Origin of the sequence: Algicola sagamiensis DSM 14643, from assembly GCF_000374485.1 — a bacterium.
Classification (GTDB): Bacteria; Pseudomonadota; Gammaproteobacteria; order Enterobacterales; family Alteromonadaceae; genus Algicola; species Algicola sagamiensis.
The window spans coordinates 22,508-253,193 of record NZ_KB894492.1 but is presented as its reverse complement, the minus strand read 5'-3'; the positions used below and the strand labels follow the sequence as shown (position 1 = coordinate 253,193).

Below are 230,686 nucleotides of genomic sequence, written 5' to 3'. Positions count from 1 at the left end.
TATTGATCACACCATAAATAGCGCCCGTTGGTTCACCTTTCGAATTACTGAGGTGTGGTGGGGAGTGATATGCACGAAAAAGATAGGAAGAGCCATCAACTAAAATCAGTGGATTTTCAGGGATCATGAGCTTGTAATTCTGTCATTGAAAAATTTTGCTATAGAATGCCATAACTCCCCGCAACTGAATAGAACTCAAGACTTGACCATTTTAGGACAAGCTGTGGATAACTCTGTTCATAAAGAATAGACAGATCGAACAGTTCTTTTCAGACGGAAACAACAAAAACAAAAAAACCTTATTTTTTAAATAATTAAGATCAGGATTTATTGAGTCGTCGAAAATTTGTCGGGAAAGGCAAATGTGGAAATTTTATTTTTATACATTTTTTCTGGATGAACATTTTTCATTGGATGGAATTTAATCTATCACAAAGTTAGACATTCCACCGAGTTTTTATAAAAATATTTTTCAATGATTTTCGGTCTTATTGATTCATATTTGATATAAGCCTTGATATACCTGATTCAGAAACGACCTTTTAAACAGATAGGAAATGAAAATGAAAAAAGTAGCCGTCATTCTCAGCGGGTGTGGTGTATTTGATGGATCCGAGATCCATGAATCGATCCTCACCTTACTTGCGATCGAAAAATCGGGTGCTCAATATCAATGTTTTGCGCCAGATGTTCCGCAAATGCATGTGATCAACCATCTCTCTGGAGAAGAAATGTCTGAAAACAGAAATGTGATGGTTGAAGCGGCCAGGATCAGCCGTGGTAATATTCAACCTGTCACCGAGCTATCTGCCAGTGATTTCGACGCACTTATCGTTCCTGGAGGTTTCGGGGCCGCAAAAAACCTATGTGACTTTGCTGTTGCTGGCGCAGATTGCACTGTGAATAAAGATGTTCAACGTGCTTGTCTTGAATTTGCCAGTCAGAAAAAACCTGCCGGTTACATTTGTATCGCCCCGGCAATGATCCCACTGATCTATGAGAAAGGAATTAAAGCAACGATTGGTACGGATGCAGATACGGCTGCAGCGCTAACGCAAATGGGAGCACTCCATATCAATTGCCCAGTGGACGATATCGTCATTGATGAGGAGAACAAAGTGATCAGCACACCCGCATATATGCTCGCTGGTTCTATTTTGGAAGCTTCAAAGGGCATTGATAAGCTAGTCAACAGCGTTCTAGATTTAACGAAATAGATTATGAAAAACCTTCTCTGATTTCGCGTCAACGCAGCGAGAGATGGTTTTGGATGATTTTTAGGCTGAGGCTTGCACCTTACGCCTTTCAATCTCAATACAAATAGCTTTTTATATTCCAGCGGGTTAAATAGCCCTAAAATAAGCATTTTAAGCTGCCTAGAGAGTTCGTAGCGGCGATATTTTTTTGGAAGGAACAAGAGTCTCAATCAAGGCCCGTATAAAGGGCCTCATCAACTGGAACGATGAAAGGTGAGAACTGAAACATCGTTTGGTCGTTAGGAAGGAATGAGGCTTGTCTCCTCCATCACCTTGATGCTTAGCTCTTGTTTATCATTTTTCAAAAGTAGAAGTTGCACAATATCCTTCTTCGCTTCATCTGAATAGCCACCAACAACAATGGGTGCCATTGACTCGACGAAGACTCGCGTTGCTAACTGACGCTTTGGATGACCGGATTGGTCCAGTCTTTCATAACGAATTTTGACGAGGTAGCCTCCTTCTGATGGTTCAACAATACCAGACACATCAACGGTTGCCCCATTCGAGTTCTTTGTCTGCTGAAACTCACCATTTGGTTGTACAGCAACCTCAATCGTGAACTTCGTCGAAGATGTTGATTGAGAATGAGCAACATGCTCCCCCTGTTCGCATCCAGAAAGAAGAATCAGAAAAAAAGATAAGAAAGAAATCGTCAGTGTTTTATTGATCATAATGTACCTAATGGCTTGTTTAACGTTGCTGTATTGCGCACCATCTTATAGAACTTCGTCTTGTAAGATATAGCGTGGAAGGGTTCACTGAGTTAACCCTTAAGTTGGAAGGTCGATATCCAGTCCATTGAAACAATAGACGCTTTGATAGCAAAGGAGTTCAATGCATTTGTAGGTTGAACAATAGGGAAAGATACCAATATTCACGGAGCTTTGACAATGCCCTCAAAGAAAACAGGCCTCACATCATTTTCAACACACGTTATTTTGTGGATAATAATGCCATGATGAAAGGTGCAAGCGTTGATCGCATATTACATATCCTCAAGACCCAAGGCCCACAGACAGCACAGCAAATAGCCAAACAGCTGTCGATGACCTCTATGGGTGCAAGGCAACATCTCCAGGCATTGGAGCAGGACGGCATGATCTCAACATTTGATCGTGCTGAAAAAAGAGGTCGCCCAAGTCGGTTTTGGCAACTCACACAACAAGGTCATGCTCGATTCCCTGACCGCCATAGCGATTTATCAATTCAATTAATCCAGAATATCAAGGCAACCTTTGGAGAATCCGGTTTAAGCCAAGTGATCCAAAATAGAGAGAAGCAACAACTCAGCCAGTATCAAGCAGCACTGGAGAATTGTCAGAGCATTGATGAAAAAGTCCAATGTCTTGCTAAAATGCGTGCTGATGAAGGTTATATGGCAGAAGTCTTATCGGATGAGAGTGGTTTGTTACTTGTCGAACATCATTGTCCAATCTGTGATGCTGCAACAGCATGTCAAAACTTTTGTCGCTCCGAACTCTCTGTTTTTCAGGCTTGTTTACCTGAGGCAAATGTATCTAGAGTCGATCATATCATCAACGAAGACCATCGCTGTAGTTACCGTATAACGAAGAAGTGACAGCTTCTGCTGCCACTTCTCCTGCCTCGCTTAGAGTAATTCCTGCAATATAGAGACCTCTGTCAGTTCACCATATTGCTTGGTTTTCTCACGCAAGTCGTCCGCTTTTCCGATTAAAACAATCTGTAATCCCTGATTTGGAAAATACGTTTGAATCAAGCGATCAACTTCTTTTTTATTCAGTGATTGAACGCGCTTTTCAAATCCATTGATGTAGCTTTTATCAAAGCCATAGACAAACATGTTTCCGATAAGGGCCGCAAGTTGTGTCGATGTCTCATATTTTGGAGGAAACTGTCCTTGAATATACGCCTTCGCTGAGTCCAAAGTTTTTTGATCAATCCCCTCTTTAAAAAGACGATTGTATGTTTTGAGCATCAGATCCAATGCTTCAAAGGTTGTCGCCGTCTTCGTAAAAGTGGTCATGGCGAAAGAACCACCTAAGTCATATTTTGACCACCGACTGCGAGCACCATAGGTTAACCCAGAGTTCACCCGAAGTTCATCATTCAGCCACGAAGTAAATCGGCCCCCAAGGATGGTATTAATCACCGCAATACCTGTTGCATCTGGGTGGTCAAATGCAATTCCCGGCCCTCCGACTAAGATTTGAGTCTCATGTGCATCTTCTTTATTTACTAATAATACTTTTTGCTTATCTTGAGTGGATTGAAAATGGTTTCTCACCATCAACTTTTGCTTTTGTGCTTCCCAGGATGAAAAGTATTGGTGAATCAACTTCTTCACCTGTGCTATATCAAAATCACCCGAGACAATGACCGCAGAACGATTGGGTTGGTACCACTGTTGATGAAATGCTTTCACTTTCTCAAGATCCAACTGCTCAAGCGACTTCAAGGTGCCATTTAATGGCTTCCCATAAGGATGCTCACCAAAGAGTGATTGTTCAAAATACCCATGCAAGACACGACCTGGATATTGTCGAGCCTGCTTTAGCTTTTCCTTTGTCTTTTCTACAAAATGTTGAAAATCTGGCTTTGCAAAACGAGGTTCACGTATTTGTGTTTTCAATAAGGATAAGACTTCCATGGTGTTTTGCTTCATCGCGGAAATTTGTATCTGAGTACTGTCTTTTGACGCCGAACCCTTTAAATCAGCACCAATGAAGTCCATTCGCTCATCCAAAGTCGCTTTGGTCATCGCTTGTGTACCAAATAGCATTGTTTTGGCAGTCACATTCGCCAGTCCATAGTTCTCACCATCAAGCGCAGAGCCCGCCCGCGTCACAAATAACACATCAATAAGAGGCACTTCCTTTTGCGGCATTAAATAGACTGACAAACCATTTTGAAGCTGGTAATACTCATATTCAGGCAACTCAAATGCGTTGACAGTTTGGCCAAGAAACAGACTTACCGTCACGAAAGTCATGAGTTTTTGAAGAAGCATTTTACTGCGCATATATATCCTCCTTTGGCCCAAGGATCCCAACGGTTTGATTCGACTTTTTGAAATACTGCTTCGCGACGCGTAAGACATCATCAACCGTCACTGCGTTATCAATCTCTGGCTGACGATATAGCGTCCGGTAGTCGCCAACATAGACTTCATAAGTCCCAATCAAATTGGCTTTGCCATTAATCGTTGCCATTTGACGATAATAATCAGCCAGGCGTTGATTTTTCACTTTTTGTAATTCCTGCTCCGTGATCCCTTCTTTTAGAATGAGTTGAATTTCTTCAAGGATCACAGATTCCATTTTCTTCGCTGAAATATCCCCATTGGCCACTGCACTGATAAAAAAGAGATGGGGATCGAGTGATTCATTACGAAATGCATACACAGATGAAGCGATTTTATCTTGCTCAATAAGGCGCTGATATAGTCTGGAACTTTTCCCCTTTCCTAAAATATCTGCCAGTACATTCAAGGCAGGTGTATCCGTATGATTTTCTTCTGGGATGTGGTAAGCCATCATCAAGTTTTCTGATGAAGCAGATGCTTTATGGACATAAAATCGACGCTCACCTTTTTGTTCTGGTTCAATCGTGCGAACAGCTTTAGGCGCGGACTGTGCTGGGATCGGTTCAAAGTATTTCTTGGCTAGTTTTTTCACTTGTTCCAGGGTCACATCACCTGCGATTACAACCACTGCATTATTGGGAGCATAATAAGTTTTGTAATAACTTTTGAGATCATCCATATCCCAGGCTGCGATATCTGAAGCATGCCCAATCACAGGCCAACTGTAAGGATGCGCTCGAAATGCAACCCCCAACATTTCAGTATATAGAAGGCTAAAATTAGAATTTTCCAGTCGTGTTGAGCGCTCAGAAGCAACAACGCCCCGTTCACTCTCGACCATTTTAGGGCCGATACTCAAATGCGCTATCCGATCAGCTTCCAAATCAAAAATTGTTTCCAGTGCCTGCGCAGGAAACCAGTTGGTGTATACCGTGATATCTGCAGTCGTATAGGCGTTATTGCTGCCGCCATTCGCTTCCATCGTTCGGTCAAACATCTTTGGCCCATACTTTTTTGAGCCGTTAAACATCATATGTTCGAAAAAGTGCGACAGCCCTGTTGTCCCTGGCGCTTCATTTCTGGAGCCTACTTTCCAAAAGGTATACATATTGGCATTCGGAATGGAGCCATCCTCAACAACCAAGATTTTCATTCCATTGTTTAATGTAAAGGTCTGCACTTCTTTTTCTGTAAGAACCGCCATCGAATTGAAGGATCGGAACACGAGGAAAAAGAATACACAGGCAAAACCCAACTTGCGCATATTGTACTTCTCTCTATTCGTTAGTTTGCGTTGCATTCTGCCATAACAATACTGCTTGGGAAATGAGCGCCAACCTAGTTTTTCACCCTTTGGTCTGTATTCACCCTTATTCGGTTTGATCCAATACTGGAAAAATGAATTAATTCGAAGAGGATGCGCATTTTCTAAGCGATTAGTCTTCCTTTTCATACCTGCAAACCGCTATAATCCCCAATTATCACTGAGGGCTTCAACCCGATTGCATTTCGACGAGATAGAGTGAGTGCGAAAATTATGATCAAGAAGGTATCTGCGGCACTAGCCATGCTGTGCGTAATCACGTCAGCAAACGCCGTTTCAACGTCTAATGACATGTCTGATGAAGCAATTGCCAAGCGACTTAAGCCAATTGGTTCTGTTCACGTTGCTGGTGCTGCTGCATCGACAGCCAGCGCAAGTGCTGGTGGCACAAGAAGTGGTGAGGAAGTCTACTCCAAAGCATGTATTGCTTGTCACGCAACCGCGGGGATTGGTGCTCCTGTTAAAGGTAATGCTGCGGACTGGGGTCCAAGAAAAGAGAAAGGTTTTGATAGCCTTCTCACGAATGCAATCAATGGTATCAATGCAATGCCACCAAAAGGTACATGTATGGATTGCTCTGATGACGAGATCAAAGCAGCAATCGAGTTCATGCTACAAGGGACTTAATTGCTTCCAAAGCAAAGCCAGCTGTTTTATGGCGTGAGCCGTTATGGTTTCACGCCTTACTTCTTCCTAGAATAGCTTTTCTCGATATGTCACGTAGTCAACGACTCTTCGACCTGCTTCAATTATTACGATGTCATAAATATCCTGTTCCAGCAGAATCACTAGCACAATCTCTTAACGTGAGCACTCGCACCATCTATAGAGATATAGCAACATTGCAGGCACAAGGCGCAGAAATTGAAGGTGCAACCGGGCTTGGATACATCATGAAGCCAACCTTTACGCTTCCTCCGCTGACGCTAACAACAGCAGAGTTGGAAGTCTTAGTGTTAGGTGCAAATTGGATGGCGAAACAAGCAGAAGGGCGGTTTTCTGATGCTGCACAAAATGCGATTGCAAAAATTTCTGCCGTTTTACCAGAATACCACAATATAAAACATCAAGAACAGGTCATGCATATCCCTTCTATCTTGGAAGTGCCGGAATGTCCTCATTTATCTGAGATAACTCAATCCATTCAATCTCAACATAAAGCGAAAATCACCTACCTTGATAAGAAAGATCAGCACACAACGAGAATCATTTGGCCAATACTCATCGGGCTATTTCAACAATGTTATGTTCTCACAGCATGGTGTGAAAATAGGAATGCATTCCGACATTTTCGGCTAGACCGGATACAGCAATACAGCCTAACGCATCAGAAATATCCCTGCCATCGACGTGAACTGCTCAAAGATTGGCGCTCGCAGCAAGGGATCAAAGCAGAAGAGCTCCGCTACTGACAAAAACTGTCATTCATGCAGGCTATTGTAGCCTCCACATTCAAGAAATAAATTGAAGGAGTTATGATGCTTAAGGTTGATTCACTTGTACTTTATGTCAAAGATATTGATGAAAGTTACACGTTCTACAGCCGTGTCTTTGAGGAAGAAGGTCGATACCTTTCACCAACATTCGTTGCTTTTCCTTTGGACATACCAGTCGCTTTAAAGCAAATTGATACAGCCTCTTCTAAACCAGACACATCGGGTGGTGGTACGGAGCTTTCATTTAAGGTGAATGAAACAAGCGCGTTGATGCGAATTTATGAACAATGGAAATCAAAAGGGGTATCATTTCTGCAAGAACCTACGGAGCTCTGTTTCGGCGATACATTTGTTGCGATTGACCCAGACTTTCATCGCATCCGTGTTTCAAAGTTAAATATTGAGTAGTTTGACAATTGGACCTCTAATAGAGGTCCCTCATCAGGGCCTAAACAAACTGTCTATAAAACTTGGCTATCCATTGACCAATAAGCTGTCCATCTGTTTTCATGTCGAGGGAATCTAACCCGGCCCGGTATACATGCTCTGGGATCACCCCCTCTCGCGTTTGGACCAAATCATGTAAATAGGACTTCGTAAACTCGGGATGCCCTTGAATTCCAAGAAAGTGATCACTGATTTGCATCATCGCATTTGGACAGAAAGCATTTCCCATCAAAATGTGACCTTCAGGTGGAAGCTGTGTGACTTGATCTTGGTGGGTGACCATCAAATTGAGTTCTTCCTTCATGGGTGTCATCCAAGGCAACTCTCGTTGAACCATACCGCGTGAAACGCCGATCCCCCAACCTTTGTGGCTTTTTTCGGCATTTCCTCCCAACGCCATTGCAATCACCTGGTGTCCAAAACAGATCCCGACAAAAGGCTTCTTGTTGGTATATAGATCACGAACAAATAGTGTTAACTGATCGATCCAGGCGTGATTTTCATAAGCACTATACTGACTTCCAGTTGCCATATAAGCATCACATTCATCAATATATGCAGGGAGATCACCTTCGGTTACATCATACAAATTGATGGTAAATGACTCATCCATCTCCTTGATAAACCGTGTAAACATCTGTGGGTAATCTCCGTGCTCAGCTTGAAGCTTTTCTTGAATATGATCGCAGACCAGCACGCCAATCTTCATGATTCCAATTCCACCATTATTTAAGCCCCATGGAGGGCATTCAGAAATAGCTTAGTATACTCGGCTTCAGAAAATTGAATAGGGTTCCCACCTGCTGATGGGTCCTGATATGCTTTTTGACCCACTAAGTTAGCTAGCTGATCGTCAAGACCAATGTCAGCGAATGTGTGTGGTATCTCAAGTTGCTGGCGTAATTCAATCACCCACGCATAAAAGCCATCAAAATCTGACGAACTCAGTTGTAAATAGTTGGCTAAGCGCGCAATTGGTTTTTCGATTGCGACTCGATTCGCTTTGAGGACATAAGGCATCAGGACGGCATTCAGCAAACCATGGTGCTTATCATACATCGCACCCAATGCATGCGCTAAAGCATGCATTGCCCCAAGCCCACGCTGGAATGCTGTTGCGCCCATCGAAGAAGCAACGAGCATATTCATTCGTGCCTCTAGGTGATCACCCTGCGCGACAGCAAGCGGTAAGTTTTCCTTCACTAAGCGGATCGCCTCAATGGCAATCCCTTCCGCCATTGGGTGGTAAAAAGGTGCGCACAATGCTTCAAGTGCATGAGACAATGCATCCATCCCTGTTGCAGCGGTGATATGAGGTGGAAGACCAACCGTTAGATTCGGATCGAGGATCACGACATTTGGTAACATGTCAGGATGAAAGATAATGCGTTTGACCTGAGATTTTTCGTCAGTGATCACTGATGCTCTACCAACCTCCGAGCCAGTGCCTGCTGTTGTGGGGACCGCAATTGTTGGTGCGATCCCCTGTGCGTTTACACGAAGCCAGTTATCTCCAACATCTTCAAAGTCCCAAAGCGCTCTATCTTGACCAACCATCAAAGCAATCGCCTTCGCTGCATCCAGCGCAGATCCACCCCCAAAAGCAATCACACCATCATGCCTACCAGCACGAAAAGCTTGGACACCCGCAATCACATTTTCACCGTTCGGATTTGATTTAATATTGGAAAACAAGGAAACACGATGACCCTGCCTTTCACAACGTTGAATCAGCGCTGAAGTCATGGGTAGCTCGGCCAAGCCTGGGTCAGTCACAAAGAGTGGTGCTTGGATCCCAACCATTCGGCAGATATCAGGTAAATCTTTGCTCCGTTCAACACCAACTTTCATCTGTGTTGGATAATTCCAGTTTGCAGTAAATGCGTCCATTATTTCACCTCAGGTTGCTTGACATGAAACGACTTTAGGCGCGTCAAGGCGTCGTAACCATGCTTGGATAAAGTGCACCCTTTTCCAGAGTTCTTCACTCCCGTCCAAGCCAATTCAGGATCAAGATAGTCACACCGATTGATAAAGAAAGTGCCTGTCTGGACTTTCTCCCCTAACTGGATGCCATGCTCAATGTCCCGTGTAAATATACTGGCCGTCAGCCCAAATTCAGAATCATTCATCAATGCAACAGCTTCTTCGTCATTTGCCACTTTCATCACACCAACAACAGGTCCAAAGCTTTCTTCTGTCATCACACGCATTTGATGATCGACATGACTGAGTAGCTGAGGTGCCATATAGGGTGTCCCTGATTCGTCGAAAGGGAATCGCGATGGATCAATGTGTGTGACGGCTCCTTGTGCAACAGCCTCTTTAATTTGTTTCCTGACAAAGTCCGCAGCACTAGCGCGTACCATAGGCCCAAGCGTGACTTCAGGATCATCTGAACGTCCAAGACGATATTCATAAATCAATGCCGTCGCTTTTTCTAAAAACGCCTCATATTGCTTTTCATGAACATAGATCCGCTCAATACCACAGCAAGATTGTCCTGAATTAAAGAAAGCACCGTCAATCACCGTTTCAACCGCTGCATCCAAGTCAGCGTCTTCTCGAATATACGCAGGATCTTTACCACCCAGTTCTAAACCAAGTCCGATAAAACGGCCTGCTGCTGCTTCCTCAACCATTTGACCACCAGGAACCGATCCGGTAAAAGCAACATAATCAACCCTGTAATCCTGGATCATTCGCTGCGTGTTTTCGTGGGAGAGATGCAGATATTGAAAAACGCCTTCCGGCAAGCCCGCCACCTCAAAAGCAGCAGCAAAGCGCTCTGCAACCAATGGGGTCTGTGCTGAGTGTTTAAGGATCACTGAATTTCCAGCCATGATGGCAGGTACAATCGCATTGACTGCCGTCAAATATGGATAGTTCCAAGGTGCGATGATAAAACATGTCCCGATGGGGTCGCGCTTAATATATCGGATAAATCCTGGTTTTTCTTGAAGCTGTATCGGCGCAAGTGCAGACTCGGCCATTTCAATCATGGCATGTGCTCGTTCAGCTAAGCCTGCAACTTCTCCTCGAGCATAGCGGATGGGACGTCCCATCATATGAGCTATTTCTAAGCCAATCTCTTGCGCATGATCTTCCATGTACTTAACCATCTGGCGGCAGATTCTTTTACGCTCTGAAATTTCTGTTTTACCCCAAGAAGATTGGGCTTCGACTGATGTATCAAGTGTGGTGTCAATTTGCTGTTGAGTCGCAAGTGTTCGTTCAACATATACTTGTTGATCAATAGGCGAGATTGTTTTTATTGTCTCTTGCATCACTTCTTTCTCTAAGACTAAGGAGGAACAACGAAACCTCAGTTGTTCCATCAATGCGTTAAATTATTTCGAAGTAGCGATCTAATTCCCAGTCGGAAATATGCTTTCGGTATTCTCGCTCTTCCCACTCTCTCGACGCTGAAAAGTGCTGTACAAATGACTCTCCTAGGTATTCAAGTGCGACTTCAGACTTTTTCAGATTTTGTGCGGCCTCAAAAAGCGTTTTCGGGAGTGATAAATGATCCGCATGAGATTGATCGTAAGCATTGCCCCGGACCTGAGACTCAGGCTCCAGTTGATGTTCAATGCCATATAGCCCTGATGCCAGGGCCGCAGCTAATGCTAAAAACGGATTCGCATCAGCGGCCCCAACACGATACTCCACGCGTTGTGATTTCGGTGAGCCAGGGATCACCCTCAAGGCTGTCGTCCGGTTCTCAACACCCCATGTTGCATGCGTGGGCGCCCAAAACCCAGGAATCAATCGGCTATAACTATTCACAGTTGGGGCGATCATCGACATGAGCTCCGGCATAAACCTCTGTTGCCCAGCAACAAAGTGTCGTTGCAAATCACTCATTTGGTAGGGTTGTTCTTCCTCAAAAAATGCAGAACCGCCATTGTGATGATTAAGGGAAATATGAATATGACCACTTTGCCCCGGCCAATCCGGCGACCACTTCGCCATAAAGGTTGCCATCATGTCATGCTTTTGCGCCCACACTTTGATAAAGGTTTTAAACAATGCCGCCTTATCTGCGGCATTTTGTGCCTTATCAACGGCGATCGCGGCTTCTAATACACCAGGCCCTGTTTCGGTATGGATCCCTTCAATTGGAAAGTCCATGGATTCACCGAGAGCCAATATTTGATGGTATAAATCAGAGTAAACAGAGTTTCGTAGAATGGAATAACCGAAGTAGTCAGGCGTGATTGGACTCAAATCACGAAACCCTTTATCACGCGCACTTTGTGGCGTTTCACGAAAAAGAAAGAACTCATATTCAAAGGCTGCATTGACATCAAAGCCCATGTCTTTTGCACGTTGTATGACGCTGTTTAACACACCACGTGGGCAGAGCGCCGCTGCCTGATCATCGAGCTCAGCCATGAATAACAGCATATCGTTTTCAAATGGCAATGGGCGACAACTGGAAGGAATAATACGAACAGGGGCATCCGGATACCCCGTATGCCAACCTGTATATTTGACGTTGTCATAGAGTTGGTCTTTCACATCCCATCCCAGGATCACATCACAAAAAGCAAACCCTTTTTCTAAAGAAGAAAAGAATTTATCTTTGCTCATATATTTCCCGAGCATCACCCCATCCATATCAAACAATCCAACTTTAACGTGACTTAAGCCCCGTTCATCTACAATTTGTTTCGCGTCAGCGATCGTTTTTACGTCTCTTGGATCCAACATAACTTACCTTCACTTCTCTTGCTCAAGATCAAGCGCATCAGTCGCACGCTGGATCGTATCGAATTCTTCTTCAGGGGCTTGGGCAACGAGGTGATGCCGACTATAAAAAGCAAAATATCCAACCAGAATTGCGTAGAAAACCGCAGACCAAATCGCAGCCTCCAGGCTCACGACAAACGTACTGGCAAAAGCAATAATCGCGAGTATGAACGCCAGCCCTGTTGTCTTCACACCGCCTGGAGTTTTATAGGGCCTGTGCATCTCAGGCTCTTTAACACGGAGAATCATGTGAGAGAGCATCATCAGTGCATAGGAAATGGTCGCCCCAAACACAGCCATCGTGATCATCAAATCCCCCTCCCCTGTCAGCGACAACATGAAGCCAATCGCACCTGGCACCACTAAAGCCATCGTAGGCACCTTTTTCTTTCCAGTAACAGAAAGAAAACGCGGCAAGTAACCCGCTCTAGACAGCGCGAATATTTGACGAGAATAGGCAAAGATGATTGAGAAGAAACTTGCGATCAGGCCGAATAGCCCAATGACATTCACGAAGTTGGCTATATTGGAATTGACACCATATATGGATTCCAACGCACCAACCAAAGGCGCGGGATGATCTTTCATCGCATCCGCTCCAGCAACACCTGGTACGAGAACAAGCACAGATACAGCAAAAAGTATTAGTACAATCATCGCAACGATGATCCCAATCGGCATATCTCGGCTTGGGTTCTCGCTTTCCTCAGCGGCTAATGGAACACCTTCTACAGCCAGAAACAGCCACATCGCAAAAGGTAAAGCTCCCCAAACACCAATCCAACCCTCTGGTAAAAATGTATTCGCACCTGCGGCCTGTGGATTCACCGCGACGGTCAAGAGATTATCAACATCAAAAAATGGGATCATCCCTGTTGCAAATACAACCAGCGCCAACACTGCTACGCAGGTAATCACCATCATAATCTTCAGAGCCTGCCCGACACCAAGCAGATGTAACCCTATGAATAAGGCATAAAAGCTTGCATAAACGATTGGTCCATCCAATCCAATGAGTGAATTGAGGTAGCCCCCGATAAAAATCGCAATCGCAGCTGGTGCAATCGCATACTCGAGAAGAATTGCGGTTCCAGTCAGGAATCCTCCCCAAGGTCCCATCGCTCTTCTTGCAAAACTATATCCACCGCCAGCGGTCGGAATGGATGATGAAAGTTCAGCCAATCCAAACACCATACATAAATACATGCAAGCCATCAGCAAAGTCGCTATGACCATGCCTCCAAAGCCACCTTGTGCGATCCCAAAATTCCATCCTGCAAAGTCACCAGAGATCACATAAGAGACTCCTAAACTTGCTAACAGGACCCAACCAACTGCCCCTTTTTTTAATTGTCGCTGGTTAAAATATTCTGAGGATACGGATTCGTATCCAATCGATGAATTCGATGATGATGAGTCTAATGGCATGGTCTGTCTCCAATGCTTATATCATCACGCACAACGGCAGGAACCAGGACTTCATCCTATGGCGTGTTTCTCAGGAACGTTGAACTGTCGACTATAAAACTTCTTGAATAAGGATTGAATGGGAAGGATAATAATTGAGCAAAAAGTAGTGTGGCTCAATGATTATCCTTCATTAGGATGAGATTTTGTAATAAAGCCGTGAATAGCATAATTTATCTGATGGGTTGTGATACCAGATATACAAGATTGTGCCAGCATATACATCCCCATTGAGACAAGACATAATCCAGCCCACATCAGAAACAATATGTGGCCAGTCAAATATTCAATGAAAAATCCACCAACGACTGGTGCTGACGCCCAGCCAAGTGAATTGAATGAACTTGCTCCAAAATAAGTCCCAAGTAAATGACGTGGAGCAATTTCATCAATCTGTACATTCATCGCAGGAAATAGGATCGACTCCCCTAAGCTAAATATCCAAATAATCATCAGCCAGCCCCAAAATGCTTCAACTGGGTTCAATGCCATCAAGCACATCGCGATAAATAGTCATGCTATACCGAGATAGATCCGTTGTTGCGTGTTCCAAGATTGAGTCACGGACTGAAGTGGAAATTGAAATAGAGCTACCGTCAGAGAATTAAACCCAACCATACAACTAATCAAGAGCGTTAAATCTGAGACATCCGCCTTCGTTAAATATTGAATAAGTGAGCTATCTGATTGAGAGTAAACAAAACTGACGATTACACTACCAAGAATAATCAACAATAAACGACTATCCTGCTTTAAAGCGTGCAGAATATCTAAAAAATAAACTGGGGTTTCTTGTTCGCTTCCAATCGACCTGATTATTCCTTTCATGCTGTAAAAAGTCCAGCATAGTCCGAGGAATAACAAGACGTAGCTTGCCGCAGTAACCAGAAACGTTTCCTGTTTTGCAGAAAGGCCGATTGCAACACCAATGGTCCAACTGCTGCGCCAACATTTGTAAGAAAATATAAAACTTGAAACGCCATACCTCTTGCTTCTGCTAGGGAAACCTCCTGACTTAAAAGTGCTTTGCTAGGCCCACTATAAAGTGCAGTACCAACCGAGCATAGCACAATTGCAACGATATAAGTCATATATGACTCAAAAAATGCAAAGGTGATAAATCCGAAAATACTAAAAACCAGCCCTAAAAGTACCATGAATCGGCACCCGTATTTATCGGCAAGAATTCCAGAAATAAAACCAAGGATGGCTGAAATGAATGTGCCCCCACCCAGAGCTATGCCAATATCCGTGGCTGGAAGTTGATATTCTTTGAGCAAAATAACGGTTAAGAATGGCTAAGCCATATAGTAAGTACCGCGATTAAAAAAGTTACCAGTAAAAATGCCCCATACAAGCGGTGAGTATTGGTAGGCAAGTACCTGTCGGATTGGAAACATCGTTATTTCCTCATATCAGAAGTCCATGATTTCCGATTATATAAAGAAAAAATTTTATGTAAATTGTATGGTTTATTTAAATGTTCGATTGTTGAAATGAATGTCATTAACACACCTTGTTCCTCGAGATAACAAGGTGAATTCATTCTAAGTCATTGGAAGTTGTGACGGATTTAGCTGAGTTAAGCTTTTGCGGTATTGACGTGAAATGGCACACTCGTCGATTGTGATTCATCCACTGTTGATTGAGAGAAGTCCGACTGATGATGCCGATATTCTTCCAGATGGTGTTGTGCTGACATATGGACAAGGCGTTTAAACAAGACTTGATTCTCGGGTTTATCGAGGCTCGTATCAACACCTTCAGGAAACTTCGTCCGAGCGATACAACGAAAAGCCGTATCCAATGCTTGAGCATAAATTTCTATAAATTCACGCTGGTGAATATCAGCTTCATGCTCAAGATCTTGATGTTGAGTTGTTTTCTGTTGAGCAATTTGGGGTCGGCCGAATTCGTCAAACCCTTCAGGACTGAGTAACAAGTGATACTGCCGAACATCTAATTCCAAACCGACAGCCAGTTTATATAACGTGGATGTTGTTGCCTCACTTGAACAACGCAGAAGACGACTGATTTGCGCTTTACTCAAGTCGAACCCATAATCCCGAATAATTTCGCTCAGCTTGGTCGCACTGCGAATACCTTTCGCTCTCATTAAAGCATCGATGTTACGTGCAAGCACAGCAGAAATCGTGGTATCTTCCTGATCGATTTTACATTTCATTGAAATATCCAAAAGATTGATTCCATTTAATTTCTTTTGCTAGTTTTCCCATCATAGAGTCATTTCATATCTGTGACAAACTTTTTTTTCGAATCATAAAAGATTCATGAATTTGTCTGATATCTTCAACCGATTCATATGTGTATTCTTGATAATTGAGACACCGTTTTGAATGGTAGTAAATGCCTGCAGTAATGGAGGGACGATGAATATCGAAGAGATAGCGAGGATGGCTCATGAGATGGACAGAGCTTACCGCAAATCAATGCTCGACTTCTCTTTGCCTCTCTGGGAGTGTACCTCCGAGTCGTATAAAACATCAGCGATTGATCAAGTTGAGTTTCATCTGCAAAACCCAAGTATCGGGCCTGAGACCAAGCATAATCAGTGGCTAAAAAGAAGAGCGCTCGAAGGCTGGTGCTGGGGTCCAGTCAAGGACGAACATAAGAAACAAGATCCAAGAATTATCAGCTTTGCAAAATTACCACCCCATGACCGCGCTCGAGAACATTTATATTATCAGGTCGTTAATTTGACACGGCAAATGACCAAAAATCAAAATTAAATTTAGATTACTTCCATCAATCAACAAAAAGGGGCTTTGCAGCTCCTTTTTTATTGGATCAATTTCAAAAACCTTTCTGATAAATTAATTCTTTATTCTTAAATAATTGAATCAGCTTGCTCTCACTTGTCCTTGTACGTTGATTGTTTCCAATTGTTTCTCTTCTTGATCTTGTTTAAACCACTGGAGGGACTGTTGTAAAGCAACCACCTCTCCAACAATAATCAGCCCAGGAGACCCGACTTCATTGGATTGGATCAGTTGTGACAATTCATTCAAGGTGCCAGATATCACACGTTGGTTATCCCGAGTACCATTTTCCACAATTGCAACAGGTGTCTCCTTCGCACGCCCATGAGTAATGAGCTGTTGCTGGATCACTTCGGCATGTAGCAACCCCATATAAATCACCAAGGTCTGGTTTGATTGAGCAAGGGCTTGCCAATCTGTTGCTTCGCTATCATACTTGCGGTGCCCTGTTACAATATGTACATGCTGTGCATGATCTCGATGTGTCAGTGGGATCCCAGCATAGGCACTACAGCCAGATGCAGCGGTGATCCCAGGCACAATTGAAAAAGCGACACCTTGTTGATGAAGGATCTCCGCTTCTTCACCACCTCGTCCAAAAATAAAGGGATCTCCACCTTTTAAACGGCAAACCACTTTACCTTCTTTTGCTAAATCAACCAGGATCTGATTAATTTCTTTTTGGGGTACACAGTGATGACCAGCTGTTTTCCCAACTGAAATATAATCAGCATCTTTTCTCGCATAAGCTAATACGGCATCAGAAACCAATCGGTCATGCACAATCACATCCGCAGATTGCATCACTTGTAAGGCCTTCAGTGTTAGAAGTTCAGGATCACCCGGCCCAGCACCAACTAATGCGACATGACCTTTTTTTGGCGCTGGATTTTGCAACTCTGACTCAAGATAAACACGAACATCAGCTTCACGATGATGTTGAAAAGGTGAAAAACGCTGAAAAAAATCTTCCCAAAACCAGCGTCTTGCAGAAAAATGATGAAGTCTCTCTTTTACCTTCACGCGATATTCGCCAGCCAATGTTCCCAGCTGCCCCAAACTCTGAGGTAACCAAGTTTCCAGCTGCTGTTTTATTTTTCGCACCAACACTGGTGCTTTTCCTGCACTGGAAATGGCAATCATGATTGGCGAACGATCAACAACAGCTGGAAAAATCGCACTACTTCGTTTGAGGTCATCCACCGTCGTCACAAAAATTCGTCGCTGTGTCGCCGCTTGATACACTGCCGTATTGACTTGTGGATCATCCGTTGCAGATACGACAAGGTACTGATGGTCAAGGTAATACGGGTGAAATTCATTTTCTATGTATCGAATCGAATCATTCGTTGACAATTCCCCAAATAAGGAATGGAAAGATGGTGAAACGACTGTGAGTTGTGCACCTGCCTTTTTCAAAGCTGTGACTTTACGATAAGCGACTTCACCACCACCAACAACCAGCACTGGCTTTCTTTTTAAGTTGAGAAATATCGGAAAAAATTCCATCGGCTTATATCCCATCCCCGTCGGTATGTAATCCACATTCACGCTGTAGTCCAAAGAACCGCGTCTCTTCCTCCGACATACCCGCTTCCAGTTTTCGGGTTGTATGCACATCGCCGACAGAAACATATCCCTGATCCCAAAGCGGATGGTAAGGCAAATCATTGTCTTCTAGGTAGTAATGCACATCGCGATTATCCCAATCAAGAATTGGATAAACTTTGATAGCACCATGACTGATTTCAACAAATGGTTTGTCTTGTCGTGTGGAAGACTGGCTACGACGAAGCCCAGAGAACCAAGTTTGCGCTTCAAGCTCAGATAAAGCGCGGCGCATTGGTTCCACCTTATTTTGCTGGTTGTATGCTTTAATACCGGCTTCACCCTGAAGCCAGCGCTGTCCATGGACAGCTTCTTGCCAGGCTGGCGACTGAACTGCACGATATGTATGAAGATTCAACGCCAGACGCTCAGTCAAACTTTCAATAAATTGGTATGTTTCTGGAAACAAATAGCCTGTATCTGTCAAAACAACAGGGATCTCTTGATTGGTTTGTGTCATCAAATGCAACATCACTGCGGCCTGGATCCCGAAACTGGATGACACAATGGGGTTCGCTGGCAAATGTGCTAGCGACCATACGATCCGTTCTTGCGCAGAAAGTGGACTGAATAATTCATTGATCTGTAAAAGAGCTTGCTGTTGCTCGGTCGCATCAAACGATAAAATAGCATGATAATCACCCATGAAATTCCCTCCCATCGATCACCGCTTTCACAACGCCTGTACGAACCAAGAAATCTCCGAACGCTTCATCCCGTTGCTTTTGTTTGGCAAAATCCGCAACAAGTGGTTCAAGTGCTGCTAGGATCTCCTGTTCACCGATATTTTCACGGTAGAGTTGGTTCAAGCGAGAGCCCAAGTGACTGCCACCTAAATAAAAATTGTATTTTCCAGGCCCTTTGCCCACAAAACCGATCTCTGCCAAATAAGGGCGGGCACATCCATTTGGGCACCCCGTCATTCGGGTGACGACTGGTTGCTGTGCAAGCCCATTTGCCGCAAAGATAGACTCGATTTTATCAATGAGACTTGGCAAGTACCTTTCTGATTCCGCCATGGCCAGTGCACATGTTGGAAATGCGACACAAGCCATTGCATTTTGTCGGATGGGAGTGAGATCTTCACGCCAAAGCCCATATTCACGGGCCATTGCCGCAATCTTGTCTTTTTCTGACTCTGGTACATTGGCAATAATAATGTTTTGTGTTGCCGTCATCCGAAAATCCCCTTGGTGGACCTTCGCAATTTCTCTTAAGCCAGTTTTTAGTTGCCGTTTTGGCGTATCAACCAGTCGGCCATTTTCAATATAAAGCGTCAGATGCCAGCGACTATCAATTCCCTTCACCCATCCATAACGATCTGAGTTTTGTGTGAATGTATAGTCCCGTTCTTTGCCGAAGATCACCCCGCTTCGCTTTTCTACTTCTTGCTTCAATGCGTCTAGTCCAACGCGATCAACCGTATATTTTAATCGTGCATGTTTCCGGCTTTCTCGATTTCCCCAATCCCGTTGGGTTGTCACGACGGCTTCAGCGACTTTTAACGTTTCTTCTGGAGAAATAAAACCAAGCGTTTTTGCCAACTGAGGATAAGTTGTGACATCGCCATGCGTCATCCCCATACCACCACCGACCGTAACGTTAAATCCAATCAGTTTTCCGTTTTCCGCAATCGCGATAAACCCGAGATCGTTTGCAAATACATCCACGTCATTATGTGGTGGGATCGCAACTGCGGTTTTGAACTTTCGAGGTAGATAGTGCTTGCCATAAACAGGTTCCTGCTCATCCTGGTTACCTGCAACAACTTCACCATCGAGCCATATTTCATAGTAGGCTTTGGTTTGTGGGAGCAAGTGCTCAGAAATCTTCACGGCCCAGTCATACGCATCAGCATGAAGCTCACTTTCCACTGGATTGGTATTACACAACACATTTCGATTTACATCACCACAGGCTGCCAGTGAGTCAAGCATGACCGCATTGATCCCTTGGATGAGAGGCTTTACATCACTTTTTAATATGCCGTGATATTGGAAAGTTTGCCGGGTTGTGAGTCGTAACGAGCCATAAACCGTATGCTCATCTGCAATCTTATCAATCGCCAACCATTGCTTCGGTGTTGCAACACCACCCGGCACGCGCGCTCGGAGCATAAAGCTATAAAGTGGCTCGAGTTTTTGATCTTTGCGCTCCTTGCGTAAGTCCCGATCATCCTGTTGGTAGAATCCATGAAATTTCGTCAGTTGGGTATCGTCTTCAGGTAATGCTCCCGTAATAGGATCTTTGAGTCCCTCAACAATGGTGCCTCGTAAATAATTACTTCTATCTTTGATCCCTTCATTGGCTGCTTTCTGGCTCATTAGTAGACATCTCTCAAATAACGTTGTTCTTCACGAAGCGTTTCCAGAAACCCTTCCGCCTGTTCTACATTCATTTGCCCTTCTTGCACGATAATCTCGATAAGTGCTTGGTGGACATCTTTTGCCATTCTGCTCGCATCACCACACACATAAACCGCAGCGCCAGATTGGAGCCAGGCATATACATCTGCTGCTTGAGATTTGAGTCTGTGTTGCACATAGATTTTTTCTTGTTGATCACGCGAGAATGCCAAGTCAATGCGATTCAGGATCCCACGGTTGAGATAATCCTGAATTTCTACCTGATACAAAAAATCCTGAGTAAAATGCGGATTGCCAAAGAACAACCACATATCACCAGAAAATTCGCCCGCATCCTTTTCCTGCAAAAACGCTCGAAATGGCGCAATCCCCGTACCAGGTCCAATCATGATCACTTTTCTTTCAGGATCTTGCGGCAGTCGAAAATGACTGTTTGGCTCAATATAAATTGGAAGTTGATCACCCGATTCGACTCGTTTACCCAAAAACCCTGATGCCCCACCGAAATGCGCAGAGCCAAAGGCTTCATAAGAAACAAGCGCAAGCGTCAAATGAACTTCGTCATCCGCTTCCTTTTGGCTGGAGGCAATCGAGTACAAACGAGGTGTTAAAGGACGCAGGCAATCCACGAATGCTTGTGCCGATATTTTTCCTGGATAGGCTTGGACAATATCAATAATTTGTCGCTCTGCGAGAAATGCGCGTAAAGCGGTTTTATCTTCAGCGAGTTGCGCCAAAACTTCACTCTCAATCGCTGCGGCATAAGCTGCAACAAATTGCGGATAACTTTGCGTAAGCTCTAGCTTTTCCTGAAGCAACTTCGCAATTGTGTATGTGTCTTCTTTCCACTGAACCAATGTCTCCTTGGATATCTCCAGAATATTCAGGAGCGCTGAAATCAGTGTTGGATCATTTTGAAAATAAACCCCGAGTGCATCGCCAACTTGGTATTGGATGTCCTGGGGATCAATCGATAGCTCTATATGATGAATTTCTTTGACACTATCCCGGCCCGTGATCCGTTGCACCTGGAGTACCTCAGCCAAATAAGGGGATTGTTTGGAATAGTTTGATGTAAATGCTTCGACTTGATCTTTAGGTTGCAACTGAACGACGTTAGAAGTACTGGAAGCATGCTCAAAGATTGGCTGTAGTTTTTCCTGTATTTGTGTTTCCCACTTCGTAGCTTCACTTTCATAGTCAACATCTAAATCAACGCGATGAAATAAACGGGTCGCCCCTAGATTGGCAAGCTGGTTATCAAAATCCTCGCCAGCCTTACAGAAAAATTCATAACTACTATCGCCCAACGCAAGGACTGCATAATTCAAGTGACTTAAATCTGGTGCTTTTTTACTAAAAATAAATCGATGTAGCGTTAGCGCATCCTCTGGCGGTTCCCCTTCTCCATGGGTGCTCATAATCAACACCAAATGCGTGATTTTTTTTAGCTGATTTGGTTTCACATCCGCAATGCTTTTCAAGTGTACCTGCCACCCCAAACTTTGCATCTTGGATACAACTGATTGAGCAATCGCTTTACCGTTACCCGTTTGCGAACCATAGAGTACAATCAGCTCTGTACTCGAAGTAGGTTGATTGATTTGCTGGCCAACAGTGGTTGGATTGTCTTGTTGGCTGCTCGCAGCTAGGTATCCACTGACCCAAGCTTGCTGTAGCGGAGATAACTCTTTTACAAACTGTTGTAATTTATCCACTTGTTCATTTGAAAGTGGTAGCGCTTGTGCCGCGCCTGATTGAAGAAACATAACGCAATTTGATCCCATCCATCCTGACATGTGTGACAAGATTAGGGGTAATTTTTAATTTCATGAAAGAATAGATATATATTTTTTATTCCATTCTGTTATTAAAGACGATTTCTTGATGTGTCTTAGTGATTGGTTTTGTTCTTTATTCTGCTACACTTAGCCGAGTTGGGCGCCTTTGCCTGAGCAATATGATGAAGCCAGTCTGTGTATTTCATCAAAGGACATGGGGTAAACAATCAACCCCAAAGAAATAATAAGAACAATACGGCTAGAGACGATTCTGATGGGTGGCAAGTATTTTGACTGTCCTCAAACCAAAAAAATTCATAAGTTACAGAAACTGGTAAAAAACTATCGCCATTTGAAGGTTGTCCAAACAGCCCTCCTTCAAATTTCAGAACTTGCCAGTTCAGTCACGGATTTATCCAAACTCTACATTGAGCTACATCAAGTTCTCAAAAAGCTTCTGCACGCCGATAATTTCTATATTGCGCTTTATGACCCAGATCGATACCGTCTTTCGATTCGTTATATGGAAGATGAATATGACAGTTTTACAGCACAAGAACTTGATGCCATTGAACTCAATAACAGTATCACCGAGTTTATCTATAAAAATAACCGCCCACTGCTTTGCGCGAAAAACGAATATAAGGCAATGGCCGAGCAAGGACTTTTCATCAATCGCGGTGCCTTATGTGAACAATGGATGGGAGTACCTCTGCATCGGGATTCTGTGGTCATTGGCGTTGTTGCCATTCAAACCTACGATGAAAATCGAATATACAGCCTCCAAGAATTAAGACTTTTTACTCATTTATCGCTCCATTTATCCAATGCAATTGCGCGGGTGAGTCGTCGAGAGTGGCTTGAGCGCGAAATCTTAAAAAGAACCTCTCAATTACAGCAAAGTTATGACGAGTTAGCCGATCGGATCCAAGAAGCCGAGCAATCCCGTCAAGTGCAACAAGCTTTATTCGAAATTTCAGAACTGACAGCATCCGGTATGGATATGTATTCTTTCTACCAAAGCCTGCATCATATCCTCAAAACCCTCATCGTAGCAGACAACTTCTACATCGCTTTAATGACTGATAGTAAAAATGCGCTGACTTTTCCTTATTATGTCGATCAATACACCTCTAAAGGTGAGAAACGTTCGCTCGGATTAGGGTTCACCGAATATGTGATCCGAACAAAAGAAGCACAGCTCATTGATGAGGAACGTGCAAAACAGCTGATTCATCAGGGAGAAATTGTTCGCCAAACCAAATACCGGAAACAACACACAACATCTTGGTTAGGCGCACCATTATTCTCTGATAATGAAGTGATTGGTGTGATCACGATCCAGAGTTACACGGTACACCGTTACACACAAGATGATCTCAAGCTACTGACTTATGTCTCACACCATATCGCTGTCGCAATCGCCAGACTTTTGTCGCAAAAAGCGCTGAGAGAAAGTTATGATTTACTTGAGGATAAAGTGCGCAAAAGAACCTTTGACCTGCGCAAAGCGAATCAGTCCCTCCTAAACGAAATTGAACAACGAAAGGAAGTTGAGGAAAAGCTGTACTTTGAAGCTAATCATGATCCGCTGACAGGCCTGCCAAATCGAGCGTGTTTGATCCAACGGATTGAGTCCGCAATGCGTTATTATGCCAACGAAACCGAATTAAGTTTTGCACTGCTATTTATTGATTTGGACCGATTTAAGTGTATCAATGATCAACTTGGTCATCAGGCTGGCGATGTTTTTTTGATTCAGGCAGCCAAACGCATTAGCCACTGTATTCGAGGAAAGGATATCGTTGCGCGATTTGGCGGAGATGAGTTTGTGCTATTACTTAATGATATTGCACATATCTCCCAAGCCGAAGAAATTGCACAACGGATCATCGACCAGGTGTCTAAACCATTCTTTATTGACAACGAACAGGCTCACTCCGGTGCAAGTATTGGCATCGCGTGCTATCAGACACAACACACCAGTTATGATGATGTGATGCGAGATGCGGATGAGGCGATGTATCAAGCCAAAAGACAAGGCCGTTCAAGGTACGTCATTTTTGATCAAAACAATACCCATCAGGCGCGTTCCAAGTCCTTGAAGACCAAGTTCCGAGAGCGAATTGCTGAGCTGAAAACTTCTAATATTCTAGACCCAACGATTCGTCAAGTCTTTGGTAAAATGATCGAAAACACTTGGGATGAGCATATCGAACCTGCTGATCTGGCTATGATCCAACGCCATCATTTAGATATGAAGTTCGATAAACTCCTACTCAGTAAAATTCGAGGAGAATGGATAGCCCAAAGCGATGCATTGTACTTTGTCACTGTCAGCGTGAAGCATTTAATTCAGGAAAAATCTCTTTATCGGCTATGTAAACAACTGCGGCGCTTTCCAAAACACCGTTTATGTCTTTGTTTTAATGAACCAGAGCTTATGGGTATTGACGTCAAGATACTGACAAAAGCGATGCACCGCTTTCATTCGAATGGCGTTTTTTGTGCCATCTCTGATTTTGGACATTCAGGTGGCAACCTACTTTATGCGCTTCAGTCCCCGATTGACTTTGTACTCATTGACCCCAAACTCGCGATAGATAAAGTGTATGCCCTCACGAATGCACTTTTTGCAATCTCAGGACAGTTCCACTTTTCGGTCGTGACACACCCAGAAATTGCGGATTCTGCGCCGAGCGATCATGATTGGTTATATTATCAGCAAAAAATACCACCAACAGATAAAACCAATTTTGAGCTCGACCCTTTGGGCGTAGAACAGTCTCAACCGGAAGAAACTGTTTAGCCCTTCAACATCGCTCTTAAGTTTGCAATCTGCGCTTGCCCCTTTTGCATGCGCTGTTGTGGTGTATCGGGCTTTCGCTTTTGTTCCCAGTCCAAATCTTCTTGGGGTAACTCATAGAGGAATCGGCTTGGTTCTGGCTTCATAACCTCACCAAATTGACGCCTTTCCTTTGTATGGACAAAAGCTAATTCACGCTGTGCCCGCGTGATCCCCACATAAGCAAGTCGACGTTCTTCTTCCACATTATCTTCATCAATGCTGGATTGGTGTGGTAACAAACCTTCTTCCATCCCAATAATGTAAACATAAGGAAACTCCAGGCCCTTACTCGCATGGAGCGTCATCAGTTGTACCTGATCGCCTTCTTCTTCATCTTCCTGACGTTCCATCATATCCCTCAACATTAACTTATTCACCGTATCAGCAAGACTCAGCGCTGCTCTCTCTTCATCTCCGCGAAGCATATCTGTGACCCAACTCAAAAGTTCTGATACATTTTTAAGACGCATTTCTGCGGCTTTAGGGCTTGGGCTTGTCTCATATATCCAAGATTCATACTGGATCGTGTTGAGTAAACCGCGCACAGCTTCTACAGGTTCTGCACGTTTTGCTTCATCAGAAATATCAACCATCCAATGGGTAAATTCCTGAATCGACCCAAGTGTCTTGGCATTTACTTGATTCGCAAGTTCATGAGAAAAGCAGGCGTCAAACAAACTACAATCACGTGCCTTTGCAATGGCCCCAATTTTTTGGAGCGTTGTCATGCCAATTGCTCGTTTTGGCACATTAATGATACGCAAGAAGGCATTATCATCATCTTGATTCACAATAAGCCTTAAGTAAGCCATGATATCTTTGACTTCTGCGCGGTCAAAGAAAGAAAGTCCCCCATTGATGGCGTAGGGGATCCGGTTGGTCATGAGGGACTTTTCGATGAGTCGAGACTGGTGGTTACTTCGATATAAAATCGCATAATCGCCATAACAACTGCCATTCATAAACTTGTGACTCATCAGCTCTGCGACGACTTTTTCAGCTTCATATTCTTCATTTTTTGCAGTCAACACGCGGAGCGGCACACCAAATGGCAGTTCACTAAAAAGTTTTTTATCAAACAAGTGTGGATTGTTGGCGATCAGAATATTCGCAGCGTTGAGAATTCGACCCGCAGAACGGTAATTTTGCTCAAGCTTGATTAAGCGTAACTGAGGAAAATCCTGTTGAAGCAAATGCAGGTTTTGAGGTTGTGCCCCACGCCAGGAATAAATCGACTGGTCATCATCGCCAACCACTGTAAATTTCGCACGATCGCCGACAAGTAATTTTACCAGTGCATATTGGCTGGTATTGGTATCTTGGTATTCATCCACCAACAAATAACGGATCTTGACCTGCCACTTTTCACGGACGGCTTCATTTTTCTGTAATAGTTCTGTCGGCAGGCGGATCAAGTCATCAAAATCCAGCGCATTATATGCCAATAATTGCTGGGCATAACGCTGATAACACTGGGCTGCAATCTGCTCGAACTCACTGGTCACTTCGAATACCGCTTGCTGAGGCTGGATCATCTCATTTTTCCAATTGGAAATCCGATGCTGAACTTGACGGATCAAGTCTTTATCCTCTTTCAACAAATCTGACGTGAGATCTTTCATCAAATTAAAACAATCTTGATCGTCAAACAGCGTAAAGTTCGCCTTCATACCTAATGCAGCATACTCTTTCTTAATGATATTCAGCCCAAGAGTATGGAAAGTCGACACCATCAATCCACGACATTCTTTTCTTCCTAGCGTCGCTCGAACACGTTCACGCATTTCCTTTGCAGCTTTATTGGTGAACGTCACCGCTGCTATCCGATTGGCTTTAATACCACATTGCTGAACAAGATACGCAATCTTGTTGGTGATCACCCGTGTCTTTCCACTTCCCGCACCAGCCAATACAAGACACGGGCCTTGAACATAAGTCACAGCTTCATTTTGGCGGGGGTTGAGTTTCATAACGACCTTCTGATGAATTGATGATGCAGCGCAATAGTGTAACGAATTCTCGCGCTCGTGAACACGACCAAATCTTTTTCTCTTTGGAAAGCCTGTTCTGCCTATTAAAAAATCACGTACAATAGAAGAAGAACAGACCTTTTAACGGGTTCATTTTGACTGAAGGATAGTGATCCATGCTCAACCCCAAAAAACTGGAAGAAATTGCCAAACAAGTTTCTGACTCTTTACCTTCTGGCCTCAAACAAGCTGCGAATGATGTGGAGACAAAAACAAAGCAAGTCTTGCAACAAAAGCTGGCACAGCTTGATTTTGTATCCCGTGAAGAATTTGACATTCAACTCAAAGTCCTTCAACGCACACGTGAACATTTACATGCACTGGAACAAAAAGTCGAAGCGTTAGAGCAGCAGCTCCTTGATAAAAAAGAAAAGTCTGACGACCAAGATGAATAACTGATCCGATGCCTCTCTGATCAAGTCACAGAGGCATCATTTTGCCAACCTAAAACAAGGATAAAAATATCCCATCTTCAAACACAACTCCAGGGATCCTGCGGATGGTGATCACATCCCCAATCTTGAAATCTCCTACATACAAACCGCCGTTATAATTTCGACCATCTCGAGTCATCTTGAGACAAGCCATAGGGTACGTGCAAATATCAAAATGTGTTTTGTTCAATTCTTGTCGTTGATTCATTCGATACACAGTTTCGCCCGTGCGAATCGATACGGCGTCGTCCTGAGAACCATTTTGGAATAACCAGAACGTACTTGATTTTGCCCCTTTTAATGTTGAAGTCAGAGCAATCCGTGTATCCATCGTTGTACTTTGTTGCGGTAATTGGCTATTCAGTGCTTTGTCAACCAAGCTATATTGGATTTTGTAATCACTATCCATGGTTAGCTGTCCATCCAGCCTTATGTCATCAAAGCGAAATTCTCTAGCGTCTGTCTGGCCGCGTGTCAATCCAAAGAGCTTCATTTGACCATCAAAGCCATCGATTTGGTTTTCCAATTTGATGCCGCTTGTAAGCCAGAACTTTAAGTTATTTGCATCAACGATAGGATCCGAAATCGGAGAATAATTGAAATGAACCAGCATTTCCTGCGTATCGAGTGTGATTTTGCTGCCATTTTCTTCAAATGTACCCTCAATCACAAAATTGAGAAAAGAGGTTGAAGATGCAGACAGTTTAAAAGATGCCATTCGCATATAGAGATCAACAATTGTGCCGGAATGCGACCCTGTGACAAGCCAAGTGGATTGATCCGCATTAAAAGAAATACGCAACTGATCTTGGGTATAAACACCAGAATCCGTTGTAAAAGGCGGGTAATCCTTCGCGATAATGGATAGAACATTTCCCAAAACCCTCGCCAGCGATACCATATTCTCATCCAGTAGTTTTTTGGTCCGCTCAACCCGCTGATCCACATCTGTTGTCAGCGCATTCAACTGCGTCACACCAATAATATCTCTCATACCAGATAAGATATCTTTACCAAATGGTGTTGTTTTTTGCTCGGTGAGGTTCATCTCCAGTTTGACAGGGTGCGTTGAAGTTTGTAGCCAGTTTCTGGCACGAGACAACCCCGATAACTGTGGCTCTTTCATATGCTTTGTGAGATTTTCATATCGGTTATAGAGTGCCAGATAATCCAATGCTATTTGCTGAATCGATTGTAGCCCTTCAACTTGATTGTCCATGATTGCCGCGCGGACAGCGTCGCTCAGTTTTTCCAAGCCAATTGCGGAGTCATCACCACGCGCAAGGAACACAGCCGTGGCAAACGCACGATGAAGCCATAATTCTGCAGCACGTCTTGTCGGATCCATAGATAAACGCATCAGCCCTTGATCAAACCCCCACATGGAGCCAAACCGATAATCCAAATCATCCAGTGATGGAAATGCCTCACCTTTCTCTTCGGATTCTAACTTGAGCGATTCATACACCTGTGTCAGTGCTTCGGTCAAAATCGATAACGTTCCGTGGTTTTCGCCTGTTACTATCTTCAAAGAGCCGCGTGTCTTCAGTTTAAATTTCACCACTTCAAACTGGTCAATTCTGCTGTTGTTATTCACATCAATGACATCGAACTGATCGACAGTACCACAACCTTCTTCCCAAGGACAAAATAAGGAGTATACAGCTTCATCGAGTGACAGTTCTGCTCGCGAATAAAGTGGTGCGTCGACCTGCAAGTCGGCTTGACTGAGCAAGATAGATTGCCCTGACGAAGACTTGAGCGTCACTGCTTCTGTCGCTTCACTCAGCTCCGGGATAAGAGACACCTGGACACTTGGGACTTGCCGAGATGTCTGCACTGACGATTCACCTGATCCATTGTCATCCCCCTGACACCCAGCAAGGCAAAAAGAGATGAAGTAAAAGATGATGGTTTTAAACTTATCCATAATAGTCACCATGCGATTTTCCAGCCCAATGAAAGTCCTGTATGAAAAGAATTCCCAGTATCAAAGTCATCCGTCATGTAACGCAAATAAATCACAGGATGCTCAATGCCAATGTGGAGGGTTTTGGACTTGGTCTGATAGCCAAACATCAGTTCAAATTCCTGCCAGAACTTCCAATAGCCCAACCCACGGAAAAATACATCTTTCTCGTAGCCCAGTGTAAAGAACTGTCCACGAAGTGACTTTGAGTGAACATATTCCACCCCTGCGTCATATCGCATGGGTAACTTCAACGTATGATCTTTTTCGTTGCCATTGAGATGAGTAAATAAGGTGATTGTTGGAAATGTCTCAATGCCACCTGTCTCAGTTTCTCTGACGGTCGATTTTGCGGTCTGCCCTTGCGCAAAAGGAGAAGATTTAAATTTCACCCGATGGATCAAATCTTTTAAATGAAGTGATACTTTCCAGGATGAATCTATCCACCACTCCCCAAGCAAGTCAATTGCATAGCCACGCCCGGTTGGCCGTTGTTGGATCGGGAGCGCTTTAAATAAAATATCCCAGGAGAAGAAGTAATCGACATTCAGCTGCCCAGTTCGGTTTTGATTATTAATGGTGCCATCTACATTCCCATCCTGATAATGCTTTGAGCCAAGCAGTTGAAGGGTTGGCGTCAACGTCAGTCCATCCATGATGGTATATCGATAGCGGTAATACATGCCATGGGAAGTCGAATTACGAGCGCGTAAGCGATAGCGATAATCTCGATCTTCAAACGGGCGGTTATTTTTTTCTGTATGGGTAAATAAAGCCGTATCCGAATCAAAGTCCAGTGTATAGTCATAGCGAGAGATCGTGCCAATTTCGTGCTCATTCCACCCTACTCCAAATTCAAATCGGTTGTGGGTAAATGCACTGTCTCCTGGCTCATATGGCTTATCCCAGTCATCCAAAAATGCCTCGAAGGGTTGAGACTCAGTGTATATTTCAGCTGTGAGCGATGAGCGAACATGATAGGTGTGCGCCTGAGTAAAAAAAGAAGCGCAGCATGTACTGCATAAAACAGACCAAATAATGTGCCGCATCCTTGAGTTCCCTAAAGAGTCTGATGGTGCCCGAACGACCTCGGTTCGAGATACTTTTTATGAAATAACGACGAGTTTTAGGCAAAAAAAGAGGCGACATACGCCGCCTCTTTTTCTAACCCGATTGTTTAGCGAGTGGTGAATACATCCATCGCCATCACAAGCGTCTGACTGATTGAAGAGAATGAAATTTCAAGATTACCAGACGTCGTACTTTCAGCAAACGTGCCCACACTCGTGTCACGATATTTCACTGTACCTGTCACTGTTCTTGAAGTACCTTCTTCCATCATATAGTCTGCGACAAAGGTTTGATCACCTTCGGTTGTTGAATCAACATCCATAATGGTAATCGTGCCTTTATCAATATCACCTTCTGCACCTGAAGAAAGCGTCACGTCTTTCTTATACCAACCATCCATCATCAGCGTCGCGCTCATCTCATTTGATGAGTCACTCTTATCTGTGATTTTACCCATCGCGCTGACATACGCTTCTGAGTTGTTTTGACCAAGGTGCTGAACCACAGCGTCATCAACCATCTTCGTCGCAGTTATACTAGAATCATCACCACGGTCGGCATAGTCAAAGCGTGTGAAGTTCGCGCTCTTGACTTGGGCAGATTGGCCGATGCCACTTGCATTGGTGATGGTGCCATCATAAATGACGACCGCACAAGAACCCTTCGGCTTCGCTGTATCTGCAATCATCTTGGTTGGATCCGCAATCACCGCGTCCATCGCAGTCTTACATTCTGCAAGCGCTGCTGTGACACCAGCGGCAGTTGTTAGGTCATTTTCATTTTTGACCATAAACTTCACGCCGTCAGCCACTGGAGGATTTAAGGTTGCTGAGAAAGCAAAGTTCACTTGTGTTGTTGCAAGTCCAGCGCGTGATGTAGTACCAGAGATTTCACCAACCATATGCAACTTACGAATTGTTGCATTGGCTTTATCACGCATTTCCATATTGAATGCGCCATCGTACTTGTACTCCCAACCAGAAACTGTCGTTGAGTCTGCATATGCACCATTGGTGGAACCAGCATTAGCAGCCTCACGGAAGACATCGACCATCTGATCCGTAACGCTCTTCGACTCAAGCAACGCACCTTGTGATAAGAGCTTGGTGTTATTCAGAATCTTCGTCTGCTCTTCACTCACTTCCGCACGTGCTTTGGTGAGTAGGGCGTCAAGCTTCGTTTGGTTCTCTTTCGCAGTTGAATCTGCTGAGTTTGCTGCTGTAACGGCTGCGTCAGCATCAGCAACAAGTGTCGTTGCTGCTTCATTTCCTGGATTAGCAGCGAGTAAAGCATCCGCAGCCTCTTTCGCCGCATTTGCTGCTGTCACAGCATCTGAAGCATCTGAAACGGCACTATCTACTTCTGTTTTAACAGCTGTAGCCTTCTGATCAAATGTCAAAGCTGCCGCGATAGTCGTAATACCTGAGCTGAGCGTCTCTGTTTCAGTCACAGCTGTTGATGCTGCTGTATTCTTCGTATCAAGCGCTTTATTTAATGATTCAGAGCTATCTATTAAGGTAATTGTATTATCTAATTGATCACCATCACCAATACCAACTGATGCACCTTTAAATTCATCCAATGTTGTCTTGTAACCAGCAACTTTTTCCATGGTTGCTTTCACCGCAGTTTGGAGAGTGTTTAAGCTCGACTCGAGAGTAGTTAACGTTGAGTTACCAGTAACAGATACTTTTAGAATATTCACCTGCATAATCATTGTTTCGACTTTCTTGTTTAAGTCTTCAACAATTTTTGTAAGATTAATAGGTGTTCTAGAGTCCGTTTCATCTACGCCATCTGCCTGCTCGAAGGCTCCTGTATCAGAATTTACCGTTACGATACTCTTCTGAACAGCTACTGGTGTTAAGGGATTGTCAGCTTCATTACTGAAATAATCCCCAAGAATTCTTATTGCTTCTTGTCTCTTCTCGAGTTCTGCTGCGTCTGATGGGATATCACTGATAACCTGACCTAATCTAAACACATAAGAAAGTGGATGAGCATTAGTAGCTGCAGCTAAATTCGTATGAGCACCATCGACAACTACTTTCCGTGCATTCAAAGCATTAATTAATGGCTCAAAGAGGTTATTAATACCATCTGTATTTGCAGAACAGCTATCTGCATCAGAGCAACCTACTGTTGTAGAAACATCATTATTCTGAGTAGCCAAGTCAGCTGGCGTGAAATTTTCAATCTCTGCAAGTACTTGTTCAAGTAGCGCTTTAATGTCTGCTAAGAACCCCGCTGGGGAACTACCCAACGCATTGCCTAAGTTAGTTTTAGATGTAGCAACCGCAGTATTTAGCTGCTCGAGAAGTGTTTCCCCACTTGCACCATTGATACTACCATCAACAACCAGCGTATTAAGGTCTGTAATCAATTGACCTAGCGTCTTATTATTCGCTGAATCTGCAGCAATTGCCTGTAGTGAAGCAGACATCATTGCTACGGATAGGAATACACTCGAAATCTCAACATCAACTTTATCCATCGCAGCAAGATCCATCACTGCTGCTGAACCTATATTATCAAGCATCGCAAGCAATACTGGATCATCTAGGTTATCAACATCGGTAAGAAGTCCACTAAAGAGTTGTTGAACGATAGTAGTTCCAACTTTCTTTATTGCATCAGCACTTATTGAAACTGCTCCATCATCTTTCTGAGCATCTTTAAGTAGCTTATCGGTAGCCATTTCTGTGTAGATTGAGCAGTTCGCTCGATAAGGGCCAGCCTGAGCCACTCGTGATGCGAAAGATGAATCATCAGTTGAATCGTCAGTTGAATCGTCATCTGCGGCTTCAGGAAGAATGGTGACTGATCTGAGCATAGCCGTGTCGTAGTACCATTCGCCAAACTCAATCACACCATCTGGATCAGGGTTGATATCTTTACCATCCTTATCTTTTATTTCATCCAGTTTTTCTGTATCAGATGAACTACCACCACAACCTTTTTCATCAAGAGAGTCACAACGAATAAGTCCCATTTTCTTTTCTTTATCCGTTGATATTTCAACAACAATCGCGCCTTCAGTGCCCTTAGGTAGCAAGATTGAATAAGCACCATCCACATCTGTTTTAATTGCCTCAGATGCAGTAATTAATTCTTCCATGTGAGTAGACTCAACGGTTGACTCTTTTCCTTTGTCAACTTGCATCGTTTTTACAGATTTCAATTTATCATCAGCAGTTCCTACGGCGACGAAAGGAATTCTCTTTTCTTCTCCCTTATCACTAATTGTCTTAACGACAATCATCCCATCTCGAATTGAACCTTTTACGACTGAACCTAATAGATTGAGTTCTTTGTCAAATTCTACCGTGGATGTTGCGGAAACCTTATCATCGTCGTCAGAACCACAGCCGACAAGGGTTCCAAGAGATAGCGCAACAGCGATAGACAGCGCTTTATACTTAAGTTTTTTCATTGTTTGCTCCGTGGCTTACATGGCCCTACCGCTTAAAAGGGAGTGATTTAGAAAGACATGTGGTTTTAAGAATAGACAAAATTTAGCAATGCGCAGAAATTCTCCAAATTTTTTTTACAGTAAATTCAGTTGATTCCTCGATGAAATAAAAAAACTGGATCCGGCAGAAAATTTTCTTCATTTTTTACTTGCAAATGATAACAATTATCATTACCATTCATCTTGCCCATCCACTTTCGCAGGTAGAAATTTTCTCCTGCGAGACATGCCATCACAAAGCGGCAAGGTGACCAAAGACGTGAACCAAGCCGCTTTATTTTTCCAAGTGCAAACATACCAATGATTAGGGTCTATTGATCTTTCGGACATCCACCCTGTTACAACTGAAGAAGCATCAATCACAGCGTATTGGCTTGTTCAAATGATTGGAAACAGGTAAATAAGATAGGAACTCAGCCTTTCTGAGCTCGGATAAGAATATTTCTAGGAGTGACTTCTGGCGCACAAAATTGCGTGATTTGTGCCTCATAACCTTGATCGGTTAAATACATCGCTCGGTCTAAGATCAGCCAGTACTCCAGCACTTGGCGGAAGGCATGACGTACCAAATCAATTCGCGCACTCACCTGACGGCGTTGTTTGCCTTGCTCAAGATATTGCGCAAAATTGATTTGCTCCGGTATTTGAATAGACTTTTGTTCCGCTGCCCACAGGCAAAAAGCTTCGAATGTATCACTCAACATACTTTTTGGAATCGAAGGAACTGGCAGGTATTGCGTATTTCCTGTTATCTCTCGCTGAAGGACATCAAACCCGAGACGCCACTCAATTTCCTGATGACGCAATCTCTGGATACGCTGCCCGCTGGTCATGGTTTCTTGAAGGGGTAATTTAAGATCATGCTTACGCAACACCAACTTGGAGAAACGACCTTCGATCGACAAAGGTTGGTACTTCTCCATCACCGTTAGATGATAACAACAAGGTGATAAAGAAATCTTGTCTGTATTGGCTAACGCAGCGCTTTGCATAAAACGTATATGCAAGTCACCACAAGCGTGAAGCGCCACTGCATGGTGCTTTTGGGTAAATTCATGAGATTGGCAGGAGTTGAGTACATCTGCACAGACATAGCGCATTGGCAAGTCATACTTGGATGCAAAGCCCTTCCCTTGCTCACACAAGTCCGCATTCCGCTCGATGACGGTAACAGGATTTTCATAATACCAAGAGAGCAAACGTCCTAAATGTCCCTTGCCACCACACCAATCCAGATAAGCTTCACTCTCACCCAATGTCGCAGCCAATTGTGCTATTTGTTGCCACTTTCTGCCTTTGATATGCTGCTTGAAGTGCTCTGGCACTTCCGGTGCTTCATTGGATTGCTGGGGAATGTTTTCGATCAGCTGAAGAACCGTTGGTAAATCTGGAAAGAAAGGTGAAAGGTACGTGTATAATAACGCACGCTCACCATCGATACGGAAGAGTTCCTCGTTAGAAATTGACTTCAGCCATTTGCACAGCGCTGGGTACGCATGCTCCCATGGCAAGCATTGATGCTCAAAAGGCACCAACTGCCAAAATGCGCGATGTGCATATAAGAATTGATCCAGGGCTTGAAACGTCGTTTTCAATGAATACTCTCGAATATTGGATACGAATTAAGTCCGATATTTTAACCAATTTTACGGAGAAGTACGATGACAAATCCATCGTATCAGAAAATCTGGCACGTGATCTCCTTGATCCCAGCAGGTCATGTCGCAAGTTATGGGCAAGTCGCTGACCTCGCTGGCCTGCCTGGGCGTGCAAGATTGGTCGCGAAAGCGCTCCGTGCTGTCCCCAGCGAGATACAATTACCTTGGCATCGTGTGCTGAGAAGCTCTGGCGAAATTGCATTCCCCACAGAATCGAAACATTTTCATCTTCAAAAAGGGCGTTTACAAGAAGAAGGAGTTTGCGTAAACCGTCGCCGAGTCTCCATCCGTGAATTTGGCTGGAAACCCGACCTAGCGACATTGTTGTTTGAGTTGGAAGGTTAATTCTGAGAGCCTTCCTCCACGACAGCCCCAACTTGATGATAAACACTCGGACGTTGATATATCCTCAAATCATAATCTGGCAGCTTCGCAATCAGGTATTCGATGATCTCCGCTTGGATTGCTTCATATTTAATCCATGCTTTCTCTTTACTAAAGCAGTAAATCTCGATGGGTATGCCATAAGCTGTCGGTTGTAATTGGCGGATCATATGTGTCAGTTGCGTGTTCACATTGGTGTTTTCTCTCAAATATGCCTCTGCGAAACGTCGGTATCGCCCGATATTGGTTCCACCATTGGGATCAAGTCGAATGCTATCTGCGTCAATCAGGATATTGCGTTTGATCCGGCGGCCACCAGATTGCTCCATTCCGCGCCAGTTTTTGAATGGCTCACTGGAGAGTGCATAAGTTGGGATAGTGGTGATCGTATTATCCCAGTTTCTTACTTTTACCGTATTCAGATTAATTTCCGTCACTTCGCCATCTGCCCCAAACTTGGTCATCTCTATCCAGTCTCCCTGCTTCACCATCTTCTGGGCAGCAATTTGAATGCTCGCCACAAAACCAAGGATCGTATCTTTGAATACGAGTAACAAAACCGCAGTTAAAGCACCAATACCACTTAACAAGTACGTCGGCGATTTATCAACGATGGCGCTGAGTACCAGAATGCTCGTGACCAGAAAGATCATCAGCTTGACGACCTGAGTCACGCTTTTAATCGGAACGTCCCGTGCAAAACCAAGCCGAGAGTAGCGGATCGCACCAAGATTAATAATGGCGCTCACCATATAGCCCGAGGATATATACAGATACACGAACGAGAACTTTTCGAAGACACCAAAAAAGTTTGGCCAGTCGGAAAACAGTAACTTGCCTGCTGCCAGAACAAATGCAGCCGTTATAAGATGAGAAAAACGCCTCGCAGCCTTCGCAGCAACTCTGTGCCAGCCATGAGATGGTTGTTTCCACCAATGCTGATTGACCAAGTTAACGACTAATGTACTCTGCCAGCGGACGATGAAAAAAACGACCGCGGCAAATACGAGTGTTAAAGCGATGAGGATCAGTAAGGTGTAGGTGCCTGTTTCGCCCTTATGAATGCCCAGCTGGGCTAAGAGGTTGATGATCAGGTCGTTCATGATCTTGTAACTCTTGCTCCAATTTTTGAGTGATATACGCGTCTTTTGCTTCCCAGACAGTATTTAGCCATTGCTGAAACTGCGCTTTGAAAGCTTCATCTTCGAAGTAATCACCAACGATACGATCTGTGACGGGTAGTGTTTCTACCTTCACGATAACTTTCTTTAACTTCCCTTGTAGCAAATCAAAAGTGACGTTCTTTTGATTATGTGGATAGATCAAAGTTACATTGAGTATGGCATCAAACTGCTCTCCCATTGCTGCCAAAGTAAATGCAATACCCCCGGCTTTGGGTTGAAGTAAATGTTTGAATACCGATTTTTGCTTCGTGTGTTTCTCTTCCGTGAATCGTGTTCCTTCAACAAAATTAAGCATGGTCGTCGGGCGATCTTTAAACTTCTGGCATGATGCACGGGTAGTCTCGATATCTTTGCCTTTCAAGTGAGGGTTCTTCTCAAGATATGCTTTGCTATAACGCTTCATAAAGGGCATATCCAAGGCCATACACGCCATCCCGACAAACGGCATGTAGCGAAGTTGCTCTTTCAAGAAGAATTTCGGCTCAGGAATACGATTAACCGCAATATGAGCTGTGACAAAAATATCCAGCCAACTGATATGATTCGAGATCATTAAATACCAGTTTTCACGGCTTAAATTATCATCAATCTCGATTTCCCACTCTAAATCGTTGGTGAGATTCATGATGAGGTAATTTCCAATCGCCCAATAGCGATAAAACTGATGTGCGCGACGACCTAGCATAGCTTTGGCTGTCTTACTTGGGGCCACTACTTGTAATAATGCACATGTCGCTATCAACGTACCATTGACAGCGACATTACCCGCATATAGGCAGAATGAGAGAATAATTAATAACCCAGAGGGTAATATGGACAACATCTTATAATCTCCGCTCTTGAGAAAGCTCTGCGAGCTGTTGATCCTTCCGAGTCCACAGCTCATTGACCCAATCCTGGAATTCTTGTTGATAGGCTTCATCTTCCATGTAATCTCCAATCAACTTTTGCTCAACAGGCATGACACTGACTCGGATTTTTACTTCTTGAACCTTTCCGCATAGATAGTCCCAGAAACTCGGGATCCCTTTCGGGTAGTAAATCGTGACATCCAAAATCTTATTGAGATGTTCACCCATTGCTGACAACACAAAAGCGATGCCACCAGCCCTCGGCTTTAAGAGATACTTAAATTCACTTTTTTGCTGCTCGTGTTTTGCAAGTGTGAATCGCGTACCTTCTAGAAAGTTCATCACAGAGACGGGTTTGCGTTTGTATTTTTCACAAGCACGACGCGTCGTCTCAATGTCCTTTCCTTTCAACTCAGGTTTTTTTTCAATTTGTTGGCGTGAGTATCTTTTCATAAATGGAAAGTCCAACGCCCACCATGCAAGTCCCATCAAAGGAACGAAAATTAATTCCTTCTTCAAAAAGAATTTCAAGAATGGAACACGGTTATTCAGTACTTTTTGTAAAACAAGAATATCAACCCAAGATTGATGGTTCGCAATGACTAAGTACCACTCTTTTGGAGAAAGTTTTTCCAGACCCGTAATATCCCAGTGGATCTTGCTCGTCAACCAAGTGGTGACACCATTCATCGTGATCCAGGCTTTTGCACATGCATCAAGCAAATATGACATCACAGTCTGCCAGCTTTGGATCGGCAAAACTTTAAAAATCGCTAACGCCATCACAGGCATAAACCAAAATATCGTATTTAAAGCATACAACAGCAGACTAATGAAGCCCCGCATGGGAGCCGGTAAAAATCCAAGCATGCACTCATTCCTCAATCAATCGAGTCGTTTTCCCTCACTAACACTAGAGCCTTCAAAATAGGTATAACCTGATAATCCTGCGGAAAGCTCCTTCAAATACAAATCTTTCTTTTCCTGAACAATCGCCAATTTGGCGAGTTGCGTCTGATAAGAACGCATGAGTTCATCCGCATCAAAATGGACGTATCGTAACACATCTTTAACCAAATCGCCCTTTAGACTTTGATCCAAGACATATCCAGTCTCCGTCATGGTTACATGTACCGAGTCCGTATCCCCAAACAGATTATGCATATCGCCCAGGATCTCCTGATAAGCACCCAACATAAAGATACCCAGTAAGTAATTGTCTCCCTGCCGATAAGCAGGTAATGGTAAACTGGCCTCTATCCCGGCGCCATCCACATAACGTTTGATTTGTCCATCAGAGTCGCAGGTAATATCTTGTAGTATTGCCCGCTGGGATAAGCTTTCGTTCATATGATGGAGTGGCATCACAGGAAATAACTGGTCAATTCCCCAGGCATCTGGAAGACTTTGAAAAAGACTAAAATTTGCAAAGAGTTTATCAGCTAGTTTTTCATGGATATCATCCAAAATTTCCCGGTGTGAACGAGAACTTGGGTCTAAAACATTGCTGATTTTACGTAAACACGAAAAATACAAATGTTCGACCTCAGATAACTGCGACAAAGACATCAGTCCGTGAACATATTCACTTTGTGCTTCCGAAAAATAATGCACGGCATCGTGATGTGCCTCCACCGCACGGCGCTTAGATACCTCGGAATAGACCTGCCATAAGTGGCAAACAATCATCGGCGCATCGAGCCCTGGCTTTTTGACATTGTTTGCAGGCGCTTGTTCAATATCAATGACATCTGTGATCAAAAGCGCATGGTGGGCAGTCATCGCTCTACCAGACTCAGTAATGATATTTGGATGCTTGATCCCTTCTTGATCACAAATATCGACTAACGCATGCACAACGTTTCGCGCATATTCATCAATAGTGTAATTCATCGAACAGGCGCTTCTTGATCCGGAACCTTCGTAATCCACACCAAGCCCACCACCCACATCAACAGTTTCAATTGGCGCACCGAGCTGGGTGAGCGCCACAAAATGACGGGAACATTCTCTCAATGCACGCTGAATATCACGAATATTCGCAACTTGTGAGCCAATATGGAAGTGAACCAGTCGTAATCGATCGAGTTGCCCAACTTCCTGAAGTTGCTTCACCAATTGAAGGACTTGCAAAGCCGTAAGACCAAACTTACCCTTTTCCCCACCTGTATTCTGCCATTTGCCTTTGCCAACAGAGTGAAGCCGGATCCGCACACCAATTTTTGGTGCATGCGCAAAGTCTTGAATTGTCTCTAGATAGGTGTTCAATTCACTTAGTTTTTCAATCACTAAATGAACATCATGTCCCATCGTCTGACCAATACAGGCAAGGCGAATAAATTCTGCATCCTTGTATCCATTACATACGATCCGAATCGGGTGTTCGGTCACACCCATAATCGCCATCAGTTCTGGTTTACTGCCAGCTTCCAAACCAACATGCCCGCTCTTATGCTCTATCAGCTTTTTAACCACACTCTGTTGCTGATTGACCTTAATCGGGTAAACGGCTGTATATTCACCTTGATAACCAAAATCTTGCTTTGCTTTAGAGAACGCTTGAACCAATCGATCCACGCGATGTTGAAGAATATCTGTAAATCGAACGAGAACAGGAAGCGTGAGTCCTTCGTCCTTTAGGCGTTTCGCAATTTCTGGGAGGGGGATGCCTGAACGTGTCTGATCAGCATCAGGATACGCAACCAGTTCACCAGCTTCATTAATACCAAAATATCCTTCACTCCATTGATCGACGTTATAAACAGCTTTCGCATCATTGCGAGGTTCAAATGTATTTTGTAAGTCTGGGGCTGTGGTGTGGCTCATCAGCGCATCTCCGGCAAAAGCAATCTCAGCATAACAAGGAGCGTATTTTATACCATGAGGTCACAATATTGAATGAAAGAAAATTGAATGAATTTCCATGAATTAATGGAGACTCAGTATAATTTCGTTTGAGCGAAGTACTATCGCTGATTAAAATAAGCGAAAAGTATCAATGAATTTGAATTATGGCTGGACAATCCCTCGACCCAAAGCACTGGGTCACAGAAAGAAACGATGATACAGGAAATGCTTTTTCCCTGGAAATCAAACAAAAAGTACAAGAAGTCACTTCCCCTTTCCAACACATTGAAGTTTATGAAACGACGAAGTTTGGTTATCTGATGTTGATAGATGGCTTCACGATGGTGAGCACACGGGAAAACTTTATCTATCATGAAATGATGAGCCACCCGGCATTATTCACCCACCCAAACCCAAAGAATGTTGTGATCATTGGTGGGGGTGATTGTGGCACTTTAAAAGAAGTGCTCAAGCATCCAGGTATTGAGCAAGCAACTCAGATCGATATTGATGAACAAGTCACGCGACTCTCCGAGGAATACTTTCCGGAGCTTTGTGAATCAAATAACGACCCACGTGCGTCGATTTTATTTGATGATGGCATCAAGTTTATGGCGGAAGCACTGCCAGAGTCCATTGATGTGATCATCGTCGATTCCACGGATCCGGTTGGGCCGGGTGAAGGGCTGTTCAACCATGCCTTCTATCAAAGCTGTGTCAAAGCACTCCGCCAAGGAGGCCTACTGGTCCAGCAAAGCGAATCCCCACTCATTCATATGCCGCTGCTCAAAGACATGCGCCAAGCGATGTTGGACTCAGGATTTGCCGATCTACAAACTTTACTCTTCCCGCAAATGATTTATCCATCTGGGTGGTGGAGCTGTACGATAGCTTCCAAAGGTCAGTCTGTGCCAATCATGCGAGAAGCTGATGCAAAAGATCGCCCATTTGAAACTTTATATTACAGTGAACAGGTTCATGCAGGTGCACAAGCTTTGCCACCGTTTATGAAAAAAGCTTTTGAAGCATAAAAAAATCCCGGCGAGTTGCCGGGATTTTTTATTTCTGAAGCGGTAAAATTACTCGCTTGCTTTGACTTTTTTGTCTTTGTTTGCAAGATCAGCTTTCTTGTCGTGCTTGTGCGCATGACCATGGTCATCTTTCTGCTCAGCTTTTTCGATCGCAAGTAATTCTACTTCGAAAATCAGCGTTGAGTTCGCAGGAATTTTGCCCGTTGCTCGCTCACCATACGCAAGCTCATGTGGGATATAGAACTTGAACTTAGAGCCAACAGGCATCAACTGAAGACCTTCAGTCCAACCTTTGATCACGCGATCAAGACGGAATTTTGCTGGCTCGCCACGAGAGACAGAGCTATCAAACTCAGTGCCATCGATCAATGTACCGGTGTAATGTACTTTTACAGTGTCAGAAGACACAGGCTTTTTACCTTCCGCAGTTGAAACAACTTCGTATTGAAGGCCAGACTCCGTCGTCTTCACTTCTTTACGCTTTTTGTTCTCGTCAAGGAACGTCTTGCCTTTTGTTAGCTGCTCTTCAGCATCTTTCTTCGCTTTTGCATCACGCTTTTCACGAAGGCGCTGATCAAGTGCCATCAAATTCTTTCTGATTTCTTCGTCTTTGAAAGCCGCTTTGTTATCTAAAGCTTCGATGAAGCCTTTCACCAGCATTTCTTTGCTGATTTCTGTGCCTTCTTCTTTTGTGCGCTCAAGATTTAAACGCAAGTGGTTTCCTGCAGAAGCACCAATGCTGTATGCTTGTTTGTCTTCTTCAGATTTAAATGCTGACTGAGCTGCATCAACTTTTTTCTCTTCAGCTTTAGCTTCTGCTGCTGGTTTTGCGTCTGCAGCAGGTTGTTTTGCCTGCTCTTTATTACAAGCTGTTAGTGTCAACAAAGATGCCGCAATCAAGCTCAGTGCGAACTTAGTTTTCATATGGTTCTCCACTTCAAAGATACAATGTATTTGATATACCGAGAATTTGTCTTAATACTATTCACATAATCGTCGATCGCTACATTCTACACGAACAGCGGTACGATAGAATACATCAGACCGTCATCATACGTAAATGTTTCAAAAACGTTAAGGAAAAACCGTTTTCATGACTGAGTTTCCCTATAACCGCTTTATATTATTCGCTTTATTTTTTCTTCTAATTGGCTGTCAGGATCCCACAGCAAAGCCTGAGTCATCCTATGAGCATGCAGTAGAAGGCTCTTATGCTGCCACAATTTCCGATGATGGAAAATACTCACTTGTGTCTTCCATCCATCATGGCGTCTCTCTCTGGGATTTAGAGAAAAATGCTCTGAAATATCAGTGGAGCCATCAAGGCGCTGAGCATAATATCACGTTTCTTACCGCAATTGCCCCTGATAATAGCTATGCCATGACCGCTGATAAGGAAAAATTTGGCATTTGGAATATTGAAACAGGTCAATCTGAAGGCTTTATTAAAATCCGTGAATCTACAATTCGAGATATTGCCATTTCCAACCAAGGACGCTATCTGCTGATTGGTAAAACAAATGGTAAAGTCGTTCATGTCGATCGTGACACAGGAAGGCGAATTGAATTTGTTGGCCATCAGGAAAAAATTAACAGCGTCGCGCTGTCACCAAATGGCTTTTATGCTTTATCTGGTTCAAATGATTATGTCGCTTTTCTCTGGGATACACGTTCGGGACAGGTCGTTTATCGATTTAATCACCCCAGTCGGGTCTCAAAGGTGGCATTTGATCCGAAAGGGCGATTCGCATTTACCGCAGATAGCCAAAAACAAGCTCGAGTTTGGGATTTAAAGACGGGAGAATCGGTGAGCAGATTAATCTATACAAGCCGTCAACAAATATACAGCGCGATTCGGTTCAACAAAGACGCAACCCTATTGGCGACAGGGTCCCCTTCTCGAAAATTAGCGATTTGGGATATTCAAACAGGAAAACAAATCAAAAAATGGTTTGTCACACCGAGAAAAGATAGCCGACCGAAATCAGCTGTGGTATATAGCATCGCATTTAGTCAAAATGACACGAAACTGATCACGGAAAGCTCCAGTGGTCTCGTCGAAACTTGGCAAATTAAAGCGAAGTGAAATTAAAGAAAAGCAGTGGAGTAAACCCAGATGTCACATGTGTTGGAAGCTAGAATTGTTGAATTAGAATCCAAAGTTGCATTTCAAGAAGATACAATCAATCGACTCAATGAAGCTTTACAAGCACAGCAGGAACAACTATTAAAAATGCAAAGGCAAGTAAAACTATTAGCTGAGAGACAGACGAATGCGCACACGCCCGCAGTGGCAGCATTATCAGAAGAAACCCCGCCACCCCACTATTAATCAATCGTTTGGCGCTTATCCGGTATGACGGACAAAAAGATCGTCTCACCGGAAGGGGATGTCATCACCACCACTTCCGAAGCAAAAACCAAGCGTGTTGAAGAACGTGCTGAAGAAGATCGCCAGTTTCAACCCGTTATCATCAAACGAACGGATGAATCATTCCGCCACCCTGATGATATTCTTGAAATTGCGATTCAAGAGGGGCTGGAGCAACTATCCAGGCCCGCGCTGTCGCTGTTTCTTTCAGCTTGTGCTGCTGGACTCATTCTCTGCTTTACGGTGATGGCTGTCGCCGTTATGACTCTTGCCACAGAATCTCTGCCAAACCTTTGGTTACAACGCATTGCTGTCGCGCTCTTTTACCCACTTGGCTTCGTTTTGTGTATCATGAGTCGAACACAGCTCTTCACTGAACACACAGCGACCGCAGTCTATCCAGTCTTAGATACCAAAGTTCGTTCGAGTGCATTGATTCGCTTATGGGTCATCGTTATTTTCGGCAATTTAGTCGGTGGCATGATTGGTGCAATTCTGCTCAAACTTGTCGACCCAATATCTCATCTGAGCCAGGGTTATATTCGACTTGCAGATCACCTCACTGCATACCCACCCCTCCTTCTGCTTATCAGTGCCATTCTTGCTGGATGGTTGATGGCCTTAGGTGCTTGGATCGTTTTAGCGACCCATTCAACACTCAGTCAGATTGTCAGTATTTATTTAGTTACTTTTTTGATTGGACTCGGTGGATTCCATCACTCTATCGCCGGATCGATTGAGTTGTTTGTCTCTGCTCTGGTTTCAGATAACCCGGATATACAAACGCTTGCCTATACAATTTGTATCGCGTTGCTTGGAAATCTGATTGGTGGCAGTGTCTTTGTCGCTGTATTGAACTACGGCCACATTCGACATTCGCAAAGACGATGAATATACCTATCCATCAACCTTCATTATGCATCGGGTTTAAAGATGCCAATGACTTGCTCAAATTGTCGGGTCGCTGCCTGAGTAGCGTCATCGGGCTGCTGTTTTTTATAATGACATTGAACACAGTGAATCGTCTCTACATTATTTTCTAAATAAAGTTCGATCGTATCCATTGCCTGACAAGATGGGCAGGTTGCACCTGCAATAAAACGTTTTTTTTGACGACTCATAAACTTATCTTCAGGGATTGAATTGTTCGAATAAAAAACGGCCGATATTCAACCGTACTTTCTCGTATTATATCGCGAATTTTACCGAAAGTACTTGGCTCTCAAGATGAGGTACGATTTAATAGCACTTTTTTGCTTAACCATGGGTGTCGTTGCATGTTACAGCTGCAAAAAATGAGTTTGATCAGAGGCCATCATCATCTCTTACGTCAGGTTGATCTGACGGTTTTTCCTGGCCATAAAGTCGGTGTTGTTGGGCCAAATGGATGCGGTAAATCAAGCTTATTTGCACTGATCCGCAACGAGCTTCAAGCCGATGAAGGTGAAGTAAGCTTCCCCACGCATTGGCAAATCGCTTCTGTCCGACAGGAAACACCAGCATTAAACAAGCCCGCGATTGAGTATGTCATAGATGGTGATGAAGAATATCGATCTCTTCAAAATCAGCTTGTCCAAGCAGAATCTGATAACGCGGGTGAAAAGATTGCTTCGCTGCATCATCAACTCGATACGATCCAAGGCTATAGTATCCATGCAAGAGCGGGAGCACTCCTGCATGGTTTAGGCTTTAGTACAGCTCAACTGCAACAGCCCGTCAGTGACTTTTCTGGTGGGTGGAGAATGCGACTGAACTTAGCACAGGCGCTGATTTGTCGTTCTGATTTACTCTTACTGGACGAGCCGACAAACCACTTGGACTTAGACGCCGTGATCTGGCTGGAACAATGGCTCAAGCAATACCAAGGGACACTTTTGCTGATTTCACACGATCGTGATTTTTTGGATTCAATCTGCGGCGAGATCATGCATTTTCACCAGAATAGCATTGATTTATATTCAGGAAATTATTCCAGCTTTGAACGCCAAAGAGGTGAAAAACTGGCGCAGCAGCAAGCCGCATATGAAAAACAGCAAGTCCAAAAAGCCCACTTGCAAAGCTTCGTCGATCGTTTCCGCGCCAAAGCGAGTAAAGCAAAACAAGCACAAAGCCGTTTGAAAGCACTTGCGAAGATGGAAGAGATCATGCCCGCACATGTGACGTCTGAGTTTAATTTCTCATTCCAACCACCAGAGCGACTCCCAAACCCACTCGTTCATATGGAAAATGTGAGCGCTGGTTATGGCGAAAAAGTCATCTTACAATCCATTAAAATGAACCTCGTTCCAGGTAGTCGTATTGGCTTATTAGGTCGAAACGGTGCTGGTAAATCAACTTTCATCAAGTTACTTTCCGGTGAATTAGCCCCAATGAATGGTATATATGAACCAAATGCAGGGTTACACATTGGTTATTTTGCTCAGCACCAATTGGAAACACTTCGTCCAGATGAATCACCGCTGGCACACATGACGCGCTTGGATCCATCGGTCACAGAGCAAGAACATCGAAACTTTCTGGGTGGCTTCGCTTTCTCTGGTGATAAAGCGCTGACTCCTGTTGGTACATTCTCCGGGGGAGAAAAAGCACGACTCGTCCTTGCAATATTGGTCTACCAAAAGCCAAACTTACTCCTGCTGGATGAACCGACGAACCACCTTGACTTGGAAATGCGTCAAGCATTGACAATCGCCCTGCAATCTTTCGAAGGCGCATTGATTGTTGTCAGCCATGACAGACACTTATTAAGTGCCACCACGGATGAATTTTACCTCGTTGATCAAGGGTTGATTGCACCTTTCCAGGGCGACCTGTCGGATTACCAGAAATGGTTAATGCAATCAAACAGCTCCGCATCTGAGACACAAGACACAGCACAAGCTTCTCCTTCTGCAAACCGCAAAGAGATCAAGCGACTGGAAGCGGAGCACCGCAAAAAGTTATCTCCATTTAAAAAGTCACTTGAGAAAGTGGAAAAACAAATAGAAAAAGGTACTGAACAACTCAATAAGCTGGAAGAACAACTAGCAGACAACAGTTTGTACACGGAAGAGAACAAAACTCAGTTAAAAGATCTGCTAAAACAACAATCTGATTTGAAAAATGAGTTAGGCAATTTAGAGGAAGAGTGGCTAGGATTACAGGAGTCCATTGAAGCACTACAACAAGAATTTGATGCCTGTCGAGGTGACGCTTAGGCAGCAACAAATAAAAACTTCGCACCTCGTACTGTGATTGAAGCTCTTGCAATCACAATAACTGCGAGGATTTCCGAAAGGTCGACACGCCCTCCAGGAGAAGCGTATGCTTTCAACTGTGCAATTCTGGCAAGCATCGGTTTCTATATATAGTCACACCGGTGTGCAGTCATTGATGTTGCATTGGCAGGATTCTTACAACGTCAATGTTAATTTATGCCTTTTGATGTGTGTTCTTGATAAGAAAAAACTCAAAGTATCCACCGATCAATTACAAACCCTAGAAGATGCCATTCAGGCCATTCATCAGGAATTAACAGGCCCACAAAGGGCAATTCGTAGAGCCGTCAACACATCTTTAGTTGATCGCATGCATCAGACATCATTAAAGCAACAATGCCTGAATCTTGAACTGGCTTTCGAAAAGCTGGAACAGCATGCACTTGTTGCAAGGCTGCAGTCCATCCACCTTCAACCCAGTGAAGCACCATTTGAAAACCTGCACCTTTATCTCGACATGAAAAACGTGACAACAACAGAGGAAGAACGACAAACGGTCACAGAGGCTACGATTGAAATCAGCCTGTTTTAGGACCATTTATTGATCTGCATCATCCCAAGATGCGGCAAAACTCTCTATGCTAACCCTACATTTGGGGAGACGATTTGCCATCAACCACGTCAGCATTCCCGAACCCCAGATGTTAAGTGTGATGCAAAACAACAATATGGAATCAAGGGATGTTGTGATGTCCATTCTGAAATTGCACTTGCCCATTACCTCATCGAGTTTCCAATCGTTCGATAGGTAAACCACTAAGCACGACGACGCGCAGGCTGGATCCGATGTACAACTTCCGATCCAGCCTGTTTTTCTCGTCAATTAACCAGCCAATAAACGCGCCACATTCCGATACACCAACCCATAAATCGATAATTGAGGATTCGCGCCGAGACTTGTGGGGAAAACAGAACCATCAAAAACGTACAGATTTTCAATTTGATGGTGTTGACCATAACTATTCACGACACTGTTTGCTGGATCTTCACCCATATTACAACCGCCCATGACATGTGCTGAACAAATCACGGTTCGATAAGCTTCCAGTAATAAGTCTTCAATCATCGATTGAGCCGCGGACCATGTTTTGACTTGTTTGGCATCATCATGCGCTGGAAATACGGCTTTCGCTCCCGATGCAAACTGTAATTCAGCCATAGTTAAAAATGCGCGCCGTATTCCGTTCCACAAATAATCATTCAGGGGATAATCCAGTATTGGTTCCCCATAGTCATTCAACCTTACTGTTCCACCCTGAGAGTCGGGATGGAAGCCATCTCTTAGCAGTGCCAGCATGATTTGAAGATCATTAAATCGATGCATAATGTCCGCATGGGGCTGCCCATAACCACTCAATTTACTCCCAATCAGGACAGGATGAATTGGTGGGACTTCCAGTTTATAGCCTATCGGACCATCCGCCCCATGCTTCCAAACAAATTCATCTGAGTAAATGGACTGTGGTGCACCAGAGTGACCATGTATATCCTTCATGAACCCACCTGAAATCACAACAGGATGTAGATAGGTATGTTTTCCTAAGCGGCCTGATGGGTCGGGTAAATTTGAGCGCAGCATTATCGCAGGTGTACCGATCGAACCCGCAGCGAAGATAAACTGCTTCGCATGGATCTTCAATGGGATGTCTGACTGAGGCTGATGATTCTGATCCATCGCATAACACGTAAGGGATGTAATTTTTCCATGTTGATGGACCGCTTTTTCTACGTATACACTCGATAAGAGGGTCGCTCCCAAATTTAAAGCTTCAGGGATGGTTGTCACAAGCATGGATTGTTTTGCATTCATCGGGCACCCCATCCCGCAGTAGCCCAAATTTGCACACCCTTTGACATTGCGAGCAATCACCGTATATTCCCATCCCAGTTTGATACAGCCATCTCGAAGTGCTGCATTATTTGGATTTGGGGGGACGTGCCAGGGTGAGATATTTAGGCGTTTTTCTGCTTTTTGAAAATAAGGGGTTAAATCATCTTTTCCTTCTAATTTAACAGCAAACCGTTCTGCCCAAAACTGCTGAGTTGGCTTCGGTGTACGAATTGACGTTGTCCAGTTCACTGTTGTTGAGCCACCGACACAACGCCCCTGAAATATCGATATTGCTTTATCTTTAGTCTTTCTTGCAGCGGCTTCCTGATACAAATCCGGATAAGCAGTTCGCTCCTCCATCGTAAAGTCCTTCGCTGTTTTGAATGGCCCCATCTCGACAAGAAGTACTGACAGTCCCGCTTTGCATAGCTCCTCAGCCGCGACACCACCACCCGCACCTGTTCCAATAATGACAATATCTGCTTCAAAGGTTTGAGGACTGAACACAAGGCGTCCATCAATATGTTCCCAATCGGGGTGAATATTGATTGGGCCTTGAATCATTCCTGGATCCCAAGTTGTGGTTTTTGGTACTGCAAAGCGGACCAATGCTCTGGATGTACGTAATAGGCTGCGATTATCATTTCTCGCAGCCCTTCATAAGCTTGCCTGAGTAGTGTGATCCCATGATGCCGCAGTGCCTCAACCCATTTAGCGCGATAAGAAAGTGGTAAATGCGTCAGGTATTGCCATTGTCCAAGTGTTGCAAAGATAATGAGTTGGCCAGAAAGCTGTTCGAATAATTGATCAAGTTCAAGCTGTGTTCCTTTGGGAAGGTCGTTGATAAATGCGATACACCCTTGAACAGTTCGCCGAATCGCTTTTTGCTTTTGTGCTGCATTGCCCTTTAATGCACCATCAAGGAAAATAGGAACACATGCGGCGAGAACCGCTTCTTTTTGTGCAATTGTCACATCAGGAAACGCCTGATGTTGATCATAGACACATCGACCCAGTATCAGTGAAAACCCCGTTGCAATGCCAATCCCCAAAAAGTGTCTTCGCTCCATTGAATGCGCCATCCTCATCGTTCTTTTTACCCATCCCTACTTTCCATCATAAGCAGGTCCGACCAAAAATCAACCTTATCTCCTCTCCATTGCTTGCATTCTCATCAAGTGAAACGTATATTTTCACGCTCGCAAATTCAATGAAGTAGAGCAAACGCGATGATCATTCCACATCAAAGCATTCACCCAGATACACTCAAAAACCTGATCGAATCTTTTATTCTGAGGGAAGGCACAGACTATGGTGAATCAGAAGCAGATATGGACACAAAAATTCAGGACGTATACCGGCAATTAGAACGAGGAACAGCCGTGATTGTCTATTCTGAGCTCCATGATTCTGTCAATATCCTGCCTGCCGATCAATTCAGGAGTGAGGATATCTCGTGATCATCAGCAAGCCCGGATCACTTATACGGAATCGCAGGATGAGGCTGGATCATTTCTTTCCAAGAAATTTCTTTCGAGCCTAACACCATAAAATCTGGGTTGGATAAAGATTCTCGTTGATTATACGTGAGGGGGTTAAATTCACTATCACAAATGAAACCACCAGCTTCACCGACGACAACTTCTGCTGCGCCCGTATCCCATTCTCCTGTTGGACCAACCCTCAAATAACAATCAGCACCACCTTCTGCAATCAAACAGGCTTTTAATGAGCAACTGCCAAGTGGGATAAACTCTAACTGTGCCTCTTGAGAAATATACTGAGTCACGAGTGATTTTTCTTGCCTTCGAGAAACAGCCACTCTTAATTGAGGTGATGGGCTGGCACAAACTTTTATCTGTTCTTTTTGCCCATTTGCTTCTTTAAACGCACCTTCTCCTTTTATCCCATAATAATAGATATCCTTCTCAGGCCAATAGATGAGGCCAAAAATAGGCTCATGTCCTTCAATGAGTGCAATATTGACAGCAAAATCACCACTGCGATAAATGAACTCCTGAGTCCCATCAAGTGGATCAATAAGCCAATAACGCGGCCAGTTTTCGCGATCAGAAAGCGCAATATGCTGACTCTCTTCAGATATCATGGGAATGTCCGGTGTTAAACGCTGCAAATGCTCAATCACGATTTGGTTTGCAGCTAAATCCGCACTGGTCACTGGAGATTCGTCTGATTTTTCAGACTGGGTAAAGTCTCCGGAATGATATTGCTTTAATATTGCCTCTCCTGCTTGGCGGGCTGCAAGTTGAACCCCTTCCAATAACGTCGTCCTGTCAATCACGTATGCCTTGCTCCAAATGCTCTTTTGCAAGCATTAATGCAGCCACAGACCGGGCTTCAGAGAACTCCGGATGTGCTAATAATGCCTGCCAGTTTCGAATATCCCAGGGGACAATTTCCAGTGGCTCCGGTTCATCCCCTTCTAATGACTCCTCATACAGAGAATAGCCTAAAAGTATGTCCATGCGGGCATTAAAATATCCCGGCGCGGTGGTGACTTCTTTTAAATGAAAGAGTTGATCCGCACCATAACCGATTTCTTCTTTTAACTCTCGATTTGCGGCTTCCTCTGGGGTTTCTCCTTGATCTTTGAGACCTTTTGGAAAACCCAACTCATAGCTATGTGTTCCCGCGGCATATTCTCTGACAAGCAACATGGTGTACTCATCCCGCATGGGAACAACCATCACGGCACCACGACCAGAGCCACGCATCCGCTCATAATAACGTTCTTCACCATTTGAAAATGTTAACTGGAGGCCTTCTACGCGAAAGAAACGACTTTTCGCAACGATTTCAGCTTTGTGGATCTGAGGGAGTTCCTGCTTTTTGTCCATAACTTGCACCTTGCACGAGAAGAGATGGCATTAATATACCTTGAAATGACGCAGATAAATACGGGGGATTTAGCTGATAAGACCATTTTTAGTGGTATGGAGAGCAAGCGCTCTCCATGAGAATTAAAGGTTAATTGCGTAACGTCCCTGGCTGTCTGGTTTACCAAAGAACATCAACCCTTGATGGAGTGCTTGCGGCATATCGGAAGCGGGCTTCATGAAGAGCTTTGCTTGATATTTTTTGCGATCCTGAACAACCACATCGCCTTCAAGTCCTAATTTATTTTTACCATCAAAACTCGCAACGACCGCACCTTTATCACATTTAAGCTTTGTTTCAATCTTTTCAAGATTTAAGTTCATGTCAGGAACAGCAACGGTTGCATTGTCCCAACGCGCCTGTCCAATCAGGGTTTCGCAAAGAGGCTTCGCAAATTGATATTCTTTCACTTTCAACGTGACTGAACCTGTCGCACTCACTTTCATTGGAAATGGTAAGTGACGTCCAACAAATGGGGCCATCTTTTTCGCCGGATAACGAACTGTCAAACCATCTGCTCCAGGGCCACCAAACCCATAATAAACGAGTCCAGATGCGTAAAGTCCTGAAGGCTTGCGTTGACTACCAATCTGGACTTTCGCTGCCGCCTTACCTGTCAACAAACGCGAAAGTTGAACCTCCCAGCGAATGTTCTCAAATGTGTACTGACGATATTGAAATGCTGAAATTTTCCCGTGCCAAATCGTACCTGAGACAACACCTAAGCGAACACCCTTCGGTGCAGCCCAGCTGAGCACTGTTTCAGCTGGAATACGTGAAATCAAGAAAATCAAAAAAATCAAAATAATGAGCGATGCTCGTTTCAACCAATTCATCCTAGGCTTTCTCTAAAGTTAATCCACGAACTCTAACCATGCCGCTTTCATCCTCAGCGACGACATCAAATGTCACAACACGTAGGCCTCGATTGTTTTCCAGTTCTGCAACCCACTGCATGAGTTGATCGAATCCTGTATTTTCTACCCAAACAGCCAATTGCTCACCTTTTGGCTGAATACGGCTGACTTGAATGTTATACCGACGCACACTCGAGTTGACAATATTCTGCATGGAAGTACCACTGCCAGTCTGACTTTGACTTGCGCGGATTTTTCCAATCGCAGACGTTGCCCATTGCTGAAGTTCTCTTTGCTTCAAGAGTTTGACACGTTTTTCAACAACTGTATTCGAGACAGGCGCCCAGATCATGGCATAAAACAAAATCAGACTCAGCAATACACCTGCAATCGTGACTAGTTGTTTTTCTTGTGCATTCAGTTGTGCCCATTTTTCCTTCATGCCTTATTCCTCAAGTTGATCGTTCCAATTACCGCATCACCATCATTGTTGAGGGCACCCTGCTTCACCTGATATCCTTTCTCTTCCATCGTGGCTTTAAACTGTTCAAAATCATTAAAGCTCTTGCCGCTCGCTTGCACACGCATTGATTGCTTCCTCACATCAAAACGAAGGCTCAGTGGCTTTATCCCATCATGTTTCTCCATTCCGGACGAGAGGTGATCCATCATGGTTAAAAAGCTTGCCGAATCAGAGGCATTAGCCTGGCCAAGCTGCTTTGAGAGTGTCCTCTTCAGTAAAGACATTCGCAATTTTTTACCTGGGAAGGCTTTTTTGTATTCAGATTTTATCTCTGAGTTCACTTGCGCAATCTTCTGATTTAGGGAGTAAATCTCTGTCCCTTTCGAAATGAGGCTCGATACAACTGTGATGCCTGCCAAAACAATCGCAACACGCCAAGTTTTCCAGTATTTCGACGTTTCTTTTTTCGGTTTAAAGGAACCCTGCAACAAATTAAATCCAGTCGCAGCGTCCCAATTTTTTACAAGCAATGCCAACGGCAATTCCGGAACTTCAGGGATTAATGCAACATCGGGAAATGCATAAGGCCAAGGAGAATAGCAGTGGAGAGTCGGACTTTCATCTTCATCCTTCTCGCTATACCAAGTGAGATAATCCTCTAACCACTCTTCTTCCAGAATCGCACCAGCCCAAGCGCCTTGACGCATCAACCAGTGATCACCCATGGATAACAGTGAAGGTCCATCCTCGTGATGTGGCATGCAAAGTACATCAGGCACAATCCACTTGGTTCGAATCTCGACTTCCGCCAACCAACCAAGCCACAGCTCTAGTTTATCGTGTCCAACGATCGCGACATCCGCAGAATGTACGCCATCGGTTTCTCTTTTTTCATGCACGGCAAAGAATAATGACTCAACGTCTGTCGCCAAGTCATCTTCTAACATGAACGGCAAAGCATTCGCCATTTGACGATTCCATTTTCCAGGTAATTTTACCTGCTGTAAAGACACGTCTATACAAGGTACAAAGACGCGTGCTTCCCGTCCGCCTGCACGTTCACTCAATGTTGATAAGTGTTCTGGGTGAGCACTCGGCAAAACACCAGATGATACTTCTTCTTGCGCATCATCTGACCAGACAAGCCAATGCACTTCGTCTTCACGCCGGCTTCCCAACCTGATATATAACACTTCGCTCACAAAGGGCCTCCAACTCGCCGTGCGATTATATTCGCTTTCTTCTCATCAGTTATTTGAATATATGACGTGAGATAGAATTGTCCGTCATCAAATTCTGTTTTGATATCCACTTTAAAATGCTTACTGGTAACATCAAAATAAGCTTTATATTTTTCTTTATCTTGTCCACTTACCGCAGATGGGTTATTGGACCAAATAGAACCAAAATCTTTATAGCCTTCTTCACCACGATTCGAGATGATGTTACTGGCTTCGTCTTTATCAATATCAAGTATTGCAGCAATCAGCTCTGGCCTGTCTTCTGGAACCGTATTCACGTTAATCAACAAAGACGGTTCCTCAGGGATCACACAGATATAAGGACGTAACTTTTGATATATTGCCGGATGAAAACCTGAGACTGCTCTTAATTCACTCTCCGAAGACATTAAGGTATTCGAAGGTAAGTAAGGATAAACTAAAGCGGCGTAATCGTCTTCATCTTCACTGCCATTTCTTGGAATACCATCAGCATCCATCCAATCATAAATTCGCGTTGCAAGATCTTCGGCTGTATATTCCGTCTCAATTTCCAATAATTCGATTAAGCGTTTAAACATTTTGATCGATTCTGGGTTACGAGTACTCTTCTGACTCTCATTTTCTTTTGCAGAAGACTCACGCTGACGCTCACTCTCGGAGGTCTTATTCGAAGAGTTACTACTACTTCCCGATTGCTTTTTCTTTGCTTTTTTCACAGGGTCCGGCTTGCTCAATGCATTTAAATTAAAGCAAGCCTGTAAATCTGTCACTTCAGCGGTAAGGGTACCTTCATCAACAGGCATTTTTTCAAGCTTAGTCGCCCATTGCTGCTTTAAATGAACCACGTCTTTCTTCATAAAGTTATCCATCAGATAACGCTTTGCCGTTTCCTCAGCTGCGATGGCATACCACATCGCCTGCTGGTTGTTATTGAGGATCTGCGTGCGTGTCAAACCAAAAAATAATCGGCTCGACATTTCTGATGCAATAATGATCGCAACAGCAAGAATGAGTAAAACCGTAACAAGTGCAGCCCCTGACTGGCGGTGGATCCGATTCATCATTCTCCCTCTTTCTCTTGTGAAGAACGATCTGTCTGGACAGGATCAGGCATGAGAACCAACTTTTTCAGTTCTCCTAAATGCTCATTTTTGATGTTGATGGAAACGGCCAGAGGGAATCCGCGTTGGCCAACCCATGATTCTTGCCATTTACCAGAATGGTAATATTTGAAAGTCAGATCTTCTACTCCATCCAGCATCACCTGAATGCGTGGTTCTTCTCCTGTCACTGGATCAACATATGGGTAGAATAAACGCTCCAACTTTCCTTCTTTGAGTCGATATGCAACAGGTTGTAACTCACTTCTTGGCATTTGCATGGCCGGATTGCGCCAACCATCATGGACGAAAGCAATACCGTCAGCGTCACTTTCCATGAGTTGCTTTTCGCCCATCATCACTTCTTTACGCGCTTTTTCACCATTGATCCGAGCATGGCGATAACTGGCCTGGAAAAAGTCTTGCTCCATAATGATCATAAGGCGTTGCAAGCCTTGAATTTGAGCGTTCTTCTCTTTGGATAATCGGTCTGACTCTGTGACCGTATTCAGAATTGACATGGACGCCACACTGATCATACCGAAGATCACTGCTGCGACGAGAACCTCAAGTAGTGTAAAACCTTGTGATGTTGTTATGCGCTTCACGATCAAAACCTTACTTGGGGTTCGAAAAATAAGTTGTTAAGCGATAAATTTCATGTTCATTCGCTTCATCTTCAAACACCTTGACTGTGACTTTCACAATCCCCTTGTGCTCAACCTTTTCTTTTTGCTGATACCAGTACCATTTCAGGTCAGCTAATTCAGTATCTCCACGCTTGTTGGAAATGGGCCATTTTTTTTCAAGGCGAATTTCAACCAAGCGATTGGAAGCAACCCAGGAAGCCAATGTTTTTTTTTCGATTAACGACATTGCATGCAGATGCTCATTTGCGACCTTCATGACCGCAATACCAGCAAAGGCAAAGATGGAAATCGCCACCATCATTTCAAGCAATGTAAAACCAACAACACGCTTCATGAGTTATTCCTCAAGCTCAATCTCTTCCAAAGGTCCTGCGAGCTCGACAGGTGCGACAAACTTTCCAGTGACGGCATAAATGCGATCATCATCCGATGCATCATCATCCAACTCAAATTTCACCCGGAAAGGAGAGACTTCACCCGAGGAAAGAATATAGATCTGGGGGATCTTCTTCTTTTCTTCTTCTTTTTCAGAAAGTGTGATCTCATCCAATAAATTATCATCATCCTGCATCCAGGATGACAGCAAATTATCTTGAGACCAAGACAGTCCCTCAAGTTGTAATGTCATCATGACATTTTCTGGCATTTTTCTCGATTTAAATACTTTTTCTTTATCTAGTGGCACCCATTTGGATTCACTAAAAACCAAAAACTCGTACTTATTTTTTTCGATAAAGACGCCGATTTCGTATCGATTTAACAATGCATATTCTGATGCGAAATTAAATGCAGCATGAAAGCGCTGTGCTTCTTTTTCCAGATCTTTCTCTGGAGAACGTCCAAATCCGCCACTCAAGACAACAACGGACGTTAACATTCCTATGAGAAAGATGACAACCAGCACCTCGATGATGGTAAATCCACTTTGGCTGGTTCTCTGTATATCCGGATACTTCACAAGCGCTCACAAAATTTAGTTATTGTTCTTCTTCGTTATCTTCGCTCATCCAGTTACCGATATCATCATCGGTCCCTGCTTCGCTATCTGGTCCGACAGAGAAAATATCGATCTTGCCGAATTCACCAGGGCTGACCAATACGTAATCATTCTGCCATGGATCCTTTGGTAACTTACTGACGTAACCACCTTCAGGAAACTTACGTGGGCGCGGATCAATTTCTGTTTTTTCTACAAGAGCTTCCAGGCCTTGCTCTGTTGATGGATAACGGCCATTTTCGAACTTATACATACCCAGGGCATTTTCCAGCTGCTGAATGTCCAGCTTTACTTTTTTGAGTTTTGCTGCCTCACCCTGTCCCAAGATATTTGGTGCAACAACACCAAGAATAAGGCCAATAATGACCAATACAACCATGACTTCAAGCAATGAAAAACCTTGATTTCTTTGCATTTTATAACTCTCTACTCAATTACAGTCCGACTAGATTATTCATTTCGATGATTGGCAATAGGATCGCCATCACGATGGTCAGTACCACGCCTGCCATCATCACAATCAATAATGGTTCGAACAATTTTAATGATACATTGACCAGGGTCTCAAACTCCCGGTCCTGGTTATTGGCAGCACGATCCAGCATCTGCTCGAGTTCACCGGATTTTTCACCCGATGCAATCATGTGCAACATCATTGGTGGAAATATTTTCGTCTGCTCTAAACTTGCCTTTAAAGACGCACCTTCGCGAACTTTTGACGCTGCTTCTCCGACAACACCTTTGATGTATTCGTTCGATAAAACTTGTCCAGCGATCCGCATTCCTTCCAACAATGGCACCGAGCTGGCCGTTAAGATGCTGAGTGTTCGCGCAAAACGCGCCGTATTTAATCCTCGAGCAACTTTTCCAATCATTGGCATTGTGATCAAACGGTGATCATACCAGAGCCGCACTTTTGGCTTCTTCAGAACCTGTTTCCAACTCGCAAATAACACAACAAAACCAACCAACACCACAACACCATAGTTGCTCGCAAAGTTACTGGCATTGATCACAAATTCGGTTAAACCTGGTAATTTCTGCCCCGACTGAACAAACTGCGTCACAATTTTTGGAACGACTGTCACCAATAGGGCGTAAGTCACAGCACACGCGATCACAATCAAAACGATCGGATAAATCATCGCCTGCATCATTTGACTTCGCATATGCGCACGTTGTTCCGTATAGTCTGCCAATCGGTTGAGAACCGCTTCTAAGTGACCCGATTTTTCACCTGCCGCTACCATTGAGCGATACAAGTGGTCAAAGACATGTGGAAACTCAGCAAGGCCATCTGCAAAGGAAAAACCCTCAACAACTTTGCTTCGCACCGTCATCATCATTTTCTTGAGGCGCGGATTTTCGCACTGTTCCGCAACGGCAAGGAGTGAAGCTTCAATCGGAAGACCGGATTCAATCAAAGTCGCCACCTGACGCGTGATCAAAGCCTTGTCTGACACAGGAATATCACGGGCAAAACTAAATGAGAAGCCCCCGACCTCAGCCGTTGTCGCTTTTTCATTCGCGACTTCGACTTCAAGCGGCATGAGTCCTTGCTCACGTAACTGAGTTCTCACCTGACGCGCTGTATCTGCCTCGATGATCCCTTTTTTCTGTTTGCCTTTCGCGTTGAGCGCTTTATATTCAAATGCAGCCACTTAGCTTTCCTCTCGCGTGACTCTCAAAACTTCTTCTAAAGTTGTTTGACCTGCCAGCACCTTATAACAACCATCCTGACGAATGCTTGGTGTGTGTTCTCGGATATAGCGCTCAACAGACTGCTCGCCCTGACCATCATGAATGAGTTCACGCACCGTATCATCAACGATCAATAATTCGTGAATACCGGTTCGACCGCGATAACCTCGTTGGTTACAATGCTCACAACCAACTGCACGATAAATGATACTACTGTCGTTTTCCGAAATGCCCAGAATACGTCGCTCTTCTGCATCTGGAGTATGTGGCGTTTTACACTCTTCACATAATGTTCGGATCAGTCGCTGAGCAAGCACACCGAGAAGACTTGAGGATAATAAGAAAGGCTCAACGCCCATATCTTCCATCCGGGTGATCGCACCCGCAGCCGTATTCGTGTGAAGCGTGGATAAAACTAAGTGACCTGTCAAACTGGCCTGAACAGCCATTTGAGAAGTCTCTAAATCCCGGATCTCACCAACCATGACCACATCAGGATCCTGACGGAGAATGGCTCGCAGACCACGAGCGAAGGTCATATCGACTTTTGGGTTTACCTGGGTCTGTCCAATGCCTTCTAATTCATATTCAATCGGGTCTTCAACGGTGAGGATATTTCGGTCTTTGGTATTAATGTCGGTCAAACCAGCATACAGGGTCGTACTCTTACCTGAACCCGTTGGACCGGTCACCAAAATGATCCCATGTGGTTTACGGACTAACGCAGCGACCTTTTCTTCAATATGCTTGGTCATCCCAAGATCAATCAAATTCAGTCGTGCAGTATTCTTATCCAGGAGACGGAGTACAACTCGCTCACCATGCTTACTTGGCATCGTTGAAACCCGGACATCAACAGCACGCCCTGCGATACGCAAAGAAATACGACCATCCTGTGGTACACGTTTTTCCGCAATATCCAATTCGGACATGACTTTGATACGCGACACAAGTAATGAAGCAAGTTTACGATTTGGTTTTAAGACTTCTCGTAGAACACCATCGACACGGAATCGGATCACCAATGCATTTTCGAAGGTTTCAATATGAATATCTGATGCACCTTCTTTGATTGCTTCACTGAGCATTGCATTAATCAATTTGATGATCGGCGCGTCATCTTCACTTTCTAAAAGGTCTTCTGATTGAGGTAATTCTTCAGCAAGAGAGGCCAAATCCATCTCATTACCTAAATCTTCCATGATTTGACGCGTCTCAGAGGAGTCTTTTTGATAGCTTGCTTCAAGCAAACTATCAAATTCCCCTTCGGAGAGCTTTTTAATCTTAAAGCTTTCGCTCAAATGACGACGGACTTCAACCACTGCGGATAAATCGCTACCCGGTTTCGTCACGACATACAGGCCATCTTCTTCCCGGCTGATCAGGACACCGTGGCGTTTGGCGAAGCCGAACGGCAATCGGGTCGTCACGGGTTGCTCAACCACTTCCGGTTGAGCTTCTACGTTAGACTCTTCTACCATTACTGCGGCTCCTGCTCTTGGGCATCCTCTTCTGTTGCCGATTCAGCTTCTGGCGCCAACTCAACTTCTGGCGCTACCTCTTCCATTTGAGCGTCTTCTTCAACATGTTCATTATCATCTGTTTGAGCTGGAGCAACCTCTTGTGGTGCTACCTGAACGTCATCTTTGAAAACACCGTCGCCTTCCATGTACTGTTCAAAATGAGGCGGCACTTCTAACGGGGATTCCCATTCAGGAAGCATTGGCCCTTTGGTGAATGGCATTAAATCAATCCCGTCTTCATCATGCATCAACTCTTTCGCACGCATGAAATTATACTTGCGGTAACTGATTTCATTCATCTTCGTACTGTCTTTGACAATCGTTGGACGAATAAAGACCATCAAATTACGCTTACGTTTTGTCGTACTCGTTGATTTAAACAGGTGCCCAAGGATTGGAATATCACCGAGTAATGGGACTTTCGAGACACTTTCTTGCACATCATCATCGATGAGTCCACCTAAGGAGATTACGGCACCATCTTCAACCATCACGGTTGTTTTGATCTCACGCTTTGCAATCGTGATATCTACCGCTGTTGCCCCTTCAACCTTTGAAACTTCCTGTTCAATCTTCATCTGAATGCCAGAACCTTCGTTGATCTGTGGTGTGACTTTCAGTTTGATACCAACTTCTTTACGTTCAACCGACTGTAGTGGGTTCGTGTTGGTCCCGGTTGTTTGTGATTGAGAAATAATTGGCACTTCAGAACCAACGATGAAGTATGCCTCTTCGTTGTCCATCGTCATAATACTTGGTGTGGAAAGTAGATTTGACTTGGTATTGGTTGATACAAAGTTCACCAGAGCACCCCAGTCATCTTTCACGACACCAGTAAGGACACCATTAAAGCCACCTAGCAATGAAGCAAGACCACTATAGTCACCACGTTCTGTTGTCTCTACTTGAACAGGTTGATCAGTGCCATTTACACGTCTTGTTTCTGTTGTCTTATTTGTGGTGTCTTTCGCCTGAATACCAGCAACAGCCAATGATCCGATTGGGACTGTCTTCCCATTATTAAACTGCATCAAACCGAAGTCTCGACTTGCCCACTGGACACCTAAATCAACACCATCACTATCGAAGACTTCAACAATAATCGCTTCAACAAGAACTTGCAGACGTTTAACATCTAGCTGTCGGATCACATCTTGCAAAGAGCGCATCATGTCTGGTTGAGCTGTGATCACAAGGGCATTGTTTTCCTTGTGTGCTTCGATGCTGATATTACGACCACCAGATGCTTTAGACCCCTTCTTCCCTTTATCTTGTTCTTTGGAAATCGAGTCACTGACGCCTTTGAGAACCTTAACCAAATCTTCTGCTTTGGCGTATTTGAGATAGAAAACACGCGTGTTACCACTGGTTTTCAACTCACTATCGAGTTGTTGGACAAGCTCTTTCACACGCTTTCTTGCTTGTGGTTCACCGCTGACTATCACGCTGTTGGTCCGCTCATCGGCGACAACTTTTGGAATAAGGAAAGTTGGTTGTGATCGTTTTCCGCCTGATTCCTTCGTGATTTTTTCAACAACACGAACAATCTCAGACGCTGAAGCATGTTTGAGTGGAATAATATCAACAGAACGGTCGCCAGCATGGTCAACACGGCGAATAATTTCAACAAGGCGATTCACGACTGCGGCATTACCCGTCATCATGATGACATTCGAAGGGTCGTAGTGAACGACATGGCCGCCCTGAGTCTGGTTACTGAACTGACGAAGTAGTGGAGAAAGCTCTCTTACAGAAACGTTTTTCACTTCAACAACTCGGGTGACCATTTCATCACCCTGGCCTGGATTGCGCTCGCTAACAACCGGAATTGCAGAATGCTTCCCATCCTTGTTACGGACGATTTTGATAATACCGTTGTCCATTTCGACAACTGCATAACCATAAACCTGTAGAACATTCAGGAAAAATTGATAGTACTGTTTTTCCGTGAGCATCTCATAGCTACGGACATTAATCTTCCCTCTGACATTCGGGTCGATTATGATGGTTTTCTTTAGGTTCTTTCCAACGATGTTGATAAATTCATTAATGTCCGTCCCTTTAAAGTTCGGGGAATATTCAACAGCCCTGGCACCTGCGCCAAATGTCAAGGCAACGGATAAACACGCTACCGATAGTGGCTTAATCACACGACTCATTCCTGGGCGCAACTTGCTTCTCATTAGCCCTAACTCCGACTTATTATTATTCCAAACCAAATAAAACTTCGACCTGCTGATCACCACGCTCCACAACGATACTTGCTTCTGTCATTTGACGTAATTCTCGAAGCACTGTCATCGCCTGTTGCATATCTTTCAGGTCATAACCATTAATTTCGACAGCCATATCACCGGACTTCAAACCTGTTTTCTTGAACAAAGAAGGATCCTTGCCTGGTCTGAGGCGATATCCTGCCAATGAACCATCACGCCGAACCGGTGAAATTCGAATATAATCAAAAATCTTTTTCGGTTCCTTCATGAAGGCTTCACGTTGCGCTTTTAATTCTTTAATCAACGCCTTGTCATGCCGCTTGTCCACCTTCGCCTTTCCACTTTTCTTTTTCGGCTTAGGCTTTGAAGCTGTTTTTTTTACCTGCTGTTGGCGATTTCGTTTTGCTTCGTGATAATCAATCCCATCCAACATCAGGGTTTCAAAACGACCTCGGTATTGCAAAATGACGCGATCAGAAAAAATCTTCTTTAAGACGGCTTGTGTGCCTGCAATCGTATCATTAACGACATAGGTCGCCTGTTTACTCATGCTTTCGATAATGGCAGCGCCTTGTGTGGCTTTCTCTCCAATAGCAACCACACCAGTTAGACGAACATTGAGTGATGTTTCTGGTACATCGTTTGCTATCGGTTGCTCAATTTCGATCACCTTTTCTGGTTTCTTTTCAAACTTGCCAAAAAGGTGTCTCGACACGATGGTTGTCACATCAACAGAAGATGATGCATCTGCCCCGCCCTTATCAGTGTAGATAAGATTTAGCGGTTGTATCCTGTTCCCTTGGGGAATTATCCGCCAAGTTAAATCCGCAGCCATGGAAATCAGCATCAATGACAAGATGACCACAGCGCATTTGCTGAGGAAAATCTGATTGAACCATGGATATTTAGCGAATTGTTCTGTAATGCGCCCGTACCAGTCCATTTTCCAATAATTTTTAACCAAAATTAGCCCCGATCATACCCTTATTACAGTATTTTAGCCAATCCCAAAATATGAATGGCTGTACTTCACCACGCTTAAGTAGCTTTCAGCTTAGGTTTATGTTAAGTTTCGCCCACTTTTTCATCGCTAAGTTTTTCTTATGAAAAAAGCAAATCAGCAAAATGAGTCAACAGATGTAGCCGTCCGATTGGACAAATGGCTCTGGGCTGCCCGCTTCTATAAAAACCGTGCCCTAGCTAGAGACATGGTCCAAAGCAGAAAAGTTCAATATAACCATCAACGATCGAAACCGAGTAAAATTGTTGAGGTTGGTGCTGTCATCACATTAAGACAAGGATCGGATGAAAAAGAGGTAATTGTCAAAGCTTTATCAGACCAGCGTCGTGGTGCACCTGAAGCACAGACTCTTTATACGGAAACTGAAGAAAGTATCGAAAAACGCGAAAAAAATGCGTTAGCACGTAAAAATAATACTTTATTCGCACCACACCCTGATTCAAAGCCAGACAAAAAGCAGCGCAGACAGATTTTGAAAGTTAAATTAGGTGAGTAGTCGTCATGCAGTCATTCGATCAATTATCGCGATACGTTTTTGAAGATCATCATGTCCGTGGTGAGTTGGTTCAATTAAGAGAAAGTTACCAGCAAATTATTGAAAATCACGACTACCCAGCACCAATTAAGAAGGTCTTGGGTGAACTCATGGCAGCTACTTCGCTCCTCACCGCCACCTTAAAATTCGAAGGTGAAATTACGGTACAGCTCCAAGGCAATGGCCCGGTCAAAGTGGCTGTTATTAATGCGAATCACCAGCAAGAGCTGCGTGGTATTGCACGCTATGATCAAGTAATTCAAGATGATATATACTCATTACAAGAATTATTTGGTCAAGGTGCATTGGTGATCACAGTCACACCAAATCAAGGTGAACGTTATCAAGGTGTTGTTCCCCTCTCTGAGCCGACAGTCGCCAAATGTCTTGAGAGCTACTTCCAGCAATCAGAACAGCTCAAAACGCGTCTGTGGTTTGCGATTGATGACGAATTTAAAAGCGTATCAGGCATGCTGCTACAGGTCCTTCCTGTCGATAAAGATAAAGCTGTCACAGACTTCGATCATCTTGAAATCCTCACAGATACTGTTAAATCTGAAGAAATGCTTCAGCTGCCAGCAGAAGAGTTATTGATCAGACTTTATCATCAGGAAAATCCGCAAATGTTTGCACCCCAGCCTGTCCGTTTTGTTTGTGGGTGTTCCAAAGAAAGATGTGAAAGCGCATTAATCAGCCTTGGTGCTGAAGAACTCGAACACATTATTGACGAGCAAGAACAGGTTGACATGCATTGCGAATATTGCAATTCATCATATCGATTCGAAAAAGAAGCACTTGAGAGCCTGCTTCAACAGCTCCGTCAACCAAATTAAAAAATCTCGGGCGCTATCCTTCTGATGACGCCCATTACTCAACCAGACAAATCTTCAAGCAAAGCCTCTTCTTGTTGAAGATAATCACTGACCACTTCCATTTCGAAGCGGGTGTTCGAACGAACCAAACATGCTCGCATTGCATCTCCAGCACTTTGGTATTCTTCGCCCAATTCGATATTTTTTGCCTCGTTCCAAGTCATACGATCTGGCCACTGGGCATAACCAACATAGAAATGCTCACTCACTTGATGTAAACGAGAGCCTAAACTTCCACATTGCCGATATATACCTTTGGTAAACTCCAGCCAGTATTTTTGAAAGTCAGATTCAAATCCCGGTTTCACTTCAAATTCATAAACAGCAACAAACATGGCATCGATCTCCATATTCTTATGTTCAAAATAATTAAAGATTGTTCTTAAAAAGAAAACAAGCGTATTGCGAGAAGGAAAAGAAACGAAAAACAAAGAAAATGCTGATAGAACACAAGGTACAAAACAATGATGAAATACAACAACACAACAAATCACCCCGCCAACCCAATGCCCCCGCTTCATTGACATTACGTCAATCGGGTTGTCATTGCGTTTGTGTGAAACCATCTCGCAACTAGCTATGTCGTGATAGTTGCAATCTGGCTGTGCACGACAAGATTGATTTGAACCTTATGTTCATATCAAACAGGTTACGAATTAAAACATTCTATTAACCTTTTTGCAAGCGTCAATGTGGTAATTTAATACAATTAGTTCAAAAATAGAGCAAAATAATATCCCAAGACTGAATATCAGGCCAGAAACTCTCAAAGCAACCGTACAACATCCCATCATCTTTACACTAAAGAGAAAACAATTACTGTGAATCCAATTGTCAATGTAAAAGGGGCTGGTAAATAAGACCGCGTGGCGAGGGTAAAAAGTGGGCCGCCGTCTTGATCATCTCAACTTCTTTTTTTGATATATGCTTAAGGAACGCAAGGTCAATGAAATCATACGTCGAATAACCCGACTAAATATATAGAAAGTTTTCCGTGGCTTGTTAGTTTTTCTGCGTTGTATGTTGCTTACTTTTGGAGCTCGCTTACATGTACACCTATGGAATCATTGCCTTTTTCTCATTTTTATCATTGTTTTTTTGGTATAGAAGCCAAAATCTTAATAAAGAGCTCATGCGATATCGAAGAGAGCTCAATGGTGCAAAGTCAGAATCTGATTATCTCGGCGAGATCATCATTACTCTTGCTTCTGAGCAAGAGCTTCTCTTCCGTGAGCGATTTGATAGCTTGCGACAATATGGAGCAATTCCACCGGATACCGAACCCATGTTGGAATCTCTCATCAAGGGTTGCGGTACTGTCATCAGTGATGCGGCACTTGGCCACAAATCAGTCCATGAAGCTTATAAGGAATATCTTAAGAAATCGACGTCGATTTCATGGGATAGTTTTGCTAAGTTTCTTGAACAGCAAGATGGGCAAGTCCTCCGGCACTGGCAAAAGAATTCTGTTTCCGAATACTTCTTTACATGTAAAATACTGCTCGATATCCAAGAAAAAAGAGTTAGAGGAAGTTAAAAGGAACACATGAATATTCTTCGGAAATTCCTGCTGGCGATGCGATTGCATCTCAATCAGGTGACTTGGCCTGCGCTGATCATGATTGTACTCTTTCATGCACTGTCCACCTGGGGATTACTCTTCAGTGCTCAAGAAACTGCAATACTTGAACCCATCACATTTTTGTATTACTACATTGTGACAACAAGTACGGTTGGATTTGGTGACTTCAGCCCACAGTCCCCAGAAGGACGATTGGTGGTTTCGCTTTGGCAGATTCCATTAGGCCTTGCCATTTTTGGTGCTTTTTTAGGGAAAACAGGACAAGCAATAACACATTTATTAAGGCGAAATATGACTGGCGAAAAAGACTATCAACATTACGAAGATCACATTCTTATTTTTGGTTGGCATAATGTGAGAACAAGGCGGATCATCGAGCATATTCTTGGCGATAGTAAACGGGAACAACGTCGGATCCTCCTTTGTGTGACTGATGATATGACCCACCCGCTCATTGACCAACCCAGTGTCAGCTTTGCGAAATTAGAAACATTTACCGATCAGAAGTGCCTCGACCGCATTGCTGTAACAAAAGCTGCGCGAATCATTATTGATGGTCGTGATGATGATCAAACGTTTACAACCGCCTTACGTGTCTCCACTTTAGTGGCTGATGAATGCCATATCAGTGCACACTTTCAAGACGAAACAAAAGTTGAGATGCTAAAACAGCACTGCCGAAATGTAGAATGCACTTCTTCCAAGACCGCAGAAATACTCGTTCGATCAATGCAAGACCCAGGTTCCAGCCTTGTTCATGAGCAACTCTTATCAACATTACATGGACATACACAGTTTAGCCTTGTTGTACCGGAAGAAGTTCCAAACGAAGGGCTTAAGTTTTCAAGTGTATTTTACCATTTAAAAGATAGGCACAATATGACCATTTTAGCTGTTGCTAAGAATCGATTTGGAGAAGGAATACACTTAAATCCACCAGGAGATCATCTGATACAGCACGGCATGACGCTCCACTATATATGTAAAGAGCGCATATTCAGCCATGAAATTGACTGGCTGGCAATTACCGCATAAAAAAACCGCTGGTCTTCCAGCGGTCTAAGACGCTTTTGCTAAATCCTGGTCTTGATACCGGGATGCATATCGATTTCTCCATCATTTGAAATCGTTGCGACTTTTTGATCACAAAGCGCAACAGCGAGAACACCTTCATTTGTTTTTCTCGTGAAGACAAGCTGATAGCCATAGTGATTCAACTCCGACATCGCCACTTTCTGCATCATATTCAAACTTTCCCAGGAATGTTCATAATCTGCGGAATCGTGGCGCCGCTCAACAACACTACTTTCTTCGGCCATAGAACCTCCTTCAAGATGTTCCATTGAATGGTAAGAATATTGCTCAAAAAGCACTCGCTATTTACTTAATTCTACACCAGATCACGAAAACATGAGTAGTTGTCTAAAAATGTTTAGTTCAAGATCAATATTATTTAATAAATTCCAAGATAGTCTGGTACTCACTCGGTGAGACTGGGATAATCGACAATCTGTTACCTTTTTTTACCAACGGAAAACCTTGTAACGCTTCGCTGTTCTTTAAAACAGTGAGTGGAATGATTTGATCCAGTTTCTCTTTGAATTCGATTTCAACAGTGATCCAACGAGGAGACGCTTTTTCTGATTTCGCATCAAAGTAAGGGCTACTGTTATCAAACTGAGAAGGATCTACAATTGGCCCTCTCGTAACCTCTGCCAGCCCAACAATACCTGGTACCTTACAGCTTGAGTGATAATATAAAATCGTGTCTCCAACTTTCACGTCATCCCGAAGAAAGTTTCTGGCTTGATAGTTTCTAACCCCATCCCAAATTGTTTTTTGTTCTGGACTCTTTGCTAAATCATCAATGCTAAATGCATCTGGTTCAGACTTAAATAACCACACTGCCATTTTCGAAACTCCATACTTAAGACTTGTTTTTATGAGAAATGCCTACATCATTCTAAAGAGAATAGAACAAGACGAACAGACAATATGAGCCAGGTTTTACAGGATTTACTTTCTCTCTTAGAGCTAGAGACCATCGAGCAAGGCATTTATCGAGGACAGAGTCAGGACTTGGGATTTGGTGCAGTCTTTGGTGGCCAAGTTCTTGGACAAGCTCTTTCAGCAGCAAAAGAAACTGTGGATGAAGCTCGCAAGCTCCATTCTTTTCATTCATATTTTCTCAGGCCAGGAGACGCATCCAAGCCAATTGTTTACGATGTTGAGAATATTCGTGATGGTAAAAGTATCAGTACTCGCCGCGTGAAGGCTGTTCAATTCGGCAAGCCTATTTTTTATCTCACCGGCTCATTCCAATTATTAGAAACGGGCTTTGAGCATCAAGCTCAAATGCCCAATGTCCCAGGCCCTGAAAATCTCGTGTCAGAGAATGAGATCTATCAACGCCACGCAGACTTAATACCTGAAAAAATTCGTAGTAAATTTATATGTGAAAAGCCCATCGAAATCCGTCCAGTGGGTGATATTAACCCTTTCAAGCCCATCATCTCTGAACCAACCCGTTACATCTGGTTCAAAGCCAATGGTGAAATGCCGACTGACCAAAGGATCCACAATTACCTGTTAGCCTACGCTTCAGACTTTTCTTTTTTACCCACTGCATTGCAGCCTCACAGGGCTTCATTCATGTCACCAGACATGCAAGTTGCAACCATTGATCATGCGATGTGGTTCCATCACTCTTTCCAAATGGATGATTGGTTACTCTATGCAGTAGATAGCCCAAGTGCTTCACATGGGCGTGGGCTTGTCAGAGGACAGTTTTTTGATAGAAAAGGACGACTCGTTGCCTCCACCATTCAAGAAGGCGTCATGCGTCAACGCAAGAAATAGTAGAAAGTAGGTAAGAGGAAGAAAGGGGAAAAGACATTTCCCCTTTAAAACAATTAGGTTAAAGAATGAATACTCTGTATCACTTCGCTACGTAACAAGAATGTGATCTCTTGACCTAGCGCTTTGACTTCTGATGTTGTCTCGAGGCTACTTGAATCATCCAACGTTACCAAGCCTTCCTCACGTAATGCAGCGATAAAGCTAGCCAATACTTTCTTATCAAAGAACTCAGGAGAATTGATACCATTCAGCTCAGACAATCGTTGTGCTGCTTGCTGGCTTTTCTTCTCAAGCTCACTACGACTCATCGAATCCTGCTTTTCAAGGAGACGTAAGACAATTGCAAAGCGCTGTAGCGTATCGTTACTGAGACGCTCAAGAAGCTGTAATTGGAAAAAGCCAGCTGTTTCGTGCCCAAGCGCTTTCACCGATTCACCTTCAATATTCACCGCCCCTTGTGTCTCGAGTGCTTGCAGAATAGCCTCGACATAAGCTTCAATATCTAGCTCTCTTAAGAACAGTTCATTTTTGATTAACGGGTAAAACATCTTGATCTTCTTGATCAATGATTGCTTATCTAGTACCTCATGAGAAATTAAAATAGAAGCGACTAAACTTGGCAGAATATACAAATGGAGAATGTTATTCCGATAATAAGTCATCAGAATCGCATCTTTTTGTTCGAGTGAGATGATCTCACCAAATGTATCTGTATGGCTCTTCACTTTATTTAATTGAACCAAGTGATCAACCATCTCTTTCCCCGTCATCTTTAGGATCACTTTTTCTGCTGAATACGGCGCCTCACGTTGTAGGGCAACATAAAAATCCATTTGTACTTCCAGTTCTTGTCGCGTCATCGCATATTTGTCAGCATTAAGCAAACACATGCCTGCGAGTGAAACACTGTTTAGTGCAGCAGCAGAGTTAATCCGAACCATCACTTCATCAGCCAGTTTATTGACTGTTGGCGTAAGCCACTGTGGTTTTGGACCTTCTTCTTGCGAAACAGAATTCCGCCAGTCTGGCACGTGTGATGTTAAAAATTGCCCAAGTAGAATCGGCTCACCAAAGTTCACATACCCATGACCATAATCTCGAAGATTTCGGATTGCTTTAAAAACACTACCTACAGATTCTTTTTTCTTAGTATTTCCTTTTAGCTCAGTTGTGTAAGTACTTACTTCCATTACATGCTCATAACCAAGATAGACAGGTACTAGTGCTATTGGCCGTTCACAACCTCGAAGAGCCGTTTGCACTGTCATAGCGAGCATGCCCGTTTTTGGTGGTAGAAGTCGCCCTGTTCGACTCCGTCCCCCTTCAGTGAAAAACTTCACCGAGTAACCACGGTTAAAGAGAAGAGAAAGGTACTCACGAAAAACGGAGGAATAAAGCTTATTTCCCTTAAAGCTGCGACGCATGAAGAATGCTCCGCCTTTTCTGAAAATAGAACCAACCGGCCAAAAGTTGAGGTTGATTCCTGCTGCAATATGCGGCGGAACCATTCCTTGATGGTATATCGCATACGACAACAAAAGATAATCCATATGGCTGCGATGGCAAGGAAGGTAAACGATCTCATACCCTTGATCAGACAACTCACGTACCGCTTGACCGTTCGTGACTTCCAATCCGTTGTATAGTTTATTCCAAAGCCAACTGAGGAAGTTGTCACTCATTTTGATGAGCACATTGGAATAATCCGCAGCAATTTCATGCATCAATTTACGTGCATTCTGCTTGGCTTCCACTAAAGAAATTTTCTTAGTTCGTGCTTCATCATCGATTGCTTTGCGAAGCCCTGGCGAGGCCATCAAAGAGGTAAACATTTGAGCTCGATTTGGTAAACGAGGCCCCGTTGCAGAGAGACGCTGACGCTGGAAGTGGATCCGTGCAACTCGGATCAGTTTATGGGCTGTTGTCTGATCCACACCATGCTCATTCGCCATATAGCGGATTGAAACCGGTCGGCTGACCCGAACAAGATTATCTCGCCCTGACAGAAAGACCGAGAGTATCTTGCGAAACATACTTGGCGTTTCCGTATTGCTGATCAAGTCACGTATTCTGGCGCTTTCATGTCCCGGATCACGGCCCCAACAAATGGTGATCGGAACAAGCTGAACATCGATGGTAGACTTTTTTTGATGCAGTGAAAGTAGGCGTAAGCCTGCTTGAATCGCATCCGAGGTTAGATCTTTCGAACTACCAAATACTCGGGCACGCTGTAATGCAATGAATCTTGGCAATTGCTCACCATCAACATAAAGTGGCTCAAATGGCGAAGGAAGCCCCATCATTTCTGAAAGTGCAGCAACAACCTGAAGATCGGTTGAAGACTCAGTTTTGAGTACATAAACCACGGGCTGCTTTGTATTGATGGAAAGAGATTCAACGGGGTTTTCAGGCAAAAGTTTGGTTTTTACGAGAAACCGGATCGGCCACTTTAAAATTTTCGCTAAAGGTAGTGTTAGTCTCGACATATTCTGTGGATACCTGGACTCGGTTACGACTTGTACAATTTATCAACAAACCTATTGTTTCACAAACATATTTTTTTGTTGCTATCCTGGGCCTGCTGTATATACTGACAGTAATTTGGCACTGTATAGAAAGACAGGTTATGAAACCACTTACACCGCGGCAAGCAGAAATTCTACAACTTATCAAAGATAACATTAGCGCGACGGGAATGCCACCAACACGCGCAGAGATAGCTCGTATTTTGGGCTTTAAGTCACCTAATGCTGCTGAAGAGCATCTCAAAGCCCTCGCTAAAAAAGGCGCAATTGAAATGCTCCCTGGAACTTCGAGAGGGATCCGACTCACTCAGCCTGTCGAGGAAGCAGCTGGATTACCGCTCATTGGTCGTGTCGCAGCAGGGGAGCCAATTCTTGCCCAAGAGCACATCGAGCATCACTACCAAGTTGATCCTGCTCTCTTCCGCCCGCATGCCGACTTCTTGCTTCGTGTCAATGGCAGCAGTATGCAGGATATCGGAATTATGGACGGTGACCTGCTTGCTGTTCATAAAACGAATACTGCGGAAAATGGACAAGTGGTTGTTGCTCGAGTGGACGATGATGTCACCGTGAAGCGATTCGAAAAGAAAGACCATCAAATTTTTCTTCACGCAGAAAACGAAGAATTTGACACCATTACAGTCGACCTTGAACATCAATCGTTCTGTATCGAAGGTCGGGCAGTTGGCATCGTTAGAAATACTGAATGGATGTAAATCAATCAACTAAATGGATGGAAATGAAAATAAAAAAAAGGCTTTTCTTTGATTTTCATCCTTTTTTTGAGTAGACGAAAATTCAAATTTATACAATCCTAATAGCGGCTTGATTTTTCAGAAAGTCATGACCAAGCATTCCATAAAAAATTATGGATGTAAAAACAACCCAAGTGGATGGCAAAATTGGATTGGACACACAGTTGATTTGAATGGCAACGTCACAAAAAGTTCCCGTTCATTTAGCAATGGACAATACAATCCATCAACACTGGGAATAACAACAACATCATAACCAGTAACTTGACTAGAGCTAAGTTGTACTGAGGTGTCATCAAGCTGGAAGTTGCAGTAAGTAGCAATTGACAGAGGAGATGTCACGTGTATCGAACAGCGTGTATCCTGTTTGCCTGGGGACTTGGCATAGGTTCGGCAAGTGCCAAAGATCTGCCGCTCAATATGCCCCGAGGAGTAACAGACATTAGTGAGCAGGTCTATGACCTGCATATGACAATCTTTTATATCTGCTGCATCATCGGTGCCCTCGTATTTGGTGCGATGTTTGCTGCAATGATCCTGCACCGCAAATCTCGCGGTCATAAGCCAGCCCAGTTTCATGAAAGTACGAAGGTGGAAATCATTTGGACCACCATCCCCTTTTTGATTCTCATCGGTATGGCAATCCCTGCCACAAAAACTTTGATTGCGATGGAAGACACCACTGAAGCCGATCTCACCGTCCAGATCACAGGCTCTCAGTGGAAATGGCACTACAAATACTTTGATTACAACCTTGAGTATTTCAGCCTGTTGGCAACGCCAATGTCCCAAATCAATAATCGCTTCAAAAAAGAGGAAAACTACCTCTTGGAAGTTGATCGTCCTCTCGTGATCCCAACAGGTAAAAAGGTTCGCTTCCTCATTACCTCAGATGATGTGATTCACTCTTGGTGGGTTCCTGAATTTGCGGTCAAAAAAGATGCTAATCCGGGTTTTATTAATGAAGCATGGACGAAAGTCAATGAGCCAGGTATCTATCGTGGGCAATGTGCTGAACTATGCGGGAAAGATCATGGTTTTATGCCCGTTGTCGTGATTGCAAAAGCACCTGATGAGTTTGACACTTGGATGGCCGAGCAAGAAGCCGAGCAACGTCAAGCAAAAGAAAAGGAAAAAGAACTGCTTGGAATGAATATGGAAATGGATGAATTGATGACACTCGGTGAAAAAGTTTACCTTGCCAGATGTGCAGCCTGTCACCAGCCAAATGGCCAAGGCATCCCAGGAGTATTCCCCGGACTTCAAGGTAACCATATGGTGACCCAAGATCAAGAAGCGCACATTGATGTCGTTATCAATGGCGTCAATGGAACAGCAATGCAGGCATTTGGGAAACAAATCGGTTTAAAAGAAATGGCTGCTGTCATCACCTACGAGCGAAATGCTTGGGGGAATAACACCGGAGATATTGTTCAGCCGAAAGAAGTCTATGAAGTGATGCAGAAATAGGAGCATGAAGATGAGTAAAGTAATCGAACAAGACCATCATGAGCATCACGATCACCACCATCCTTCTGGTGGTATTAAACGCTGGCTCTATACAACAAACCATAAAGATATTGGCACACTTTATCTCTGGTTTGCTTTTATTATGTTCCTTATTGGCGGCTGCATGGCACTGGTTATCCGTGCAGAACTGTTTCAGCCAGGATTACAAATCGTTGACCCTGACTTCTTTAACCAAATGACTACCGTGCATGGCCTCATCATGGTTTTTGGTGCGGTCATGCCTGCATTTACCGGACTCGCAAACTGGATGGTACCCATGATGATTGGCGCACCAGACATGGCACTTCCTCGGATGAATAACTGGAGCTTCTGGATCCTACCCTTTGCATTTTTCATCCTACTGATGTCATTATTCATGGAAGGTGGTGGCCCAAACTTTGGGTGGACATTCTATGCACCGCTATCAACGACTTACAGTAATGACAGTACGGCTTTGTTTGTCTTCTCAGTGCATATCATGGGTATGTCTTCCATCATGGGTGCCATCAACGTCATCGTCACGATTTTCAACCTCCGTGCACCAGGTATGACTCTCATGAAAATGCCGTTGTTCGTCTGGACTTGGTTGATTACCGCTTTTCTCCTTATTGCTGTTATGCCTGTGCTTGCCGGTGCAGTCACAATGGTATTGACGGATAAATATTTCGGTACCAGCTTCTTCAATGCTGCAGGTGGCGGCGACCCTGTGATGTTCCAGCATATTTTCTGGTTCTTCGGTCACCCTGAGGTTTACATCATGATCCTCCCGGCATTTGGTATTGTGTCCACGATAGTCCCAACATTCTCCAGAAAGCGACTATTTGGCTATAGCTCGATGGTCTATGCGACTGCATCCATCGCATTGTTATCGTTTGTTGTTTGGGCGCACCATATGTTTACAACAGGAATGCCGCTCTTCGGAGAGTTGTTCTTCATGTATTGCACCATGTTGATCTCGGTTCCGACGGGGGTCAAAGTATTTAACTGGGTCGCGACGATGTGGCGGGGTGCCATGACATTTGAAATACCGATGATGTTCTCTATTGCCTTTATCATATTGTTTACTATCGGTGGGTTCTCAGGGTTGATGTTGGCCATTACTCCTGCTGATTTTCAATACCACGATACTTACTTTGTTGTCGCACACTTCCATTATGTGTTAGTCACTGGCGCTATATTTTCCATCATTGCGGCGGTGTATTACTGGTTACCGAAGTGGACAGGAAATATGTACGATGAAGGGTTAGCAAAGCTTCACTTCTGGTGTTCTCTGATTTCCGTCAATGTCTTATTCTTCCCAATGCACTTTGTAGGACTCGCAGGAATGCCTCGCCGGATACCAGATTATGCCATTCAGTTTGCTGACTTTAATGCACTGATTAGTGTTGGCGCATTTGCATTCGGGTTTTCTCAATTGATTTTCTTGTACTTACTCATCAAGTGTATTCGGGAGAATCATCAGGTTCCTGCAAAAGTATGGGAAGGCGCAGATGGCTTAGAGTGGGAAGTACCATCACCAGCACCATATCATACGTTTGAAAAACCACCTTTAATTCGATAGTGACGAGGTGAAGGATGGATAGTCAACGCTTAGATAATACTGCTCTAGTCAAACGTCTCGTTTTAATTACATTAGCGATGTTTGGCTTTGGGTTTATGTTGGTCCCTTTATATGACGTATTTTGTGATGTCACGGGTCTCAATGGAAAAACCTCAGATACAGCCGCACAAGCGCCAACCAGCCTGATAGACGAATCGCGCGAAGTAACGGTGGAGTTTTGGTCTAGAACCCAAGGTGCCATGCCTTGGGAGTTCCAGCCAACACTGAAGAAGATCAAAGTCCACCCTGGCAAAGTGACAAAGGTTTTTTTTCGTGCATCAAACCGATCCAATGATGATATGGTTGGTCAAGCGATTCCATCTGTATCCCCGGGTCTTGCTGCAAACTATTTCCATAAGATTGAGTGCTTTTGTTTCAACCAACAGCCTGTTAAAGCAGGTGAAACCGTTGATATGCCACTTATTTTTTATGTCGATCCAGCTTTACCCGCAAAGTTCACCACACTCACGCTTTCATACACAATGTTTGATATCAGCAATCAAATTGCTGCGACTTCTCTAACAAATGGAGAATCATCATGACACAGGAATACCAAAAATATTATGTTCCGGAACAAAGCCCTTGGCCAATCGTCGGCGCAGTTGGGATGTTCCTCATCGCCTTTGGCGCAGGCAGTTTTGTCAAAGAACTTTCTTCAGGCGGTGGCTATGGCGGTTACTTACTTCTTGCTGGAATGAGCGTGATTATTTTCATGCTCGTTGGGTGGTTTAATAATGTCATCAATGAGTCCATGTCTGGGTTATATAGTCCACAAATGGATCGCTCTTTTCGCCAGGGAATGAGCTGGTTTATCTTTTCCGAAGTGATGTTTTTTGGTGCATTTTTCGGTGCCCTCTTTTACGCTAGAATGTTCTCCGTACCCTGGCTCGGTGGTGCTGACAATAATGTCATGACGAATGCAGTGCTATGGCCTGATTTTCAAGCCATTTGGCCTTTGGTAAAAACACCCGGAGGCGGTGAAACAACAGCGATGGGTTGGCAAGGACTCCCCTTGTATAACACCCTGATCCTCTTGACATCTTCTGTCACAATACACTTCGCTCATACTGGATTGGAACAGAACAAAAGAAAACAGCTGATTGGCTTTCTCGGCGTGACCATCTTACTCGGTTGTATTTTCTTGTTCTTACAAGCAGAGGAATATATTCATGCTTACACCGAAATGGATCTTCGCCTCGACTCAGGAATATATGGGAATACATTTTTCTTATTAACAGGGTTCCATGGACTGCATGTCACACTTGGAACACTGATCCTGTTTATTGTCTTTCTTCGAGTCTTGAAAGGCCATTTCCAACCGGATAATCACTTTGCATTTCAAGCCGCTAGCTGGTATTGGCACTTTGTTGATGTGGTTTGGTTATGTCTGTTTGTCTTCGTTTATATCTTTTAGATGTTGGCCCGTTAGGGCCTTAAAACGGAGATGGGTTGGGTGTGATCAAACCACTTGCAACCGAGAGAAGCAAGATCACAATCACCAGTGCAGAAAATAAAACACGCTTTCCGAGAAATTGCGACATGGATGTTTTTGTTTCATTACGGGTAAACACCAAAAGCGCTTTAAAAAGATTCACGATGATCATGAGCAGTAAAGCAATAAGGACAAGTTTTATGATGTTCATGGATACTCCAAAATTCAGGGGGTAACGCCATGCATGAACGTTTTGTGACTAAGTTTAACTCTAGCCCATTCATGCTGTTTTTCACTTTGGCAGTGGTCGCCACAACATTTTCTCTGGCTCGTTGGCAATGGCTAAGAGCGGAGCAGAAGTCCATCATACTGAAATCACAAGCAAAAGATATCCATCCCTTAGTGGATATTCGAGACGGATTTTTACCTGGTGAACGGATACAAATATCAAATGTCATCGTATTGGGAGAAGGTGCATGGCTCCTCGACAATCGTATCGTTGATGGTCAAGCAGGATATGATGTACTCTCTGCCATTCATGCGCCAGTTCTCAAACAACCAATACTCGTCAATTTTGGCTGGGTAAAAGCTGGGAAAGATCGCAACAGACTTCCTGAAGTTAATTTATCATCACCCATTCATTCCATCAGTATTACAATTGCGAATTGGTTTCATGAACCAATCATTTCTGGCAAAAATGAACAATCCAATCATTGGCCTAAAAGAGTATTTCATCTTACCGAAAATGAAGTCAGCCAAACACTCCAAACACCAATCATGCCCGTGATTGGGTATGTAGAGAACGCATCAGACTTCAGCTTTGTATTCCATTATCAACCCAGTGTTATGCCACCGGAAAAGCACCACGCCTACAGCATCCAGTGGCTGCTTATCGGGATAGCGGCAATTGTTATTTATGTTGCTGCGGCATATAAAAGGAGTCCTATTCCTCATGCAAAATAATCAAAAAACCATGCTACGACTAGGGGCCGTTTTTATCGGGCCTTTTTTACTTGCGGCAATCCTTTTAAAAATGGATTGGTATGATGCGGGTTCAACCAATCAAGGGGAATGGCTGAGTGAAGAGTTCATCATCCCCATAAAACATTCATCAGAAGCACCATGGCGGATTGTTTATATCGCCCAAGATGATTGTGATGCCCACTGCGAGCAAGCACTTTATGTCGCAAACCAAAGTGTTTCAGCTCTCGGTAAAGAGCAGCATAAAGTCACACCTACAGTACTTTTTTCACAAGAGAGAATGCCTTGGTCTTTTTCTCATGATGATTACCAAGAAAGATTCGAGACCCTCGCAATGTCTGCACCAATCAACCCTCTAGATTCAGACCACCTCTATCTTGCAGACCCTCATGGCAGCATTCTCATGCGCTACCCCATTCCTTATGAGCGCGATGCTATTTTGCAAACCAGTAAGGATTTGTTGAAAGACATGAAGAAATTACTCAAATTTTCCAGGAGACTTTAACCATGCGCAAATATGTTCTTCTTGCCTGGCTCATGTCATTGGTTGTGATTGGGCTCGGTGCATATACCCGGTTGACGGATGCAGGGCTCGGTTGTCCTGACTGGCCAGGCTGTTACGGAAAACTCGTCGTTCCAAGTTCCGAATTAGCACAGCAAGTCGCGAATGAAGCTTTTCCAGAGCGCCCTTTGGAACCACATAAAGCCTGGAATGAAATGCTCCACCGATATGTTGCCGGCACGCTAGGATTATTCATATTTGGACTGTTTGTCCATTCTTGGCGATCCCAGGAATATCGTGCCCAACGTCCTTTAACAACATTCTTGTGCGCACTTGTGATATTCCAAGCTGCACTTGGGATGTGGACGGTCACCATGAATCTCATGCCACTGGTTGTCATGGGACACTTATTAGGTGGGTTTACCATTATGGTGCTGCTCTGTGTACTTTGGTATCAGTTGAGAGAAAGACACATACCACCACAAACAAAATCGTATTCAACGGTGACTTTTAACCGAAAACTTGGTTGGGCGGCATTCAGTATCCTGGTCTTACAAATTGCATTGGGAGGCTGGACTGCCGCAAACTATGCAGCTGTCGCATGTACAAAGCTGCCAATATGTGAAGGAAACTGGCAGGAAAGGCTTGATTTTCCACATGCTTTCTCAATACCAACTGGACATGAAAATTATGAATTTGGTGTGAAGCCCTACGAAGCAAGAATGACGATTCATGTCACGCATCGATTCGGAGCAATCATGACCACGTTGCTATTGCTTGCATTTTCTTTTGCTGTTTACCGCCAATGCCATTCACTAAAGAAGCCAGCGCTAGGGATAGTGACCTTGCTCACATGTCAGATCACCCTGGGGATTGGAAACATCTACTGGTTGATCCCACTTCCCATTGCCGTCGCCCATAACCTTGTCGCGGCACTGCTTTTAGCCAGCGTAACATACACACTTTATCGATTATACCGTACAGCTTCCACCCCATTTCAAGGAGTGCTCAGATGAATCAGACAAAATCAATCCCCAGCACATTGACAGTCTCACAGGTAAGTATGTTACGGCTGAAAGACTTCCTTGCGCTTACGAAGCCAAAGGTGGTTCTGTTACTCATTCTCACAGCTGTTGCGGGGATGGCGCTTGCGCCAACAGCATTTGATCAAGCTGGGTTAATCCTTATTGCATCCATTGGTATCGGAATGCTTTCTGGTGCGGCAGCAGCCATCAATCATCTTCTAGAAGACGAAATTGATGCAAAAATGGCAAGAACAAAGCATCGCCCAATCGCCTCAGGCCGATTAACAAGAAGACAGGCGCTTGCGTTTGCGATGATTGTCGCGACGAGCGGCTTTTTCCTCCTCGCAACATTTGTCAACTGGCTCACCGCTTGGCTGACTTTGGCATGCTTATTCGGTTACGCCATCGTTTATACAGTTTTTCTGAAGCGAGCAACCCCTCAGAATATTGTCATTGGCGGGCTTGCAGGTGCGATGCCCCCTTTATTGGGTTGGACAGCAATGACAAACACAATCGATCCACACGCCTTGCTCCTTGTCATGATTATCTTTACTTGGACACCTCCACATTTTTGGGCACTCGCAATTCATCGAAAATCAGATTATGAGAAAGCGAAAATTCCTATGCTTCCTGTAACCCATGGGATCGAATTTACGAAAACCCTCGTGCTACTTTATACCGTTTTACTCCTGATTGTCTGTTTACTTCCATATCTTGTTGGGATGAGTCATGAACTGTATCTGGTGTTCAGTCTGGCTTTCAATCTCGGTTTCATTTACTATGCCTTGCGATTAAAATACAACCCGGCTGAAAAAACAGCCTGGGATACATTCAAGTTCTCTATTCTGCATCTCACGGTGTTATTTATTGTATTGATCATCGACCATAGCTTGTACACATAAAATAAGGGGTAAGGAATGAGTAAATACTTACTTTTAATCATTAGTCTTCTCGCTTTTGGCTCTGGTGTTTTTGCTTGGAAATATCAATCTCCTTCTCGTCATGATGTGAAAGCACTCTGGTATGAAGCACCGCGAGTGATGCAACCCTTCTTACTTGAGCAATCTGGTGGCGGTACCTTCACTGAAAAAAGCCTTGAAGGAAAATGGAGCCTGATCTTTCTTGGATTTACCTCTTGCCCGGATGTTTGCCCAACAACCATGTCCAAGCTAGCTGGTATTTATCCCGCAATCACAGAAGCAACATCGATTGAGTCCCAGATAGTTATGGTCTCTGTCGACCCTAGGCGAGATAGCGTTGAAAAGTTGTCACAATACGTCCAATACTTTAATCCGAAGTTTATTGGCGCAACTGGCAAACATAAAACACTATACCCTTTTACTCGACAACTGGGTCTCATGTACGTCATGGTAGATGATGAACATGCTGAAGGCTCATATTCCGTTGATCACAGTGCCTCAATCGTACTAATTAATCCAAAAGCTGAGGTTGAGGCTATCTTCAAACCTGCTTTTATCAAAGGCAAAATACCAACCGTTGATGAGCAACAGCTCGTCAAGGATTTCACGATTATCAGCCAAGCTTGGTCAGCATAATAATCAAAGCGCTTTACATTGGTAAAGCGCTATCCCTCCTAAAATACGTCCCCTGAAAATGGACAATCTGCCATCTCGGTCTATGCTTTTTCAATATGAGGAATAAAGGTCGCCATAACAAGGATTTATTCCAATGTTGGAACTTCCTGAAAAGCTTATAATTCAAGAGATTGAAGACATATATCAGTCCCTACTTGAAGCACAAGAAAGTACAGATGAACTCTGCCTAGATGGGCACGCTGTAACCAAAGCAGATACAGCAGCTATACAGTTACTATGCAGTTTGAAACAGCATCTTGAAAGTCAGAATAAAACATTGAAATGGCAGGCACCATCAGAAATGCTCATCGAGTCAGCAACACTGCTGGGAATGTCAGATTATCTTGAGCTAACCGTCCAAGAGGAATAATTCATGAAAAAAATTCTCGCGGTTGATGACTCTGCATCAATGCGTCAAATGGTAAGTTTCACCTTAAAGAAAGCCGGGTTTGATGTAACGGAAGCAAAAGATGGAAACGAAGCTCTGACCATTGCGAAGTCGAACCAGTTTGATGCCGTGATTTCTGATGTGAATATGCCCGGCATGGATGGGATCACGCTGATTAGGGAATTGAGAGGTTTACCCGATTATAAATTCACACCGATGCTGATGCTCACCACCGAAAGTGGCATGGATAAAAAAACTGAGGGTAAAGAGGCAGGCGCAACAGGTTGGATTGTGAAACCTTTTAATCCAGAACAACTCTTAGCTGTGATGAATAAAGTCATTCGCTAGCGAGGCGATTATGAGCATCGATCTGAGTCAATTCTTCGAAGTTTTCTTTGAGGAAAGCTTTGAAGGTCTTGACATCATGGAAGCCGAGTTGTTAGCACTGACACCTGGTACCCATGATCTTGAGACGATTAATACGATATTTCGTGCGGCTCACTCAATCAAAGGCGGTAGTGGAACGTTTGGATTCACCGTTGTTTCAAACTTTACCCATGTTCTCGAAACCCTCCTTGATCAGATCAGAGATGGGCGCCGGGCGCTGGAACAACAGCATATTGATCTCCTTTTACTGTCTGTCGACTGTTTACGTGATTTATTGTCCGCTTTAAAAGCTGAAGAAGTACCCGATGAAGCAGTCGCTAATAAGCTTAAAGCTGATTTTGAATCTATCTTGGCAGATGGTGTTTGTGGTGAATATGCTGCCAATGAATCAGAAGATAAGCCATCATCAACACAATCCTCTGGTTGGGCAATCAAGTTTTTTCCATTTCCTTATTTATTCAAAACAGGTAACGAGCCGCTTTATATGCTGCATGAATTGGAAGCACTCGGCAAGTTAACCATTACCGCAGACCTTTCTCATATTCCTGAATTTTCGAAGCTTGTACCTGATGAATGTCATGTTGGTTGGGACATTGAACTCCATGGCAATATTGAGAAAGAACAAATTGAAGAAATCTTCGAGTGGGTATTAGATGATTGCGACTTCAGCCTGAACCCAATTGGAGAAGTGACTCCCTCTGCTGAAGTTGAGGATACAAAAGAAGAGTCAGAGCCATCTATAGAGCCTCCAGCTCAAGTCAGTGAAGAGAAAAAAGAGACAAAACCCACACCCACTCAAGCAGCAAAAGCACCTTCGGCTGTAAAAAAAGGTGAAACAAACTCCATTCGAGTTGCAATAGATAAAGTGGACTCGTTGATCAACATGGTTGGAGAACTCGTGATCACCCAAGCGATGCTTTGTCAGCTGGCTGAACGGGAATTTGATGAAAACAATGTCAATATGCTCCAGGAAGGACTCGCACAACTTTCTCATAACACTCGTGATTTACAAGAAAGTGTGATGCGGATCAGAATGCTGCCGATTAGTTTTGTCTTTAGCCGCTTTCCACGCCTTGTTCGGGATATTTCCCAAAAACTTAATAAGAAAGTTGAGCTAAAGCTCATCGGCGAACAAACGGAACTCGATAAGACGGTCATGGAAAAGCTAAGTGACCCGATGGTGCACTTGGTTCGGAACTCGTTGGATCATGGCCTTGAATCTCCAGAAGCGCGTGTTGCGGCTGGTAAAGATGAAACGGGTTCAGTCACACTGAATGCCTTTCACCAAGGTGGTAATATTGTCATCGAAATCATTGATGATGGTGCAGGGCTCAACTCGGAGAAAATCCGTGCGAAAGCAATCGAGAATCACATCATCTCAGAAAATGAAGAATTAAGTGAGTCTGAAGTACATGATTTGATTTTCCGCCCTGGTTTCTCCACAGCAGATGAAGTGAGTGACATTTCGGGGCGTGGCGTCGGAATGGATGTTGTCAGAAGAAATATTCAGGAGCTGAATGGGTCGATTGAGGTCAATTCAGTCGCCGGAGAAGGTTCAACATTCCGTATCCGACTGCCATTAACCCTAGCGATTCTGGATGGTCAACTTGTCCGGGTTGCTGATCATACCTATATCATTCCACTGATCAGTATCATTGAATCATTGCAGGTCGACATTGAGAAAGTTAACAACGTCGGTGGTAGTGTTGAAGTGCTCAGGCTACGCGATGAATACATTCCAATTCTCAGACTTTACCAGCTTTTCAAACATGAGAATGCAATCACTGAGTTGGAGCATGGTTTACTTGTTGTCGTTGAAACAGACAATGAAAAAGTTGGCCTACTCGTTGATGATCTCCTTGCCCAACAGCAAGTCGTTATAAAGAGTCTAGAAAATAATTACCAACGTATTGAAGGCATCTCTGGCGCGACCATTCTCGGAGATGGCAGAGTCTCGCTTATTGTTGATATTGCAGGCCTGATTAAACTCGCAGGTTTGAAAAAACCAGGCAAGCAAGGCTTATCCATTGATTCTCTAATTCAGGAAATGGCATGACTGATATCGCAACAACCGAAGAAGACATCAAGGAACAGAGCGTTGAATACGATCATGAAGAACATGAACTTGAAGCAACTGGAGAAAGCCGCCAGTTCCTCACGTTTATGATGGACGATGAAGAATACGGTGTTGATATTCTGAGTGTGCAAGAAATCCGGGGCTGGGAGCCAGCAACCGTGTTACCAAATGCGCCAGATTATGTGAAAGGCGTTATCAACCTTCGTGGAACCATTGTGCCCGTTGTTGATCTTCGGCAACGATTTGGTCTGGATTCCATGGAATACGGTGCTATTACGGTTGTTGTTGTTGTGAAAGTCTCTTTAGAAAACAATGATGAGAAAATCATCGGTTTGGTTGTCGATGCGATTTCTGATGTGTACACCGTCAAAGCGGAAAATATGCGGCCAGCACCTGATATTACTGAACATGCGAATGCAGAATTTATCGAAAATCTTATGAATGTTGAGAAGAACATGGTCGTATTGCTCAATTTGCCAAGGTTAATGGAGTTTTCACAAAGCTCAGCGGTACAGGCCACCAGCTAGTTTCCCAAGCTGACCAACGATAACTATGAAATATCAAAGAAGAATAGAGGAACGACTGAGGCGATGGAATCCATGACACAAAAAGATCCCAGTCAATTTTGTGACAAAGAGTTTCCGATGACCGATAAGGATTTCGAGTTCATCTGCGAATTGGTTTATAACACTTGTGGCATCGTTCTCGGTGATCACAAACGTGAAATGGTTTACTCCAGACTTGCTAGGCGCATTCGCAGCATCGGATTAAGAGATTTCAAAGAGTACTGCGAACTCATCAATCAAAAGAACAGTCCTGAGTTGAGCGAATGCATTAACTCAATCACGACCAATCTGACGTCGTTCTTTCGAGAAAATCATCACTTTGAGTTCCTAGAAAATAAAGCACTCGCAGAAATGAAAAGTCGTCATTCAGTTGATAAACGTGTCCGCATTTGGTCAGCTGGCTGCTCATCTGGAGAAGAGCCATACAGTATTGCAATCACACTCGCAAAACACTTTCCAACACCTTGGGACTTTAAAGTCCTCGCTACAGATTTAGACTCCAATATGCTCTATAAAGCAAAAAATGGTATTTATGCCGAGGATTCTGTCGATGGATTACCGAGCGAGAAAATGGAGCGAGGCTTTGTCCGCTCAAAAGCAAATCGGCAGGTCAAGGTTAAACCCGGTATTCAAGAACATATTCAGTTTAAACGGCTCAATCTACTTCAGCAATGGCCAATGAAAGGACCATTCGACGTCATTTTTTGCAGAAATGTTGTGATTTACTTTGACCAACCAACCAAAGTGAGATTATTTGAGCGCTATTGGGATATGTTGGCGGATGGAGGTTATTTATTTCTTGGTCATTCAGAAAGTCTCAGCAAAGATAGTCCAAATTTTAAGTCTGTTGGACGTACTATTTATCAGAAGATTTAGAAAGAGCATACCATGCAACCAACACTTAATGGCTTCCACAACATCAAACGATATATCGACAAACACCGTCGAATGGTGGTTGCAAAAATTTTGCCTGGTGAATTTTACGTTACAAAAGAAAATGAACTCGTCACAACCGTACTTGGGTCTTGTATTTCTGCCTGTATCTGGGATGACATTATGGGTATTGGCGGGATGAATCATTTTATGCTGCCCTGTCAAAACAAACATTCACCAGATGCAGGAATTGACACAAGCTATGCATGCCGTTATGGCGATTGGGCCATGGAATATCTCATCAATGAAATATTAAAAAATGGCGGCTCAAGGAGCAATCTACGAGTGAAGATTTTCGGTGGTGGGAAAATCCTAAACGCGATGACAGATATTGGCAACGGAAATATCCAATTTGCGAAGGAATTTTTAAGTAAGGAACAACTGAGTATTGTTGCCGAAGACATCGGTGGACCTTGGCCTCGGAAAGTTTTTTTTCATCCGAACTCTGGGAAAGCGCAGGTGAAGAAACTCAAATCACTTCATAACGATACAATAGAACGCCGCGAAAAAGAATATATGCAAAATATCGAAGTTGAAGAGAAATCTTCGGGCGATATTGAATTGTTCTAACCACGATCTTCAGAGGAAAAATGATGCAAAAAAAAATTAGAGTCCTCGTGATCGATGATTCGCACTTTGTCAGAACAATGCTGACGGAAATCCTGACTTGTGATGATATCGAAGTCATCGACACTGCGAATGACCCCTACGAAGCCAGAGAAAAAATTAAAGAGCTGAATCCCGACGTTCTCACACTGGACGTTGAGATGCCAAAAATGAATGGCGTTACTTTCTTGAAAAACTTGATGCGACTTCGTCCAATGCCTGTTGTGATGGTTTCGACACTCACGGAAGAAGGTGCACCGACCACACTGGAGTCACTCGAACTTGGTGCCGTGGATTATTTTGCAAAGCCAAAACAAAACTTGATGGAAAACTTACCGCTATATACAGATCAATTAAGAGAAAAAGTGAGAGTCGCATCCAAAGCAAATATTGTCGCAACTTCTGTGAAAAAACACTCTGTCGGAAAAAATATCGGCAAGAAAGACATTCAGTATCGACCAAACATTCTTGTGGCTATTGGCGCATCAACTGGTGGGACGGAAGCTCTGAAAGAAGTCATTTCAAATCTTCCCGCGGATTTCCCTCCCGTCGTCATCACACAGCATATTCCGCCTGTATTTAGCAGCTCATTCGCAAAACGGGTTGATCAATGCAGCCAGATGCGTGTCTTTGAGGCACACGACGGGATGAAGATCAAACAGGGATGCGTCTATATCGCACCCGGCGATCAGCATTTGGTGTTAAAAAAAGTCAATTACGACTTATTCTGCCAACTGCTAGACACACCGCCAGTCAATCGTCACCGCCCTGCTGTCGATGTTCTTTTTGACTCAGTCGCCGAACTCAAAGGCCGACATGCTATCGGGTGTATTTTAACTGGGATGGGAAACGATGGTGCCAAGGGGTTACTCAAAATGAAGGAGGCAGGTGCGATTACCTTGGTTCAAGACGAAAAGACATCCGTTGTCTGGGGTATGCCTCGCGTCGCCTATGAAATGGGAGCCGCAGATAAAGTGCTCCCTCTCAATAAAATCGCAGATCAAATCATCCATTTCTCTGCATTACCGAAAAAAGCTTAACGCTATCGCCGTTCATCATTCTGTTTTACTTGGTTCTCTCATCACAAGCCATGGCTGTGAGAACCAGTAAAATCGACCAGGTTGGCTCATGGAAGGTGCCGTACAATTATAGCGAGAGCGCCCCATCGGTAATGCTGACTTTGCCTGGATCGTCAAACGAACTTGGTTTTTACCCATCTTTTCAATCGTAGGCTGCACAGCTCCTTGTCCAGATACAAAGCACATGAGCTGTTTTGTTTTAAAGTCCTGAACTTGAAATACTATTGATAGTTTTGGCTTTTTTTCGTAAACCATGGGTTCTGGTAATTTCGATTTAAGATGAAAGGCTAAACTCTTTAACTTGGTTTTCAACGCATTCAAATCCGCATAAATGCCTGAAGCTGGAAAACGCGGGATCCGCGTGAAATCAGTAGACGGGCCAACAGCACCTGAGTGTTGCCCTATCCCAATAAAGTGATGTTGACTTAAAAATTGCTGAAGCTTTGGTGAAAATTCACCATATGGGTATGCAAATATACGATATGAAGTCCCCAGATGCTTTCTGAGTGCTTCTTCTGCGACGAGGATTTCTTTCGAGAAATATTGAGTACTGTCCTGTCTTTCCTGACGAACCATGTAGTCATGATGTTGACTGTGGTTTGCAATCGTTACTCCCTCGTCCTGAAGCGTCTTTAACTGCCCCCAGGTCATTGCGCTGCCATGTTTGTTTTCAACCATGAGTGGATTGACAAAGACAGTGTAAGGAAATTGATATTCATTGAGAATCGGACGTGCATTTTCAAAAACGTTCTTATACCCATCATCAAATGTAATCGCGACCGCTTTACTTGGCAGTGGTTTGTTTTTTTTCAATGCATCGAGCATCTCAGGTAAAGCTATCACCTGAAACTTTTCATATTTCAGGTACGCCATATGTTCACGGAATTTTTTCGGCGAAATAGACGTGATTTGTGGGGTGTGATCACTGACATGATGATACTGTAGAATAACGGCTGCATTCCCGAGCAGGGGAAAGTGTAACAATAAGGCAAGCCAATACTTCATTTTGTTCTCCGGGGTTCTAATGTCGCAACGCATCTCACATCGCCAGTTTTTATCTATTGCCTTTCCAATGATATTGTCGAATATCACTGTCCCACTTCTTGGCCTTGTTGATACAGCCGTTGTTGGTCACCTTCCAGATGCAGCCTTTTTAGGCGGTATTGCCGTTGGTAATATGTTGATGACTTTCTTAATCTGGCTGTTTGGCTTCATGAGAATGTCAACGACAGGGCTTGTGGCGCAGGCTTTTGGACAATCTGATTTCAAAAAAGTGCAACGTCATCTGATGCAAAGCGGACTCATGGCGCTTATTTTGGCAGGTTTTATCATCTTATTTCAATACCCGATTGCACAGATCACCTGGGTGCTCACAGGTGCAAGTGAAATTGTCACAACTCATGCAGAGACCTATTTTTCCATTCGTGTTTGGGGATTACCCGCTGCAACCTTAAATCTTGTTTTTCTCGGCGTATTAATTGGACTGCAAAAAGGAAAAGGCCCCATGGCCTTATTGATCATTTCAAACCTAGTCAATATGTCCCTTGATGTCCTATTTGTTTTTGGCTTCAATTGGGAGATTGCTGGTGTCGCCTGGGCTTCTGTCATTGCTGAATATACAGGTCTATTTATCGCACTCTATCTCTTAAGGGATCACATTTCACAAATTGTGCTGCAAATAAAAACAAAGACCTTTCGTCTATTTTCAAAACAAACAAGTTTTAAGCACCTGATACTGGTGAACCGCGATATCCTGATCCGCTCACTTACCCTACAACTCTGCTTTGTTTTTATGACGATGCAGGGTGCAAAGCTTGGCGATGAAATCATCGCCGCGAATACCGTGTTACTGAACTTTTTTATGTTGATTTCATTTGTATTAGACGGAGTCGCTTACGCGGCTGAAGCACAAATTGGCCAAGCAGCAGGTAGAAAAGATCACAATATAATGAAGCAATCCTTAAGCATTGCCACCTTATGGACTGGCTGTTTTACTTTGGTTTTTACACTGCTTTTTTTCCTTGGAGGAAAAACACTGGTTTCACTCCTCACTGACCTGGACTCTGTTCGCCAAACCGCCCAACCCTACCTGATCTGGCTAGCTGTTCTGCCCTTGGTTGCAACATGGTGCTTTTTATTAGATGGGGTTTTTGTCGGATTGATGGATACAAAGTCTATGCGAAATATGATGTTGATATCTGCAATGTGTGGTTTTCTGCTCCCTTGGTCACTCACACAACATTGGGGAAATCACGGCCTATGGTTTGCCATGAATTGCTTTATGCTGACACGCTCGTTATCTTTGGGGGGAGTGTTCTTTAAGCGTCATTGGCGCGACGTGGCGGCACCCGCTTCATAACTTGTGCAAAGCGATTGGCAAAAATCCCAAGATAACCAATTGCTGCCAAACCAATTGCCGGGACAAGTAAAATCAACCCGAGCAATTGCCAGTAGGCTTCGTGAAAATAACCGTAGACAATCGCCCCAGCACCAACAGCAAAAAGCAAAAGCCCAATCAAAAAAACCTTGAGGCTGCGTTTTGGGTTTGCGCCGAGGCGATAAATCAGCGGTTTTAGCATTTGCTATCTCACATTCAACAATCGAATGATCAACATTATTTTATTCAATGATCTGTCTTCTTATATTAATAATAAGAATGTTCACCGTGCTGATGCTCTGTGACGTCTTTGACGCCTGATAGCTCACCTTCGAAACGGGCAAGCAGTTCTTTTTCAATGCCTTCTTTCAGCGTCACGTCAACCATCGAACACCCATTACAACCCCCACCAAATTGCAGGATTGCATACCCTTCTTCTGTGATCTCCATGACCATGACTTTACCGCCATGATTTGCAAGCTGCGGATTAATTTCTGACTCAATCACATACTGCACTCGTTCCATCAAGGGCGCGTCATCAGAGACCTTTCTCATTTTCGCATTGGGTGCTTTGAGTGTCAGTTGAGAGCCCATTGCATCTGTTACAAAGTCAATTTCAGCTTCATCTAGAAAAGGAGAGCTTTCCTCGTCAATCACCGCATCGAAGCCTTCAAAAGACAATCGAATATCCGTCGGTTCTACGGATTCTGGTGGGCAATAAGAAACACCGCACTCCGCTTGTGGTGTGCCTGGGTTTACAACAAAAACACGGATGTTCGTGCCTTCGCCTTGGCTGGAAAGAAGCTTTGCAAAATGTGTTTGTGCTTCTGTAGAAATCGAAATCATTGCGGCCATCCAAATTACTTGACTAAAGTACTCAGTTTCTCAATATGATACTCCCCTTTATACTTAGGATCTAGCGGAAGGATCGCATGATGTTGGGCGAAGAAATAGGAAAGTCGCCAGACACAGGTTAATATATAACTTATGTATCCATTAATAACTTAAAGCAAATGAAGCAGTTATTTGGTTGTTTTCTTATATTTTTCAGTGCAATTATTCACGCCTTGCCAACTCACCAATTCTTTCCTGAAGGACATCCATTTGATCCCAATATTCCAACACCAGAATCTGTTATTGGTGTCGAGATTGGTCAATGGCACCTTCGACATGATCAGCTGATTCGATATATTTCTTTGGTTGCTGAACGAAGTGAGCGCCTACAACTCGAAAAAATAGGTGAAACACACCAAAAGCGCTCACTTTATCTGCTTAAAGTTTCCTCGGCTGGGAATCTAGCAAAATTATCCCATATTCAGGCACAACACCGTCAGGCATTAATGTCCCCATCGTTCCGAACAACAGAAGACAAAGCGATAGTTTGGATGGGCTATAGCGTCCATGGTGATGAGGCCAGTGGCTCGAATGCGGTCGCCCCGCTCGTCTACTATCTTGCCGCTTCTCAAAGTGAAACTGTCTCTCAGTGGCTGGATAAAATGGTGATCTTGATCGATCCGAGTTTAAACCCTGATGGCATGGATCGATTCGCAAACTGGGTGAATATGCATCGCAGTACTGTCCCAAACCCAGATCCTGTGAACCGAGAGCATGTCCAAGGCTGGATCCGCGGACGTGTGAATCATTACTGGTTTGACTTAAATCGAGACTGGTTATTATTACAACACCCAGAGTCTCGCGCACGTGTCGCTCAATTTCACCAATGGAAGCCAACCGTATTAACAGACTCCCACGAAATGGGTTCAAACAGTTCTTTCTTTTTCCAACCAGGGATCCCATCTCGCAAGAACCCCCTTACACCACAAAAAAATGTTGAGTTGACCAAAAAGCTTGCGACCTATCATGCAAAAGCACTTGATGAGAAAAAGCAGCTTTATTTTACAGAAGAGAGCTTTGACGACTTCTATTTTGGCAAAGGTTCAACATATCCAGATATCAATGGCAGTGTTGGTATTCTATTTGAACAAGGCTCTAGCAGAGGACACGCAAAACAAGTTGAACATGGTGTTTTGACCTTTACCCAAGCCATTCAAAATCAAATCACCACGAGCTTATCTACCCTAAAAGGGAGTTTTGAAAACCGACTCGTACTGCTCAACTACCAGAGCAAGTTTTATGAAGAAAGCCGTGAACAGGCCGAACAAGATAAAATGGCTGGCTACCTTGTTGACACAGAAGGCGATCTTTATCGAACACAAGCATTCTTGAGTATACTTGCGCAGCATCAGATTCAAGCTTACCCGCTCACAAAAGATTATGAAGGAAAGCAGAAAACATACCATCAAGAAAACACTTATTTCATTCCATTGAAACAAGCGCAGTACCGTTTGATCAAAGCGTTGTTTATGACGCAAACAAATTTCAAAGATAATTCTTTTTATGACGTTTCAGCCTGGACGCTCCCGTATGCTTTTGATTTTCCATTTGAGGTTGTCAAAAGGAGAGCTTCTGTCTCATTTGCAGCACACCCTTGGGAAGCGCAAAGCAAGAACACATTTCCTGAGTTCAATAGTGAGCATGCTGCCTACGGGATCCGCTGGAACAACTCCGCAGCAGCTAAAGCCGTTCACTCACTACTTTCCCAGAGGCTTTATCTCAAAGTGGCTAGCCAAGAATTTACAGCAACCACACCAACTGGAGAGCAAACCTTTGCTGCTGGAACTGTATTTTTGCCTGCTGGTTTACAGAAAATACCAACCAATCAACTCCATGTTATTTTAATAAAAACGATGGAAACATATGGTGTTGCTATCGAGCCTATCTCTTCAGCATTAACCTCAAAGGGCATTGATTTAGGCAGCTCTTCGGCCTATGCCCTCAAGCAGCCCAAAGTACTCATTGTCGGTGGTAAACAAACGAACCCTTATGAAGCTGGTGAGGTCTGGCATTATCTGGATATCCACCTCGGCATTTCCCCAACGATTGTTGAGCTGGATCGACTCCACAAAATTCAACTCTCTCACTATACACATGTGGTCATGGTCGATGGCAACTATCAAGGGATCTCTGAAGCCTTAACCGAAAAGGTGATGCGTTGGGTCAAACAAGGTGGTGTCCTTTGGGGCCAAAGGAAAGCTGCAAAGTGGCTAGCACAACAAGGGCTGCTCAAAATGAGCTTTAAAGGACAGCCGGAGCTGAATAAATTGTTCCCTGGAAATACGGTTCGATATGCGCAACAAGATGATCATGCTTCGAAAAAGCGTATTGCCGGTGCAATCTTTGCGACACAAATCGACACATCCAATCCTCTTGGATTCGGTTTACAAGAGGAGGCGCTACCTGTATTCAAGCGGGGAACTTTTTCCTTTAAACCACATGCATTCGGTGCCGTCAATGTAGCCACTTATCAAGAAAAACCACTACTGAGTGGGTTTACAGCCAAGCCATATCAAAAAGCCTTATCTGGACAAACCGTCCTTGCGGCACACAAACTAGGCCGTGGGCAAGTGATCGCCTTTGCGGATAACCCTGTTTTCCGAGGCTTTTGGTATGGATCAAGTCGGTTACTTGGTAATGCAATCTTCTTTGGTCATATCTTAGATACGCCAGGAGATTAAAAACCGAAACAGCTAAATCCGGAAACAATAGTCATGAATGCGGTCATTTGCACAAGCGAAGACCCATAAACAAACCCGACCTGCACCTGCTTTTTTGAGGGTGCGGGCTGCTTCGTTTGCCGTGTGCCCAGTCGTGATCACATCATCAATCAAAATAATCGTCTCTCCATTGAGCCTCCGTGAAGCAAATGAATGCCGCATCCGAAAACGTGATTGACGCTTCGCTTGTGCTTGCGGACTTGTGTAACGACATTTTGATAAAATATTCTCTCCAATAGGGTAACCTCTTTGGGCTGCAACTTCTTTTGCTATCAGCTGACTTTGGTTATAACCACGACGCATAAAGCGAAGGAAATGGATTGGCATGGGGACTAAGATACCAGAAGGCTCAGTCACTTGATTTGCGTCCAGCCAATCCACCAACATGTTTCCCATCAGACGCCCTAATAAAAGCTGGCGGCCAAATTTCAATGTTTGAATAAAGTCGGTATATGGCGGCACATAGGGTACGACTGCAAACACTTGATCCACATAATTACAATGGGTATTTGCCTCAATTGTTGGTATATGTATCAGGGAAGGAAGTGAGCCAGGGTAATAGATCCGCAGTTGATCGTGTTTACAATGGATACACACTAACTGTGTATCACCCGAGAGTGGTTGCCGACAGATCACGCAGTTGGCGAGTTTATCTTTGAAAAAACGGTTCATGCATTCCTGTTCCTTCAGGTATGATCCATAAAACCATCCTACTGAAATGAGTCACTGATGACAAAACAAACTTTGGTCCTGCTTCATGGTTGGGGTATGAATCAAGGCGTATGGCAAGGCGTTATTCCTGCTCTGTCCGAACACTTTCACGTGCTTCCACTGGATTTGCCGGGATTTGGTGCTTTACATGATCTCACCGATCATCAATCACTGGAAGCCATGACAAATATCATCGCAAAAGATATTCCTGATCAAAGCCTCCTCCTTGGCTGGTCACTTGGTGGCCTTGTAGCAATTCACCTTGCTGCTACATATCCAGAAAAGGTTTGTCAATTACTCCTGGTCGCCAGCTCCCCCAAATTTGTCCACTGTGAATCATGGCCTGGGATCAAACCTGAAATCTTACAAAACTTCGGCCTACAATTGAGTCAGGATATCCCCAAAACGATCGAACGTTTTTTAAAAATTCAGGCGATGGGCAGCCCAACGCTACGCAATGATATTCGTGAACTGAAAGCCGATATCGAACAATACCCCTACCCAACCCAAGAGACGTTGGCTGCAACACTGACACTGTTGTCAAACACTGACTTACGTCAAACACTCGCTGGACTCAACGCACCGATCCAATTATTTTTGGGTAAATTGGATACTCTCGTTCCGGTGACAAATTTAGAGAATATTCAAGCTCTCAATCCTCACCTTCGCGCTCACGTCTTCGAAAAAGCATCTCATGCGCCGTTTATCTCACATCCTATTGAATTTGTGGAAGCTTTAGCTCAACTCGCTTAAACGCTCCTTTTATGGGTATAACAAAAAGCACTGAATACTCAAACTTTAGTGCTTATTCTCTCTAATCATGGGCTTCCTATTTACTCTGAAAAGGTTAATAATTAGACGTATGGTGGTGTATCTCCAGAGGGAGCGAAGCATATGACAGAAATCAACGGCGCACTATCAGCCGGATTACAAGGTTTTCAGCGAGCCTCTTTGGGTGTGTCTGAAGCATCCAATGATATCGCACGTCAACCCGTTGTGGAGCAGCAACAAAGGGAACAACAGCAGCAAGTCCAGCAGGCTGACCAAGCAATTCGAAATGAGCAACCGCTCGAAACAGCAGCGCCACCCAATGTGACAAACAGTCTGACACAGCTTGTCACCGAACAGACAAACGCAGCTGCCAATGCGAGAACGATTGAGACTGCCGACGAAGTCCTTGGCACAATAATCGACGTCACGGTATAGTCAAGCTCGTGAACATTGTAACGACGTATCCGACCATCAACCTTGTTACCGCGAACCCTTCGACGGAGTTGGCGCGCAACGATAATGTCCAGCGCGAACTCATCCAGCAAACGACCGAACTCGATGAATATTCCCCCGAGAAAGGTGTGGGTGAACGTGAACGTTCGGGCTCTTCTCAAAACCAACAGGCAGAGGGCAAGCAAGCTCAGCGTCAAGATGTTGATGAAGATGGGCGTAATGGTAATCAGCAAGAACGCCAGCAGAAAGAAGATCAACGCGAACAAAAACAGGAACAACAAGACCAGCAAAGGCTAGAAAAGTTAAAAGCAAGAGATCGAGAAGTCCGCGCACACGAGCAAGCACATGCAGCGGTCGGCGGTCAATACGCAGGTTCGCCAAGTTACACATTTGAAAAAGGCCCTGACGGTAACAATTATGCAGTCGGTGGAGAAGTTCAAATTGACGTCTCCCCTGTTCCAAATGACCCGCAAGCAACGATTCAAAAAATGCAAGTTGTCAAAGCCGCAGCACTTGCACCAGCTGAGCCTTCGGGTGCTGATCGACGCGTTGCGGCAAAAGCCACACAAGAAATCGCCAATGCACAGGTTGAACTGACCAAAGTTCAAGCAGAAGAAGTTCGCGCCAGATTGGAAACAGACGACAACAGTGAAGAAGCAACGTCCATCGCTGTTCGTTCTAAGGAAGACTCGGAAAATTTTGTAGGACCACAACAACCACAACGCGATCCATCAATTGATGAACGCGCTGGCCGTATCGCAAATTTCTACCAACGTTCAACGGCACCGGCCGATCAGAGTTTCTTCCAAGTCGCTTAAGCACAGAACCTCATCCTTCAATGCAACTTTTTCGATCCATGGTACTCAGGCTCAGCACTCAACTCTCATAATTTCATTGGGACAAAGCTTTCTACCAACAGCATGAGCGATAGCTACATTCCTTGAGCCGTGATAACGAGCCCCTTATCGAAAAATCCAATGGGTCAATCGGATCTTTCATTTTTCATCCGTGAATTTTCCGTATGTAATCATGGAACTGATCCAATGGAGCACAACAACTGATGATGACCACTTCCAGAAGTACGAGTGTCTTATTATGTATCATCTTTATTTTGATAGGACTGAACTTACGCCCCTCAATGGCTGCTATTGGCCCACTGCTCAATGCAATCCGTGACACAATACCGCTCAGTTATACTGTGATTTCATTACTCACAATGCTTCCCGTTCTCGCGATGGGCATTGCCATGTTTATCGGATTACGTATGACACAGGCTGCTGGGGAACACCGTGTTGTGAGTTTATCTTTGTTACTGATCGCAGTAGCAAGTTTATTCCGGTTTATCGCGGAAGATGAAATAAACCTCCTCATGACTGCGATGATTGCCGGCATTGGGATTGCGATGATCCAATCGATCATCCCTCAAATCATTAAATCACGTTTCCCAAAACACATTGAGCTATTCATGGGTGTCTATGTGACAGCCATTATGGGAGGCGCTGCCTTATCTGCTTCTACTGCACCATTTCTCGCAGAATTCTTTGATAGCTGGCAGGTGGCTTTGTCGATTTGGGCTGGGTTGGCTGTGTTCGCATTGCTCATTTGGCACACCATGAAAGAGCGTTTACAGAATAGCGATCATTTCACCCCAAGATCATCAAATAGACATTCATCCACATTTCAATTCACGCGTCATCCTCGTGCATGGCTATTAGGCATGTTCTTTGGTCTAGGTACATCCGCATATACCTGTGTCTTGGCTTGGCTACCACCTTATTATTTTGATTTGGGCTGGCAGGATAAAGAGTCTGGGTTGATTTTAGCTTTTTTGACATCCATGGAGGTATTGGCTGGTTTACTTATCCCCGCCATGGCGAGCCAAAGTGTTGATCGCCGCTGGATACTCAGTTGCTTATTAGGTAGTATCATTGCTGGTTTTATTGGGCTGATTATCGCTCCAACAGCATATGCACTGTTATGGGCCAGCCTTTTAGGGATCGGTATCGGTGGACTCTTCCCCATGAGTTTGATTGTGACCATGGACCATGTGGATGATCCAACACAAACGGGCAAGTTGACCACATTTGTTCAAGGAATTGGCTATATCATTGCCGCGATGTCGCCACTCGTTGCAGGATTCATCAAAGATACTTATTCGAGCTTTTCTGTTGCATGGCTAATACTCGCAATCATTGCCACGATGATGCTTTTCATCGGATGGCGATTTAAGCCTGTTGACTACCCGCTTCACTTTGCAAATGCGAATTGAGTGTTGTACACGCCTTTAAAATCTGTTTTCTTAACCAGAGATTTGCAGGTTGGCGAGTGTGTGAGGTATGCCATACCATCGCCACCTCAAATCCAGGTAAATCTTCTGGCGCTGGACGTGCATAAAGAAACGGGTACTTCTTCGAAACTTTTTGATAGATCTTTTCCGGTAGCATCATCATTATTTCAGGTGAACTCAGCATGTTTAAACCGGCGTAATAACCATTTGCTCGAATCGCAACTGGCCGAATGATGCCTTTTTGTTTGAGCCAGGACTCAACCATACAGTGACCACTTAACCAAGGTGTTGGAAAAACCTGTTTTTGAGTCAGCATCTCATCAATAGTTAAGGTCGAATCGCTCAGGGGCTTGCCCTCAAATACAGCGATTAATTTATCCGTCAGGATTGTTTCATGCTCAAGAGAGGATGGCAGATTTTCAAATCGATTAAGAGGCATGATGCCTAAGTCAATACGCTTACTCAATATCTCCTCGAATGGCACTTTGACATCTGGCCTGATCATTTCAATATGAATTTTTAACTCATGTTTGATAATGTCTTTCATGAGCATTGGCAAAATCAGGATCTCGAAGTATTCAGGGGCAAATATGATAAAACTGACTTTTTCATCTTTTGGGGAGAAAATAACCTTTTCATCCACACAGTCAGAAATTTTTTCTAAAATTACTTTAACGGAATCCGCAATACTTTTTGCCTTTTGAGTCGGCATCATACCACTTCTCGTTGGGATAAATAGCTCATCCTCAAAAACATTTCTCAGACGATTTAAACTATAACTTACCGTCGATTGGCTAAGAGATAAAAGCTCCGAGGTGGCCGTCACATTATGTAAAGCATAAAGCGTGTGAAATATTTCTAACGCTTGAAAATCCAGTTTTCTGACTTTTTGTCTTAACATTACCTTATTTTCCATCCTTCTATTCCTATCCATTTTCTGTACATGACTGCCTACTCATCGCGCTCGCTCTGACTTTACCACCTAAGCATAAAGTCATAAATAGGGTAAATGCTTGATATTATTTTAAATCGGAATGAGAATAAAAATTATTTTCTTTTATAGGCACAGCATGCTGGGTAGAATAATGCTTCATGTACCTTAGCTGGATCAATTCTATGAACCTACAAGTCATCCTCATCTACATCATCACCGGACTTTTATTGCAATTTCTTGCCAGTAAATTTCCATTTCGCAAATTAGAGCAACCGCGAGAATACAAATGGGATATCGCAAGTGTCCTTGGCGCTACACTTTTTTCAGCGTTGTTTTGGATGCTTCTTGGTACACCATTGATTATATTTTTTCTGGATTTGCCTTGGATCAGTAGCTTACAACCGGATATTTCAGCGATTCCACCGATTCTCATTGGACTGATACAACTCCTGTTTACAGACTTTTTGTTTTACTGGGCACATCGACTATTACACACCCAATTATTTTGGCATGCGCATGCATGGCATCATGCGCCGAAACACCTATGGTGGTTAGCTGGTTTGAGAGCTTCGCCATTGCATGTGGTTTTGATGGGTTTACCGCTTGTGATTTCATACTTAGCATTTCCAACTGCACAAGGGGGCACCATGATCGTCATTTTGATCATCATTCGTGTCCTCAACCAACATTGGATCCATTCAAACGTTCGTTTTCCGTTTGAGCGCCAGTTAGAATGGATCATCGTGACGCCAAGAGTGCACTTTGTCCATCACCATGTTGAACGACGCTTTTCTGACAAAAACTTTGGGTTTATTTTTTCATTCTGGGATCGATTATTTGGGACTTTTGTTCACCCAGATGTCGTTCAAGGCGAAAAGCTCGGCCTGAACTATAAAAATACAAACTTACGATTGTTGCTTGGGGTTCCACCAAAGAATAAAAAAATACAGGAAAAATCCGATAGCGCTTTCAAAGACGCTCAATCATAGTCAGGATAGGTGATCTAGTTTTATTGATTCATGAGCAGCTTCAAACGATTAAGGTTGAAGCTGTTCGGATGATAAGTAAAATCACTTTTCTAGATATGGTGAAACCACGAGGTAAACCTTTCCTTCTTCAGTCTGGATCGTCACCAACTTCCCTGGTTCTGCGCTAATTTTTGGTGCTAATTGAAAGTCATTTGCTCTGACATCCAATGATACCGCTAATGTGTCATCCTTATTCTCATTCACCAAAACTGACGCTTCGAAGTCTTCACCTGTTATCATCGTTGCAGTCTCGTTTAATCGAACAATAAAACTTGGAGAAAAAACATTTTTATTATCCACTGTGACGTTGATATCAACCATATAATTCGCACTCAGGAGAGAGAAGGATGAGAAAAGCAGTGATGAAAGAAAGAACGTTTTCATTTGTTGTACACCTTATCGTTTTTATGCGCATGTAGAATTTTAAGAATATTTCTTCATTCACACAACAACCGATTAAAAAAGAAAGGATTTCTCTTTTGTTTTCACAACAGGTTGCTCGATTTTCTGCGCTTTTGGTATTTCACACATAAAAGCAACACCACGGATCACATAGGCAAAACTTGAACAATGTGCATCCTGACCAGGAAACTGGTGTGCATCCATCCGAACATAATTGGCTTGTAATGATTTCGCCTGTGATTTGAGGATGCGATATGCCCCAACATATGTTCCTGTCTGAAAGCCGACACAACCAGAACCATGCTGCGCCTCGACTGGACCAAGCTCTTTACAATAGTTTGGTGGATCTTCTTTCGAGATCACGATATGTGCCGTCCCTTCCGGCTCTGCAGGGAGCTTCGCTGCACACCCAAAAAGCAAAAGCAGAGTGATCAAGAAAGCGACATTTAAGATTCGATTCATATTCACGATAATAAACAAGCCTGATAACAAATAAAAACACCTCCGCGATGGAGGTGTATCACAGTGTATTGTCACTGAACAATCAGCACAATACGCGTAAACGAAGGTATTTTGACCTATTTCTTCGCTTTTGCAAAGGCTTCTGCAAATGCGCTGCTCATAGCACTATTCATCGCATTGTCTTTCCTAGACTTTTGCTGTGATGAACGTTGTTTCTGTTTGGGCTGTGACGAACGTCCTTCCTTTGGCGAGCTTTGCTGTGACGCTTCATCCATACGCATGGTGAAGCTGATCCGCTTGCGCCCTAGGTCAACATCAAGGACCTTCACTTTCACAATATCACCTGCCTTGACCACTTCATGCGGATCAGAAACAAATTTATCTGTTAATGAAGAAATATGGACTAAGCCATCCTGATGGACCCCAACATCAACAAAAGCACCAAAGTTTGTGACGTTCGAGACGACACCTTCCAAGATCAAGCCTGGCTTTAAATCCTGAATTGTCGATACCGCTTCATCAAAGCGAGCCGTTTTAAACTCAGGTCGCGGATCACGTCCAGGCTTATCTAATTCAGAGATAATATCCGTCACTGTTGGTAAACCAACATCATTGGTGACATAGCTCTTTGGATCCAGTTTTCTTAAGAATTCGGAATTCCCAATCACTTGGTCAACCTGAATATCATGATCACCGACAATTTGCTTCACAACATTATAAGACTCGGGGTGAACAGCAGAAGCATCTAACGGGTTATCGCCATTTGAGATTTTTAAGAAACCTGCCGCCTGCTCGAATGCTTTCGGCCCAAGACGCGTTACTTTCTTGAAAAGCTGTCGATTCTGAAAACGCCCATGCTCATCTCGGTAAGCAACAATGTTATTCGCAAGCGTCTTATTGAGACCAGAAACTCTTGCGAGTAGTGGTGCAGAAGCCATATTCACATCAACACCGACTGCATTCACACAGTCCTCTACAATCGCATCAAGACTTTTCGCCAAATCACTTTGGTTGACGTCATGCTGGTATTGGCCGACACCAATAGACTTTGGTTCGATTTTAACTAATTCTGCCAATGGGTCCTGTAATCTTCTTGCAATAGACACCGCACCACGTAACGAAACATCGAGATCCGGGAATTCGTTTGCTGCAAACTCAGAAGCTGAATAAACCGATGCGCCTGCTTCACTCACCATCACCTTGGTCAATTGTAAGTCCGGGTTATCTTTCATCAGTTCACCAACAAGCTTGTCGGTCTCTCTGGAAGCCGTTCCATTCCCAATCGCAACCAGTTCTATCTTGTACTGTTTGCAGAGATTTGCCAAAACACGAATCGACTTGTCCCAGTGGTTTTGTGGTGCATGTGGGAAAATTGTCGATGTCGCTTGAAGTTTACCTGTGTCATCAACAACTGCGACTTTCACGCCTGTTCTCAATCCTGGATCCAATCCAAGTGTCGGTCTTGCACCTGCTGGTGCAGACATAAGTAGGTCTTTTAAATTCTTAGAGAAGACGTTGATTGCCTCAAGCTCAGATTTTTCTTTCATTTCGCCCAAGATTTCTGTTTCCAGATGCAGTGCGACTTTCACCTTCCATGTCCATTGAACAACAGACTTAAGCCAAGTATCAGCTTTCGCACCATCAAAAGACAAACCAACATGGTCAGCGATCATCTTCTCACAAACGGAGGACTTTGAAGTCTCTTCTTGCTCTGGCGCAGGATCGATATTGAGTTGCAACACGCCTTCGTTTCTACCACGAAACATCGCTAAAGCACGGTGTGAAGGAATACTGCGAACGGGTTCACTATGTTCAAAATAGTCTCGATATTTTGCCCCGGATTCCGCTTCACCTTTGACGAGCGTACTGGTGAGATGAGCCTCTCTTTTGAGGTGCTTTCTTACTTTTTCCAATAGCTTTGCGTCTTCAGCAAAACGCTCCATGAGAATATATTTCGCGCCTTCCAGAACAGCTTTGGTATCTGAAAAATTCTTTTCTGGATTGAGAAAATCTTGCGCTGCAACTTCCGGATCGGTATTCGGTTGTGAGAAAAGCAGATCTGCCAGCGGTTCGATGCCTGCTTCAATCGCGATTTGGCCTTTTGTTCTTCGTTTTGGTCGGTATGGGAGGTAGAGGTCTTCAAGCAGGGTTTTGTTATCTGCATCGAGGATATCTTTTTGTAACTCAGCAGTTAGTTTTCCCTGGTCTTCTATCGACTTTAAAATGACCCGACGGCGATCTTCCATATCTCGTAAATAGGAAAGCCGCTGTTCAAGTGTTCTCAATTGTGTATCATCCAGCCCGCCAGTTGCTTCTTTTCGATAGCGTGCAATAAATGGAACAGTCGATCCGTCATCTAACAACTTGACCGCTGAATCAATTTGCGAGACTTGGGCATTCAACTCTTTTGAGAGTTGCTGAGAAATACTAGGCATGAGACATACAATCCTTAATTATTGAGAACCTCCGTTGCTGCTCATTCATCGAAGATACAAGCAACAGATACAAATTTAACGTGTCACGGCAGTTTGTTTTCGCCAAAAATAAAGTTGAGATTACGCGAAATTATCAAACCTCATGAAGAAGTCCAATTATATAACACGAGAAGGCTGGGATGCACTGGAAAAAGAACTGAAAACATTTCAGCCCTGTAGGTTAGTTCTTCTCATAAAAAATAGAATGGATCACCCATTCCTTTTCCCCATCAGGGGTTTTCACATACACCGTATCATCTACTTCTTTTTTTAAGAGTGCACGAGCCATCGGTGAGTCGATTGAAATGTAATCTTTTTCATCGCCGTAGATTTCTTCAGGTCCAACAATCCGAAATTTCAGGACTTCACCATTGATATTCTCGACTTCAATCCAAGCCCCAAAAAATACTTTTCCTTCTTGCTGAGGAGAGTAATCAACAATTGTTAATTCTGGAAGAAGTTTTCGAATAAAATGGATACGACGATCGATTTGCCTTAACAAACGCTTGTTAAATGTGTAGTCAGCATTTTCTGAACGATCACCAAGGCTCGCAGCCCAAGACACAATCTTAGTGACTTCTGGCCTTTTTTTTCTCCAAAGATAGTCGTGCTCTTCCTTTAATTTGTTATAGCCCGCTCTGGTTATTAGTTTCGTTTTCACAATTGTTTTTGAATCGCTTTTACTAAGTTTGAGTTTCTAGATTCCATGGAACCCACGCAGGGAGTTCTGATTGATAACTATGTTGTTTGCCTAATTTCAAACTCGATGAGTCATCGAGAGAGCTCATTGTGATTGAAATTTTATCGTATCCCTCATCAATCGCACAAATTGAGCTACCACACCTTGGGCAGTGCCCTTTTTTCGTATGCTCAGAAGATGCAAAAAAATCAGGTTTATCCGAAGAAGTTACCCATGAAAATGTCTCTAAAGGGAACTCTACCCAAGCGACTGTTGGAGCGCCAGCCCATCGTTGGCAAATCTGACACGAACATAAATGTGGAAATGAAGGCTTTCCTTTAGCAACATACTGAACATGCCCGCATAGACAGGATCCAGAGTAAGATTTCATCGAAATTTCCTTTTGACTTTAAGATCTTGAACCGTTGAACTTTTTTGAAAGATATTGATGCCTCATTCAACCCACTGAAAAATGTATACTTAACACCCTCAGCACAATATGAATTTATCATCGCTAATCATACAAACGGAGTTGTTGATGTTCAATACAGCAATTTACCCTGAACAAATGAATAAATCGAAACACACATATGTTAACATTTATTTAACCACAAATGATACCAACCAAGCCACTGATATTTAAATCAAAAATAACGCTTACACCACTTTAAAAACAACATATATCCCAACGACCAATTAAAATAATTGTTAATTAAATTTGACTATTTTTTAATCAACATGTACATTACACACAACTTAATATTTCATTAACAGGTTTTTAAACTAAGGTTGGGGATTGCTCATGATACTTAAGCCGTACCGAAGTATCGCTGTTGTTGCACTTGCTGGATATCTGGCTGCTTGCTTGCCAGCAACTTCAAACGAGTCCGATCATGAGATCCAAACTGAACAACGTGTTGCCGTCGCACTTCCAATTGCGGTGGGTGATATGTCACAAAGCTTTTCTTTCCCGCTGCTTGCTCGAAAGCTAGGCCTGAAGGACCAAATCCGCACTTTAACGCTTCTAAAAGAAGGTGAAAAAGGGAAATGGGAAATCTCTACAACTTCTGCAACATATTATCCATCACAAAACCAATTTGGTCGTGATACAGGACGTTTTATGTTAACTACGCGTTCAGGTCAGTTGTTACAACTCACGATTGCTGTTGATGGCATTAATACCCTCGAAGAAAACCACCCTTTCGCTGATCATTTTGAATTTCCAGTGACCGTCGGGAATTATTCCCGCAGTGTCAATTGGCAAAGCGCTTCTCGCGTTCAGAATTTTCATTCTGAAACGCTCGATGCATTTGTCACCCAGCAAGGCATGAAAGGTGAATTCGTCGTTGATGGTGCACTACTGATTTACCACCCGTATCCAAACCAGAGTGGCAGTGATCTGGCTCACTTACAAATTAAGGACAGCTATGGTCACCAGCGAATGATTTCCGTTCAAGTGAACGAGATTGATACAACACATAAACCTTGTGGTCGAAATACATCGCCATTTGCGAAAAACTTTCAGCTGAATCTGGCTCAATCAAAAGTGCCCTCAAGTATCCAAGTCAATTGGCTACTGCAAAGTCAGGCAAAAGACCCTGACAATGACGGCCTTTCTGCAGTTGTGATCCAGCAAGGAAAGCAAGGTCGGTTTTCAACATTAGGACAGCAACTGACCTACAAGCCAAATCAAAAAATGCCAATTGATCAGGATCAAGGAATGTTCGTCATCACAGATGGGAAAGGTGGTCTGGTCACTGTGAAAGTCACCATCAATGGCAATGAAATCTCGGCGACAAAATCGTAACTTTTGGTACAAACCTATCGATTCGTCCACTTTTGATCTGTAGAGAAATCAGTGGCTTTCCCAAAATCGATTTGCAATACGCAAATTAAGCTTTGGTTTATTGCAATCATCGTAACTTATTCGGTCCAGATTTATGTTTTCATAAATATTTATTCATACTTGCTTGATAAAAAAAGAGTTTAAAAATTTACTTTCTCAGCATGATTTTACACATACCTCTTATATTCATTAGAAATTCTAATGTTTAATCTGGAATTTTTTTCAATTGTACCGATGGATTTTTCACCTACAATCCTCCGTGACTCTCGTAAGTCAAGTAACTTAGGTCTACTCATTCAGGCGATATCGCCGTACTGGTAATACAGTTACGTTGCCAGATTATCATTGTCGGATTGAAATAAATAATAGAAGGACTTAGAAATGAATATTTTCAAAACAACACTGGCTACTGCTTTTGCTTGTATCGCTTTCCAATCTGCTGCAAGTGATGATGTCCTGCTGAATGTCTTCCCTGCACCAAATGACGTTTTTGAGCAAGGTCAAGATCTCCAATTTACATTCAATGAACTTGAAGCCGCAGGATTTATCCAGCAAGAATGTATTCTCAATACAATCAACTATGTGATGGAACCAGACTCTGATAGCTATCTGTCACACCAAGCGCGTTGCACGTTTACAAGACCACACGGAAACTGGTCTCTTATTACCGACTACGCTCGGGTCACAGGTGATGTCCTTTATTTAAGAAATATGAATATGTACAGCGGCGGTCGCACAATCGTCGAGTACTCAACTGTTTACTAATACTCACGCTCTATCCTCCCACAGAAAATGCTTTCCTTCATACTCGACAAGGCGTGCGAAAGTACGCCTTCTTTGTTCTTACTGCTGAGTGGAAGAACGCAGATACGATAAAAGTGGATATGACAAAAGTAGACAATCCATTGGATAACCGTAAAAAAGGATGAAATCATTCTCTTTTTTCTTTTATTTTCATACAAAAACCGTGTTCCAGAAAAGTAGTATCCCACGTACGATGAACGCCAAAAATTCATGAGGAATTCGCATGCGCTTATTGATGACATTATTATTGTTGACCCACTTTTCCCTATCAGCCCAAACACCCGCTGCACACTGTCAACTTGCGCAAAAGTCAGACTTTGCGCAACCTGTTCATCAGCAACAAATTGCCGGTTTTATGCTGAAACAGCCATTATCAGATGATTGGTTTTATGATACACCGTTAGAATACCTCAATGTAACCTATGAAGGTGCTTTTGGTCATCGTCCCTCTGACCGCCAGGCAGCACTACTCATGTGTACGTACCTAGCCCAATCATCGATTAAACTCGTCCATGACCGATGCCAAGCTGGACTCTGTGGCCTGCCAGCCAGTACCAGTCTCTATCACCTCAAATTAAACATGGCCCCAGACTTTGGTATCGCACATGCATGGATCACAATTGACCAACAGGAACATATCACGCTAGAAGCATTGGATGATTAAGGTTTCACCTTGATCAGGAAGTTGACACAGGATGAGCGATCACGACATATCTCTGGTCAGCATTTTGTGTCAATCCATGAAATGGATAACAGGTCACGAGCGTTAATTGGTCAGCAAATCGACCTGCTAATAAGCTGCTGTCATCTTCACTAACAATGCGAATTTCTGAAACGCGGTATGTTTTTGATGATGAATCCGTCTGCTTTTCCAACTCGAATTGATCACCAACAATGACATGCTCTAAAAATGCAAAGTGCGTATCTCGATGCCCTGCAATAATGATGTGCTTTTGTTCACCCGCTAAACTCGACAAACCGGAGTGTAACCCTGGACCAAATGCCAAACTTCGACCAGATGCACCTTCAAGGATAAACAAAGACGAATCTTTATGCTTCAATCTCGCAACAGGAAACGTATCTGCCCACTCCCAAGGCTTTACGGGCTGGCCTGTCTCGAGGCTTTTTTCCCAGCTGAGTTGAATTAAATATTGAGCAAGCCTTGCTTTCGCCACAATGTAAAAGCTCGAACCAAGATGCCAGCCAGCGAACAGTAACGTGGCGATGAGAATGACTTGCTGACTCTTGGTTCGAGACATACTTACACCTCCTGTATTTTGATTGATTTTTGGTTGGAACGCGGTTGGGTGAACCACCAAATACAAACTGAAACTAACAGCATCAAAAGTCCAATCAGGAGATGAAACTGACTTTGCGTTGCAGTCTTTGGCATCTGTAAATGGCTACTTGCAGGTTTCATGTTTGCAAATCGTTTATCTTGCGCCATTTCATCAAGTGGACGAGATGGTGTTTGCTCAACCGCTAACAGACTGGTAAATGGCGTCACAATATGGTGATTTAAACCAAGCTCAATTATCTGTTCTTTCGCTTGTTCCATCTCCAATTGTCCCAGCTGCGCTTGTTGATGAATATGTTTCACCTTGTCCTGCGCCCAAAGCACATGTAGTCCACTCTCTTTTTTGACGGCCGATACAGGAATTGTTTCTTTCCATATAGACTGTCCTAGATTTCCCGAAACAACGAAGGATTTCAATGGAGAGTTCCCTTGAAATGTCGCGATAACTGGCTCCCCTAGATAAAGATCTTTCATTGGGTTTGGGAACCACTGTGTATCCAGATCACTGACGAGCTGAATATCCTGCATGACGGGGTGCTTTAACTTTTGCAACATTGAAGACATTTTTTCTTTGACTTCATGGACATTACCGATATAGGTAAATGTCCCTCGTCCTTTCGTTGCAGCTTCCTGCATAAAATAGCGATTCGGTGCTGAGCCAATCCCGATGGTATAAAGCCGTGATTGCCCCAAACCATTGTGGATCATGCTCAGAAGCATGGCTTCATTCCCAACACTACCATCTGTGAGAAAGATCACTTGACGCAGCTTCTCTGTTTTTCGTGCTTGATTGAAGACATAATGCAGCGCCTTCGCAATCTCTGTGCCACCATCTGCTTTGAGTTGATGGGTAAACTGTTTCGCCTTCGCAATATTCGTAGGATTTACATCCAATACTTCATTGGATAAGGTCGAATAGTCAGAGTTAAATTCAACAATGTTAAAGCTATCCTTTGGCGACAACTGGTCCAAAGCATAATTCACAGCGGACTTTGCTTGCCGAATTGATTCACCATACATCGAGCCAGAGGTATCTAGTACAAAGATGACTTCTCTTGGTAAAATCCGCTTGAGAGACAGAGATTCTTGCGGCGGTAAGACCATCAGCATACCATAATGTTCATCTTGCCATTTTTGCTGAAAGGCGACGACGCGCGGTTTTGTTGCAGCTGTGGGTGTCCAGGTCAATTCAAAGTCCTTATCTGCCATCGTCTTGCCACCAAGCAGACGGATCCGTTGATGCCCCTGCCCTAATGTTTTTACAGTCACTTCATGGTAAGGACTGCGCAGTTTTGATAAGTCAAAACCAGTATGAAGATCGAGAGTAAGTGATACCGGGTTTTTGACGGTATTGTTGATTGGCGGCCTGATCCGACTGACATCGGTCACCACTTTTGGGTCATTCAAGCCCTCTTCAGAGGGAGTATTAAAGAAGAATGTGGAACCTGGGATATATCGTGGTGTTAGCGTCATAGGAAAATGAATTGAAAAATCACCTTGATCATAAGCCACCATTTGTTGGTACTCTATCACGACCGTGATCGCTTCTTGTGGACCAATATTTGCCAGTTCAGTAGTATATAAGTTGGGTCGCTCCTGAGAAACTAAACTCGCTTTTTGTCCGTTTGCTTTGGCCCGCTCAAATCGCTTTTTCGCTTCTTCCTTTTCATGGATCTCCCCTTCAATAATCCGCTCTCCGATGAGCATATCAAGATGATCAACAACAGAATTGGTTGGCAATGGAAAAACATAAGTACCATTTATCCAATGATTATGGGGGTTTTGAAAGGATTGCTTGAGGCGAACACGCGCAACCATCCCTGTCACTTGAATATGCACATCTGTATGGAGTGCTGGTGCTTCGATAGTGTCACCATCCAGTTCAAAAAATAAAGTTCCTTGTTGTGCCTGATGAAAAGCAGGGCTTGCGTGACATGAAGGCGCTAGGCCAATCGTGGCTGCGATACAAAGGCAAGACGCCCAAAGTTTTAAGAAAGGGGCCTGGGCAAAGCCCAGGATCCCTTGGTGACGATTCATGAGAACCATGATGAAAACCCTTTTGTATCGTGTTATTCAACGATTTCTGTTGATGCAACTTGTTCGTTGCTTTGGGACGATTGCAGTGTCAGCGTGACCCGACGGTCAAAAAAGTTGGTTTCGAACGACTCATGCGACTCCATAGGCTTTGCATCACCAAAGGCATTGATGACAATCCGCTCATCTGGGACACCCAGCGAAACGAGGTAGTTTTTCACATTTTCTGCGCGCTCTTGGGACAGTTGCAAATTGAAGTCTGCTTCACCCCGTCGATCGGAAAAGCCAGATAAGTCCAATTGCGTTTCCTTTGCCTGCATCATGGCTTCTGCTATCGCTTCGAGCTGCCCTTGATAAAGCGGCTCTATTGCAGAAGAGCCCGTTCTAAATTGAATATTCATTTCCAATGTTTGCTCATTTCCAGATTCAGGTTGCTGGACCTGAGCGAGCCGGTAACTATCTTGTAATTGCTGTTTGGCAATCGTCAATTGATGCTCATAAGATGATTCCATTGCCACAAGCTGCTGCGCTTTATGATCTAACTGCGTATTCAGTGAAGCAACCTCGTCTTTAGCGCCCACACTATTTCCAATCAACCCCCCCGTGATCCCGGCAATTACCGCACCTGCAGGCCCTGCAATGAGCGCGCCAATCACAACACCAGCGCCAACGCCGACACCTTCTTCTGGATAAGGCTGGCGGTCTTTACCTTCAGCAGCTTGTGAAATTGGGCTTAATAGTGTTGCCATGAGGGCCAGTGAGATTGCTTGCTTTTTCATGAGAGTACCTTTTTAAAATTTTGAATCGTTATACGTTGGCGTTGTTACCCCGTTTCTTGTGACTCATTAAAGCAAGCAGTTCTGGCAACCCGATGGATAAAAAAGGACAAATTCTCGATAAAAAATGATCAATTATGGCAATCCGACATCAAATGTAACGATTTAGCCACATTTGGGGTATTATCCACCGGGTTGAGATGTTTGAGGAAGAACCCATGCAGCGCCATATTGCTATCGTTGAAGATGAAGCCGCTATCCGTGAAAACTATGCCGATGTCCTACGTAAACAAGGATATCAAGTATCGACTTATGCCAATCGTCCAGATGCGATGAATGCTTTTTCTGCCCAGCTTCCGGACCTTGCGATTATTGATATTGGTCTTGAAGATGAAATTGATGGTGGTTTCCATCTTTGTCAGGACTTGCGCAATCGCTCAGCCACTCTCCCAATAATATTCCTCACTGCTCGGGACTCTGATCTGGATACGGTCTGTGGCTTACGGATGGGGGCCGATGACTATCTGACGAAAGATATCAGTTTCGCCCATTTAACTGCACGTATTGCTGCGCTCTTTCGTCGCGTGTCTATGCTCGATGTCCCAACCCAATCTGACCAACTCCTCCAACGAGGTGATCTTAAAATCGACACCAATCGTATGACGATGAGCTGGAATGACAGTCATGTTGATCTCACAATCACTGAATTCTGGATGGTTTACGCGCTCGCGAAGCGGATCGGTCATGTCAAAAGTCGTGATGACTTGATGCAAGAAGCGCAAATATTTGTCGATGACAGTACCATCACATCTCACGTCAAACGGATCAGACGAAAATTTCAGCAAATTGATCCAAGTTTTGATGCCATTAATACCGTTTACGGCATGGGCTATCGCTGGCAACAAGAACAATAAATGAAGCGGGTTTGGTCATGTTGAAATTTCCTTTTGGGCTACGCACAAAATTCATCATTCTATCTAGCTTCTTGTTTAGCTTACCTTGGTTAGGGTATCAATATGTCTGGGAAGTTGAAAAGTACTTAAGGAAAGGTCAGGAGAAAACGCTACTTGGCACCGTACGTGCTGTTGCAACCGCATTACATGAACGCCCGAAGCTCTTCGATCACCAAGCAAGCTTTCTCAAACAGGTGAAGAGAGGGCGTGACCTATACGCTTACGCCTTACCCACACCCATCCAACTCGATGGGGATCACACCGATTGGCCTAATTTCACAAGCCGCAGCTATGCCTACGGTGGGGACCATATCATTCGAAATATCCCCCCTTATCAGGAGTCTTCTCTCAGCTTTCGGCATACGATGGGAAAATATGGCGAATATCTATATGCCTTCTTTGAGGTCACGGATGATCGAGTGATTTATCGGCAAAAAAACAGCCTGCGCGTTGATAGAAATGACTTTTTGCAAATCGCAATGATGACCCCTGAGCAAAAATTTCAAAGATATATTATTGCCACCCCCAAAGCGGGTTGGGTGAATGCTTTTGAACTTCCAGAGGATAGCTTTAGCCTCCGCGCAAGTTCGCTGGAAAAACGGATCCAAGGACAATGGAAACAAACCGAACATGGCTACAACATCGAGCTACGGATCCCGCTCAATTTGGTCGGTGAACAAATGGGGTTTGCCATTTCAGATGTCGATGATCCAAAACGTCGTCAGATCTCAGCCGTGATCGGCACATCGAATCCACAATATGCCACTTTATTAGGATCCGTACTCGTCCCTTCACCAGAAATCGAGCGGATCATCAAAGGAATGGGCCACACCAGTTCCCGAATATGGGTCGTTGATAAACATCAGCGTGTCCTTGCGAGAAGCGGTGATATCCGCGTCTCAAATGGTGTTTGGGGAAATGCGCTCGATGAAGCAAACAGCCCTGACTGGTGGCGATGGATAGAAACGAATCTCCTGCATCCTGTCTATTACAAAATCCTCACCAAACCGCCAAGTGACTTTGTTGATCAGTTATACGATTCCGCACGCTTGGAAGGCTCTCACATTCATACAGCATTAAAAGGACAGTCTAAATCGACCTGGCGTCTCTCTTCTGATCACCGTGCCGTGATCTTATCCGCCGCTTATCCAATCTGGATCGATAATCAGGTAATGGGGGCTGTGATTGCTGAAGAAACAACAAACGGGATCCGGACGCTACGTAATAAAGCATTGGAAAAACTTTTTAACGTGATTCTCGCCATCATGCTGGTCGGGACATTTATCCTTTTCTTATTTGCTTCCAGGATCTCTCATCGAATTTTGAAATTAAGAGACGAAGCAGAAAGCATTATCGACGAAAATGGACGATTGACCCGCCAAATGGAACAGACGAAAGCGAAAGATGAAATTGGTGATTTATCCCGTAGTTTTAGCAATATGGTGCAGCGTTTGTGGCAATACACCCATTACTTGGAAAACATGTCTTCTCGCCTGTCTCATGAATTAAGAACGCCAGTGACTGTGGTTCGTTCTTCACTAGAAAACTTGGCGATGCAACCACTAGATGATGAATCAAAAATTTATATGGAGCGCGCCAAAGAAGGCGTCAGCCGATTAAGCACCATTTTGACGAATATGAGTGAAGCAACCCGATTGGAGCAATCATTAAGAGATGAAGAAAAAATCAAGTTTGCTTTGGATGAAGTCGTTACAGGGTGCGTACAAGGGTACCAATTTGCCTATCCCGATCACAAAATCATTTTGGATTGTAAAGTTGAAGGGCTCATGATGCAGGGTGTCCCAGATGCAATAGCGCAGTTACTTGATAAGGTGGTTGCAAACGCGATGGAGTTCTCAATTACCGAGTGTCCTATCCGTATTGGGCTATCGCAGTCACAACAAGAAGCCAAAATCCGAATCAGTAACGAAGGGCCTTATTTGCCAGATGAAATGAAAGATCGGATCTTCGAGCCCATGGTCTCTGTTCGTAAAAAACAAACGGATAAGCAACCACACCTGGGCATTGGTCTGTATATTGCGCAATTGATCACAACATTTCACAAAGGAAAAATCTGTGCTGAAAACAGAACGGATTGTGAAGGTGTGACAGTCATCGTCAGCCTGCCACTCGATTGAACATACTCACCACCCCATGAAGAGGTGGCACAAACATGAACAATAAAAGGCGATCTCTCGCCTTTTATTTTTTCAGGAGATAGGAAACCAATTCGATAAACTGCTCTTTCGATTTGATGTCTTTCATGAGCAATTGATACTGATTATCCACGATAATCGCCGGTACACTTGATAAATTCAGCGCCATAAACTGTGCATCATAGCTACCGAACAACCCTTCAAGTAAAAAGCTATTTTCCAGAGCTTTTCTTTCTGCTTCAGTTACACCAGCTTGGGTAAACCATTGCTCTATTTCAGCAGGTCCAGCAGGCTCCCTTTTTCCTTGATGGATCACAGCAAAAGCTTTTTGACTCACCGAAGATTCCATACCCAACAACCAAGCCAATGCAAAAGCACGTTGCAGCTCTCTTGCCATCGTCCCACCAGGAGAATTGACCGGCACTTTCGTCAATGAAAGACCTTGCTTGTGTAAATCCGTATCCAGTTGTTTCATCAGTGGTTCAAATCGGTAACAATGTGGACAGTAGAAAGAAAAGTACTCAACAACCCGTGGTCCAACAAAAGGGCTTTGTATTTTTTTATAATGCTTCCCTTCTTGGAAGTCTACAGTCATACCGGATGCACTCACGAATGCGATGCATAACATGAGAAGATATTTCTTCATTGAGTTCACTTCTTAAATTTGTGACAAATGTGAACAGAACCCTAACAAACAGATACCTTTTGCGCAATTGCAATGTAGAGAAAGTTCAGGAGAGCGTATTTTCCTCTCGTCGAAACACGTTTTCTTATTGCTGAAAAACAAAGTCGAAAGAGCGGAACACTTTCTATTTTTTTGTGAGAACAAGTAAGATGAGAATAGTTTGAACTTTACAAAGATACGACATCATGTCGTAACATGAAGTTCAAGGATGAATTTTCGAGAGGCTAAAAAATTAGTGATATCATGCTTAGAAGAAGGAAACTTCGATCATGAAGCGAGAGATAACATTGATGTTAAAAATTTACTCCCTACAGGGTAAATCTCACCTTCAGACTTAGCTGAAATAATTTTGAGCTGTAGAGGGAATAAGCATCCAAGATCCCCTCACCATGATGACCAAAACATTGAAGTGCATAATATTACGACAACATATCAAAGTAAAAATTTGTACATTAAGTATGGGGTCTGTTTCTCTTTCGAAAATCCACGCTGTTACCGCTGAAAAGCATTAAGTACAGTGTAAAGAGAGAGGTTTGGTCAAAATGGGTGGAATCAATCCACCCATTTGAAACACGCAAAGCGGATGCTTTTTAGTGAACAATTGAGTACTCAACGTTGACATGACCGCCTAGGTATACATCCCATTTTTGATGGTAACGGATGTCCGCAGATACTTGTGCGTAGTGACGAACCAAAGAGTTATTCATTGGTGCCTGGATAAATGTACAACGGACTTCGTGACTTTTGTAAACAGTCGAAGTGGGTGGTGCAAAATAATTGATTGTATTCAGGCTACACTCTTTTTCTTCATAACCCTTCTCTTCCAGCATCTCTTTGACACGGGATAAATTCTCATGAAAACGCATCGCTTCTTCTGGCGTTTCGTAAGTCTCAAGTGGTGGAACGTGAATTGGTCCACGGTCTGCTGCCATCACATTTACAGATAATGCCATTAGTCCAGCTAAAGCGATTGTTTTAAGTGCTCTCATTGTCGATACTCCATTCAAATATAGTTATAAAGTACTAATTCCAAACTATTTTTGATGCAAAAGTTTGCATCGAGAGCTAGTTTATATGAACCACCATAAGGAACAACTGAGAGTTTTTAGCTATTTCGAATGAATAATTATCCTGCAAAATAAGCAAATAGAATTATTGAATATAAAAATAACCACCTCCTTGTAAATAAATTATTGATGTATCGATCGAATTTATTAAATTTACCTTTTTTATTTCACGCTATTGCCTGATCTTTGTCACTCATCTTGCTCAAGAAATCATCGTTATCACAATCGTTGTAATCAATTTCTTAAAACCAATAAAAAAGGAGCAGTCTTCAACAATCGCAAATCCGTACCTATTTTTTAATTTTGTCTAGACTGAAATGTACGACAGCTAAAAATATAATGGAAATCCAATGACTAAAACAAATTGGATCCTGCTGTTTTTCCTCCTGTTTTTCTGGAGTATACACACCAAAGCTGAACAAAGTTTTTGGGAGGAAGCATCAAGTTACAGACTTAAGTTTGAACATTCATCAATACTCCAGCCGGAATCGCAAATCCATATTCGTCATCTGAATACGGAAAAAGCGCTCAACATGTTGGACATGAATGTCGTGGGCGCTCAAACAATACAACTCCCCATGCCAAACGGCACTTTTCAAACATTTACCGTCAAGCCAGACCCAATTTTGCCAAAATCACTTGCTGCAAAATATCCACAAATCAGAACATTTTCAGGATTTGCCTCGCAAGAACATAGTCGTACACTCAAACTTACCTTTTCATCACAAGGGTTGGTTGCTGATATCTATCAAGGAAATACACGCATCTACATTCGTCCCATCCATCATTTGACTCAGACTCGACTTCCTCGCGGTGTGAACTCTACAACGCATGGTAGTATATTTCGGCATGCACTAAAGCGACCAATGATACATTTTCAAGAGTCGATTCCCCTTTTCCCATTCTATCGTGGGGAACATCGACCGGATGAACCACGTCGTTCATTTTCCGACGATCAGTTAAGAATATTCAGGATAGCCATATCAACATCAGGTGAATATGCTCAGTTTCATGGCGGCACAAAATCAGCGGTCCTCGGGGCCATTTCATCAACTGTTCAACGGATCAATCAGATTTTTGAACGAGATACCGGGATCAAATTACAAATCGCCAACGGCAGTGACAAAGTCATTTTTCTGGATCCTGGCAACGATCCATTCCATAACAATGTTGATGATATGGGCCGGAATATAGGGGTACAAAAAAGTCACCTCGATAGTGATGATTATGATCTCGGTCATGTCTTCAATACATCCGGTGGCGGTATCGCAAATTTAAGCTCTGTTTGCCAAAGTGATAAGGCGGGTGCGTTGACCGGAATTGGTGAACCCATTGGCGATATTTTTAACATTGATTACGTTGCGCATGAAATCGGTCATCAATTTGGCGCACATCACTCATTTAATGGCACACAGGGTGCCTGCAACGGAAATCGACATCCAAGCAGTGCTGTTGAGCCCGGTAGTGGCACAACTATCATGGGTTACCCAGGGCTATGTGGTCCGTTGAATCTGCAAGGGCAAGCAGATGCCTACTTTCATGCCAATTCGATTCAAGAAATCCGTTCGTTCGTCAGAAGCATTGCCGGATCAGGGTGTGGTATCCCCATAGACAGCGATAATATTGCGCCAGTTGTATCCACTGGAAATGAGCAAACAATCCCTGTAAATACCCCTTTTCACTTAAAAGGACACGCACAGGACGAAAATATAGGCGATATTTTGAGCTATACATGGGAGCAGACCGATTTAGGTGATCCATTAAATGATTTATCCCGCTTAAACCAATCGATAAGCGGTCCACTCTTTCGCTCCAGGGCACCTAATGCAACACCGACACGCTACTTCCCTTCAATGACAGACCTGTTATCAGAACAAGTCTCTTTTGGGGAGTTGTTACCCTTGCAAAGCAGAACACTCCAGTTCAAATTCACAGCACGGGATGGTCAGGGTGGTATTAGTATTGATAGCCTGAATATTCATGTGACTGATAAAGCAGGGCCATTTCAAATCCGTGCGCCAGGGCACAAAGAACTATGGCAGCGCGATCAGCAGCTCATCAAATGGGATGTCGCAAGAACCGATCACCCCCCCATCAACTGTAAACGAGTCGATATTCTTTGGGCAAAAAACGGTGATATCAACAATGCAACTATACTTGCCGACAATTTACCCAATACAGGTGTTGCAACAATCCCGATTCCAAGAGACACAACCTTTTCAGCGCGACTCATGATCCAGTGTTCAGATGGTATCTTCTATGCGGTGAACCCCGGCCCTTTCGTGGTCGCATCATCCCAGGACCAATCCCGTCAACAGCTATCCATTCAGACCATTCGCCCAATCCAGATCAATGAGGACACATCCTATACTTTCTCATTGTCTGACTTTCAATTTACTTCCCGGGCACGTGGTGAGCAGAACATCGAAATCCTTCTTGGTGTCCAAGGAGACTACCATGTGAATGGTCATACCTTTATTCCCGATCCAGATCAGTATGGAGAAATGATGGTTCCTGTGACCTTATCCAATGGTGAGATTTTCAGCCCCCCTTATATGACGAAAATCATCGTGCATAATGTAAATGACATACCTGTCGCCAATGATGATGAGTTTCGGATTGAAAAGGACTCAAAAGACAACATGCTGGATGTACTGGACAATGACACTGGATTAGAAAGCGGCACTTCCGTTAAAATTATCGATGTCACGACCACAGGCCAAGGTCAGGTGAAAATTTCTGGGAAACAACTTGTCTATACTCCACCCAGCGGATTTGTCGGGGAAGAAAATATGACATATCAAATTCGGGATGAAGACGGGGAAATGGATGATGCAAAAATCCGAATTATTGTATCAAACGGTGCCCAGGTCCACGTCAATAGCAGCAGTCTGTTCTGGCTACATAGCGCGCTGGCTTTCCTTTGTTGGCATCGTCGCAGGGAGTGTCGCTTCTACGAAGCTACGACACCCATCGCTCGGTCGTGCTGATGTGATCACACGATCAATCGACCATGCGCCTTGCATCACGGTTGGGAAAGTATGATCGAGCTTAAGTATCCCTTCAGCTACCAATAGCGGATGCCCTACCGTTTGCAATCGCAAACATTTTTTTGTTCGCTTCAATCGACGATGTTCCTGTTGTATAGCCAATTGAGCTAAATCTTCATTTTCATAGGACTGAGGGAGTCGCTTGAAGGGCGCACTCCCCTGTTGCAACTCAGAGAGACAACCTGTTTCACCCTGCCAAAACATGGCAGCAACGCCGTTAAACTGCGTTCTTCCTGTATCCGTTACTTCTGCATTGAGTATCTTCAACTGACTATGCTCCAGCTTTAAGCTCGCATACAAAATAGGCAGCTCTTCTCCAGAAAAACATCGTACTTGGCCACGAGGTGCAAGCACATAATAGGTATCAACAGGTTTGGCGATTGCATCATATATACTTGCCAGACGCGACAGGAAACTCATATCCGTTTCTGCGTTTTGATCAATATGGATCAGATAAACCGCATCAAATTGGTCAGCAACACGTGGCGTAAAACCATGCGCAGTGACCACCTGACGAAATAGATCACCAAACGTGATCTGACTAAAACTCCGTGAACGCTTTTCCTTTAAGACATTCTTTTGAGTTGTTTGAAAAGGCGCAGCACTGGCAACTACAGTGACGACAGGCGGCGTCAACCTCCATTGCACTCGGTTAATGATGAAATGTCCACGGTGAACAGGTCGATACGCAGGGGGCATACAGGTTTCAAAAATCAGTACTTCTCCCTGTTTTGGCACCCAAGTCAGGTGCATACGACTGAAGGTGAGCGTCAGCTGATCTGCTTGAAGCCCACTAACATCAATCAACTCCCACCGGAGCAGTGATGTATCCAATGAATTATCTTTTGGTCCACGGATCGTACACGTTGTTCGATTCATTCGTCCCATATCCTCATGACTTTTGTTGCAACCAAGAAGGGCTCATCCGGTATTTTGAGCCTAAGACCATCCGGAAGGATCGGCCCATAAGAAGGCATATCAGGATTGAGGTGATATAAGGCAGATTCAAATGCATCATCGTCTGATCCCAACGCCCGATACAGGATCTTGTTGGGTGTTTCTCCGGCGATTGTGGTGATGTATTTCATCGGGGTATTCTTCCAAGGTTATTGAAAATTGGATCATCAACGGTGTTCCATCATCAATGATGTTCTGATGTGTCTCTCGAAGGCACAGGATCTTCCAGCGACCCAAATTATGCCCTAAACTGTCCGATAGAACCTTTGGCATACCTTCTTGTTGAAAATGCCGCAGTATTTGCATCGCTTCTAGACCCTTTTCACCAAAGAGCTGTCCACGTAAGGTCATCACTTCCAAGGGGTGGCCTGCATAAAATGAGACCGGCCGTTGCTGAAGTGTTTCCAATTGTCGCCACCCGCTTTCCCTTTGACGTTCCAACTGTTCATAAGCACTATTTTCAGCAAGGCCAAATGTAAATCCACCGTAGTTCAACTGCTTATTCATCGTGTCTCCATTCGATCATATAGTGAGGCATCTAACCGGACAGCAAGTTGTTCGTTTGCAAAAGCTGGGAATAACTCCTGTTGCATGCGATGAAGGAGTAAATCAACAAACTTGTCTGGCACCTGATCGTAAGATGCTTCAGATTGGATTGTGATTTGCGGGCTAAACACCCACTGAGACTGAGCGTGAATTCGTGATAACTGTGCTGCATCAAGTTTAGGTATTGTTCTATCGCGTTGCGTTGAATGACGCAAAGGTGGACGATTCAAACCAGACGCCTCATTTTTATGATCAATAATGTCCTTGTTTTCAACCTGCTTTCTTTTTTCAAATAGCGTTGAAATATAGTTTGGAAAAATACGCCATTGACGATCACGCCTGACTGATTGCCATTGCTGGCTGGCTTGTTCACTCATCCATTCACCCAACTGGCTCCCCACTCTAGCACCTGCAATAGCCATCATTGGGCCGTTGCGTACACCATGGATCCCTCCAACAAATAAACCAGCCAAACTACCCGCCAGCTTCGTCACTTTCGCAAACTCACGATGAGCAAATTTGTCTTTCAATTTCACGATTTTTTTCCCAATTTCCAAGGATTGAAAAGAAGCATTGAAAGCCTGAGCTGCTCGTGCTGTCTCTTCCCTACCAATGGATAGCACTTGAGTGATGCGGTGTGATTCTTTATGACTCATGTGATGTTTCAATGCTAATTGCATTGATGGATATTGCACCTGTTCTCTTTCACATATAGAGATAAAGCTTGGCTCTGGCTGGACAGTAAATCCAGCTTGATGTTGAACAGGTTGAGGCACCAAACGACCTATCATTTCTCCTATTTGACCACCCAGTGCAGCACCACCAGCGGAAGCCAACACTTGCAAATGGCCAGCTCGACCTCTCGTTAAAAACTGGACGAATGATCCACCTACCAAATCACCGAATACTCGCCCCGTTGTTGGGTAGTCTTTCGTTTCAAATGCCTTTATCAAAGCACCGATTTTCATGAGATACTCCATCGGTTTACTCACACGACCAACTTTTTTCAAACGGGATTGCGTAGGTAAAATATCAAGCCCTGCGTTGAACAACCCAAGATAGCCTGATGATTGATAAAGTATTTCCGCACCTTTTTCTGCCTTGAATGACAGCCTGGATTTCAGATTTGAGCCAGACCAATTACGATCCTGTTGATGCGTATATCTCTGGCTCCATGGAGACGAATATTCATTCCGAGCAAGCAAAGTACGTGTAATAAGTAAACTTTTCGTATCTTCATTACGCGATATCCACCCTTTCAATATGTGCCGAATATGTACGAGCTCATCCAGCTGCTTGTTCAACGTTCGATTGAGTTGATAGGGTTTCCAAACGCCTTGTCTCTGATGAGATAATGCCAGATCCATCGGCTTTAACAGTGAAGCAGTTGATCCATGCCAATGCGGAGACTGTAAATGAAAAGGGGGGTATGTATATTGAAATACCACCATCACTTTGTTCCTTGTGTTAACCAACGCATAGCTATTTCATAACGCCGCAACGCTTTATCCATACGCCAAGAAAGAATTTCTTGCTCTGTCACATGATAAACCAGTGGGATCACATCGGTGAGTTGCTCAATATCTGTGGGCGAAAATAATCCGCCGTTTTGTGCAAAAAATCATGGATCCGTCCCTGAAGTGCATTCCAGTCTGGTGCGCTTAACCTATCCAGTTCACTGGGACTGAGACCAGAGCAACTCGCAGTAATGAATCGACTTTTCTGCTCATCATCCGTTTGAGCTAGCATCACATCTGTGGTTGCGACCGTTGGCATCGTCAGTTGGATTGACGAGATTGTCTGGCCATTATCTCCTAAAATCGGTAATAACAATTGGGGAATGTCTGGCTCATAAGCGGTATCAAGTTTCGCAAAGAAATAGGCACTCTCTTTTGTCACCATTGAAGAGAGTTGTTGGCACAGATAATTCCAATCCGGTACTTTCAGCTGCTGTACTTCTTTCTCATTGAGTCCACATGACAGTTGCGCGAAACGAGCAAATGCAGTCCGCTCATCGGGCTCATCAGCCACTGCTTTAGCATGCTCTCCATGGGAGATTAAGTGCAGGGTAACCGCTGATTTTTTCTGACCATCTTCCCCTGTAATTGGCCAGTGGAGTTGATAAACTTCCGGTGTATACATTCGATTTTTCCTTAAAAAAAAAGCCGTCGATGACGGCTTGCTTGATTTGAAAATTAAGCGAGTCCAACATTGCGCCGATGCGCAGCCATAAGGTCCCCCTGACCTAAATCTATTTTCTGCGTTTTTGTGTTGATATCATAAATGACACTGCCATTTTCTGTTTTGAGATAAGCCATCAAAGAACCCGCCAAGGTGAGCGCAGGTTGATTTCCCATCTTGACGACATCTTCCTTCATGCTGGTGATCTCACCTGATAAGCTGTAATGGATCGCATAAATCTGACCATCTTTGTCTTGCTCAGACGTTTTTATATCCACCTGGCACACTTCCCCTTGTTGCAAACCATATGCAGCGAGCAACCCAGCAGTGGCACCTTTCACCTTGAGTGAATAAGTCAGTTTTTCCATTCCAACCATGACTTCATCAGGAATAAATTTTCCTCCTCTTGCCACAGCCATTGTTTTTTTCACTTCCGGTGGGGTGAACTCTTCAACCTCAGCCATCAGAGGATATTGATTCACTGTTGCGGTGAGTAACTTTCGTTGACGCTGTCCAGCCATTACAAAACCTCCTCCATGAGATCATCAATTTGTTTGTCCGATGCATTGATATGGAAAACCATGTGCTCATTGGGTGAATAGCGACCATAATCAATGACGATATACCACGAGCCATTTTTATACCTTTCTGATGTGTTTAAAGTTGGGTGAAGATAAACTTCACCATCAGGAATGACTTCAGCAGCAACAAGATCTTGTAAAAACAGGTTAATCTTTCGGATTTCCTGTTCCATAAATCGTTTCGTGAGTTGCTGGGACATCACCTGCTGGCTGACCCACTCCAACTTTCTGGCAATGGCATCCTCTAAGCCAACAAAAGAGATAAACTTCCCAGACATGCTTCGGTTCCCAATGAGGCGAAATCCTCCCATATTTGTCTTGGCAAAATAACTGACACCATGCTGGTTGAACTGATGCCCTTCTGTATTCTTGTCGAGAATATTGTATTCAACAACTCGGGAAACACCTTGGATCGGGACACTTTGATTCCCTGGAGAAACCCAAGGGGACACGCTCGCAACAGTACCCGTGGCAATTGTGGATGGATAAACATCAGCTTGTTCTTCCGAATTGGATGAAAGGTAAGGCTTTGGTGCAACAAGATATACACGGTCATAGCCTGGATCCGACACATCAAACTGAGTTGTATAGTGAATTGGATCCTCATCCGGTGCATCCGCAATGACCCGACAACGAAGACGCTTCGCTATGCTGACCAACTTATCCAGCACTTCTTTGTGATGGCTATATCCTGGCACTGCAATTAATGTAGGTGTTTGTGCACATTCAACAATGGCTTCAATCCCTGTTCTTTTCCCTGTGCTATCCACTTTGCCGATAATATTGTCTAATGTTGTATTTGCAGACTGATCTGTGCCTGCTCCATCATCTGTATCGCCACTGCTGGTTGTATTTTCATTTGTAGTGCCACCCCCTTCATCAACAACAATAAAGTACTGCGGTATCTGAGTTTGCTTCAAAGTTTGTAGTGCTGCAGGGTATCCAGTACCTGATGTACTTCCTGTTTTAAACAACAGCGCAGCATCAGCCATATTACGAACCAGAAATGGTGTATTCAATACAATACTTGCGTCTTTTCCTGGTGCGGTCACGACCCAAGCAATCACATGCTCGCCTGGAGGTCCTAAGGGTGTCGGACCTTCCTCTGTTGTTATCGTGATCCCATTGTGTTCAAATTGGGCAATGTCTGACATACCTTATTCCTTTTTTGCTGTGTCGTTTCCTTCATTGATACGATGGATCCGTATCAACTCGTGTTGGCCAGGCAAATCCTTCTGGGTCTTCCTGATAACATTGGGGAACTTGCCTGAGTTGTTGTCGGTAAGTGATGACTTGCGACTTTTGTGCTTCAGATAAAGGTGAATCCGGCAACAGTTGCCAATCTGTCATTGCAATCAGTTGATCTCGCTTTGCCCTAATCTCTCGAAGCTGCTTGGCTTGAATCGCTTGTTGAATGACTGTATCTGGCAATCCACATTCTTTTAGATAACTGATGGAGCAGTTTTGATAAATACGTCCATTGTATGTAAGTTGTTCAATCATATGGTCTTTCTTCCTTGTTTATACAACTAGAATCATGCGATCTTCTGAAGCAGGTGTTGCAAGTAATGTAGACGTTAAATCTTTCCCGCTATTGAATGCCTCGATAAAATGGCACACTTTTTCAGTGTCACTGCTTTTATCAAATGAATTATCATTCCCAACAAAGCTCATGATGGCGCCTTGATCTGACCATGACCGCAACCCAATCAAGCCAGCGCTTTTCGATGATTGAAACCATTGCTGATTATCCACAAGATTGAAATCACACTTCTGTGCTTGAATATTGACCATCCCCAAACGATTACCTTGGAAATAGACCAAACAGTCATAAATATCAGCTTTGCATTCTCTCAACTTTATCGCAGTCGACCCCGGCTCATCCGAGTTTTCATCAATCAAAAATATCCCATGCCCATAAGGTGCAGCAAAGCCGCCTAAGGGCTTTTGCTTCAGTTGAACGGAGTTACAAACAATACTTGAGCCAGCACGAATATAGAATGTATTGATCATGACACCCCGATCGCCATCTTGGTAATTCGTCTTACGCTTTGCTTCAAAGACTGAGCTTTGTATATCAGCACCTTGTATCATAAGGCCACAGCCAGCGGGAATGGAGACTACTTTGTTTAAATAACAGGTGGTATTTTCGGGGATCTCCAGTTGTACAAATTGATGACCGGAACGATAAGCCTCCACCAGCTTGTCATATACATCTTCCTGATCATGTGCAGTGACCACCTTATCCGGCTTTGATAATGTACCAAGATACTTTCGATTTGCTTGTGTTTGGAAGTTTTGAAATTCTGTTTCTGCCAACAAAACTCGAGCGTTGATTTTATCAATGGTCTGCTCAACAGTCGCAGTGAGGCTTTCACAGCTTTGGATCACTTCCGCAAGTCGTTGCTCTATCGTCATTGTTTCTCCTTGAATACGATATTTTCCAATTGTTGAAGACGCTGAAACATGACAAGCTGGCGATGCATTTGTGCAATATGCGTTTGTGCTAATGTCGCCAATTCATGGGTCAGCATCAGGTTGAGATTTTCAGTTCCAAGCGTGATAGTCACGCTATCAGTGGGAAGGGCAGATATATCTAATGTCAGTTTTTGTATCCAGCTACTGTGCGCTGATTTATAGGTAAACAGTGTATCTGGCGCAGAGTAAACCGCGACTAAAATACCGGAATCAAGATAGATTCCGATCTCTCGAACTTCATACGCCTGATCGCCTGAGAACTTCGCACCCAATCGGATTTGTGTTGCACTCAGCTGCTCATAATCCACAATCGCAACCCGTTGTTGTTCATCTCGTAACCGCGTTTGGTCAGCATGGGGAAGGTAACTTTGACATCCAGCACCAATATGGGTGAATGCAGCCTTGAACCCTGCGTTTTTAGCACTGAGTACAGCCGCCAGGCCCGCATGGGTCCAGATCATGGTTGGTTCTGTCATCCTTGAGTCTCCTATGGAAGGTCATGAATTGAAATACAATGTGCCGCAGCAGTGACAAGCGCTGAACAATCGAAGTTCGGTGTTGGGAAACACACGCTTAAACGCAACTCACTTTCCACAACGGCTGGATGGCAGCTCCCTGCGACATGCAATACAGAAGAAGCACCCAATGCGAAATTGAGTTCAAATACATCTCGCTCACTTTTGATTTCTTGAATGTGCTGAAAAAGTTGCTGATGGATATGTTTCGCAGCTTCAGCGCTTTGTAAAGGTTCATTTTGCTTTGACCAGGCAATGAGTTCACAATGAAAGGGGCGCCCTTCTGGCTTCATCTCATACCAAGGTATCATGTGAACAAAATAACCAAATGCATCAAAGATCCAGCGAATGCTCCTTTTTGTACCAGCAATCCGGGGAAGTGCCCATGCGATTGCAATTCGCTCGCGCATTACTTCCTCATTTAAACCGTCTTCCCATAACAACCCTCCGCGATCCTGGGCAAGGTAGGGCAATAATCGCGTGGCAGTTTGTTGCGGTGAAAGCAATCTGGGGTAAGGATGTTTATCATCTTGAAGCATGTCGTAAAATGCCAGTTCGATAGCACGTTCAAGTGGGCTGTGGTTATCAGGCAAAACGCTATATTTATGGATCATCTCGAACCTCCAATTGAATGGAGTCACACCATAGTGCTTGTTGATGTGTCGCCTTAAGCCCGTTCGCAGGTGAGATCAGTATGACACGCTTCGCCCCTGACTCATGCAAGACGTGATATAGCATACCCAGTTCGATACAGCCACCGAGTTGATGTTGCGCTGCTGCATAAGCTTTTAATTTCTTAATTGCCCGCTCGTAAAGGATCGATTTATCCGGTCCTTTTACAACATACATGACGGCTTGGATTTGATACGAAATAATCTCAGGTTCGCGAATGATCACTTTATCGGTGAGTGGCCCGATATCTTCCTGTGAAAAATACATCTGCGCTTGATTCAGTAGTGTTGGATCGGGTATACCGTTACCCGAATTAGCCAAAAGCGTAATCGCGACTTCACCCGGTCCTGATTGCATGACTGCTGCATCTTTGATTTTCGCTGCCATACTCTTCTCAGGAAACGAGTGGGTGATCACGACTGTGTTTGCGTCAGGTGAAGTCACTGAAATATCCGGTCGTACACCCAGAGTCAGCGCATGATAACGATAACTTTGTGCAGGTCCTGCCTGACTCATTTGATACGGGGCCAGAAAATAACGCTCCCTGAGCTGATCATCTGATTCCATCACTGGCTCAATCGGGGGTGTTACATCGGGATCACCAGACTGAACCACCTGCCTTTCCAAACCAAACTCGGCTGCTTTCATATCCAGAAATGGGCCGTTCGCCCAATTCGCAAACATTTGCGCTGCATTTCTGTTCACTTCCCTTTGATGGGATTGCATCAACACAACACAAGTTTCGATAAGCTTGGTCAGTACTTCAGCTTCATTCTCAAGAGTTTCTTGAACAGCCTGGGCAATGGATGGCTCAGTCTCAGCAATATGACCAATTAATGTTTCTTTAAAGTGATTGAGTTGAGATTCGAATGGGAGAATGGAAATAGCCTCTGGGGGTGGTAATTGGTTCATCTTTGCATTCATAGATCCACCTCCAGAGAATAGATTCTTGCGTGCCACTTCCCTTCAATACGCAGATGGAAACCATGCATATGCCTTGTTGCCTGACAACGCAGTGGAAAAAAGTCCAGTAGGCCATTTTGTGGTTCATAAAATGCGGCGATGATCGACGATTGTATATCGATACATTGCTGTGCATTCTGGTTTTTCCCTAACGATGCAGGTAAATTGCTCCCGAAGCAGCGTCGTTTTTCCCGACTCCCTCGTGTTGTTGTCAGTACTTGCTGGATCCTTGATACGAGCTGAGTCAGCCCATCAATTGTGTGTCCCGTTTGACGATCAATCCCTATCATCCTGTTTCTTCCTATTGGCTCATGGGTGGTGGTGTTGTCGCTGTGCCCGGATAAACACCGCCATGTTGATGTGACTCAAAAATTGTTCTATCCATCGCCATTGAACGTTTTTGATCAAATACGTCTTTTTCAGCTTGAATTGTGCCGGAGCAAGTTATCTTTGGCGCATCTAAATGAATGTGCTTTGCACCAGACATGACAATTTCACCTTGTGGAACATGAAGCTGTAGCCGATGCTGTTGATGATCATAAGTGACTGTCGATCCATCTGGATAGATCCGCCGATGTAAATGCTGACCGATTTGCTCCGGTGGATAAGTCTCGCTGAAGATCCCGAATAGTGCGACTGACTGACAACTGTTATCTCCTCCTGCAAAATTCAGGATCAGGCAGCGTTCTCCCTGACTCGGACAACGAAACTCTCTGATTTCCCCTGCACTTGGCGCAAACCAGTGGATCCAAGGCGTCCGATTGGCGCCATGCTGAACTCGTACTTTCGCTTGAGTAACATCAACTGCATGGCAGTAGCCTGCTCGAATGAGGCTTCGCTGACAGCGTTGAATGGCTTCGATTTGCTCAGTGAGTTGGGTGATCAAATCTTGATAAGGTAAGAGCGCTTCCTGAAGATAACGCTGAAAAAATTCATCCATGTCTAAGCCTCCGATAAAGGCTAGCATCATCTGGATCTGATGGTCGAATTGCAAGCCAAACATCGTCTAGATTGTCTTCTTGATCGAGCATTGGTGGGCCAATATGGAACGACTGTTCAAATCGTAAAAGCATCCCTTCAAATCCGGGCAACACTTCGTGACGTCCATAATTGATGCACTCTGGGAGACAGCAAAGATCCTGTGATAACCCCCAGTCTTGATGAATCAATTCACCAGAAATCTGTTGAATGAGCCGTCGCAGGTTTTGTGCTGCTCTCGGCACCTCACGATTTTGGATCAGCGCTAGCTGGAACCCGAAAGCCCAGCGCTCACGGCCATCCCAATTCACTCCCGCTCGATAGCTGGTTTGGTGCACAATCGACAACATGGGCTTGCGGCTATTGAAATCAAATAATGCTGGAGAAATAATAACCGAACATTCTTCTTCCAGCTTTTCCTGAAGATACTGTTGCATCAAGGAAAGTATTTCGTGGGGTGATCCAATATCCATTGATACGTTCTCCTTTGTTGTTCGTTATGATGGGATGTCTTTCGTGTGTTGTTGGTTTAACAACTGAAAGATTTGTGTATTTTGTGTCTCAAGCCTTTCAAGCATTCTCTCTAATGGTGCAATGGTTTGCTCCAACCTACGATCCATTTCTTGTTTCGTGAGATATTTTTCCGCTGCAACAACCCGCTCATCTGCAACCTGAGCGGTAAGAGAATGAACTTTATTCCATAACATGGACAGGATACCTCCTACAACAATGACTATGAGGGTCAGTAATGCGATCAGTGTATTGAGATCCATAGCTTTTAACCCATACGTTTTTGACGACAATATCGAGTCGTCTACAAGAAAAAGTAATTGATGATTCAAATGCTGAGTGATTGGTTTAATGCAAGCGTGGTTATCGAGAGGACAACTCAAGAAATAGTTGTCGTATGATGCAGAAACCATAACAAACCCCGGGTCAGGAAGTCAATTAAAAATCTGCATATAGTAAGAATGCTTATTTGAGCAACCTCCGTAAACAGCTAGTTAACCAACCGTATAACATGATCATTTTACCAACACCTTGAATTATTTCTTGCATCTAAATCTTATTATATGCAGAATTTGCCTATCTATTTGTCTATTAAGTTCGGTACAGATAGGTAATGGGTAATTCACGTGGAAAGTTTTCAACTTGTCACACGGGACTTTAGGTTTCTACATGAAATGGATTGCATATGAAAACTGAAAGTTATCACGAACATCAATTAGAGTGGGTACGAGAGCGGGTACTACAAGCTTTTCGTATTTCTTCAACTTATCGAACATGGTTGTCTGATCCAAGCTCGAGGCTCAATGTATGTTACTCACCATCATCCAAAATAAACGGCACACATCGCCAGTTACATATAAAAGAAAAACACTTTCAAAGGAGTACACTGCCAATTTCTCTTCAGGCTTTTGAGGATAAGAAGGTTTCACAATGGGTCTACCATCTCCCTTGTGAACAACAATGCTGGATCCGTTATGCGTATACAAGCGACTTCACCTGGGAAGATGAAGTCAGCATTGTGCGATCACTTTGGAAAATCTATTCATCAAAAAAGCAACGGATACAGCAGAAAACAAGAGAAAAACTGAAGGGCCTCGCCTATCTCTGTGTACAGGACTATAAATATCTCAAAAACCGCGGCAAACCAAAATATAAGCCAGCCAAAATTAGAGAGCTGCTCTCTGTCAAAGAAAGTAACTGGCGTCGAGACTGGTTACCTCGGTGGCAACGTATGCAGAGTATTCTCGCTGCCATTGATACCCAAGCACTGAGTACACTGCTTGGGAATTTTGAGAATATGCAGAAACACTAGCGGGCTGTTATTTTACGAAACAGTTGATTTTTCAAAGCAGCTCCTTCTTCTAGCTGCAGCATTGGGCTACACCTTCTCGATACGTGCATTGCAAGAATCCAACGTTCGAAGGACAAGTCCAATGCGCTTGAGACTGATGTTCACAGGGAAAACGTTGGCTTCTCTTTCATCAATACGTTGCTCAAGAAGCAACCTCTGTGTGCTGCGATACAAATAATCGTCGTCCAAGTTGACGAATATCATCCAATAGCAAATACAGACATGGGATCAATACCAGCGTGATCACCGTGGAAAATAGAATACCGAATGCCAATGAAACTGCCATTGGGATCACAAATTTCGCCTGAAGACTTGTTTCCATCATGATAGGGGCTAATCCGATAAACGTTGTCAAAGATGTCAATATAATTGCCCTGAATCGGGCGCCGCCCGCTTCAATCACAGCATCACGGATCGCAAGTCCTTCTGCACGACGTTGATTCACATAATCCACCAATACCAAGGAATCATTCACAACAACGCCAATCGCAGCGATGATCCCAAAAATCGAGAACATACTCAGATCCATCCCAAGAATTAGGTGTCCCAAGATTGCACCTACAACACCAAACGGAATCGCAGACATCACGATCAACGGTTGACTATACGACTTCAATGGGATGGCAAGTAACGCATAAATAGCGAGAAAGACCATCAACATATTACGCAGGCTACGCAGCAACTCTTCCTGTTCGTCTTTCAATTTTCCATCTACTTTTGTTGCAACATCAGGAAACTGCTTGAGCAGTTTCGGGATCACCTGAGAGCGAATATCCTGAGCGAGTTTAAATGGTTCCTGCTGCGTTTTATCCACAGATGCAGAAATATAAACGGTTCGCTTGCCGGCTTCTCGACGGATCCGACCGATACCCGGTTTTAGCGTCAGCTCAGCTAGCTCGGAGAGTGGGACTTGCTCGCCATTAGGTACTCGGATCACCATATCATCCAGCTTGCTGATGGCATCACGCTCCTGCTTTGGATAGCGAAGCATGACTTTAACTTCCTCTCCGTCACGTAATATCCGCTGTGCTTCCATCCCATAAAAACTGGCACTCATTTGTCGCGCAATGTCTCGCTCTGTGAGTCCAACACTATTCGCAAAAGGCTTTAAATCAATTTGCACTTCTTGTGTATTGCGACTAAGACTGTCTTCCAAATCACCAACCCCCTGATATTCACCAAGTGCTTGCTTTAAGAGCACCGTTGCCTGGGCAAGCTGCAACTCATTATCACTCACAAGCCGGAATCCAATATCTTTTCGTCTTCCCTCTCCCCCCATCACGCTATCAATCACTTGAATCGACTGCATACCCGGGATTACTGGCATCTCATCCCGCCACCGGCTCGCGATGACAAAGGTATCAATGGGGTATGTATTGATGTTATTGAGTTGGATCCTAAATTTTGCACCATTGCGCCCACGTTTATAATAGAAATAAGACTTGATTGGACTATAGCCAAACTCCTCAACCAGATCTTTTTCAACCTTGAGGATCACATTTTCTATTGCAAGAATGGCGTCTATTGTTGCTTCATCGGTTGCCTCCTCCTTCATGCTCAGCACGATGCTTGGAAAGTCATGTGGAATCTTCGGCATGCCAACAAATCGCAATAAGCCACCAAAATATAAGGCCATACATAGCATGATCATCACCCCAAAAAATGAGAAAACAGCATATCGATACTCAATTGCAAGGGCTAAAAAAGGCTGATAGCGTTTTTGGATCAAGTTTTTTAAATGTTGATCAAATTTACTGCGCATACGAACAAGCGGATGATTGGGGTCCTCTTTACGTGCTTTCATTTGTGCCAAATGTGCAGGAAGGATCAGCTTAGACTCAACCAATGAAAACAATAGGCAGAGGACAACGACCACAGAAATCGAATATTGCATGCTAGAGTCAGGGCCATCCCCAAAAAGCATCGGGAAAAAAGCCACAACAGTCGTTAATATCCCAAATACGGTCGGTACAGCAACCCGCTTCACCCCTCTGATCACTGGTTGTGTACCGTAACCTGACTTTTCGATTTCTGATGCTGCACTTTCCCCAATCACAATAGCATCATCAACGACGATCCCAAGCACCAAAATAAAACCAAATAAGCTGGTGAGATTCACCGTCACACTGATCCAACTGGTTGGCATCAACATGAGTGTCCCGAAAAAGCAAATCGGAAGTCCCATCATCACCCAAAAGGCAAGTCGCACACGAAGAAAGAGAGCCAAGATAAGAAAAACCAGAACCGCACCAGAAAGCAGGTTCTCCATCATCATATCCAGACGACCTTTGAGGTAATACGTGATATCTAACCATTGTGTGGCTTTTACCCCTTCAGGCAGTTCATGCTGATGCGTTTCAAGGTATTGCTTTACCTGATCAGCGATTTTGACAGAATCTTGATCTTCATAACCATTGACAGAAATGCTGACCGCATTTTCTCCATCAAACCGAACAAAATGCTTCCAGTCTTCGAAGCCATCCACAACGGTCGCAACATCACTGAGCAGGATCTGACTCCCATCTTCTCGGCTAAGAGCCGGGATCATCTCAAAGGTCTGCTGATCCATGGCTAAGTTTTCTATGCGAACATTGACATAACCATTGTCAGTTTTCACATTTCCCGCGGATGCATTCGTTGAAAAGTTTCGAATCGCTTGTGCAACTTGGGAGAAGGTTAAACCATACTCACGAAGCTTATCCTTTTGGATCTCAATACTTATCTCATAATCCGGCCCACTCCAGTAGGAAATAGGCGCTCCAGTTAATTGCCTCAAATCATCAACAATTTTTTGGCCTGTTTTCTTCAACGTACGAAAATCGGCATTTCCATGCACAGCAATATCGATGACATCTTCCATATGCTTAATTTGAGTAATTTCAGGCTTTTCCATCCCATCAGGCAGGTTTGAAATCGCATCAATTTGTGCTTTCACTTCATTCGTTACTTCCGTAAGATCTTGGTCTTGCTCCACAGTAATGTTGAACCACACCCAACCACGACGCGTAAAAGCCACCACACGTTCCAAGCCTTTGACACTCTCCAAAGCACTTTCAAACTTCTTGATAATTCCTTCTTCGATCTCTTGTGGTGAAGCCCCCGGATAATTTACCTCAATTTCAATCTTCTTTTCCGTTGCGGGCGGAAACGACCTTTTTTGAATTGTGAAGGAGGTTGCAAGACCAGAGACGATAATAAATATCATCAATAAGTTCGCTGCGACAGGATTACGTGCAAACCAGGCGATGATTCCTTTCGATGTATCTTGCATCAAGGCTTCCTCAGAGTGAATTAGACAAATAAAATTAATCCAAAACAAACATAAAGAAAAGGGCGCTTAACGCGCCCTTTCTGAAATTTAACTTAAACATTGAGGACTTGCCCTGTCCCTTCATGTCGTTCCTTTCTAGCAAAAAGTCCCTTTATGTCTGCCAATATCATGTATAAACAGGGTATGAGTATCAATGTCACAAAAGTTGAAAACAAGATACCAAATGCAAGAGAAACAGCCATAGGAATGACCATCTGTGCTTGCACACTCGTCTCAAAAATAATTGGTACTAAACCTAAGAAAGTCGTCAACGATGTCAAAATAATCGCTCTAAATCTCGCTCCACCAGCTTCGATCACTGCAAATTTCATCGTTTTGCCTTCTTTCAATGATTGATTCACATAATCAACCAATACCAAAGAGTCATTGACAACAACCCCCACAGCAGCAACAACGCCAAACAATGAGAATAGGCTCATATCCATCCCTAAGAATAAATGCCCCATCATGGCACCAACAACACCAAAAGGTATCGCGGACATAACAATAAATGGCTGTGAATATGACTTTAACGGGATTGCTAAAAGTGCATAGATCATCAAAATCACCATCAGGAGTTGCTTTAATGTTTTCATGAGCTCCTTTTGCTCATCTTGTATTTTCCCTTTGAGTGATGTTTTGACTTCCGGAAATTGCGCCAGTAGTTGAGGTATATAATCCGTTTGAACTTCATCGATTAGCTTAAACGCATCAGCCTGGGTTTTATCTATTGAGGCTTGAATAGATACAATGCGATGGTTTTGTTCACGATGAATGGACCCAATACCAGACTGAGAATGTAGCTCAACAAGATCAGAAAGAGGCACTAATCCAGAGGATGGGGTGTTAATCACAATGTCGTCGATTTGACTGAGCGACTCTCGCTGTGACTTTGGATAGCGAAGCATCACTTTGATCTCATCACCCGCTCTCAAGATGCGTTGCACTTCGATACCATAAAAGCTACCACCCATTTGTGCAGCAATACTTTCATTGGTCATTCCCATACTCTCTGCTAATGGCTTTAACTCAACCATCACTTCGTCTGCAGCCGAAGTTAAACTGTCTTTGATATCTCCAATTCCTTTATATGAAGCAAGCTGTTTCTTAAAGACATTCGTCGCATCCATGAGCTGCTGCTCGTTATCACTCATAAGCATAAAGTACAAGTCACTTCCACCTTGGCCATTACCACCAAACATCGTGTCATGCACCTCGATAGATTTGACGCCGGGGATGCTAGGAAATGCATCTCTCCATCTTGACGTTACTGCAAAGACATCGATTGGATAGGTATCATGTGGCTTTAATTTTACAGTGATTTGTGCACTTGTCCTGCCTTGCAAATAGGTCATTTTCGATGCGATCACACCATCCCCAAATTCTTTTTGAAGACCTATATCCACCTGTTCAATCGCTTTCTCAACCCGTTTAATTGCTTTAATCGTATCTTCTTCAGAGGATTTTTCTTGCATCGTGACAACGATATTTGGGAAATCTTCTGGTATCTTAGGCATACCCACAAAACGCATTGTATCCCCTAAGAAAATCCCTGCTGCACACATTAAAATAACCACAAATGATGCCATGACAGAATAACGTGCATAGATTAATCTTTCCAAAAATGGCTGATAGATATTCGCAATAAATTGCTTCAAGCCATTATCAATAAAGGTTCGGATCTTAAATAGAAAATTCTGCGGGTTTTCAGGCCTGACTTTCATGTGCGCTAAATGGGCAGGAAGAATAAATTTTGATTCAACCAAAGAGAACAGCAAACATAAGACAACAACAGATGCCACTGACTTTCCAAATGCACTCATTTGGCCATCCGAAAACATCATGGGTAAAAATGCAACGACGGTTGTTAAAACCCCAAAAATGGTCGGTACAGCAACCCTTTTGACACCCTGGATCACTCGATCGACACCTTGCCCATGTTTCTCTATTTCTGATGCGGCGCTCTCACCGATAACAATCGCATCATCGACAACAATACCCAGCACGAGAATGAAACCAAACAAGCTCAGCATATTTAAAGAAATACTGACCCATTCTGTTGGTAACAGCATCATGGTTCCTAGAAAACTAATCGGAAGTCCCATGATGACCCAAAAAGCAAGCCGTACTCTCAAGAATAAAGAGAGGATAACAAACACAAGTAACGCACCACTCACCATATTCTCAAGCATGAGATCAAGCCGTCCTTGAAGATAAAAAGTCGTATCAACAACAGGTGATATTGAAATACCATCTGGTAATTTATCTTCATTTTCGGCTAAATATTTTTTTACCTGATCCGCAATAGTGACTGAGTTTTGATCATTGTAAGCGCGGACAGCCATACCTACACTATTATGATTATCATAATTAAAGAAATGTAAATGTTCTTCAAAGCCATCCGAAATAGATGCAATATCTTTGAGCTGGATTTGACTCCCATCTTCTGCAGTTAATACAGGCAAAGCACCGTAATCGGCACCTTCTTTTGCCATGTTCTCCATTCTTACATTGACATAACCATTATCTGTCTTGATGGACCCCGCTGAAGTATTTGTAGAAAATCGACGAATTTTGTCAGCTATATCAGATAAGGATAAGTTGTATTCTCGTAATTTTTCTTTATCTATTTCGATAGAAATTTCGTAAGCAGGCCCCCCCCAAAACTGGACACTTGCACCTGTCATTTGGCGGATGTCATCAGATACTTGTTTGCCTGTATCTTTCAGTAGCTTAAAGTCTACATCTCCAGAAACCGTCAGCATCATCACCATTTCATGAAACTCAACACGCGTGACTGTTGGTTTTTCCATCCCTTTGGGGAAGTTGGTAATTGCATCAACTTTCGCCTTGATTTCATTCGTCATTTCAACCAAGTCCTGATTGTGCTCAAGCTCAACAGTTGCTGAAAGAGAACCACGACTTGAAGTCGTTCTGATGTTTTTGATCCCTTTGACATTTTCTAAGGCATTCTCGATTGGCTTCGCAATACCTTCTTCAACTTCTTTAGACGCTGCCCCTGGATAATTTGCTGAAATAGATACCATTTTTAATTCAAAAGGTGGTAGGAGGCGTTTTTGAATACTCAATGCACTAAATAGGCCTGCCACGATAATAAACAACATGAGTAAATTCGCAGCAATAGGATTGTGGGCAAACCATGCGATCACCCCTTTTTGAGACGACTGCATGGACTACTCTCCTTGTAATGCGAGTTGTGTGTCGCTTTTATCAATATTTGGAGATTTCTTCGGCTTCACTTTCATAAGCGATAATTGCTCACCTTCAGCTCGATTTGCCAAAGCAGAAACAATGATTCTATCTCCTTGATGTAAACCAGATGAAATAATGGCATCTTTGTCCTCATAGCGAAGGACTGTGACTGTTTTTAATGTGAGCTTTTCCTGTGAGTCTAAAACCGCTACGTTCTGATTTTCTACTAGCTTCCGAGGAATTCGAATTGCATTTTGCACGCTGATGCCAGAGATACTCGCTGTCACATAAGTGCCATATTTCAGCGGTGCTTTTTCAGTGCTTAATCCATATGGATCTGTAATTTCCGCGACAAGGTATGTCATTCGATTTTTCTTATCAACTACACCTTCTGTCCGCATGATTTTCGCTGGCCACGTATGCGGCTGACCGGCCCTATCCGCTGTCAACTCGACTAATGCAAACTCACCATCTCTATGTAAGTATTGAAGTTTACTATTGGCGACAGGTAATCTCACTTTTGCAACTTCAGTATTTTGTAATACAGCAATGGGCTTACCACCACTGCTAACAAAACCTCCTAGACCAACACCACGCTCAACGATAATGGCATTATAAGGCGCAACAATTCTTGTTCTTTCTAAGCTTCTTTGTGCTTTTTGTACTTCAGCACCCATAGCTTTGACACGCGCTTTTGCTTTTGCAAGCTGAGGTTTGCGTAAAGCAAGCTGAGTTGGAGAATTTGATAATTCAGACCATTGCTGTTTTGCAACTTTGGCTTGTGCGATTTCATTCTCAAGAGATGCCTGTGCGTCCGCAAGATTTGCCTCCGCCAATAACAGTGCTGCTTCGTAGTCACTGCTATCAATTTGTGCCAGTAGTTCTCCCTTTTGAACAAACCCGCCAATAACAAACTTTTTAGAAAGGTAAGAAACCTCACCAGAAACTTGTGGAACAATACTTGTCTCATACTTTGGTTCAACAACCCCGTAAGAACCAACTTGAAGTTGAACAGGTTTTAATTGCACTGTTTGAACATTCACAACAGGAACTTCTGTTTTCTCATCCTTTTTCTCGGGCGGCTTTTTTAAGTTTGACAGGAAAAAAGCCCCTCCTGCCCCCAAGATAATAATAATGATTGGTAGAAAAATCTGACGTTTTCTTCCTGACATGATTGCTTCCTAATATCTCTCTGTTAGCTTCGGTAAATGATAATTGGTTTGATAACCATAAAGTTCCAGATTTTACGCCGTTAGAACTGAACTCATGATGAACATTAACAAATTAATTGTTGAACATATTTGTCAATTTGTAACGAGATTTTTCATACCGTCCAATACATTGATTTATTGGAATAAGTAAATCATAAAGTCAACACATTCGTTGCGGAATGATCCGATGAACAGACTCCCGATGATTCGGTACTATCATTTCAGTCGCTTTCAAATGTAACCATCAGAATACAACTAAATCATTAATATTCGTTCACTCGTATTTTTGAGCTTATTTCGTTGTTTCAATTGATGCTCTTTTTTGGATCTTACCTTTTCTAATTTCCCAAAAACCTGTACCTGATTTTACGAAGAGTGGCCCATGACGTAAGCTCAAAATGACATGTGCTTCTCCTGGTTCCTTACTTGCGTAATGCGATAAATAGGTTGATCTCGTCTTATCCAGCAACAAACACCCTTTTGAGAAACGCTCTTTGCTGATCATGTCTCGAGAGTTTAAATCATAGGTAAAACGGTAATGACCTCCAGCAACAATCCGGTTTCTTTTCTGGCTGGACGCCATCGCAATGGCAATCAGCTTATCTCCCTCTTTCAGGACAGCTATTTCATAGTCTGGTGTGCAAGGCTCATCAATAGACCACATGGCGGTCATGCGAGCATCGTACATAGCAGCGAGCTTTTCTGGCGCACTTTGATCGGTTTTTTGAATTTGAGGCACACCTTTTGGTGGAATATACACGGTATATACGATGGTCGGTGAGCGGCCACTGCCCTTCATGAAGTAAACCAGTGCGCCTTTAGTCGGTGAAATATCTGTCACCCAGCCTTTGATCCCGGCTTCTTGCATATTGACCTTCGCCTTGTACAAGACATTTTGCGCCTGCTCAGCTGCATGAATTTTTTGCAGCGCGAGTAATCCGCGGAATTCCGCACGCTTAGGCTCAATATCTTTGAGTGAGGCCAACGGTATATCCTCTTGGAATGCAGAACGAGTTGCTGTTGATTGGCAGGCACTTAAAACAGATAAACTGATTAGAATTATAAGAATGTGCTTCATTCTTCCTTTGCTCACTTTGATTTTCGTTTGCTATAGACTGCAATATTGTAACAAAGTTCTTTACTGGCGCGCATTGGCTGTTTCCTTTCTATCACAACTGAAAAAGGCCACCTGCAAACAAGTGGCCTCATCAATGATTAATCAATCATTCTTGGATGAAATTACTCTGAGCTACGCCCATCCTCATAGGAGCCTTTTAACTTCAGATCACGATAACTGTAGTAACCGCGAACCATGACATGGTAGCGTCCTTCCTGCACATTCGAGATAGAGCATGCCTCTTTATTGCCCCAACGGTATGGACGGCAGTCATAGCTGACTCTGCTTGGCTTATCACCAAACTTCACGTAGATATCCGCATCACCAGAGCCATCATAGATTTCAAACTTCAGATTCGTCGCACCTGCGGGCACATCCATGTAATAGAAGCTTTCGCTGCTGCGCTCACCTTTCAGTCCAGTTTTCTCCTTACCATTTTCTAGTTTTGGACCTGGATCCGGATCTCCTGGATCACCCGGATCGTCACCACAAGAAGCATTTACACCAACAATTTCAAATGCAGCAACGACATCCGCTTCGCTATACCCAAGTGATTTAGCTGCTTTTTTCACCCCACAGCCACCTTCATCAAATTTCGTTTCAACACCCCAATGTAATTTATTGGCTGTTGCAAAAGCGATGAAGGCCATTTTCACATCCCAGTCCTGCTCACCTGACTGTGACGTGGTTGTCGCAAGGTTATAAAACGCTCGGTTAAATACACCGGAGCTATAATGGACATTCATACTGTCATTATAATCACTCGCATGACCGATACTACGACCGTCTTTTGTTGGGTCTTCAAAATAACGCAACGCCTTTCCATCTGCGCCTTTAAAAATGGTACCACCAACGAGGAAGTCGTTTGTTCCGAGCATATGATATTCGGCAGCTTCACCTGAGATATCAGAGAATGACTCGTTGATACCACCGGGTTGATTCCTGTATTTCAGGTTTGAATTTTGCTGGGTATAGCCATGACTCACCTCATGGGCAACAACATCGAGGCTCACCAAAGGATAAAATCGAGATGCACCATCACCAAATGTCATTTGGCTTCCGTCCCAAAATGCATTTTCATAGCTGTTCCCATAATGAACACGAAGTGTGAGCTGGAATGTCAGAGGACTCGCATTCATATAACTCTTAAACATTCGGAACACTTCACCGCCATAGTAATGTGCATCATTCAGCGGCGAATAGGCACCATTAATTTCTTTATGTGTATTTCTTGGATAACCTTCATCGGCATCACCACAATCAAACTGATGGACAGAACCACCAGAACGAGAGTGGTTTAGGTTGATGGTTTTCACGTTCTCATTTTCCATCTTACAGTCATCTGTGACTTCAAACCCTGGGTAATCCTGATCCGTATTCACAGGGTTGTACTCATACTTGCCAGCTTTTTCATTCCCGCCTGGGCCACCAGCCATTTTGAATTGTATATTATCCCACGTATCCAATATCTTGCCGCTGTTGGCATCAATATAATAAGTCGGACGCGAGGGGCCTTCATCAGAGTGTGTGACGAAAGAGTAGTAGTAAGCTAGGTGCGCTTTCGCGTCCTTATCAATGAAAATCAAAAGCTGCTGCTCTTCATTTTCAATCGCTTTTTGAGCTTGAATCCCAGCAGCTTGCAATGCTGACTTTAAGCTCAGATTTGGTGTGATCGATTGAAGATCATTTTCAATCTGATTCACAAAGGAGCCATCAAAATCATTGAAAACGCCCATTTCACTTTGGGCGGCAGTGACTGTATGCCCAAAAACTTCTAGGCCTTGATAATACTGTTGGAAACGTTTTTTAGTGATACCGCTGTTAAAAGTCATTGCTTGTTTTTCAACAAACTGATGTGCTTGGTTCAAGTTGAGTGCTTCATTTAAATTAGCTGCTGCAGAGATAGATTCCGTCGATTGAGGATCCGACATTTGATCATGGTTGAGCTTCACAATATTTGCTGCGTGAGCAGAAGCTCCTAAAAGTCCCATGATGGAACAAGCGACAAGTGAATATCGAGTTTTCATATCACTTCATCCTTCCTTTCAATTGTTTTTTAGAGGTGTGCTAAAAAGCAGGGGGCTTCAGCCTTTGTCCTTCAAGCAAATGAAAAACAAAAACGAAATCCTGCAAAAGCGAACCAGCTCAAAACAAGAGTCTTTGCATGTGAACATCCGATCTGAAAACAAAACACCTTCCATCATTTTTTCAATCACTTTCCCTATGTTTCTACGGGTTTTCAGGCTTTACATCACACACGCTGAGATAACAAATGACTGGGTCATTTCAAAGACTCTTCAAACGGTAAACTGATATCGCCATTAAGTGTTGTCGCTCGGCCAAGCTCCTTCTAAGGTTGCAGAGCATGTGGTAAAGTCTTAATAAAAAAGTGATATTGATATGATATTGTTAATAATGTTAACAGAAAGTCTAGAGATTGCGGGAGCTGGAGAGGAATTGTAAATTTTTTTGACAGTTATTCGTCATGCAAGAATTGGTTCTATTCCTAGCGAACTCGCATGGAGCAGAACCAAACCAGCAGTGCAACACCCATACTCGTTGCTGAAAGATAATAATCCTGCCCAATATAGAGAACGGCGCCACAGATAGCGAAACTGGACCCCAGGATCATGAAATTTTGCTGTTTACTTCGCTTATTTTGCTGAACAAGCAGCTGCTTTAAGGCCTCATTTTCCTTTTGCGCACGCTTTGTCAGCTTCAGGTTATCGTATATCAGATCTGGCAATTCAGGTAATTTCTCGCCCCAAAACGGTAAGTTATCCTTAATATGGCGGATCACGGCTTTTGGACCAATTTGTTGCTTGAGCCATGCTTCCAAAAATGGTTTCGCCGTTTTCCAAAGGTCCAGCTGCGGATATAGCTGCCTCCCCAAACCTTCGATATACAAAAGCGTCTTTTGTAACAACACAAGTTGAGGTTGAACTTCCATATTAAATCGGCGTGCTGTATTGAAAAGGTTTAACAAGACATGGCCAAAAGAAATTTCTGCGAGAGGTTTTTGAAAAATAGGCTCGCATACCGTTCTGATCGCAAACTCAAATTCTTCCACATTTGTATCTGCGGGTACCCAACCCGAATCCAAGTGTAACTCTGCAACTTTACGATAATCACGGTTGAAAAACGCAATAAAGTTTTCCGCCAGATAGCGCTTATCTTCTTTGTTTAACGTCCCAACAATTCCACAATCAATTCCAATGTATTTTGGATTGGAAGGTGTTTCTCTAGAGACAAAAATATTCCCAGGATGCATATCTGCATGGAAAAAACTATCCCGAAAGACCTGCGTAAAAAACACCTCAACACCGCGTTCTGCAAGCTTTTCTAAGTCAGTATTCTGTTCTTGCAAAGCGTCCATATCATTCACAGGGATACCATCAATTCGCTCCATCACCAGAACACTTTCCGCACAAAAGTCACTATAAACTTCCGGAATATACAGCGAGTCAGAATCAATAAAGTTTCTTCTCAGCTGGATGGCATTCGCGGCTTCGCGCTGCAGATCTAGCTCATCAATGAGGGTTTTCTCATATTCTCGAACCACTTCAACTGGACGTAATCGCCGCCCTTGTGGGATAAAACGATAAATCACATCAGCCAATGCAGACATTAAAGTGACATCAGCCATGATTGTTTTGCGAATATTCGGACGGATCACCTTAATCACAACATCCGCATGGTCAAACGCTTTTAATCGTGCGCCATGGACTTGAGCAATTGATGCAGATGCAATTGGTGTCTTATCAAATGAGTCAAACACATCCGAGATATGCTCAAGTCCCAGAGCCTTCTCAATCATCTTTTGTGCGTGTTCACCATCAAATGGCGACACCTTGTCTTGAAGTAAAGCCAGTTCTTGCGCAATCTCAATGGGGAGTAGATCACGACGCGTTGACAGCATTTGACCAAATTTAACCCACACCGGACCTAAATCTTGTAGTGCAAGTCGGATCCGAGCTTCTACGGGCTTATCAGGATGCTTATTCTTGATCCAGAATATACTTTTTCGCGTCCATTGTGCATACCATGGTTGCCAACGCTCTGGAATTAAGTCATCCAAGCCATACTGCAACAAGGTTTTCATGATTTTATAAAGGCGAGAAATATGCACGTGATCCCCTGTAATTACCGCTGTTGTTCAAGTTTTGAAATTTTACGGGATAATTTTTCGAGATCATCAGACAAAGTTGTCAATTGTCCTTCAAAGTGCTGGATCTCATGGGTTGATGCTAAAAGCTGTAATTCATCCTGAATGAGCGTATCGCCCATATGAAACAAGCTTTGCGTCGTCTGCTGTAAAAATTGCTGTAGTTGCGCAAATTTCATCCCAATACGCGCAGCCATGCCGTCACCAACATAATGAGAAAGGTGTTCTTCCCAATCGATATTCACTTGTTTCAGCGTTTCACTAAATGACTGAGCAACACTTAAATCGCCTTGAAGAATGATTTTCTCATCCTTCAGTAACTGCGTAAATTGACTTGCGTCTTCGAGGGACTTTAAGACTGGGATCCGGGTTTGAATTGCAGCGCTTGCTTCTTTTTCTTTAAACGCCACAATCAGCCGGCCATGCTCAACACTGAGGTATAATGGGCTGGGCAGCTCTTCAAGAACAACACACAATGATTGGCCTTCCAAGCGAGTTAATGCGGATTGATAACCCGGATCAAGACCTGCTACCTTATCTGCTATTTTCTGCCCAATCTGATTGAGCAACGGCGTCAAAAAGAAAGTATTCACTACAATTTATATCCTCGGTGTAATGCAACAATGCCACCTGAGAGATTGTAGTAGTTCGTTTGCTCAAACCCAGCTTCGATCATCATACCTTTCAAGGTTTCTTGATCAGGATGCATACGAATCGACTCAGCGAGATACTGATAACTCTCACTGTCATTGGCAATGACTTTTCCAATCTTTGGTAGAACAGAGAATGAATAAGTATCGTAGATTTTACCTAGCACTTCGGATGTTGGTTTCGAAAATTCTAATACAAGCAAGCGTCCACCGGGCTTTAATACTCGGTACATTTCTCGAAGCGCTTTATCTTTATCAGTCACATTACGTAGGCCAAACCCAATGGAAACGACATCGAAAGTATGATCAGGGAAAGGTAATACTTCTGCGTTTGCTTGGACGAAGTCAATATTTCCAACATAGCCATCATTCCGCAGCTTTTCTCGTCCAACTTGCATCATGGAAGCATTAATATCCGCGAGGATCACTTTACCACTTGGGCCGACTTTCTTTGAGAATTTCGCGGTAAGATCCCCGGTGCCTCCAGCTAGGTCGAGTACTTTCTGCCCAGCACGAACACCTGAGCAATCGATCGTGAACATCTTCCAAAATCGGTGGATGCCAAGGGATAAAAGGTCATTCATGATGTCGTACTTTGACGCGACAGAATGAAACACATCTGCAACAAGATGAACTTTCTCGTCAGATGACACCTTCTTGTAGCCGAAATCAACCGTCTCTTTTTCTTGACTCATTATGGGATCCCCAAAAATTAACGGTTTATTCTAACGAAACCTTAGTGCGAGGTATAGCTCATCTGCAATCGTTTTTCGCTGATTCTCTCACGATTCGCGCGTTGCACAAATTGGTAAAGGTTTTCTTCCTGTTGATAAACCGAAAACCCTATCGTCACTTGAACACGCGGTAAATGCTTTCGAGTTTTGGAACTGATAAAGCGAAGCTTTCCAACACCTCTTTGAATCAAATCCGCAATTTCCAGACCCGATTCAACAGAAACATCAGGAAGGAGTATAATGAATTCTTTACCACCCATTCTCACAGGAAAGCCACTATCTTTCACGTAGTCCCTGATTTTATTTGCGATACTATTGAGGATCACCTCACCCACAGAAGTACCATAGCGTTTTGAGAATGAATACAAGTCTTGAATATCCAAGCTGATCGCGCAAATTTGACGATGAGGATCTTCCTCAAGCCATTCTTTGACATAGATTTCCATGGCATTCGAATTATAAAGCCCAGTGAGGGGATCCATCAATTCTTTCTGCTTGATGGCGTCAATCTGAGAAAGAAAGTCCTGATAAAACAGGCCTGATTGAGACAAGCGATCACGGTACATTCTCTGGCTTTCTTTCACAACAAGTGTTTCATCAATGAGGTGTGAAATCACTTCTCGACTGGTTTCCATATGATTTTCATCAAGACCGATAAGCCCTTTGTCCAGCGCATCTAAATAATGTGCCAGCTCTTCCTTTCGAAGTTCAACTTCTGTTCCCAACCCACTCGTATCATCGTAGATCTCTTCAAAAAACGATGTTTCTGCCTTTTGCGGTGATTGGCAAAATCGATGGTATAACTCCTGAATAAAGTAATAATCAATGGGTAGATCATATTCAAGACGCTGCTGTATCAAGTTTTGTAGTTCAACGTTATCACCACTGATGTAGCGGTATGCAACGGTATAATGCACCGGATCGGTCGGAAGTTGATGCTCATGTAGGAAAGCAATCGTTGCTTTTGAGATTTCGTGCGACTTTTCCAAGGAACTATTGAATTTCATATTCAAACCCTACTTCTGAACAGGGAAGTTAAATTTTTTCCTTACTCCATAAGGACTCTGACAACCGTTTTACCCTTCCCACCACGGCCGAGAATTTATCTAAGTGAGCTATTTTACTGACTGATTTTTTCAGTACAAACTAAATTATCAAACTTTTATATTATATAACATTGATTTATATAGATTTTATTCAGACCTCTCCGTACAATGGCAACAAGTTAAAATATACAGCAAGTCTTTAATCAAAAGAAAAAATGATGTGCTATGTTTAAACTTCTAAGATCTGGTATGTTTCATAGTTCTTTCGAAACTAAATATAATGACACTATCTGCGTGAAAATCTGAATGAATACTGGAGACTGTCGTGCTAAGCGGGCTCGTGCCCCAAAAGAAAAAGAAGCAAGAAGAAATCATATCCTACATGTTGCTTCTCAACTGTTCAGTGCCGATGCGCCGCAATTGCCAACTGCGGACAAAATTGCCAAAACAGCTGGTATCGCAAAAGGGACAGTTTACCTTTATTTCAAAAGTAAGGAAGAGATTTTTTTGTGCCTGCTTGAGCAGCATCAAACAAAATGGTTGGAACGAGTCCGTTCTCATTTAGAACAAAACCCCGGCTTAAGTATTGAAATTGTCGTCGAGTCCCTTTGTAGCTATATTGAGCAAGAACCACAATTCTTTCACTTGGCCAGTATGAGCGGTACAGTAATTGAGCAAAATATTGATAAAGCCGACCTGATCGCTTATAAATCCCATTGTCTGACCCGATTTAAAAAGCTTGGAGAGTTTTTGCAACAACACCTCAGCCAAATTGCTGAAGAAAGAACAGCCGATGAGTGGGTCACTTATCTCGTTCGTTCCTACGCTATTCTATTAGGGATCTGGCAACAATCGAATCCCCATCCCTCTATTCGTGCAGTCTTGCTGCAACCCAGCTTGTCTATACTGATGCCTGATTTTTCTCATGAAGCCAGAGATGCATTACGCCATTTATGGCAAAGCGCGTTGGAAGAAAAAGAGAAGAAAAAAACAACGCTTTGGAGTCTAAAAAGTCTACTTTCTTGAATTCTTTGTGCTGTGAAACAACATTTTCGCTATGATGTTCTCCCCATTAAATTTTCATGGAGATCATGAGTGAATATGAAACGTGCGCTGTATCACCAAATGACCGTCTGCATTGTATCTATTTTCATGCTTGCTGGCTGTGCTTCTACAGAAAAACAATCGTCACTGGATTTAGAGTTCCAACAACTCGCCAATCAAATCTGGCATTATGAACTAAAACATGACCCCATGATTGCGAACCCCAGTGACAACACGCGCTTGGATCAACTGACCGATTTATCTCAACGAGCATACGAAATTAGACATGATGCATACACTCAGTTTGCCAAACAGCTCAATCAAATCTCGGTCAAAAAGCTTTCTCATGAACACCAGATTAACTATTCAGTGATCCAGCATCGCCTGCAAAACAATATTGATTTGTTCCAATATATGCTTTATTTACTCCCGATGAATGCCAGTGCGGATCGCATTGGCTCTCTCGCCTTTTTACCGAACCAACATACATTCAAAACGAAGCAAGACTATCTCGACTATCAAACTCGCTTAGCTGCAATCCCTAAGTTATTACAACAACAACAAGCTCTCTTTGAGCATGGTCTTTCGATTGGAATGACCCAACCACGCATTACGATTAAGGATTATGTAACGCGACTACGTTCAACGTTTATTAAGCCTGTAAAAGATAATCCCCTTTATCAACCTTTTGTGTCACTTCCACCATCTTGGTCATCCTCAGAAGTAAAAGCAGCCAAGGAAAAGGCGGAGTCAATGCTTCAAACACAAGTACAGCCAGCCTTTAAGTGCTTCATTCATTTTATGGAAAAAACATATCAGCCAAAGACAAGAACGATGATTGGCGCACATGCATTACCCCAAGGCCGCGAATTGTACGCAAACAGAATTTCTCATTACTCAACTCTCAATCATACCGCAGATGATATTCATCATATTGGTTTATCTGAGGTGAAACGGATCCGGGAGGAAATGCACGAAATCATCAGAATGTCTGACTTTCAGGGAAATTTCAAATCATTTCTCAAGCACTTGAGAACACATCCAAAGTTTTATGCTCGTACGAAACTGGATCTCATCAAACAAGCTTCCTATCTTGCGAAAAAAATGGACGCATCACTTCCGAAGTTCTTTAAAAATCTGCCAAGAAGGCCATACGGTGTAGCACCTGTGCCTGATGAAATTGCACCAAGCTACACAACGGGGAGATATATTCCTCCAAGTCGGAACGACCAACCGGGCTACTATTGGGTTAACACATCCAAGCTGAAAGAGCGTCCACTCTATGTTCTTGAAGCATTGACACTTCACGAAGCTGTACCTGGTCATCACTTACAGATCTCACTCGCAGCGGAGTTGGAACATGTTCCGGAATACCGCCGCCGTACTTATCTTTCGGCATTTGGAGAAGGCTGGGGACTTTATAGCGAGTGGCTGGGCAAAGAAGCTGGCTTCTATCAGGATCCTTATAGTGAATTTGGCAGACTCAGTTATGAAATGTGGCGAGCATGTCGACTAGTTGTCGATACCGGGATCCATGCCAAAGGTTGGTCTAGACAACAAGCCATTGACTTCATTGCAGAAAACAGTGCGCTTTCGATGCACAATATTCGTATCGAAGTTGATCGCTATATCGTCTGGCCAGGACAAGCTGTCAGCTATAAATTAGGTGAAATGACAATTAAGTCTTTGCGAGAAAAAGCGCAGCAACAGCTGGGTTTACGCTTTGACATTCGAGAGTTTCACGATGTGATCTTAAGAAACGGCTCCGTCCCTTTGCCTGTACTGGAACAGGAAGTGACGCGCTATATTCAGCAAAATACGATTTAAGCCTCGTCATGAATTGCTCGCTTTGAGTCACCAACTTGCTGACTGTTTTTTTCGACTGACTTTTTGCGACCGCTTTTTAACGACTGTTTTTTAACGTCTCAGTAGCAAGCACTGAGCTTGGCTTGCTACATCTCGTTCAGTTGTATATTCCAATTTTGATAAAAAGAACTTTCTAACTTAAATCGACCAATTTGATAGGTATCCGGTGTTCCTTGTTGAAGGATTTCGCGAACCTGTTCCTGAAACCATAATGCCTGGTCAAAATTCTCCCATCCATTTTGTTGGATCATTTCCTTGCGCAGGTGCTCCACTGTATTCAACTGAGCAATCAGTTGATTTTTCTGGGACTGCTGATGTGCATATTGTGACGGCATAAAGAACCTGAAAACCCGGTCCTTGAAGCTCAATGTCTCATTTTTTAATGTCGATAGCGCCGTTTGAATGGTTTCAGATGCACCTGATTTCAGTGGCTTCATATCCTTATCGAAACTGGTCGGTAAAGGGTCCAGGTTTCCATCAATTTCTGTAATTAACCCTTGATTTTCGACCTCCAATCGATCCGCAGCACGTTTGACCGCTGTCAGGTCCTGACTCTGTAAAATCATCGATTGGAAGGGTGCTACAACCGTCTTCTCAAACGGTTTTTTCTGCCAAGAGTTATCGACCATAATTTGAAATGAAGCAATGGCATCACTGATTTGTACTTTCGTCAACAACTCACTTCTGACGGATAAAGCGTAAGAAATCCGATCTTTTTGCTCTTGGAGCAAGCGCTTCATTTTTTCTGGATCAATTTGCTTTGTTTGTGTTTTTTTAACCTCAGGCTCTGGTGTCTTTTCCAACATCACAGGCTTTGGTAACGGTGTGTCTCTCACGGTTAAATGTGGAGAGAAAACACCGTCTTTTTTGAACAAACGGCCAAGCGCGTGATCGGGTGTTAACTTTTCCGAAATCGAGTGATAGAGAGAGCCAGATTTACTATGGCCTTTCAGAATATGATTTAATAATTCACACAGTTTATCTGCTTGCATTGGCAGTCTTTCAAACTGGATATGATCCTGACCAAACTTTTCGTATGTTCTGAGGTAATTCGTAAGCTTGTCGTCTTCAGCATAGGCGTAAAGGTAGCCAGTATGCTTTTCTGGTGAAGCAGCAATATAACTCTTGATTGCTGCATTCAAGTCCTTCGCTACGGCTTCAATTTCGCTTTCATAGATTTTCTGCGTCGTATCATTCGCAAAGACCTGTGAATGAACACAGAATTTCTTTGAAATGATCCCATCCGTTTTAAATACTTCTTTCAGATCAGGGTGTGCAGGTACACCTTCTCGCAAACGCTTTGCCAGATGGCTTTTTATCCCAAGCCCTAACATTAACCCGTTCAAAAGATCCCCATATTCCTGCAACGTTTCTTTTTGCGGAATATGAACGCGTCCATCAGAAATCTGTAACTCATGCGCACGGCCCAGTTTTTTGACAGTCTCGGATAACTTGGTTGCATTTCTTTCAGGTGATACATCAACATATTGCTGAATGATATCTGCCAAAGCATGGGAAACTTTTGATGAATCCTTCAACAGCGGAGTTGCGGGAACAGAAAGCTGTGCCTTCTTGCTTGTTGCACTGGACAGACTCTGGGCATCATGGCTCATGAGCACATCTGCTGTTTTCACGCTTGAAATCTCACGTGGAACGATGTTGTTTTCTACTTGATGTGCAGGCGCAGTGGTATTGGTTTGAATCTTATCTATCATACACGGCCTCCAAAGTGGAGCATCTGTTCCAACTGATTCTCTACATCACTGGCAAGTGAAATTAGTCTTGTGATCATATTTTGTAGAGACATTGATGTTAAAGACTCTATCGATTGTTGCGCACAAAGGTATAGCTGATCATCACCTTGTGTCGCGCCAATCCAAGCGCCTTGCATCAAAGATGTTTGTGTATTCAGATGTAAGCAAGCTAATAAAATATCGGCCACTTCAGCATCAACTAGACTATCGCTATGTAAGGGGGTATGGATTAACAGTAAGTCACTGTGACTATCAAATTCTATCATCCAGAATCGGTTATGCTGATCTTGCAAACTAATCGCTTGGCTCTGCGTATCCACTAGTGGCAGATCATGATTGCTCAGAACTTGATTCACTATTGATATGACATATTGATGCTGGTCCACACCATAACTCCTCTACCCATGAGTACCGAAATTTATTTTTTGATCAAAATTTCAATTACATAAATATCAGCATGCTACAGTGACTTATCAGTATGGTTTATTTGATTTCGTTTACACCATGAACAATGCTGACAAGGAGTATGTACAAAATTGTTCAAAATAGTTTCAACCTTTTTTATTGTTTTAACAAAATTTCTGCGTATATATTGTATTTCAATCGAAAAAAAGAATGGAAATTGGGTCAAACAACAAGTGGGTGAAAAAGAAATATAGAAAAGATTGGTGGGAACAACAGTGAATGTTATTTACCAGTCCTTGGAGAATTCACAGAAAGAGAAGAATCAACGGCGATTGATACCGTGAATGGACGGAACTTCCTCATTGTTTCCATTACGCTGATGTGGTTTAGGTCTTGTTTCTTCCTCTGGAGTCATCTCTTGGACTTTCACAGGAGCACTTTCAGAAGCCACAGGAAAGTGCGACGCTAATCCAAGTAATGAAATACAAAACGATGTAAATAAAAATGCTAGTGCCAAATATTTCATACGACCTCCTCAAAGATTCTCTCTTTATTTAAGAGAAGGATAACGAAGTCAAGCTGAATGGAAGATGAACAATGGCAAAATTCTTAGATGTGAAACACAATCTCTTTTAGGCGAGCATTTAGTTCTTTTTTACCTGCTAATCTGTGTTCTTTACAGATATCAGCCAAGTCACGTTGCTTTAAAAATACATCCAATAGCAGGTGCTTCTCGTCAATCGAAAACTGCATATTTGCATAGTGTCGACAGATATACTCACTTATGTAAGGTTGGAATTGTGCAATATCCATATGATTCCTTAAGAAAGAATCTTGATAGGGGAGTTTTGAAGACTTTTGATGACTGGAAAGCGACTGTAAGAGGGTGTCCAGCAGTGATAAATCCACTCGAGCCCAAAGATCGCGTAATCGATGCGGAAGCTGTGCACACAAAAGCGCCTGCATTGAAAACAGCGCCTGCTCATCACACGGCTTGATTGGTTTCACAACCGTGAGCGCAAAAGCACCACTCGCAGGATCTGCTCGCATCCCCAGTTTAACGGGTCGAAAATCAGTTTCAATCCAAAATTGTGCCACATCATCTGTCGCGGCAAAACTTGCACCTAGGTAAGACACATTTTCATGCTGCAATTGTGACTCAAGCTGCCCAAGCATATTCGCTCCAAATCCTTGACGCTGAAATTCCGGGTGAACAGCAATCCGGATCACGCGTGCAAATTGATGCCTTAGTGCATCACTCCAGCCAATTTGAGCAAATGACTGTGGCAGCAAATGCCCTCGCAACCGACGCTTCCCAGCCATAAAATCCTCGATATAGCTCTGTGAAAGCGCGCCTTCCATCGCGAGCAATATCACCCCCAGAATATGTTCTCCTTGTTTGAGTACAAATGTTCGGTGAGACGGGTTGTCCAATAGTTGTTCTAGATCCGACGGGGCGGTTTGATAATGGGCATTGACGAGTAAAGCGAAGCAATCACGCAGCATTTGAGGGTTTTCTGACAACTGCCTTGCCGTGACTTCCAAAAACGCTGGTGAAACAAGCTTGTCAGGGCCTGGCGGAAGTTCAACTTTTAAAATCAGTGCATCATTGAGAAGTAATTCTAGCGGATCGCTTGAGCGCCAACGCCATGGGGCGGATAAATGCATACTTTGCAGATTGGGCCGACGTTGTCGTAAATGTTGCATAAACCGGATCTGAAATCCTTGACCTGTCCCTTCATAGCCATGTTGTGTTGTAGAAAAAACAATACGCGAAAATTTATCTAGCCAAGATTTTAAAAAAGTATTTGGAATCGCGGCGGCTTCATCAACGAGCAAAATATCTGCATCAGACTCTTCGACCGAGTCCAAAGCAGCATAAGAGAGTGTGCCATTCTCACTCTCTAGAGATTGCGGGTGGTATTCAATTTCAAGGAATGCAGCTGCATGGAGAAATGCCGCCGCAACCTGTTGTGGCCTCGGCGCTGTAATCAGCACTTGTTTTCCAGCTTGCATCAATTGCGCAGCTGCTAGACCAAGCGCACTGGTTTTCCCTCGACCCCGATCAGCTGTCAGAACAAGCGGTCGATGTCGATGTCCCTGTGCAACTTTTACAATCTTTTCAATAGCGGCTTTTTGCTCGACATGTGCACTGACATCAAGGTCAACGCATGGCCATTGGATGTCAGCTAATGTTGAACAGGGCCGAATCACAGGAATCGCTTGTTGTTGCTTCAGACAAGATACTATGTGGTGGGTAAAAAAGCTTTCAAATGGTTCTGGAGTATGAACCGCAGTGAGCATTTTTTTGCGCTCATCATCAACCCAAGAAGGCCACTTTGACATCTCTGGAGTGAGCAAAATCAGCATCCCACCCGCACACACAGCCCCAGCTAGTGCACCAAATGCATTGGCAGAAAACGCTTCATGGGCATCAATGACTAAGACTTCAACTTCCCGTCCGAGCTGGTGACGATATTCTGAGAGCGCAGTCGCCTGAATCCGCGAAGGTGCAGAGCTGCCAAACCAAACAACTTGATTTGTTTCACCACTCACACTTGCACCAGCTTGTGTCAAACACCAACCATGCTCACCAGAGAGGACAAAAGCAAATCGAAAGCCATGCGCTTTTGCAGTTTTTCGTTGTTGTTTTGCCCAATCCGCAATGCTCAAGACGACGCGCCTTCAAGCCTTGCATAGGCGGTCACCAGCCACTTGCTTCCATAGCCATCGAAGTTCACCTGAATGCGAGATTGATTCCCACTGCCTTCATAATTTAAGACTGTCCCTTCTCCAAACTTTGGATGAAGAACGCGTTGCCCCAAAGAAAACCCTGTAGATTCAAACGCAACATGGGATGCAGCCGGACTAAACCGACCACCCGAAGGCTGGCTGATTTGCGTCTTCATCCGGATCTCATGTTTATATTCATCCGGAATTTCACGATAAAAGCGGGAAGGGCGGTGCAATTGTTCCTGACCATACATCCGACGTGATTCAGCGTGTGTCATATACAATTGCTGTTTGGCGCGGGTGATCCCAACATAGCAAAGGCGGCGCTCTTCTTCTAGCCGTGTCGCGTCTTCTGCGGATTGTTGAGATGGAAACATGCCTTCTTCCATCCCAACGATAAACACCATTGGAAACTCTAAACCTTTTGCCGAATGCAGCGTCATCATTTGCACCGCATCTTCGTATTCATCAGCCTGTGCATCACCTGACTCCAGCGCACAATGGGATAGGAAAGCCGCGAGCGGTGTCATGTCTTGGGTTTCATCTTCATCCGGAGAAAATTGCGAACATGCGGTCACCAGCTCTTCCAAGTTCTCGACCCTCGTCTTCGCCTTTTCACCTTTTTCAGCTTGATACATCGCCATCAAACCACTTTGCTTAATGACATGATCAGCTTGCTCATCCAAATTTATGTCTGCGATACCCATTTCAAGCTGATTGATAAGCTCTACAAATGCTTGCACTGATTTTGCTGCTCGACCGCCGAGCTGCCCCTGCTCCAAGAGCAAATTTGCTGCATGCCATAACGTCATCTCTTGTTCACGGGCAGCATCACGTAACAAGCTGACGGTTCTATCTCCAATCCCTCGCGCAGGGGTGTTGATCACCCGCTCAAATGCTGCATCATCTCGACGATTTTGAATGAGTCGCATATACCCCAAAGCATCTTTAATTTCTTGACGCTCGAAGAAGCGAACAGAGCCATAAATTCGGTACTTTAACTGACCCATGCGCATCGCATCTTCCAATACCCGAGACTGAGCATTACTGCGATAGAGGATCGCCGTATCTGAGAGACGGTTGCCTTCATCAAGCCATTGTTTGATCCGTCCAACACAGAATCGTGCTTCATCCAGCTCATTAAATGCTGCATACACAGAAATTGGATCGCCATTTCCCGTATCTGTCCAAAGGGTTTTCCCCAGGCGTTCACCATTATTTGTGATCAACGCATTCGCGGCATTCAAGATATTGGCTGTTGAACGATAGTTCTGCTCTAAACGAATGGTTTCGACTTGGCGATAATCCAAAGGAAATCGTTGAATGTTTTCAATCCTTGCACCGCGCCAACCATAAATCGACTGATCGTCATCTCCGACAATCATCATATGATTGTCATCACCTGTGAGCAGCTTCAGCCAAGCGTATTGGATCGTGTTCGTATCCTGAAATTCATCGACGAGTATATGCTGAAAGCGACGGCGGTAATGCGCTAATACTTCAGGATGATTCAATAAAACCTCGTGGGCTCGCAGTAAAATCTCTGCAAAATCGACCAAGCCAGCACGATCACATGCATCTTGATACGCATCATAAATCGTCACGCGAGTTTGCTCATTGAAGTCTTGGGCTTCAATATGATTTGGGCGTAGCCCTTCATCTTTTTGATGATTGATGTACCACTGCATCTCTTTTGCTGGCCAACGTTTTTCATCCAGGTTCAAAGCTTTTAAAATACGACGGATCAGGCGATATTGATCATCAGAATCAATGATCTGGAAACTGTCTGGCAGGTTCGCTTCTTGGTAATGTGAACGAAGAAGGCGGTGCGCTAAACCATGGAAAGTACCAATCCACATACCGCTTGCAGGATGAGTGAGCATGTGTTCCACGCGTTGACGCATTTCTGCTGCGGCTTTATTCGTGAATGTAACCGCCAAGATGCTAAACGGCGAGGCCTGCTCGACTTGCATCAACCAAGCAATCCGGTGGACAAGAACACGGGTTTTTCCGCTTCCGGCACCTGCCAGAACAAGCATATTTTGTATTGGAGCAGCAACAGCATCACGTTGCTTATCATTCAATTGGTCCAGAATTTCGGAAACATCCATCGGTATGACTTTGGCTTGTTAAAAATGCGGCTAGTATATCAGAGAACACCCTTCAAAGAAGAACCAAGCGCAAGCAGTTCAGACAATTTTGTGATCTCAAGATGGGGCAGGGCGGCTTGATTTGATAAACGTGAACGCTGTGGATTCAACCAACAGCCGATAGCACCGCTCGCATTCGCAGCACCAACATCAGAATATAGGCTATCCCCTACATGCAAAATTGCATCTGCAGGTACCCCACAAGATTCCGCTGCAAGATGAAGGAGATCGGGAGCGGGTTTCATGTTCACTTCATTCAAAGTCGGACTCAATGATGACTCGAAGAATTCACCAAGCCCAATGGCTTTAATATCTGCATTCCCATTCGTCACCGCAATCAAACGATAATGCGCCTTTAACTGATTGAGCGTATCAAGATGAGCAGTGGGGATGTCAATTTGATTTCTAGCCGCTAAAAATACATCAAATGAAGCTTTGGACAACGCTTGCGCTTCTTCAACAGGAATGCCAAGTTTCTTGAGCTTCTCGGTTGTCGCAATCAGCCGCAACTGACTGACATCTTGACAAAGCATCTGATTTTCTTTGGCAAAATCAAACCGTTGAGCAATCCAGCTATCACGATCGTCATTTTGAAGACGAGGAACTTTACGCTGTAAGAAAGCAAGTTGTGCTGACTCTGCATTCAGGATCACAGGCACATTGTCATACAATGTGTCATCCAGATCGAAACTAATGACTTGTAACCGACAAAGGTCGAATCGCTTATAGAGCCGCATAAGGCTTATCCAAACTCATTTTCTTTTTTCCATCATCAATGTGATCAAGTTGACGATGGATTCCAAAAATAAAGTATCCATATCCGGCTGAAAATGTTCATCTTCTGGGCTTGCAAAGGCGACAACACCCATCGGATGATTTTGCTCTCCAATCAATGCCAAAGCTACTGAGCCGACTTCTGCATTTTCACCAAAAAGAAGGTTTTGTTCTGCTTTAGTGATACGACCGAGGTAGAAACGTTTTGGTTGAAGGCGATGACAAAACATTTCTTGAAATCGCTCCTTCGTCAAACATGAGACAACCTGCTCACAATGAAACGATCGAATCGACACATGGGAAAGCCCCAATCGATCTCTGAGAATTTGTTCAAACAGCAATGTCACATCATCCAGCTGCGTTGCCTGAAGAGAAAGTTCAAAGATCTCACTTAAGGCGTGGAAAATCCGTTCATTTTGTCTGGCAATCTGCATCAATTGCTGAATATCCTGTTGCAACTGCTGAATTTTCTGACGTTGCATCTGTTGGCGAAACTCTAATAAAGACAGAGCGCCAGATTCTTGATGTGGGATCGCCAACTGATCCATCAACTCTGTATGACGTGAAAAAAAGTCCGGGTTATGTTTTAGATAAGCAGCAACAGCTTGCTCATCAATCACATCCAATTGCTGTGGATCAGATTGCCTCATAGTGAAATTTGTCCATCATATACATGGGTTGCAGGACCAGTCATTTTGACTGGATGATTTGGCCCTTTCCACCGAATGGTTAATTTTCCACCGGGTAGTTCAACATCCACCTGACGGCCTAATTTTTTCTGAAGGTGGCCAATGACCACTGCGGCACAAGCACCACTACCACATGCCAATGTTTCACCAGCGCCTCGCTCAAATACGCGCAATTTGATATGTTGCGGTGAAACAATCTGCATAAATCCGATATTTGCTTTTTCTGGAAATCGCTCGTGGGACTCCAGTAGCGGACCAAGCGCCTCAACAGGTGCAGTTTCAATATCATCCACGGTTAAAACACAATGTGGATTTCCCATAGAAGCAACACCGCATAATACTGTATGTTCTTCTGCACGAAGAATATAAGTACCTTCAGCTTTGTTTGCTCGAAACGGGATCTTATTGGGTGCCAACTCTGGGATCCCCATGTTGACTGTCACGAGGCCGTCTTTTTCAGTATAGAGTGTAATGTTTCCCTTTTGGGTGCTCACACGGATTTTTGATTTATTTGTCAGTCCTTTTAAACGAACAAAGCGCGCAAAACAACGCGCGCCATTGCCACATTGCTGTACTTCGCTTCCATCTGCATTAAAAATACGATAGTGAAAATCCAAATCGGGATCATAAGGTGGCTCAACAACGAGTAACTGATCAAATCCTACCCCAAAGTTTCGATCCGAAAGCTTTCTAATTTGTTCTTTGGACAGAAAAATATTTTGCGTGACATTATCAACCACAACAAAATCATTCCCCAACCCATGCATTTTCGAAAAGTTTAGATACATGTATCTCTATGTCCCCAGATGCCGACTCAACGTCGGCAGACCCCAAAAAATCGACTGTTGTTATTCCGGTAAAACCGACTCGCCTTGCCACAATTGTTCGTGGGTTTCCCGCTCCCGAATTAAATGAATCTGAGCATCATCAACCATCACTTCAGCAGCACGACCACGAGAATTATAATTCGAACTCATGGTAAACCCATACGCTCCAGCCGTTCTGACTGCGAGCAAGTCACCTTCGCAAATCGACAATTCACGTTCTTTTCCAAGAAAGTCCCCGGTTTCACAGACTGGCCCAACGATATCGAACAAGGCTTTTGGCTGATCGGTTTTCTTTACTTCAACAATATTTTGCCAAGCCTGATATAGAGAAGGACGAAGTAAGTCATTCATTGCGGCATCAACAATTGCAAAGTTCTTTCCTTCATGGGGTTTGATAAATTCCACCTGTGTCAGCAAAATCCCCGCATTTGCCATAATTGCGCGGCCCGGCTCAAAAATCAGTTCCATCTCAGGATAATTCTGCATTTTTTGCACGATCGCGGCAGAATATTCTCTTGGATGTGGTGGCGTCTCATCTTGATAAGTCACGCCCAAACCACCGCCAACATCAACGTGTTGGAATGTTATCCCGGTTGCCATCAATTCTGAGACAAGTGCCATCACGCGTTCAAGCGCATCCAAAAAGGGTTGAATTTCTGTCAATTGAGAACCAATGTGACAATCAATTCCATGAATATCCAATAGCTCAGACTGTTGTGCATATTGATACATCTGCTTTGCAAGCGGAATAGACACACCAAACTTGTTGTCCTTCATGCCAGTAGAAATATACGGGTGTGTTTTTGGGTTGATATCTGGGTTTACACGTATAGAAATCGGTGCATGCTGGTTTCTATCTTTGCAAACCTTTTCAATCCGATAGAGTTCTGGTTCAGACTCAACATTAAAGCACTTGATCCCTGCATCTAACGCTGCGTGGATCTCTGGTTCCGTTTTGCCCACACCTGAGAAGACGACTTTCTTTGGGTCACCACCAGCCTTAAGTACACGAGCAAGTTCCCCACCAGAAACAATATCGAATCCAGCACCGAGTCGTGCAAGCACATTGAGCACAGCAAGATTACTGTTCGCTTTGACCGCATAACAAATTAAATGCGGATGTTGCCCTAGAGCATCCGTATAAGCACGGTAGTGACGCTCGATGGTTGCTCTGGAATAAACATAAGTCGGTGTCCCATAAATTTGGGCAATCTGTGCTGCCGATACAGACTCAGCAAACAGCTGATCGTTTTGGTATTGAAAATGATCCATAGGTATTACTCCGACGACGGTGATTCTTCTTGCTGTTCAGCTTGTTTGTTTTGCGGCTTCGCGGGCTTCGATGCCACAGATTCTTGTTTTTTCTGAATATCTGTATGGTATTCAGGTAATTGTAGTGGACCAGTCTGACCACATCCTGTTAAGAGAAAGAATAAACTTGCTAACGCAAACCCGAGAAGTTTCATAGTGTACAACCGTCAGAGAATAAATTAGCCTAACTATTCATTGCTTCGCGATGAAATGCAATAGCCAATCCCCTCGAATTCAAAATATAATACGAATAAACAATCACGGACGCTTTCTGATACCATTCGGATAAAGAAATTGTCCTTTCAATTCTTCGCCTATTCAGAATCAAGTTGAGGAGTTCACAGAAAATGAATGATACCGAATACCACCAGCTCGCAGAAAAAACTTTATTGGCGATCGAAGAAGCCGTTGAAGCCTTGGATATCGATCTGGACTATGAAACAACTGATGGTATGTTGGAAGTGATTTTTCAAAATGACACGCGCATCATTATCAATAAACAAGCACCAATTCACCAAATTTGGGTAGCAACAAAATTTAATGGTCACCATTTTGACTGGAAAGATAGTCAGTGGATTGATAATCGCTCAGGGATGGAACTCTGGGATTTATTAGATGATGCTGCCAGCAAACAATCAGGCCAAACTGTACAACTGGGGCGTGCCTGATGCTAAATTGCCTAGAAACACCGAAACAAGGACCTGCCAAGAAGCTTATCGTCTGGATGCATGGCCTTGGAGACTCAGCACAAGGGTTTTATCCCGTTGCTGAAGCATTACAACTTCCGAAATCTCTAGGCGCACATTTTGTGTTCCCCAATGCGCCAGAACGACCCGTCACGATTAATCAAGGCATGATCATGCAATCTTGGTATGACATTCCTTCATTTAATGCCGATGAGCGCGCTAACATCAGTGATGTGAAGGACTCCTGTACAAAAATCCACCAAATGTTGGATGAACTCATAGAACGAGAAGATCTCCAATCCAACGATGTGATCTTGGCCGGATTTTCTCAAGGCGCAGTGATGGCGCTTTACAGTGGGCTAAGATATCCCAAACCATTAGGTGGTATTCTCGCATTGTCGGGCTACCTGGCTGATCCTGCATCTTTTGTACAGGAAATTCACCCAGCGAACCAAAAAATATCAATCCAAATGATGCATGGCACCCAAGATCCGGTCGTTCCTTATACACTTGGGCAGGATGCATTTCAAAAATTATCAGCCTTAAGTCCTGACATCCTATGGAAAAAGTATGAAATGGGCCACGAATTGTGTGTAAATCAGATAAAAGATATCGCACTATGGCTACAGAGTAAGTTAAAATAATGTCACAAATAACTATATTAAGCGTTAACACATGACCGCAGTAACTTTCAACTCAAAAGCAAGCAATTCTTTTATCAAAACATTTGGCCTAATCTCTTGCCTGACTGTCAGTATGGCAGCTTTTGCAGACGATTCTGTCGCCTCTAAAAATACAACTAAAGAGCCAGATACAAAAACTCAAGTATCAACAAAAGTCTCTCATGCAGCCGATATAGTGACAAAGACTGATGTGATACCTGCTGTTGCTCGCTCTGTATTGACGACAAATATTCACGCCCGCGAGCCTGTTGATGATTTGGGCCATACAGTCGAAGCTGATCAAGGGAAAGAAGAAAAGCTGTACCTATTTACAGATATTCGCCAAATGAAAGGCGAAACTGTGCGACATATCTGGTATTTTAAAGGCCATCCAAAGGCACATGTAAAATTTTATATTGGTGGAGATCGTTGGAGAGTTTACTCCAGTAAACGTCTGACAAAAACATGGCTTGGAGACTGGCATGTCGATGTTGTAGACAGCACAGGTAACGTCCTCCATCAGCATAAATTTTCTTATCAAAAAGCAAATGGTTAAATGAACAGACAAGTCCGTATTGCAACACGAAAAAGTGCGCTTGCCCTCTGGCAAGCTGAATATGTCAAAGCCCGATTAGAGCAAAACTTTCCTGAACTGGAAGTCGTGCTTGTGCCGATGACCACGAAAGGAGATCGGATATTGGACACACCGCTTGCGAAAGTTGGTGGAAAAGGCTTATTCGTCAAAGAACTTGAAGTTGCAATGTTGGAAGACCGTGCTGATATCGCTGTTCATTCGATGAAAGATGTCCCGGTTGAATTCCCTGAGGGTCTTGAACTCTATACGATTTGTGAGCGAGAAGAACCCAGGGATGCTTTTGTTTCAAACCAATATGACAACATCAATGCGCTCCCTGAAGGTGCAGTTGTCGGAACATCCAGTTTACGCCGTCAATGCCAATTACGCGCACTTAGGCCGGATCTCATTGTCAACGATCTGCGCGGTAACGTGAATACACGTCTCGTCAAGCTCGATAATGGTGATTATGACGCAATTATTCTTGCCGCTGCTGGCTTAATCCGCCTTGAAATGCCAGAGCGTATTCGTACACTCATTTCTATTGAACAATCACTACCAGCAAATGGCCAAGGCGCTGTTGGCATCGAGTGCCGCGTTGATGATGCATGGGTGAAGTCATTGCTAGACACATTAGAACACCCGGAAACACGCCTTCGTGTTGATGCAGAACGAGCGATGAATACAGCTCTACAAGGTGGCTGCCAGGTCCCGATTGGTGCTTATGCAGAGCTCCAAGACGATCAGATCACCCTCAAGGGTCTTGTTGGGTCACCAGATGGAAAAACCATCATTTATGATCAAATACAAGGTGCTTCCTCTGAGGCAAAGCAACTTGGGCAAGCATTGGCGGATAAGCTTGTTTCTCAAGGCGCTGGAGATATTTTAAAAGCTGTATATCAATCATAGGTTTGTTCTCGCTGGCTCAATCATCCGTTGGGCTGGCAGACCTTCATATCACACTTCCAATCAACAGAAATTAATGCTTTGTCACTGTTCCTCCTTCGCTTACAATGCATGTAAAGCGTATTTCTGAGAGTAATTCTTTGCAGAAAACAATCTATGCTCTTATCTTAAGACCAGAACCGAAAGGAACTGAATTAGCAACCCTTTGCCAAGAAAGTGGTTTCACGTCTGTCGTCTACCCACTCATTGAATATGCCGAAGGACGCGACTTTGGTACTTTCGATTTACAACACCATTCTCATTATCAAGGTGCTTTTTTCGTCAGTGAAGCCGCTGTTCAATATTTTGTGAAGTCGCTTACAAATCCAGAGCAACAACTTGAACAGTTTCAGCAGCTCATCGCTGTTGGTCCCTCTACAGCAAATGCGCTTTCTGATTTTACCAAAAAGCCAGTCAAATACCCGAGCAAACACGCTGATAGCGAAGGGGTGCTTTCCCTCATTGATTTAACGGATGTAAAAGGACAGAATTGGTTCATTATCAGCGGTCAATCTGGGCGAACCTTAGTCGCTGAGACACTGAAAGGCGCTGGTGCAAATGTCACAACTTGCGCTGTTTACCACCGTCAACTTGTTGAGTTACAAGACACAAACAAGTACGACCAGTGGAAAAACGCTGGAATAAACTGTATCGTAATCACCAGTGGAGAAATGCTCCAACACCTATTTCAATCTGCGCCATCTCATATGCAGAAGTGGCTGATTTCCTGTCAATGGGTGGTAATCAGCGCTCGATTGCTTACAATTGCTAAAGATTTAGGGGTGCCTGAGTCACAGATTGAGCTCGCAGAAGGTGCATCAAATCGCGCATTGATACACAGTATAAAACGTTTAACTTGAGAATCATCATGTCTGATCACGAAAAGGATACGCCGCAAGGCGACGCCGTTCCAAACGAAGTTCAAGAAAACAAACCCGCAACTGAGACGGAAACGCTCCCAAAAACAACGTCCTCTCCTCAACCAGCCTCAGAGCCAGTCACTCACATTTCCGAACAACCAAAATCTGGGCGTGGTATTGCAGCAATTGCTTTAGGACTCGCGATCATCTCAGTGGCATCAGCTGGATTTGTCTGGTGGCAGCAACAACAGCAGCAAATCCATTATGAAGGGGTCATCCAGCAGCAAAAGCAACAGATCTCCGGATTGGAAAAATCAATTCAGCAATCTTTGGATCAACAAATTCAATCCCATGTCGATGCCCAATCCAAACCGATCCAACAACAAGTCGCAAAACTTGATCATTTACTCCAGCAAGAAATCAAGCAACTAAAAGAAGGCTACCAGCTATTGTCAGGTAGACGCAGCAGTGACTGGATATTGGCAGAAGCACAGTACCTGGTGAAGCTCGCAAGCAGAAAGCTCTATCTTGAGCAAGATTTTGATACAGCGAAAACATTGTTGATCAATGCAGATGATCGGCTCGGTGGCCTCCGTGAGGAAAGTATCACTGAGTTACGTACAGCACTCCACCAGGATATTGCTCGTTTAAAAGAGTTACCGGTTGTTGATACCGTTGGTATTCACGCTGAGCTTTCTGGGTTATTGGTTCGTGTGGATGGCTTAACACTCCGCCAGCGATATCTACCAAAATCCGAGGAAGTGAAGGGGTTACAACTGAGCGAAAATGTTGATGATGTTTGGCAAAACCTCTCTTCATCTTTCCAAACATTCTTAGATGATTTCGTTAAAATCCGGCGTGTCGACCAAGGTCAACTGCCTGTCGTCTCACCAGAACAATCTTGGTTTATCAAATCCCAGATCAAAATGGCACTCATCGAAGCGCAACAAGCCGCTTTACTCAAAGAACCAAAAGCTTATGCTGCCTCACTGAATCAAGTCGCGACATGGGTTGAAGCATACTTTGAACCAAAAGCTGAGCAAGTACAGTCCATGCTCGGTGAAGTACAAACTCTGGCAAAACGCCCAGTGAAAACAACACTTCCTGCCCAGATTGAAAGTGAAGCACTGATTGATGATGCGGTCACACGCCGCACCCAAGGCCGACTTACACTCGGTGAAATGAAGCAAGCGGGTGACATACAGCAAGAGGATACCATTCAATGAAAAAGATCCTCATTTTATTCTTGTTCCTGGTTGCCATGCTTGGCGGCAGCCACTTGATTGAACAAAAAGGATATGTCGTAATCTCTGCAGGGGATTTCATGCTGGAAACGACCTTAATGAATATCGCCATATTCCTGCTTGCATTGTGTTTCGTGTGGGTTGTCTTGAAATGGGTGTTCTGTCTGTTTTTCTCTGGTGTGGCCATGCCATTTCGCTGGTTACGTCAAAGCCATTCCCCTGATGCCTTAAGTGAAAAAGCGATTCTCGCATACTTGAATGGCACGCCTGATAAAGCACTCGAACACCTGAAAAAATTACGCGCTCCACAATCCGATCAACAATGGCTTCTTGCAGACTTGCTTTCAAAGGCAGAAATCATCGATGACTCCATTCAGTTGTTAGAAAAACTAGATGCTAAAACGATAGAACAAGCAATCTTCATTGCGAATTGTTACCTCAGGCTAGATCGCCCCGAAAAAGCACTGACAACACTCAAACCTTGGCGGAAGAAAAATCAGGTTCAATTGATCCAAACTTATGTACGCGCTTTATATTCTCAACGAGACTGGGGGCAATTGTATACTCAACTTCCTCGTCTTGAAAAGTACAACGCTTGGAATGATGACCTTCGCGCTTTATTCATTTGTTCCCTCCAAGAACAATTGAAAGAGCAAAAGGGTAGGGATGATCTCCGTCATTTTTGGCAACAACTTTCAGGTAAGCTGAGAAGACATACATGGGCACAACAAGTATTTATCCGATACCTATTTGAAAACGCAGAGGTAGAGCTCGGCAGCCAGATGTTGGCGGAATACTTCAACCTCAATCAGCTACAGATTTGGCATGAGTTTTTGAAGCACTATTCTTTGTCGAATGCCAACGTATTTTTGAAGCAAATCCAACAGGCTTTAAAAAAAGACGAGAACAATACACAGCTATTAAGCGCACTTGGTCATGTCGCCTATCATGCAAAGGAATATGATTTATCACAAAAGGCGTTACAAAAAACTGTGAAGCTCGCACCGGATGCGGATGATTTCCAACGCTTAGCCGATGCATGTGCGGCAAATAACGATCAGCATTCTGCGATTCGATTTTATCAAGATGCCAATGCGTCTTAATTCCCTAATGTTTAGCCAAGGATTCCTCTTGGCTTTCTTCTCTTTCAGTTAAATAATGCAAAGAAGCTACAGCAATTAAAATCATCCCACATCCAATGACTTGTATCATCTCCATTGATTCATTCAGTAAGGTGAACGCGCCCAACATCGCAAAGACTGGGATTAAATTCAGCATAGCGCCAGCTAAATACACCTTGATGTGTTTCAGCGCAAAGAGATAGAAATAGAACGCAAGATAGTACTGTAACACGCCAGAGACCAAGACAATGGTCAACTCTTGTATAGACAAGGAAACAAATGTTGCCATTGGTACAAAGCAAATCACCGTTGCCACCCATGCAACCGTCAACTGGCCTGTGAGTAAAATAGAAGGAGAGTATTTACACACATATTTAGAAGATAAAACGACATACAAGGCGGCAAAGAAAACCCCCAGTAAAATCAAACTATAACCCAGTAGCTGACTCTGTCTGCCTTGATGAAGATCAGGCCAAGAAATCGCAATCACACCGACAAGCGTGATCAGCATCAGTCCACTGATCCATAGCGGTTTATTCATTGACTGTTTGAGAAGAAGGACCGAAAGCGCCAAAATCATCATCGACTCAGTGGAAATCAAGACAGACGCAATCCCCGCAGAAATAAACATTAGGCCGTAAAGAGAAATGCCATAGGCAAGAAATGGTTCAAACAAACCTAAACAAAAGGGGACCCGAGTCTCTTTTGTCCAGCGGACCTTTTCTTTCTTTACCCAACACGCTATCCAGGCAACAGACAACGCTGCACTTAATTGCATCAGAAACAATTGATTGGAATGGATCTGCGCCAATGATGATTTGCTCATTAAGAGCGCACAAGCCCAACATAAGGCGGCTAAGAATGCAAAAAACACCCCAGTTAAGAGTGGCATGATTTTTCCTCTTTCATCGTCTCCAACGGCCCTTCATTTGGTCGTCTTGGAAAAAATGGGTTGTGATACAACGCTTCTTCTTCAATCGGCATTCCGATAAACTCACCGTAGTAGACATGATCTGGAGTAAATTCCTCTAAGGAGATATAAAACAACACATTCCAGTCAAATTGAATCGGATCTTGAACGTTTTTTGTAAGAAGCACTTTCGCGTGTTTGGTGATCTGTGACGGGATCAGGACATCCGTATGATAATACCCAGAATAATAGGCGCTTTGCTGAACGTTACCATGGAATGGACACCCAAACCGGTCTTTTGGCGTTTCTGAGTGCCATGTCGTCGAGTGCTTCTTTGGATGAGCTGTGCCTCCTGCACCTATCGATTGGATGCTGAGCTTTTTAATCATCATCAAACCATCATAGATTTCCTTAAAAAGCCCTTTCATCAAGCCGCATTGTAAATAATGACCTGGTGCATTCACAGAAAACAGAATGCCTCCGGGAACGCGTCGGTCATGGTTATGTGTCAGGTGCGCACCTGTATAAAACACATTAATTCCACCTTTATAAACATGGAATTGTCCGGATTGATGCAGCAATGGCACTGCTTCAGTGTAAATCATATCGCATTGAATCGGCAGCGCTTCTGGGTAAATTAATGCGGCAAATTGTTGCTGAATACTGACAAGGGCTGAAGAGGGCTTGGCAAAGGCGAGTTTCTCATGAATGAAGTAGATTAAGTGTGCGCTGACTTCACCTTTGAGCGCTCTATCTTTAAAGCACCTTCGCTCCTTTTGGAGATACTCGAATAATTGGAATACATCGCCCTCCAGTTGCTTCACATCAACGATTGTCAGGTGATAGTCGAGTTTTTTGAGTTGTTTACTGGCTAGTTTTCCAAACACGCAGGGCTGAAAACGACTCGCCCAAGCTCTCAAGCTTTCCTCAACTCCTTCTGGATAAGGTATGGAGAACAAACTTTGATGTGCTTGATCAATATCTTCCCCAAATGAGTAATCAGGTGGGAATTGAGGAAGTTGCTCTATCATGTCGTTTAGCGTCATGTTGCATATCCTTTTACGCATTTATTTTTGATCCGACGGCAACCGATTGCTCCTGTGAACAAAAATAGATAGTCCTTTATTGTGTTAGCATAGTTTAACGCTGAATTTGATTCACCGAAGGCGTGAAATCTCTTTTTTTACTCATTCTTTTTTCCAGTTTTGATTGATCAATGAAGTTAAAATATGGTCTTGCCATTGGCCCTGAATCAACAAATAGTCCTTCGCAATCCCCTCTTGAACAAAGCCTAAATTTTCAAGTAATTTGGCGCTTCGATGGTTCTCAGCAAGATAATTTGCCATGATGCGATGCAAATGGAGTACATCAAACGCATATTCGATCACATGACGGCAAGTATCGTGCATCAAACCACGGCCAACCATTGCCTGATCCAGTGCATAACCTAGGTGACAGGCTTGAAAGTGGCCGCGAACAATATTTGAAAGGGTGCATTGCCCATGAATAGCGCCTTTTTTCATATCAATGAGATAAAACGAATACTGCCTGCCAAAGCGCATTTCTTTTTGTTGGTGTTGCAAACGGGCCAGAGCAGAGGCTTCTTGGAAAAACGTATCCTCTCTGTGTGGTTCCCAAGGTGACAAATGGGTTTTATTACGGACATAAAAGTCATTCAGCATCCCTGCATGTACCTCATCCGCAGGACATGTTTGCAATTGTAAATCTGCAATATTCGATAACTGAATCATTTCGTTTTTTGGCTGCGCCTGCGTTTGGTATTGATAAGAAATCATCATTCACTCAGTCTAGGGACTTCAGCCAGGTGATCGTCCTGCCATATTTTCAGCATTGTCTCCGAAGCAATGTTCCCACCAGTGATAACCACCATAACTCGCTGTGGTGTTGACTGAGCTTTGAGATAAACCAGCACGCCAGACATTGACATCGCACTTGTTGGTTCTACATGTACTTTTAATAAATGCTGAAGCCATTGTGTCCAGTAGCAGATATCATCTTCCGGGACTTCATAAAAACCATCAAGCTGTTGAATCTGAGGGAATGTCAGATCACCTACAGATAAAGTCTTCACGCCATCCGCAATTGTATTGGGCGTGTCTTTTAAGTGGACAATACGGCCGAGTCGAATCGATTGGGCTGCATCGTTTGCTTGAACCGGTTCAGCGCCCATCACCTTCGTCTCTGGTGAAAGTGCCTTTGTGGCCACGTAACAGCCAGAAATTAAACCACCGCCTCCACATGGTGCAAATACTGCATCAATCGGTTGATTGATTTCATCAAAGACTTCCAACATGCAGGTACCTTGACCCGCAATCACATCTCTGTGGTTGTAGGGCGGAATCATCAAAATATCTGATGTTTCAGCAGCTTCTGCGACGCGCTCTTGCGCTTCCAGCCTTGTCTCGCATTCGATCACCGTCGCCCCATAACTTCTCGTCGCATTCTTCTTGACGGAAGAGGCCGCTTTATCCATATACACATCAGCCGGAATACGCAAGCGATCACAAGCCCAAGCGATTGCCTGCGCATGATTGCCAGAGCTAACCGTGATGATTTTCTTTGGTGGTTCTTGGGACTCAAGATAGGACTGTATTGCATTCATCGCACCTCGTGCTTTAAATGCACCGACATGTTGCAAACATTCCATCTTGAACAATATTTCATGACCTAACCAATGATTCAGTCGGCTCGAAGTCATGATCGGGGTTTTCTTGATATGCTGCTCAATCCGTCGTTTGGCTGAAACAACATCACGAAAATTAATCGATAACTGCATACAAACGTCCTTATAAAATCAGACTGGGCGTTATCTTATGCATGATGCTGCTGGTTGTCTATCGTACCGATATAAAAAGAAAGGAGGGAATAGTCCCTCCTTTTGTAGATATGTATTGACTGATAACAGTCTCTTACACAATTTAGAAGCGATAGTTGAATGATGCAGCGAAGATATGCGCATCACCTTCTGCTGTGCCTTCAAAAGTACTAAACGCACTGCTCTTGGTTTGTTTGATTTTCTCTTTATCACCATCAACAAAGGTATAACCAACATCAACACTCATATCTGGATCAATTTGATAAGTACCACCAAAAGAGTACCAAGTCCGATCAGAGTCAGGGATTGAAAGGTTACGATATTTATCGTCTACAGGAGACTTATCGAGTGCAACACCAGTTCTTAGCGTGATATCAGAATTTAGTTGGTGTGTCAGGCCAATCGAATAACGCCATGCATCTTTCCACTTGTTCTCTTGAAGCAGCTGACGACCATTCCCTCTTGCTCCTTTGGACTTGTCATTGTAGACCATGGTCAATTTGTCGAACTCTGACCAATTTGTCCAAACTGCACTTGCAGACCACGCCCAGCTTTGAGTCACCTCATGATAAGCTGAGAATTCAGCCATTGCTGGTAATGTAATATCGAGCGAGCCAGTGCCTTGTAGATTCGGCAGCTCAGATTTTGCTTCACCTTTCAAGGTGAAATCAACATCACTGCGATAGCTCGCACCAAGGCGAAGCGCTTCCGTTGTTTGATAAATCAGGCCAATATTCCAGCCTAGGGAAATATCATCTCCTTTTACGCTCAGCATATTTGCATTTTTATCAAGAAGCTTTGTAAGCGAAGAATTTCCTAATGCAGCGCCTGCCTTTTGATTGAATTTCAGGCACCCGATCAAATCAACATTTTTACTGCGCGCTTTACAGTTTCCAATATAGTTTTTAAGAATCTGACCTTTTTGACCAGCATACCAAGGTGATGTGACCTGAAACTCACCTTCAAGTTGAACGATATTTAATCCGCCACCAATACTGAATTCTGGTGTCACCTTATAGCTGATGTTTGGGCTTAAGTTGATTGACTTAATGTCCGCTTCATCAGCTAAATCACTGGCGTTAAAGTTTGAGTCATAGCTGGTCGCCAAACCATAGTAAGTATTTGCAGCGAAACCAACTGCAATTTTATCACTCACTGGGTGGATGATATAAAAATTCGGAACAATCTGATCAGGGGCGATATCATTTGCATTCGCATTATATTCCAGCTGCTCAATCGCGATAGGGATCCCGTATTTCGAATTTGCTCCTTGAAGTAAACCTAACACTTCTTTTCTCGTTAATGTGGAAGTTCCACGAACTTCTACTTCTGGGTTCACATAGCTTAAACCACCAGATATAACTGTACGGTCAAAGACAGACATTGCTGCTGAGTTTCTTGCAAGTACTGATGCATTATCTGCAACAGCCGCTTCCCCTGCAAAAGCACGCCCTAAACCAGCTGCTCCATGCTCGTTTGCTTGGAATCCCGCTGACATCGCGCCCGTCGAAAGGAGCGCCAATGAGATACAACTTAATTTTTTCATAAGACTTCTTATTCAGTATTTTTGACAAGTACTAGACATGCTCATTTGTGGAAAATGTCCGTTATTCATAAATAATCGACATGCCTTATTTTCACGCTCGATTATAATGCGAGCAACTTGGATCACAATGTTATTCGTCCCTTTGCATCACTATTTGAACAAATATCAGACGAAAAACTGAGAAAACAAATATCCATTAACATTTTAAATACAAAAAAACCTCATTCTTACCCAAATTTTGAGGCTGGGGATACCACAAACACACCTGGGTATCGCATATAAATTCATTTTTATTGCTAATTTTTACTAGAAATGAGCTTCATCAGAGTCGAAAATTTAAGAATTTTATCGAGAGCATCTATATTTTATAGGAGGCAATTAGAAAGGCTGAATGATCGGTGCTGTACCTTCACTCATATCAACTTGAGCAACCAGACCCAACCCTACTGGATGATTGTTTTGGTTATATGGTTGTGGCTGATGATAAAGATGTGCTTTATTGCAACGATCTATTTTTGAAAGCAGTCCATGTTGAGAAGCCCGCAACTGAGATAAAACAGCTGACTGATCTTGGCGATGGTTTTGTAGAAAACTGGACCCGTTTAAAGCAACTCCATGTTATGCCTTTTGATGCCTCTGAACTCAACACAGCCTTACTATTCACGATTGCCATGAACGAGTCACAGTTTTTGGTCATCGCTCAACCTTACCACCTGATGGACAATGTATCCCAAGATTGGATTGAGTTTGATTTTGGGGAAAGCAACCTCACACAGGACTTTTATCTTGCTTTCGAAAACATGCCGCTTGGTATCATGGTGACTGAACAAAATGGAAATATTTCATTTTATAACCGCTATCTGAAAGAGCACCTTGGTATCCCCATTGAAGAAGTGCAATATAATATTTCTGAATGGATGAAGCGGTTATTTCCTGACTTGTATTATCGGGATGAAACCTATGCTCTACTTCAACAACAGTTGATGACTTGGCATAAAGCCCCCTTACATTTCAATCCTGTTCATCGTGAAATACAACACCCTAATGGCGAAAAGCTGGTGATTGAAATGCGCTACCTGGAAGCGGGTACCTCCGCTGTCTGGGCCATTGATGATGTGACTCAACGCGTTAAACAGCAACACGCATTAGAAGAATCAAAGTGTGCAGCAGAATCAGCACTTCATCAGCTACAGGTGACTCAAAACGAGCTTCTAGCAGCAGAAAAGCTGGCATCACTTGGTAGCGTCGTTGCGGGAATAGCCCATGAACTCAAAACCCCCATTGGCAACTCTCGCACAATTGCCTCTCATATTGCAGAGAAAGTGAGACAAATGAGTCATGCCATTGACAATAATCAGCTCAGACGCTCTGACCTCAATCAATTTATTCAAGATATGAATCAATCCTACGAACTACTTTCTGGAGCACTTGATCGTGCTTCTGATATGGTCAACAGCTTCAACCAATCTGCAGCTGACCAGGTCTCAGGAAATCGGCGTCCATTCAATCTAGATCGTTTCTTTGAAGAATTAATGATGATTCAAAAACCTTGTTTGAAACAACAGGGCGTGAGAACAGAAATTCATTGCCCTCAAGGGCTGACTTTCGACAGTTTCCCTGGGCCACTTCATCAGGTATTTACGAATTTGATGGACAATTCGGCAAAGCATGCATTTACAAACATGGAGCAAGGCTGCATTACTATTGATGTAGAAGATAAAGATAACACTGTCTTAATTCATTTTCAGGACAATGGGGCAGGGATCCCACAGGAATTCAGAGATAAGGTTTTTGAACCATTCTTTACCACAAAATCAGGTAAAGGAGGCTCTGGGCTAGGAATGCATATTATTCAAAATATATTACGCGAATCTCTCGGCGGCACAATTCAGCTGTGTCCATCTGAGATTGGTGTCCACTTTGAACTCTCAATACCAAAACGCGCACCTGAAGACATAGCTCACTATGAAATATCGAGTGCGTATAAGGTCAAAGATAAGGAGAGTGATGTATGACGATGGGTCAACCTCCAACAGATCCCCCTGAAGATGATCTCATGATCTTCGCTGAGGAGTCAGATGAGCCAGCAGAGGAAGAATCTTCCAAAGAAGAGCCTTGGCGGATCTTGATGGTTGATGATGAGCCACAAATTCATCAGGCAACCAATTTAGTCATGCAAGGGTTTTCTTTTGCTGGCCGCTCACTTGAAATGGTGAGCTGTTATAGTGCCCAAGAAGCGCTCGATCATCTAAAAAATGATCGTAACTTCGCATGTATGCTGATAGATGTCGTCATGGAAACGGACGATGCCGGACTCAGACTGGTTCAATCCATTCGTGAAGATCTGAAAATTACAGACTCGCGAATTATTTTGAGAACAGGCCAGCCGGGACATGCCCCAGAAGAGCAGGTCATTAAAAATTACGAAATCGATGATTATCGTGATAAGACTGAACTCACGAAAGCAAAACTGATGGCATCCATCACGACCGCATTACGTTCATACTCACATATCACAACCATTGAAACGTCTCGTAAGGGGCTGAACAAGATCATTAAAGCCTCATCTGAGCTGGTTCGTTACCACGATGTCACGCAATATGTACATGCTTTAATCCGTGAACTATGCGATTTACTCGGTGCAGAGCACCCCATGATCAGTTTATTCCGTCTCAGTAATAATGATATGACCATCGATGAGGAGCGCTCACAAAATGAGGCTGCATTAACACAAATGGATTATGCCCATAGCTGGATTTATCGATTAGCGAAGAATAATGGTGGTAGAAACAACGAAGAGGTTCAATACGACAAAGATACAGATTCACAACGACATGAAAATATCATGCATGCCATGAAAACAAAGAAAAATGTCTATGATGATAATCATCTTGTCTTAGCGGTTGAATGTAATCCGCAAGAATTATTGCTCATACATTGCTACATCTCCAGGCATTTGTCTGACATCGAACAAGCTCTGTTGGATATTTTCTGTGCGAATGTTTCTTCAAGTTTTGCCAATACATTGATGTTTGAAGAAATGGAACATATGGCATTCACCGACTCATTAACGAATTTGGCAACACGTCAAAAGTTAATTGAATATCTACGCGAGCGTAGCCAAAGCCATCGTGCATTGATTGTGGCTGATATTGATAGTTTTCATAAAATTAATTCCGGGTTAGGGTATGAAGTCGGCAACCAGATCCTGATGCTAGCGAAGGAGAAAATTTCAGAGTACTTCAAAGGACACGGTATTATTGCTCGTTTATCTGCGGATACTTTTGCGATAGTGATGCCTTACAGCAAAGCTGAAGAACTGGAGGCGTTTTTACTGGCAGCCTGCAAAGACTGTTTAATCGAGCTGAATGATATGGATCACCATGTCACCGTGGGCTTCTCATTTGGTGCTGTTTTCCTTTCAACCATTCCTCACGCAGAGCAAGCCATCAATGAAGCACAAATGGCCTGTAAGGTTTCCAAAGAAAAAGGAAAACGTCAATTTTACATTAGTCAGGAAGAACAGAGTTGTAAGATTGCCCAACACCTACAAGTGATCCATGAATTAAGTGTGACACTCAAAGAAGATCCAGACGAAATACAAATGCACTACCAGCCACAGTTTAATTCGAAAACAGGCGAGTTCTTTGGAATGGAATGCTTAGTCCGTTGGTGCGCGTCTGATGGGACAGTACTGCACTTCCCGGATGAGTTCATTGGCGCTGCTGAGGATTCTGGTCTTATCATCGAGTTGGGCCAGCATATCTTTAAAGAAACATTCCTATATGCGAAAGAGCTTCAATCACATGGTATAGACAAGGTGATGCTCGCCATTAATGTTTCTGTTCAACAAATACAACATGGGGACTTCTTAAAGGATCTACAGCACCTGATTGATGAAACCGGCGTCGATCCAAAATGGATTGAGTTGGAAATCACAGAATCATTGCTGATGGAAAACTTTGATTATACCTTAGAGATATTCAATAAGTTGAAAAGCATGGGCTTTATGATTGCCATTGATGACTTTGGGACAGGTTATTCGTCTCTGAGTTATATCCAGAGCATTCCAATGGATCGCATGAAAATTGATAAAGCGTTTATTGAAAAAATAGCCTCTGATCCTGGTGCACTCAGTATCGCAACAATGATCGTCCATCTAGGGCAGGATCTAGGCGTGCATGTCCTTGCAGAAGGGGTTGAAACCGAAGAGCAAAAAGAGTTGTTGAGCAAGCTCCACTGTTATGAACATCAAGGCTATCTATATTCAAAGCCACTGAAATCCAATGATGCTTTAAAATTTTTAAAAACAAATCATTATCCGCATTGAAAAGGGGAAAACCCTTCCCCTTTTCAAGCAAACCATATTATCGACTTGCAGACGTCTCAAGTTCTTCTTCGATGATTTCTTCTTCCGTATGATGCTCACCTTCTGCACCATGCATCCAGTCAACAAGCTTATCGGAAATGAAGTAAAGAACAACGGCAATCAAGATACCTGAGATACCAAAACCAGCGAAAATGGAAAGTGCATTTTCAACTTGCTCTTCGCCTTCACCGATAAAGCTACCGATGAAACCTGCAAGGAAGTTAGCAGCTGCTGTACAAAGGAACCAAGCTCCCATGAGCAATGAAGCAAAACGTAGTGGTGCTAACTTCGAAACCATAGAAAGACCAATTGGAGACAAGCAAAGCTCACCTAAGGTATGGAATAAATAAGCCATGATAAGATACATCATGCTGACTTTCACCGTTGTATCCCCACCCTGTGCCATTGTTGCACCAACCATGACTAAGAAACCTAACGCTAAGAAAATCATTGCCAAAGCAAATTTGATGGGGGAGGTTGGTTCTTTTGTATCTAATCGGATCCAGAATGACGCTACCATAGGTGCGAAGATAATAATAAATAACGCGTTCACGGACTGGAACCAAGAAGCAGGAATTTCAAAACCAAACAACATTCTGTCTGTAAAATCTTGCGCATAAATATTGAATAGACCACCAGCTTGTTCAAAACCAGCCCAGAAGATGATAGAGAAAATACTCATGATCAGGATCACTTTTGTTCGATCTTTCTCTTCTTTGGTCAGCGGACGAGATGAAGCTGTTTCTTCTCCAGCAACTTTTCGTTTTGCTGCTGGCTCTTTACCAATATCACCCAGGTATTTTTCTGCAAGCGCGATTTGCATTGCCAAGCTACATAACATCCCCACACCTGCGATGATAAAGCCATATTGCCAATCAATCGTTTCAGCAACATAACCAACAATTAGCGGTGACATAAATGCACCTAAATTAATCCCCATGTAGAAGATCGTAAATGCACCATCACGACGATGATCGCCTTCACCATACAGATCACCAACCATCGTTGAGATATTTGGTTTAAAGAAACCATTACCAGCAATCAATAAAATCAATCCTAAGAAGAATACTTGTTCTTCCATACCTGGTATATATGCTTTTGGTAAACCTAAGGTAAACTGGCCTGCGGCCATCAAAATACCACCAATGATGATACTTTTCCGTTGTCCTAAAAAGTTATCAGCTAACCAACCACCAATGAGTGGTGTGAGGTAGACTGACATTGTGAAATATGCATAAAGTTGAAGAGCTTCCGGCTTTGTCCAACCAAAGCCCCCTTTATCAACTGCTGCGATGAGGTAAAGCGTGAGGATGGCGCGCATACCGTAGTAGCTAAATCGCTCCCACATCTCCGTGCCAAATAAGAGGAAAAGTCCCTTGGGATGCCCCATGAACTCCCCTGGATTGTGCGTTCGACCCATAATTATTCTCATTTCAGTTCTATTTATGTAAACCTTTCTTTTTTACCGTCTTGCTCAAAACATGGCAAGCAAAACTTGGTGGGACGACCGAAAATCCGGACTAACGCACTCTTTTTCAGTCTTATTCTTTTTCTTAATAAACTATGGCATGTAGCTGATCCTGTAACAGCTATCTTGTAGGTCGGCTATCCGAAATCGACTGCCAATAAACAAGGCGATTGTTTCAATATTTGTTTGGGTGTGTAGGGTTACAGAATTTGTCGTATATGTACCATCGCCTGCAAGTGCAAGATATATAAGCAATTGATCTGCAAGATAAGGATCAATGGTTGCCCCACTTTTCAGCAGGTGCTGATATCGGTTTGCCACTTCATCTGCGACCTTTTCTGCCGACTTTTTCACTTTCCCAGTATTTTCGATCATGATCTGATGCGTATCACTTTTACTGAGTAAGTGCAGTGTATTCCCAGGGCCTTTTGCTTGAACATGCTCAATTTCTGTCACAAGTGACAATGGTGTCATCTCTCTCTGCAAACGCTCCAACTCCCGCGTTGCGATTTTGCGAGGTAACGACTTTTCAATCAGGGAGCGCCCTTCCCATGTATGCCAGATTGGTTTTTCGGTTAAGTGAATTGGCTTGAACGTTTGAATTGGCCAAATACGTAGTGTCCATTTTCCACCGCCAACAGGATAAAACCCGACTTGATCACGCTCAATACCATATTCCACTCCCATTTTGGCTAACATGGGAAAGAAAGCGGACTCCAAAAAATCCAGTGAAGGTGACATTCCATTATGGGTCCCTCCTTCAAAAGTCACAGAAGAAGGTCCCTCAGCACTCAACAAGGCCGGCAGGATTGTCTGACAAACCAACGACGTGCTTCCTGCACTGCCGATGGAAAAGTGAAAATCGCCATTCTGTATCTCATTTGGCTCAAACCAAAACTCTTGACTCCCAAGTTCCGCTCCCCGAACGTCAGCGTCACAAACCGTTGCGGCTGCCAACACTGACGTCAAGTGTTGCCGCATAAGCCCAGGCTTTGGACGTTTCCCACGGATATTGTAGAGATGGATGGGCTGGCCCTTGATCATGGAAAGCGCCAAAGCAGTCCGTAATATTTGACCACCTCCTTCACCATGTGAACCATCAATATCGATATAGTCTTTCTGTTCCATCAACTTACCCTTTTACACAAACAATTTGTTTTAATGTGTGGACAACTTCGATTAAATCGCTTTGTGCCGCGATCACCTTATCAATATCCTTATAGGCTTGCGGGATCTCATCAATGACATCTTTGTCCTTTCGGCATTCAACACCTTGTGTCGCAGCGACCTGATCTTCAACTGTAAATGCCTTTTTTGCTTTCGTCCGTGACATCACACGACCAGCACCATGTGAACAGCTACAGAATGAATCTGCATTGCCTTTCCCTCGCACAATATAACTTCTTGCGCCCATCGACCCCGGGATGATCCCAAGTTCTCCTTTCTTCGCACTCACTGCTCCTTTGCGGGTTAAGATCACATCTTCCCCGAAGTGATGCTCTCTGCTGATGTAATTATGATGACAATTGACCGCCATCTCATCGACCGTAAAGGGAATGCCCAGCGTATCCCGCATCGCGAACAATGCATTTTGCATCATGATTTCTCGGTTCATACGTGCATAATTTTGCGCCCATTCAACCGCCTCAACATAGTCATCAAAGTAATCCGTTCCTTCAGAAAGGTATGCTAAGTCTTGATCAGGCAGCTGCCTATCCAAACGAGCCATGTCTTTCTTCGCTAACTCAATAAAGTAGTTACCAATCCGATTCCCGACACCACGAGACCCTGAGTGCAACATCAGCCATACATCTTGGTTTTCATCCAAACATAATTCCAAAAAGTGATTTCCTGTCCCCATTGTCCCTAGGTGCTTCACATGATTTGACTTTTCAATCAATGGGTGTTTCTCACAAATCGCTTTAAACTGAGGCTCCAACAACCCCCATTGTTTCCCGACTTGTTCAGGAATATCGTGCCAAGCGCCTTTATCTCTCGCACCTCTTTTCCCACCTGTTCGCCCATGGGGTACCGCTTTTTCAAATGCACAACGTAATCCGTATAGATGATCTGGAAGCTGAGTCGCCTTTAGAGATGTCTTGACCGCCTGCATACCACACCCAAGATCGACGCCCACCGCAGCAGGGATCACCGCACCAAGAGTCGGGATAACACTTCCGATTGTTGCGCCTTTCCCTAAGTGCACATCTGGCATCACAGCAACATGCTGGTGGATAAATGGCAGCGATGAAATATTCTTGAGTTGTTGTTGTGCAGCTGGGTCAAATGGTACATCGTTGACCCATGCTTTAATTGGCTTTCCGACATTCGTTTCTATTGTTGTGTACTGCATGAGACTTCTCCTTTCATACAATGGTTTGTTTCATTATTCATAAACATCGACATAGAAAATAACGTGCCAACCTTCCACAATATTGATAAAAATTATTTAATTATTGATTTTCAATCACTTTATTCTTTTGCACAAATGAGCAGTGCTACATATCATTTATATCAATTCTATAAATTATTATATCTTCTATATGAAAACTGTCTGTTATTCGCTTCTCGGTACCCAATTAGATTATGCAGGAAAATCAGAAAACCGCTGGCATAAATGGCGGCCGAACATTTCTTTATGTATGCAGGATGACCTGCTCATTAATGAGCTGGTATTGATATACCAAGAGCAAGATCGTGCTTTAGTGAAGCAGGTCTGTGAAGATATCCGCACCGTTTCACCCGATACACATGTAACTTTTCAAAAAATACCATTTGCAGACCCTTGGGACTTTGAAGAAGTGTATGCCAAGCTCCATCAATTTTTATCGACACAACAATTTTCAGAAACGAATGATTACTTTATCAATGTCACGACGGGCACCCATGTTGTTCAAATCTGCTGGTTTTTACTCACTGAAAGTCGCCACTTCCCAGGGCGCTTGATCCAAGTCTCACCAGGTAAGAATGATGAGCGGACGAAAGGGAGTTATCAGCTTATCGATTTAAATCTTGAAAAGTATGATCAAATCGCTGCACGCTTCAAAGCAGATGCATTAGAAGGAGAGGACTTTCTCAAAGACGGTATACAGACGCAGAACGCCCAGTTCAATGCCATGATCCGCCAGCTAGAAACTGTCGCAATACGAAGTACAGCACCAATCCTCCTGACCGGCCCCACTGGCGCAGGGAAATCACAACTGGCAAAGCGGATTTATGCGCTAAAAAAACAACGCGGTCATGTTCAAGGCCAATTTATCAATGTGAACTGTGCCACATTAAGAGGCGATCAAGCGATGTCAGCTTTATTCGGTCATGCGAAAGGTGCTTTCACAGGTGCACAACAATCAAGAGATGGTTTTTTGAAAGCAGCTGATGGCGGCATCCTATTTCTCGATGAAATTGGAGAACTTGGTTTAGATGAACAAGCCATGCTTTTACATGCAATAGAAGAAAAAAGTTTTTACCCAGTGGGAAGTGATACTATCCGCCAAAGTCGCTTTTTGCTTATTGCCGGAACAAACAAAGATCTCAGTCAGGCGGCTGAACAGCGTCAGTTTCGAGATGATCTACTTGCGAGGATCAATATTTGGACTTATCACCTGCCAAGCCTCAGTGAAAGAATCGAAGATATTGAACCGAATATCCGCTACGAATGCAAAAAATATACTGAACATCACGGCACACCGGTGCGTTTTAATGCAGAGGCATGGGAAAAATACGACGAGTTTGCCCGCTCTCCCAACACACCCTGGGTACATAACTTCAGAGATTTAAATGCCAGTATTTATAGAATGGCAACACTTGCGGGCCACCAACGGATCCGACTTGATATTGTTCAACAGGAAATCAAACGCTTACAAGAAAGCTGGAGACACCAAGGACATCAGACGCAACATAAACAGACGGATCTTTCCGATTTTATTGAGGATTCTCTTTTGGAGGAAATGGACTTGTTTGACCAAGGGCAACTGCGCTTTGTCATCGAACGTTGCCAGGCTCATCCGACAGCGGCTTCAGCTAGCCGGAACTTATTTCAATTCAGCCGTCTAAAGAAAAGCTCTTCGAATGATACAGCCCGACTCAAAAATTACCTCGCAAAATACAACTTAAGTTGGCAAAAAATAAAAAGAATATAGTTTTTACAAAGTTTTTTGCAACTTTTCCTTCGCGTTGGTTACTCCCTTTATTGGGACAAATTTTGCCCGTGGTAAAATCCGTGAAGAGGTTACACAACGTGAGATCTGATCAATGGCGTCGAATATTTTGGGTTTACTTAATCGGCTTTTTAGCTGTCCTTGGGGGCACATTTATCATTAGTGGAGTCGGTCCACTCGTTTACACGTCATTAGGATTAATTCTATTCGCCCTCATCCCGTTATATGGATACGCTTATCAACGAGCAATCGGTCCTCACTGGCTGGCTGTTGTCACATTTTGTATTTGTGCAATGGTCGCGGTCATCGAATTTAGCTGGTATAGCATTGAGCTCATGTTCTCAATGGGGCAACACTATTTCATCATTGCCCCACTAGGGATTTTCATTCACATTTTCATCTTATATCCACAGTATTGCTATGCATTCAATTGTTTACACCTCTGGGAAGAAAAGTGCCTGAATCACTGAATAAGAGATAGAGCAAGATCTATGGTTTGATGCCTTCCGCCTTCTCGCGATTGATCTGTAGTTTCATCCGTTGATGTCGCCATTGGATCAGAGTGAATAAAGGAGGAATACACAGCATCAAGACCATCGATAAATAAGAAAGCTCAGGCATGCCAACCATTTTTTCATCCGTTGATTTAGATAAAATCCAAGAAGACATGGCGGCACCTACTGCAACTGAGAAATGCTGCATGGCTGTATTAATTGCCATAAAACCGGAACGGTGGTCTGGTTGTGGGATCACGGAAGAGAATGTTTGCGCTGAAATCGATCGAATTGACATCAGCACCATTGTCGCAATAAACAGCATGAGTGGAGACCATAAGTCTGTGCGTGCATACCCAGAGTATACGGTGAAAGACAGTAGTATTGATGCAAAGGTTAGAATCGGTATCACGCTGAGCTTATCGATGAGCCATCCAGTTAAATTAATTGAGAATAAAGTCACAAGACCTGCCCAAAAGTACAACATACTGATCTCTTCTCTTGGAACATTCAACATCAATTGCATGTATGAAGAAATATGCGGGATCAAAAGGAAAGCAGCAAAGAACACCAGAAAATTCCCCATAAATGCTAATCGATAGACACAATTTTGAAAGGCCATTTGATAACCAAATCGAGGATTTTTTATCTGAGTTTTAATGTGTTGCCTCGCGTAATAACGTCCAACAATGAACGTAAGTACAGCTACAAATACCCCACAAGCACCAATCACAAAGAATGGGGTCGACCATGTATATCGTAGTGCCAATTCTAATCCAATGGGTACACCGACAATGGATGCAATAGAAAACATAGCCATCACAATTGCAAAGGCTCTCCCCCGGAAATACTCCGGCGTTGCATCTGTTAAGTAGGCAATTGCTATCGCAGACATGGGTCCACCGAATACACCTGCCAAGGCTCGAAAAAAGAGCAATGAGTTCACATTCCATGCAAAACCTGTTAACATCATCGCTACCGAAAAGCCAAGGACAAGGTAAAAAAGGAGTTCATGTTTGACAAATCGGTCAAGGATTGGCGCTGTCATTAATGAGGTAATACTTGAAGTTAAAGTAAAAATTCCGGCAACGATCCCGATCATTTCGATCGGCATATCGAGCGCATTTGAAAAGTCAGGCCCCATTGGCATGACCAAAACAAATGCAACCATATTGATAAAGTTGATCGCAGAAACGATTGCAATCACGGGTATGGCGGATTTCCATGTAGATGACATACTTACCTCACGACAGCGATATTTTTTAAAGAAGGCGTGTTTACGATTCTCGAAGTTCGAAGTTCGATGTGCGTGATCCACATCAGGATTTGAACAAGAAGGAAACTCATGGATTGTACCACAATCACACATGTTCTCATAATATGGAAACATGCGATAAACACGAGTAACTTAAGTTGTTTCAATAAGTTAGTAGGTTTCACATGAGATTTAGTATCGTTTCTATTTTATGTGCATCATTCTTTACAGCAACAATTGTACAGGCTGCAGAGACGCCTTTTGCAGACAAGATTGGTGGAATTGTCAAAAGCTATAACCGCGCTTCCGATAAAATAGCAACAGGCGGTAACATTTCATTGAGTCGGCTCAACCGCCTCAAAGATATTGGTTTTCAGACAATTATTGATTTCCGCCTCGCTCGGGAAGGAGCAGGGCAAGAAGCACAAGCCGCTAAAAGAGCTGGCTTTAACTACATTCATATTCCAATTGATAAAGGCGCGCCCAGCCAAGAAGCCGTTACAGCTTTTATGAAAGCAATGAAAGATCCAAAACGGGGGACTGTATTGTTGCACTGTAATACCGGTAGCCGGACCGGCATGATGTATGCCATTTATCTAGCAAAGGAAGGTGTTCCAGTTCAACTGGCGATTGATGCAGGAAAGGCAGCAGGCATGTTGGACAGTCAAGCCGCTTCTGTTCGTAAAAGAGCAGGGAAAAGGCGGGGACTCTTAAATTAGCTTCCCCGCAAAATGAGCGCACAACTTTTGCGCGCTCAGTTCACTTCGAAATTAAGCTGTTATTTTAAGATGGTTCTTGCATTCACAAACTGAAGTGGACGATGGTTCACACCAATCGCTTTTTCAAATTGATCAATTTGAGCTTTACTTGCAACAACAGGTGTTTTCAATACATACCAACGGACGCCTTCCGAGCACGGTGGTGTCGTCAAAGAACCATTAAACCGATAATACATTTTTGTTTTTGGTAATAACTCGGTTCCAGAAAATACATTGGTAAAATCAACTTTATGATTCTTTTTCGGTATTTTCTTCCAGATCTTTGCAAGTGCTGGATTTTCAGGTCCTTCCTCAAACATCACATTTAATACAGCCAGCTCACCATTCTCATTTTGATGAACGAAATGACCACTCAGAGGGTATTCCTGCCCATCTATGTAGTTTTCAGAAGGGTGGTGAAAGTGGACTTGAAGTAATTGGAATGTTTTGCCTTCTGCGGTGATTTGGCTTCCTGGTTCAAAGTTCACTTGAACCGTTGTACCTTTGTTTTCAATTGATTTGCTGTTTTGGTGATACTGAATATTGATTGGGATGAGATTTGCGTTGATTGCTTTTGAGTTCCGAATATCAATCGGTGATTGATTGACACCCGTTTTACAGGTTGTAAAAGCAGGATCGAGATCGGCCCAATGTTTCGCTGCTTTCTCCCCTTGATAACCCCAGTTTTCTTCTGCATTGGATTGCTGAGCCGTCATGGCACAAGAAACAGCAAATAAAATCTTCATTATTTTACGTTTGTACATCTTATTGCCTCTATGTTATGAATCAATTTGTACAAATGACCGACCGATTATTCGAGTCGGCCGCCGTGTATGTAACACTTGAAAGAAAAGGAATACAATTTAATTGAAATAAAATGACAGACATTTGAAATAAAAGTAATTCTTTTTACTCATCTACGACCTTTATTATCAATTCAACTTATTTTTTTGTGGACTATCAGATCCGGTATTTTTCGTTTGAATTCATTAATCTTTGTAGGGTATGCTATGTCGCTTTGAAGCATATATGATATGGAGACTTACGATGCATAAAATCACGCCAGAGGAAAACCAATCCCACAATCAACTTGAAGATTGGAATATTGAAGATAAAGCTCCTGAAGAAAAAACTATGACAAAAAATAGTGAAAATGCATTATCACCAAATGCTGGAGGAGGCGGAGATATGCCTCCCGTAAAAAAATAAAAAAAATGGATTCTGGTTTTTATGGCTTTGTATCACAGGTAATATCTTACAGTGATGCCGTAACTCTTACCCTCATTTCATTTGTATTTATCTGCCAAGTGAATGACAAGAAAGTAAATAGTTTTTTATTTGCGATCGGAACCTATTTATATCTCATCCTTTTTGATAAATTTTTCGCTAAATATATTAAAGAGTCTTTATGGAACCCGGTCTTAACGGACATTGTCCTGTTTCACCTTTCATATATTATTTCCTCTCTATTCGGACTCTTTGTTTTATACAGGCTCCATAGAAAGTACGAACTCAATACAGCACCAAGTGCTATAATCGTCGCAATTCTAATCCTAGCATTCATTTTCTTACATTTAATTATGCTAATGGAAAGAACATTATTCGGTGTAAATTCAATCAAATTTGGCCCGATATACTCTTATGGGATATTTTTAGCAAACCTGATCTGTAGCGCATTTATATGCATTGACGCACTGTTATATTTATACACACGTTTTTCAAGAAAAATAAAAGAAGAGCTGTAAGAAACCCACCCGTCAGCTCTTCCATTCTTTACTAAATATAAGCAAATGCATCCGCGTACATATTCTCTAAAAGCGCACCATGCTGAATAAATTCATCCCTCGCAAGCCCAATCATTTCAAAACGACCAGCCATATAGATGTCATAAGGCTCAAGACTCACAATATCTGCCATGACCGCTTCATGGACGCGGCCTGTTTTACCTGACCAATCATCTAATGGCGTTTCAACAACGGGAATAAACTGGAAATTTGCACGCCTATCAGCCCACTGTTGCATGTTCTGTAGCGCGTAAAGTGCGCTCTCATGCTTCACACCCCAATATAAAAACACAGGACGTTTTGTTTGTTGTGTTGCGAGATATTGTGCAATAGAGTTGATATAAGAAAAGCCTGTTCCACCAGCAATCAATACAATTGGGTTCATGCTTTCTTCACGAAAATAAGCTTCACCTAATCCGTACTCAATGCTGACCTGGGTATTCGATTTCAAATGCTCAATTGCACCCATCGCAAATGAATCTTCACCCGATGCGCCAATATGAAGTTCTAACTCAGCGGCGCCAGGCGCGTTAGCTATCGAAAAAGGGCGCTTATCCGAATCAGACAAGACAAGCTGCAAATACTGCCCTGCTTTGAACTCAGCTGGCTGTGGTGCTTCCAATAGCACGCGATACACATAATCAGTTAATGGCTCAATGCTTTTTACGACACACTGAATGGATCCCATGGTGATTCCTTTATTCTCACATCACACGCAACAGATGCGTATACTCAATAATTCTGGCACCGATATGCTCGGATCGCGAGAGACTATCGGTCTTCTTCTTTATCGGCACCACATGTTTTCACTAAAGATATACAGCTTATTTTTTCACTGGATGAATGTTCAGTGATGTCCATATCGCGTCAACTTCCTGGATCACTTCTTCATCCATCACGATGGGCTCACCCCATTCACGATCTGTCTCTCCTGGCCATTTATTGGTTGCATCCATGCCCATTTTTGATCCCAACCCAGATACAGGAGATGCAAAATCCAGATAATCAATCGGCGTATTTTCAACCATCAATGTATCCCGCGCAGGATCCATCCGAGTGGTCATGGCCCAAATCACATCGTTCCAATCTCTGGCATTGACGTCATCATCACAAACAATGACAAATTTGGTATACATGAACTGCCTTAAGAATGACCAGACTCCCATCATGACTCGCTTTGCATGCCCAGGATACTGCTTCTTCATTGTCACAACCGCCATTCGATAGGAACAGCCTTCTGGTGGCAAATAGAAATCGACGATTTCGGGAAACTGCTTTTGGAGAATAGGTACAAAGACTTCGTTTAAGGCGACACCTAGAATTGCAGGCTCATCCGGCGGCCTGCCTGTATAAGTACTATGATAAATCGGGTCCTTGCGGTGGGTGAGATGCGTCACAGTAAAAACAGGGAAAGAGTCTACTTCGTTGTAATAGCCCGTATGATCGCCATAGGGGCCTTCTTCTGCCATTTCACCAGGCTCTAAATAGCCTTCTAACACAAATTCTGCACTAGCAGGCACTTGCAAGTCATTACTGATGCATTTGACGACATGCGTCTTATCATCTCGAAGTAACCCCGCAAATGCGTATTCTGACAAAGTATCTGGGACAGGCGTCACTGCACCAAGAATTGTGGCCGGATCTGCACCCAGCGCGACAGCAACTGGAAACCTTTCGCCAGGATGCTGTTTCTGAAACTCTTGAAAATCAATCGCACCGCCACGGTGTGAGAGCCAACGCATGATCAGTTTGTTTTTTCCAAGCAGTTGCTGACGGTAAATTCCAAGGTTTTGCCTTTCTTTGTGCGGCCCTTTTGTTACCGTCAACCCCCAGGTGATCAGCGGCGCTATATCACCAGGCCAGCAGCGCATAATCGGGAGTTGCGTTAAGTCAATCTCATCGCCTTGGAAAACGACTTCCTGACAAGGTGCATCTTTCACTACCTTTGGAGACATGGATAAGACTTTCTTGTATATCGGCAATTTATCCCATGCATCCTTAAATCCTTTTGGTGGCTCAGGTTCTTTCAGCATTGCCAGAAGTTGACCCACTTCACGAAGTGCCTCGACCGACTGCTGCCCCATTCCCATCGCCACACGATCAGGTGTGCCGAATAAATTAGCAAGAACAGGAATGCGATAACCTTTCGGATTTTCAAATAACAACGCCGGGCCAGACATTTTTAAAGTCCGATCAGCGATTTCTGTCATCTGGAGGTCTGGATCGATGGGCTGTTTGATCCGTGTCAGCTGTTTCTTTTTTTCCAGCTGTTTAATGAAGTCCCGGAGATCTTTGTATTTCATGGTACAAGCGTTCCCGCCTGAATTGATTGGAAAAAGAAGCCTGCATTATACGGTGAGAAGGGAGGGAAAACCAGCATGCAGCTCTAAGGGCATGCTGGTTCATCAGCCATTTAGCCGCCTTTTTGGCGCTTCATCGCTTCAAAGAATTCATCATTGGTTTTGGTCATCGCCAATTTATCAATCAAAAATTCCATTGCATCGATTTCGCCCATATCATGGACAATCTTTCTCAGGATCCACATCTTCTGAAGCTCTTCACTAGAAGTCAAAAGCTCCTCACGACGCGTACCAGAGCGGTTGAAGTCAATTGCAGGGAAGACGCGCTTTTCAGCAATCTTACGATTCAGGTGTAACTCAAGGTTACCTGTTCCTTTGAACTCTTCGTAGATAACTTCATCCATCTTCGAACCTGTATCGATCAGCGCTGTTGCGATAATCGTCAAGCTACCACCTTCTTCAACATTCCGTGCCGCACCGAAAAAGCGCTTTGGTTTATGTAGCGCATTTGCATCAACACCACCAGTCAGGACTTTACCTGAAGATGGGATCACGGTGTTGTACGCACGAGCAAGACGCGTAATTGAGTCAAGAAGGATGACAACATCCTTTTTATGCTCAACAAGTCGCTTCGCCTTTTCAATGACCATTTCAGCAACTTGTACGTGACGGCTTGCTGGTTCATCAAATGTAGATGCGATAACTTCACCAGATACAAGACGTTGCATCTCGGTGACTTCTTCTGGACGCTCGTCAATCAGAAGTACCATAAGCTGACATTCTGGATGGTTGGCAGCGATGGATTGCGCAATATTTTGCAGCAACATCGTCTTACCCGCTTTTGGCGGTGCAACAAGCAATGCACGTTGACCTTTACCAATTGGTGAAGCAAGGTCAAGGACACGCGCAGTGATGTCTTCTGTACTGCCATTGCCGCGTTCCATAACGAGGCGATCATTGGCATGCAGTGGTGTTAGGTTTTCAAACAGAATTTTGGTTCTTGCACTTTCCGGCTTACCGAAGTTGACTTCGTTGACTTTCAATAGTGCAAAATAACGTTCACCTTCTTTTGGTGGACGAATGATACCAGAAATCGTATCACCCGTTCGCAGGCTAAATCTCCTGATCTGGCTGGGAGAAACGTATATGTCATCAGGGCCTGCAAGATAAGAAGAGTCAGATGAACGAAGGAAACCAAATCCATCCTGCAAAATTTCTAAAACGCCATCACCATAGATGTCTTCACCACTTTTAGCGTGGGCTTTTAGAATTGCGAAAATTATATCTTGTTTGCGTAAGCGGGCAACATTCTCAAGGCCCATTTTTTCGGCCAAGCTGACCAACTCATTAATCGTTTTATTCTTCAGTTCTCTTAAATGCATAACGGTGGGTCTTAAATATTTCTTGCGGTAGAGATTATCTCGAAAAAGGTTAGGGAAATTGACTTCGTGAACAGCAAAACAGAACGGTCATTCGAGCTATAAGTTAGCAGCTAACCACGAGTCCGTCCAGATTTAATGTCAGGAAAGGTGAAAAATACACCATTCCTGATTTCCTTGGGGGGGAGATTATAGGTTCTCGTTTAGAAAATCAACCAATTGATTTTTCGACATTGCACCAACTTTCGTTGCTGCAGCCTCACCATTTTTAAATAGAACCAGTGTCGGAATACCACGAACACCAAACTTTGCAGGTGTTGCATTGTTATCATCGATATTGAGTTTTCCGATCGTTAATTTATCTGCAAACTCTTCAGCAACTTCATCAAGAAGTGGAGCAATTAGCTTACAAGGTCCACACCAAGGGGCCCAAAAATCAACTAAAACTGGTTTATCTGCACTGAGTACATCAGCTTCAAAGCGGTCATCGCTTAGCTCAACTATTTTATCGCTCATCTTCATTCTCCGAACGGCATAATCTCATTTTATGCACACTAATATAAGGGTATTTACGTGATCCTGTTCCTTATTGCAAGTTTACAAGTTATCCTTAGCCCCATGAGCGAAACACACTTAACCGACAAAAAGTTTGCCGAACTCCCAATTTCACCACAAGTGATATCGGGCCTTCAGGCAATGGGGTTTGATAAATGTACTCCAATTCAGGCGCTTAGCCTGCCTCATGCCTTAGATGGGCGTGATGTTGCAGGGCAAGCACAAACAGGAACAGGTAAAACCATTGCGTTTCTTACCGCAACGTTCCATCAACTATTAACTCAAAAAGCTGCTGCGACGAATGGCCCAAGAGCACTTATCATGGCACCAACGCGTGAGTTGGCTATTCAGATATATAATGACGCAAAACAGCTTTCTCAAGCAACAGGGATCGAATTAGGACTGGTATATGGGGGCGAAAATTACGAAGATCAACGCCGAAAGCTCCAGGAAAATTCAATTGATATTCTTATTGGTACAACCGGGCGTCTCATCGACTTCTACAAGCAAAAAGCTTACTCACTGAATCACATCGAAGTTGTCGTCCTTGATGAAGCCGATCGGATGTTTGATTTGGGTTTCATCAAAGACATTCGTTATATTTTCAGAAGAATGCCACCGCCTGAGCAGCGATTGAACATGCTTTATTCTGCAACTTTATCATTACGTGTGCAGGAGCTTGCTTACGAGCATATGAATCAACCAGAACATGTTCATATCGAACCACAGAGCATGACAAACAAACGCATTTTAGAAGAAATTTTTCATCCTTCAGCGGATGATAAAATGCCTTTGCTACTCACATTAATGGAAGAGGAGTGGCCTGAAAAAGCCATTGTTTTTACAAACACAAAACATGCATGTGAAGAAGTCTACCAGTGGCTGATCTCTGATAAGCACCGTGTCGGACTACTGACTGGTGACGTTCCACAAAAGAAACGTATTCGCATTCTAGAGCAATTCACCGCGGGTCACTTAGACATTCTCGTTGCAACAGATGTTGCCGCACGTGGACTTCATATTCCAAAAGTGACGCACGTCTTTAACTATGACTTACCGGACGATCCTGAAGACTATGTTCACCGTATCGGGCGGACAGGACGCGCTGGGCAAAGTGGATTAGCAATCAGTTTTGCCTGTGAGAGTTATGTCTATAACTTACCAGCAATCGAAGAGTACATTGGGCATGCAATCCCAGCAATGGGATATGATCGAGACGCATTACTCGATGATATTGAACCACCAAACTTTCAACGCCATCGAACAGCGCGAACAAAACGCCGCGTCGATCAAAATCGCCGTCACCCCAACTCACAAAATCGACACCGTAAACGTCAAAGATAGGTAAAATACGGTGAATCGAAAAAGGCTACATCAAGATATTTACGCAGTCATTGATTTAGGCTCCAACTCTTTTCATATGAAAATGGTGAAAATTGTCGCTGGCAGCGTTCAGGTGATCAGTCGTGTCAAGCGAAAAGTACGCCTGGCTTCCGGCCTCGATGCTCACAATCAACTCAGCCAAGTCGCAATGGAAAGAGGGTGGGAGTGCCTTTCTTTATTTTCTGAGCAACTACAGGATATTCCTTCAGAAAATATCGTGATTGTTGGGACTGCAACATTACGACTTGCAGAAAATGTCTCCGTATTTCTCAAAAAAGCAGAGTCAATCCTCAAGCACCCCATTCAAATCATCACTGGTGAAGATGAAGCGAAAACAATTTATCTTGGTGTCGCGCATACATCTTCTTCTGCTGATAATCGCATTGTCGTCGATATTGGTGGCGCAAGTACTGAAGTGATTGTTGGTTACAAGTTCGAGCCTCTCGCACTACAAAGCTTAGATATTGGCTGTGTCACTTTCCTTGAGAAGTTCTTTCCAGATCACAAACTGACAGAGCAAGCTTTTTCAGAAGCAACACAAGCGGCAAGGGAAGTCCTTTCACCTTATGTCGATGAATTTGTGGATGCAGGATGGTCCAGTGCTGTCGGTGCTTCCGGAAGTGTTCAGGCACTTCAAGAAATCCTCATTGCACAAGGATTCGATGAAGTCATCACCCTTGAGCGCCTTCACTTAATCAAAGAACAGGCGATTGCTTGCGGGCATATCGACAGGCTTAATATCCAAGGGCTGTCTGAAGAAAGAAAACTTGTTTTTGCAAGCGGCCTCGCGATCCTCATTGCAATTTTTGAGCGCTTAAATATTCAGGGAATGACATTGTCAGGAGGCGCACTTCGAGAAGGTCTCCTCTATAGCATGCTTCCTAAACTTCAGCAGCGGAATATCCGAGAAAGAACGCTCAGCAGTCTTCTGATCCGTTACCATCTGGACAAGCATCAAGCTAAGCGGGTTTCGAATCTTGCTTGCCAACTCGCTTATCAGGTGAATGCGCAGTGGGCGCTGTCAGATTTTGATGGGATTGACGTATTAAGTGCATCTGCACAACTCCATGAATTAGGCTTGTTGATCCATTATAAGAAGCATCAGCACCATGCTGCATATATTCTCGAAAATACGGATATGCCTGGATTTACACGAGCACAACATAAACTACTGATCGCACTTGTTCATAACCATCGACAGGATATTGCAAGAGAAATTGTCGACCGACAAACCATGACTTCACCATTGCTCGCTGGTCGGTTAACACGGATCTTAAGGCTCGCAGTTCTGCTTTCTCTTAGACGCCAAGATGAAGTACTTCCGAAAGCTAAGTTATCAGTGATAGATGATGAACTCACCGTCAGCATTGATCCTGACTGGCTTGAACAACACCCGCTGACCAAGGCTGAATTAGAACAAGAAATTCAGTACCAAAAAAACTGCGGTTGGCTTCTTCGAATGGACGCATCCTGTCACACTCCGAAGAAGCATTTGACTCAGTCATCATCTTAATGCTTCTTCCATCCAATAAAGTAGTATGGGGCTAGGCTCATACTACATTTCTCTCGATTTAATCATATAGTATTAACTTCCGAGTTCAAAAAGCTTTTACTTTCATATTTTAATATCATTTAAATCAAGAGCTTAAGCTGTAAGGTATGGGTTTTAAACTACCGCTAAAAACATCCTTTAGTTTGATGAGTGAGATGAATGGATCCCCTAAAATACGCATAGAAAATGGAAAAAAGCATGAGGGAAAAGATTAACGACATCCTCGATGAGGGTTTAATCAGAGAAGTAACCTATTGAGCAGAAAACGATACTCTTTATCATTCCAACTCCAAGGAAGAGAAAAAGCAATGATATATGATCAATCACCCACGCCGAGTATCAAAGTCGTTCCACAGAATACTGTTCAAAAGAAGTATTCAGTGCCTGAATATATTTCCAAAGAGGAGTGGAATGGAGGAAATTGAAAAGTCGCTTTTTACTTTTGGAAATATGAATGTCATCATCCAGGGAGGACTCTTTTTTCTGATTTTAAATTGGCGCCATCAATCCCGTTCACTACTGATTACATCAGGGATTGTTTTTGCCGCAACGGTAATGATGCAACTTGCCAGTTATCATCTGATTGAACTCGCAACACACTATAAAAAAGTTTCTATTTTCCTTTGGTATATCACATTATCCTTCATTAATATGTCCGCAACGTACTGCCTTTATCAACTTCACTTGGTCAGTCAAACTCAAGTATCAGGAACGACATGCTTTATCGCCGTTATATACCTTGTTTTCACAATTATGCAAGTCGCCAGACTGTGCGATCGCGTTATCTTTAAAACAAACATTCTGCCAGAGATTTATCAATATAGTGTCTTCGTGCTCGATCTTTGTGTCACTTTTTGTCTGTTATATTCTGTTTTCTATGTCTTCGCAGCAAAACCACTACAAAAGTATTTAAAAGGGTTTAACCCATGCTAATGCTATTTATAGTTTTGATCATGGTTGTCAGTTTTATTCAAGTTCGTTTCACCTATAAGATTTTTGAAAAGAAAAAAGTTGAGCAGATAAAAATAGAGGTAAAAAAAGAGCTGGCAGAACAAACATTCGCAATCACAAAAAAGCTGATCGAACACGATGAAATTAAAGACAAGGTCACACAGGATGAAGCTTTAGAAAGCGTCAAAGATCACGCATCAGAAATCTATGAGGAGTATGAATGTCGCATCGCAGATAAGATGAGAAAAAATAAATATCAGCATCACGCATATGCGTACGTCTTTTTGAGGCAACGGTTTTAAATACCTGGAATGAAGGGACGCAACGCCCCCTCAGACAAACTAAAAATCAACCTTGTTGACGGATATATCGTGCTGCATGCTTCGCAAAGTAAGTCAGAATACCGTCAGCCCCTGCACGCTTAAAAGCAATCAGGGACTCCATAATCACGGCTTCTTCATCTAACCATCCCTGCTGAATCGCAGCCATATGCATTGCATATTCACCACTCACCTGATAAGCAAATGTGGGTACCTGAAAAGTCTCTTTAACTCGACGAACAATATCCAAATAAGGCATTCCTGGCTTCACCATCACCATATCCGCACCTTCTTCCAGATCAAGCGCGATTTCGCGAAGTGCTTCGTCACTATTGGCAGGGTCCATCTGATAACTTTTCTTATTGCCTTTTGACAGGTTATTTGCGCTACCAACCGCATCCCGGAAAGGGCCATAGTAACTTGAGGCATATTTCGCGGAATACGCCATAATTTGCGTATTCACATAACCTTCTTCTTCCAAAGCATCACGGATAAGGCCAACACGACCATCCATCATATCTGAAGGAGCAACAACATCAGCACCAGCTTTCGCATGGGAGATTGCCTGCTTAATCAATGTGTCGACCGTAGCATCATTCACAACATAGCCATCTTCATCGATGATGCCATCTTGACCATGCGTTGTGAATGGATCCAGTGCAACATCAGAAATCACACCAAGTTGAGGAAATGCTTCCTTTAAAGCACGGATTGCTTTTTGAGCAAGTCCATCTTCATGGAAAGCTTCCTCTGCGAGCAAAGACTTTTTCTCCTGTGGTGTCACAGGAAATAGAGCAACAGCTGGGATCCCAAGCTCTACAAGCTCTTCCGCTTCTTTAAGTAAATTATCGATAGAGAGACGTTCAACCCCTGGCATTGATTCGACGGTTTCACGCCTTTGCTTCCCTTCCAATACAAAAACAGGGTAAATCAAATCATCGACGGACAAACGGTTTTCCGCAATCAGGCGACGCGAAAATTCACTGCTCCGGGCGCGTCTCATACGCGTAAATGGATACAAGCCTGCAGATACTTGCGTCATGCGACTCTCCTTTATTTCTCTTACAATAGATTAAGAACGATTAAATTCGTTTGACTGAAACTTGTCGGTTAGCACCTTCGACTTTCAAGTAATATCCGGCATACGCACCCGCTTGAATCGTTACAACTTGGCCAGCTTTCAATTGAATATAATCAGTGTCAATTTGCAGCCATCTTTGTCCATTATCCAATAGCAATTCCCATTCTCCACGCTTACGTTTTTTTGCAGAAAGAATATTTGCGGAGAGAGATTGAATTGGGGGATGTTGTGATTGGGATGAAGGTTGTGCTTGTTTCACTGATGATTCACGCTTTTGCTTCTTTGAAACAGCCCGGTCATAACAAGCAAGTCTGTGCTCTGGGTCTTTTATATTTTGGCAATTTTCAATTGCTTCTGTTGCATTGGCAGTTGAAGTCCACAACAGTGAATAAATCACTAGAAAAATAGGATTACTCGCTCTCATTTTGAATTTCCTCCTCCTTTGAGCGTGATTGATAAAATACTGCGATCAATAACGCACTTTCAAACATCAACCACATCGGCACCGCAAGCAACACCTGAGAGATAACATCCGGCGGCGTCAAAAACATTGCAATCACAAATAAACTTACAACAATATACGGTCTTTTTTCCCGCATACTCTCAACCGTCGTCATCCCGGTCAGTATCATCAGCAAAATAGCAACAGGGATCTCAAACGCAAGACCAAAACCAAAAAACATCTTCAAAGTAAAATCAAGGTAACTGGTGATATCTGGCGCTAATTGAACTTCAGACAATGCTGTGCCAGCGAAAAATGGGAAAACAATCGGGAAAACAACATAGTAAGCAAAAGCAATTCCTGCATAAAAGAGCAGGGTACTGGAGACAAGTAATGGGAATACGAGTCGCTTTTCATGCTGGTACAAACCAGGTGCAATAAACGCCCAAATTTGATGCAAAATATAAGGAATAGCAACAAAAATTGACACAACAAATGTCAATTTAAAAGGCGTAAAAAATGGTGAAGCAACATCCGTTGCAATCATCGTAGCCCCTTGAGGGATTGCCTGCATGATCGGTGTTGCGAGCCAAAGATAAATATCATTTGCAAAATAGGCGAGACATGCAAAAACCAAAATCACAAAAACGACTGCTTTAAGCAATCGGCCTCTCAACTCAATTAAGTGATCGATAAATGAATGGGATGTTTCAGTCGTTTGCGTCATGCTTTGCCTTTTGAGACGCATCAGGCACCGTTCCTGATGGTTTTTTCGCATACGGCTGCTGGAGGTCTTCCGCAGCAGATTTTAATTCATCAACAGAAGCTTGGAGTTCAGGCGATAGATCCTTCATACCTTTTTGCTCTGCTTCTTTTAAATTTTTATGAAGCTCCTGGATCCGGAGCTCATTGTTAATTTCTGCCTTCACAACGTTGGAAAACTGACGAACCGTCGTAACCCAGCGCGATATTGTTCTTATCGCGACAGGAAGCCGCTCAGGACCGAGTACAACAAGGCCTATCACTGCAATGACGACAAGCTCCCAAAATCCCATTAAGCTTTATCCTTTTGTGACACACTTGATTCTACAGATTCACGTTTCTGATCTGTGATCTCTTCCGCTTTTTGTTGCTCAGCCGGTTTTTCTTCTGGTTGTTCTCCATCTTTCACAGCGTTTTTAAATCCCTTGACAGCAGAGCCAAGGTCACCGCCCAGACCTCTTAGTTTTTTCGAACCAAAAAGTAATAAGACAATTGCCAAAATAATTAAAAGTTGCCAAATACTGACACCACCGATTCCCATAATTTCATCTCCATAGTAAGAGAATTTGCTCTATTATACGAAGATATATGGAAATATCACCTGATAAAGAGTGACGAATGTTCCTAAAACGTTTTCTTACATTTATCTCATTGATTTTTAAATGGTTACATATTCTCGCCTTTACAATTCTATTTTGGGCAGGCCCTGCCTTTTGTGTGCAGAATCAGATTAATGACGAGTGGTTTGATGAACTGGAAAAAACAATCTCAGAATCATTACTCTCCACTGCTTCTTGGATGGATAGTGCTTTTCAAGATGATGAAACCATAGATGAGTCAGCAAAAGCCTGGGGGAAAATCACGATTGGGTGGCAGCCAAGAACTGGAAATTGGGGCTATTTCCCCGTTAAATTTAGAATCAAGGTCCGTCTCCCAAGTTTACAGAATCGTATTGATTTAATCATTTCAGATACAGAGGAAGAAGACTTTCAACGATTACCCCTGGATAAAACCCACCCAATCGATGAGAAAGAAAGTAGTGAAGATTATCACTTGGCAATTCGATTTATTCATAGCTCAAGTCAAGAACATTATCTCTCGACTCGTATCGGCTTGGGGGATGGTACTGTGTATAGCCGAATGTCTTACCGCTGGCGAAAACCACTCATCGATGACTTTTGGAGTATTCAAATCTCACCTGCTGTTGAATACTATATTGGCCAGGGGTTTGGACACAGGGTTGTTTTTGACTCAGCATGGGGAGTCGGTAGAAGGGCTGAGATACGATGGAGCTATGGGCTGATTGATCGCCAGTCATTTGATAATGGCGAGTGGCGACAAGGTCTATATTACCTTCGTCCCATCGGGGATGATGCAGCGATTGTACAAGGGTTTCAAGCTTCTGGGGATTATGAGCCGGATTATCGCGAAAACAATTACAATATCTTCTTTCGATGGCGTCAGGTGTCTATTCGTAAATGGCTTTACTATGAGATTGAACCATTTGTGGATTTTCCAAGGGAAAGAGATTTTCGCAGAGAATATGGGATTGCTTTTCGTCTTCAGGGATTGTTTGGGGCCCGCCATTAAAAAACCCTCGCCGATGCGAGGGTTTTTTCGATTCGATTATCCGTCGTCCGTTATTTACGCATCGTCTTAATGACACGAAGCTGAGCAATTGCGTTCGCAAGTTCTGCAGCAGCTTCTGCATAATTAAAGTCAGCACCAGGATTTGCGATTGCCTCTTCAGCTTGCTTCTTCGCAGCTTCAGCGGCCTGCTCATCTAGGTCTTCACCACGAATTGCTGTATCAGCAAGTACAGTCACATTATGTGGCTGTACTTCAAGCATTCCGCCGGCAACATACATGATTTCTTCATGTCCATGTTGTTTGACAATACGAACCATTCCAGGCTTTATGGCGGTCAGTAAAGGTGCATGACCAGGGTAGATACCTAGGTCACCTTCACTACCCGTCACCTGGATAGATTCTACACGCCCAGAGAACATCATATTCTCTGCGCTGACGACATCCAGATGTACAGTCATAGCTGCCATGTCACCCTCCTAAGGTCTGATTACATATCTTTGGCTTTTTCAACCGCTTCGTCAATAGAACCAACCATGTAGAAGGCCTGCTCAGGCAGCTCATCAAATTCACCTTCAAGGATACCTTTGAAGCCACTAATCGTGTCTTTCAAAGAAACGTACTTACCAGAGGCTCCTGTAAAGACCTCAGCAACGAAGAACGGCTGAGATAGGAAACGCTGGATTTTACGAGCACGTGATACGACTTGCTTATCTTCGTCAGATAGCTCGTCCATCCCAAGGATCGCGATGATGTCTTTCAGCTCTTTATAACGCTGAAGAACGTTCTGAACGCCACGTGCAACTTCATAGTGCTCTTGACCAACAACAAGCGGATCAAGCTGACGAGAAGTTGAATCCAGTGGATCAACTGCAGGGTAGATACCAAGTGACGCAATGTCACGAGAAAGTACAACCGTTGCATCCAAGTGCGCGAACGTTGTTGCTGGAGATGGATCAGTCAAGTCATCCGCAGGAACGTAAACCGCCTGGATTGAAGTGATTGAGCCTGTCTTTGTGGACGTGATACGTTCCTGAAGAACACCCATTTCCTCTGCAAGCGTCGGCTGGTAACCTACCGCAGATGGCATACGACCTAGAAGTGCTGATACTTCTGTACCCGCGAGTGTATAACGGTAGATGTTATCAACGAAGAATAGGACGTCACGGCCTTCATCACGGAATTTTTCAGCCATTGTAAGCCCCGTCAATGCAACACGCAGACGGTTTCCTGGTGGCTCGTTCATCTGACCGTAAACTAGGGCTACTTTATCAAGTACCTTAGATTCGTTCATTTCGTGATAGAAATCGTTACCTTCACGCGTACGCTCACCAACACCTGCGAATACAGAGTAACCGCTGTGCTCGATTGCGATATTACGGATCAATTCCATCATATTGACGGTTTTACCAACACCTGCACCACCGAATAGGCCGACTTTACCACCTTTCGCAAATGGACAGATCAAGTCGATAACTTTGATCCCAGTTTCTAGAAGCTCAGATGCATTTGACTGATCTTCGTAGCTTGGTGCTTCACGGTGAATTGACATACGCTCTTCTTCACCGATTGGGCCTGCTTCATCAATTGGGTTACCCAACACGTCCATGATACGACCAAGTGTTTTCGTACCCACTGGAACCTGGATTGCTTTCCCAGTATTTTCTACACCGATACCACGACGAAGACCGTCAGTAGTACCTAGAGCGATGGTACGTACAACACCACCACCAATTTGTTGTTGTACTTCAAGGGTTAGACCCGTTAGTTCACCGTCGGTGACCTTCAACGCGTCGTAAACCTGAGGTACAGCATCTTGTGGAAATTCGATATCCACAACCGCACCGATAATTTGGACGACCTTACCTTGACTCATGATCATTCCTCTAATTCTTTCTCTGGTTTACCTTTGCTAAACCGCTTGTGCACCAGACACGATTTCAGATAGCTCTTGTGTAATAGCTGCCTGACGTGCTTTGTTGAACACAAGCTGCAGCTCGTCGATGAGGTTACCGGCGTTGTCTGTTGCAGCTTTCATTGCAACCATACGCGCAGCTTGCTCACAAGCAATATTTTCTACAACACCTTGATAGACTTGTGACTCCACATAGCGCACCATCAATGCTTCAAGCAGCACTTTCGGATCCGGCTCATAAATGTAGTCCCAACGGTGTCCTAGCTCTTCTTCATCTGAAGCTGGCAAAGGTAATAACTGATCGATCATTGGCGTTTGTGACATCGTGTTGACAAATTTGTTGTACACCACGAATAAGCGATCTATTTTGCCTTGATCATACATATCCAACATGACTTTGACTGGACCAATGACATCCTGCAAATGAGGCTTGTCACCAAAGGCAGATGCTTGTGCCACTAAATCGCCACCGAACTTACTAAATAACGCAGATGCTTTACTTCCAAGGGCTGCGAAGCTAACTTCTGCACCTTGGTTGCGCCATTTTTCGACATCTTTGGTTACTGCTTTGAATGCATTTGCGTTCAAGCCGCCACAAAGACCTCGGTCGGTGGAAACAACGATGTAGCCAACTCGCTTCACCTCGCGCTCTTCCAAATAGGAATGCTTAAATTCGAGGCTACCTTTTGCGATATGACCGATCACTTTACGCATATTTTCTGCGTAAGGACGACTGGAGGCCATACGATCTTGCGCCTTTTTCATTTTCGACGCAGCGACCATCTCCATCGCACTTGTGATCTTCTGAGTATTCTTGATACTCCCGATCTTCGTTTTTATCTCTTTTCCGCCAGACATGGCTTTATCTCCGAATCGAGTTCAACGAAAGGTGGCTCGAGGCCACCTGCAACCTTACCAAGTTTGAGTCGCTTTAAATTTCTCAAGCGCTTCGGTTAAAGTTGCTTCGATTTCTTTGTCGTAGTTACCCGATGCATTGATATTCGCCATCAAGTCAGCGTATTCGCTGTTCATGAAAGACAACAATGAATCTTCGAAGTCGATGACTTTACTCACATCGATATCGTTCAAGAAACCTTTCTCAGCAGCAAAAATAGAAACAGCCATTTCACCAACAGACATTGGTGCAAACTGCTTCTGCTTCATCAGCTCTGTGACACGCTGACCATGTTCAAGCTGAGCACGTGTCGCTTCGTCAAGATCTGATGCAAACTGAGAGAACGCTGCCAATTCACGATACTGAGCAAGTGCAAGACGGATACCACCACCAAGTTTCTTGATGATTTTCGTCTGCGCTGCACCACCAACTCGAGATACCGAGATACCCGCATTAACCGCAGGACGGATACCAGAGTTGAATAAATCAGTTTCTAGGAAGATCTGACCATCTGTGATTGAGATCACGTTGGTTGGTACGAATGCAGAAACGTCACCCGCTTGTGTTTCAATGATTGGCAATGCAGTCAATGAACCCGTTTGGCCTTTCACAGCACCATCAGTGTAACGCTCAACATAGTCAGTGTTGACTCGCGCAGCACGCTCAAGAAGGCGAGAGTGAAGATAGAAAACGTCACCAGGGTATGCTTCACGTCCAGGTGGACGACGAAGAAGTAGAGAAACCTGACGGTAAGCAACTGCTTGCTTAGACAGATCATCATAAACGATCAATGCGTCTTCACCACGATCACGGAAGAATTCACCCATCGTACAACCTGCATATGCAGACAAGTACTGAAGTGCAGCAGACTCAGATGCGTTTGCAGCAACAACAATCGTGTGATCCATCGCGCCATGTTCTTCTAGTTTACGAACAACGTTCGCAAGGGTAGAAGCTTTCTGACCGATTGAAACGTAGATACATTTAATACCTGTATCTTTCTGGTTGATGATCGCATCGATTGCCAAAGCAGTTTTACCCGTCTGACGGTCACCGATCACTAGCTCACGCTGGCCACGACCGATTGGGATCATGGAGTCAATTGACTTATAACCAGTTTGTAGTGGCTCATCAACAGATTGACGATCGATAACGCCAGGTGCGATTTTTTCAATCGGCTCAAAACCTTCCGCTTCAATCGGGCCTTTACCGTCGATTGGCTCACCCAGTGTGTTTACTACACGACCAAGAAGATTACGACCAACTGGGACTTCTAGGATACGACCCGTTGATTTTACTTTTGTACCCTCTTTTAGATCCGCATAAGGACCCATGACAACCGCACCCACTGAGTCACGCTCAAGGTTCAATGCGATTGCATAACGATTACCTGGAAGCTCGATCATTTCACCTTGCATACATTCAGCAAGACCGTGAATACGGATGATCCCGTCAGTAACAGATACGATAGTACCTTCGTTACGAGCTTCACTGACGACTTCAAACTGCTCAATACGTGATTTGATCAGTTCAGAAATTTCAGTGGAATTTAGTTGCATGCTCTATTCCCCAATTAAGATTGCAATGCTGTTGAAAGACGATCGAGTTTGCCGCGGAGTGATCCATCGATGACTGTGTCACCCGCTTTGATCACCAAACCACCGACAACATTGATATCAACACTGCAATTCAGCTTAACTTTGCGCGCGAGACGTTTTTCCAACGCTGTACGAATTTTTTCAACTTGCGCTTCTGGAAGCGTCGTTGCAGAAATCACATCAACTGTCATTTCTTTCGCGTATTCAGCTCGGAATTCAGCATAGAGTTCAGCGACAGCTGACATTGCTGGCAAGCGTCCGTTTTCAGCCATGATCTTGACAAGATTCTGGCCATATTCGTTGAGTTGTTCGCCGCAGACTTTCACAAAAAGCTCTGCTGCATTCTCTGCAGAAGCGGATCCCGAAAGAAACGATTTCATCGTCTCATTTTTCGTGACTTCACCAGCAAAGAACAGCATTTCCGCCCATTCGTCTACTGTGCCTTTTTCAACAGCAAACTCGAAAGCTGCTTTAGCATATGGGCGAGCGATGGTAGTCATTTCCGACATAATGCCCTCCCGGCTTACAGCTCAGCTATTAATTTATCAACGATATCGCTGTGCGCAGTTTCGTCGATTTGACGCTCAAGAATTTTCTCGGCACCGGTCATCGCTAGAACAGCAACTTGTTTACGTAGCTCTTCACGAGCACGATTACGTTCAGATTCGATTTCCGAGTGGCCCTGAGCAATGATTTTTTCACGTTCTTCATGCGCTTTTTGCGTTTCCTCATCAAGGATCTGCGACGCACGCTTCTTCGCTTGCTCAATAAGCTCAGCTGCTTGTGCTTTAGCTTCCTTCAGCTGCTCTTTCGCTTTTTCGCGAGCATGCCTCAGGTCTTCTTCTGCCAAATCAGCTTGCTTTAGACCTTCTTCAATTTTTTTCTGGCGATCTTCAATTGCTGTATTCAATGGTGGCCATACATATTTCATGCAGAACCATACGAATACGATAAAGGCAATCAATTCCCCAATGAGAGTGGCGTTGATACTCACGACCGCTCCTCCTTTATATTATTGTTCGTTAACCTAAGTTGGATTTTCGACAAATTAAAGAACGAACAACATGTAAAGAGCAATCGCAACACCGATCATTGCGATCGCATCGATAAGACCAGCAACGATGAACATTTTAACTTGAAGTTGTGGTGCAAGTTCAGGTTGACGAGCAGCAGACTCAAGGAATTTTCCACCAAGAATACCGAAGCCAATCGCAGGGCCAAGTGCACATAGACCGATAAGGATTGCCACAGCAACAAATTTAAGTTCTAGCATCAGAATCTCCAAATGTAATTTTTAAAGTTAAAGTTAAAATGAAATCTTTTTATTAATGATCTTCGTGAGCCATGCTCAAGTACACGATGGTTAACATCATGAAAATAAAGGCTTGTAACACGATGACCAGAATATGGAATACCGCCCACGGGAAGTGGAGTGGCAGCTGGTACAAACCAAGAAGAGCAATAAGAATGAAGATAAGCTCACCCGCATACAGGTTACCGAATAGACGCAATGCCAATGAAAGTGGCTTCGCGAGCAACGTCACGGTCTCCAAAATGAAGTTCACTGGAATAAATGCCGGGTGATTGAACGGATGCATTGTTAATTCCTTAACAAAACCACCCACACCTTTGATTTTAATCGAGTAATAAATCATCAGGGTGAATACACCAAGCGCCAATGCAACTGTCATGTTTAGATCCGTTGTCGGTACAATTTTCATGTACACGTGGTGCGGATCATATCCCATTGCAGCGCCAATTTGTTGCGCAAGCACAGGAATGAAGTCAACAGGGACCAAATCCATGAGGTTCATTAAGAAAACCCATACGAAGATGGTTAACGCGAGGGGTGCGATAATAGGATTCCGGCCATGGAAGGTGCTTTTGACGTTATCATCCACGAATTCCACTATCATCTCGATGAAGCATTGCAACTTTCCGGGAACCCCAGTCGTTGCTCTCACCCCAACGTAGCGAAATAGGCTGATAAACAAAATACCTAAACCAATTGACCATGCTAAAGTATCGACATGCCAAGTCCAAAATCCCTCACCAACAGACCAGTTGGTCAAGTGGTGCTTGATATAACCTGTGCTTGTCAGTTCTCCACCTGCAGCCATTGTTTATCCTAATTTTTGTAGTTGAAAGAAAACTGGTGCGGACCACTGTGTTACTAGCGCAGCAATGAAGCTCAAAAAAAGAGGCTCTGGGATTGCATCCTGCATTTTAAATGCCATAGTGAATAACACAGCTGTCAAAAGCAGTTTTAGTGTTTGCCCTCGAAAAAACGATTGTGCAACCAGTTTTGAAGAACGGGCACCACTATATCGAAATGCGAATAAAACAAACACGAAATGAGGGAAAGTTGCACATACGCCACCCCAAAGGGCAGACAGGCCACTCGGCATCCCCCATCCAAATGTTGTTATCACAGTGACGAACACTGTGACCAGGCTCTGGCAAAAAACAACTTTTAACGCAGCATTTCGCCTTGGTCTGGCTAGAACAGCGGTCACTTGCTGATAACCTCTCTTTTCAGTCCAAAATCTGGACACAAAAAACTGGCGAAAGTATACCTTGTCAGCACTTTTTTGCAAGCGATCTGCAAAAGAAAAGAGATGGTTTTACATCCTATTTCGCTCTAAGCGGGGATGTCTTCAGATTCTAGCGGATTTATCCGAGAAACAATTCCGTCCAATTCATCCAAAGAAGCGTAAGAAATCACGAGTTTACCTTTTCCTGAGTCATTGTACTGAATACGGACGTTTGACCCGATTGATTCGGATAATTGTTGCTCGAGAAGCTGTACATCAGGGTCTTTTATTTTCTCTACGACTTCTTTTAATGGTTGTTGAAGGCGTTTTACCAACTTTTCTGTTTCTCGAACCGTCAGCGCTTTGGCGACGACCTGAGCCGCAGCTTCAGATTGTAATGGACCTTCAAGGGATAACAACGCTCTTGCATGACCCATTTCTAAGTCGCCATGTTCTAACAGCTTTTTGACGTCTTCATTAAGTTGATTGAGACGCAATAAATTGGTGACTGTCGTTCGAGACTTTCCAACAGATTCTGCAACCTGCTGATGCGTAAGAGAAAACTCATTCATTAAACGAGAGAGTGCAACAGCTTCTTCCATTGCATTGAGATCTTCACGCTGAATATTCTCAATGAGTGCAATTGCAATCGCAGCATGATCAGCAACTTCTCGGATCAAACAGGGTACTTCGTCCAAACCAGCCATTTGAGATGCTCTCCAGCGGCGTTCACCAGCGATGATCTCGTACTTCTCATTTGCTAACTGTCGAACAACGATTGGTTGAATGATCCCTTGTGCTTGAATTGAGCCAGCAAGTTCATCCAACGCCTCTGCGGACATATCCTTTCGAGGCTGATAAGCTCCGGGCTCTAGAAATTCAACGGGAATAGTTTTTAAAGCACCATCTGATGGTACTGTATTTTCAGCTTCAACTTTGAGTTCATTTGTTGTGGATTTTGGCGGGTGTGAAGAAGTCAACAGCGCATCTAAACCTCGACCCAAGCCTCTGTTTCTCTTAGACATAGTCATTCTCGCTTTAAACTTCAGCAACAGCCTCTTTTGGTGCTTGTCGCTTGTTTTCTTCTCTGCGGATCATTTCTCCTGCCAGCGCCAAATAAGCTTTAGCACCAGCAGAACTCTTATCATAATGCATGGCAGGAACACCATAACTTGGCGCTTCGGCCAGACGGACATTTCTTGGGATGACCGTACGGTATACTTTATCCCCAAAATGACGTTTCAGTTGTTCAGAAACATCGTTCGCCAATCGATTACGCGGGTCATACATTGTCCTAAGTACGCCTTCTACCTGCAAAGCCGGATTTACCACTGCGGCTAATTTTTCTATCGTATCGAGTAAGGCAGTGACGCCTTCAAGTGCATAGTATTCACATTGCATTGGAACCAAAATTGAATCAGCGGCAGCCATGGCATTGACGGTGAGCATATTCAGTGAAGGCGGACAGTCGATAAAGATATAGTCATAACGATCTCGAATTTTGGAAAGCGCATTGCGAAGACGAACTTCTCTCGCAAACATTTCCATCAGCTTGACTTCACATGCAGTAACATCGGAATTAGCAGCAATGAGGTGGTAATGGCCAGAAGTTTCTTGGATCACAACCTCTTCAAAAGGGGATTCTTCAACGAGAAGTTCATAACAAGTCGCAGGCTCGTCATACTTATCAACACCAGATCCCATTGTCGCATTGCCTTGGGGATCAAGATCGATCAATAAAACTTTCCGTTTTGTCGCTGCCATTGATGCAGCGAGGTTGACAGATGTGGTTGTTTTACCAACACCGCCTTTTTGATTCGCGATCGCAATTATTTTTGCCACAATGTCCCCTAATGGATCCTATCCGCGCTTTGTTATTTTGATTAAGTGACGCTCAGCATTGAGGCCTGGTACATCCAAAGGAATGATTTCTTTCATTTCAACAATATCAGGCAGCTGATCAATTTCTTCTTGTGATGCGACACCTTTGAGTGCCAAAAATTCCTGGCCTGGCTTAATTAAATGAGCGCACCAGTTTACCATATCTGAAAGAGAAGCAAATGCACGGCTGAGTACACCCTGTAAAGTGACATCTGGGCTATATTGCTCAACCCGTGACTGAACAGGTTCAATATTCTCCAATTTCAGTTGATGTTTCACCTGCTTTAAAAATCGGATCCGTTTGCCAAGGCTATCCAGTAGAACAAACTGGCAATCAGGACGGGCTATCGCCAATGGCACACCAGGAAGCCCGGGGCCAGTACCAACATCAATATAATGCCCTGGATTCAAGTGAGATGAAACAACCAGACTGTCTAGAATATGCTTTGTCAGCATCTCTTCTGGATCTCGCACAGAAGTTAAATTATAGGCTTGATTCCACTTATCAAGCAAAGCAACATAATCGAGGAGTTGTTGAATTTGTTGTTCAGACAGGGATAAACCTGTCTGATCCAATAAAGAAATGAACGATTCTTTCACGAGTCACCTTAAGCGGTTTTACGAAGTAAACCTTGTTTTTTGAGATAAACCAGCAGAAGAGAGATCGCAGCAGGAGTGATCCCTGAAATTCGAGAAGCTTGGCCGATCGTTTCTGGTTTGGTGTCATTGAGTTTCGCGATCACTTCATTCGATAAACCACTGACTATCGCATAATCGAAGTCAGCAGGAAGTCGTGTCAGTTCATGACGTTGTTGTTTCGCAATTTCATCTTTTTGACGATCAATATAACCTGCGTACTTGATCTGGATCTCTACTTGCTCAGCAGCCTGCTGATTTGTGTGGGCAGGACCAACACCATCAATTTGCATTAAATCGTTATACCGAACTTCTGGGCGTCTGACGAGATCTGCCAAACTCGCTTCACGCGTTAAGGGCGATTTCAACAACGTATTGATCTGATCCAATGCTGGGTGTTTTTGATGGATCCAGCTTTCACGCATACGCTGATGCTCCCGTTCGATCGCTTCCATTTTTTCATTGAAGATCTGCCAGCGATGATCATCAACTAAACCGAGTTCACGACCCTTTTCTGTCAATCGAATATCAGCGTTATCTTCGCGAAGTAGAAGACGATATTCCGCTCGACTTGTAAACATTCGGTATGGTTCTTTCGTACCCAAAGTCGATAGATCATCGATTAAAACACCGATGTAGGCCTCATCTCGACGTGGAGACCAAGATTCTTTGCCTTGCGCTTGCAACGCGGCATTCATACCGGCAATTAAACCTTGTGCACCGGCTTCTTCGTAACCTGTTGTTCCGTTGATTTGCCCTGCAAAAAACAAGCCGTGTATAAATTTTGTTTCTAATGATGACTTTAGATCACGGGGATCAAAAAAGTCATATTCAATCGCATAACCAGGCCTTGTGATATGTGCTTCTTCAAACCCTTCGATTGAACGAACAATGTCTAATTGCACATCAAATGGTAAGCTTGTGGAGATGCCATTTGGGTATACTTCATGCGTCGTTAACCCTTCTGGTTCAACAAAGATCTGATGGCGATCTTTATCTGCAAACCGCATGATTTTATCCTCAATAGAAGGACAATATCGAGGACCAATTCCTTCAATCACCCCCGCATACATCGGAGAACGATCTAAGTTATTGCGGATCACTTCATGGGTTTTATCATTCGTATAAGTGATATAGCACGGTATTTGTTGCGGATGATCTTTTGACGATCCAATGAAAGAAAATACAGGTGTTGGAGTGTCACCTGGCTGCGCTTGCATCTTATCAAAACGAATTGATTTCGCATCAATTCTTGGTGGGGTGCCAGTTTTTAAACGATCAACTCGGAAAGGCAATTCTCTTAATCGGTTCGCTAAAGCAATGGATGGCGGATCGCCTGCGCGGCCACCAGAAAAGTTTTCAAGGCCAATATGAATCTGACCTCCAAGAAATGTTCCTACAGTTAACACAACTGTCTTTGCTTGAAACCGAAGTCCCATTTGAGTAACGACACCAACAACACGATCCTGTTCAACGATCAGATCATCGCAAGATTGCTGAAAGATCTTCAAGTTTTGTTGATTTTCAAGTTTTGTACGGATCGCTGCTTTGTAAAGTTGGCGATCTGCTTGTGCTCTCGTTGCGCGAACAGCTGGACCTTTTGAAGCATTTAAAGTTCTAAATTGGATCCCTGCATGATCTATCGCTCGGGCCATCTCTCCACCAAGTGCATCGATTTCTTTCACAAGATGACCTTTACCAATCCCACCAATTGCAGGATTACAGGACATTTGTCCAAGGGTGTCTACATTATGTGTCAGCAACAGGGTATTCATTCCCATTCTAGCAGCAGCTAAAGCAGCTTCTGTGCCTGCATGACCGCCACCGATCACAATAACATCGAATGCTTCATGGTAGAGCATTTTGACCTCTTTTCACCTCTATCAATACAAAAAGATCTGATTCGATCAACGAAAAAGCCGTTCATTTTAACTTGTTTCGTTTCGATTAGGAAAGGATAAATTGATCATCAAAAGATCGCAGATAGTAGATCATATAAGATCTATTTAAAGAAAGATCTTTTTATTGATCTTTTTTATTAGAGACCCCGATCTCTGTGGGTAATGTTGTCTTTATAAGATAGATCATGAAGTTAGATGCGATCTTTTTTTGTGATCTTTCTGGATCTATCGCGGTAAAAGCTGAGATCAAATAGCCTAGTTATCCACATGGCTATCGAACGATAAAACTATACAAGTTAAGATCAAGGCTTATTCATGGGATAAATCTCATATTATCCACAAACTATGTTTATCGTGGTAGCAAATTGTGAATAACTTGTTTTTTGTGATGTATGTATATTAATTGTTTTTATTTTGTTGATTATGTGTGGTTTTTCTCGTAGTATGATTAACTTCAACAAATAATGAATTGCCTTGCTTTATATTTGGCTTTGGTTAGAGGTTTGTTGAATTGTTAACTATCTCCTATGAAAGAGGAGGCAACTCCTCTTTTTATTCCATTTCTATTTTTACCAAATTAACTGCTTGCTTGGATCTTAGCTACACTTTAGATTGTTGCTTGATGTTGTAGGAGCAGATCGTTTGGATCAGCATGAAATTGAACATGAGATTCTGATTCATCTCCCTTTTGGTGTTGCTGTAATTGATCTGCAAGGCAATTTTCAATTTCGCAATGATGTTTTCATTGACTCCATTCAATTATCTGGCACTGAACTTCTCGGTCGATTTCAAGAAATACGCTCAGAATCATTTATTTATGATGAACCACAAGGTCACCGTCAGCTCACACTGGAAAGTCGCCGTGATGGTGATGTGTATTATGTGTTTGTTTCCCAGCAACCAGCGAAAGTCGCTGCACTCGATAAACTGGCAAATTTTCTTGCTGCACAAGCGGTGACGGGGGAGAAGGCAACTTTAACTGATATTGCTGGTGTGATTTCGGATGCAACACAGTGGCCGATTGTTGGTGTGTCAAGGTATGATCAAGAGTGCCCACATCGTCAGGCTACTTTTATGGTGTTTTGGTCTGATGGGAATGTCGGTTCAGATTTTTCATATGATCTGAAGGGAACACCATGTGAAAAAATTGCGACAGATGGTCAGGCTGTGGTGTTTCGAAATACATCCAAATTATTTCCTGATGACGCTCACTTACAACAAGAGAATATTCAAGATTATATTGGGATACCTTATCGCGATGCTTCTGGTGAGCAGGTGGGGCATATTTTTTTGGCAAATCGAGAAGCGAGTGACAATGTCGATGTTGCGACGGATGTCCTGAACCTTGCTGCAAGTTATATCGGAGCTCAGCTTGAACTGCATGAAAATATCGAACACTTAAAACAGGCAAAGGATCTGTCAAGACGAGATGTATTGACCGGCTTGTTGAATCGTCGTGCATTTGAACAGGATCTGTCTTATTTAAGATCTGAAATGCTTCAGTCACTCGAAGTTTTGTTTGGGATCATTGATCTAGATGGATTTAAGGGGATCAATGATCGTCTAGGCCACCAGCAAGGCGATCTTCTGCTCAAACGTTTTTCTTTTCACCTTTCTCACCATTTTCGCAGCAATGATAATGTGTATCGAATCGGTGGTGATGAATTCGCGATTATTATGCAAGGCTGTAATATGCGCTTTTTTAAAGTGCTCCAGCAACGCGTACAGGATTCGATCTGTAGTGTTCAGGAAGAGGGGTTTAAGGATATCGATGCCAGTTTAGGTTGCTGTGGTCTATGGGAAGTCCAAGGAGATACCGAAGCAATGATAAAACTGGCTGATGAACGGATGTATGCGGAAAAACGCAGTTTTCCTAAACGAAATTAGCAAAATGATTAATCATCCATTGAATGGCAGTATCTTCAGGCAGATCTTCCTGCAAAATATCAATTTCTAACCTGTCGAAAATTCTCTGAGCGCCAAGGTGATTGAATAAATTATCAATGTTTTTTGCCGCTTCACAGAATGTATCGTAGCTGGAATCTCCAACACCAATGATGGCATATTTCAGGTCACAAAGATCTGGTTTTTGTGAGTGAAGTTGCTCGATAAATGGAATTATATTCTCTGGGTAATCCCCTGCACCATAGGTTGAAGTGCAAATAAGCCATAAGGATTGACGTGGTATCTCATTGAGATCAGGTTGTTCAAAAATCTGAAAATCCAAGCTGGAAAGCTGTGGGTGGATAGCTATTTGATCGGCGAGATATTCGACACCGCCCATTTGACTGCCCACTAAAATGCTCACTTTTTGCATAGATCACCAATTACTCATATTTAATCATGAAAAAAATCACAATGTTGCTCAAACTTACTTCGTTTTTATTTAAAAAAGGTAAATAAAAGCTTCACATCGTCTCTAATCTGTTATAGAAATAAAACACAAGCGCAATATAAACCCTTTATATTCGATAAAAAAAGCATGAAATCCGTAGAAGATTTCAGCAAAAATTTCTACCTACCATGACAACGAGGGATAGAACAGATGAAAAAACTAGCAACAGCATTAACCTCTCTTACAATTGCGATGAGCGCTCAGGTATTTGCAAATTCACTAGAAATTAGCCTTGAAGATGCAGCTTTGGATTTAGAAAAACTGAATGCTATCGATAAAAGTCAATTTGAATCAAATTACAAAAAAACGGCTATCGTTATTTCTGATGAAAAACGTGAAATGGCTCAGTTTGTTGCAACTCATTCAGATTCCATCACAAAATTACTCAAAAACAAAATCTCTTGGGAAAAGCAATCTATTGAATTGAATGAGATTTTAGAATCCTCTGCACTATCTTATAAAGAGAAAGCAAAACTTTCGCAGTTTGACCAAACCTTAAGAAGCGCAAAAGGAATCGACACTTACACAGATTCGATCGTTCAGTTACGCTTAGCAAAAGAATCCATGTTACCTGGTTTAAAAGCGAATTCACAAGATGTTCTTTTTGCTTATGAGCCAGCGGGTGATGAAGAAACGTGGACACATATTGAAGCATTTGACGCTGAAGGCAATGTTCATTTACTTGACGTGAGTGAAGCACCAAAAAGACCAGTTATCGTTGTCGATATTAACGGTCGCAAATCTTTAACTGCTGGTATTCGTTTGATGCAAGAAAAGCTTTCATCTTTTGACAAAAAAGGTGCGCGCTTAATGTCTGAGTCTTCTGCGCCTACAGATGAAGCAGAGACAGGTTTGTCAACAACCGTTTTGGATCGGATCAGCCTTAAAGATGATAAAGAACCATGGGTCTCTGGTGATGCAGATGTTTACAGTATCGTTGTGGGAATTGACTCTGAGCGCAAAGAACCAAACCTAGACGTTTTAGATATGCCTTATCTGGACACGTCTGCCCGTGATTACTATCCATCACAGACTGTTGTGATTTGGGATCGCTATCGTTATCAGGCGGCTGATATGATTCTGATGGAGCAAGATGATAACACCAACTATCAAGATCTTGTTGTCAACCTGTTTGATATTGCTTCACAAGTGATCACAATGGTTGGTGAACCACAAGCCGGTACGATTACACAAATGACAAGCAAGTTGATTTCTGCGATGCCAAATCATTGGTTCTCAAATGATGACGACTATGTTGATGTGCTTTATACCATTCAGAAAGGCAAAGAGTACCGTGGACGTATGGGTGCAAGTGCAAATGCAAGTGTTGACCTAAGACCACTTGTTATTCCAAGAAACTAAAATCGTACTCTGAGGCTCAGTTCAACTGAGCCTCAGATTTATTACGCTAAAAAGTACAACAGGCCTTTGACTGACATCGCAAGGAGTAATGTCGCTAATATCCCCGCAATATATAATCCAACTGCCCAACCGAGTTTCTTTTGAGACTTATTTTTTGGGAAAAGCGCCTTATTATCCATTGCTAGTCATACCCTCCTGGTTTTTCAGGTGCCATTCCAGCAAATACCTTATAGTTGAAAGCGGTATAACCAAGAATGATAGGAACGAGAATGATCACACCCCAGAAAGTGAATTCTAAAGATGAGTCTGGTGCGATCACATCATAGAAAGTCATTTTTCCAGGGATGAAATAAGGATGCATTCCGGCCCAAAGTCCAATGAACCCTAAGAAAAATAAGGCAATGGTAAGAATCAAAACGCGATAGTTGTGTTGATATGACTTGCGACAAATATTCCAAATCTGCCAGCCAATGAAAGTCGACAGAAGTGGAATCGGGAGCAGCGGAAGCAAGTTTTCCAAAGATGTCCATCGTTCTGAAACCAATGGTTGTGTCATCAATGTCCATATGCTTACGATTGCTAAGCAGATCAGTAATAGGACGACTAAGTATTGTGCAAGGTGGGCGACTTTTTTGCGTATCCGAGCATTCCCTTTGATGAGCATCCAACCACACCCCAAAAGTGCATAGCCGACAGCAACAGAAAATCCAGTGAAGAGTGCAAATGGTGTGAGCCAAGTACTTGCTTCGACACCGACGTTGCCTTGGACGATATTGCCAAGGACAATTCCCTGACAAATCGCTGCAACGGTTGAACCGATACCAAAAGCACGATCCCACCAAAGTGTGCTTGTTTCAGCTTTAAATCGATATTCGAATGCCACCCCACGAAAGATTAGCGCGACCAACATGAGGCATAAAGGCAAATAAAGCCCGGAGAGGAAAGTAGCATAAGCACCAGGAAATGCAGCGAATAAGATCACACCTCCAAAGACTAGCCAAGTTTCATTGCCATCCCAAACATGGGCGACGGAGGACATGATCCGGCCGCGTTCCTTTTCGTCTTCAAACCAGGGATAGAGGATCCCAAGACCCAAGTCAAAGCCATCTAAAACCACATACATAATGACTGCGAAGCAGAGTAACCCGAACCAGAATAATGGATCTGTCATGCTTGGTCTCCTTTCATTGCCAAATGTTGTAGAGAAACTTTTATTTGATCTTCAGCCAGTTGACTTGGGCCTTTGCGGATCACTTTGCGCATAAAGTATAAGTACACACCGAAAAGTAGCGTGTATACAGTGATAAATAAGAAGAGTGTGAATGCCACATGAGAGGGCGGCAAATCAGAGATAACATCGTGTGTTCTGATATGTCCGTAAACCAAGAAGGGTTGACGACCGACTTCAACAACCCACCAGCCTGCAAGTGTTGCGATAAAGCCGCTTGGGATCATCAGCATCAGCCATTGTCTCAGTCGTTTGGGTAGCTGCGTATCTTTTTTACGGATAAACCATAAACTTATCCAAGCAGTAAGGATCATCAATATTCCTAAGCCTACCATGATGCGGAAAGAATAAAAAACAACAGCGACAGGTGGGCGATCTTCCTTAGGTACTGATTTTAACCCTTGTATTTCACCATCTAATTTGTGAGTTAAGATCAAGCTGGCTAAATGCGGGATCTTGATTTCAAAGTGATTCATTTCCTTTTCTTGATCCGGAATCGCAAACAGTCGTAGGCCTGCGCCTTTTTCTGTCTCCCAGATCCCTTCCATTGCTGCAACTTTAATGGGTTGGTGCTCTTTCACATTTAAACCATGCAGATCTCCAATATATGCTTGAAGTGGGGTTAAAAAAGCAAGCGCGATAATCGCAAACTTTAAGCTAAAAAAGCTAAACTCTCGATGTTTGATAGTGAGGTATGCGCTAACACCAGCGATGACAAAGCCTGTCGTAATAAAACTGGCCATCAACATATGTGTAAGACGGTAGGGGAATGATGGGTTAAAGATCACTTCCCACCAGCTCAGGACAACTGGTCCGGTTGCTGTCCACTCAACACCTTGAGGAGTTTGCATCCAAGAGTTGGCGGAGAGGATCCAAAATGCGGAGATCATCGTTCCAACAGCGACCGTCGCAGTTGCTGCAAAGTGAACGCGTTCACTCACTTTATCCCAACCAAAGAGCATGATCCCCAAAAAACCGGCTTCCAAAAAGAAAGCAGACAAAACTTCATAGCTCATGAGTGGACCAATGACAGCACCTGCTTGTTCTGAGAACTTACTGAAATTAGTTCCGAATTCATAGGAAAGAACAATCCCAGACACAACACCCATACCAAAGGTGATCGCGAATGGTTTGAGCCAGAACTTTGCCTGTTGAAGGTAGATTTGTTTACGTGTTTTCAACCAAGCGCCTTCCATAATTGCAATATAGAGTGCTAATCCGATGGTCAGTGTAGGAAATAAGATATGGTAACTCACTGTGAACGCAAATTGTGCACGTGAGAGGATAGCTGCATCCATCATTTTCTCCTTTTTTGTTTAAACCATTGGAGCAGGCTAGGCACAGTAGCGATAAGTACGACAAATGAGACTTGTAGGATTTGCCAAATGATCTCCATAGGACACCTCTTCATGGAATAAAAAATACAATTTGTTGATACAAATCATGTACCAACTTGTTTTTTTCAATAATATATTGATTTTAGGCACTTTTATTTTTTGAGTACTTTTTTGGATGTAAACTTTGTTTACAGTATAATAGTCTGACTTGTAAACAAGGTTTACAGCGCGATGCATTTATCAGTTTTCCAACTCTCATTATGGGTAACCGTTTGCCTGGGTAGTGTTGCTGCTATTTGGCTATTTCGTCATAAAAATAATGCTTTAGGGGCAAAGCCATTAGCTTTGTTCTGTGGGTTAATGGCGATTTGGTGTTCTGGGCATTTATTTTTACTGACGGAATACACGTTTCTCGGTGAGCTTTTAGTGCTGGCAAACCCACTTCTTCCGACAGCTTTTTTGCATTTTGCTTTGGTTTTTACGGCAGAAGCACTGGATGATTCAGGGATGAAGCGTTTGGTTCAATCTATTCTTCCGATTCCCTATTTTTGCTCGATTTTTATCTGGCTGCTTTCCCTTTATTTTACAGATAATCATATTGTTGCGACAAGTTATCTGCCACATGCCATCTATTTCGGTTGGAGTGGTTGGATCAATTTAGCTTATACCGTTGTGATTGGGGTGATTGCTCATGGGTTGCTGGCTTATGCCGGGATGAAAACCAGAGGGAATGTGCGACGATCAGTCATTGCGATGTTTTTTGCCGGAGGGTGGGGGTTCGTTCTTGCCTCTAGTTTTATTTTTCCTTCGCTGGATCTGGATATCTTTCCCTATTTGTTCTGCTTTATCCCAACATACGTGTTGGTCCTCGTTTTTGCTGTCGTTCGGTATCATATATTGGAAGTGAACCAATGGGCAGTGAAGACGATTTTCTTCATTTTGCTTTTACTCGTCGTGTTTATGCTTGTTGCTTTGGTGAGCGCTTTTGCGATTTGGGTTGGCTGGGAAGCACTTTCCGAAGTGAAGTTAAGCTCGTTATGGTTTTTTTCTTTTATGACTACGCTTGTTTCCATCGCATTTTACCGGCCTGCTCGTTGGTTGGCGACGCAATTAATATTCCCAGGTTCTCAGCTTTCAGTTGAAACGATGAACCTCTGGGGAACAGCATTAAATGCATGCCAGGATCATGCTTCTCTTTGTGAAAAAGGTGCCGTATTGATTTCCGATCACCTCAAAGAGCCTGTGCGAGTAGTGCTTGGTCAAGATTCACAGTCGGGACTGGTCGTTGAACTCCACCATCAGCATGATTGGTTTTACCAACTAAATGGATGGGAAAATACAACACCAGCGCTTCGGCATGTTGCTGAGGTTTTTTCAAATTTGATGGTGGCCCATGCAAAGCTGCTTGAGAAGTCATTATCTTTAGCAAAAGCAGAGCGGCAGCGACAAGAAGAGTTACGCCTTGTTGAAATTGGATCGCTCTCTGCGGCAATGGCTCATGAAATTCGGAACCCATTAAACATCATTTCTATGGCTTCTGCACAATGTGATCCACAAGTGAAAGTTTATATTCAAGAGCAAGTTCATCGTGCCGATCACTTGATCCAAGATCTTTTGTCTTATGCCAGAGTACTGAATATTTCTCCCAAGCCAACACCGTTAAACCCAATGCTGGAATCCATTTGTGCGCTACAGAAAAATGATATCAAAGTTGTGCTGCCAAATGAGGCACATACTGTATTTGCTGATCCTTATAAATTACAACAAGTGCTGACGAACTTGCTGGATAATGCATTTTCATTTGCTGCGCTCTCCTCAAATGGGTGTGTTTGTGTCACTGCTAAAGAATACCCAGAGGTGTATGAGGTCGGGATTCATAATAATGGGCCAGAGATTGAAGCTGAGATGACCTCAAACTTATTTAAGCCATTTATCAGTAAACGCCTAGGTGGAAGTGGTCTGGGTCTCGCCATTGTTCGACGCATCATGGATGCGCATGATGGAGACGTTTCTTACAGGCACGATTTAGGGTGGCCTGTCAGTTTTATTGTTCGATTTCCTAAGGAGGTCCTATGACGACGTTTCGGATCTTAATCATTGATGATGAACCTGCTTTTTGTGAACTCAGTGCTTTGTGGCTTAGACAAGCTGGTTATGAAGTCGTGACTGCAAACTTACCTGAAGATGGAAAAATGGCTTTTCTTGTGCAGCCATTTGACTTGGTTTTATTAGACTTGGCCATGCCCCCAAGCTTTACGCCTAAAGAAGGTTTATCGCTTCTGCCTGAATTCCAACATGTGCCTGTGATCGTGTTGACGGGTCATGCTGAGCGAGAACTCGCTTTAGAAGCATTATCACTTGGGGCATGGGATTTTCTCAACAAGCCTGTTGACCCAGACATGCTGGCAGTTGTAGTCAACCGTGCGCTGCAAAAGCAATCTCTCGCAAAAGAGCTTGCTCGAGTTCAAGCGCAGCATGCAAAGGAAAACTTAGGGTTAGAAGGGGTGAGCAATCACCTACAACAACTCAGAGAACTCATACAACGTGTTGGACCAACGGATGTTCCCGTACTGATAGCAGGACCAAGTGGGACCGGGAAAGAGCTTGTTGCAAAAGCTGTTCACCAGAAAAGCCGTCGCCATGCTCAGCCCTTTATCTCCGTACATTGTGGGGCGATTCCAAATGAGCTATTAGAAAGTGAACTTTTTGGGTATAAGAAAGGCGCATTTACAGGCGCAGATTCAGATAAAGATGGTTTGCTAAAAATGGCGGATGGTGGGACCCTATATCTGGATGAAATTGGAGAAATGCCACTGACGATGCAAGTGAAGCTCCTTCGCGTATTACAGGAAGGCAGTTATTACCCTGTTGGTGGTAGAGTGTTGGAACGGATTGATGTTCGAATCGTCAGTGCCACGCATCGACAACTTCCTCAGATGATCACGGAAGGTAGCTTTCGAGAAGACTTCTACTATCGCATTAAAGGCGTAACATTACAGACATTGGCCCTGGCTGATCGAAAAGAAGATATTCCTGTGTTGATCCAATCTTTCCTTTCTGAATATGAAAATGAATGTAAGTATTCACTTTCGGTGAGCCAAGATGCTAAACAATGGTTTGTATCTCAGTCTTGGCGGGGAAATGTGCGAGAGCTACGTCATGCAGTCCTCAGTGTTGCCGCCATATGTCAGGGGCAAATGATTCGTTTGGAGGATATCCATTTCATCTTTCCCGAAACGCGACTTCAGGCTACTGAGTCTGGTTCAATGCGTTTGGATGAGCAAATTGAGTTATTGGAAAAGCGTTTAATTCAAGAAGCATTGGTCATGAAGGAAGGGAACAAGTCTCAGGCTGCGATCCAACTCGGTATTTCAAGGCAGGGTTTGATTAAAAAGATGGAGCGTCTCGGTCTATCCTGAAAGGGTATTCAATTAGATAAAGTTGGAGTCCAAATGAAGAGTGAAGCGCTGAGGAGTTTATACAATACCAATACCACTGCAAAAATCTTCTTCGATTTTCTATCCTCGAAAACCAAGAATGTGAAAGTCTCAACAGTGGAGTCGACGGTCAGTGTGGTCAGTCGCACTGAGCCTAAAGTTTCCAGAAAAGACGTTGTTGAGATGTTTGAAAAACTGGATGAGCTTGAATGTGGCCAGTATATTCGAGGGCGAATTGGCCATAAGGCAAGATTTGAGTGGGATATTAATGCATTGCATATCGCGCGATTTTCTACCGGGGAAGAACCCATCTTAGAGTTTTACCCACAGTCTTTTGATGGGCAGACTCAGGAATTTGTTGAAATGCGTGTCCATCGTTTTAATCTAAGGGAAAATATGGAAGTAGAACTGACACTGCCACTGGATCTGTCCGAGAATGAAGCAAAGCGTTTATCGAGTTTTGTACTTTGTTTGCCTTTCGATGAATGTGATTGAAGGTGCTCGAACACCTTCAATTTTCATGATTCAATCAAGCTTTTTTGACAAACTCTGATTTGAGCATCATTGGTCCTATGCCTTCAATTTTACAATCGATATCGTGATCACCTTCAACGAGTCGGTTGATCTTGACCTTTGTACCAACTTTAGCCACTGAAGAGGAGCCTTTCACTTTCAAATCTTTAATAAGAGTCACGAAATCGCCATCTTGCAGGCGATTGCCATTTGCATCTTTGACGATCAATATATCCTGTTCTTCGCTTGCTTCTCCAGGTACCCATTCATGACCACACTCAGGGCAGACAAGTTGCTCTCTGTCTTCGTAGGCGTAAATAGATTTGCATTCTGGGCAAGGTGGGGTTGGTTCACTCATACTTCGAATTCTCTTATTCTACAACTTTACTCTATTGTCATTTGTATTTGAGGTTAGCGCAACCCGATCGAGAAGGTGATCGGGCATTGAAAACTATTTACCAATACAGAACGAAGAAAAAATCTTCCCTAATAAGTCATCAGAAGTAAACTCTCCCGTGATCTCGTTGAGGTGTTGCTGGGCGAGCCTTAGTTCTTCTGCAAGGATTTCCCCGGCGATGTATGAGGTGAGTTGTTCTTGACCAGTGTCAACATGTGCCGATGCCTGCTCGAGGGCTTCTAAGTGCCTTCTTCGTGCCATAAAGCCGCCTTCGGTTGTGCCTGTGAAGCCCATACAGGTTTTTAAGTGCTGACGTAGCATATCAATGCCATCCTGATTCGATGCACTTAAGTGGTACACCGAATAGCCTTCAGTCTCTGTAATACCAATCGACTCACCAGAGAGGTCTGCTTTGTTTCGAATGACCGTCAAACCGATATTCTCTGGGAGCGGGTCAACAAATTCAGGCCAGATCTGGTGTGGGTGAATATCATCGGTTGTTATGCTGTCGACAACCAATAAGACACGATCAGCTTGGCGGATTTCATCCCAGGCCCGTTCAATCCCTATTTGCTCAACTTTATCCGGGCTTTCTCGTAGGCCTGCCGTATCAATTATATGAAGCGGCATACCATCGATATGAATGTGTTCTCTCAGTACATCACGCGTTGTGCCTGCAATGTCTGTGACGATGGCAGCTTCTCGACCAGCCAGTGCATTCAGTAAACTAGATTTTCCTGCATTGGGACGGCCTGCAATGACGACTTTCATCCCTTCACGCATAATCGCCCCTTGTCTGGCTTCCCCCAGAATTTCTTTGAGCTTCTCTTGGATATTTTGCAAATCCGTGGCAACTTTACCGTCACTCAAAAAGTCGATTTCTTCATCCGGAAAATCAATGGCGGCTTCGACATACATACGAAGATGGATCACGGCATCAACAAGCGTCCGGATTTTTTTGGAAAACTCTCCTTGAAGGCTGTGAAGGGCAGATCGAGCTGCTTGTTCAGAAGTACTTTCGATGAGATCTGCAATGGCTTCAGCTTGCGTCAGATCCATTTTGTCATTCAAAAAAGCGCGCTCAGAAAACTCACCTGGGCGTGCTACGCGAGCAAGGCCTGTAGAGAGAACAGACTGAATCAGTAAATCAATGATGACAGGGCCACCATGACCTTGTAGCTCAAGCACATCTTCACCAGTAAAAGAGTTGGGTCCTTCAAAGAACAGGGCAATCCCTTCATCGATGACTGATTTTTGTGCATCATGGAACTTGAGGTAATCGGCATATCGAGGTTTCGGCAGTTTTCCGATAACATGCGATGCAATTGCTTTTGTTTTTGGTCCTGAGATACGAATGATCCCAACGCCACCACGACCTGGCGCTGTTGCCTGTGCGACGATCGTATCCATTGTTTGATTCATTGTTTCCTCTGATGTTTCTTGGGGCGGTAACAGATTTCTTTTTCCTGATTTTTAGGATCGATACTCACCCAGCGGTACGCATTGATGGATACAGTTTTTAAGGGGTGATCCATATTGAGTAGCCGCTGCTCTAATTGTTTTAAATAATCTTCTTTGTAGAACTGGACTGTATCATAGGTCACTCCGACTTGGACGGATTCGAGCTTGATTTTTTGGAGGCCACTTTCAATCTTGAATGTTCCTTCACCTCGAACTTCAAGTTTTGATAATGGTAAAATCTGATGTGCCTGAATGGATTCTATGAGGTAGAGGTAAAATCGATTTTGATAGACGTCATATCGTTCATAGGAAGTAAGTTTTACGGTGAGTTTATTATTGTCGCCAAAATGTTCTGTGCTTTCACAAATCCATTGACCGTGTATGTATTGCTGTAGTGTCAACGCGAATAGCGAATGTGTCCAGAATAAAGTGAGGCCAAACACCAATACAAACAAACGATGCAATGTAACCTCCCTAAAAAGAAGGCGGCTATTTTAACCGCCTTCTTCACGAATATGCTAACTGCTTTTGACTGAAATACCGCTCTTTTCCATCGAGCGATAAATGTAAAGCATCTGCGCAATTGAAATCAGGTTGCTCACTAACCAGTATAACACGAGGCCTGATGGGAACGGGAAGATGATAAAGAATATAGAGAAGATGATTGGCATCATCTGCATCATTTTCTGTTGCATCGGGTCCGTTGTTTGCGCTGGTGTTAGCTTTTGCATCAACCACATACTTGCACCGAAGAGAACAGGTAAGACATAGTAAGGGTCTTTTGCGGAAAGATCCGTGATCCAAAGGAAGAACTCAGCATGACGAAGCTCGACACTTTCTAAGAATACCCAGTAAAGCGCAAGGAAAATTGGCATCTGAAGCAACATTGGCAGACAGCCACCCATCGGGTTGACCTTTTCCTTTGCGTATAACTCCATCATCGCTTGACCCATACGTTGACGATCATCACCATAGCGTTCACGTAGCGCAGTCATCTTAGGTTGCAGATTGCGCATCTTCGCCATAGAAACGTATTGCTTCTTCGTGAGTGGGTAAAGAAGTGTTTTTACAAAAATTGTAATGGCGATAATCGCAAGACCCCAGTTCACAACGACGGACTGGATCAAACCGAGAAGCCAGAATAATGCTTTACTGATTGGCCATAGGAAACCGTAGTCAATCGTTAAATCAAGGGTATCTGAGAGTTTTGCCATCGCATCTTGGTCTTTTGGACCAACATAAAGCGTTGCAGAAGTTTGACCATGTTTCCCTGGCTCAATTTGTAGTGCTTGACTCGTGAATCCGATGATCCCGTTGCCACCACTGCTTGCACGCGTAAAAATCGTATTTTTCTCATCTTTTGGTGCAACCCAAGCTGAGACAAAATAATGCTCAAGCATCGCAACCCAACCACCTGGCGTCGAAGCCTTCAGATCACGTTCCATCACATCATCAAAGTCGTACTTTTCATATGGCTCATCAGTTGTAGAGTATGCAGGTCCACGATAAATCGTCATCATCGCATTGCCAGATTCTGGCGCATTCACAGACTGTTTCAATTGTCCGTAAAGTTGAACTTGTGCAATTTCTGAGGTGTTATTCAGGACATCATAAGTGACATCAACAGCGTAAGAGCCTCTTTTGAATGAAAACTTCTTATGGAATAGGAGATTGTTTTGCTCGTAAGCTAGGGTAACGACGAGTTCATCTTTTCCATCTTTCATCTCAAAGAAGCTTTGGTCTGCGTGATAAACAGGACGTCCTTTCTTACTTGCATCCGGTCCATGTTGACCAATCAGGCCACTTTGCGCGATATAAGTAAAATCTCGAGATTGTTGAAGGAGTTGAACAGGTGTGTCTTTGCCCAATTTTTCTTTATAGTCATTGAGCTTTGCTGAAATGATATCACCACCACGTGTGTTGATCAGGATATCCAGCACATCTGTTTTGACTTCAATCGTTTTTTCTTGTCCTACAATCGCGCCAGCAGTACTCACAGGCACATCATCGGAGACTGCACCCGAAGTTGACGCGGTTGGTGTATCTGCAATTTGGCTAATTTCCGGCGCTGATGAAGGAGCGGGTTGTGGAGCATGCTCTCTCTGCCACTCCTGAAATAGCAGGAAGGTTACTAAGAGTAACCCAATAACAAAAAATGAACGTTGCGATTCCATCATAATTATTTACTTCTCACCTTGTTTTGGTTGAGGGACTGGATCGTATCCGCCTTGGTGTAAAGGATGACATTTTAATAGACGTTTGAGTGTCAACCAACACCCAATGACCGTTCCATGCGTTTTTATTGCTTCAATCCCATATTGAGAACAAGTTGGCGAGAAACGACAACTTGGCCCAAGAATGGGGCTGATAAAGCGCTGATAGCCTCGGATAATTAAGATTGAGACTTTTTGTAACGGTGAGCGATGCGTCGCCATAGCTGCTCCAACTGGGCAAAGACTTCTGCATTATCCACCTGATCGATACCATGCTTGGCGATGATAACCATATCCATCGCAGGTATTTGATGTTGATGGAGGCGAAAACTCTCTCTTGCAAGTCGCTTAACGCGATTTCTTGCATAAGCCTTCTTTACTTTTTTCTTGGCGACCGTCAAACCAATACGTGGGTGGCCCAGTTGATTTGGTTTTGCCAAAACAGTAAAGCAGGGAGATGCAGCCCGGATAGGATCTTTAAATAAGGGGGTGAATTCAGAGGGAGTTAGCAAACGTAACTCCCTAGGAAAGGTATTTGCTTTCACTTGCTTCTCAAGAGATCTTAAGCTGACAAGCGAGCACGGCCTTTAGCACGGCGACGCGCTAAAATTTTGCGACCGTTTTTCGTAGCCATACGAGCACGGAAACCGTGTGTACGCTTACGCTTTAAGTTTGATGGTTGAAAAGTTCTTTTCATAGCTCTTTCCGTCCGGTCGGTTGTTGTTTTACGTACGTAATTTTAATCGACGCAATTACTGCATGATTAAAAGAGCGCGAATTCTAATTAAGCCGGAGCACAATGTCAACTGTGACGGCGAAAAATAGAGCGAAATAATACAAAAGTTTTTATTCGCCATGCGATCATAATGATCTTATGCCAGGATCGCAAGTTGTCCACAAAGGTGAGGATAAATTCTGATTATGCGGTGTATAGATTATAAATTTGAATGATCAAGTGTGGATCCTTTATGGGATCACAAAAAAGATCGAAAAAAATTCACAAAATAAAATCATTATAAATCAACTTGATATGTAATTTATCCACTAGGAGCATAGTTTCAATAAAAATCAAGATTGCACTTGTGGATAAAGAGATAGGATAATGGGAGGCTTTTATGAATTAAGAAGAGATCCTTCACGAGGATCCTTGTCAGAACTTTCTGTTATTTTTTGTGGACTTAGGAGCTTTCCGCGTGTATCAATCCGTTTGGCAATCCTGCCTGAATACATTACAGGATGAACTGCCTTCTCAGCAATTCAGTATGTGGATCCGACCGCTTCAGATCGAATCTTCGGATAATACACTCACGCTTTATGCACCAAATCGTTTCGTTTTAGACTGGGTACGCGATAAATATCTAAATCGGATTAATGAGTTGATCCGCCAGCACTGTGGGGATGAAAGTCCGAGCCTGCGTTTCGATGTGGGAAGTAAGCCCAGCTTAATGGCTGATAGAATGCAGGAAGAGCAAAAGTCGACACAGCGTCCAGCATCTGCATCTTTTCTTTCGCAAACCAATGCGGCACCAGAACCTGCACCAAAACAGATCACACAAAGCAATATCCGGGCGAACTATCAGTTTGAAAATTTCGTTGAGGGTAAGTCGAACCAATTGGCTCGTGCTGCTGCAACTCAGGTTTCTGATAATCCTGGTGGTGCGTATAATCCGCTATTTCTTTATGGTGGGACTGGTTTGGGTAAGACGCACCTGTTACATGCAGTGGGTAACGGGATCCTCATGAAGAAAAAAGACGCGAAAGTGATCTATATGCACTCAGAGCGTTTTGTTCAGGATATGGTCAAGGCCTTGCAGAATAATGCGATTGAAGAGTTCAAGCGCTATTACCGCTCTGTTGATGCACTTTTGATTGATGACATTCAGTTCTTTGCAAATAAAGAGCGCTCTCAAGAGGAATTCTTCCATACATTTAATGCATTACTGGAAGGCAACCAGCAAATCATTTTGACCTCTGATCGTTACCCCAAAGAAATAGATGGGGTTGAAGATCGTTTGAAGAGTCGATTCGGCTGGGGATTGACCATTGCCATTGAACCTCCAGAGTTGGAAACCCGTGTTGCGATTCTCATGCGTAAAGCAGAGGAGAGTAATATCCGTTTACCAGAAGAAGTCGCATTCTTTATTGCGAAGCGTTTGCGGTCCAATGTTCGTGAATTGGAAGGAGCACTCAATCGTGTCATTGCAAATGCAAACTTTACTGGGCGTCCGATTACAATTGATTTTGTGAAAGAGGCTTTGCGTGATTTATTAGCGCTTCAGGAAAAGCTGGTCACGATTGAAAATATCCAAAAAACGGTTGCTGAGTACTTCAAAATCCGTGTTGCTGACTTGCTCTCAAAGCGCAGAAGTCGTTCTGTTGCAAGACCGCGGCAAATTGCAATGGCATTGGCGAAAGAACTCACAAACCATAGTTTGCCTGAAATCGGTGATGCATTTGGTGGCCGTGATCATACAACGGTTTTGCATGCTTGCCGTAAAGTGGATGCGCTCAAGGAAGAAAGCCACGAAATTAAAGAAGATTATCAAAACTTGATCCGCACATTGTCTTCATAATGAGAAGAAGAACTGAACCATGAAATTTACGATCCTTAGAGATGATTTCTTAAAACCCCTCAATATGGTCTGTGGTGCAGTTGAGCGGAAAAGTACGCAACCGATTTTGTCGAATGTGCTGCTCAAAGCTCAGGATGGAACCTTGCAACTCACAGGTACAGATTTAGAAATAGAGCTTGTTGCCTCAGCTGTTCTTTCCCAAATAGAAGCGCCGGGTCAAGTGACTGTACCAGCGAAAAAGCTACTTGATATCATCAAAAGCCTACCTGAAGGCTGTGATATTCAATTTGAATTACAGGCTGAGTCTGCTGTGATTCGTAGTGGTCGTAGTCGCTTTTCGTTGTCCAGCTTACCCGCAGAAAATTATCCAAACCTAGATGACTGGTCTGCAGAGTTTGAATTCTCTTTATCTCGTTTAAGTTTACGCCAGCTCATTGAAAGCACACAATTTTCCATGGCAAATCAGGATGTTAGATATTACCTGAATGGTTTGTTCTTCGAAGTAGAAGGAAGTACGCTTCGAACTGTAGCAACAGATGGGCACAGACTTGCTTTGGATGAGCTGACGATGAGCCAAACAGCATCTTCGAATAAACAGATCATCGTGCCAAGAAAAGGTGTCTTAGAAGTACTTCGCTTACTTGAGTCTGACGATGAGCAAGTTCAGTTTCAAATCGGAAAAGGGCACATTCGTATCGTCGACACATCTTTTATCTTCACAAGTAAGTTAGTTGATGGCCGTTTTCCTGATTATCGTCGTGTCTTGCCAAGACAAGGGGATAAGGAAGTGGTTGCATCTCGCGAACTTCTCAAAAGTGCTTTTGTTCGCGCTTCTATCCTATCGAATGAAAAATTCCGTGGTGTCCGACTCAACTTAAATTCTGGTATTCATGAACTCACGATCACAGCAAACAACCCAGAGCAAGAGCAGGCGGAAGATGTTGTTGAGTTAGTTCAGTATGTAGGAGGCGAGTTAGAGGTTGGATTTAATGTGGGTTATCTTTTGGATGTTCTCAATACGATCCGAGCAGATGAGGTAAAACTTACACTGAGTGACTCAAATAGTAGTGCGTTGATTGAGTCAATGGACGAATCACAAGCAATGTATGTTGTGATGCCAATGAGGCTCTAGACACCCAATGGGACTGTGTATTCAAGAATTGGTTGTTGAGCAGTTTCGTAACCTAACGACGAACAGTCTTACCTTAGCATCTGATTGTAATATCTTCCTTGGTGAGAATGGCAGTGGTAAAACAAGCCTTCTCGAAGCCATATATTATCTCAGTTGTGGCCGCTCTTTTCGTACTCAGCAGAAAAACAGACTGTTGCAACATGAGCAACCACATTTTTTCGTAACAGCAGAGTTACTTGATGAACAAGGACAGAAGACAGTTCTAGGAAGCCAACGGACACGTGCTGGGGAAGTTGTTTCTCGTATATCAGGACAACCGGCACGTGGGTTTTCAGAGATTGCTCGATTTTTACCTTTACAGCTGATAACACCAGAGACCTTTAAGTTATTTATCGGTGGTGCAAAAGAAAGGCGTAAATTTGTCGATCTTGGTGTGTTCCACGTGGAACATCAATTTCATCAACATTGGCTCAGCTTTTCTCGTGTGTTGAAACATCGAAATGCACTCTTAAAGCAAATTAAGCTGGGTGTAAATCAAAGAAGTGAATTGAAGTATTGGAATGATGAGTTTGTTCGACTATCTGAGGTTCTAAACCAATTTCGTCGAAATTATGTTGAGCGATTGAATCAGGTGTTTGAAGAACATTATGCTCAATTGTTCCAGGCTATGAATCTTGCTCTGCATTATAAGCCTGGATGGAATGAGGATATTGGGCTTGCATCCCATTTAAAAAATGTAGAGCAAGCAGATTTTCGATATGGCTATAGCACGATCGGAGCACATAAGTTTGACTTAGTCATCAAATCTGGTGACTCATCGGTTGAAGATTATTTATCAAGAGGTCAGCTAAAGTTACTGATCTATTGTTTAAAGTTGGCTCAGAATCGACTCCTAGCAAAAGCAACACAAACAGTGCCTGTGCTTTTGGTGGATGATATTCCCTCTGAACTAGATAATAAAACTCTAGGTATTATTTTTGATGAACTTGCAAAAGCAGGTGGGCAAAAATTTATCACTGCGATTCAATTGCCAGGCTGTGATAAAATACTTTCAAATTTCAAAAGCGTTCAGATGTTTCACGTGAAACATGGTGAGATAACGCAAGAACAAGATTTAGAGCAGGCTGTATAACAAATATTGTTATTAGGCTTCTCAATGGAAAACTTATAAAAAGTGGTGGACATCCTGTATGGCGGAACAAAACTACGATTCATCAAGCATTAAAGTCTTGAAAGGTCTGGATGCGGTAAGAAAACGTCCAGGAATGTATATTGGTGACACAGACGATGGTTCTGGTCTTCATCATATGGTATTTGAGGTTGTCGATAACTCAATTGATGAAGCTTTGGCTGGCTACTGTAGTGATATCTTTATTACGATTCACGCAGATAATTCGGTTTCTGTTCGAGATAATGGTCGAGGTATCCCAACAGATATTCACCCAGAAGAAGGGGTGTCAGCAGCAGAAGTCATCATGACCGTCCTTCATGCTGGCGGTAAATTTGATGATAATTCATATAAAGTATCTGGTGGTTTGCATGGTGTTGGTGTTTCTGTTGTAAATGCGTTGTCTGATAAGTTGAAGCTGACTATCCGCAGAAATGGCCAAATCCACGAGCAAGAATATCATTTAGGTGAACCAAAGCAGCCGCTGACAGTGGTTGGAGAATCAGAAACAACAGGTACCGAAATTCGTTTTTGGCCATCTCCAGATACATTTAGCGATATCAACTTTCACTATGACATTTTAGCGAAACGTCTTCGTGAGCTTTCTTTCTTGAACTCAGGTGTTTCGATTAACCTCATTGATGAGCGCGAAGAAGATAAGCGTGATCATTTTAAATATGAAGGTGGTATTCAAGCGTTTGTTGAGTTCTTGAATCAAAAGAAAACCCCAATCCATCAAAAAGTTTTCCATTTCTCATTTGATAGAGATGATGGGGTGAGTGTTGAAGTTGCGATGCAATGGAATGACTCATTCCAGGAAAACATTTTCTGCTTTACCAACAATATTCCACAAAAAGATGGTGGAACACACTTGGCAGGGTTCCGTGGAGCATTGACGAGAACGATCAATTCTTACATGGAAAAAGAAGGGCTACTGAAAAAAGAAAAAGCGAACACATCTGGTGATGATGCACGTGAGGGTTTAACGGCCGTGATTTCAGTGAAAGTACCAGATCCAAAGTTTTCCTCTCAAACGAAAGATAAGCTTGTTTCTTCAGAAATTAAGCCAGCTGTTGAAAGCGCGATGAATACGCACCTAGCAGATTTTCTTCTGGAGTGTCCAGGCGATGCAAAAGTCATAACAAATAAAATTATTGACGCTGCTAGAGCACGTGAAGCTGCACGTAAGGCAAGAGAAATGACACGCCGTAAAGGCGCAATGGAACTCGCGGGCCTTCCTGGTAAGCTTGCGGATTGCCAAGAAAAAGATCCTGCGCTTTCAGAAATCTACATAGTGGAGGGCGACTCTGCGGGTGGAAGTGCGAAACAAGGTCGAAATCGTAAGAATCAGGCTATTCTACCGCTAAAGGGTAAGATCTTGAATGTTGAGAAGGCGAGATTTGATAAAATGCTTTCTTCTCAAGAGGTTGCGACGCTCATTACTGCGCTTGGTTGTGGTATTGGCCGTGATGAATACAACCCAGAAAAACTTCGCTACCACAGTATCATTATCATGACCGATGCGGATGTCGATGGTTCACATATTCGAACGCTTCTTTTAACTTTCTTTTATCGTCAAATGCCTGAAATCATTGAAAAAGGATTTGTATATATTGCCCAGCCGCCACTTTATAAAGTAAAACGTGGTAAGCAGGAAACCTATATCAAAGATGATGAGGCATTGACAAGACACCTGACCAGTATTGCACTGGATAATGCTTCTCTTCATGTGAATGCGCAAGCACCATGTATTCAAGGTGAACAATTAGAAGCGCTTGTACTTCAATATCGGGATACATTTAGAGTCATTGATCGTTTATCTCGCCGGATTCCATCTGGGATCCTTGAGCAACTGATCTACACGGATAAATTATCTGATGAACTTTGCAAAGATGCAGCAACAGTTCAAAAGTGGGTAGATACATTTATAGGGTTGCTAGAAGCGAATAATGCGACCGGCGCGATATTCTCAGGGAAGGTTGTTGAGGATAAAGAGCGACACTTGCACTTGCCACAAATCACGATGCGCCAACATGGTGTCGATTCTGACTATATATTCAATCATGATTTCATTACTTCAACGGACTATGCAAAAATCACATCTCTAAGCGATGCAGTACATGGATTGATTGAAGAAGATGGTTATGTGAAACGTGGGGAAAGAGTTTTCAAGGTCGAGAAGTTTTCCGATGCTTTGACGTGGTTGATGAAGGAAAGCGAAAGAGGCCTAAACTTCCAGCGTTATAAAGGATTGGGAGAAATGAACCCAGGCCAGCTCTGGGAAACAACAATGGACCCTGAAGCACGTCGTATGATGCGTGTCACGATTGAAGATGCGATTGCAGCCGATCAATTATTTACGACATTGATGGGCGATCAAGTTGAACCACGGCGTGATTTTATTGAAAAGAATGCTCTGAAGGTGATGAACCTAGACGTGTAATCTCTGTGTGAGTTCTCATCAATCATGAAATACGTAGGCCACTTGAAAGTGGCCTTTTTGTTTCAAGCTCACTAGATACTGATACTGATACTGATACTGATACTGATACTGAT

222 protein-coding genes and 2 pseudogenes (1 of these 224 only partly in view) are annotated in these 230,686 nt (G+C 43.4%); 82 read left to right on the top strand and 142 right to left on the bottom strand.

What is annotated here, in order from left to right; genetic code table 11:
- Positions 1-127 carry the start of a DNA polymerase I gene (gene polA / locus C505_RS0104730; protein ID WP_018691444.1) on the bottom strand. Its footprint begins 2,606 nt before the window's first position, so 127 of the gene's 2,733 nt are visible here — the first part of the coding sequence; it begins with the start codon at positions 125-127; its stop codon lies off the left edge, out of view.
- Positions 128-563: 436 nt separating this feature from the next.
- Here polA and elbB point away from each other — a divergent pair, with 436 nt between their 5' ends.
- Positions 564-1,217, top strand: coding sequence for an isoprenoid biosynthesis glyoxalase ElbB (gene elbB / locus C505_RS0104725; protein ID WP_018691443.1), 654 nt, complete (start codon positions 564-566; stop codon positions 1,215-1,217).
- Positions 1,218-1,495: 278 nt separating this feature from the next.
- Here elbB and C505_RS0104720 read toward each other — a convergent pair whose 3' ends face one another.
- Complete coding sequence (locus C505_RS0104720; RefSeq protein WP_018691442.1) at positions 1,496-1,930, bottom strand: hypothetical protein; 435 nt, start codon at positions 1,928-1,930, stop codon at positions 1,496-1,498.
- 284 nt (positions 1,931-2,214) lie between these two features.
- On the opposite strand from C505_RS0104720, the gene C505_RS0104715 reads away from it, so the two are divergent.
- On the top strand, positions 2,215-2,838 hold the full coding sequence (locus tag C505_RS0104715) for a helix-turn-helix transcriptional regulator (RefSeq protein WP_245556331.1): 624 nt from the start codon (positions 2,215-2,217) through the stop codon (positions 2,836-2,838).
- Between the two features lie 30 nt (positions 2,839-2,868).
- Here C505_RS0104715 and C505_RS0104710 read toward each other — a convergent pair whose 3' ends face one another.
- A complete protein-coding gene (locus C505_RS0104710; RefSeq protein WP_018691440.1) occupies positions 2,869-4,260 on the bottom strand; it encodes a M16 family metallopeptidase in 1,392 nt (463 codons plus the stop codon).
- Positions 4,250-5,587, bottom strand: a complete 1,338-nt coding sequence (locus C505_RS0104705) for a M16 family metallopeptidase (RefSeq protein ID WP_026317749.1) — start codon at positions 5,585-5,587, stop codon at positions 4,250-4,252. Before C505_RS0104705 ends, C505_RS0104710 begins: the two co-directional genes overlap by 11 nt.
- A gap of 303 nt (positions 5,588-5,890) precedes the next feature.
- Here C505_RS0104705 and C505_RS0104700 point away from each other — a divergent pair, with 303 nt between their 5' ends.
- From C505_RS0104700 to C505_RS0104690, 3 genes are all read left to right on the top strand, one after another.
- Positions 5,891-6,274: a c-type cytochrome gene (locus C505_RS0104700; protein ID WP_157368836.1), complete on the top strand. Its 384-nt coding sequence runs from the start codon at positions 5,891-5,893 to the stop codon at positions 6,272-6,274.
- Positions 6,275-6,360: 86 nt separating this feature from the next.
- Positions 6,361-7,059: a helix-turn-helix transcriptional regulator gene (locus tag C505_RS0104695; RefSeq protein ID WP_026317747.1), complete on the top strand. Its 699-nt coding sequence runs from the start codon at positions 6,361-6,363 to the stop codon at positions 7,057-7,059.
- Between the two features lie 66 nt (positions 7,060-7,125).
- The gene (locus C505_RS0104690; RefSeq protein WP_026317746.1) at positions 7,126-7,491 is read left to right on the top strand and encodes a VOC family protein; all 366 of its coding nucleotides are present in this window, start codon (positions 7,126-7,128) and stop codon (positions 7,489-7,491) included.
- A gap of 40 nt (positions 7,492-7,531) precedes the next feature.
- Here C505_RS0104690 and C505_RS0104685 read toward each other — a convergent pair whose 3' ends face one another.
- From C505_RS0104685 to C505_RS0104645, 9 genes and pseudogenes are all read right to left on the bottom strand, one after another.
- Positions 7,532-8,239 carry a GMP synthase gene (locus tag C505_RS0104685; protein WP_018691434.1) on the bottom strand — a complete coding sequence of 236 codons (708 nt, stop codon included), beginning with the start codon at positions 8,237-8,239 and terminating at the stop codon, positions 7,532-7,534.
- Positions 8,240-8,259: 20 nt separating this feature from the next.
- Positions 8,260-9,420, bottom strand: a complete 1,161-nt coding sequence (locus C505_RS0104680) for an iron-containing alcohol dehydrogenase (protein ID WP_018691433.1) — start codon at positions 9,418-9,420, stop codon at positions 8,260-8,262.
- A complete protein-coding gene (locus tag C505_RS0104675) occupies positions 9,420-10,817 on the bottom strand; it encodes an aldehyde dehydrogenase family protein (protein WP_018691432.1) in 1,398 nt (465 codons plus the stop codon). Before C505_RS0104675 ends, C505_RS0104680 begins: the two co-directional genes overlap by 1 nt.
- A 58-nt stretch (positions 10,818-10,875) precedes the next feature.
- The gene (locus tag C505_RS0104670) at positions 10,876-12,246 is read right to left on the bottom strand and encodes a glutamine synthetase family protein (protein WP_018691431.1); all 1,371 of its coding nucleotides are present in this window, start codon (positions 12,244-12,246) and stop codon (positions 10,876-10,878) included.
- Between the two features lie 9 nt (positions 12,247-12,255).
- The gene (gene eat, locus C505_RS0104665; RefSeq protein WP_018691430.1) at positions 12,256-13,713 is read right to left on the bottom strand and encodes an ethanolamine permease; all 1,458 of its coding nucleotides are present in this window, start codon (positions 13,711-13,713) and stop codon (positions 12,256-12,258) included.
- A gap of 162 nt (positions 13,714-13,875) precedes the next feature.
- Complete coding sequence (locus C505_RS23475; protein WP_157368805.1) at positions 13,876-14,244, bottom strand: MFS transporter; 369 nt, start codon at positions 14,242-14,244, stop codon at positions 13,876-13,878.
- A gap of 21 nt (positions 14,245-14,265) precedes the next feature.
- The gene (locus C505_RS23470) at positions 14,266-14,580 is read right to left on the bottom strand and encodes a hypothetical protein (RefSeq protein WP_018691429.1); all 315 of its coding nucleotides are present in this window, start codon (positions 14,578-14,580) and stop codon (positions 14,266-14,268) included.
- Positions 14,577-15,038 (bottom strand): annotated as a pseudogene (locus C505_RS23465) (MFS transporter); the annotation flags it as partial. The pseudogene C505_RS23465 and the gene C505_RS23470, both read right to left, overlap by 4 nt.
- Positions 15,039-15,334: 296 nt before the next feature.
- Positions 15,335-15,937: a hypothetical protein gene (locus C505_RS0104645; RefSeq protein ID WP_018691428.1), complete on the bottom strand. Its 603-nt coding sequence runs from the start codon at positions 15,935-15,937 to the stop codon at positions 15,335-15,337.
- 205 nt (positions 15,938-16,142) lie between these two features.
- Between C505_RS0104645 and C505_RS0104640 the strand changes: the two genes are divergently transcribed.
- A complete protein-coding gene (locus tag C505_RS0104640) occupies positions 16,143-16,502 on the top strand; it encodes a RyR domain-containing protein (protein WP_026317743.1) in 360 nt (119 codons plus the stop codon).
- A gap of 111 nt (positions 16,503-16,613) precedes the next feature.
- Here C505_RS0104640 and cysG read toward each other — a convergent pair whose 3' ends face one another.
- The 4 genes from cysG to C505_RS0104620 are packed head-to-tail and all read right to left on the bottom strand — an operon-like array spanning position 16,614 to position 22,275.
- A complete protein-coding gene (cysG, locus tag C505_RS0104635; protein WP_018691426.1) occupies positions 16,614-18,041 on the bottom strand; it encodes a siroheme synthase CysG in 1,428 nt (475 codons plus the stop codon).
- A 4-nt stretch (positions 18,042-18,045) separates the two neighbouring features.
- Positions 18,046-18,786, bottom strand: a complete 741-nt coding sequence (locus tag C505_RS0104630; protein ID WP_018691425.1) for a phosphoadenylyl-sulfate reductase — start codon at positions 18,784-18,786, stop codon at positions 18,046-18,048.
- Positions 18,779-20,464, bottom strand: a complete 1,686-nt coding sequence (gene cysI, locus C505_RS0104625) for an assimilatory sulfite reductase (NADPH) hemoprotein subunit (RefSeq protein ID WP_018691424.1) — start codon at positions 20,462-20,464, stop codon at positions 18,779-18,781. The genes C505_RS0104630 and cysI overlap by 8 nt, the downstream gene beginning before the upstream one ends.
- The gene (locus C505_RS0104620; protein ID WP_018691423.1) at positions 20,464-22,275 is read right to left on the bottom strand and encodes an assimilatory sulfite reductase (NADPH) flavoprotein subunit; all 1,812 of its coding nucleotides are present in this window, start codon (positions 22,273-22,275) and stop codon (positions 20,464-20,466) included. The genes cysI and C505_RS0104620 overlap by 1 nt, the downstream gene beginning before the upstream one ends.
- Positions 22,276-22,561: 286 nt before the next feature.
- Here C505_RS0104620 and C505_RS21430 point away from each other — a divergent pair, with 286 nt between their 5' ends.
- Positions 22,562-25,096 carry a diguanylate cyclase domain-containing protein gene (locus C505_RS21430; protein WP_018691422.1) on the top strand — a complete coding sequence of 845 codons (2,535 nt, stop codon included), beginning with the start codon at positions 22,562-22,564 and terminating at the stop codon, positions 25,094-25,096.
- On the opposite strand, the gene rep is transcribed toward C505_RS21430, so the two are convergent.
- Complete coding sequence (gene rep, locus C505_RS0104610; RefSeq protein ID WP_018691421.1) at positions 25,093-27,105, bottom strand: DNA helicase Rep; 2,013 nt, start codon at positions 27,103-27,105, stop codon at positions 25,093-25,095. The genes C505_RS21430 and rep overlap by 4 nt on opposite strands.
- A gap of 176 nt (positions 27,106-27,281) precedes the next feature.
- On the opposite strand from rep, the gene ubiK reads away from it, so the two are divergent.
- Positions 27,282-27,560: a ubiquinone biosynthesis accessory factor UbiK gene (ubiK, locus tag C505_RS0104605; protein WP_018691420.1), complete on the top strand. Its 279-nt coding sequence runs from the start codon at positions 27,282-27,284 to the stop codon at positions 27,558-27,560.
- Positions 27,561-27,609: 49 nt separating this feature from the next.
- Here ubiK and C505_RS0104600 read toward each other — a convergent pair whose 3' ends face one another.
- The 4 genes from C505_RS0104600 to C505_RS0104580 all read right to left on the bottom strand — a co-directional run bounded on the left by C505_RS0104600 (position 27,610) and on the right by C505_RS0104580 (position 35,706).
- Positions 27,610-29,529: a hypothetical protein gene (locus C505_RS0104600; RefSeq protein ID WP_157368801.1), complete on the bottom strand. Its 1,920-nt coding sequence runs from the start codon at positions 29,527-29,529 to the stop codon at positions 27,610-27,612.
- Between the two features lie 5 nt (positions 29,530-29,534).
- Entirely contained in the window at positions 29,535-30,617 is a 1,083-nt protein-coding gene (locus tag C505_RS21425) for a hypothetical protein (RefSeq protein WP_018691418.1), read from the bottom strand.
- 128 nt (positions 30,618-30,745) lie between these two features.
- Positions 30,746-34,072, bottom strand: coding sequence for a hypothetical protein (locus C505_RS0104590; RefSeq protein WP_018691417.1), 3,327 nt, complete (start codon positions 34,070-34,072; stop codon positions 30,746-30,748).
- A gap of 452 nt (positions 34,073-34,524) precedes the next feature.
- A complete protein-coding gene (locus tag C505_RS0104580) occupies positions 34,525-35,706 on the bottom strand; it encodes a methyltransferase (RefSeq protein WP_018691415.1) in 1,182 nt (393 codons plus the stop codon).
- A gap of 66 nt (positions 35,707-35,772) precedes the next feature.
- Between C505_RS0104580 and C505_RS0104575 the strand changes: the two genes are divergently transcribed.
- Positions 35,773-36,114 carry an MGMT family protein gene (locus C505_RS0104575; protein ID WP_018691414.1) on the top strand — a complete coding sequence of 114 codons (342 nt, stop codon included), beginning with the start codon at positions 35,773-35,775 and terminating at the stop codon, positions 36,112-36,114.
- On the opposite strand, the gene C505_RS21420 is transcribed toward C505_RS0104575, so the two are convergent.
- From C505_RS21420 to speA, 4 genes are read right to left on the bottom strand one after another with little or no spacing between them, the layout of a single operon-like run.
- Positions 36,111-37,256 carry a mechanosensitive ion channel family protein gene (locus C505_RS21420; RefSeq protein WP_018691413.1) on the bottom strand — a complete coding sequence of 382 codons (1,146 nt, stop codon included), beginning with the start codon at positions 37,254-37,256 and terminating at the stop codon, positions 36,111-36,113. The genes C505_RS0104575 and C505_RS21420 overlap by 4 nt on opposite strands.
- Positions 37,210-38,160, bottom strand: coding sequence for an acyltransferase (locus C505_RS0104565; RefSeq protein WP_018691412.1), 951 nt, complete (start codon positions 38,158-38,160; stop codon positions 37,210-37,212). Before C505_RS0104565 ends, C505_RS21420 begins: the two co-directional genes overlap by 47 nt.
- 1 nt (position 38,161) lies before the next feature.
- Entirely contained in the window at positions 38,162-39,058 is an 897-nt protein-coding gene (locus C505_RS0104560; RefSeq protein ID WP_018691411.1) for an acyltransferase, read from the bottom strand.
- A 15-nt stretch (positions 39,059-39,073) separates the two neighbouring features.
- A complete protein-coding gene (gene speA / locus C505_RS0104555; RefSeq protein WP_018691410.1) occupies positions 39,074-41,014 on the bottom strand; it encodes a biosynthetic arginine decarboxylase in 1,941 nt (646 codons plus the stop codon).
- 185 nt (positions 41,015-41,199) lie between these two features.
- Here speA and speE point away from each other — a divergent pair, with 185 nt between their 5' ends.
- Entirely contained in the window at positions 41,200-42,066 is an 867-nt protein-coding gene (gene speE, locus C505_RS0104550) for a polyamine aminopropyltransferase (protein WP_018691409.1), read from the top strand.
- A gap of 48 nt (positions 42,067-42,114) precedes the next feature.
- On the opposite strand, the gene fkpA is transcribed toward speE, so the two are convergent.
- Positions 42,115-42,990, bottom strand: coding sequence for an FKBP-type peptidyl-prolyl cis-trans isomerase (fkpA, locus tag C505_RS0104545; protein ID WP_018691408.1), 876 nt, complete (start codon positions 42,988-42,990; stop codon positions 42,115-42,117).
- A 169-nt stretch (positions 42,991-43,159) separates the two neighbouring features.
- Here fkpA and C505_RS0104540 point away from each other — a divergent pair, with 169 nt between their 5' ends.
- Genes C505_RS0104540 through C505_RS0104530 form a run of 3 tightly spaced genes read left to right on the top strand, consistent with a single transcriptional unit; the run spans position 43,160 to position 45,328 of the window.
- The gene (locus C505_RS0104540; protein WP_018691407.1) at positions 43,160-44,152 is read left to right on the top strand and encodes a WD40 repeat domain-containing protein; all 993 of its coding nucleotides are present in this window, start codon (positions 43,160-43,162) and stop codon (positions 44,150-44,152) included.
- Positions 44,153-44,182: 30 nt separating this feature from the next.
- The gene (locus C505_RS0104535) at positions 44,183-44,398 is read left to right on the top strand and encodes a SlyX family protein (protein ID WP_018691406.1); all 216 of its coding nucleotides are present in this window, start codon (positions 44,183-44,185) and stop codon (positions 44,396-44,398) included.
- Positions 44,399-44,422: 24 nt separating this feature from the next.
- Positions 44,423-45,328, top strand: a complete 906-nt coding sequence (locus C505_RS0104530) for a formate/nitrite transporter family protein (RefSeq protein ID WP_018691405.1) — start codon at positions 44,423-44,425, stop codon at positions 45,326-45,328.
- 23 nt (positions 45,329-45,351) lie between these two features.
- On the opposite strand, the gene C505_RS0104525 is transcribed toward C505_RS0104530, so the two are convergent.
- Positions 45,352-45,558: a YheV family putative zinc ribbon protein gene (locus tag C505_RS0104525; protein ID WP_018691404.1), complete on the bottom strand. Its 207-nt coding sequence runs from the start codon at positions 45,556-45,558 to the stop codon at positions 45,352-45,354.
- 156 nt (positions 45,559-45,714) lie between these two features.
- On the opposite strand from C505_RS0104525, the gene C505_RS0104520 reads away from it, so the two are divergent.
- Positions 45,715-47,634, top strand: a complete 1,920-nt coding sequence (locus C505_RS0104520; RefSeq protein ID WP_018691403.1) for an ABC transporter ATP-binding protein — start codon at positions 45,715-45,717, stop codon at positions 47,632-47,634.
- A gap of 106 nt (positions 47,635-47,740) precedes the next feature.
- Complete coding sequence (locus tag C505_RS23460; RefSeq protein ID WP_083938262.1) at positions 47,741-48,226, top strand: TIGR02444 family protein; 486 nt, start codon at positions 47,741-47,743, stop codon at positions 48,224-48,226.
- Between the two features lie 291 nt (positions 48,227-48,517).
- Here C505_RS23460 and C505_RS0104505 read toward each other — a convergent pair whose 3' ends face one another.
- Together C505_RS0104505 and C505_RS21410 are read right to left on the bottom strand one after the other, a co-directional pair.
- Positions 48,518-50,089: a GMC family oxidoreductase gene (locus C505_RS0104505; protein WP_018691400.1), complete on the bottom strand. Its 1,572-nt coding sequence runs from the start codon at positions 50,087-50,089 to the stop codon at positions 48,518-48,520.
- Positions 50,086-50,595, bottom strand: coding sequence for a hypothetical protein (locus C505_RS21410; protein WP_018691399.1), 510 nt, complete (start codon positions 50,593-50,595; stop codon positions 50,086-50,088). Before C505_RS21410 ends, C505_RS0104505 begins: the two co-directional genes overlap by 4 nt.
- Positions 50,596-50,754: 159 nt before the next feature.
- Here C505_RS21410 and C505_RS0104495 point away from each other — a divergent pair, with 159 nt between their 5' ends.
- Positions 50,755-50,985, top strand: coding sequence for a YheU family protein (locus C505_RS0104495; RefSeq protein ID WP_018691398.1), 231 nt, complete (start codon positions 50,755-50,757; stop codon positions 50,983-50,985).
- Between the two features lie 17 nt (positions 50,986-51,002).
- Here the strand turns inward: C505_RS0104495 and cysQ are convergent, their stop codons facing one another.
- The 14 genes from cysQ to gspC all read right to left on the bottom strand — a co-directional run bounded on the left by cysQ (position 51,003) and on the right by gspC (position 64,117).
- The gene (cysQ, locus tag C505_RS0104490) at positions 51,003-51,827 is read right to left on the bottom strand and encodes a 3'(2'),5'-bisphosphate nucleotidase CysQ (RefSeq protein WP_018691397.1); all 825 of its coding nucleotides are present in this window, start codon (positions 51,825-51,827) and stop codon (positions 51,003-51,005) included.
- Complete coding sequence (gene nudE, locus C505_RS0104485; protein WP_018691396.1) at positions 51,820-52,383, bottom strand: ADP compounds hydrolase NudE; 564 nt, start codon at positions 52,381-52,383, stop codon at positions 51,820-51,822. The genes cysQ and nudE overlap by 8 nt, the downstream gene beginning before the upstream one ends.
- Before the next feature lie 123 nt (positions 52,384-52,506).
- A complete protein-coding gene (locus C505_RS0104480) occupies positions 52,507-53,259 on the bottom strand; it encodes a type II secretion system protein N (RefSeq protein ID WP_018691395.1) in 753 nt (250 codons plus the stop codon).
- A gap of 1 nt (position 53,260) precedes the next feature.
- The gene (gspM, locus tag C505_RS0104475; RefSeq protein ID WP_018691394.1) at positions 53,261-53,722 is read right to left on the bottom strand and encodes a type II secretion system protein GspM; all 462 of its coding nucleotides are present in this window, start codon (positions 53,720-53,722) and stop codon (positions 53,261-53,263) included.
- A complete protein-coding gene (gene gspL / locus C505_RS0104470; RefSeq protein ID WP_018691393.1) occupies positions 53,719-54,945 on the bottom strand; it encodes a type II secretion system protein GspL in 1,227 nt (408 codons plus the stop codon). Before gspL ends, gspM begins: the two co-directional genes overlap by 4 nt.
- On the bottom strand, positions 54,942-56,030 hold the full coding sequence (gspK, locus tag C505_RS0104465) for a type II secretion system minor pseudopilin GspK (RefSeq protein ID WP_083938261.1): 1,089 nt from the start codon (positions 56,028-56,030) through the stop codon (positions 54,942-54,944). The genes gspL and gspK overlap by 4 nt, the downstream gene beginning before the upstream one ends.
- The gene (gspJ, locus tag C505_RS0104460; RefSeq protein ID WP_018691391.1) at positions 56,027-56,674 is read right to left on the bottom strand and encodes a type II secretion system minor pseudopilin GspJ; all 648 of its coding nucleotides are present in this window, start codon (positions 56,672-56,674) and stop codon (positions 56,027-56,029) included. The genes gspK and gspJ overlap by 4 nt, the downstream gene beginning before the upstream one ends.
- Positions 56,675-56,684: 10 nt before the next feature.
- Positions 56,685-57,050: a type II secretion system minor pseudopilin GspI gene (gene gspI / locus C505_RS0104455; RefSeq protein WP_018691390.1), complete on the bottom strand. Its 366-nt coding sequence runs from the start codon at positions 57,048-57,050 to the stop codon at positions 56,685-56,687.
- Between the two features lie 3 nt (positions 57,051-57,053).
- A complete protein-coding gene (gene gspH, locus C505_RS21405; RefSeq protein WP_018691389.1) occupies positions 57,054-57,674 on the bottom strand; it encodes a type II secretion system minor pseudopilin GspH in 621 nt (206 codons plus the stop codon).
- A 19-nt stretch (positions 57,675-57,693) separates the two neighbouring features.
- Positions 57,694-58,128, bottom strand: coding sequence for a type II secretion system major pseudopilin GspG (gene gspG, locus C505_RS0104445; protein WP_018691388.1), 435 nt, complete (start codon positions 58,126-58,128; stop codon positions 57,694-57,696).
- A gap of 19 nt (positions 58,129-58,147) precedes the next feature.
- Positions 58,148-59,374 carry a type II secretion system inner membrane protein GspF gene (gspF, locus tag C505_RS0104440; protein ID WP_018691387.1) on the bottom strand — a complete coding sequence of 409 codons (1,227 nt, stop codon included), beginning with the start codon at positions 59,372-59,374 and terminating at the stop codon, positions 58,148-58,150.
- Complete coding sequence (gene gspE / locus C505_RS0104435) at positions 59,375-60,895, bottom strand: type II secretion system ATPase GspE (protein WP_018691386.1); 1,521 nt, start codon at positions 60,893-60,895, stop codon at positions 59,375-59,377.
- Positions 60,895-63,120 (bottom strand): type II secretion system secretin GspD, encoded by a 2,226-nt coding sequence (gspD, locus tag C505_RS21400; protein ID WP_245556330.1) that lies wholly within the window; start codon positions 63,118-63,120, stop codon positions 60,895-60,897. The genes gspE and gspD overlap by 1 nt, the downstream gene beginning before the upstream one ends.
- A 22-nt stretch (positions 63,121-63,142) precedes the next feature.
- Positions 63,143-64,117: a type II secretion system protein GspC gene (gene gspC, locus C505_RS0104425; RefSeq protein WP_211215051.1), complete on the bottom strand. Its 975-nt coding sequence runs from the start codon at positions 64,115-64,117 to the stop codon at positions 63,143-63,145.
- Positions 64,118-64,256: 139 nt separating this feature from the next.
- On the opposite strand from gspC, the gene hslR reads away from it, so the two are divergent.
- Both hslR and hslO read left to right on the top strand, forming a co-directional pair.
- Entirely contained in the window at positions 64,257-64,670 is a 414-nt protein-coding gene (gene hslR, locus C505_RS0104420) for a ribosome-associated heat shock protein Hsp15 (RefSeq protein ID WP_018691383.1), read from the top strand.
- A gap of 5 nt (positions 64,671-64,675) precedes the next feature.
- Positions 64,676-65,542, top strand: coding sequence for an Hsp33 family molecular chaperone HslO (gene hslO / locus C505_RS0104415; protein WP_018691382.1), 867 nt, complete (start codon positions 64,676-64,678; stop codon positions 65,540-65,542).
- Positions 65,543-65,580: 38 nt separating this feature from the next.
- On the opposite strand, the gene C505_RS21395 is transcribed toward hslO, so the two are convergent.
- A complete protein-coding gene (locus C505_RS21395; RefSeq protein WP_051090582.1) occupies positions 65,581-65,916 on the bottom strand; it encodes an antibiotic biosynthesis monooxygenase family protein in 336 nt (111 codons plus the stop codon).
- 797 nt (positions 65,917-66,713) lie between these two features.
- Here C505_RS21395 and C505_RS0104405 point away from each other — a divergent pair.
- Both C505_RS0104405 and C505_RS0104400 read left to right on the top strand, forming a co-directional pair.
- Positions 66,714-67,118 carry a hypothetical protein gene (locus C505_RS0104405; RefSeq protein ID WP_157368797.1) on the top strand — a complete coding sequence of 135 codons (405 nt, stop codon included), beginning with the start codon at positions 66,714-66,716 and terminating at the stop codon, positions 67,116-67,118.
- Positions 67,119-67,127: 9 nt separating this feature from the next.
- Entirely contained in the window at positions 67,128-68,198 is a 1,071-nt protein-coding gene (locus C505_RS0104400; protein ID WP_018691379.1) for a potassium channel family protein, read from the top strand.
- Positions 68,199-68,236: 38 nt separating this feature from the next.
- On the opposite strand, the gene C505_RS0104395 is transcribed toward C505_RS0104400, so the two are convergent.
- Both C505_RS0104395 and C505_RS0104390 read right to left on the bottom strand, forming a co-directional pair.
- Positions 68,237-68,482, bottom strand: a complete 246-nt coding sequence (locus C505_RS0104395; RefSeq protein WP_018691378.1) for a hypothetical protein — start codon at positions 68,480-68,482, stop codon at positions 68,237-68,239.
- Between the two features lie 130 nt (positions 68,483-68,612).
- Entirely contained in the window at positions 68,613-69,074 is a 462-nt protein-coding gene (locus C505_RS0104390; protein ID WP_018691377.1) for an EVE domain-containing protein, read from the bottom strand.
- 84 nt (positions 69,075-69,158) lie between these two features.
- Between C505_RS0104390 and tesB the strand changes: the two genes are divergently transcribed.
- A complete protein-coding gene (gene tesB / locus C505_RS0104385) occupies positions 69,159-70,022 on the top strand; it encodes an acyl-CoA thioesterase II (RefSeq protein WP_018691376.1) in 864 nt (287 codons plus the stop codon).
- Positions 70,023-70,075: 53 nt separating this feature from the next.
- On the opposite strand, the gene plsB is transcribed toward tesB, so the two are convergent.
- A complete protein-coding gene (plsB, locus tag C505_RS0104380) occupies positions 70,076-72,508 on the bottom strand; it encodes a glycerol-3-phosphate 1-O-acyltransferase PlsB (RefSeq protein ID WP_018691375.1) in 2,433 nt (810 codons plus the stop codon).
- Between the two features lie 140 nt (positions 72,509-72,648).
- Here plsB and lexA point away from each other — a divergent pair, with 140 nt between their 5' ends.
- From lexA to C505_RS0104355, 5 genes are all read left to right on the top strand, one after another.
- On the top strand, positions 72,649-73,263 hold the full coding sequence (gene lexA, locus C505_RS0104375; protein WP_018691374.1) for a transcriptional repressor LexA: 615 nt from the start codon (positions 72,649-72,651) through the stop codon (positions 73,261-73,263).
- A gap of 381 nt (positions 73,264-73,644) precedes the next feature.
- Positions 73,645-74,772 (top strand): cytochrome c oxidase subunit II, encoded by a 1,128-nt coding sequence (gene coxB / locus C505_RS0104370; RefSeq protein ID WP_018691373.1) that lies wholly within the window; start codon positions 73,645-73,647, stop codon positions 74,770-74,772.
- Positions 74,773-74,776: 4 nt separating this feature from the next.
- Entirely contained in the window at positions 74,777-76,372 is a 1,596-nt protein-coding gene (ctaD, locus tag C505_RS0104365) for a cytochrome c oxidase subunit I (protein ID WP_018691372.1), read from the top strand.
- A 14-nt stretch (positions 76,373-76,386) separates the two neighbouring features.
- The gene (locus tag C505_RS0104360; protein ID WP_018691371.1) at positions 76,387-76,953 is read left to right on the top strand and encodes a cytochrome c oxidase assembly protein; all 567 of its coding nucleotides are present in this window, start codon (positions 76,387-76,389) and stop codon (positions 76,951-76,953) included.
- Complete coding sequence (locus C505_RS0104355; protein WP_018691370.1) at positions 76,950-77,825, top strand: cytochrome c oxidase subunit 3; 876 nt, start codon at positions 76,950-76,952, stop codon at positions 77,823-77,825. Before C505_RS0104360 ends, C505_RS0104355 begins: the two co-directional genes overlap by 4 nt.
- 19 nt (positions 77,826-77,844) lie before the next feature.
- Here the strand turns inward: C505_RS0104355 and C505_RS0104350 are convergent, their stop codons facing one another.
- Entirely contained in the window at positions 77,845-78,054 is a 210-nt protein-coding gene (locus C505_RS0104350; protein ID WP_018691369.1) for a DUF2909 domain-containing protein, read from the bottom strand.
- Between the two features lie 29 nt (positions 78,055-78,083).
- Here C505_RS0104350 and C505_RS0104345 point away from each other — a divergent pair, with 29 nt between their 5' ends.
- The 12 genes from C505_RS0104345 (at position 78,084) to C505_RS0104290 (ending at position 87,943) form a co-directional block, all read left to right on the top strand.
- Positions 78,084-78,806, top strand: coding sequence for an SURF1 family protein (locus C505_RS0104345; RefSeq protein ID WP_018691368.1), 723 nt, complete (start codon positions 78,084-78,086; stop codon positions 78,804-78,806).
- On the top strand, positions 78,796-79,329 hold the full coding sequence (locus tag C505_RS0104340; RefSeq protein ID WP_018691367.1) for a hypothetical protein: 534 nt from the start codon (positions 78,796-78,798) through the stop codon (positions 79,327-79,329). Before C505_RS0104345 ends, C505_RS0104340 begins: the two co-directional genes overlap by 11 nt.
- Before the next feature lie 2 nt (positions 79,330-79,331).
- Entirely contained in the window at positions 79,332-80,342 is a 1,011-nt protein-coding gene (locus tag C505_RS0104335; protein WP_018691366.1) for a COX15/CtaA family protein, read from the top strand.
- Positions 80,339-81,253, top strand: coding sequence for a heme o synthase (cyoE, locus tag C505_RS0104330; protein ID WP_018691365.1), 915 nt, complete (start codon positions 80,339-80,341; stop codon positions 81,251-81,253). Before C505_RS0104335 ends, cyoE begins: the two co-directional genes overlap by 4 nt.
- A gap of 15 nt (positions 81,254-81,268) precedes the next feature.
- A complete protein-coding gene (locus C505_RS0104325) occupies positions 81,269-81,907 on the top strand; it encodes an SCO family protein (RefSeq protein WP_018691364.1) in 639 nt (212 codons plus the stop codon).
- Between the two features lie 133 nt (positions 81,908-82,040).
- Positions 82,041-82,316, top strand: coding sequence for an STAS domain-containing protein (locus C505_RS0104320; protein ID WP_018691363.1), 276 nt, complete (start codon positions 82,041-82,043; stop codon positions 82,314-82,316).
- A 3-nt stretch (positions 82,317-82,319) separates the two neighbouring features.
- Positions 82,320-82,682, top strand: a complete 363-nt coding sequence (locus tag C505_RS0104315; protein ID WP_018691362.1) for a response regulator — start codon at positions 82,320-82,322, stop codon at positions 82,680-82,682.
- Positions 82,683-82,692: 10 nt separating this feature from the next.
- Positions 82,693-84,777, top strand: a complete 2,085-nt coding sequence (locus C505_RS0104310) for a chemotaxis protein CheA (protein WP_018691361.1) — start codon at positions 82,693-82,695, stop codon at positions 84,775-84,777.
- Entirely contained in the window at positions 84,774-85,325 is a 552-nt protein-coding gene (locus tag C505_RS0104305; protein ID WP_018691360.1) for a chemotaxis protein CheW, read from the top strand. Before C505_RS0104310 ends, C505_RS0104305 begins: the two co-directional genes overlap by 4 nt.
- Before the next feature lie 63 nt (positions 85,326-85,388).
- The gene (locus C505_RS0104300; RefSeq protein ID WP_018691359.1) at positions 85,389-86,240 is read left to right on the top strand and encodes a CheR family methyltransferase; all 852 of its coding nucleotides are present in this window, start codon (positions 85,389-85,391) and stop codon (positions 86,238-86,240) included.
- A 12-nt stretch (positions 86,241-86,252) separates the two neighbouring features.
- On the top strand, positions 86,253-86,867 hold the full coding sequence (gene cheD, locus C505_RS0104295) for a chemoreceptor glutamine deamidase CheD (protein ID WP_018691358.1): 615 nt from the start codon (positions 86,253-86,255) through the stop codon (positions 86,865-86,867).
- Positions 86,868-86,887: 20 nt separating this feature from the next.
- Complete coding sequence (locus tag C505_RS0104290; protein WP_018691357.1) at positions 86,888-87,943, top strand: protein-glutamate methylesterase/protein-glutamine glutaminase; 1,056 nt, start codon at positions 86,888-86,890, stop codon at positions 87,941-87,943.
- Positions 87,944-87,958: 15 nt separating this feature from the next.
- On the opposite strand, the gene C505_RS0104285 is transcribed toward C505_RS0104290, so the two are convergent.
- Positions 87,959-88,987: a polysaccharide deacetylase family protein gene (locus C505_RS0104285; protein ID WP_018691356.1), complete on the bottom strand. Its 1,029-nt coding sequence runs from the start codon at positions 88,985-88,987 to the stop codon at positions 87,959-87,961.
- Positions 88,988-89,006: 19 nt separating this feature from the next.
- Here C505_RS0104285 and C505_RS0104280 point away from each other — a divergent pair, with 19 nt between their 5' ends.
- Positions 89,007-90,341 carry an MATE family efflux transporter gene (locus C505_RS0104280; RefSeq protein ID WP_018691355.1) on the top strand — a complete coding sequence of 445 codons (1,335 nt, stop codon included), beginning with the start codon at positions 89,007-89,009 and terminating at the stop codon, positions 90,339-90,341.
- On the opposite strand, the gene C505_RS0104275 is transcribed toward C505_RS0104280, so the two are convergent.
- Together C505_RS0104275 and nfuA are read right to left on the bottom strand one after the other, a co-directional pair.
- Entirely contained in the window at positions 90,301-90,561 is a 261-nt protein-coding gene (locus tag C505_RS0104275; protein ID WP_018691354.1) for a hypothetical protein, read from the bottom strand. The two genes, C505_RS0104280 and C505_RS0104275, sit on opposite strands and share 41 nt — an antisense overlap.
- 65 nt (positions 90,562-90,626) lie before the next feature.
- Entirely contained in the window at positions 90,627-91,205 is a 579-nt protein-coding gene (gene nfuA, locus C505_RS0104270; RefSeq protein WP_026317732.1) for a Fe-S biogenesis protein NfuA, read from the bottom strand.
- A gap of 167 nt (positions 91,206-91,372) precedes the next feature.
- Between nfuA and C505_RS0104265 the strand changes: the two genes are divergently transcribed.
- Positions 91,373-93,934, top strand: a complete 2,562-nt coding sequence (locus C505_RS0104265; protein ID WP_018691352.1) for a M14 family zinc carboxypeptidase — start codon at positions 91,373-91,375, stop codon at positions 93,932-93,934.
- Positions 93,935-93,946: 12 nt separating this feature from the next.
- Here the strand turns inward: C505_RS0104265 and C505_RS0104260 are convergent, their stop codons facing one another.
- Entirely contained in the window at positions 93,947-94,645 is a 699-nt protein-coding gene (locus C505_RS0104260) for a ComF family protein (protein WP_018691351.1), read from the bottom strand.
- 57 nt (positions 94,646-94,702) lie between these two features.
- Between C505_RS0104260 and bioH the strand changes: the two genes are divergently transcribed.
- From bioH to C505_RS0104240, 4 genes are all read left to right on the top strand, one after another.
- The gene (bioH, locus tag C505_RS0104255; RefSeq protein ID WP_018691350.1) at positions 94,703-95,437 is read left to right on the top strand and encodes a pimeloyl-ACP methyl ester esterase BioH; all 735 of its coding nucleotides are present in this window, start codon (positions 94,703-94,705) and stop codon (positions 95,435-95,437) included.
- Between the two features lie 141 nt (positions 95,438-95,578).
- Positions 95,579-95,890, top strand: coding sequence for a hypothetical protein (locus tag C505_RS0104250; RefSeq protein WP_018691349.1), 312 nt, complete (start codon positions 95,579-95,581; stop codon positions 95,888-95,890).
- 8 nt (positions 95,891-95,898) lie between these two features.
- Complete coding sequence (locus tag C505_RS0104245) at positions 95,899-96,726, top strand: putative metalloprotease CJM1_0395 family protein (RefSeq protein WP_018691348.1); 828 nt, start codon at positions 95,899-95,901, stop codon at positions 96,724-96,726.
- 242 nt (positions 96,727-96,968) lie between these two features.
- On the top strand, positions 96,969-98,177 hold the full coding sequence (locus C505_RS0104240; protein ID WP_018691347.1) for a cyanate transporter: 1,209 nt from the start codon (positions 96,969-96,971) through the stop codon (positions 98,175-98,177).
- Here C505_RS0104240 and C505_RS0104235 read toward each other — a convergent pair.
- On the bottom strand, positions 98,134-99,111 hold the full coding sequence (locus C505_RS0104235; RefSeq protein ID WP_169336999.1) for a LysR family transcriptional regulator: 978 nt from the start codon (positions 99,109-99,111) through the stop codon (positions 98,134-98,136). The genes C505_RS0104240 and C505_RS0104235 overlap by 44 nt on opposite strands.
- 200 nt (positions 99,112-99,311) lie before the next feature.
- Here C505_RS0104235 and C505_RS23455 point away from each other — a divergent pair, with 200 nt between their 5' ends.
- A complete protein-coding gene (locus tag C505_RS23455) occupies positions 99,312-100,118 on the top strand; it encodes a sterol desaturase family protein (protein ID WP_169336998.1) in 807 nt (268 codons plus the stop codon).
- Positions 100,119-100,199: 81 nt separating this feature from the next.
- Here C505_RS23455 and C505_RS0104225 read toward each other — a convergent pair whose 3' ends face one another.
- The 5 genes from C505_RS0104225 to C505_RS24010 all read right to left on the bottom strand — a co-directional run bounded on the left by C505_RS0104225 (position 100,200) and on the right by C505_RS24010 (position 104,565).
- Positions 100,200-100,541, bottom strand: a complete 342-nt coding sequence (locus C505_RS0104225; protein WP_018691344.1) for a hypothetical protein — start codon at positions 100,539-100,541, stop codon at positions 100,200-100,202.
- 72 nt (positions 100,542-100,613) lie between these two features.
- A complete protein-coding gene (locus C505_RS0104220) occupies positions 100,614-101,027 on the bottom strand; it encodes a hypothetical protein (protein WP_211215050.1) in 414 nt (137 codons plus the stop codon).
- A gap of 110 nt (positions 101,028-101,137) precedes the next feature.
- Positions 101,138-103,456, bottom strand: coding sequence for a Tex family protein (locus C505_RS0104215; RefSeq protein ID WP_018691342.1), 2,319 nt, complete (start codon positions 103,454-103,456; stop codon positions 101,138-101,140).
- A 220-nt stretch (positions 103,457-103,676) separates the two neighbouring features.
- Positions 103,677-104,156, bottom strand: coding sequence for a transcription elongation factor GreB (gene greB, locus C505_RS0104210; protein ID WP_018691341.1), 480 nt, complete (start codon positions 104,154-104,156; stop codon positions 103,677-103,679).
- 22 nt (positions 104,157-104,178) lie between these two features.
- The gene (locus tag C505_RS24010) at positions 104,179-104,565 is read right to left on the bottom strand and encodes a GFA family protein (protein WP_083938253.1); all 387 of its coding nucleotides are present in this window, start codon (positions 104,563-104,565) and stop codon (positions 104,179-104,181) included.
- 411 nt (positions 104,566-104,976) lie between these two features.
- On the opposite strand from C505_RS24010, the gene C505_RS0104195 reads away from it, so the two are divergent.
- From C505_RS0104195 to C505_RS0104185, 4 genes and pseudogenes are all read left to right on the top strand, one after another.
- Positions 104,977-105,981, top strand: a complete 1,005-nt coding sequence (locus C505_RS0104195; RefSeq protein WP_018691338.1) for an Ig-like domain-containing protein — start codon at positions 104,977-104,979, stop codon at positions 105,979-105,981.
- Positions 105,982-106,039: 58 nt separating this feature from the next.
- Positions 106,040-106,096: pseudogene (locus C505_RS24940) on the top strand (YSIRK-type signal peptide-containing protein); the annotation flags it as partial.
- A 305-nt stretch (positions 106,097-106,401) separates the two neighbouring features.
- A complete protein-coding gene (locus tag C505_RS0104190; protein ID WP_018691337.1) occupies positions 106,402-106,785 on the top strand; it encodes a hypothetical protein in 384 nt (127 codons plus the stop codon).
- Between the two features lie 262 nt (positions 106,786-107,047).
- Positions 107,048-107,488 carry a hypothetical protein gene (locus C505_RS0104185; protein ID WP_018691336.1) on the top strand — a complete coding sequence of 147 codons (441 nt, stop codon included), beginning with the start codon at positions 107,048-107,050 and terminating at the stop codon, positions 107,486-107,488.
- A 13-nt stretch (positions 107,489-107,501) separates the two neighbouring features.
- On the opposite strand, the gene C505_RS0104180 is transcribed toward C505_RS0104185, so the two are convergent.
- Genes C505_RS0104180 through pdsO form a run of 3 tightly spaced genes read right to left on the bottom strand, consistent with a single transcriptional unit; the run spans position 107,502 to position 110,934 of the window.
- Positions 107,502-108,083: a class GN sortase gene (locus C505_RS0104180; RefSeq protein WP_018691335.1), complete on the bottom strand. Its 582-nt coding sequence runs from the start codon at positions 108,081-108,083 to the stop codon at positions 107,502-107,504.
- 2 nt (positions 108,084-108,085) lie between these two features.
- Entirely contained in the window at positions 108,086-110,167 is a 2,082-nt protein-coding gene (locus tag C505_RS21385) for a marine proteobacterial sortase target protein (RefSeq protein ID WP_018691334.1), read from the bottom strand.
- Positions 110,168-110,190: 23 nt separating this feature from the next.
- Positions 110,191-110,934: a sortase-associated OmpA-like protein PdsO gene (gene pdsO / locus C505_RS0104170; RefSeq protein ID WP_018691333.1), complete on the bottom strand. Its 744-nt coding sequence runs from the start codon at positions 110,932-110,934 to the stop codon at positions 110,191-110,193.
- A 215-nt stretch (positions 110,935-111,149) separates the two neighbouring features.
- Here pdsO and pdsR point away from each other — a divergent pair, with 215 nt between their 5' ends.
- Together pdsR and pdsS are read left to right on the top strand one after the other, a co-directional pair.
- Positions 111,150-111,845 (top strand): proteobacterial dedicated sortase system response regulator, encoded by a 696-nt coding sequence (gene pdsR, locus C505_RS0104165; RefSeq protein ID WP_157368795.1) that lies wholly within the window; start codon positions 111,150-111,152, stop codon positions 111,843-111,845.
- Between the two features lie 17 nt (positions 111,846-111,862).
- Positions 111,863-114,022, top strand: a complete 2,160-nt coding sequence (pdsS, locus tag C505_RS0104160) for a proteobacterial dedicated sortase system histidine kinase (protein ID WP_018691331.1) — start codon at positions 111,863-111,865, stop codon at positions 114,020-114,022.
- 64 nt (positions 114,023-114,086) lie between these two features.
- On the opposite strand, the gene C505_RS0104155 is transcribed toward pdsS, so the two are convergent.
- Positions 114,087-114,686 (bottom strand): thiol:disulfide interchange protein DsbA/DsbL, encoded by a 600-nt coding sequence (locus C505_RS0104155; RefSeq protein WP_083938251.1) that lies wholly within the window; start codon positions 114,684-114,686, stop codon positions 114,087-114,089.
- Positions 114,687-115,315: 629 nt separating this feature from the next.
- Positions 115,316-115,714, bottom strand: coding sequence for a hypothetical protein (locus C505_RS0104145; protein WP_018691328.1), 399 nt, complete (start codon positions 115,712-115,714; stop codon positions 115,316-115,318).
- A 428-nt stretch (positions 115,715-116,142) separates the two neighbouring features.
- On the opposite strand from C505_RS0104145, the gene C505_RS0104140 reads away from it, so the two are divergent.
- A complete protein-coding gene (locus tag C505_RS0104140; protein ID WP_018691327.1) occupies positions 116,143-118,782 on the top strand; it encodes a reprolysin-like metallopeptidase in 2,640 nt (879 codons plus the stop codon).
- Here the strand turns inward: C505_RS0104140 and C505_RS21375 are convergent.
- The 16 genes from C505_RS21375 to C505_RS24710 all read right to left on the bottom strand — a co-directional run bounded on the left by C505_RS21375 (position 118,693) and on the right by C505_RS24710 (position 129,636).
- Complete coding sequence (locus tag C505_RS21375; protein ID WP_018691326.1) at positions 118,693-119,721, bottom strand: hypothetical protein; 1,029 nt, start codon at positions 119,719-119,721, stop codon at positions 118,693-118,695. The two genes, C505_RS0104140 and C505_RS21375, sit on opposite strands and share 90 nt — an antisense overlap.
- Positions 119,718-119,930, bottom strand: coding sequence for a tail protein X (locus C505_RS24935; protein WP_083938249.1), 213 nt, complete (start codon positions 119,928-119,930; stop codon positions 119,718-119,720). Before C505_RS24935 ends, C505_RS21375 begins: the two co-directional genes overlap by 4 nt.
- On the bottom strand, positions 119,857-120,306 hold the full coding sequence (locus C505_RS21370) for a phage tail protein (RefSeq protein WP_018691325.1): 450 nt from the start codon (positions 120,304-120,306) through the stop codon (positions 119,857-119,859). Before C505_RS21370 ends, C505_RS24935 begins: the two co-directional genes overlap by 74 nt.
- The gene (locus tag C505_RS0104125; protein ID WP_018691324.1) at positions 120,303-121,796 is read right to left on the bottom strand and encodes a hypothetical protein; all 1,494 of its coding nucleotides are present in this window, start codon (positions 121,794-121,796) and stop codon (positions 120,303-120,305) included. Before C505_RS0104125 ends, C505_RS21370 begins: the two co-directional genes overlap by 4 nt.
- 109 nt (positions 121,797-121,905) lie before the next feature.
- A complete protein-coding gene (locus C505_RS0104115; protein ID WP_018691322.1) occupies positions 121,906-122,487 on the bottom strand; it encodes a phage tail assembly protein in 582 nt (193 codons plus the stop codon).
- Positions 122,488-122,540: 53 nt separating this feature from the next.
- Positions 122,541-123,047 carry a phage major tail tube protein gene (locus tag C505_RS0104110; protein ID WP_018691321.1) on the bottom strand — a complete coding sequence of 169 codons (507 nt, stop codon included), beginning with the start codon at positions 123,045-123,047 and terminating at the stop codon, positions 122,541-122,543.
- A complete protein-coding gene (locus tag C505_RS0104105) occupies positions 123,047-124,261 on the bottom strand; it encodes a phage tail sheath protein (RefSeq protein WP_018691320.1) in 1,215 nt (404 codons plus the stop codon). The genes C505_RS0104110 and C505_RS0104105 overlap by 1 nt, the downstream gene beginning before the upstream one ends.
- Positions 124,262-124,292: 31 nt before the next feature.
- On the bottom strand, positions 124,293-124,610 hold the full coding sequence (locus tag C505_RS0104100) for a phage tail assembly chaperone (protein ID WP_018691319.1): 318 nt from the start codon (positions 124,608-124,610) through the stop codon (positions 124,293-124,295).
- 18 nt (positions 124,611-124,628) lie between these two features.
- Complete coding sequence (locus tag C505_RS0104095) at positions 124,629-125,525, bottom strand: hypothetical protein (protein ID WP_018691318.1); 897 nt, start codon at positions 125,523-125,525, stop codon at positions 124,629-124,631.
- Positions 125,522-126,061 (bottom strand): phage tail-collar fiber domain-containing protein, encoded by a 540-nt coding sequence (locus C505_RS0104090; protein ID WP_018691317.1) that lies wholly within the window; start codon positions 126,059-126,061, stop codon positions 125,522-125,524. The genes C505_RS0104095 and C505_RS0104090 overlap by 4 nt, the downstream gene beginning before the upstream one ends.
- A gap of 11 nt (positions 126,062-126,072) precedes the next feature.
- A complete protein-coding gene (locus C505_RS21365) occupies positions 126,073-126,714 on the bottom strand; it encodes a phage tail protein I (protein ID WP_018691316.1) in 642 nt (213 codons plus the stop codon).
- The gene (locus C505_RS0104080) at positions 126,704-127,696 is read right to left on the bottom strand and encodes a baseplate J/gp47 family protein (protein ID WP_018691315.1); all 993 of its coding nucleotides are present in this window, start codon (positions 127,694-127,696) and stop codon (positions 126,704-126,706) included. The genes C505_RS21365 and C505_RS0104080 overlap by 11 nt, the downstream gene beginning before the upstream one ends.
- On the bottom strand, positions 127,693-128,025 hold the full coding sequence (locus C505_RS0104075) for a phage baseplate protein (RefSeq protein ID WP_018691314.1): 333 nt from the start codon (positions 128,023-128,025) through the stop codon (positions 127,693-127,695). The genes C505_RS0104080 and C505_RS0104075 overlap by 4 nt, the downstream gene beginning before the upstream one ends.
- 11 nt (positions 128,026-128,036) lie before the next feature.
- Positions 128,037-128,675, bottom strand: a complete 639-nt coding sequence (locus C505_RS23450) for a phage baseplate assembly protein V (protein ID WP_018691313.1) — start codon at positions 128,673-128,675, stop codon at positions 128,037-128,039.
- The gene (locus tag C505_RS0104065; protein WP_018691312.1) at positions 128,668-129,186 is read right to left on the bottom strand and encodes a hypothetical protein; all 519 of its coding nucleotides are present in this window, start codon (positions 129,184-129,186) and stop codon (positions 128,668-128,670) included. The genes C505_RS23450 and C505_RS0104065 overlap by 8 nt, the downstream gene beginning before the upstream one ends.
- A gap of 24 nt (positions 129,187-129,210) precedes the next feature.
- Positions 129,211-129,636 (bottom strand): hypothetical protein, encoded by a 426-nt coding sequence (locus tag C505_RS24710; RefSeq protein WP_245556329.1) that lies wholly within the window; start codon positions 129,634-129,636, stop codon positions 129,211-129,213.
- 272 nt (positions 129,637-129,908) lie between these two features.
- On the opposite strand from C505_RS24710, the gene C505_RS0104055 reads away from it, so the two are divergent.
- Positions 129,909-130,535, top strand: coding sequence for a bacteriophage antitermination protein Q (locus tag C505_RS0104055; protein ID WP_018691310.1), 627 nt, complete (start codon positions 129,909-129,911; stop codon positions 130,533-130,535).
- A 181-nt stretch (positions 130,536-130,716) separates the two neighbouring features.
- On the opposite strand, the gene C505_RS0104050 is transcribed toward C505_RS0104055, so the two are convergent.
- The 9 genes from C505_RS0104050 to C505_RS0104005 all read right to left on the bottom strand — a co-directional run bounded on the left by C505_RS0104050 (position 130,717) and on the right by C505_RS0104005 (position 145,981).
- The gene (locus C505_RS0104050; RefSeq protein ID WP_018691309.1) at positions 130,717-133,845 is read right to left on the bottom strand and encodes an efflux RND transporter permease subunit; all 3,129 of its coding nucleotides are present in this window, start codon (positions 133,843-133,845) and stop codon (positions 130,717-130,719) included.
- Between the two features lie 92 nt (positions 133,846-133,937).
- Positions 133,938-137,075, bottom strand: coding sequence for an efflux RND transporter permease subunit (locus tag C505_RS0104045; RefSeq protein WP_018691308.1), 3,138 nt, complete (start codon positions 137,073-137,075; stop codon positions 133,938-133,940).
- Positions 137,076-137,078: 3 nt separating this feature from the next.
- Positions 137,079-138,269: an efflux RND transporter periplasmic adaptor subunit gene (locus C505_RS0104040; protein WP_018691307.1), complete on the bottom strand. Its 1,191-nt coding sequence runs from the start codon at positions 138,267-138,269 to the stop codon at positions 137,079-137,081.
- Positions 138,270-138,600: 331 nt separating this feature from the next.
- Positions 138,601-139,386: a hypothetical protein gene (locus tag C505_RS0104035; protein ID WP_018691306.1), complete on the bottom strand. Its 786-nt coding sequence runs from the start codon at positions 139,384-139,386 to the stop codon at positions 138,601-138,603.
- A 161-nt stretch (positions 139,387-139,547) separates the two neighbouring features.
- Positions 139,548-141,452 (bottom strand): M4 family metallopeptidase, encoded by a 1,905-nt coding sequence (locus C505_RS21355; protein ID WP_040439328.1) that lies wholly within the window; start codon positions 141,450-141,452, stop codon positions 139,548-139,550.
- Between the two features lie 479 nt (positions 141,453-141,931).
- The gene (gene ubiB, locus C505_RS0104020) at positions 141,932-143,554 is read right to left on the bottom strand and encodes a ubiquinone biosynthesis regulatory protein kinase UbiB (protein WP_026317727.1); all 1,623 of its coding nucleotides are present in this window, start codon (positions 143,552-143,554) and stop codon (positions 141,932-141,934) included.
- A 14-nt stretch (positions 143,555-143,568) separates the two neighbouring features.
- The gene (locus C505_RS0104015) at positions 143,569-144,183 is read right to left on the bottom strand and encodes a ubiquinone biosynthesis accessory factor UbiJ (protein WP_018691302.1); all 615 of its coding nucleotides are present in this window, start codon (positions 144,181-144,183) and stop codon (positions 143,569-143,571) included.
- Entirely contained in the window at positions 144,183-144,935 is a 753-nt protein-coding gene (ubiE, locus tag C505_RS0104010; protein ID WP_018691301.1) for a bifunctional demethylmenaquinone methyltransferase/2-methoxy-6-polyprenyl-1,4-benzoquinol methylase UbiE, read from the bottom strand. The genes C505_RS0104015 and ubiE overlap by 1 nt, the downstream gene beginning before the upstream one ends.
- A 41-nt stretch (positions 144,936-144,976) precedes the next feature.
- Positions 144,977-145,981 carry a diguanylate cyclase domain-containing protein gene (locus C505_RS0104005; RefSeq protein ID WP_018691300.1) on the bottom strand — a complete coding sequence of 335 codons (1,005 nt, stop codon included), beginning with the start codon at positions 145,979-145,981 and terminating at the stop codon, positions 144,977-144,979.
- 345 nt (positions 145,982-146,326) lie between these two features.
- Here C505_RS0104005 and C505_RS0104000 point away from each other — a divergent pair, with 345 nt between their 5' ends.
- Positions 146,327-147,046, top strand: coding sequence for a TetR family transcriptional regulator (locus C505_RS0104000; protein WP_018691299.1), 720 nt, complete (start codon positions 146,327-146,329; stop codon positions 147,044-147,046).
- Between the two features lie 75 nt (positions 147,047-147,121).
- Entirely contained in the window at positions 147,122-148,891 is a 1,770-nt protein-coding gene (locus tag C505_RS0103995) for a DUF885 domain-containing protein (protein ID WP_018691298.1), read from the top strand.
- Positions 148,892-149,016: 125 nt separating this feature from the next.
- On the opposite strand, the gene C505_RS0103990 is transcribed toward C505_RS0103995, so the two are convergent.
- From C505_RS0103990 to lptM, 10 genes are all read right to left on the bottom strand, one after another.
- The gene (locus tag C505_RS0103990; RefSeq protein ID WP_018691297.1) at positions 149,017-150,645 is read right to left on the bottom strand and encodes a hypothetical protein; all 1,629 of its coding nucleotides are present in this window, start codon (positions 150,643-150,645) and stop codon (positions 149,017-149,019) included.
- Positions 150,642-151,070, bottom strand: a complete 429-nt coding sequence (locus tag C505_RS0103985) for a type III secretion system chaperone (protein ID WP_018691296.1) — start codon at positions 151,068-151,070, stop codon at positions 150,642-150,644. Before C505_RS0103985 ends, C505_RS0103990 begins: the two co-directional genes overlap by 4 nt.
- A 341-nt stretch (positions 151,071-151,411) precedes the next feature.
- A complete protein-coding gene (locus C505_RS0103980; RefSeq protein ID WP_018691295.1) occupies positions 151,412-151,615 on the bottom strand; it encodes a hypothetical protein in 204 nt (67 codons plus the stop codon).
- A gap of 83 nt (positions 151,616-151,698) precedes the next feature.
- On the bottom strand, positions 151,699-153,762 hold the full coding sequence (locus C505_RS21350) for a GNAT family N-acetyltransferase (protein WP_018691294.1): 2,064 nt from the start codon (positions 153,760-153,762) through the stop codon (positions 151,699-151,701).
- Entirely contained in the window at positions 153,759-155,933 is a 2,175-nt protein-coding gene (uvrD, locus tag C505_RS0103970; protein ID WP_018691293.1) for a DNA helicase II, read from the bottom strand. The genes C505_RS21350 and uvrD overlap by 4 nt, the downstream gene beginning before the upstream one ends.
- Positions 155,934-155,971: 38 nt before the next feature.
- Positions 155,972-156,709 carry an HAD-IA family hydrolase gene (locus C505_RS21345; protein WP_018691292.1) on the bottom strand — a complete coding sequence of 246 codons (738 nt, stop codon included), beginning with the start codon at positions 156,707-156,709 and terminating at the stop codon, positions 155,972-155,974.
- Positions 156,710-156,724: 15 nt separating this feature from the next.
- A complete protein-coding gene (locus C505_RS0103960; protein WP_018691291.1) occupies positions 156,725-157,396 on the bottom strand; it encodes a DUF484 family protein in 672 nt (223 codons plus the stop codon).
- Positions 157,393-158,223, bottom strand: coding sequence for a diaminopimelate epimerase (dapF, locus tag C505_RS0103955; RefSeq protein ID WP_026317724.1), 831 nt, complete (start codon positions 158,221-158,223; stop codon positions 157,393-157,395). Before dapF ends, C505_RS0103960 begins: the two co-directional genes overlap by 4 nt.
- Positions 158,224-158,283: 60 nt before the next feature.
- The gene (lysA, locus tag C505_RS0103950; protein ID WP_018691289.1) at positions 158,284-159,534 is read right to left on the bottom strand and encodes a diaminopimelate decarboxylase; all 1,251 of its coding nucleotides are present in this window, start codon (positions 159,532-159,534) and stop codon (positions 158,284-158,286) included.
- Between the two features lie 5 nt (positions 159,535-159,539).
- The gene (gene lptM, locus C505_RS0103945) at positions 159,540-159,728 is read right to left on the bottom strand and encodes an LPS translocon maturation chaperone LptM (RefSeq protein WP_018691288.1); all 189 of its coding nucleotides are present in this window, start codon (positions 159,726-159,728) and stop codon (positions 159,540-159,542) included.
- A gap of 192 nt (positions 159,729-159,920) precedes the next feature.
- On the opposite strand from lptM, the gene cyaY reads away from it, so the two are divergent.
- From cyaY to C505_RS0103910, 7 genes are all read left to right on the top strand, one after another.
- Positions 159,921-160,241, top strand: a complete 321-nt coding sequence (gene cyaY / locus C505_RS0103940) for an iron donor protein CyaY (protein WP_018691287.1) — start codon at positions 159,921-159,923, stop codon at positions 160,239-160,241.
- Positions 160,241-160,903 carry an alpha/beta hydrolase gene (locus C505_RS0103935; RefSeq protein ID WP_018691286.1) on the top strand — a complete coding sequence of 221 codons (663 nt, stop codon included), beginning with the start codon at positions 160,241-160,243 and terminating at the stop codon, positions 160,901-160,903. The genes cyaY and C505_RS0103935 overlap by 1 nt, the downstream gene beginning before the upstream one ends.
- 31 nt (positions 160,904-160,934) lie before the next feature.
- The gene (locus C505_RS23445; protein WP_018691285.1) at positions 160,935-161,477 is read left to right on the top strand and encodes a DUF2914 domain-containing protein; all 543 of its coding nucleotides are present in this window, start codon (positions 160,935-160,937) and stop codon (positions 161,475-161,477) included.
- Entirely contained in the window at positions 161,478-162,404 is a 927-nt protein-coding gene (gene hemC, locus C505_RS0103925) for a hydroxymethylbilane synthase (RefSeq protein ID WP_018691284.1), read from the top strand. It begins immediately after the preceding gene.
- Between the two features lie 137 nt (positions 162,405-162,541).
- Positions 162,542-163,300 (top strand): uroporphyrinogen-III synthase, encoded by a 759-nt coding sequence (locus C505_RS0103920; RefSeq protein ID WP_169336997.1) that lies wholly within the window; start codon positions 162,542-162,544, stop codon positions 163,298-163,300.
- An 8-nt stretch (positions 163,301-163,308) separates the two neighbouring features.
- Entirely contained in the window at positions 163,309-164,526 is a 1,218-nt protein-coding gene (locus C505_RS0103915; protein ID WP_018691282.1) for a uroporphyrinogen-III C-methyltransferase, read from the top strand.
- Positions 164,523-165,647, top strand: a complete 1,125-nt coding sequence (locus C505_RS0103910; protein WP_018691281.1) for a heme biosynthesis HemY N-terminal domain-containing protein — start codon at positions 164,523-164,525, stop codon at positions 165,645-165,647. Before C505_RS0103915 ends, C505_RS0103910 begins: the two co-directional genes overlap by 4 nt.
- 4 nt (positions 165,648-165,651) lie before the next feature.
- Here the strand turns inward: C505_RS0103910 and C505_RS21335 are convergent, their stop codons facing one another.
- The 5 genes from C505_RS21335 to C505_RS23440 form a co-directional block, all read right to left on the bottom strand.
- Positions 165,652-166,557 carry a DMT family transporter gene (locus tag C505_RS21335; RefSeq protein WP_018691280.1) on the bottom strand — a complete coding sequence of 302 codons (906 nt, stop codon included), beginning with the start codon at positions 166,555-166,557 and terminating at the stop codon, positions 165,652-165,654.
- Positions 166,545-167,621: a hypothetical protein gene (locus C505_RS0103900; protein ID WP_018691279.1), complete on the bottom strand. Its 1,077-nt coding sequence runs from the start codon at positions 167,619-167,621 to the stop codon at positions 166,545-166,547. The genes C505_RS21335 and C505_RS0103900 overlap by 13 nt, the downstream gene beginning before the upstream one ends.
- 141 nt (positions 167,622-167,762) lie before the next feature.
- Positions 167,763-168,371: a GNAT family N-acetyltransferase gene (locus C505_RS0103895; RefSeq protein ID WP_211215048.1), complete on the bottom strand. Its 609-nt coding sequence runs from the start codon at positions 168,369-168,371 to the stop codon at positions 167,763-167,765.
- Positions 168,371-169,372, bottom strand: a complete 1,002-nt coding sequence (locus C505_RS0103890; protein ID WP_018691277.1) for a serine/threonine dehydratase — start codon at positions 169,370-169,372, stop codon at positions 168,371-168,373. The genes C505_RS0103895 and C505_RS0103890 overlap by 1 nt, the downstream gene beginning before the upstream one ends.
- Positions 169,373-169,514: 142 nt before the next feature.
- Positions 169,515-170,957 carry an outer membrane protein transport protein gene (locus C505_RS23440; protein ID WP_018691276.1) on the bottom strand — a complete coding sequence of 481 codons (1,443 nt, stop codon included), beginning with the start codon at positions 170,955-170,957 and terminating at the stop codon, positions 169,515-169,517.
- 398 nt (positions 170,958-171,355) lie between these two features.
- Here C505_RS23440 and C505_RS23435 point away from each other — a divergent pair, with 398 nt between their 5' ends.
- Both C505_RS23435 and C505_RS0103875 read left to right on the top strand, forming a co-directional pair.
- On the top strand, positions 171,356-172,972 hold the full coding sequence (locus tag C505_RS23435; RefSeq protein ID WP_018691275.1) for a sensor histidine kinase: 1,617 nt from the start codon (positions 171,356-171,358) through the stop codon (positions 172,970-172,972).
- Entirely contained in the window at positions 172,969-175,287 is a 2,319-nt protein-coding gene (locus C505_RS0103875; RefSeq protein WP_018691274.1) for a bifunctional diguanylate cyclase/phosphodiesterase, read from the top strand. The genes C505_RS23435 and C505_RS0103875 overlap by 4 nt, the downstream gene beginning before the upstream one ends.
- Positions 175,288-175,324: 37 nt before the next feature.
- Here C505_RS0103875 and C505_RS0103870 read toward each other — a convergent pair whose 3' ends face one another.
- The 3 genes from C505_RS0103870 to C505_RS0103860 all read right to left on the bottom strand — a co-directional run bounded on the left by C505_RS0103870 (position 175,325) and on the right by C505_RS0103860 (position 179,147).
- Complete coding sequence (locus C505_RS0103870; protein ID WP_018691273.1) at positions 175,325-176,746, bottom strand: peptide MFS transporter; 1,422 nt, start codon at positions 176,744-176,746, stop codon at positions 175,325-175,327.
- A 141-nt stretch (positions 176,747-176,887) separates the two neighbouring features.
- Positions 176,888-177,922 (bottom strand): RNA 3'-terminal phosphate cyclase, encoded by a 1,035-nt coding sequence (gene rtcA, locus C505_RS0103865; protein ID WP_018691272.1) that lies wholly within the window; start codon positions 177,920-177,922, stop codon positions 176,888-176,890.
- 4 nt (positions 177,923-177,926) lie between these two features.
- Entirely contained in the window at positions 177,927-179,147 is a 1,221-nt protein-coding gene (locus C505_RS0103860) for an RtcB family protein (protein WP_018691271.1), read from the bottom strand.
- Positions 179,148-179,337: 190 nt separating this feature from the next.
- On the opposite strand from C505_RS0103860, the gene rtcR reads away from it, so the two are divergent.
- The gene (gene rtcR, locus C505_RS0103855) at positions 179,338-180,933 is read left to right on the top strand and encodes an RNA repair transcriptional activator RtcR (protein ID WP_018691270.1); all 1,596 of its coding nucleotides are present in this window, start codon (positions 179,338-179,340) and stop codon (positions 180,931-180,933) included.
- 98 nt (positions 180,934-181,031) lie between these two features.
- Positions 181,032-181,421 (top strand): hypothetical protein, encoded by a 390-nt coding sequence (locus C505_RS0103850; protein ID WP_018691269.1) that lies wholly within the window; start codon positions 181,032-181,034, stop codon positions 181,419-181,421.
- 19 nt (positions 181,422-181,440) lie between these two features.
- On the opposite strand, the gene C505_RS0103845 is transcribed toward C505_RS0103850, so the two are convergent.
- Positions 181,441-182,682 carry an MFS transporter gene (locus C505_RS0103845; protein ID WP_169336996.1) on the bottom strand — a complete coding sequence of 414 codons (1,242 nt, stop codon included), beginning with the start codon at positions 182,680-182,682 and terminating at the stop codon, positions 181,441-181,443.
- 203 nt (positions 182,683-182,885) lie between these two features.
- Here C505_RS0103845 and C505_RS0103840 point away from each other — a divergent pair, with 203 nt between their 5' ends.
- Positions 182,886-183,419, top strand: a complete 534-nt coding sequence (locus tag C505_RS0103840; RefSeq protein ID WP_018691267.1) for a fused DSP-PTPase phosphatase/NAD kinase-like protein — start codon at positions 182,886-182,888, stop codon at positions 183,417-183,419.
- Between the two features lie 59 nt (positions 183,420-183,478).
- On the opposite strand, the gene C505_RS0103835 is transcribed toward C505_RS0103840, so the two are convergent.
- A complete protein-coding gene (locus C505_RS0103835) occupies positions 183,479-184,204 on the bottom strand; it encodes a carbonic anhydrase (RefSeq protein ID WP_026317721.1) in 726 nt (241 codons plus the stop codon).
- A 301-nt stretch (positions 184,205-184,505) separates the two neighbouring features.
- Between C505_RS0103835 and C505_RS24205 the strand changes: the two genes are divergently transcribed.
- Complete coding sequence (locus C505_RS24205; protein WP_018691265.1) at positions 184,506-184,667, top strand: hypothetical protein; 162 nt, start codon at positions 184,506-184,508, stop codon at positions 184,665-184,667.
- A 567-nt stretch (positions 184,668-185,234) separates the two neighbouring features.
- Here the strand turns inward: C505_RS24205 and fre are convergent.
- From fre to trxA, 4 genes are all read right to left on the bottom strand, one after another.
- Entirely contained in the window at positions 185,235-185,930 is a 696-nt protein-coding gene (fre, locus tag C505_RS0103820; protein WP_018691263.1) for an NAD(P)H-flavin reductase, read from the bottom strand.
- Positions 185,931-186,066: 136 nt separating this feature from the next.
- Positions 186,067-187,545 (bottom strand): 4-hydroxy-3-polyprenylbenzoate decarboxylase, encoded by a 1,479-nt coding sequence (ubiD, locus tag C505_RS0103815; RefSeq protein WP_018691262.1) that lies wholly within the window; start codon positions 187,543-187,545, stop codon positions 186,067-186,069.
- A gap of 110 nt (positions 187,546-187,655) precedes the next feature.
- Positions 187,656-188,924: a transcription termination factor Rho gene (rho, locus tag C505_RS0103810; protein ID WP_018691261.1), complete on the bottom strand. Its 1,269-nt coding sequence runs from the start codon at positions 188,922-188,924 to the stop codon at positions 187,656-187,658.
- A 186-nt stretch (positions 188,925-189,110) separates the two neighbouring features.
- On the bottom strand, positions 189,111-189,437 hold the full coding sequence (gene trxA, locus C505_RS0103805) for a thioredoxin TrxA (RefSeq protein WP_026317720.1): 327 nt from the start codon (positions 189,435-189,437) through the stop codon (positions 189,111-189,113).
- Positions 189,438-189,539: 102 nt separating this feature from the next.
- Between trxA and rhlB the strand changes: the two genes are divergently transcribed.
- The 4 genes from rhlB (at position 189,540) to C505_RS0103780 (ending at position 193,664) form a co-directional block, all read left to right on the top strand.
- Positions 189,540-190,820 (top strand): ATP-dependent RNA helicase RhlB, encoded by a 1,281-nt coding sequence (rhlB, locus tag C505_RS0103800; protein WP_026317719.1) that lies wholly within the window; start codon positions 189,540-189,542, stop codon positions 190,818-190,820.
- A 10-nt stretch (positions 190,821-190,830) separates the two neighbouring features.
- Positions 190,831-192,372: a guanosine-5'-triphosphate,3'-diphosphate diphosphatase gene (gene gppA / locus C505_RS0103795; protein ID WP_018691258.1), complete on the top strand. Its 1,542-nt coding sequence runs from the start codon at positions 190,831-190,833 to the stop codon at positions 192,370-192,372.
- A 450-nt stretch (positions 192,373-192,822) separates the two neighbouring features.
- The gene (locus tag C505_RS0103785; RefSeq protein ID WP_018691256.1) at positions 192,823-193,344 is read left to right on the top strand and encodes a hypothetical protein; all 522 of its coding nucleotides are present in this window, start codon (positions 192,823-192,825) and stop codon (positions 193,342-193,344) included.
- Positions 193,338-193,664, top strand: coding sequence for a hypothetical protein (locus C505_RS0103780; protein WP_026317718.1), 327 nt, complete (start codon positions 193,338-193,340; stop codon positions 193,662-193,664). Before C505_RS0103785 ends, C505_RS0103780 begins: the two co-directional genes overlap by 7 nt.
- A 46-nt stretch (positions 193,665-193,710) precedes the next feature.
- Here the strand turns inward: C505_RS0103780 and hemB are convergent, their stop codons facing one another.
- From hemB to tatA, 5 genes are read right to left on the bottom strand one after another with little or no spacing between them, the layout of a single operon-like run.
- On the bottom strand, positions 193,711-194,724 hold the full coding sequence (gene hemB / locus C505_RS0103775) for a porphobilinogen synthase (RefSeq protein WP_018691254.1): 1,014 nt from the start codon (positions 194,722-194,724) through the stop codon (positions 193,711-193,713).
- 40 nt (positions 194,725-194,764) lie between these two features.
- Entirely contained in the window at positions 194,765-195,187 is a 423-nt protein-coding gene (locus C505_RS0103770) for a hypothetical protein (RefSeq protein ID WP_018691253.1), read from the bottom strand.
- Positions 195,174-195,932: a twin-arginine translocase subunit TatC gene (tatC, locus tag C505_RS0103765; RefSeq protein WP_018691252.1), complete on the bottom strand. Its 759-nt coding sequence runs from the start codon at positions 195,930-195,932 to the stop codon at positions 195,174-195,176. Before tatC ends, C505_RS0103770 begins: the two co-directional genes overlap by 14 nt.
- The gene (tatB, locus tag C505_RS0103760; RefSeq protein WP_018691251.1) at positions 195,916-196,260 is read right to left on the bottom strand and encodes a Sec-independent protein translocase protein TatB; all 345 of its coding nucleotides are present in this window, start codon (positions 196,258-196,260) and stop codon (positions 195,916-195,918) included. Before tatB ends, tatC begins: the two co-directional genes overlap by 17 nt.
- The gene (gene tatA, locus C505_RS0103755; protein WP_018691250.1) at positions 196,260-196,508 is read right to left on the bottom strand and encodes a Sec-independent protein translocase subunit TatA; all 249 of its coding nucleotides are present in this window, start codon (positions 196,506-196,508) and stop codon (positions 196,260-196,262) included. The genes tatB and tatA overlap by 1 nt, the downstream gene beginning before the upstream one ends.
- Positions 196,509-196,585: 77 nt before the next feature.
- Here tatA and C505_RS0103750 point away from each other — a divergent pair, with 77 nt between their 5' ends.
- A complete protein-coding gene (locus C505_RS0103750) occupies positions 196,586-197,557 on the top strand; it encodes a hypothetical protein (RefSeq protein ID WP_018691249.1) in 972 nt (323 codons plus the stop codon).
- A 50-nt stretch (positions 197,558-197,607) separates the two neighbouring features.
- Here C505_RS0103750 and C505_RS0103745 read toward each other — a convergent pair whose 3' ends face one another.
- The 13 genes from C505_RS0103745 to mnmG form a co-directional block, all read right to left on the bottom strand.
- Complete coding sequence (locus C505_RS0103745; RefSeq protein ID WP_018691248.1) at positions 197,608-198,024, bottom strand: F0F1 ATP synthase subunit epsilon; 417 nt, start codon at positions 198,022-198,024, stop codon at positions 197,608-197,610.
- A gap of 20 nt (positions 198,025-198,044) precedes the next feature.
- Complete coding sequence (gene atpD, locus C505_RS0103740; RefSeq protein WP_018691247.1) at positions 198,045-199,430, bottom strand: F0F1 ATP synthase subunit beta; 1,386 nt, start codon at positions 199,428-199,430, stop codon at positions 198,045-198,047.
- Between the two features lie 36 nt (positions 199,431-199,466).
- Positions 199,467-200,327 (bottom strand): F0F1 ATP synthase subunit gamma, encoded by an 861-nt coding sequence (gene atpG, locus C505_RS0103735; protein WP_018691246.1) that lies wholly within the window; start codon positions 200,325-200,327, stop codon positions 199,467-199,469.
- 54 nt (positions 200,328-200,381) lie between these two features.
- The gene (gene atpA, locus C505_RS0103730) at positions 200,382-201,923 is read right to left on the bottom strand and encodes a F0F1 ATP synthase subunit alpha (RefSeq protein ID WP_018691245.1); all 1,542 of its coding nucleotides are present in this window, start codon (positions 201,921-201,923) and stop codon (positions 200,382-200,384) included.
- Between the two features lie 14 nt (positions 201,924-201,937).
- On the bottom strand, positions 201,938-202,471 hold the full coding sequence (gene atpH / locus C505_RS0103725) for a F0F1 ATP synthase subunit delta (protein WP_018691244.1): 534 nt from the start codon (positions 202,469-202,471) through the stop codon (positions 201,938-201,940).
- Positions 202,472-202,485: 14 nt separating this feature from the next.
- A complete protein-coding gene (gene atpF / locus C505_RS0103720) occupies positions 202,486-202,956 on the bottom strand; it encodes a F0F1 ATP synthase subunit B (protein WP_018691243.1) in 471 nt (156 codons plus the stop codon).
- 54 nt (positions 202,957-203,010) lie between these two features.
- Positions 203,011-203,235, bottom strand: a complete 225-nt coding sequence (gene atpE, locus C505_RS0103715) for a F0F1 ATP synthase subunit C (protein ID WP_018691242.1) — start codon at positions 203,233-203,235, stop codon at positions 203,011-203,013.
- A gap of 52 nt (positions 203,236-203,287) precedes the next feature.
- On the bottom strand, positions 203,288-204,082 hold the full coding sequence (gene atpB, locus C505_RS0103710) for a F0F1 ATP synthase subunit A (RefSeq protein WP_018691241.1): 795 nt from the start codon (positions 204,080-204,082) through the stop codon (positions 203,288-203,290).
- Positions 204,083-204,085: 3 nt separating this feature from the next.
- On the bottom strand, positions 204,086-204,478 hold the full coding sequence (locus C505_RS0103705) for an ATP synthase subunit I (protein ID WP_026317716.1): 393 nt from the start codon (positions 204,476-204,478) through the stop codon (positions 204,086-204,088).
- Between the two features lie 125 nt (positions 204,479-204,603).
- The gene (locus C505_RS0103700; protein ID WP_018691239.1) at positions 204,604-205,521 is read right to left on the bottom strand and encodes a ParB/RepB/Spo0J family partition protein; all 918 of its coding nucleotides are present in this window, start codon (positions 205,519-205,521) and stop codon (positions 204,604-204,606) included.
- Between the two features lie 13 nt (positions 205,522-205,534).
- A complete protein-coding gene (locus tag C505_RS0103695; RefSeq protein ID WP_018691238.1) occupies positions 205,535-206,338 on the bottom strand; it encodes a ParA family protein in 804 nt (267 codons plus the stop codon).
- Between the two features lie 18 nt (positions 206,339-206,356).
- On the bottom strand, positions 206,357-206,977 hold the full coding sequence (gene rsmG / locus C505_RS0103690; RefSeq protein ID WP_018691237.1) for a 16S rRNA (guanine(527)-N(7))-methyltransferase RsmG: 621 nt from the start codon (positions 206,975-206,977) through the stop codon (positions 206,357-206,359).
- 8 nt (positions 206,978-206,985) lie between these two features.
- A complete protein-coding gene (gene mnmG, locus C505_RS0103685; protein WP_018691236.1) occupies positions 206,986-208,875 on the bottom strand; it encodes a tRNA uridine-5-carboxymethylaminomethyl(34) synthesis enzyme MnmG in 1,890 nt (629 codons plus the stop codon).
- A 681-nt stretch (positions 208,876-209,556) separates the two neighbouring features.
- Between mnmG and C505_RS0103680 the strand changes: the two genes are divergently transcribed.
- Complete coding sequence (locus C505_RS0103680; RefSeq protein ID WP_157368793.1) at positions 209,557-210,801, top strand: GGDEF domain-containing protein; 1,245 nt, start codon at positions 209,557-209,559, stop codon at positions 210,799-210,801.
- Here C505_RS0103680 and mioC read toward each other — a convergent pair.
- A complete protein-coding gene (mioC, locus tag C505_RS0103675) occupies positions 210,788-211,231 on the bottom strand; it encodes an FMN-binding protein MioC (RefSeq protein ID WP_018691234.1) in 444 nt (147 codons plus the stop codon). The two genes, C505_RS0103680 and mioC, sit on opposite strands and share 14 nt — an antisense overlap.
- Positions 211,232-211,459: 228 nt before the next feature.
- Here mioC and C505_RS21320 point away from each other — a divergent pair, with 228 nt between their 5' ends.
- Positions 211,460-212,671 (top strand): DUF3103 family protein, encoded by a 1,212-nt coding sequence (locus tag C505_RS21320; protein ID WP_018691233.1) that lies wholly within the window; start codon positions 211,460-211,462, stop codon positions 212,669-212,671.
- Between the two features lie 41 nt (positions 212,672-212,712).
- On the opposite strand, the gene C505_RS24200 is transcribed toward C505_RS21320, so the two are convergent.
- The 3 genes from C505_RS24200 to C505_RS0103655 are packed head-to-tail and all read right to left on the bottom strand — an operon-like array spanning position 212,713 to position 215,197.
- On the bottom strand, positions 212,713-212,850 hold the full coding sequence (locus C505_RS24200) for a hypothetical protein (protein WP_018691232.1): 138 nt from the start codon (positions 212,848-212,850) through the stop codon (positions 212,713-212,715).
- Between the two features lie 2 nt (positions 212,851-212,852).
- Complete coding sequence (gene cydB / locus C505_RS0103660) at positions 212,853-213,842, bottom strand: cytochrome d ubiquinol oxidase subunit II (RefSeq protein ID WP_018691231.1); 990 nt, start codon at positions 213,840-213,842, stop codon at positions 212,853-212,855.
- Positions 213,839-215,197 carry a cytochrome ubiquinol oxidase subunit I gene (locus C505_RS0103655; protein ID WP_018691230.1) on the bottom strand — a complete coding sequence of 453 codons (1,359 nt, stop codon included), beginning with the start codon at positions 215,195-215,197 and terminating at the stop codon, positions 213,839-213,841. Before C505_RS0103655 ends, cydB begins: the two co-directional genes overlap by 4 nt.
- Positions 215,198-215,467: 270 nt before the next feature.
- Between C505_RS0103655 and C505_RS0103645 the strand changes: the two genes are divergently transcribed.
- Genes C505_RS0103645 through C505_RS0103635 form a run of 3 tightly spaced genes read left to right on the top strand, consistent with a single transcriptional unit; the run spans position 215,468 to position 219,168 of the window.
- A complete protein-coding gene (locus C505_RS0103645) occupies positions 215,468-217,312 on the top strand; it encodes a sensor histidine kinase (protein WP_018691228.1) in 1,845 nt (614 codons plus the stop codon).
- Positions 217,309-218,655, top strand: coding sequence for a sigma-54-dependent transcriptional regulator (locus tag C505_RS0103640; RefSeq protein ID WP_018691227.1), 1,347 nt, complete (start codon positions 217,309-217,311; stop codon positions 218,653-218,655). Before C505_RS0103645 ends, C505_RS0103640 begins: the two co-directional genes overlap by 4 nt.
- Positions 218,656-218,688: 33 nt before the next feature.
- Entirely contained in the window at positions 218,689-219,168 is a 480-nt protein-coding gene (locus tag C505_RS0103635) for a hypothetical protein (RefSeq protein WP_018691226.1), read from the top strand.
- Positions 219,169-219,202: 34 nt separating this feature from the next.
- Here C505_RS0103635 and C505_RS0103630 read toward each other — a convergent pair whose 3' ends face one another.
- The 7 genes from C505_RS0103630 to rpmH all read right to left on the bottom strand — a co-directional run bounded on the left by C505_RS0103630 (position 219,203) and on the right by rpmH (position 223,954).
- Complete coding sequence (locus C505_RS0103630; protein ID WP_018691225.1) at positions 219,203-219,544, bottom strand: zinc ribbon domain-containing protein YjdM; 342 nt, start codon at positions 219,542-219,544, stop codon at positions 219,203-219,205.
- A gap of 93 nt (positions 219,545-219,637) precedes the next feature.
- Complete coding sequence (gene mnmE / locus C505_RS0103625) at positions 219,638-221,005, bottom strand: tRNA uridine-5-carboxymethylaminomethyl(34) synthesis GTPase MnmE (protein ID WP_018691224.1); 1,368 nt, start codon at positions 221,003-221,005, stop codon at positions 219,638-219,640.
- Complete coding sequence (locus tag C505_RS0103620) at positions 221,002-221,508, bottom strand: hypothetical protein (protein WP_018691223.1); 507 nt, start codon at positions 221,506-221,508, stop codon at positions 221,002-221,004. The genes mnmE and C505_RS0103620 overlap by 4 nt, the downstream gene beginning before the upstream one ends.
- A 54-nt stretch (positions 221,509-221,562) precedes the next feature.
- A complete protein-coding gene (gene yidC / locus C505_RS0103615; RefSeq protein WP_026317715.1) occupies positions 221,563-223,218 on the bottom strand; it encodes a membrane protein insertase YidC in 1,656 nt (551 codons plus the stop codon).
- Positions 223,219-223,227: 9 nt separating this feature from the next.
- Positions 223,228-223,479 (bottom strand): membrane protein insertion efficiency factor YidD, encoded by a 252-nt coding sequence (gene yidD / locus C505_RS24000; RefSeq protein WP_083938241.1) that lies wholly within the window; start codon positions 223,477-223,479, stop codon positions 223,228-223,230.
- A complete protein-coding gene (gene rnpA / locus C505_RS0103610; RefSeq protein ID WP_018691221.1) occupies positions 223,437-223,802 on the bottom strand; it encodes a ribonuclease P protein component in 366 nt (121 codons plus the stop codon). Before rnpA ends, yidD begins: the two co-directional genes overlap by 43 nt.
- Before the next feature lie 17 nt (positions 223,803-223,819).
- Positions 223,820-223,954: a 50S ribosomal protein L34 gene (rpmH, locus tag C505_RS23995; RefSeq protein WP_083938239.1), complete on the bottom strand. Its 135-nt coding sequence runs from the start codon at positions 223,952-223,954 to the stop codon at positions 223,820-223,822.
- A gap of 496 nt (positions 223,955-224,450) precedes the next feature.
- On the opposite strand from rpmH, the gene dnaA reads away from it, so the two are divergent.
- The 4 genes from dnaA to gyrB are packed head-to-tail and all read left to right on the top strand — an operon-like array spanning position 224,451 to position 230,573.
- Positions 224,451-225,830, top strand: a complete 1,380-nt coding sequence (gene dnaA, locus C505_RS0103605; protein WP_018691220.1) for a chromosomal replication initiator protein DnaA — start codon at positions 224,451-224,453, stop codon at positions 225,828-225,830.
- A gap of 19 nt (positions 225,831-225,849) precedes the next feature.
- Positions 225,850-226,962 carry a DNA polymerase III subunit beta gene (dnaN, locus tag C505_RS0103600; RefSeq protein ID WP_018691219.1) on the top strand — a complete coding sequence of 371 codons (1,113 nt, stop codon included), beginning with the start codon at positions 225,850-225,852 and terminating at the stop codon, positions 226,960-226,962.
- Positions 226,963-226,969: 7 nt separating this feature from the next.
- The gene (recF, locus tag C505_RS0103595) at positions 226,970-228,094 is read left to right on the top strand and encodes a DNA replication/repair protein RecF (RefSeq protein WP_018691218.1); all 1,125 of its coding nucleotides are present in this window, start codon (positions 226,970-226,972) and stop codon (positions 228,092-228,094) included.
- 58 nt (positions 228,095-228,152) lie between these two features.
- A complete protein-coding gene (gene gyrB / locus C505_RS0103590) occupies positions 228,153-230,573 on the top strand; it encodes a DNA topoisomerase (ATP-hydrolyzing) subunit B (RefSeq protein ID WP_018691217.1) in 2,421 nt (806 codons plus the stop codon).
- The last annotated feature ends 113 nt before the right edge of the window (positions 230,574-230,686 follow it).

Bases quoted from the DNA above. Each gene is read 5' to 3' on its own strand.
- C505_RS21335 (WP_018691280.1), bottom strand. From the start codon at position 166,557: ATGCCACTCTTAACTGGGGTGTTTTTTGCATTCTTAGCCGCCTTATGT.
- C505_RS0103900 (WP_018691279.1), bottom strand. From the start codon at position 167,621: ATGACGCTAAACGACATGATAGAGCAACTTCCTCAATTCCCACCTGAT.
- C505_RS0104540 (WP_018691407.1), top strand. From the start codon at position 43,160: ATGACTGAGTTTCCCTATAACCGCTTTATATTATTCGCTTTATTTTTT.
- atpD (WP_018691247.1), bottom strand. From the start codon at position 199,430: ATGAGTCAAGGTAAGGTCGTCCAAATTATCGGTGCGGTTGTGGATATC.
- plsB (WP_018691375.1), bottom strand. From the start codon at position 72,508: ATGTCGAGACTAACACTACCTTTAGCGAAAATTTTAAAGTGGCCGATC.
- C505_RS21355 (WP_040439328.1), bottom strand. From the start codon at position 141,452: ATGAAAACTCGATATTCACTTGTCGCTTGTTCCATCATGGGACTTTTA.
- C505_RS0104240 (WP_018691347.1), top strand. From the start codon at position 96,969: ATGATGACCACTTCCAGAAGTACGAGTGTCTTATTATGTATCATCTTT.
- C505_RS0103635 (WP_018691226.1), top strand. From the start codon at position 218,689: ATGAAGAGTGAAGCGCTGAGGAGTTTATACAATACCAATACCACTGCA.
- C505_RS0104250 (WP_018691349.1), top strand. From the start codon at position 95,579: ATGACAGAAATCAACGGCGCACTATCAGCCGGATTACAAGGTTTTCAG.
- C505_RS0104305 (WP_018691360.1), top strand. From the start codon at position 84,774: ATGACTGATATCGCAACAACCGAAGAAGACATCAAGGAACAGAGCGTT.
- lexA (WP_018691374.1), top strand. From the start codon at position 72,649: ATGAAACCACTTACACCGCGGCAAGCAGAAATTCTACAACTTATCAAA.
- C505_RS24710 (WP_245556329.1), bottom strand. From the start codon at position 129,636: ATGGTTTCTGCATCATACGACAACTATTTCTTGAGTTGTCCTCTCGAT.
- tesB (WP_018691376.1), top strand. From the start codon at position 69,159: ATGAGCCAGGTTTTACAGGATTTACTTTCTCTCTTAGAGCTAGAGACC.
- C505_RS21385 (WP_018691334.1), bottom strand. From the start codon at position 110,167: ATGGTTCTCATGAATCGTCACCAAGGGATCCTGGGCTTTGCCCAGGCC.
- C505_RS0104360 (WP_018691371.1), top strand. From the start codon at position 76,387: ATGGATAGTCAACGCTTAGATAATACTGCTCTAGTCAAACGTCTCGTT.
- C505_RS0104320 (WP_018691363.1), top strand. From the start codon at position 82,041: ATGTTGGAACTTCCTGAAAAGCTTATAATTCAAGAGATTGAAGACATA.
- yidD (WP_083938241.1), bottom strand. From the start codon at position 223,479: ATGGCGACGCATCGCTCACCGTTACAAAAAGTCTCAATCTTAATTATC.
- C505_RS0104345 (WP_018691368.1), top strand. From the start codon at position 78,084: ATGCATGAACGTTTTGTGACTAAGTTTAACTCTAGCCCATTCATGCTG.
- C505_RS0104400 (WP_018691379.1), top strand. From the start codon at position 67,128: ATGAATATTCTTCGGAAATTCCTGCTGGCGATGCGATTGCATCTCAAT.
- C505_RS0103785 (WP_018691256.1), top strand. From the start codon at position 192,823: ATGGAGGAAATTGAAAAGTCGCTTTTTACTTTTGGAAATATGAATGTC.
- C505_RS0104675 (WP_018691432.1), bottom strand. From the start codon at position 10,817: ATGCAAGAGACAATAAAAACAATCTCGCCTATTGATCAACAAGTATAT.
- C505_RS0104700 (WP_157368836.1), top strand. From the start codon at position 5,891: ATGCTGTGCGTAATCACGTCAGCAAACGCCGTTTCAACGTCTAATGAC.
- ctaD (WP_018691372.1), top strand. From the start codon at position 74,777: ATGAAGATGAGTAAAGTAATCGAACAAGACCATCATGAGCATCACGAT.
- atpA (WP_018691245.1), bottom strand. From the start codon at position 201,923: ATGCAACTAAATTCCACTGAAATTTCTGAACTGATCAAATCACGTATT.
- yidC (WP_026317715.1), bottom strand. From the start codon at position 223,218: ATGGAATCGCAACGTTCATTTTTTGTTATTGGGTTACTCTTAGTAACC.
- mnmE (WP_018691224.1), bottom strand. From the start codon at position 221,005: ATGAATCAAACAATGGATACGATCGTCGCACAGGCAACAGCGCCAGGT.
- ubiK (WP_018691420.1), top strand. From the start codon at position 27,282: ATGCTCAACCCCAAAAAACTGGAAGAAATTGCCAAACAAGTTTCTGAC.
- C505_RS0104300 (WP_018691359.1), top strand. From the start codon at position 85,389: ATGGAATCCATGACACAAAAAGATCCCAGTCAATTTTGTGACAAAGAG.
- nfuA (WP_026317732.1), bottom strand. From the start codon at position 91,205: ATGATTTCGATTTCTACAGAAGCACAAACACATTTTGCAAAGCTTCTT.
- C505_RS0104325 (WP_018691364.1), top strand. From the start codon at position 81,269: ATGAGTAAATACTTACTTTTAATCATTAGTCTTCTCGCTTTTGGCTCT.
- ubiD (WP_018691262.1), bottom strand. From the start codon at position 187,545: ATGAAATACAAAGATCTCCGGGACTTCATTAAACAGCTGGAAAAAAAG.
- C505_RS24935 (WP_083938249.1), bottom strand. From the start codon at position 119,930: ATGAAATACATCACCACAATCGCCGGAGAAACACCCAACAAGATCCTG.
- C505_RS0104000 (WP_018691299.1), top strand. From the start codon at position 146,327: ATGAATACTGGAGACTGTCGTGCTAAGCGGGCTCGTGCCCCAAAAGAA.
- C505_RS23475 (WP_157368805.1), bottom strand. From the start codon at position 14,244: ATGGCATTGAACCCAGTTGAAGCATTTTGGGGCTGGCTGATGATTATT.
- C505_RS0104155 (WP_083938251.1), bottom strand. From the start codon at position 114,686: ATGAAGAAATATCTTCTCATGTTATGCATCGCATTCGTGAGTGCATCC.
- C505_RS21430 (WP_018691422.1), top strand. From the start codon at position 22,562: ATGGGTGGCAAGTATTTTGACTGTCCTCAAACCAAAAAAATTCATAAG.
- C505_RS0104035 (WP_018691306.1), bottom strand. From the start codon at position 139,386: ATGAAGCACATTCTTATAATTCTAATCAGTTTATCTGTTTTAAGTGCC.
- C505_RS0103980 (WP_018691295.1), bottom strand. From the start codon at position 151,615: ATGAAATATTTGGCACTAGCATTTTTATTTACATCGTTTTGTATTTCA.
- C505_RS0103910 (WP_018691281.1), top strand. From the start codon at position 164,523: ATGAAAAAGATCCTCATTTTATTCTTGTTCCTGGTTGCCATGCTTGGC.
- C505_RS21370 (WP_018691325.1), bottom strand. From the start codon at position 120,306: ATGAATAAGCAGTTGAACTACGGTGGATTTACATTTGGCCTTGCTGAA.
- C505_RS0104565 (WP_018691412.1), bottom strand. From the start codon at position 38,160: ATGTTGTCCATATTACCCTCTGGGTTATTAATTATTCTCTCATTCTGC.
- C505_RS0104670 (WP_018691431.1), bottom strand. From the start codon at position 12,246: ATGTTGGATCCAAGAGACGTAAAAACGATCGCTGACGCGAAACAAATT.
- C505_RS0103640 (WP_018691227.1), top strand. From the start codon at position 217,309: ATGACGACGTTTCGGATCTTAATCATTGATGATGAACCTGCTTTTTGT.
- C505_RS0104645 (WP_018691428.1), bottom strand. From the start codon at position 15,937: ATGAAATGTAAAATCGATCAGGAAGATACCACGATTTCTGCTGTGCTT.
- C505_RS0104340 (WP_018691367.1), top strand. From the start codon at position 78,796: ATGCAAAATAATCAAAAAACCATGCTACGACTAGGGGCCGTTTTTATC.
- mioC (WP_018691234.1), bottom strand. From the start codon at position 211,231: ATGCAAAAAGTGAGCATTTTAGTGGGCAGTCAAATGGGCGGTGTCGAA.
- C505_RS0104695 (WP_026317747.1), top strand. From the start codon at position 6,361: ATGTCACGTAGTCAACGACTCTTCGACCTGCTTCAATTATTACGATGT.
- C505_RS0103750 (WP_018691249.1), top strand. From the start codon at position 196,586: ATGTTCCTAAAACGTTTTCTTACATTTATCTCATTGATTTTTAAATGG.
- C505_RS0103780 (WP_026317718.1), top strand. From the start codon at position 193,338: ATGCTAATGCTATTTATAGTTTTGATCATGGTTGTCAGTTTTATTCAA.
- C505_RS0104560 (WP_018691411.1), bottom strand. From the start codon at position 39,058: ATGCTTGGATTTTTACCGGCTCCCATGCGGGGCTTCATTAGTCTGCTG.
- C505_RS0104715 (WP_245556331.1), top strand. From the start codon at position 2,215: ATGATGAAAGGTGCAAGCGTTGATCGCATATTACATATCCTCAAGACC.
- C505_RS0104335 (WP_018691366.1), top strand. From the start codon at position 79,332: ATGCGCAAATATGTTCTTCTTGCCTGGCTCATGTCATTGGTTGTGATT.
- speE (WP_018691409.1), top strand. From the start codon at position 41,200: ATGGCTGGACAATCCCTCGACCCAAAGCACTGGGTCACAGAAAGAAAC.
- C505_RS0104390 (WP_018691377.1), bottom strand. From the start codon at position 69,074: ATGGCAGTGTGGTTATTTAAGTCTGAACCAGATGCATTTAGCATTGAT.
- C505_RS0104525 (WP_018691404.1), bottom strand. From the start codon at position 45,558: ATGAGTCGTCAAAAAAAACGTTTTATTGCAGGTGCAACCTGCCCATCT.
- cyoE (WP_018691365.1), top strand. From the start codon at position 80,339: ATGAATCAGACAAAATCAATCCCCAGCACATTGACAGTCTCACAGGTA.
- C505_RS0104535 (WP_018691406.1), top strand. From the start codon at position 44,183: ATGTCACATGTGTTGGAAGCTAGAATTGTTGAATTAGAATCCAAAGTT.
- C505_RS0104180 (WP_018691335.1), bottom strand. From the start codon at position 108,083: ATGTCTCGAACCAAGAGTCAGCAAGTCATTCTCATCGCCACGTTACTG.
- fre (WP_018691263.1), bottom strand. From the start codon at position 185,930: ATGGGATCCATTCAGTGTGTCGTAAAAAGCATTGAGCCATTAACTGAT.
- C505_RS0104710 (WP_018691440.1), bottom strand. From the start codon at position 4,260: ATGCGCAGTAAAATGCTTCTTCAAAAACTCATGACTTTCGTGACGGTA.
- C505_RS0104235 (WP_169336999.1), bottom strand. From the start codon at position 99,111: ATGGAAAATAAGGTAATGTTAAGACAAAAAGTCAGAAAACTGGATTTT.
- recF (WP_018691218.1), top strand. From the start codon at position 226,970: ATGGGACTGTGTATTCAAGAATTGGTTGTTGAGCAGTTTCGTAACCTA.
- C505_RS0103935 (WP_018691286.1), top strand. From the start codon at position 160,241: ATGCTAAATTGCCTAGAAACACCGAAACAAGGACCTGCCAAGAAGCTT.
- dapF (WP_026317724.1), bottom strand. From the start codon at position 158,223: ATGTATCTAAACTTTTCGAAAATGCATGGGTTGGGGAATGATTTTGTT.
- C505_RS0104480 (WP_018691395.1), bottom strand. From the start codon at position 53,259: ATGAATTGGTTGAAACGAGCATCGCTCATTATTTTGATTTTTTTGATT.
- C505_RS0104405 (WP_157368797.1), top strand. From the start codon at position 66,714: ATGCGATATCGAAGAGAGCTCAATGGTGCAAAGTCAGAATCTGATTAT.
- fkpA (WP_018691408.1), bottom strand. From the start codon at position 42,990: ATGAAAACTAAGTTCGCACTGAGCTTGATTGCGGCATCTTTGTTGACA.
- C505_RS0104315 (WP_018691362.1), top strand. From the start codon at position 82,320: ATGAAAAAAATTCTCGCGGTTGATGACTCTGCATCAATGCGTCAAATG.
- C505_RS0104690 (WP_026317746.1), top strand. From the start codon at position 7,126: ATGCTTAAGGTTGATTCACTTGTACTTTATGTCAAAGATATTGATGAA.
- C505_RS21320 (WP_018691233.1), top strand. From the start codon at position 211,460: ATGAAAAAACTAGCAACAGCATTAACCTCTCTTACAATTGCGATGAGC.
- C505_RS24010 (WP_083938253.1), bottom strand. From the start codon at position 104,565: ATGAAATCTTACTCTGGATCCTGTCTATGCGGGCATGTTCAGTATGTT.
- C505_RS0104575 (WP_018691414.1), top strand. From the start codon at position 35,773: ATGACAAATCCATCGTATCAGAAAATCTGGCACGTGATCTCCTTGATC.
- C505_RS0104045 (WP_018691308.1), bottom strand. From the start codon at position 137,075: ATGCAGTCGTCTCAAAAAGGGGTGATCGCATGGTTTGCCCACAATCCT.
- C505_RS23450 (WP_018691313.1), bottom strand. From the start codon at position 128,675: ATGGATGAATTTTTTCAGCGTTATCTTCAGGAAGCGCTCTTACCTTAT.
- C505_RS0104105 (WP_018691320.1), bottom strand. From the start codon at position 124,261: ATGTCAGACATTGCCCAATTTGAACACAATGGGATCACGATAACAACA.
- atpG (WP_018691246.1), bottom strand. From the start codon at position 200,327: ATGTCTGGCGGAAAAGAGATAAAAACGAAGATCGGGAGTATCAAGAAT.
- C505_RS0104630 (WP_018691425.1), bottom strand. From the start codon at position 18,786: ATGGGTGATTATCATGCTATTTTATCGTTTGATGCGACCGAGCAACAG.
- C505_RS0104100 (WP_018691319.1), bottom strand. From the start codon at position 124,610: ATGATTGAACAACTTACATACAATGGACGTATTTATCAAAACTGCTCC.
- C505_RS24205 (WP_018691265.1), top strand. From the start codon at position 184,506: ATGCATAAAATCACGCCAGAGGAAAACCAATCCCACAATCAACTTGAA.
- gspG (WP_018691388.1), bottom strand. From the start codon at position 58,128: ATGCAAAGAAATCAAGGTTTTTCATTGCTTGAAGTCATGGTTGTATTG.
- C505_RS0103860 (WP_018691271.1), bottom strand. From the start codon at position 179,147: ATGCAGTACACAACAATAGAAACGAATGTCGGAAAGCCAATTAAAGCA.
- gspM (WP_018691394.1), bottom strand. From the start codon at position 53,722: ATGAAGGAAAAATGGGCACAACTGAATGCACAAGAAAAACAACTAGTC.
- C505_RS0104215 (WP_018691342.1), bottom strand. From the start codon at position 103,456: ATGCCTAGTATTTCTCAGCAACTCTCAAAAGAGTTGAATGCCCAAGTC.
- uvrD (WP_018691293.1), bottom strand. From the start codon at position 155,933: ATGGATGTTTCCGAAATTCTGGACCAATTGAATGATAAGCAACGTGAT.
- C505_RS0104640 (WP_026317743.1), top strand. From the start codon at position 16,143: ATGAATATCGAAGAGATAGCGAGGATGGCTCATGAGATGGACAGAGCT.
- C505_RS23470 (WP_018691429.1), bottom strand. From the start codon at position 14,580: ATGAAAGGAATAATCAGGTCGATTGGAAGCGAACAAGAAACCCCAGTT.
- cydB (WP_018691231.1), bottom strand. From the start codon at position 213,842: ATGACAGATCCATTATTCTGGTTCGGGTTACTCTGCTTCGCAGTCATT.
- C505_RS0104310 (WP_018691361.1), top strand. From the start codon at position 82,693: ATGAGCATCGATCTGAGTCAATTCTTCGAAGTTTTCTTTGAGGAAAGC.
- pdsS (WP_018691331.1), top strand. From the start codon at position 111,863: ATGTTGAAATTTCCTTTTGGGCTACGCACAAAATTCATCATTCTATCT.
- trxA (WP_026317720.1), bottom strand. From the start codon at position 189,437: ATGAGCGATAAAATAGTTGAGCTAAGCGATGACCGCTTTGAAGCTGAT.
- C505_RS0103960 (WP_018691291.1), bottom strand. From the start codon at position 157,396: ATGAGGCAATCTGATCCACAGCAATTGGATGTGATTGATGAGCAAGCT.
- C505_RS0103895 (WP_211215048.1), bottom strand. From the start codon at position 168,371: ATGATTTCTTATCAATACCAAACGCAGGCGCAGCCAAAAAACGAAATG.
- elbB (WP_018691443.1), top strand. From the start codon at position 564: ATGAAAAAAGTAGCCGTCATTCTCAGCGGGTGTGGTGTATTTGATGGA.
- C505_RS0104355 (WP_018691370.1), top strand. From the start codon at position 76,950: ATGACACAGGAATACCAAAAATATTATGTTCCGGAACAAAGCCCTTGG.
- C505_RS21420 (WP_018691413.1), bottom strand. From the start codon at position 37,256: ATGAACGACCTGATCATCAACCTCTTAGCCCAGCTGGGCATTCATAAG.
- C505_RS23445 (WP_018691285.1), top strand. From the start codon at position 160,935: ATGACCGCAGTAACTTTCAACTCAAAAGCAAGCAATTCTTTTATCAAA.
- gspI (WP_018691390.1), bottom strand. From the start codon at position 57,050: ATGAAGCGTGTTGTTGGTTTTACATTGCTTGAAATGATGGTGGCGATT.
- lysA (WP_018691289.1), bottom strand. From the start codon at position 159,534: ATGGATCATTTTCAATACCAAAACGATCAGCTGTTTGCTGAGTCTGTA.
- gspK (WP_083938261.1), bottom strand. From the start codon at position 56,030: ATGATGAATCGGATCCACCGCCAGTCAGGGGCTGCACTTGTTACGGTT.
- hemB (WP_018691254.1), bottom strand. From the start codon at position 194,724: ATGACGCAAGTATCTGCAGGCTTGTATCCATTTACGCGTATGAGACGC.
- rho (WP_018691261.1), bottom strand. From the start codon at position 188,924: ATGCATTTAAGAGAACTGAAGAATAAAACGATTAATGAGTTGGTCAGC.
- C505_RS0104065 (WP_018691312.1), bottom strand. From the start codon at position 129,186: ATGGATATTGGATCACCCCACGAAATACTTTCCTTGATGCAACAGTAT.
- C505_RS0103995 (WP_018691298.1), top strand. From the start codon at position 147,122: ATGAAACGTGCGCTGTATCACCAAATGACCGTCTGCATTGTATCTATT.
- C505_RS0104125 (WP_018691324.1), bottom strand. From the start codon at position 121,796: ATGGTGGTATTTCAATATACATACCCCCCTTTTCATTTACAGTCTCCG.
- C505_RS0104530 (WP_018691405.1), top strand. From the start codon at position 44,423: ATGACGGACAAAAAGATCGTCTCACCGGAAGGGGATGTCATCACCACC.
- lptM (WP_018691288.1), bottom strand. From the start codon at position 159,728: ATGAAACTTCTCGGGTTTGCGTTAGCAAGTTTATTCTTTCTCTTAACA.
- C505_RS0104275 (WP_018691354.1), bottom strand. From the start codon at position 90,561: ATGCTAAAACCGCTGATTTATCGCCTCGGCGCAAACCCAAAACGCAGC.
- eat (WP_018691430.1), bottom strand. From the start codon at position 13,713: ATGCCATTAGACTCATCATCATCGAATTCATCGATTGGATACGAATCC.
- rhlB (WP_026317719.1), top strand. From the start codon at position 189,540: ATGAGCGAAACACACTTAACCGACAAAAAGTTTGCCGAACTCCCAATT.
- ubiE (WP_018691301.1), bottom strand. From the start codon at position 144,935: ATGAGTCAAGAAAAAGAGACGGTTGATTTCGGCTACAAGAAGGTGTCA.
- atpE (WP_018691242.1), bottom strand. From the start codon at position 203,235: ATGCTAGAACTTAAATTTGTTGCTGTGGCAATCCTTATCGGTCTATGT.
- tatB (WP_018691251.1), bottom strand. From the start codon at position 196,260: ATGGGATTTTGGGAGCTTGTCGTCATTGCAGTGATAGGCCTTGTTGTA.
- atpH (WP_018691244.1), bottom strand. From the start codon at position 202,471: ATGTCGGAAATGACTACCATCGCTCGCCCATATGCTAAAGCAGCTTTC.
- C505_RS0103870 (WP_018691273.1), bottom strand. From the start codon at position 176,746: ATGGGTCGAACGCACAATCCAGGGGAGTTCATGGGGCATCCCAAGGGA.
- dnaN (WP_018691219.1), top strand. From the start codon at position 225,850: ATGAAATTTACGATCCTTAGAGATGATTTCTTAAAACCCCTCAATATG.
- C505_RS0104095 (WP_018691318.1), bottom strand. From the start codon at position 125,525: ATGACGATAGAGCAACGACTTGCGGAAGTGATCCAAAGCTGTGAAAGC.
- C505_RS0104190 (WP_018691337.1), top strand. From the start codon at position 106,402: ATGAATATTTTCAAAACAACACTGGCTACTGCTTTTGCTTGTATCGCT.
- C505_RS0104395 (WP_018691378.1), bottom strand. From the start codon at position 68,482: ATGGCCGAAGAAAGTAGTGTTGTTGAGCGGCGCCACGATTCCGCAGAT.
- C505_RS24200 (WP_018691232.1), bottom strand. From the start codon at position 212,850: ATGGATAATAAGGCGCTTTTCCCAAAAAATAAGTCTCAAAAGAAACTC.
- C505_RS0103700 (WP_018691239.1), bottom strand. From the start codon at position 205,521: ATGTCTAAGAGAAACAGAGGCTTGGGTCGAGGTTTAGATGCGCTGTTG.
- mnmG (WP_018691236.1), bottom strand. From the start codon at position 208,875: ATGCTCTACCATGAAGCATTCGATGTTATTGTGATCGGTGGCGGTCAT.
- C505_RS0104720 (WP_018691442.1), bottom strand. From the start codon at position 1,930: ATGATCAATAAAACACTGACGATTTCTTTCTTATCTTTTTTTCTGATT.
- gyrB (WP_018691217.1), top strand. From the start codon at position 228,153: ATGGCGGAACAAAACTACGATTCATCAAGCATTAAAGTCTTGAAAGGT.
- gspD (WP_245556330.1), bottom strand. From the start codon at position 63,120: ATGAGAAGCAAGTTGCGCCCAGGAATGAGTCGTGTGATTAAGCCACTA.
- speA (WP_018691410.1), bottom strand. From the start codon at position 41,014: ATGAGCCACACCACAGCCCCAGACTTACAAAATACATTTGAACCTCGC.
- C505_RS0104280 (WP_018691355.1), top strand. From the start codon at position 89,007: ATGTCGCAACGCATCTCACATCGCCAGTTTTTATCTATTGCCTTTCCA.
- C505_RS21425 (WP_018691418.1), bottom strand. From the start codon at position 30,617: ATGCGGCACATTATTTGGTCTGTTTTATGCAGTACATGCTGCGCTTCT.
- C505_RS0103770 (WP_018691253.1), bottom strand. From the start codon at position 195,187: ATGAGAGCGAGTAATCCTATTTTTCTAGTGATTTATTCACTGTTGTGG.
- C505_RS0104185 (WP_018691336.1), top strand. From the start codon at position 107,048: ATGCGCTTATTGATGACATTATTATTGTTGACCCACTTTTCCCTATCA.
- C505_RS0103745 (WP_018691248.1), bottom strand. From the start codon at position 198,024: ATGGCAGCTATGACTGTACATCTGGATGTCGTCAGCGCAGAGAATATG.
- C505_RS0104495 (WP_018691398.1), top strand. From the start codon at position 50,755: ATGATCATTCCACATCAAAGCATTCACCCAGATACACTCAAAAACCTG.
- hslO (WP_018691382.1), top strand. From the start codon at position 64,676: ATGCAGTCATTCGATCAATTATCGCGATACGTTTTTGAAGATCATCAT.
- C505_RS0104290 (WP_018691357.1), top strand. From the start codon at position 86,888: ATGATGCAAAAAAAAATTAGAGTCCTCGTGATCGATGATTCGCACTTT.
- C505_RS0104110 (WP_018691321.1), bottom strand. From the start codon at position 123,047: ATGGCTGGACAGCGTCAACGAAAGTTACTCACCGCAACAGTGAATCAA.
- C505_RS0104225 (WP_018691344.1), bottom strand. From the start codon at position 100,541: ATGAAAACGTTCTTTCTTTCATCACTGCTTTTCTCATCCTTCTCTCTC.
- C505_RS21365 (WP_018691316.1), bottom strand. From the start codon at position 126,714: ATGATCCATAAATATAGCGTTTTGCCTGATAACCACAGCCCACTTGAA.
- C505_RS0103840 (WP_018691267.1), top strand. From the start codon at position 182,886: ATGAGATTTAGTATCGTTTCTATTTTATGTGCATCATTCTTTACAGCA.
- nudE (WP_018691396.1), bottom strand. From the start codon at position 52,383: ATGGACAAAAAGCAGGAACTCCCTCAGATCCACAAAGCTGAAATCGTT.
- cheD (WP_018691358.1), top strand. From the start codon at position 86,253: ATGCAACCAACACTTAATGGCTTCCACAACATCAAACGATATATCGAC.
- hslR (WP_018691383.1), top strand. From the start codon at position 64,257: ATGAAAAAAGCAAATCAGCAAAATGAGTCAACAGATGTAGCCGTCCGA.
- C505_RS0104080 (WP_018691315.1), bottom strand. From the start codon at position 127,696: ATGAATGCAAAGATGAACCAATTACCACCCCCAGAGGCTATTTCCATT.
- C505_RS0104055 (WP_018691310.1), top strand. From the start codon at position 129,909: ATGAAAACTGAAAGTTATCACGAACATCAATTAGAGTGGGTACGAGAG.
- C505_RS21345 (WP_018691292.1), bottom strand. From the start codon at position 156,709: ATGCGGCTCTATAAGCGATTCGACCTTTGTCGGTTACAAGTCATTAGT.
- C505_RS0104075 (WP_018691314.1), bottom strand. From the start codon at position 128,025: ATGATAGGGATTGATCGTCAAACGGGACACACAATTGATGGGCTGACT.
- C505_RS0103890 (WP_018691277.1), bottom strand. From the start codon at position 169,372: ATGCAGTTATCGATTAATTTTCGTGATGTTGTTTCAGCCAAACGACGG.
- C505_RS0104050 (WP_018691309.1), bottom strand. From the start codon at position 133,845: ATGCAAGATACATCGAAAGGAATCATCGCCTGGTTTGCACGTAATCCT.
- C505_RS0104680 (WP_018691433.1), bottom strand. From the start codon at position 9,420: ATGGACGCATTTACTGCAAACTGGAATTATCCAACACAGATGAAAGTT.
- C505_RS0104090 (WP_018691317.1), bottom strand. From the start codon at position 126,061: ATGACAGAACCAACCATGATCTGGACCCATGCGGGCCTGGCGGCTGTA.
- C505_RS0103845 (WP_169336996.1), bottom strand. From the start codon at position 182,682: ATGTCATCTACATGGAAATCCGCCATACCCGTGATTGCAATCGTTTCT.
- C505_RS0104685 (WP_018691434.1), bottom strand. From the start codon at position 8,239: ATGAAGATTGGCGTGCTGGTCTGCGATCATATTCAAGAAAAGCTTCAA.
- C505_RS23460 (WP_083938262.1), top strand. From the start codon at position 47,741: ATGCTTTCAACTGTGCAATTCTGGCAAGCATCGGTTTCTATATATAGT.
- C505_RS21375 (WP_018691326.1), bottom strand. From the start codon at position 119,721: ATGAATCGAACAACGTGTACGATCCGTGGACCAAAAGATAATTCATTG.
- tatC (WP_018691252.1), bottom strand. From the start codon at position 195,932: ATGACGCAAACGACTGAAACATCCCATTCATTTATCGATCACTTAATT.
- C505_RS0103630 (WP_018691225.1), bottom strand. From the start codon at position 219,544: ATGAGTGAACCAACCCCACCTTGCCCAGAATGCAAATCTATTTACGCC.
- C505_RS0104600 (WP_157368801.1), bottom strand. From the start codon at position 29,529: ATGGATAAGTTTAAAACCATCATCTTTTACTTCATCTCTTTTTGCCTT.
- gspE (WP_018691386.1), bottom strand. From the start codon at position 60,895: ATGGTAGAAGAGTCTAACGTAGAAGCTCAACCGGAAGTGGTTGAGCAA.
- cysG (WP_018691426.1), bottom strand. From the start codon at position 18,041: ATGGAATTTTTTCCGATATTTCTCAACTTAAAAAGAAAGCCAGTGCTG.
- C505_RS23440 (WP_018691276.1), bottom strand. From the start codon at position 170,957: ATGAAAAAATTAAGTTGTATCTCATTGGCGCTCCTTTCGACGGGCGCG.
- C505_RS21410 (WP_018691399.1), bottom strand. From the start codon at position 50,595: ATGGAGCGAAGACACTTTTTGGGGATTGGCATTGCAACGGGGTTTTCA.
- C505_RS0103990 (WP_018691297.1), bottom strand. From the start codon at position 150,645: ATGATAGATAAGATTCAAACCAATACCACTGCGCCTGCACATCAAGTA.
- C505_RS0104145 (WP_018691328.1), bottom strand. From the start codon at position 115,714: ATGAGAGCACTTAAAACAATCGCTTTAGCTGGACTAATGGCATTATCT.
- C505_RS0103915 (WP_018691282.1), top strand. From the start codon at position 163,309: ATGTCTGATCACGAAAAGGATACGCCGCAAGGCGACGCCGTTCCAAAC.
- C505_RS0104140 (WP_018691327.1), top strand. From the start codon at position 116,143: ATGACTAAAACAAATTGGATCCTGCTGTTTTTCCTCCTGTTTTTCTGG.
- C505_RS0104350 (WP_018691369.1), bottom strand. From the start codon at position 78,054: ATGAACATCATAAAACTTGTCCTTATTGCTTTACTGCTCATGATCATC.
- cysI (WP_018691424.1), bottom strand. From the start codon at position 20,464: ATGAGCCAGAAAGCAGCCAATGAAGGGATCAAAGATAGAAGTAATTAT.
- C505_RS0104115 (WP_018691322.1), bottom strand. From the start codon at position 122,487: ATGTATACACCGGAAGTTTATCAACTCCACTGGCCAATTACAGGGGAA.
- atpB (WP_018691241.1), bottom strand. From the start codon at position 204,082: ATGGCTGCAGGTGGAGAACTGACAAGCACAGGTTATATCAAGCACCAC.
- pdsR (WP_157368795.1), top strand. From the start codon at position 111,150: ATGCAGCGCCATATTGCTATCGTTGAAGATGAAGCCGCTATCCGTGAA.
- cyaY (WP_018691287.1), top strand. From the start codon at position 159,921: ATGAATGATACCGAATACCACCAGCTCGCAGAAAAAACTTTATTGGCG.
- bioH (WP_018691350.1), top strand. From the start codon at position 94,703: ATGACAAAACAAACTTTGGTCCTGCTTCATGGTTGGGGTATGAATCAA.
- rpmH (WP_083938239.1), bottom strand. From the start codon at position 223,954: ATGAAAAGAACTTTTCAACCATCAAACTTAAAGCGTAAGCGTACACAC.
- C505_RS0104705 (WP_026317749.1), bottom strand. From the start codon at position 5,587: ATGCGCAAGTTGGGTTTTGCCTGTGTATTCTTTTTCCTCGTGTTCCGA.
- C505_RS0104260 (WP_018691351.1), bottom strand. From the start codon at position 94,645: ATGAACCGTTTTTTCAAAGATAAACTCGCCAACTGCGTGATCTGTCGG.
- pdsO (WP_018691333.1), bottom strand. From the start codon at position 110,934: ATGAAAAAGCAAGCAATCTCACTGGCCCTCATGGCAACACTATTAAGC.
- C505_RS23455 (WP_169336998.1), top strand. From the start codon at position 99,312: ATGAACCTACAAGTCATCCTCATCTACATCATCACCGGACTTTTATTG.
- C505_RS0104520 (WP_018691403.1), top strand. From the start codon at position 45,715: ATGTTACAGCTGCAAAAAATGAGTTTGATCAGAGGCCATCATCATCTC.
- C505_RS0103645 (WP_018691228.1), top strand. From the start codon at position 215,468: ATGCATTTATCAGTTTTCCAACTCTCATTATGGGTAACCGTTTGCCTG.
- C505_RS0103835 (WP_026317721.1), bottom strand. From the start codon at position 184,204: ATGAAGATTTTATTTGCTGTTTCTTGTGCCATGACGGCTCAGCAATCC.
- C505_RS0104505 (WP_018691400.1), bottom strand. From the start codon at position 50,089: ATGATTCAAGGCCCAATCAATATTCACCCCGATTGGGAACATATTGAT.
- C505_RS0104265 (WP_018691352.1), top strand. From the start codon at position 91,373: ATGAAGCAGTTATTTGGTTGTTTTCTTATATTTTTCAGTGCAATTATT.
- rtcA (WP_018691272.1), bottom strand. From the start codon at position 177,922: ATGGAACAGAAAGACTATATCGATATTGATGGTTCACATGGTGAAGGA.
- C505_RS0104590 (WP_018691417.1), bottom strand. From the start codon at position 34,072: ATGAAAAAACTTAAGTATAAAGCGCTGTCTATCGCTGTTGCGCTATCT.
- C505_RS0104285 (WP_018691356.1), bottom strand. From the start codon at position 88,987: ATGAAGTATTGGCTTGCCTTATTGTTACACTTTCCCCTGCTCGGGAAT.
- C505_RS0103655 (WP_018691230.1), bottom strand. From the start codon at position 215,197: ATGGATGCAGCTATCCTCTCACGTGCACAATTTGCGTTCACAGTGAGT.
- tatA (WP_018691250.1), bottom strand. From the start codon at position 196,508: ATGGGAATCGGTGGTGTCAGTATTTGGCAACTTTTAATTATTTTGGCA.
- C505_RS0104040 (WP_018691307.1), bottom strand. From the start codon at position 138,269: ATGTCAGGAAGAAAACGTCAGATTTTTCTACCAATCATTATTATTATC.
- rtcR (WP_018691270.1), top strand. From the start codon at position 179,338: ATGAAAACTGTCTGTTATTCGCTTCTCGGTACCCAATTAGATTATGCA.
- rep (WP_018691421.1), bottom strand. From the start codon at position 27,105: ATGAAACTCAACCCCCGCCAAAATGAAGCTGTGACTTATGTTCAAGGC.
- C505_RS21395 (WP_051090582.1), bottom strand. From the start codon at position 65,916: ATGTTTGTTGCTGTTTATGAATTTGAAGTGAAACCGGGATTTGAATCT.
- C505_RS0104620 (WP_018691423.1), bottom strand. From the start codon at position 22,275: ATGTTTCTTCAATCAGGCGCGGCACAAGCGCTACCACTTTCAAATGAA.
- hemC (WP_018691284.1), top strand. From the start codon at position 161,478: ATGAACAGACAAGTCCGTATTGCAACACGAAAAAGTGCGCTTGCCCTC.
- C505_RS0104195 (WP_018691338.1), top strand. From the start codon at position 104,977: ATGATACTTAAGCCGTACCGAAGTATCGCTGTTGTTGCACTTGCTGGA.
- C505_RS0103875 (WP_018691274.1), top strand. From the start codon at position 172,969: ATGACGATGGGTCAACCTCCAACAGATCCCCCTGAAGATGATCTCATG.
- C505_RS0104005 (WP_018691300.1), bottom strand. From the start codon at position 145,981: ATGAAATTCAATAGTTCCTTGGAAAAGTCGCACGAAATCTCAAAAGCA.